The following is a 230,686-nucleotide window of genomic DNA, read 5'->3' on the forward strand; positions in this document are numbered from 1 at the left end:
GAAATGAGCTCTTGAGCGTCGTTGATCAAGTCGCCAGATTCTCTCATGTACACAAATCCTCTGGAAATCAAATCTGGGCCCGCTGAAATCTTGAAGTCGTCCATGTCAATGCTGACAACAACGATGACAAGTCCTTCTTCAGAGAGAATTCTGCGATCACGAAGTACGATATTGCCAATATCACCGATACCGCTTCCGTCAATGTACACTGAACCGGACGGGATTTTTCCTGCAACTGAAGCCTCGTCGCCTTTAAGCGCTAATACTTCACCATTATCCATGATAAAGCAGTTTTCCTCTGGGATGCCACAATCTGTTGCAAGTTTGACATGCATCTTTTGCATTCTGTACTCACCGTGAATCGGCATGAAGAATTTAGGTTTGATTAAACGAAGCATCAGCTTCTGTTCTTCCTGTCCGCCGTGACCGGATGTATGGATATCGTTAAGAGGGCCATGAATAACCTCAGCACCCGCACGATACAGCTGGTTGATTGTTCGACTCACGCTGATTGTGTTGCCTGGGATAGGGGATGAAGAAAATACGACTGTATCCCCAGGATTGATTGAAATTTGGCGGTGTGTGCCGTTTGCAATTCTTGATAACGCCGCCATTGGTTCTCCTTGGCTTCCTGTACATAAAATTGTTACTTTATTAGCAGGCATACGATTGATTTCGTTATGCTCAATAAACGTATTTTTAGGACAGTTAATATAACCGAGTGTCTGTCCAATTTCGATAGCCGATTCCATACTGCGTCCAAATACGGCAACTTTTCTTCCATTTTGTACAGCAGCTTCAATTACCTGCTGCAAGCGGTGAATATTCGACGCAAATGTAGCGAAGATAATTCGGCCGTCCACCTTGCGGAAAATGTCATGAATGCTTTCTCCTACACGGCGCTCAGACATGGTAAACTCCGGATTTTCACTGTTTGTGCTGTCTGAAAGAAGGCACAAAACGCCTTCTTTACCGATTTCGGCCATTTTCGTTAAGTTTGCCGGCTCGCCGACTGGAGTAAAGTCGAATTTAAAATCCCCAGTATGTACGATGTTTCCGGGCGGCGTTTTTACAACAATGCCGTAGGAATCCGGAATACTGTGTGTTGTTCTGAAGAATGACACAGCCGTTTTGCGGAACTTTACAATATCATCCTCGCCGATAATGTTCAGTTTCGTCTGTCTTAATAATCCATGCTCTTCAAGTTTATTCCGAAGTAAGCCGATCGCGAGTTTTCCGCCGTATACAGGAATATTCACTTGTCTGAGCAGGTATGGAATACCGCCGATGTGGTCTTCGTGCCCGTGGGTGATAAAAAGCCCTTTAATTTTATCTTCGTTTTTGACTAAATACGTATAATCAGGGATGACGTAGTCAATTCCGAGCAGTTCGTCCTCGGGAAACTTGATCCCCGCATCAATCAGTACAATTTCATCCTGGAATTGCACCGCGTACGTATTTTTACCGATTTCGCCCAAACCTCCGAGGGCGAAAACAGCAGTCTGATCATTTTTTACAAATTTCATACCGCTCATAACTCCAATACTTTAAAATTTTCGCTCTGTTGTTCATATTCTAAGAATGCACCATCAACAGGTGTAATAAACTCAATATTAAATTTCTTTTCTTTCAGCTTTGTTCTGACGTCACGCTCAGATACGCCTTCAATATAAAGTGAATCTGTCTTTTCCCGAACAGGTACTTCGTCAGCCTTCTCTTGATAAAATACCTTATAAATCATTCCAAATCTCTCCTTAAATGCCGTATGTTAGACTCGCTCATTCTATTATATTCGAAAACGGAATATAAGGAAAGCCTTGAGCAAAATAAGGATCTCTCAAAAAGTGAAAGATCCCTTGTCAGGCAATTGCTTTCTTACGGAGCATTCCGTTCCATTGTCTTCTGAGTTTCTTTCTTAATTTACGCAGCATTAGCCAGTCCCTCCTTTAAATGAAAAATTTGTCCCAGAGTTCTTTTATACAAATAGTATACGGAGATTGAGGAAGACTTTTCGTGGTTATTAATGGAATTTAATATGATTTTTGAACGAAATTGTTTGCTGAATGACAATCTTTTTGTATGATGAGGGTGGGAATTGCAGACCAAGACGATAAAGGGGAAGTTGCGATGGATTCTAAATTAATCTTTTTTGATATTGACGGCACAATATATGATCATGATAAGAATATACCGGAAAGTACGAGAAAAACCGTGGCGGAGCTGCAGCGCCAAGGGCATCATGTGTTTATTGCCAGCGGCCGGTCTCCATTTTTGGTTAAGCCGATTTTGGAGGAGCTGGGCATCCACTCATTTATTTCCTACAATGGACAGTTTGTTGTCTTTGAAAATCAAGTGATTTATAAAAATCCGCTGCCTGAAGATGCAATCAGACGATTATTAAAGCAGGCGGATGAAGGCAAGCATCCTGTTGTGTTTATGGCCGAGGACACGATGAAAGCGACTGTTGCGGATCACCCTCATGTTCTCGAGGGAATCGGCAGCCTTAAAACCGATTACCCAGAGGCCGATGACCTTTTTTATGAAGGAAAAGAAATTTTTCAGCTTCTTTTATTTTGTCAGGATGAAGAAGAAAAAGCTTATGCCGCTTTTCCTGAGTTTGATCTAGTTCGCTGGCATGAGCTATCGACTGATGTTCTGCCGCACGGAGGTTCGAAGGCAGAAGGAATCAAAAAAGTGATTGAGCGTCTTCCGTTTGATATCGGCGATACATATGCTTTCGGCGACGGATTAAATGATCTGCAAATGATTGAATATGTAGGGACAGGCGTAGCTATGGGAAATGCTGTTCCCGAACTGAAAGAAATCGCGGACTTTGTAACAAAGCCGGTGGATGAAGATGGAATTGCATACGCTGTCAAAGAATTGGGCCTTTTAAAATAAAGAAACGGCTGGCATTGTGCCAGCCGTTTTTTCTTTTAGCGCTCAATTGCGATTGCATTTTCAGGTTCTTTGAAAGGATTTTCCTTATCAATATGATCATAGAACATAACGCCGTTCAAATGATCGATCTCATGCTGAAACACAATAGCCGGAAATCCTTTTAAACGAATATCAATATTTTCGCCTTCTAGTGTTGTTCCTTTTACTCTGATGCGAGCATAGCGGGGAACATAACCGGGAATCGCTTCATCTACAGAGAGGCAGCCTTCGCCGCTTGTTAAGTAGCTTTTTTCAACTGAATGGCTCACGATCTTAGGATTAAACAGAGCATAGCTGTATAATTTACCGGAAGCATCTTCCGCATGAACGGCGATCATTCGTTTTTTGATATTAATTTGAGGAGCTGCGAGTCCTACGCCAGGGCGCAGCTTGTATTTTTCGGCTAATTCCGGATTTTGGCTGTTTTTAACAAATTCGATCATGTCGGCCAGCTGCTGTTTTTCTGCATCAGTTGGAGGCAGCTCAACAGGTTCGGCAGTCTCTCTGAGGGCTGGATGGCCGTCACGTACGATGTTTTCCATAGTAATCAAGAAACTTCACTCCTAAAGCTTAATATGTAAATTATATCGGATTTCTTCACAAAGGTGCAACGAAACGAATGACCAGCCGTATATGGCTGGTCAATTTCATGCTGTGTGGTTAGCAACAGCCTCCGCCTAAATAAGCAGCTCCGACAATGATTAACAGAATGAATAAAACAACGATTAGCGCAAAGGTGCGGCCGTAGCCATATCCGTAGCCACCATATCCGTAACCACCATAACTGCAGCAGCCTCCGCCGTAACCATATCCATACATATTACATAACCTCCTCTTTTAATTACGCCAGAGCCTTTATAAGTAGGCATAGCGTCTAATATAACCTATGTAAAAACAAAAAAGTTGTATGGTCATCTGTCCTGATTTTTCACTTTTTTGATTTAATTTCAGTATTGCATTAATACAGCACGACTATTGCCAAATGTCCCCATGGATTCTATAGTAGAAATTGTCAAGATTGGGGGATTTAACGTGAAAGACGCAATAAAACGGCGGCCTGGAATGAAGATCGGAGCTTTTTGTGCCATGGCACTGATATTAACAGGATGCATGGGACAGGACCCGGTTGATTCACTTCATCATTCATTAGAAAAAGCCGCGGAATCGGAAAAGCCGTTTCAAGAAGAACAAAAAACACTCAAAGAATTAGAGGCCAAAGAAAATCAGCTTTACGATAGTGTTATGAAGCTCAATATGGATGATTATAAAAAAATTGTTGCTTTATCTGATAAGGCGCTTGAAAATGTCAGCAAGCGCGAAGAACACCTAAAGCTTGAAAATGACAGCATGAAAAAATCGGAAACGGAATTTGAGGAAGCAAAAACGTCAGCGGAACATATTAAGGAAAAAGACATAAAAGAAAAGGCCGATGCCGCAGCAAACCATATGGAGAAAAGATATACATCATATGGCACTATGTATAAAGAGTATAAAAAAGCACTTGAGCTTAATAAGAAACTGTATATGCAGCTGAAAGACAAAGATTTGACAAGAGATGATCTGGATCAGCAGATCGATAAAGTCAATGCTTCTTATGAAAAGATCCTTAAATATAGCGGAGAATTTAATGAACAAACCGAAAAATATAATAAAGCCCGGGAAGATTTATATGATGCTGCAGGCTATCGTGTGAAAAAGAGCTGACTCGATCAGCTCTTTTTTTGAATGAAATGCGATTCGGATTTCGTTCAAAATTTTTATTTCTATTGTAGTACAGCATAGTAAGGTATACTAGTACAGTTTTGGGTGCGGTTGGCATCTGTTTTTTTGTTGAAAATGTAAAGCGAATACATTTATTGAAAATCAGCGATGAAAACGATTGACGGTTCTTCTTTATTTGGTGTAAACTAATCCATGTTAAGCGGTGTTGTATTAGTTTTTTACAACTTCGAAATAATACAGTTCAAAGCAGAGTGTAACTATCCTACATAAAAGGTTTTGGCAAACTGGGGATCGGCTAAAATATAATACGACTTACTGCTGATACTTTAGGGTACCCTAAGTTTGTATGTATAAAAGGAATGCACGTCTAATGACTGTTTAAAAGAAAGGAAGAGGTGACTTAGTATGGCTGCAAAAACGAAAAAAGCTATCGTTGACAGTAAGAAGCAATTTGATGCCATTAAAAAGCAGTTCGAAACGTTCCAAATTTTAAATGAAAAGGGAGAAGTCGTGAATGAAGCGGCGATGCCTGATTTAACTGATGATCAATTAAAAGAGCTAATGCGCCGCATGGTATTTACGCGTGTGCTTGACCAACGCTCTATCTCATTAAACCGTCAAGGACGTCTCGGATTTTACGCTCCTACTGCGGGTCAAGAAGCTTCTCAGATTGCAACGCATTTCGCGCTTGAAAAAGAAGACTTTGTTCTTCCTGGATACCGTGATGTGCCTCAGTTAATTTGGCACGGCCTTCCATTATATCAAGCGTTTCTTTTCTCTCGCGGACATTTCAGAGGAAACCAAATGCCTGATGATGTGAATGCCCTTTCTCCACAAATCATTATCGGTGCTCAATACATTCAAACTGCCGGTGTTGCGCTAGGTCTTAAAAAACGCGGTAAGAAAGCTGTCGCAATCACTTACACTGGTGACGGCGGAGCTTCTCAAGGGGACTTCTACGAAGGAATTAACTTTGCCGGAGCTTATAAAGCACCTGCAATCTTCGTGGTGCAAAACAACCGTTACGCGATTTCAACTCCTGTTGAAAAACAATCTGCAGCTGAAACAATTGCACAAAAAGCTGTAGCTGCCGGTATTGTCGGCGTACAAGTAGACGGAATGGATCCGCTTGCTGTATACGCAGCAACTGCTGAAGCACGCGAGCGCGCAATCAACGGCGAAGGTCCAACACTAATTGAAACACTTACATTCCGTTATGGCCCGCACACAATGGCTGGTGACGATCCTACTAAATATCGTACAAAAGAAATCGAAAATGAGTGGGAACAAAAAGATCCGCTTGTACGTTTCCGTGCGTTCCTTGAAAACAAAGGCTTATGGTCTGAAGAAGAAGAAGCAAAAGTGATTGAGGATGCGAAAGAAGAAATTAAGCAAGCGATCAAAAAAGCTGATGCTGAACCGAAGCAAAAAGTAACTGATTTAATGAAAATCATGTACGAAAAAATGCCTCACAACCTTGAGGAGCAATTTGAAATTTATACACAGAAGGAGTCGAAGTAAGCCATGGCGCAAATGACAATGATTCAAGCAATCACGGATGCGTTACGCACAGAACTGAAAAATGACGAAAATGTCTTAGTTTTCGGAGAAGACGTTGGTGTAAACGGCGGCGTATTCCGTGCGACAGAAGGATTGCAAAAAGAATTCGGTGAAGACCGTGTGTTTGACACGCCACTTGCTGAATCTGGTATCGGCGGTCTTGCCCTTGGTTTAGGCTTAAACGGCTTCCGTCCGGTAATGGAAATCCAATTCTTCGGATTTGTTTATGAAGTAATGGATTCAGTTTCTGGCCAAATGGCTCGTATGCGCTACCGTTCTGGCGGACGCTGGACTTCACCTGTAACAATTCGTTCTCCATTCGGCGGCGGTGTTCATACTCCTGAACTTCACGCTGACAGCTTGGAAGGTCTTGTTGCACAACAGCCTGGTATCAAAGTTGTGATTCCATCAACTCCTTACGATGCCAAAGGACTTTTAATTTCTTCGATCAGAGACAATGATCCTGTTGTCTTCTTAGAGCATATGAAGCTTTACCGTTCTTTCCGTCAGGAAGTTCCTGAAGAAGAATACACAATTGAGCTTGGAAAAGCTGACGTGAAACGTGAAGGTACTGATCTTTCAATCATTACTTACGGCGCAATGGTTCATGAATCATTAAAAGCTGCTGAGGAGCTTGAAAAAGACGGCATTTCTGCTGAAGTTGTCGACCTTCGTACAGTAAGCCCACTTGATATCGATACAATTATCGCCTCTGTAGAAAAAACAGGACGCGCGATTGTCGTTCAAGAGGCACAAAAACAAGCCGGTATTGCTGCAAACGTAGTAGCAGAAATTAATGACCGTGCGATCCTGAGCTTGGAAGCACCTGTACTTCGCGTTGCAGCGCCAGATACAGTATTTCCTTTCTCTCAAGCGGAGAGCGTATGGCTTCCAAACCATAAAGACGTTCTTGAAACAGCAAGAAAAGTGCTTGAATTTTAATCAAACTGCATAATCGAGAGGGAAGATGAACGTTTTCCCTCTATTATATATCTGTTTTCAATGCTTACGATGTAAACTTTAAAATTGCTTAATCAAACTAGGAGGTCGAGAACTGTGGCATTTGAATTTAAACTTCCAGATATCGGGGAAGGTATCCACGAAGGCGAAATCGTAAAATGGTTTGTCAAGCCTAACGACGAGGTAGACGAAGATGATGTACTGGCTGAAGTCCAAAATGATAAAGCAGTAGTAGAAATTCCTTCACCTGTTAAAGGAAAAGTATTAGAATTAAAAGTTGAAGAGGGAACGGTTGCAACTGTTGGACAAACGATTATTACGTTTGATGCACCTGGTTACGAAGATCTTCAATTTAAAGGCAGCGACGAGTCTGACGATGCGAAAACTGAAGCACAAGTTCAGTCAACTGCAGAAGCTGGACAAGACGTTGCGAAAGAAGAGCAAGCTCAAGAGCCTGCAAAAGCTACTGGCGCAGGACAGCAGGATCAAGCTGAAGTTGACCCGAACAAACGCGTGATCGCTATGCCTTCCGTACGTAAATATGCTCGTGAAAAAGGCGTAGACATCCGTAAGGTTACTGGTTCAGGCAACAACGGACGTGTTGTAAAAGAAGATATCGACAGCTTTGTAAACGGAGGAGCGCAAGAAGCTGCACCGCAAGAAACAGCTGCACCACAAGAAACAGCTGCTAAACCGGCTGCTGCACCAGTTCCAGAGGGCGAATTCCCAGAAACACGCGAAAAAATGAGCGGTATCCGTAAAGCAATTGCAAAAGCGATGGTTAACTCTAAACACACTGCTCCTCATGTAACGTTAATGGACGAAGTGGACGTAACAAACCTTGTTGCACATCGTAAACAGTTCAAACAAGTTGCTGCTGATCAAGGAATCAAGCTGACTTACTTGCCTTACGTTGTAAAAGCTCTTACATCTGCACTGAAAAAATTCCCTGTTTTAAACACGTCAATTGACGATAAAACAGATGAAGTCATCCAAAAACATTACTTCAACATCGGTATCGCTGCTGACACTGAAAAAGGCTTGCTTGTACCGGTTGTGAAAAATGCAGATCGTAAATCTGTCTTTGAAATTTCTGATGAGATCAATGGCCTTGCAACAAAAGCTCGTGAAGGCAAGCTTGCTCCAGCTGAAATGAAAGGCGCATCTTGCACAATTACAAACATCGGTTCTGCCGGCGGACAATGGTTCACTCCGGTTATCAACCATCCAGAAGTTGCGATTCTTGGTATCGGACGCATTGCAGAAAAAGCGATTGTTCGTGATGGCGAAATCGTAGCAGCTCCAGTCTTAGCTCTTTCTCTCAGCTTCGACCACCGTATGATCGACGGAGCAACTGCGCAAAATGCATTAAATCACATCAAGCGTTTACTGAACGATCCACAATTAATTTTAATGGAGGCGTAATGTTATGGTAGTAGGAGATTTCCCTATTGAAACAGATACTCTTGTAATTGGTGCGGGACCTGGCGGCTATGTAGCTGCCATCCGCGCTGCACAGCTTGGACAAAAAGTAACAGTCGTTGAAAAAGCAACTCTTGGAGGCGTTTGTCTGAACGTTGGATGTATCCCTTCAAAAGCGCTGATCAATGCAGGTCACCGTTATGAGAATGCAAAACATTCTGATGACATGGGAATCACTGCTGAGAATGTAACAGTTGATTTCACAAAAGTTCAAGAATGGAAAGCTTCTGTTGTCAACAAGCTTACTGGCGGTGTAGCAGGTCTTCTTAAAGGCAACAAAGTAGATGTTGTAAAAGGTGAAGCTTACTTTGTAGACAGCAATTCAGTTCGTGTTATGGATGAGAACTCTGCTCAAACATACACGTTCAAAAACGCAATCATTGCTACTGGATCTCGTCCTATCGAATTGCCAAACTTCAAATATAGTGACCGTGTCCTGAATTCAACTGGCGCTTTGGCTCTTAAAGAAATTCCTAAAAAGCTCGTTGTTATCGGCGGCGGATACATCGGAACTGAACTTGGAACTGCGTATGCTAACTTCGGTACTGAACTTGTTATTCTTGAAGGCGGAGATGAAATTCTTCCTGGCTTCGAAAAACAAATGAGTTCTCTCGTTACACGCAGACTGAAGAAAAAAGGCAACGTTGAAATCCATACAAACGCGATGGCTAAAGGCGTTGAAGAAAGACCAGACGGCGTAACAGTTACTTTCGAAGTAAAAGGCGAAGAAAAAACGGTTGATGCTGATTACGTATTGATTACAGTAGGACGCCGTCCAAACACTGATGAGCTTGGTCTTGAGCAAGTCGGTATCGAAATGACGGACCGCGGTATTGTGAAAACTGACAAACAGTGCCGCACAAACGTACCTAACATTTATGCAATCGGTGATATCATCGAAGGACCGCCGCTTGCTCATAAAGCATCTTACGAAGGTAAAATCGCTGCAGAAGCTATCGCTGGAGAGCCTGCAGAAATCGATTACCTTGGTATTCCTGCGGTTGTTTTCTCTGAGCCTGAACTTGCATCAGTTGGTTACACTGAAGCACAGGCGAAAGAAGAAGGTCTTGACATTGTTGCTGCTAAATTCCCATTTGCAGCAAACGGCCGCGCGCTTTCTCTTAACGAAACAGACGGCTTCATGAAGCTGATCACTCGTAAAGAGGACGGTCTTGTGATCGGCGCGCAAATCGCCGGAGCAAGTGCTTCTGATATGATTTCTGAATTAAGCTTAGCGATTGAAGGCGGCATGACTGCTGAAGATATCGCGATGACAATTCACGCTCACCCAACATTGGGCGAAATCACAATGGAAGCTGCTGAAGTGGCAATCGGAAGTCCGATTCACATCGTAAAATAATTTTCATATTAAAAACAGCCCTCGCTCAAAGCGGGGCTGTTTTTTTATTTTGACAGCACATGCTGTAATGGTTTAATGATGTCTTCTTTCTTTTTCACACATCCTTCGATTTTCACCACGACATGGCGCTGATCAACAACCATAAGGGTAGGGACAGTTTCAATCTCATCTTCCCAGCCTTCTTTTTTATCATAGACCTTCATTTTATCTATTTGCTCGGGATAATCTTTTTCTAAATCAAGCAGTGCATCGTAATAAGGCGCTTCCTGGTCTATTTGGTTCTCATCAGAAAAAAACAGGATTTGTGTATGATGAATGTTGTCAATCCGGCTTTTTTTCATCGGATTGATGGTGGAAAGCGTACAGCCCGATAAAGCAAATACTATTATCAGCATGGGGAATACCGCGCGATATCGCATCTATCTTCTCCTCTGTATAAACAGTAGTTAACTAGCTTTAGTTTATCACGAGAGGCGGCTTAATCTGCTTCTTGTTACCTAATTGTTATATAATTGAAACCGTTTTTAAAGTGAGATTACATATTATATCAATCGTTTAAAATAGCAACCTGGGGTATATTGAATTTTTTGCTGCATTCTTGGATGAAAGTTCAAGAAAACGTGAAATTACATTATGTGCTGTGGCATATATATCGAGTAAAGCTTCTGTATGAAGAAGATATTGTATGATGGAAAATGGAAAAACAAGGTGAATATGATGAGATGAAATAAAATGTGTTATACAGTTTGTTGTTGACATTTTAAATGTGACATATTAATATAATAACAACAAAAGAAATTAAGCGTTTTCAAATTTCAAAGAAATGGGGAATAAGAGATGGGTACGATTGTTTGCCAAGATTGCAACGAAGCCATTCATTACTTTGAAGATGAGAAAGTGACAACATTATACGGAACATGCTGCGGACAATGTCAATGTCCTGTTGATGAAGAGTAAAAAAAAGCATGCGGCTTAAAGCCGCATGCTTTTTATTTTTTATTGAATTGCTTTTTGTTCTTTGATGACTCGGATCATATGTAAAGTCGAGTCCTCAGGTCCTTGAACAGGGAGGCCTGCGTCAAGGTTTTTAAAAATGTAGCTGATGTTTTCTTCTGTAATAATTTCTCCTGGGATGAAGATTGGAATACCAGGCGGATATACCATGACAAATTCAGCAATAATCCGTCCGGATGCCTCTTTTAATGGGATGACTTCCGTATTTGCATAGAAAGCATCACGCGGAGTCATTGCCAATAAAGGTATTTCTGGAAGCAGAACCTCAGTTTGCTGATGTGTTACATCTTGTTCTGACATTTGCTGTGCGATCTCAGTTAAAGCCTCTACAAGCCGGTCTGCATCATTTTGGCTGTCACCAGGAGTGAAAATACACAAAATATTGTACAGATCAGAAAGCTCAACCTCAATATTAAAGGATTCACGAAGCCATTTTTCCACGTCATGTCCTGTCAGGCCAAGACTTTTCACAGAGATAATCAATTTTGTCGGATCATAGCTGTAAGCTGCTTTCGACCCAAGAATCTCAGAACCGACACAATAAATGCCTTCAATCTGGTTGAGGCGATCTCTCGTCTGATTGGCAAGCTTTAGTGTTTCCTCAGCAAGCTGGTGGCCTTCTGTTGCAAGGCGTTTTCTGGCAACATCCAAAGAAGCAAGAAGCAAGTAAGAAGTTGACGTAGTTGTCAGCATGCTCAGGATGGATTGCACTCTGTCTTTTGATACAAGGCCTTCTCTCATGTTTAAAATCGAACTTTGCGTGAGTGATCCGCCCAGCTTGTGTACACTTGTCGCCGCTATGTCCGCTCCTGCCTGCATGGCCGATAGCGGCAATTCGTCGTGAAAATGAATGTGAACGCCGTGTGCTTCATCCACAAGCACTGGCACATCAAACGAATGAGCGAGTTCTACGATGCTTTTTAAGTCGGCTGCAACACCGAAATATGTCGGGTTGATGACGAGAAGCCCTTTTGCATCCGGATGTTCGGTAAGCGCCCGTTTAGCAGATTCAAGTGTAATGCCGTGGGAGATGCCCAATTCATTGTCAATTTCAGGATGAATAAAAATTGGAACCGCTCCGGAAAATACAATAGCTGTCATAATTGATTTATGAACATTTCTTGGAATAATAATTTTATCGCCAGGTCCGCAAACAGCCATTACCATTGTCATAATGGCGCCGCTTGTTCCTTGAACGGAAAAAAATGTATGATCCGCTCCAAATGCTTCAGCAGCCAGATCTTGTGCTTGTTTAATAATGCCTTTTGGCGCGTGCAGATCATCTAATGGTTCAATATTAATCAAATCTATGCTTAACGCGTTTTCACCGATAAATTGTCTGAATTCTGGGTCCATTCCTGCCCCTTTTTTATGGCCGGGAATGTGGAATTGAACAGGCTGTCTGCTTGCATGCTTTTTCAGTCCTGTGTATAAGGGTGTTTCATGTTGCGACAATTGTTTTCCCACCTTTGTAATCATACCTATGCATAATAGTGTGTATTAAAATCAGTTTCTCAACCGTTTTTTAGACGTAAAACAAATGAATTATATTATGAACTTGAAAGAATGTAAAGAACAATTTATGATCAAATGAAGATGCTTTCTCTTAAGGGAAGTAAATCTACAAGGAGTGAAGAAAATGGAGTATCAATATCCGATGAATGAAGATTGGACAACCGAAGAAGCAGTGGATGTGATTGCATTTTTCCAGCAGGTTGAGCTTGCATATGAAAAAGGGGCGGATCGTGAAGAACTGCTTAAAGCTTACCGCCGTTTCAAGGAAATTGTACCGGGGAAGGCCGAGGAAAAAAAGCTATGCGGCGAGTTTGAGGAACAAAGTACATATTCTCCTTATCGCACGGTCAAACAGGCGAGAGAATCTGATATCGCGAAGATTAAGATGTAAGAAAAAGAGCCGGGGGATATCCCGGCTCTTTTTTATGCTTGTGATACTTTTTGGGTGAGACGGTACAGAAAAGCAAGCTGCTTAAAGGCATCGTCGATACGCTGAAGGAATTCCTGGTTATTCATATTCAGCACTTCTTCTTTTTGGAGCTGGATGCCGCATAACAGCTCAGCTTTCTTTACAGTCTGCAAACGCTCAAACAGTGTCTTCAGCTGTTCCTTGTCCATTTCAGACTGTTTATGTACGCCCGGTTTTGTGTGATCTGCAGACCAAACGAAGCTGTCAGGGATATTTTTCGTAATGGTTTCTTGGTTCATTTCAAGCAATTTGCCGTATTCTTCTTTGATAGGGGATTCATAAATAATCGCAAACCACACAAAGACATGGCTTTCCCATAAACCAATTTGGAAATGCGGCAGTTTTTTATAGCCTCTTTTGCTGTTTGCGAACGCCACCCAGCTGTCAGCAGGGGGATTGACGGATCTTCTTGCATGCTTTGCCACATGCGGAAACATTTCATCTCCGGTTAAAGCTGATAAAGTTGGGGCAAAATGTTCGCCTAGAGCTGTAAGCTTCGGACGGACCGTCTCTTTTAATACTTCCATGCGCGCGTCTAAGCCTTCTATTGTAAATGTGTTAAAGTCCTCTTCAGTGAAACGCATTTGTGTCATGATTTTCCTCCTTCATGCTAAGTATACATATTTTATCACAGTTCATACGAGCTTCAAAAAGATTGAGTGCGTTTGAAGTAAGGGGAAATGTGGTAATAAACGAATAGGTAAACACACAATTTTCAGAATCATGTTGCGTGTAAATAGAACAATCATACGATATAAGAAGTAATCATTGTTGAATGGCAAAATGGGATGCTTTTTTACAAACAAATGATCTCTGGAAGGGGCGAAAGACAATGAGGCAAGTTGTAAAAGAGGGATTTAAGGAAGAGAAAAACAATCGTGTTGCTGTCTGGAGACTAGAGGTTGATTATGAATTGGCAACCCTATATGAAGCAATGCAGAAAGAAAATGAAGAGCAGATTGAACAAAGCAAAAACAAACTTGAGCGACTTAGAAAAGAATGGATTCGTCTTAACGGGTAAAAAAGCGATAGTGAAAACGAACCGCATGAATGGTTCGTTTTTACGTGAGAAGGGATATTTTTCATTTTCCTTGCTTTTTCATTGTCGTTATCAGTATCCTATAAAATAAAAGGTCTACATAGAAGAGAGGTACGAACGAATGACAAATTGGACGGAAATTGATGAGATTGCAAAGAAATGGATAAGAGAAGCAGGCGCGAGAATTAAACAATCCATGCATGAAAGCCTGACAATTGAAACGAAATCAAATCCGAATGATTTAGTCACCAATATTGACAAAGAAACCGAAAAGTTTTTCATTGATCGAATTCAAGAAACATTTCCGGGACATCGGATACTCGGTGAAGAGGGGCAAGGAGACAAAATCCACTCACTTGAGGGAGTCGTATGGATTATTGATCCGATTGATGGGACGATGAATTTTGTGCACCAGCAAAGAAATTTTGCGATTTCCATTGGGATTTTTGAAAACGGTGAAGGGAAAATCGGCTTAATTTATGATGTGGTGCACGATGAGCTGTATCACGCATTTAGCGGCAGAGGGGCTTATATGGATGAAACGAAGCTGGCTCCTTTAAAAGAAACCGTCATTGAAGAAGCGATTCTTGCCATTAATGCAACATGGGTAACGGAAAACAGAAGAATTGATCAAAGTGTGTTAGCGCCACTTGTGAAAAGAGTCAGAGGCACACGCTCATACGGTTCTGCCGCTTTAGAGCTGGCAAATGTCGCGGCAGGAAGAATAGATGCTTACATCACGATGCGCCTTGCGCCATGGGACTACGCAGCCGGCTGTGTGCTGTTAAATGAAGTAGGAGGCATCTATACGACCATTGAAGGAGAGCCGTTTACCTTTTTAGAAAACCACAGTGTGCTAGCCGGAAACCCATCTATACATAAAACGATATTTGAAGAGTATCTTCATGCTGGGAAGTAGGCCATTTGAGCAGGATGATCTCAGCTTGTTAGAAAAGCTCGCGGAGGCTCATCCTGTATGGAAAGAGGAGGAGTTTGGAGATAAAGATGCACAAGACTATATCATCTCCTATTCCATGTACAACGGGGCATGGCTTGTATGGGAAAAAGACGGTCTGCCTGTTGCCGTCAGCTACCATCTCGAGTGGTCTCCTTCAAACGGTAAGCCGTGGCTCGGAACGGTCCTGATTGACCCGGCTGAAGAAAAAAAGGGACATGCGAAGATGATCATTGAACAGATCAGCAAATTGCTTAGAGCCAAACACAAAGCGATGTTTGCGGGAGTTCCCATTGAGCGCAGTGAATGGATACAATTTTTAAGCAAATGCGGCTTTGAACAGCTGAAAACGGAAAAAGATGAGAAAGGCAAATCATTTATGATCTTGGTGAAGCCTTTAGCAGAAGCTGCCGTATGATAACGGCAGCTTATTTGCTGCATGCGGGTTCAATAAAAAGCCTCTCAAACATTGAGAGGCTTCTGATGATTTGAAAATTATTTTTTTACCGCATGAATATAATGAATCGTTTCAAACGCTGACAAATTGTCTTTTCGATTACTAAAGAAAAGGTCATTGATGTCGTCTGGTGATAGATGTTCATAGATCAGTAAACCAGATGACTCTAACAGATGTTCAATCTCTTGATAAGTGAAACATGATTTCATCGGTTCCCCGCTTGCGGCAGCCATCTTCACCATATGTTCAACTCGATTCGACGTCCCTTTTGCTGTAAAAAGTGTTTCGTCCGCATAATCAAAAACAATAGAGCTTCCAGGCGGGACATCAGAAAATAAATTGCTGATCAAACTTGCATTTTCTTCCCGTGTTACATAATAAGACACTCCGAGAAGGCTGAAGAATGTTTTTGTGTTCTTAAATCCTTCATCTAAGAGAGGGTCATACGAAAACGTTTTGGTGAAATCCATAGGAACAAAATGAAGATGACCCGGAATTGTCAAATTTGCATCCTTCAGCTTATTTTTTTTGAATTGCTGTGTAGCCGGATGATCAACCTCGAAAACCTGTAAGCTATTTTCTAATTCTGGATGCCGAAAGCAGAAAGTATCAAGCCCCGCGCCAAGAATGACATACTGTTTTGCTCCCAGGATTAATTCGTTGTGCAAGACTTTTTCACAATAAGAAGCACGTGCTAGGGGCGTGGGAGACAGCTGGATTTGTGCAACCCATTTTAATATTTTTTCAGGATCATTTTGAAGACGTTCGCCGATCTCTTTGTTGAAAAACGATATTCCTTGAATCATATTTTTACTGATGTCGATAAACTCTTTCTCGTTAATGAGATCTTTTGCGATAAAATCATCAAAAATAAGAGGTGTGTCATATCGGCTGTGATATGCACGGGCAAAAGCTGAAATTAGAGACGTTAAGCTGGACTCATTTTTCCTCATGAAATGATCCTCCACAAAAAATAAGATTCCCCTGGCCAGGAGAATCTTATTATACATACAAATATATTAATAGTAAATTTTAGCATAAATAAATTTTTTTGTCAATGTTTTTGCTCTTAACTGGACGCGCGATCCTTCACATAGCCACGTGACCTGTAGCAGAATTCGTCTATCAATTATGTGGACTGAATCATTAGCTTTTATAAAATGCGCACTTGCGGCTGCATCCTTCTTTTTGCAGATCAGAAGCCGTTTCTGTCTCATGGCAGCATCTTTTCGTCGTTTCTGCTGAGAGAGAAATCAAGATATGTAACAAAAAAAGCCTGAGGGATCTCAGGCTTTTTCTAATATTACAATCCAACAGCATTCCAGGCTGCTTCAACTTTAGCGGCATCAGTTGAGCCGTAGAGGTCACGGGCAGACTGAATGAGAGCTGCCTTGGCATCTTTGAACGTGGAAGAAGGCGTGAGGTACGTTGTTAACGCACGGTAATAGATTTGCTGTGATTTAGATACACCAAGTTTTGTGATGGTGTTGTAAGCGGCTTTGTTTGGAATTCCGCTGTTTGTGTGTACACCGCCATAATCGCCTTCATCTGTGTTTGGAAGGTTTCTGTAATTGGCGTAATTGTCAGGCTGGTTGTATTTTGTAGGGTTGGACAGGCTGCGAAGAGCAGGCTGGCTGACCGTAATGTCTTCACCGATGTCCCAGTCTTCTGTATCGTTAAAATACCCGAATACGTCAGAGAAAGACTCGTTTAATGCACCTGGCTGATTTTCATAAATCAAGTTGGCTGTTTCTTGGGTGACGCCATGTGTCATTTCATGCGCTGTCACATCTAATGAGCCGGAAAGCGGAGAGAAGAATGAACCGTCGCCATCACCGTAAATCATCTGGTCTCCTGTCCATGCAGCGTTATTGTATTGAGTGCCATAGTGAACGGAAGAAACGATTTTACTGCCTTTGTTATCATAGCTGTTTCGTTTAAAGTTTGAATAAAAATAATCGTACACTTTACCGAGGTTATAGTGTGCGTCAACGGCTGCCCGCTGTGATGAAGATGTAAATGTTTTCGTTGTGCTTGAGACAAGCGTGCCCGGAAGGCGGCTTTGTCTGTTTTGCAAGTCATATGTGATGATTTGGGTGCCAGTTGGTTTTGAAAGATCTCTTAGAACATATTTTCCGCCTTCATAAGAGATGTTCAATGGAACAGTTGCGCCCTTTAGCGTTGTTCCGCTTCCAGTGGCGGCGGCATGTTCTACTTTATTTTGCTGTTTTAAAATGCTGCCTGTTTCAGCGTCAACTAAGACTTCCCAGTTTGCAGGTTCAGGCTCGACATAGCGAATCGTCACGTCGTAAGCAAGACGATAGCTGCCGTCCTTTGTTTCTATCGCTTTCAATTCGGCTTTATTGCTGTTTTTGGCCGCTCCGTTAGAAACAGCGTCTGGTGATTTGCCGATAGCTTTGAAAGCGAGTGCCAGCGCTTTTTCAGAAGAGACTTTTTGGCTGTTATCTGTTTTTGCAGCAGATTGATTGTGTAATTCACCATTGACCGCATAGACATTATCGGATTTATCGACGTGAACGATCACTTGCGAATCTTTAATTGGCACTCCGTTAACGACAGGCGCATATCGAAAGTGTTTGTATCCAAGGGCATCAGTCGTGCTTTCAACAAGCTTCAGCCTTTTGGAAGGGTCACCTTTAAAAATGTTGCTGTTCTTTTTCAAAAACTGCTTGACAGCCTTGTCATTTGGTGCAGAGAGTTCTGATTGCGCAATCGCGTTTTTGGAGAGGAAATTTGTTTGATTCTCTTTAAGCTGATGACCTTCAGCAGCCTGAACACCAGGAAGGCTGATTGATAAACTCATAAACGAAGCAGCGACAGCAACAGACAATTTTTTACCTAAACCCACAATAAATCCCCCTTTTTGAAAATACTGAAAACTTTATATTGTTATATTAAACTAGCATTCTGGAATACTCAACAAAAACTAACATAACTAGACAAAATTGATAGTATTGTCCTGTGTTTGTTTTTGTTGAATAATATCAAGATGAGTCAAGTGTCATGTGACGGTTCACTCAAGAGTTATGTTTTTTACATATCAAGGGGAAGATGAGATATTTTTGTTTCAACTTGAAACTTTTTGAAAAGTCCGCTGTCTAACCGAATGAGGCCTTAATAAGAAGTAAAGGATTGTTGTTCGTGTTGGAGTTATTCAGTCATTATGTATTGCATTTCGAACGTTATTTTATATTAAGCAGACAAAGCACCCTGCTGATTCAATGGTCAATTGTTGTTCTGGCGGGTTTATATCTTTTGGGGCATCATCCCAAAATAAACCGGCAGCGCACAATGTTCTTGGCGGGTGTTATGTTGCGGATTGTGCTGCTGGCGGGAGTGTCTGTTGAACTTATTCACCAGGTGCAATCAACAAACTTCACTAGCGCTTACTTAAGAGAGGACGGAAAAGAACTGCTGCCGCTGCTGCATTTTTTGTTATACGGATATGTGCTGCTGACGGCTTTTCACTATATGTTGATGCCGCGTGATCATGGCGGAAAGGGTAAGTTTTATACGTTCGACCTTGCCGTTGTCAGTTTGCCAATCGTACAAATGATATTCAGTTTCTTTACGTATTGGAAGGAAAATCCGGATGGAGTCGAGCCAATTGCATTCGTGTTTCTGTTTTTCATTATTACTCTTCCTATTGTGTTGGATGTTGTGTTTTTTAAGCTGTATTGGAGAACAAATAAGATTTTACTCGGCTTATTTTATACGCTGATTATCGGACTGCTTGTCTTGCTGCTTGCGCCATATCCCAATCAAATCTCAAAAGATTATGGTGCAGTAATGCCATATACGATTTATTTGGCAATGGCGGGATTTTTGATGAGCTATCATCTGTTCCAAAAGTCAGGAGAGGTTTATGTGCGTGTGAATAAGTGGCTGACGATGGCTGTCATGGTGTTTTTTGTCCTGCTGTTAAATCCGATATATAACATAGGAACGGCTGCTTTCGCTGTATCAAAACCGATAAATGTCCATGATTCATTCAATTATGTCGGGGAGCACATTTCATCAGAAAAAGCGGAACAGATACTAAAGTCATTTTTTCCTACGGATAAAACACTTTATTTGCACGATACAAACATGGATGTGCATTATTTCTACTCATTTGAAAGCAAGAGTTATAAAGCTGAGGTAGATGAAGTATCGCAGCTGATTCGTAATTATGAATACTTACAAAAAGCGCATGGGAAAAAGCTAACGAATCAGGAGTACAAGCGAAAGTCCATCGCTTTCCTTGAGCGACACGGACGTGTGTTACATAAGGATCATATCGAAACAAAGGTATCAAATGAGGACGGCCAGACAGTCGTACGTATATACCTGAAAAACCAGCTTCATAAAAAAGATCATGCTGATGATGGCGCGGTATTTTATTGGGAAAAGGAAACCTTAATGGGTTTTAGTGAAGATCCATCGATTTACCAGCTTGACTCTCTATTGCATGTTCATATAACAGAACAAGACATTCAAGACAAAGTGGAACAAATGTTTACAGCGCTGAACATATTGAAACAGCCTTATCAGATCACTGATATTGAAAGCGACAGCCTGCTTGGAAGCATGGTGAGAGTTGAAACAAAAGATGGAATTGTATTGGAGTTTGATGGAGAATCCGGTAGTTTACACAGTCTCTCGATTCCAATGAAAAAGGAAATTTCACTGACTAACAGCCGGCTGCAGCGGCAGGTATTAACGGTCTTCGATGCTGATGTATCAGAAATGAAGAAAAAAAGCAGTCAGAGTGACATGGTGATGTATACTGATTCTTCTAAAACATATGAGTTTTTTGAAGATCAAGGTCAGCTAAACGTTTATGTATACAGCGATACACCTGATCAGTCATTCCCCTATACATATCGTAATGGAACATTGGCTTACGAAAAGGTAGCTTCTCTATATCAGGATGTTATTTACAAAAAGCGTATGCGTCCGATTATCGTTCAAAGAGAGGGTGAACGGCATTATGCATGGCTGATCATTATTCAGCCGTTTGGTTCAAATCGCCATGATGCCTATGTAGTGGATGGAGAAACACAAGAGGTGAAAAGTCTTTATGAATCATAAAGAAAAAGAGTCTGTTTTTGTAGACTTATACGACCTGTATAAAGAAGGAGAGCTAGAGGATGAATCAATGGAATGGATGAAACAGCATGAATCCCAATTTCAAAAGAATGCGGAAGACTTAAAGAGTAAAACTTGTTTAAAGAGAAGTCCCGGTGCTGAAGAAGAAAGCCAAATCAGATATATGAAAGTATACCTGTCTTCCATGTATATCTGTTTCATTTTATTGGCCATTTGGATGACGGTGTGGTTTTACTTTTAATGAAGCATAGGGATTCCATTGAGGACTTGTATCGGCAGTATTATCAAGAAATTTTAAATTATTTATTCAGAAGGACTCTTCACCTTGAAACAGCCAAGGACTTAGCGCAAGACACGTTCGTGAAAGCTCTTAACGGTCTGGCCTCGTTTAGGGGGCATTCTTCCATCAGAACATGGCTCTACACCATTGCGCATCATACCTTTATCAATTGGTACCGCAGGGATGTCAAATACCAATTTACTGATATCAGCAAAAATGAAGGGGTAACGCAAACAACTTATGAGCAGCCTGAACAGTATCTGTCACGGACGGTGAAAAGCGAAACACTGCGGCAGGAGCTCCTGAAGTTAAAAGATCAGCATCAATCCGTTTTGATTTTAAGAGAATTCCAATAGCTTTCTTATGAAGAAATCGCTGAGATATTAGGATGGAGTCTTTCTAAGGTGAAAACCACATTGCACCGGGCTAGATTAGAACTTAAGAAAAACATGACGAAAAGTAGAGAGGAGGAGCGGATATGACCTGCTTTCTAGTAAGAGACCTGCTTCCTCTGTATCTTGAAGGTGATTGTAAAAGAGAAACGGAACACGTTATAGAAGAGCATTTAAAAATGTGCAGCAGCTGCAGAGACATGTATGACACGATGGCTGAGCCATTTGAATTGGAAAGCGAACAGGCCGTTGAGGAGGCTTATCTGCCGGAAGAAGAACTGCGTTTTAAACAGAGGTACTATGGATTACTGATCATGAAAGCTGCCTGCTGGTTTGGAGCGGCGGTTGCCATGATGCTGATCATCAAATTGCTGATATAAAAAAAGCGCTTGTCCGATTCCGGCAAGCGCTTTTTCACATTAAGCCTGGGGATGAATCATATCGTAAATAGCGGCAAGCTGTTCTTGTGACATGGCACTGAAGAGTTTTTCATAAACGTCAGCTTGCAGTGGCGTTGCACCTGCTTGTAGCGCTGCGTCTTTATCATAGCTGTACACATCATCTTGTAGCACAATGGCTGCTTGAAGAATGTGAATCTTGAGAGAAACAGCGGAGAAAAATTGTTCAAGTGCAAGTGCTTCTTTTTCTGTGAAGCCAAGTTCAACTGCTTTTTCTGTATCAAATTTGTAATTTCCATCCTCGAGATACACACATTGTGAAACAATGCTGAAAAATTCTGATGTCGATTCCCAGAGTGTAGCAATTACCTGAGCCTCTTCTTTTGTCATTCCTAACTCGACAGCTTTTTCGCTGTCAAAATAATATACACCGTCTTGTTCGTATATACATTGATTTAATATATCAATGAATGTATTGAGATCTTCGTTAGTGCTCGCCTGATGCTGGAGTTGAACAGCAGTGTTATCAACCAGTGTTTTTGCGCTGGCTGCATCAGGACCGAACGTTAATAGAGCAGCTGATGTCATTGCGGCAGTCGTTAACATAGCTTTTTTTACAAATGTTTTCTTCATGTTTCTTCTCTCCCTTTTATGAATTGTGCTACAAATTCCATTATAGGGAGTAGTTTCCGGTGGAGGAATAGGCGCTATGGTATTTTATGTGTATCGTTGCCGAACTACTTTTTGAAGGCTGCACGTGTGATCGTTAGAACGATTGTCTATGTATGAAGGCTGTTTTGCATCTTCCTGACTAAGAAACAGGGGAGATAAGGCTTAAGAAATGAAAAACACCGCTTTCTTTGCGGTGTTTTTTGATTACAATGTCGCCGGCGGGGCAATGCTTTTAATCAAGCAAGCCTTGTTCGCGCATTTTCTTTTTTAATGTAAATCCGCCGCCCATGACAGCGCAAACAAGTACAATGCTGGCGATAATGCCTGCAGGGCTTTTTTCAGCGATAAAGACGCCGATCAGCATAATGCTGAAAACCGCTGCAAATGCAAATAATAGTAAAAGCCAATTCATTTTTTTCATAAATTCCATCCCCTTTTACGTCTTATATTAAGTTTACAGAAAAACGTGACGCTTTTAAAGAGGATGTGTGATATAATATGAAAGTTATCTAATTTTTTTAGGAGATGAAAAAGTGAAACTTCGAAATGATCTTCGCAACATCGCGATTATTGCCCACGTTGACCATGGGAAAACGACTCTAGTCGATCAGCTTTTACATCAGGCTGGTACGTTCCGTGCCAACGAACAGGTTGCTGAACGCGCAATGGACTCTAATGATCTTGAACGCGAACGCGGCATTACAATATTGGCGAAAAATACTGCGATTAACTATAAAGATACACGTATCAATATTTTGGACACCCCTGGACACGCAGACTTTGGGGGAGAAGTAGAACGGATTATGAAAATGGTTGACGGCGTAGTGCTTGTCGTTGACGCATATGAAGGCTGTATGCCTCAAACTCGTTTTGTTCTGAAAAAAGCTCTTGAGCAAAACCTGAACCCTGTTGTTGTTGTAAACAAAATTGACCGTGACTTTGCTCGTCCAGAGGAAGTTATCGATGAAGTTCTGGATCTGTTCATTGAGCTTGATGCTAATGAAGAGCAGCTCGAGTTCCCAGTGGTATATGCTTCCGCGATTAATGGAACAGCGAGTCTTGATCCGAAACAACAGGATGAAAACATGGAAGCTTTATATGAAACCATTATTAAGCATGTTCCGGCACCTGTTGATAATGCAGAGGAGCCGCTTCAATTCCAAGTTGCCCTTCTTGACTACAACGACTATGTAGGCCGTATCGGAATCGGACGCGTATTCCGCGGCACAATGAAAGTCGGACAGCAGGTTTCTCTTATGAAGCTTGACGGGACGGCAAAGTCATTCCGTGTTACAAAGATTTTTGGTTTCCAAGGCTTAAAGCGTGTGGAAATTGAAGAAGCAAAAGCGGGAGACCTCGTTGCGGTTTCCGGGATGGAAGATATCAACGTTGGTGAAACGGTATGTCCTGTAGACCATCAAGATCCGCTTCCGGTGCTTCGCATTGATGAGCCGACACTTCAAATGACATTTGTCGTGAATAACAGTCCGTTTGCAGGCCGTGAAGGCAAATATGTAACGGCCCGCAAAATCGAAGAGCGTCTTCAATCACAGCTTCAGACGGATGTGAGCTTGCGTGTTGAGCCGACAGCTTCTCCTGATGCTTGGGTTGTTTCAGGACGCGGTGAACTGCACTTGTCAATTTTAATTGAAAATATGCGCCGTGAGGGCTATGAGCTTCAAGTGTCAAAACCTGAAGTTATTATCAAAGAAATCGACGGCGTACGCTGTGAGCCTGTTGAACGTGTGCAAATTGATGTTCCTGAAGAGCATACTGGCTCTGTCATGGAATCAATGGGTGCCCGCAAAGGCGAAATGGTTGATATGATCAACAACGGAAACGGCCAAGTCCGTCTCATCTTTACAGTTCCTTCCCGCGGATTGATCGGTTACTCTACAGAATTCCTATCATTAACACGCGGATTCGGTATTTTGAACCATACGTTTGACAGCTACCAGCCGATGCAGGCGGGCCAAGTCGGCGGACGCCGTCAAGGTGTACTTGTGTCAATGGAAAACGGAAAAGCAACATCATACGGTATTCAAGGAATTGAAGACCGCGGTGTCATCTTCGTTGAGCCGGGTACTGAAGTATACGAAGGAATGATCGTTGGAGAGCATAACCGTGACAATGACCTTGTTGTTAACGTCAGCAAAATGAAACAGCAAACAAACGTCCGTTCCGCGACAAAGGATCAGACAACTACAATTAAAAAAGCGCGCATCATGTCTCTTGAGGAGTCTCTAGAGTACTTAAACGAAGATGAATATTGTGAAGTAACACCTGAATCCATCCGTTTAAGAAAGAAGATCCTCAATAAGAACGAACGTGAAAAAGCAGCTAAAAAGAAAAAAACAGCAGGATTGTCTTAATCTCGTGCAGAATTTGAAAAGATAGAACCCGTACGTTTACAGGGGAGGGAATCTTTTTGAATGACGTAAGCGAACGTCTGTCGTTCTTCGCCGCTCTATATCAAGTAGACCGGCAGCCTGCGGCAGGCATGTGGCTGCTGTACGGCACGATTTTTGTGTTGGCCGTTATTGTATTTAAGCTTGGATTTGCTAAACGGCTTCCTGTATTAAAATCTGCAGTGGTGTATGTATTTTTGGCGTTGGGCTGCACTGTTTTGACTTTTTTAGGGGTGTTTTTGCCCGTGGCAGAAGGATTGATCGTCGCTGCGCTGATTTTAATCATTTACAAAATCCGGCTGTATCAGTCGAAAAAAGGACAGTCTGCAAAATCATAAAAGACTCAGCTGAAAGCTGAGTCTTTTTTGTGTTCTGTATGGTTAAGCGGACGCTTTATTTTTTGACTTTTTCTTTTTTCTGCTGTCCCGGGTGAAAAGTAAATTTTCCCGTTTTCAGCCGTTCCTCTGTTTTTTTGGCAATCCGATCGTGGCATTCCTGGCACATATATGTATGGATCGGGCGGTTTCGAAGCCGTTTCGCGATCAGGGTATCATCATCAATTGTTTCAATTTTATCGCAAATAGAACATTTGACCCTCATCATATCACCTCTTTCACTAACATGTATTATAGCACGGATTAGAAGCTGTCCAAAATAAGAAAAAGCTAAAGCGCAAGGCTATAGCTTAGTCATTGTTGTTCTTTTTCATATGATGATCAGATTGATCGTTTTGCTCCTTCTCCATTTCCTGCTGCTGTTTTCTATTTAATTGGTCATTTTGCTGCTTTGTTTGCGGTTCGTCTTCATTGTCAATCACATCGTTAGGCACTTCGGGAAGCACTCGGCCGACAATTGCAGCTAATTCATCCAGTATGCCTGTTACCGGACGGCCCTCGCTGATTTCTCTGCTCATTTCGCGAAGGCGGCTGACCGTATCGGGATCAGCAATGACTACTGCGTTGGCGCCATATCGATCATTCTTTAGCGCCTGAGCTACAGAATATTTAATGGTTTCCACTTTGCTTCTGTCCAAAGTATCATCGACATCAATCCCAACAACAGCATAACCTCCCAGCACAACGGCTGTTGCATCCTTGACGTCGGGGTTTTTTTCAGCAACGCTGACAAGATGTTTGGCAATATCCGTTCTTGTTCCATTGTTTTTTGTTTCTTGAGTTGTGTCCTTTACGTGAATCGGTTTAGTCTCCTGCTGTCTTGTTGATTCTTTTTCAACATTCTGGCCCTGTTTTCCTTGTTGATAGGCACAAGCGGACAGGATAAGTGTCAGCTGTATGATAATGAAAAGAATTCGCACTTGCGGGTTCCCTCCTTAAAATGCTTTCATTAATTTTATTGTTGAATTAACCTTCTATCTTTATGCACAAAAACATATATTTTAGCAGGCATTCACCTTTTTCATCAAAAGAGAAGCAGGAAGAACTTTGACCCTTATATCAGGAGGCTGAGACTTGAGTAAAATTTATGTGTTAGATACGAATGTGTTATTACAGGATCCTAACGCGATATTTTCTTTTGAAGAAAATGAGGTTGTCATCCCTGCTGTCGTTTTAGAAGAGGTTGATTCAAAAAAACGGTATATGGACGAAGTTGGGAGGAATGCAAGGCACGTATCTAAGCTAATCGATGCGCTAAGACAAAAGGGCAGGCTGCATGAGCATGTACCGCTTGACACCGGCGGCACACTGAGAATTGAACTGAATCATCGTTCGTTTCACCAGCTGCAAGAGATCTTTATTGAAAAGACGAACGATAATCGCATATTAGCCGTTGCGAAAAACTTGAGCCTCGAGGAAGAAACCAAGGAAAATGGCAGGCCGGTTATCCTCGTCAGTAAGGATGTACTTGTCAGAGTTAAAGCCGACGCAATCGGACTGCTTGCTGAAGATTTCTTGAATGACCGGGTTGTGGACAATGATGAAATGTACAGCGGCTATAAAGATTTATATATCAGTCAGCAGCTGTTCAGCTCTTTTTACGGAAAAAATCAAATTTCAGTAAACGATGTGAAACAGCATGCGTTTTACCCGAATCAGTTTGCTTTAATGAAGGATGAGCTAGGAGGATCCTCTTCGGCAGTCGGAATTGCAGACAAAACCGGTACGGTATTAAAAAGACTCGTATTTGATGATGAACATATATGGGGAATCAGGCCGAAAAATGTACAGCAGACAATGGCATTAGAGCTTTTGCTGCGGGAAGATATTCCGCTTGTCACCCTGATCGGCAAAGCGGGAACCGGCAAAACGCTCTTAGCTTTGGCGGCAGGGCTATTACAGACAGAAGACTTGGGAATATACAAAAAGCTGGTCGTCGCAAGGCCGATTGTTCCTGTTGGCAAGGACATCGGATATTTGCCAGGCGAAAAAGAGGAAAAGCTAAAGCCTTGGATGCAGCCGATTTTTGACAACTTAGAGTTTCTGTTTAATGCGAAAAAACCAGGGGAGCTTGATGCTATTTTGGCGGGAATTGGCTCAATTCAGGTAGAAGCGCTGACTTATATCAGAGGGAGAAGCATTCCAGATCAATTTATTATCATTGATGAAGCGCAAAATTTGACCAGGCATGAGGTGAAAACTTTGCTGACGAGAGTCGGTGAAGGCAGTAAAATTGTCTTAATGGGTGACCCTGAACAAATTGATCACCCATATTTAGACAGTCTGAATAATGGTTTGGCCTATGTGGTTGAACGGTTTAAAGGACAACCCATCTCAGGCAGCGTGAAGCTGTTAAAAGGTGAGAGATCAGGTCTCGCCCAGCTCGCAGCTGATTTGCTGTAACATTAAATGATTTCGATCTCTTTTACATCGGTAATCGGCTGTTTGTGATGGACCGGGTCTTCAAAGTAAATATGCACGGGGCCGCCTTCTTGAATCGGCTTGCCTGCCTCACTGAAATGGACAATACTGTTCAGAGCGGTTTCCAGAGAAACGGCGGCCTTTCCCGAACTTGTGACAAATACACATTGTGTCGCAGAGCTGTTCGGCTCAGCATTTTTCAGGACAGTCCCAAGTCTCATTGCGAAACTGCCGTTCATCAGTTTTTGCTTCTCATATTGCTTTTCCGTCTTTAATGTAGGCGGCGCGATTCGCCCCTCTCTGATGACGCGTTCCGGATCAAGGTCTGATTCATCCCCGGCTGATTGTAAATATGTGTCTTGACTGTCCCCTTTGCGGTCAAACGAAAATTTGCGATCATCAAAAATCCATACGCTTGGATCAATGGTAATTGGATATGTAACATTGCCTTTTACTTGGATAACGCTCATGATATGACCCCCTTCTCTCAAAATTATAAAAGTTTTCGCATGAATTGTCACTTTGTGTACAAATTATGTGTATTGAAATGCTGAGGGAACGAGGGTGTTTGCATGGTATGCCGGCATAATGATGAGCTTGAAGCCTTAGTGAAAAAGGCGAAAAAAGTAACGGACAAGGGGGAGGTAGCCAGCTATATTCCCGCCTTGGCAAAAGCTGATAAACACGACCTGTCAGTGGCGATTTATTATTCCAATAATGTTTGTCTGTCAGCAGGTGACGTAGAAAAAACATTTACGCTTCAAAGTATATCGAAAGTCCTTTCCCTTGCTTTGGTGTTAATGGAATACGGCAAAGATAAGGTCTTCAGTTATGTTGGACAGGAGCCGACCGGTGATCCGTTTAATTCAATTATCAAGCTCGAAACGGTGAATCCGAGCAAGCCGTTAAACCCTATGATTAATGCCGGGGCATTGGTAGTGACAAGTCTGATAAGAGGAAGAACGGTGAAAGAGAGACTTGATTATTTGCTTTCTTTTATCAGAAGGCTGACAAACAACCAAGAGATTACATACTGCCGGGAAGTGGCTGAATCTGAATACAGCACTTCAATGATTAATCGGGCGATGTGTTATTATATGAAGCAGTACGGCATTTTTGAAGATGATGTAGAAGCAGTAATGGATTTATACACGAAGCAATGCGCGATTGAGATGAACAGCTTGGATTTAGCGAAAATCGGATCTGTATTTGCATTGAACGGCAGACATCCAGAGACTGGGGAGCAAGTCATCTCAAAAGATGTCGCTAGAATTTGCAAAACGTTTATGGTGACGTGCGGAATGTACAATGCAAGCGGGGAATTCGCAATTAAGGTCGGAATTCCTGCGAAAAGCGGCGTATCCGGCGGGATTATGGGCATTTCGCCTTACGATTTCGGGATCGGCATATTCGGCCCCGCATTAGACGAAAAAGGGAACAGCATTGCAGGTGTAAAGCTTTTGGAAATAATGTCTGAGATGTACAGCCTGAGTATTTTTTAATTTATGTCATATGCTTAAATCCTCTTGCATTTTCTGTTGATACCCTTTATGATAAATAGAAGAATTAGGTACTCGCCTGGGGAACGGAGGGATACTTTTGGCTTCAGAGATGATAGTTGACCATCGGCAAAAAGCTTTTGAACTCTTAAAAGTGGACGCTGAGAAGATTTTGAAGCTGATCCGAGTACAAATGGATAACTTAACGATGCCTCAATGTCCTCTATATGAAGAGGTTTTAGATACTCAAATGTTCGGGCTTTCGAGGGAAATCGATTTTGCTGTCCGCCTGGGATTGGTTGATGAAAAAGACGGTAAAGACCTTTTATACACATTGGAACGCGAATTGTCTGCTTTACATGACGCGTTTACAGCTAAATAAATGATAAAACTCAAACTTATTAACAGTTTGGGTTTTTTTATAACCGCTATTTTTCTCTCATCTCATAAAAGACGGTCTTTTTTTACACATTCCTTCCGAATCGTATAGAGATTCTTCGTCTCGTTTGATAAATTGTAGTAAAATAAAAAAGATAAATACATAAAAACCATAGATAATGGAAGTTAGAAGCAGGGAAGAGGATGTTATGTTAAAAAAAATGCTAAAATCTTATGATTACTCACTGATATTCGCAATCGTTTTATTATGCGGATTCGGTTTAGTGATGGTATACAGCTCAAGCATGATTACAGCTGTCTCCCGGTATGGAGTAAGCAGTAATTTTTTCTTCATGCGGCAGCTGTTTGCTTTAATTGCGGGTGGCGCTCTATTTATTCTCATGGCGTTGTTTCCTTACAAGGCACTGGCCCATCAAAAGTTTCAGAAGGGGATACTGCTTGTATCTGTTCTTGCGCTTATCTCACTGTTTGTTTTCGGGCATGTTGCCGGAAACGCGCAGAGCTGGTTTAAAATCGGGGGAATGAGTATTCAGCCTGGGGAGTTTGTGAAACTGGTCGTGATTTTATACCTTGCAGCCGTATATGCAAAAAAACAAAGTTATATCGACCATCTGTTAACGGGAGTAGCCCCTCCGGTAGTCATGACGCTTATAATTTGCGGGTTAATTGCCATGCAGCCAGATTTCGGTACAGCCATGATTATAGGGTTAATTGCGACGTGCATGATCTTGTGCTCCGGATTCAGCGGAAAGACGCTGGTGAGGCTGCTTTTGCTCGGCGGAATTGTTTTCATTTTAGTCAGCCCGATTCTCTATTTAAATCAGGATCAAATTTTAACTAAAGGCCGTTTGGCGCGTTTTGAGAGTCTTGAAGACCCATTTAAGTATGCAAATTCATCAGGTTTGCAAGTGATCAATTCTTATTATGCGATCAGCTCAGGCGGCATTTTCGGCCTGGGGCTCGGTGAAAGTATCCAAAAATACGGATATCTGCCTGAATCACACACTGACTTTATTATGGCTGTCATTGCTGAAGAGCTCGGCATTTTTGGGGTATTGTTTGTGATTTTCTTATTGGGTTTTGTCGTCATAAAAGGTTTTTATATTGCCAGAAAATGTGAGGACCCGTTTGGAAGTCTTCTGGCGATCGGCATTTCAAGCATGATTGCCATCCAGTCGTTTATTAACCTTGGCGGTGTCAGCGGATTAATTCCGATTACAGGGGTTACGCTGCCATTTATCAGTTACGGGGGCTCTTCTTTGGTGCTGCTGCTGGGGAGTATGGGGATATTAGCGAATATCAGCATGTTTGTGAAATATTCAGAGAATAAGAAAAAGAAAGAGCCCTTGGCGCCGAAGGGAATGAAAAAGAAACAGCTCAAAAAAACTGTTTATCTGTAAAAAACAAGTGTGTACAGGGGAAGGATATTCCGCTATGATAGATTATATTCCATTCGGGTAAGGGGGAGAAAAGTTTGTCTCAGCAATCGATACAAAAAGTATTAGTAGCAAACAGGGGAGAAATTGCAATCCGAATATTCCGGGCGTGTACCGAGTTGAATATTCGAACAGTTGCGGTCTATTCAAAAGAAGATTCCGGTTCCTACCATCGGTACAAAGCGGATGAAGCATACTTGGTCGGTGAAGGGAAAAAACCGATTGATGCTTACCTGGATATTGAAGGTATCATTGATATTGCGAAAAGAAACAAAGTCGATGCAATTCATCCGGGATACGGTTTCTTATCTGAAAATATTCATTTTGCGAGACGATGTGAAGAAGAAGGCATCGTATTCATTGGTCCAAAATCCGAGCATCTCGATATGTTTGGTGACAAGGTAAAAGCGCGTGAGCAGGCAGAAAAAGCGGGAATCCCCGTGATTCCGGGAAGCGACGGTCCTGCCGAAACGCTTGAAGCCGTCGAACAATTTGGACAAGCTAACGGTTATCCGATCATCATTAAAGCCTCGCTTGGCGGCGGCGGCCGTGGTATGCGGATTGTCAGATCTGAAAGTGAAGTTAAAGAAGCATATGAGCGTGCTAAATCAGAGGCGAAAGCAGCCTTTGGCAATGATGAAGTTTATGTAGAAAAATTAATTGAGAATCCGAAACATATTGAGGTTCAGGTCATTGGAGACAAGCAGGGAAATGTCGTCCATCTTTTTGAGAGGGATTGCTCCGTTCAAAGACGCCATCAAAAAGTCATTGAAGTGGCGCCGAGTGTCTCGCTGTCACCTGAATTAAGGGACCAAATTTGTGAGGCGGCAGTTGCGCTTGCCAAAAATGTAAACTATATAAATGCGGGGACGGTCGAATTCCTTGTTGCAAACAACGAGTTCTACTTTATTGAAGTAAACCCTCGCGTACAAGTTGAACACACGATAACAGAAATGATTACTGGTGTCGATATTGTTCAAACTCAGATCCTTGTTGCCCAAGGGCACAGCCTTCACAGCAAAAAAGTAAATATTCCTGAGCAAAAGGACATTTTTACAATCGGCTATGCCATTCAGTCACGGGTTACGACTGAGGATCCGCAAAATGATTTCATGCCTGATACAGGAAAAATCATGGCTTACCGCTCAGGCGGCGGTTTTGGTGTCCGTCTTGATACCGGAAACAGCTTCCAGGGCGCCGTGATCACACCTTACTATGATTCACTTCTCGTTAAGCTTTCAACTTGGGCTTTAACGTTTGAACAGGCAGCTGCCAAAATGGTGCGAAACCTTCAGGAGTTTAGAATCAGAGGCATAAAAACGAACATTCCATTCCTTGAGAACGTTGCAAAACATGAGAAGTTCCTGACAGGGCAATATGATACATCTTTCATTGATACAACGCCTGAATTATTTAATTTCCCTAAACAAAAAGACCGCGGAACGAAAATGCTCACTTACATCGGCAATGTGACAGTAAACGGTTTCCCCGGAATCGGGAAAAAAGAAAAACCGGCGTTTGACAAACCGTTAAGCGTAAAAGTAGACGTTGATCAGCAGCCTGCCAGAGGAACAAAGCAAATTCTCGATGAAAAAGGCGCAGAAGGGCTTGCAAATTGGGTTAAGGAGCAGAAATCTGTCCTTTTAACTGATACGACATTCAGGGATGCCCACCAATCGTTATTGGCAACTAGAATCAGATCGCATGATTTGAAAAAAATCGCAAATCCGACGGCTGCGTTATGGCCTGAACTATTCAGTATGGAAATGTGGGGAGGCGCGACCTTCGATGTAGCCTACCGATTCCTGAAAGAAGATCCGTGGAAGCGTTTGGAAGATCTTCGCAAAGAAGTGCCGAATACCTTATTCCAGATGCTGCTACGCTCATCAAATGCGGTCGGCTATACGAATTATCCGGACAATGTGATTAAAGAATTTGTGAAGCAATCAGCTCAATCCGGTATTGATGTGTTTCGTATTTTCGACAGCTTGAACTGGGTAAAAGGGATGACGTTAGCCATTGATGCTGTTAGGGATACCGGCAAAGTGGCAGAAGCTGCGATTTGTTATACGGGAGATATCCTTGACAAGAACCGGACGAAGTACGACCTTGCATATTATACATCGATGGCGAAGGAGCTTGAGGCGGCCGGAGCCCATATTCTCGGGATTAAAGATATGGCAGGGCTGTTAAAACCGCAGGCTGCATATGAGCTCGTTTCTGCGTTGAAAGAAACGATCGACATTCCGGTTCACCTTCATACGCATGATACGAGCGGAAACGGTATTTATATGTATGCGAAAGCTGTTGAAGCCGGCGTTGATATCATAGACGTGGCGGTCAGCTCAATGGCGGGATTAACGTCACAGCCTAGCGCGAGCGGATTTTATCATGCGATGGAAGGCAACGACCGCCGTCCGGAAATGAATGTCCAAGGCGTTGAATTGCTGTCCCAATATTGGGAGTCGGTGCGTAAATATTATAGTGAATTTGAAAGCGGAATGAAGTCTCCGCATACTGAAATTTATGAACACGAAATGCCAGGGGGCCAATACAGCAACCTGCAGCAGCAAGCCAAGGGAGTAGGCCTTGGCGACCGCTGGAACGAAGTCAAGGAAATGTACAGACGCGTGAACGATATGTTCGGTGACATCGTCAAGGTAACGCCTTCCTCAAAAGTAGTCGGAGATATGGCACTCTACATGGTGCAAAACAATCTGACTGAAAAAGACGTTTACGAAAAAGGTGAATCTTTAGATTTCCCTGATTCTGTCGTGGAGCTTTTTAAAGGAAATATCGGCCAGCCTCATGGCGGATTCCCAGAAAAACTGCAAAAGCTGATCTTAAAAGGGCAGGAGCCGATTACAGTCAGACCGGGCGAACTGCTTGAGCCGGTGTCATTTGAAGCGATCAAACAGGAATTTAAAGAGCAGCATAACTTGGAAATTTCAGATCAGGATGCTGTGGCATATGCCCTTTATCCTAAAGTCTTCACTGATTATGTGAAAACGACAGAAAGCTATGGAGACATCTCGGTATTAGATACACCGACATTCTTCTACGGTATGACATTAGGTGAAGAGATAGAAGTTGAAATTGAGCGCGGCAAAACGCTGATCGTTAAGCTGATTTCAATCGGTGAGCCTCAGCCTGATGCCACCCGCGTCGTTTATTTCGAACTCAACGGGCAGCCGCGTGAAGTAGTCATTAAAGATGAAAGCATTAAGTCTTCCGTTCAGGAAAGGCTGAAAGCAGACCGGACAAATCCAAGCCACATCGCAGCTTCCATGCCTGGAACAGTTATTAAGGTATTGGCTGAAGCAGGCACAAAAGTCAATAAAGGTGATCATTTGATGATTAATGAAGCGATGAAAATGGAAACAACGGTTCAGGCGCCTTTCTCAGGAACAATCAAGCAGGTTCATGTGAAAAATGGCGAACCGATCCAAACGGGAGATCTGCTTCTCGAAATTGAAAAAGCATAAAAAAACAAGAGTGTATATCAATGATATACACTCTTGTTTTTTTTATAGAAAATGTGGAGTGAAACAGATGGTTAGAAGAGATATAAGGGGACTTCAGAGATTATACAGTACTGTCACAAGTCCAAAATAAAAAGAGGCTTATATACCACCAATTTTTTAGATGCTTTGTAGTAGTCCATGCATATTTCTATAAGCACTATCTGATTTTCCAATGGCCAAAATGATTAATACTTATGTTCGCGGGCTATAGATGCATATGAAATTTCTATAATCACGATGAGAAAGGAGACAGCCTTAAGTGAGCCGCTCACTGATCATCAAGTTCAGCGAAGGCTGGCCATTGAAACAATAAAGCGCCAAAACAAGACATGAAAAAAGACCAAAGCCGCCTAAGGCTTTGGTCTTGAGTCCTTATGATTGCCTGGATTCGTAACGGAAACGAGCAATCAATAATAAGAAGTAGCATAGAACGCCAAACAGACAGGCAATAAAGAACGAGTGGGCAAGTGCAAAGCCCAGAGCCAGTTCAGAGTATACGATCATAATCCCGGACAGTGCCTGTAATGTAATGAAAATAAGACATGAGATCCATCCCCAAAAGATCTGTTTTTGATCTTTATAGGAGATAATAGCATGAACAGCGGCAACAATAATCCATACAAATAACAGTAAGGCTGCTGCTCTGTGGCCCATTTGCACCCATTCATGGAATTGGGTCGGAAGTCCATTGTTCAGCGGGCTGCACAGCGGCACATCAGGACATGCCAGACTTGATTCAGTGTGTCTTACATATGCGCCTGTATACACAACGATATAGGAATATATTAAAATTCCTATCATGTGAAATTGCATCTTTTTGCCGATTTGAAGCGGCTTAACCAGTGTTCTGACTGATTTATCAGCTTCAAATATGAGCAATGTCAAAATAAGCACTGAAGCAAAAGAAATTAATGAGATGCCGAAGTGAAGCGCCATAATCAGCGCGTTCGAACCGAATACGACAGCCAATGCGCCAAGCAATGCCTGAAGAAATAAAAAGATAATTGACATGATCGCGAGAAACGTTGTTTCACGGAAAATCGGCGTGATTTTTCTCCATGACCAAAACGCAAGGCTTAGCACAAGGACAATAGAGATTCCGCTTGCGAATCGGTGGCTCCATTCAATAATTGAAGCCGGATTCAGTTCAGGGAAAAAACGGCCGTGACACAGCGGCCACTGTCTGCCGCATCCTTGGCCGGAACCTGTTTTTGTAACGAGGGCACCCCCGATTAAAACAATTAGCATGACAAATGTCGTCAGAACACCGAGAGCTTTTAATGCTTTATTCATACAATATTCACCTTCTCAACATACTGCTGCAATTTTATATACGTTCCAAGTGTAAGCGAATATGTGTTTTGTGGCAATTCCCAGAGCCTTTTGTTCACAAAAATATAATAGAATGACGGCTTCTGGAAAATGTACACTTGATTATTCATGCCGGGTCTGATAGAAATAAGGTAAACGTAATGCCGATTTGGAGATTGCCTTCATCTTTGGTAAAATTCATAAAAAGTTCACAAATAAATTCCTGTTTGTCGTTTAATATTTAATAGGATGTTTTTTTACAAGATGTTATCTTGTATGATAGAGTTGCAGGTTATTTTATTCTCCTGCGTTAGGTTTGTAAGGGAGGTTTACGTTATGGCTAACTCCAGAATCTTAAATGATACAGCTATAGACGGACAAATTGAAGAAACAACGGCATGGAAAGATTTTCTGTCCCTTATTAAAATAGGGATCGTCAATTCTAACCTCATCACGACTTTCACTGGAATGTGGCTTGCACTGCATATTTCCGGTTTAAGTTTTTTAGGCAATATAAACACCGTTCTTCTTACGTTAATCGGGTCTTCACTGATTATTGCGGGCTCCTGTGCGATCAATAACTGGTATGACCGGGACATTGACCATCTTATGGAGCGTACGAAAGTAAGACCGACGGTTACGGGTAAAATTCAGCCGAGTCAGGCGTTATGGTCTGGAATTTTGCTGGTTGCTTTAGGATTGATCATGCTGCTGATGACAACTGTCATGGCTGCTGTTATCGGTTTTATCGGAGTCTTTACGTATGTTGTATTGTACACAATGTGGACGAAACGCCGCTATACGATTAACACAGTAGTAGGAAGCGTTTCCGGTGCAGTGCCGCCGCTTATTGGATGGACGGCAGTGGAAGGGAATATCGGTGTCGTAGCATGGGTGTTATTCATGATTTTATTTATTTGGCAGATTCCTCACTTCTTAGCATTGGCTATCAAGAAAACTGAGGATTACAGAGCTGCAAATATTCCGATGCTTCCTGTCGTATATGGTTTTGAAGTGACAAAAAGACAAATTATTGTGTGGGTTGCGTGCCTGATGCCGCTTCCGTTTTTCCTTGGTAGCCTGGGTCTTCCGATTGTCATTCTCGGCTTGCTGTTAAATATCGGCTGGCTGATTCTTGGCTTAATGGGATTCCGCTCCAAGAATATCATGAAGTGGGCAACGCAGATGTTCGTTTACTCGCTTAACTACATGACAATCTATTTCGTTGCCATGGTTGTCTTGACGCTTTTCTAAAAAATAGATATGATGCTTGTTTTATCGCTTCAAAATAAACGATGACAACTAGTAAATGCCGCCTTGACCTCTTGTTTAATCAGGCGGCTTTACTTTTATACATAGATGGCATTTTGAGTAAAAAAACTCATAATTTAAGAGAAGAGGAAATGTAAGTGCTTTATTGGTGATAGGTTGGATGGCGATAGATTTCGATCCGCTTTCCGCCTTTGTATTGACCAGAAAAGGGGTTGGGTGAAATGGTAAAGCATTGGCGTCTTATTTTATTATTAGCCTTAGTGCCGCTTCTATTAAGCGGATGTGGAAAACCTTTTTTATCCACGCTCAAGCCTGCTGGCGAGGTGGCTGATAAACAGTATGACCTGACAGTGCTCAGCACATTGATTATGGTGGTTGTTGTTGCAGTAGTATCTGTTATCTTCTTTTATGTGATTGTGAGATTCAGAAGATCACGGGTCGGTGAGAACACGATACCGAAACAGGTAGAGGGGAATAAATTTTTAGAAATCACATGGACCGTGATCCCGATTTTGCTGCTCATTATTCTTGTGATTCCTGTTGTATTATATACGCTGGAGCTAGCGGACACATCACCAATGGATAAAAAAGGCCGCAAAGCTGAGGATGCTCTTGTAGTCAATGTTAGGGCAAATTTATACTGGTGGGAGTTTGAGTACCCTGATTACGGCATTATCACAAGCCAGGAGCTGATTGTACCGACAGATCAGCGTGTATATTTTAATTTAAAAGCCTCTGATGTAAAACATTCCTTCTGGATTCCTTCAGTTGGAGGAAAACTTGATACGAATACGGATAATGAAAATAAGTTCTTCCTGACATTTGATTCAAAACGAAGCAAAGAGGCAGGAGATATGTTTTTTGGGAAGTGTGCAGAGCTTTGCGGCCCTTCACATGCGCTGATGGATTTTAAGGTGAAGACGATGTCTGCAAAAGAATTTCAGGGCTGGACAAAAGAAATGAAGAACTATAAGTCTACAGCAGAGAGCGATTTGGCTAAGCAGGGTGAAGAACTGTTTAAAGAGAAAAACTGCCTGAGCTGCCATGCGGTAGAGCCGAATGATAAGCGTGCAGAAGCCGCTAGAACGGCACCTAACTTGGCGACCTTCGGTGAAAGGACAAAAGTGGCAGGGGTGAAAGAGGCCAACAAAGAAAATGTGAAGGCTTGGCTGAAGGACCCTGACAGTATAAAGCCGGGGAACAAAATGACAGGCACATATCCAAAGCTCTCAGACAGCGAAACAGATGCGCTTTATGAATACTTAAAAGGCTTAAAAGCGGAAAGCAAGTAGGGAAGAAAGGGAGATATTGGGGGAGGTCACATATGTTGAATGCGCTTACAGAAAAGCGGACGCGCGGATCTATGCTTTGGGATTATTTGACGACGGTGGACCATAAAAAAATCGCGATTCTTTATTTAGTGGCAGGGGGATTCTTCTTTCTTGTCGGGGGAATTGAAGCGATGTTTATCAGAATTCAGCTTGCAAAGCCGGAAAATGCGTTTCTCAGTGCTCAAGCGTACAATGAAGTAATGACTATGCACGGAACGACGATGATCTTTCTGGCTGCGATGCCGCTCTTATTTGCCTTGATGAATGCGGTTGTGCCTTTGCAGATCGGGGCTCGGGACGTTTCGTTTCCATTTTTAAACGCGCTTGGTTTTTGGCTCTTCTTTTTCGGGGGCATTTTCTTAAATCTAAGCTGGTTTTTGGGCGGAGCGCCAGATGCGGGCTGGACATCATATGCCTCACTTTCGCTTCATTCTAAAGGGCACGGCATAGACTTTTTCGTCCTCGGACTCCAAATATCGGGGCTCGGGACGCTGATAGCCGGGATTAACTTTTTGGCCACGATTATCAACATGAGGGCTCCGGGCATGACGTATATGAGGCTGCCTTTGTTTACATGGACGACATTTGTGGCCTCGGCATTGATTTTGTTCGCGTTTCCGCCGCTTACGGTTGGATTGGCTCTCATGATGCTGGATCGGCTGTTCGGAACCAATTTCTTTAATCCGGAGCTTGGCGGAAATACGGTCATTTGGGAACATTTATTTTGGATTTTTGGCCACCCGGAGGTTTATATCCTAATTTTGCCTGCATTCGGTATTTTTTCTGAGGTCATCCCTGTGTTCGCCAGAAAGCGTTTGTTTGGCTATTCTTCAATGGTTTTTGCAATCGTGCTCATCGGCTTTCTGGGCTTTATGGTTTGGGTGCACCACATGTTCACGACTGGTCTCGGCCCAATTGCAAATGCGATTTTTGCGGTTGCAACAATGGCTATCGCGATTCCGACCGGGATTAAGATTTTTAACTGGCTGTTGACGATTTGGGGAGGAAATGTGAAGTATACAACCGCTATGCTGTATGCTGTCTCATTTATTCCATCCTTTGTGCTCGGCGGTGTGACGGGAGTCATGCTGGCAGCTGCTGCGGCTGATTATCAGTTCCATGATACGTATTTTGTGGTTGCGCACTTCCACTACGTCATTATTGGCGGCGTTGTATTCGGCCTTTTAGCCGGTGTTCATTTCTGGTGGCCGAAAATGTTCGGTAAAATTCTGCATGAAACGATGGGGAAAATTTCATTTGTATTGTTTTTTATCGGCTTTCACCTCACGTTTTTCATTCAGCATTTTGTCGGCTTAATGGGGATGCCGCGCCGGGTTTATACGTTTTTGCCAGGACAGGGTCTGGAAACCGGCAACTTGATCAGTACAATCGGGGCGTTTTTTATGGCGGCAGCTGTTATTCTTCTGCTGGTCAATGTCATATGGACATCGGTAAAAGGTGAATATGTAGGTGCTGATCCATGGCATGACGGACGTACGCTGGAATGGACCGTTTCTTCACCGCCGCCGGAGTATAACTTTAAACAGCTTCCTTTTGTCAGAGGACTTGATCCGTTTTGGATTGAGAAGCAGGCAGGGCACAAATCAATGACGCCGGCGGAACCGGTTGATGATATTCATATGCCAAACGGCTCAATCCTGCCGCTCGTCATTTCCTTCGGCCTTTTTGTCGCAGCGTTCGGGCTGCTGTACAGAAGTGATTACGCTTGGGGCCTGCCGGTGATCTTTATCGGGCTCGGCATCACATTTATTACGATGCTGCTTCGGTCAGTAATTGATGATCACGGCTATCATATTCATAAAGAGGAACTGCCGAACGATGATAAAGGGGTGAAGGCATAATGCAAGTTCAAGAAAAATTCACCGCAGAAACCTTTCCAGCTTCTCCTGAAAAAGTAACCCTGGAAGGGAAAAATAAATTTTTAGGCTTTTGGCTTTTTCTTGGCGGAGAGACTGTTCTGTTTGCGTCTCTCTTCGCCACGTTTCTTGCGCTTCGGAATTCAAATGCCGGTGATCCGCCTACGACGGAAATGTTCGATGTGACACTTGTATTCATTGCCACAATGCTTCTATTAACGAGCAGTTTAACGAGTGTGTACGCGATGTACCACATGAAGAACTTTTCCTTCGGCAAGATGCAGCTTTGGCTGGGAATTACGATTTTATTGGGGGCGGGCTTTTTAGGACTGGAAATCTATGAGTTCAAGCATTACACCCATGAATTTGGCTTTACCATCACAAGCTCTGCCCTTGGTTCTGCGTTTTACACGCTTGTCGGTACACACGGCGCCCACGTGGCATTTGGGCTTATGTGGATCAGCACGCTTATGATCCGCAATGCCAAGAGAGGGCTGAATCTGTATACGGCGCCTAAGTTTTACGTTGCCAGCCTTTATTGGCACTTTATTGATGTCGTGTGGGTCTTCATCTTTACCGTTGTATATTTAATGGGGATGGTGGGATAAACATGGTCGATAAAAAAAGCAGAGGGCATATCAATAGCGACCTTGAATTTAAGAAAAAAAAGCATGCCCGAGAGATGAAATATCAAGTCCTGTCTTTTGGTTTAATGATCGGTCTTACGATTGTTGCATTTCTGACTGTGGCCACGGACGGTGTCGGCAGCTGGTTTACGATTCCTTTCATTATTTTGCTAGCTGCAATTCAAGTCATCTTTCAGCTGTATTATTTCATGCATATGAATCAGAAAGGGCATGAGGCGCCGGCACTGTTTTTGTATTCAGGGGTGTTTGTCGCGTTTATCACTGTGCTTGCGTTTGTGACAATTATATGGTGGTAATTTGAACAGCCACCGGAGGTGAAGAAATGAATCAGTTGGAGATATTTGGGTTTCGCGCGATGTGGAGCCCTTATCTTTTTTGTATCCTGTTAGGCATTACGGCGCTTTATCTCTATTTTTACAGGCGAATGTCTTCAAAGCCAAATCGAATAACTGGTAAAGAGATGGTATGCTTTCTGTCGGCGATGCTGTTTTTATATGCAGCCGAGGGAAGCCCGGTTGATCTGCTCGGACATATTATGTTCAGCGCACATATGGTGCAGATGGCCGTCCTGTATTTGGTTGTCCCGCCGCTGTTAATCGCGGGAATTCCTGCATGGCTCTGGGAAAAAATCATTTTCAGGCCTTCAATCAAACCGTTTTTTTCCTTTTTTACGACGCCTTTAATTGCTTTGCTTTTGTTTAACGGCATTTTTTCTTTATATCATGTACCGCTTATATTTGATACTGTCAAAACGGATCCGTTTTACCATACATTAATCACTTGGCTTATCTTTGTGCTTGCGTTCTTCATGTGGTGGCCGCTTGTTCATAAGGTTGAGCGTCTACGGCAGCTCAGCGGCTTGATGAAGCTGGGTTATATTATGGCGGACGGTATGCTGCTCACACCTGCTTGCGCCTTGATCATGTTCAGCGGTGCACCGTTATACGCCACCTATACAGATCCGGCTTTATGGGCTGAGGCAATGAGGCTTTGTGTGCCAGCGGATATGATGGGGCAGGTCCCATTAACAGGGCCAGAGATGTTGAATACACTGCCTTTGTTAGAGGATCAGCAGCTCGGAGCAGTCATGATGAAAATCATTCAGGAAATTGTGTACGGTACTTTTTTGGCCATTATTTTTTTCCAATGGGTGAAGAAAGAAAGGGAAAAGGACGGGCAGGAGGAGCCGCCGTATATTCAGCAGACGATATCATAAAAGGTACAGCGAGATATGCTGTACCTTTTCGTTACATTTGAACTGTTTTTAACATGTTGGCTATGTCCTGAATCAGTGCCTTGCTTTTTGTCACAACCTGTACGGGAAACTCTTCCGTTTCTCCATATTCTACTCCATGAGGGTAGTAATGCTTTCCTAGGAGAGGGGACATTAATTGAATCACGGCGCGCCCGCTTCCGACATCGCCTTCTGCCGCAATACCTTGTATCCGCAGGTAAAACGTACCCTCAATCGTCGAAAACTTCTTGTCATAGGTGACTCTCTCGTAATCCCATTGACCCGCTCTGATAAGACCTTTGCTTTCCATTAAGTCGTCTAGCCAGCTGAGCTCAGCCTTAACCCCTTCAAGTCCGCTTTCAGTAAACTTCAACACTGACCCCTCCTTATAAAAATTACCTTTCCTGACAATCATAGTATGAAAGCGTTAAACTTTCAATGAATCTTCTTCTTTTGAAAGTATGCAAAAATTAAATTTTGACGACAATAGCACTAGACTAAAGGAGGTTAAACGGATGACAAAAATAAAAGATCTGATGACAGCCGACTTGCAATATTGCACGGTATTAGATAATGTATATGAAGCTGCAGTAAAGATGAAGGACGCAAATGTAGGAGCGATTCCGGTAGTTGATGAGGACGGGGAAACATTGGTCGGCATCGTAACCGACCGCGATCTCGTATTAAGAGGAATCGCCATCAAAAAACCGAACTCGCAAAAAATCACTGACGCGATGACTGAAAAACCTGTCAGTGTGGAGGAAGATGCTTCAGTCGATGAGGTTCTTCATTTGATGGCATCGCATCAGCTCAGAAGGATACCAGTTACAAAAAATAAAAAACTGACTGGAATTGTCACGCTTGGTGATCTTTCTTTATCTGAGCAAACGAATGAACGTGCTGGCAGCGCCTTATCGGATATTTCCGAAGGTGATAATAGAGAAGAAGGCTTTTTCCATTAACACATAAATCTTTGACATGTTAAATAGGCTGTATTGTAATGGGATGTAAACAAGAGATTGTGAATCGCCACGGGGGTGATAGATTGAAAAATATATTGAGAGCAATGGTTATCCTTTTGATTATCTGCGGAACTTATGTTCTGTTTATTCAATATGGATCTGTTCCTGAAAAGAAATCAAATGACAGCGAGCCTCAGGTGTCGAATGAGGAAGCGCAAAGCGGCAAACGAATACATATGCCGACTTCAGGGTTATTGTCCTTCATGGGCAAGCCCGCCGATGAAGTAACGAAAAAGCTTGGGGAACCTGAACGTATTGACCCTTCGGCTTATGATTACGATTGGTGGGTATACAATCAAGGTAAGGATCAATATATCCAAATCGGGGTATTAAACAATAAAGTGGTCACATTATTCGCGTCGGGTAATGATATTAACGCCAAGCCTTTCAAAATTGGAGAATCAACTGGCGATGTATTCAAGACCACCCAGGTGGCACCATTTGTGAATGTAGAGTATAAAGGAAATTCCTATCGGTTTGAATTTTCTGAAGAGGATATCAATACAAGACCGACTGTAAAGGTAGGAAAGATGTATGTCCAGCTGTATATGGACAAATTTGAGGGGAAGCTATCCAGCATCAGGGCGTTTGATGCGCAGACCTTTGTAAAACAAAGACCTTATGAGGTAGTGTACCGCGGGGAATTAATTAAACCGAAAGCCGTTTCAGATGAGAAATGGAAAAAGATCCAAACAACGAGCGAAAAGCAAATCCTTGATTTGACGAATGTCATACGCGTTAAACACGGACTTGCGAAGCTTGAGTGGGATCAGCCAACGGCGGAAGTGGCATTTGGACATAGTGAGGATATGAAGGAAAATAATTATTTCTCCCATGTCTCTAAAAAATACGGCTCGCTGAAAGACCGCCTAGAAGAAGGGCATGTTGACTTTCAGCAAGCGGGAGAAAATATCGCATACAATTATGTGGACGGTCCGGCCGCTGTAGAAGGCTGGCTGAATAGCGAAGGCCATCGAAAAGCGCTTCTGAATTCAGATTATACGCATCTTGGTGTCGGAGTAGACCGGAAATATTACACCCAAAATTTTATTAAGCGATGGTAATGAAAGCCGCGGAAGAATGGTTCCCGGCTTTTTCTATTTCCATACAAGCTGGTCTGAATGAATGTGCTGATAGCTTACAGATAAGGCCGTTTCCAATTCCTTCAGTCAGGCTTTTTCACCAGTGTATAGGGATATCGGTAAAAATTCATTTGGGAATGAATATAGGCGAACACAATGCCCGACAAAACGATACATTGTAGTAGGTAACGATTTTCGGAGGGGGTGAGGATTGTGGCGAATCAACATGCCAATCATTCAATCAATGACTTTAAACAATTCGTCAAAAAGCATCCCAAGCTGATAAAAGAAGTGCGCAAAGAACAAAGAAGCTGGCAGGACGTATATGAAAATTGGGTCCTCTTCGGGGAGAGCGACCCGATTTGGGATCCGTATCGGGAACCGGAAGAAGCTTCTGAAGCTGTGCCTGAAACACCGCAAAAAAATGATTTTGTCTCGAAAATGGTGACAGCGGTGAAAAAGATGGATGTCAATCAAATGAACGAACAAATCAATAAAATGAGCCAGTCGATCTCATCGTTGCAAAGCCTTCTTAATACATTTTCCGGAAGCGGACAGAAGCATTCTCAGCCAGGTTCTGGACAGCATCCTTTTTCTTTTCGAAAGGATTAAAAAAGGGGAGCTCATATGCGCAAAGAGGTTCAGGAATATATTTTAGCAAACGAAGAACGGAAACGATTCATCAGAGAACAGCCGATATGGTACCGCAGGCTTTCAAGAAAACCGGATGATCTGTCCTCCTTTCAGCTTGAAATGATGAATTTTTATGAAAAAACCATTCCGCATCGGGTGAATCAGTTTACGAACGGGATTCAAATGGCGCAAATGATGATGCAAATGTTTCAAGCGATGCGGACAAAAGATTAAAAGGCCCTGAAAAAGGGTCTTTTTTCATGCGGTCATAAGGTTTTGTTGGCGGCTGCGGTTAAGCATTTTCCAATTGGCTGGTTTCATGGTAAACTAACAACTGGAGGTGCATGTTATGTATGCGACGATGGAATCCGTGCGGCTTCAAAGTGAAGCTCAGCAGCTTGCCGAGATGATTCTGCAGTCGGAGACGGCTGAGAACTACCGCAATTGTTACAAGCGTCTCCAGGAAGATGAAGAGGCAGGTCGGATTATTCGTTCTTTTATCAAAATAAAAGAGCAGTATGAGGATGTACAGCGTTTTGGCAAATATCATCCTGACTATAGAGAAATATCCCGGAAAATGAGGGAGATCAAACGTGAGCTGGACCTGAACGACAAGGTGGCTGACTTCAAGAGAGCTGAAAATGAGCTCCAGTCCATTCTTGATGAGGTCAGCGTTGAGATTGGGACAGCTGTTTCGGAGCATGTGAAAGTTCCGACTGGGAACCCTTATTTTGACGGTTTGTCTTCATGCGGAGGCGGCTGCGGTTCAGGCGGAAGCTGCGGATGTAAAGTGTCCTGACGAGACTGGCCGTCTCGTCTTTTACATATAAGAGAAAACAGGCAGGTGATTGTATTGGAGAATAGGCGCCAGGGCATGGTTGTGTATCTGCACTCCCTAAAGCAGAGCAAAATGCTGAGGAAGTTCGGGAATGTGCACTATGTATCAAAACGATTAAAGTATGTCGTACTGTACTGTGATATGGACCAAATTGAAAAAACAATGGACAAGATTGCGTCTTACTCATTTGTGAAAAAAGTGGAGCCTTCTTATAAACCGTTTTTAAAATTGGAATTCGAGTCAAAGCTTGATAAGGCAAAAGAATACGATTATAAAATCGGCATATAGCTATAAAAAAATCCCCGCAGGCATCTGCGGGGTCCTTCTATTCCTTAATATGTTAAGGAGAAGGCAAAGGGAGAGGAGAAACCGGAGGAAGAACTTATGGGGAAACGTAAGTCTTCTCCGCGGTTGGCAACAACATCCTCTAGATGCTGTTGCTTATAGTATGGACAAGGATCATGCTGCCTATACACCTGTTTATCAAGATTAGCGTTCATTGTTTGGAAGAATGCTTTATGTTAAGATAGGATTGATTTTTTTCTATGTACATAGCGGCGTCCGGCCGAATAAAGAAACAAAATAGCTTTTAGAAAAAGTGGTGTGGAACATGAGAGTAATTTCTGGATCAAAAAAAGGCCGTTCACTAAAGGCTGTACCCGGAACATCAACAAGACCGACAACCGATAAAGTGAAGGAATCCATTTTCAATATGATCGGCCCTTATTTTGACGGGGGCAGGGGACTTGACTTATTCGCAGGGAGCGGAGGTCTTGGAATCGAAGCGCTTTCACGCGGGTTTGAGCATTGTATATTCGTTGACCGTGATTTTAAAGCGATTCAAACGGTAAAATCTAATTTGAAAACGCTGGAGCTTACAAAACATGCACAGGTATACCGCAATGATGCGGAACGTGCTTTGCACGCTGCTGCTAAAAGAGAAACCGGCTTTCGAGGAATTTTTCTCGATCCGCCGTATAAGGAACAAAAGCTGAAAGCACTTTTAACGTTGATTGACGAATATCAAATGCTGGAAGAAGACGGCTTTATCGTCGCTGAGCATGACAGAGAGGTCGAGCTTCCCGAAACCGTAGGAGATCTTGTGATGACAAGAAAAGAAACCTATGGGTTAACAGGTGTGGCGATTTATAAAAAGAGGGGGTAGTGAGGTGGCGAGTATAGCTGTCTGCCCCGGCAGTTTTGATCCGGTGACCTACGGGCATCTGGACATCATCAAACGCGGGGCGCATATTTTTGAACAAGTGTATGTATGTGTGCTGAATAATTCTTCAAAAAAGCCTTTGTTCAGTGTGGAAGAACGGTGTGAGCTTCTGAGAGAAGTGACAAAAGACATTCCGAACATAACAGTTGAAACATCGCAAGGCCTGTTAATTGATTATGCAAAAAGAAAAAATGCGAAAGCGATTTTAAGAGGCTTGAGAGCTGTATCTGATTTTGAATACGAGATGCAGGGGACATCAGTAAACCGTGTGCTTGATGAATCTATTGAGACATTTTTTATGATGACAAACAATCAATATTCGTTTCTAAGTTCAAGCATCGTAAAAGAAGTGGCAAGATACAACGGCTCGGTATCAGAGTTTGTACCGCCGGAAGTAGAGTTGGCGCTTCAGCAAAAATTCAGACAAGGATGAGGGTTTTGACTCATCCTTTTTTTGTTCCGTTTGTCAGTCTGTAAGAAAAAATGATAATGTACGTAAACAGCGCGCATAGTGTGACAGCAGGTCCGATCTGCACAAGCAGATTCCAGCCGTTTATAAAGGCAGTTGGCATGTCACTGCTGTTAAGAGATTTAAATACATACTGATACGGATCATGCCATGCCGTGTAAAGAGGTTTCCATAAAAGCATGACGAAGACAGCGGCATAAACGCCCTGCAGCAAACGTGCGATAAAGAATGGTTTAAATCTAATGTCGGTTTCCGATAAAATACCTGCCACCTGAGCTTGTACGGAAAAGCCGCTAAACCCGAGAATAAAGCTGACGATAATGGCTTTTTGCAGAAGAGAAACATCTGTCTCGCTGACAAGCTTGCTGCCTAATGTAATTTCAAACATCCCTGATAAAAGCGGAATGTCCAATTGAGTCGGAAGCTGAAACAAAGTCAGTGCTCCTTTTGTGAAAACAGACAAAACATCAGTCAGCTGGACCACTGACAACAGTCGATTGAAGACAGAAAATAAAATAATAAAGCCGCCTACCATAAGAAGCGTTTGAACAGAAGACGTAACGGCGTCGCCTAAAATTTTACCCAAGGGCCGTTTTTCTGCAAGTCTGGCGGTATGAAGAGCGTGTAAAGCATCTTTGACTGAAGGGAAAGGTATCGTTTTCTTTCTTCTGAGTTGCTGCTCTTCCTTGCGGCCATAGGAACGCATTGTTAAACCGACGGCAAGATTCCCCAAATAGTGTGCAGAAGCTAATAAAATGCCTAGTGACGCGTTTTGAAAGAAACCGACGGCAACAGCGCCGAAAATAAAGAGCGGGTTTGAAGAATTGGTAAACGACGCGAGCCGTTCTGCCTCTACTCTTGAAATCTGATTTTCCTGCCGCAGACGGGCAGTGAGTTTTGCTCCCGCTGGGTTTCCTGATGCCATTCCCATAGCAAGAACGAAGCCGCCGACACCCGGCACGCGAAAGATCGGCCGCATAAAAGGCTCAAGCAAAACACCGACAAACCGCACAATGCCAAAGCCGATTAAGAGTTCGGACAGAATAAAAAATGGCAGCAATGACGGAAACACAACCTCCCACCACATAGACAGCCCGGTTTTAGAGGCTTCGAATGAGGCCTGTGGATGTGAGATGACAGTCGCTGTTAAAAAAAGAAAAAACGAGGCAATCAAAAGTGTATTAATCTTCGACAAGTTCATTCTTACCTCCCCGATGCTAAAAATGCCCAATGACATGTATATCATGATAAAATAATGTATGATGTAAAACGGCCAAGCAGTACCTGTCCTCTTGATTCTTTGTACTAATATACGAGCATAGGGGTTCAGTTTAGACCATAGAATTCGGTATACAGGGAATTCAGGCAGGAGGTTAACGCTTTGGCCAAACCTAAAATCGGGTTAGCGTTAGGATCGGGAGGGGCCAGAGGGCTCGCTCATCTCGGTGTGCTTTCCAGTTTACATAAGCACCAAATTGAAGTGGATATGATTGCAGGAAGCAGCATGGGCGCTTTGGTGGGCAGTTTTTATGCCGCCGGACATGACGTGGCAACGATGAAAAAAGTAGCCAAAGCCTTTAAACGAAGGCTTTATGCTGATTATACGGTGCCGAAGCTCGGTTTTTTAAAAGGTGACCGCGTCAGACAGCTTGTGCATGCTTATACATTCGGAAAACCGATTGAAGAGCTCCAAATCCCGCTGGGCATTGTTGCGTGTGATTTACAGACGGGAGAAAAGGTTGTGTTCCGAAAAGGATCAGTGTCAGATGCAGTGAGGGCCAGCATCAGCATCCCGGGTATCTTTATTCCGCAGCGGCTGGACGGACGCCTTCTTGTAGACGGCGCGGTCGTCGATCGAATTCCGGTTTCTGTTGTGAAAGACATGGGAGCTGATATTATCATCGCTTCGGATGTTTCCAGGGTTCGAAAAACTGAAACAGCAGTGCATATTTTTGATGTGATTATGCAAAGTATGGATATACTGCAAAATGAATTAGTGCGGCATCAAACAATTGCCGCAGATATCATGATTCGCCCTTCCCTTGAAACATACAGCTCAAGCTCGTTTGCCAATATTGAAGAAATGATATCGGCAGGCGAAGAGGCGACAAACCGAATGATCAGCAAGATAAGAAAAGAAATAGAGAATTGGGAGGGCTCATAATTTGCTACGTAAAAAACATTTTAGCTGGATGCTCGTCATCCTCATACTGATCGCCGTTTTATCATTTATAAAACTTCCATACTATATTACAAAACCGGGAGAAGCGACAGAGCTTGCTTCATTGATAAAAGTGGAGGGAGGCTACCCGGAAAAAGGAAGCCTGTCCTTAATGACTGTTAAAGTGGGACCGGCTAATCCGTTTACATATGTGTGGGCAAAGATGCACCCTTATTATGAAATTGTTCCTGATGAGAGCATTAAGGAGGAAGGCGAGTCAGATAAGGAGTATATGAAAAGACAGCTCCAAATGATGAAAAGCTCGCAAGAAAATGCGGTTATAGCCGCCTATCAAAAGGCAGGAAAAAAAGTCAGCTATTCCTTTAACGGCATATACGCAAGCTCTGTTGTAGAAAACATGCCGGCAAAAGGGAAAATAGAAGTCGGTGATAAAATCATCAGCGCAGACGGCAAAAACTATCAGTCTGCTGAAAAGCTAATTGATTATATCAGCAGCAAAAAAGCGGGAGATAAAGTCACGTTAAAGATCGAAAGAGAAGAAAAAGAAAAGCGTGTCACCCTTACGTTAAAACAATTTCCTGATGAGCCGGATCGGGCAGGAATCGGAGTTTCGCTTTATACAGACAGAAACGTGAAGGTAGAGCCTGATATTGATTTTGAAATTGAAAATATTGGCGGCCCGTCAGCAGGGTTAATGATGTCCCTTGAAATCTATAATCAGCTGACAAAACCAGACGAAACAAAAGGCTACGATATTGCGGGAACAGGTACCATTGATGTTGATGGGAAAGTAGGCCCGATCGGCGGCATTGATCAAAAAGTCGTCGCCGCAGACAAAGCCGGAAAAGACATTTTCTTCGCGCCAAATCAAAACGGCGCCAGCAATTCCGATTATAAGAACGCAGTAAAAACAGCAAAAGATATTGATTCAAATATGAAGATTGTGCCTGTTGATACCATGCAGGATGCGATTGATTATTTGAATAAGCTGAAAGCGAAAAGCACCTGATTCTCAGGTGCTTTTTCTATACATTTAAAAAGTGTTGTTCATCTTCATCATATCGAATCGGTGCATGTCCGTATTCCTGCAGGTCAAACTCAGTTCTCAGCGGCTCTTCTATTGGCAGGCTGTAAATCCTGCTTGCTTTTACGTCCAGATCGAGAGCTGGATGGGAGAAAGAGGACAGTTTGCTGACAAGCGGAACAGACAGTGCTTTTTTCTTTTCGGATAAATAAGCCTGTCCTTTTTTCGTCATGCCGAGAAGCCTGATATACGGCGCCTTATCGTTGTCAAGCAGCTTTTGCATATCCTGTTTTTTTGTTCTGGTTAAAATGTGTGTATTCATCCGCTGGAGCCTTGTCCACGTATAGCGTTTTGTTTTCAGCAGTTCCATAAATTCCTGATAGGAGCTGGATTTTCTGATCGAACGAAGAATTCTGTGCTCTAAACCTTCCTCCACCTCGTATACTTGCTGTAATTCCTGTGCCGTTACAGTTGAAAGGCTGTATTTTAAGTAAGAAAAGTAGCTCTCAGGTGTATGCCACAATCCGAAAGATTTGCGGTAAGCTGCTAATTCACGTGCAGATGCAGCAGGGAGAAAACGAAGGCAGGCTTCGAGATTCTGGCCAGTCATCGCTCTTCTGATGCTTGTGGCGCTTGCGATGTGGTTTTCGCCTTCAGGGAGATCGGCATCATGATAGTCCGAAGAGATGCGTGCCGTGGTATAAGGTTTCATAGGGTATCCCCCGGTTAGAATCGAAGTCACATACTGGTATCCCAAAATGTTATTTGGTTTTGACAAGTCAAGTGCACTTTCGGTATGCAAAATGGAGCTGAAGGCGCTAGCCGCCGCTGCTGGGTAACTCGTCCCCGTTTTAAGTTCTTCTTTAATTCGGTCATCAAATGTATGTTTATGCTCACCAATAAGCTGTGCTGTTTCTAAAAACGGCTTGATATCCCCATTTTCACTCCCGAAAAACAGCGCCTCACATTCAAGTTCGTTCAGGATGGAAACACTGCCGCGTGCAAAAATGTCTGCTTTTTGCACGGCATAAAGATAAGGCAGCTCAATAACAAGATCAACTCCGCTTTGCAGGGCCATTTTTGTTCGGGCCCATTTTGACACAACAGCCGGTTCCCCACGCTGTAAAAAATGCCCGCTCATGACCGCGACAGCCGTGTCACATCCGGTTTGCCGCTTTGCTGTTTGGGCATGATAAAGGTGACCGTTATGAAAGGGATTATATTCAACCACCAATCCGACAGCTTTCATATTTTTTCCGCCTTTCTTGCTATGTTTAAAAACGTATGGTACATTTGCAAATGAAAACTCTTACGCCTTATTTTTGTTTTAAGTGTATGCATAGCATATTCCGCTGTCAACGATACTTCAATGGCAGCATTATGCTGTAAAGAAAAAATATTGACAAAAACAATCTTAAAAGCTATAATCATGTTTGTTGCTTTCCTGAGGTGATACAAATGAAATGGACGATTTATCAGCTGCATCAAATGCCAAAACAAAGTTTTGAGTTTGATGAAACAGTTGAGTTAAATGAGCTGACAAAGCTGAATTCTGACATTCGCCGCATTTCTCCCGTCCGGGTGAAGGGCAGAGCGGATATCAAATCCAAACAGGTTTCGTTTGATTTTACAATTTCAGGCGAAATGATTTTGCCATGCTCAAGAACACTCGTTGATGTCCCGTATCCATTTGAAATTTCAACAAAAGAACTGTTTATATTTCATCACACGGATGATATAGAAGATGATGACGTTCATATTGTTGAGGACGATACTATCGACTTAACTCCGATCGTGAAAGAAGAAATTCTTTTAGAAATCCCTATGCAAATCTTTTGTGAATCTGAACAAGAAAAAGGAGCTGCTCCTCAAGAAGGAAAGGATTGGCAAGTCATTTCGGAAGAAGACAAGAAGAATCAAGTTGATCCGAGACTTGCAGCCCTTGAAAAGCTCTTAAAACAAGATGATGAATCTTAACTCTTTAAGGAGGTGGGAATAATGGCTGTACCTTTTAGAAGAACTTCTAAAATGAAGAAAAGATTGCGCCGTACACATTTCAAACTTAATGTACCTGGTATGACAGAATGTCCGTCATGCGGAGAGATGAAGTTGTCTCACCGTGTATGCAAAGCATGCGGATCATACAACGGCAAAGACATAAATGTAAAAAGTAACTAATAAGAAAAGCGCGGGGTGAAAGCCCTGCGCTTTTTCTTTTTCTCTTCCTGTCAGCTTGCGGAAAATTTGTGAGTGCAAATAGTCTATCTAATCTATTACCGGCATATGTATGAGATAAATAAGCTGACATGGAGGGAGATTGAATTTGACCATTACAAGACAAGATGCTTGGACTCAGGATGAGGATTTGCTGCTGGCAGAAGTGGTGCTTCGTCATATTCGAGAGGGAGGAACACAGCTTTCAGCCTTTGAGGAGGTTGGAAGGGCGCTGACCAGAACCGCGGCAGCCTGTGGTTTCAGGTGGAACTCGTATGTGAGAAAACAATACCAGTCAGGTATAGAGCTTGCAAAAAAGCAAAGGAAAGAACTGAGAAAGCAAATCGGCGTTCATTCGGTCAATATGCCGAATTCCATGAAGCAGACTGCCTCGGCATCGTCAGAAGGAAAACGAGATTTGTCCATTCAGGATGTCATTCAATTTCTCGAACAATTCAAAGAAGCGCCGTCTGCACAAGAATTTCAGCTTGAAAGGGAAAAATTGAAGGAGCAAATCCAATCGCTGCAAAAAGAGCTTGAGGATTTGCGGAGTGAAAATCAGACATTGCGGAATCAGCTAGAGATGACAGAAGAGGATTACAAGGCACTGATCGATATCATGGATCGGGCCAGAAAAATGGTTGTTTCTAAGGAAGACGGAAGAATGAAAAAAGCGGCTCAAGAAACGTAAAGAAACGCCTGAAATGAACCGGCCCTATAGTAAGAATAGGCCGGTTGTTTTGATTTCTATGCAGACTCTCCTGGTGTCATTTCGTGATCCATATCAGGATGCCAGATGAGCGGGTTTTCCCCTTTGTCCCTCGCCATATCATACTTAACAGTTTTAAAGTTCATTTTGTTCCAAAATTCCGCTGATTTCATTCTCGGATTTGTCCGGATCGGCATTTTGAATGATTTTGCAAATTCAACCAAGGCTCTCCCGTATCCCCTGTTCTGGTAGCCCGGAAGAACCTCAAGCTTCCACAGCTCCAAATAATCCTGGCGGTTGTCAAAATAGGGATTCGATTTGCCGTTAACTTGATACAGACTCATTCGTGCTACAAGTTTATCGCCAAAATAAATCCCGTAAAAAGGCGAGGTGCTGTCATTTTCAATAATATTATCCTGAAGTTCTTCAAGCATTGAAAGCTCCTGAATGCCGTATTCTTTGAATTTCTTGAATTCTTCCAGCGTTTTATAGTTGATAAGCAGACGTTCTACCTTTGTCAAACAAATCTCCCCCTTTGTTGTTTCTACATATATTGTAAACGCTTTATTTAAAAAATCCAAATATTTAAACTTTAATTTTAAGCACATGGAATCTTTGAGAAGTAATTTCTTCTTACTTCTGCTATGATAATACGTAAATGCTAAATTGGGTGTGACATCATGAAAATTGGAATTATCGGCGGAGGCTCCGTCGGTCTTTTATGCGCCTATTATTTGTCACTTTATCACGACGTGACTGTTGTGACGAGGCGGCAAGAACAGGCTGCGGCCATTCAGTCTGAAGGAATCCGGCTTTATAAAGGCGGGGAGGAATTCAGGGCTGATTGCAGTGCGGACACGAGTATCAATTCGGACTTTGACCTGCTTGTCGTGACAGTGAAGCAGCATCAGCTTCAATCTGTTTTTTCGTCGCTTGAACGGATCGGAAAGACGAATATATTATTTTTGCAAAACGGCATGGGGCATATCCACGACCTAAAAGACTGGCACGTTGGCCATTCCATTTATGTTGGAATCGTTGAGCACGGAGCTGTAAGAAAATCGGATACAGCTGTTGATCATACAGGCCTAGGTGCGATAAAATGGAGCGCGTTCGACGATGCTGAACCAGACCGGCTGAACATCTTGTTTCAGCATAACCATTCGGATTTTCCGATTTATTATGAGACGGATTGGTACCGTCTGCTGACGGGCAAGCTGATTGTAAATGCGTGTATTAATCCTTTAACTGCGTTATTGCAGGTAAAAAATGGAGAACTGCTGACAACGCCAGCTTATCTGGCTTTTATGAAGCTGGTATTTCAGGAGGCATGCCGCATTTTAAAACTTGAAAACGAAGAAAAGGCTTGGGAGCGGGTTCAGGCCGTTTGTGGGCAAACGAAAGAGAATCGTTCATCCATGCTGGTTGACGTCATTGGAGGCCGGCAGACGGAAGCTGATGCCATTATCGGATACTTATTGAAGGAAGCAAGTCTTCAAGGTCTTGATGCAGTCCACCTAGAGTTTTTATATGGCAGCATCAAAGCATTGGAGCGAAATACAAACAAAGTCTTTTGAGCTTTTTCGGTAACATGCTATACTCATTTCGGATCACTAACTATTTATTGGAGAAAGGAAGTTCTAGAAGATGCAGCTAACTGAACTTTCCATCAAAAATCAGAATGTGTTTGTACAGCACTATATAGATGGCAAAGAAGAAATGTCTTCTTTTTTTGATTACAGTATTCATCATAAGGACATGTGGCGAGAAAGACTGGAAGACTTATCTTCCCGGTTTTTCGCAAGAGAGGAATTGGCGGCGTACTTAACCTCTTACCATAATAAATTCGGTTCAAGTGCGATGCAGTCTGCTATTGAGAAGCTGAAGGACCCGTCAAGTGCCGCTGTAGTCGGCGGACAGCAGGCAGGACTTTTAACAGGACCGCTTTACACCATACATAAAATCATTTCAATCATTGTTTTAGCAAAGCAACAAGAAAAGGAACTGCAAGTGCCTGTCATACCAATCTTCTGGGTGGCTGGAGAAGACCACGATTTGGATGAGATTAATTTTGTTCACACATCTGAAGAGAATGGGCCTGTGAAAAAAAAGTTGCCTCAGTCTTATTGGAAGAAATCATCAGCAGCGAGTACATCGCTTGATCAGGAAAAGTGTGCCGCGTGGATAGATGATGTTTTTGCCGCTTTTGAAGAAACAGACCATACGAATACACTTCTCGACAATGTGAAACGATGTTTAAGGGAATCTGTTACGTTTACTGACTTCTTTGAACTGCTGATCGCGGATTTGTTCCAAGAAGAGGGCTTAGTTTTATTAAATTCTGGAGATCCGGGGATTAAAAAGCTGGAAACGGCCATGTTCCAAAAGATTCTTCGAGAAAATGATGAACTCTCCCGGGCTGTATCAGATCAGCAGGCCTTCATGCGTCAAGCAGGCTACAAACCGATTATCGAGTCCGGAAAAAAGCAGGCGAATCTGTTTTATGAATACGAAGAAGAGCGTTTTTTAATTGAAAAAGATAACGGCCGATTTGTCATCAAAGAGCTTGATCTAGGATGGACGATAGATGAACTTCATACACATATGGAAGAACATCCAGAGCGTTTCAGCAACAATGTTGTAACGAGACCGTTAATGCAGGAATATCTCATTCCGACTTTAGCATTTATTGCAGGGCCTGGGGAAATCAATTATTGGGGCGAGCTCAAACAGGCTTTTGCGGTGATGGGCTTCAAAATGCCTCCTGTCATGCCAAGGCTGAACATTACGATACTTGAGCGGCATATTGAGAAAAAACTGGTTGAACGGAATATCTCATTACAAGACGCGATTGAGCGCGGAACGGAGAATCAAAGAGAGACATACTTCGAGCGCCAGATTCCGGAAGAGTTTACGGCGGTGATGGATCAGGCGAAAAGCCAAATTGAAGCGATTCACAAAACGGTTCGGCAGGAGGCGTTAAAGGTTGATCAAAGCTTGGAACCTTTACTCCTGAAAAATGCCGCTTTTATTCAGGATCAGCTTCAATTCTTAGAGCGCACGGTGACGAAGCGAATTGAAGAAAAAGAAGGCTACGTCTTGAAGGATTATGAAAGAATTCAAAATAGCATTAAGCCGCTTCTTGCGCCGCAAGAACGGATTTGGAATATCATGTATTATTTGAACAGGTACGGTCCAAAATTCTTCACGACATTCAAGAATCTGCCATTTTCTTTTCAAAATCAACATCAAGTTGTCAAACTTTGAAATAAAGTTTTAAAGAACCCTGAATAGTTCAGGGTTTTTTTTTATGGGTAAACAGTGTAAAATGAAGTTGTGGAGCGAAGTGGTGAATAGTGGTGAGTTAAGGAGAGAAAGTGGGGCAAGAGATCATGTTTATGGGTGAATATCAGCATACCATCGATGCGAAAGGCCGCATGATCGTACCCGCTAAATTCAGAGAAGGCCTAGGTGAGCAATTTGTGCTGACTAGAGGACTTGACCAATGTCTCTTCGGCTACCCTATGCACGAATGGAAACAAATTGAAGAAAAACTAAAAGCTCTTCCTCTCACAAAGAAAGATGCCCGCGCGTTTACCCGTTTCTTCTTTTCAGGGGCGACTGAATGCGAACTGGACAAGCAAGGCAGGGTAAATATCGCATCATCTCTATTGAATTACGCCAAACTGGAAAAAGAATGTGTTGTTATCGGGGTTTCTAATCGAATTGAATTGTGGAGTAAAGTAATTTGGGAACAATACACAGAAGAGCAAGAAGATTCATTTGCTGAAATTGCTGAAAACATGATTGGGTTTGATATATAATGATTCTTCGTGTATAACACTCTAAAAGCAATTTCAATTCATCCTGATAAAAGGTGGGACCAACACAATATGTTTCAACACAAGACAGTACTTCTTCGTGAAACCGTAGACGGACTCAATATTAAGCCGGACGGTACATATGTAGACTGCACACTCGGCGGAGCTGGGCACAGTACATACTTATTGCAGCAGTTATCCGAGAAGGGGCGTTTAATCGCTTTTGACCAAGATGATACGGCATTACAGCATGCTAAAGAAGTGTTGTCCGACTATAAAGGACAGCTCATTCTGATTAAAAGCAATTTCAGGTATTTAAAAGAATGTTTGAATGAACAAGGCATTACAGAAGTAGACGGTATTTTATTTGATTTAGGGGTGTCCTCTCCGCAGCTGGATACACCGGAGCGCGGATTCAGTTACCATCATGACGCACCGTTGGACATGAGGATGGACCAGTCGGCTACGCTTACGGCGAAAGAAGTCGTTAATGAGTGGCGCTATGAGGATCTCGTCCGTATTTTCTTTAAATACGGAGAAGAGAAGTTCAGTAAACAGATCGCCAGAAAAATTGAGGAGGCAAGAATGAAGTCTCCTATTCAAACTACGGGCCAACTGGTCGATCTAATAAAAGACGCGATTCCCGCTCCAGCGAGAAGGAGCGGCGGACATCCCGCTAAACGCGTGTTTCAGGCAATCAGAATTGCCGTAAACGATGAACTTAGGGTGTTTGAAGAAGCTTTGGAGCAGGCAATTGAGGTTCTGAAGCCAGGGGGCAGGGTATCAGTCATTACCTTCCACTCGCTAGAAGACAGAATTTGCAAAACCACTTTTAAAGAAAAGTCGTCGCTTCCGGAACTTCCTCCGGGACTTCCTGTTATACCGGAAGAGTTTGAACCGGAGCTGAAGCTCATCACACGAAAACCGATTACGGCATCTCAAGAAGAGCTTGAAGAGAACAACCGGGCTCGTTCTGCCAAGCTTCGGATTGCTGAAAAAAGAAAATAACGAAACGCGAACGCAAAATTAAAAGGAGGTCATCAGCCTATGAGCAATTTAGCTTACCAACCAGAGAAACAGCAGCGGCATGCGATCAGTCCTGAGAAAAAAGTGATTGTCAAGAAAAGGGCTTCCATTACTCTCGGAGAAAAAGTGCTTCTTGTCCTCTTTGCTGCGGCGGTGCTCAGCGTATCGCTTTTGATCGTATCGAAGGCGTATGCGGCATATCAAACCAATATTGAGGTGCAAAAGCTTGAGGAGCAAATTTCATCCGAAAATAAGCAAATTGGTGACCTCGAAAAAAGCGTTGCTGATTTAAGCAAACCGCAGCGCATTATGGACATTGCGAAAAAGAACGGCTTGAATTTAAAAGATAAAAAAGTGAAAAACATACAGGAATGATTCAAATGCCAAAAAAGAATAAATTTATGAATAGAGGAGCAGCGATTCTAAGTATTTGTTTCGCTCTCTTTTTCTTTGTCATCCTGGGGAGAATGGCATATATTCAAATAACCGGAAAAGCGAACGGCGAAGTGCTTGCGACAAAAGCGACAGAGCAGCATGAAAAGAAACGGACCATCGAAGCGAGCCGCGGCTCGATTTTAGACCGAAAAGGAAAAGTCATTGCAGAGGACACAGCGACGTATAAACTGATTGCGATTCTCGATAAAAAAATGACCACTGATGTCAAGCATCCTCAGCATGTTGTAAACAAAGAAAAAACGGCGGAAGCATTGTCTAAAGTGATAAACTTGGACAAGGCCGACATCCTTGATATCTTAAATAAAGATGCAAAACAAGTCGAGTTTGGCTCAGCTGGCCGGGATATTACGTATTCACAAAAGCAAAAAATCGAAAAAATGAAACTCCCGGGCATTTCATTTTTACGGGATACAAAACGCTACTATCCAAACGGAGTATTTGCATCTAATCTAATCGGCTATGCCGAGGTTGATGAAGAAACAAATGAAATTTCCGGCGCGATGGGGTTAGAAAAAGTGCTGGATAAGTATTTGAAGGAGCGCGACGGATATGTGACATATGAAAGCGACAAATCCGGCTGGGAGCTCCCGAACAGCAAAAATAAAATTACAGCGCCAAAAAATGGTGACAATGTATATTTAACCATTGACCAGAAAATTCAAACCTTTTTAGAAGACAGCATGACAAAAGTAGCGCAAAAGTATAATCCGAAAAAAATCATGGCCGCAGTTGTCGATCCGAAAACGGGCAAAGTCCTTGCTATGGGACAGCGCCCAAGCTTTGATCCGAACAAGCGTGATGTGACAAACTACTATAATGATTTGATTTCATATGCGTATGAACCCGGATCCACGATGAAGATCTTTACACTCGCTGCTGCGATGCAGGAAAACGTGTTTAATGCGAACGAACAATATAAGTCAGGGACATTTGAAGTTGGCGGAGCACCTGTTAGGGACCATAATGGAGGCGTTGGCTGGGGTCCGACAACCTATCATGACGGCGTCCTAAGATCGTCGAATGTCGCTTTTGCGAAACTTGCGAAAGAAAAGCTGGGATATGACCGCCTCAATCAATATTTGCACAAATTCAATTTTTACCAGAAAACAGGTATTGATTTGCCAGGAGAAGTCTCCAGTAAAATCAACTTTAAATATGAATTTGATAAGGCGTCAACTGCATACGGACAAGCGTCTGCGGTCACACCAATTCAGCAGCTTCAGGCCGCGACGGCAATTGCGAATGACGGCAAAATGATGAAACCTTATGTCATTGACCATATCGTTGACCCAGATAAAGATAAAACTATTTATCAAAATAAGCCGGAATCAGCCGGAACCCCAATTTCTGCAAGCACAGCGAAAAAGGTGCGGGATATATTGGGAGAAGTCGTTACATCGAAGATCGGAACAGGGCAAGCTTATAAAATCGAAGGTTTTGATGTTGCCGGGAAAACAGGTACTGCGCAAATAGCCGGTAAAGGCGGATATTTAGACGGCACAGATAACTATATCTTTTCGTTTATGGGTATGGCACCAAAAGATAATCCTGAGCTTTTAATTTATGTTGCTGTACAGCAGCCACAACTAAAAGCAGGACAAAGCAGTTCAGAACCAGTATCTGAAATCTTCAACCCAACAATGAAAAACAGCCTGCACTACCTGAACATTGAACCAACTGAAAAATCTGACTCAGATAAGGAAGAAACAAAAGCGCAGACAATGCCTGATTTAACAGATCAAACGGTAGCTGCTGCTCAAAAGAAAGCAAAAGAGGAGAATCTCACACCAATTGTCATCGGCAGTGATGTCGCTGTAAAAGAACAGTATCCGAAAGCGGATGAGGAAGTTCTCACCAATCAAAAGGTCTTCCTGAAAACGGGCGGCAAAATCAAAATGCCTGATATGACAGGCTGGTCGAGAAGAGAGGTTCTGCAGTACGGCGAGCTCGCGGGAATTCATATTGAAGTAAGCGGACAAGGCTACGCTGTCAGCCAAAGTGTTAAGAAAGACAAAGAAATCAAAGACAAAACCGTAATCAAGGTTAAGTTTAAAAATCCTGATTAAAAAGAAAGCCTGCGTTATGCAGGCTTTCTTTTTTTATGCCTTCAGAGGAGCATCGTTCTACCTGTCCAATTTCAGGCATAAAATGAAACAAGCCTAAATAAGGAGTGAACGGTCTCTTGCGCGTCTCGAATGTAACGGTTAGAAAACGTTTATTATTTGTTTTGCTTTTTGGCGTGTTCGTGTTTCTGATCATTGATACAAGGCTGGGGTATGTTCAGTTTGTGATGGGCGAAAAACTGACTTCGCTGGCGAAAGATTCCTGGAGCCGTAACTTGCCGTTTGAGCCGGAGAGAGGCGAGATACTGGATCGGAATGGTGTGAAGCTCGCAACAAACAAAAGTGCGCCGACCGTATTCGTCGTGCCGCGCCAAATTCAGAATCCGATGAAAACGAGCAAGCAGCTTGCGGCGGTGCTCAATATGTCAGAAGAAAAAGTATATAAACATGTGACAAAAAAAGCGTCAATCGAAAAGATCACTCCTGAAGGGAGAAAAATTTCAAATGAGAAGGCGAAAGAAATCAAAGCGCTTGATTTAAAAGGTGTGTATGTTGCGGAGGACAGTATCCGTCATTACCCGTTCGGCAGCTTTTTATCTCATGTGCTTGGATTTGCAGGAATTGACAACCAAGGACTCCTTGGACTTGAAGCCTATTACGACGATGATTTAAAAGGGGAAAAAGGTTCTGTTAAGTTTTATACAGATGCCAAGGGTAAAAAAATGCCTGATGAAGCGGATGACTATACGCCGCCTAAGGATGGGCTTGATATGAAGCTGACGGTTGATTCAAAGGTTCAGACGATAATGGAAAGAGAGCTTGATAACGCTGAGGCCAAATATCATCCGGACGGCATGATTGCCGTAGCCATGAATCCGAAAAACGGAGAAATTTTGGGGATGTCTAGCAGGCCTGATTTCGACCCTGCTGATTACCAATCTGTTGATCCGTCCGTCTACAATCGAAATCTGCCAGTATGGAGCACGTATGAACCGGGATCTACCTTTAAAATTATTACACTTGCAGCAGCCCTTGAAGAGCAAAAAGTAAATTTGAAACGGGATCAATTTTATGATAAAGGGCATGCGGAAGTTGACGGAGCGAGACTGCGGTGCTGGAAAAGAGGCGGGCACGGGCTGCAGACGTATCTGGAAGTTGTGCAGAACTCCTGCAACCCAGGGTTTGTTGAATTAGGCGAGCGCTTAGGAAAGGAAAAGCTTTTCAAATATATCAAAGACTTTGGTTTTGGACAAAAAACGGGGATTGATCTCCAAGGCGAGGGAACAGGCATCTTATTCCCGCTTGAGAGAGTGGGCCCGGTGGAGCAAGCAACTACGGCTTTCGGACAGGGAGTATCCGTCACGCCGATTCAGCAGGTTGCAGCAGTATCCGCCGCTGTAAACGGAGGAACGCTCTACACACCTTATATTGCAAAGGAATGGATCGATCCTGTTACGAAGAAAACGGTCAAAAAACAATCACCAATCGCAAAGAAACAAGTCATTTCTGAGGAAACATCCAAACAAATCCGCTATGCTCTAGAAAGCGTCGTCGCAGAAGGAACCGGCCGCAATGCATTTGTAGAAGGATATCGTGTCGGAGGAAAAACGGGAACTGCACAAAAGGTTAAAGATGGAAAATACCTTGAAAACAACCATATTGTATCATTTATCGGTTTCGCGCCAGCTGATGATCCGAGTCTAGTCGTCTACGTTGCGGTGGATAACCCGAAAGGCACGATTCAATTTGGGGGAACGGTTGCAGCGCCTATTGTCGGAAATATTATGAGAGACAGTCTGCCGGAACTTGGTGTGAAGCCCCGGAAAAATCAAATCGAGAAAAAATACCAATGGAACGACACAAAAACAATAGAAGTTCCGAATGTTGTAGGGATGTCTGTCTCAGATCTTGAGTCACTATTGGTGAATCTCAATGTGGATGCTTCCGGGAAAGGGAGCAAAATCGTTAAACAATCGCCAGCTGCCGGAACGAAAGTAAAAGAAGGCTCAAAGATACGCGTGTATTTGACTGAAGAAGATGAAAAGGAGGCAGCCGATTGATTCGGGCTGCCTATTCTTTTATTGCAGAAAAAATGCTGATAACTTTCAAGATTAGCTGGATGTATCCTTTTATTTACGCTAAAATATGAACTGTATGCTTAAAATCATTACCACATCATTTGATGTGACTTCAATGATAAAAAGAACGAATTAGAATGTTGAGAGGTTTGATACGATGAAACTTACAAAGCTGCTTACATACTTAACAACCGAACCTTCTGTAAACGACTCACAAGACCCTGAAATAACTTCAATTGAGATGGACTCCAGAGAAGTAAAGAAAGGGAGTCTTTTTGTATGTGTAAAAGGGTATACGGTGGATGGCCACGATTTTGCGCAAAAAGCAGTAGAAAACGGCGCAGCGGCTATTGTGGCAGAAAGAAAGGTCGATGTGGATGTTCCTGTTATTATTGTCCGGCAGTCCCTTCGCGCGCTCAGCGTTTTGTCTGATGCGTTTTACGGACAGCCGACGAAGAAGCTTCAGCTGATTGGGATAACAGGGACAAACGGCAAAACATCAACGACCCACATGGTCGATGAGATTCTGAAAAAAGCGGGAAAACGCACAGGCTTGATCGGTACAATGTACATGAAAATCGGAGACGAAACACTTCCTGTTAAAAACACGACTCCGGAAAGCGTCACGCTGCAGAAAACGTTTAAGAAAATGAATGACAAGCACGTTGACACTGCAATCATGGAGGTTTCTTCCCACGCTTTGTCTTTAGGGCGCGTCCATGGCTGTGATTATGATATTGCCGTGTTTACGAATTTAACACAGGACCATCTGGACTATCATAAAACGATGGATGAGTACCGGCATGCAAAAAGCTTGCTCTTTTCCCAACTTGGCGGGGCTTTCAACCACGAACATCCAAAGCGTGCCGTACTGAATGCTGACGATGAGGCGAGCGCTTATTTTGAAAAGGTAACAGCTGCGCATATCTCTACATACGGAATTAAAAACGATGCTGATGTGATGGCGAAGAACATCAGTATCACTGCACAGGGCACAAGCTTTGATCTCGTGACAAACAAAGGCACGAAGCACATCACGATGTCTCTCGTCGGACAATTTAATGTGTATAACGTGCTGGCCGCTGTTGCAACATGTATTGCAGCAGGCATACCGTTTGAAATCATCACTGAGGCTGTTGAAGAATTGCATGGTGTAAGAGGCCGTTTTGAATTGGTCAATCAGCAGCAGGAGTTTCCTGTCATTGTAGACTACGCGCACACACCGGACAGCCTTGAAAATGTGCTGGAGACATGCAGAGATATGACGGAAGGAAAGCTATTTGTCGTTGTCGGCTGCGGAGGAGACAGAGATAAGACGAAGCGCCCGAAAATGGCTAAAATTGCTGTGGAGCTGGCTGACGAGCCGATTTTCACGTCAGATAACCCGAGAAGCGAAGATCCTCGCGCGATTTTAAGAGATATGGAAGCCGGAGTAGAGAACGCATACTATCACAGTATTGCAAACCGCGAGCAGGCGATCTTTTTCGCAATTGCCAATGCCAAAAAAGGCGACGTTGTCCTCATTGCCGGAAAAGGACATGAAACCTATCAGCAGATCGGAAATGAAACTTTCGATTTTGATGATGCTGAAGTAGCGGCGAGAGCCATTGTTGAACTCAATAAGAATAAGACGAATTCATAGGAAAGAGATGTTACTGAATAATGGAGCTTGAAAAGATTTTTCATATGGAAAAAAATCATGAATATGATAACTACGTATGTCGTTTGAAAGAAACAGGAGGAGAAAAGGACAATGCTTGAGCAAGTCATTCTGTTTACAATTTTAATGGGGTTTTTAATTAGTGTTCTGCTCTCTCCGATTCTTATTCCGTTTTTAAGAAGATTAAAATTCGGCCAGAGTATTAGAGAAGAAGGACCGAAATCACATCAGAAAAAATCAGGGACACCGACAATGGGCGGGGTCATGATCATACTTTCTATCATAGTGACAACAATTGTGATGACACAGAAGTTTTCAGAAATAAGCCCCGAAATGGTGCTGCTTCTGTTTGTTACGCTAGGCTACGGTTTGCTTGGCTTTTTAGATGATTACATCAAGGTTGTCATGAAGCGCAATCTTGGGTTGACATCAAAGCAAAAGCTGATCGGACAAATTATTATTGCAGTTGTATTTTACGCCGTGTATCATTACTACAATTTTGCGACTGATATTCGCATTCCTGGAACTGACTTATCATTTGATCTTGGCTGGGCTTACTTTATCCTTGTGCTCTTTATGCTAGTCGGCGGATCAAACGCAGTTAACCTGACTGACGGCCTTGACGGGTTATTATCCGGTACTGCGGCGATTGCCTTTGGCGCCTTTGCCATTCTGGCATGGAATCAGTCTCAATATGACGTAGCGATTTTCTCAGTTGCCGTTGTCGGTGCAGTTCTGGGCTTCCTTGTATTTAATGCTCATCCGGCCAAAGTTTTTATGGGAGATACGGGATCGCTTGCATTGGGAGGAGCCATCGTTACCATTGCCATTTTAACGAAATTAGAGATCCTGCTGGTTATCATCGGCGGTGTATTCGTTATCGAGACATTATCTGTTATTTTGCAGGTCATCAGCTTTAAAACGACAGGTAAACGAATCTTTAAAATGAGTCCGCTTCATCACCATTATGAGCTTGTCGGCTGGTCTGAATGGAGAGTAGTCGTGACGTTTTGGGCTGCGGGACTTTTGCTTGCCGTTTTAGGAATTTACATCGAGGTGTGGTTATAAGTGGAAAATGATCAATTTTTACAGAAACAGCATTTTTTAATCCTTGGGCTTGCGAAAAGCGGATATGCGGCGGCCTCCATTCTTCATGAAAAAGGCATTTATGTTGCAGTCAATGATCAAAAGCCTTTTGAAGAAAATGAACCGGCACAAAAGCTTTCTGAAAAAGGAATCGAAGTTGTTTGCGGAGAGCATCCAGTTTCTCTGTTCGATCAGCATCAAATCACGATTCTGATCAAAAACCCGGGAATTCCTTATGAAAATATTATGGTTCAGGAAGCGGAGAAAAGAGGCATTCCGGTTTGGACGGAAATTGAGCTCGCTTACTACCTGACCAGCGCCAAGTTTATCGGGATTACCGGATCGAACGGTAAAACGACCACGACAACGCTAATTTACGAAATGCTCAAAGCTGACTCGCAAAAAGCACTGATTGCCGGAAACATCGGCACAGTCGCAAGTGAGGTTGCCTATCATGCTGATGGAGATGAATGGATCGTTACTGAACTGTCTTCGTTTCAGCTGATGGGAACACACGCTTTCAGACCGGAAATCAGCCTGATTTTAAATGTATTTGACGCCCATCTGGATTATCACCATACGCGCGAAAACTATGAAAAAGCGAAACAGAAAGTGTACCTTCATCAGACTGCTTCAGATAAAGCCATTGTCAACCAGGATGATGAAACCGTCGTGCGTCTTGCTGAAGCCGGAAAAGCCGAAATCGTCCCGTTTTCAGTCAGCAAAACGCTTGAACAGGGCGCATATGTAAAAGACAGTATGATTATGTTTAACGGCGAAGCCATTCTTCCTCTGGAAGAGGTTGTGCTGCCCGGTGCCCATAACCTGGAGAACATTTTAGCAGCTATTGCAGTTGTGAAAACGGCAGGAGCATCCAATGAGGCGGTTAAAAAGGTGCTGACAAGCTTTACTGGTGTGAAGCACCGCCTCCAATATGTCACAACTGTGAATGGCCGCAAATTTTATAACGACAGTAAAGCAACAAACATTCTGGCGACAAGCAAGGCGCTTTCAGCTTTTGATAAGCCGGTCATTCTGCTTGCGGGCGGACTGGATCGCGGAAATGGTTTTGATGACTTGAAACCTTATATGAAGCATGTCAAAGCAGTGCTTACATTTGGCCAGACGGCGCCAAAACTCGAGAAACTCGGCAATGAACTGGGAATACAACATGTCAAACGTGTCGATAATGTTGAACAAGCAGTATCTGCGGCGTTTGCGTTCTCAAATGAAGGAGATGTCATCCTGCTGTCACCCGCGTGTGCGAGCTGGGATCAATTCAAAACATTTGAAGAACGCGGTGACATGTTTATAGATGCCGTGCATATGCTTAAGTAAGGGCTTGTCTTGAAGTAAATCGGCAGCCCTAATGACTTTAAGCTTGGGGTGTCGATTGCTTTGACTACTAAAAAAACATCGCCTGATTTGTTATTGGTCATCATTACGTTATTATTATTAACAATCGGATTAATTATGGTGTACAGTGCGAGTGCGGTATGGGCGGATTATAAATTTGACGACTCATTCTTTTTCGCGAAACGGCAGCTTTTGTTTGCGGGAATCGGCGTCATTGCTATGTTTTTTATCATGAATGTTGATTATTGGACTTGGAGGACATGGTCCAAATTGCTGATGGTTATCTGCTTTTTCCTTCTGGTGCTTGTTTTGATACCGGGTGTCGGAATGGTGCGGAACGGTTCAAGAAGCTGGATCGGAGTCGGAGCATTCAGCATACAGCCTTCAGAGTTTATGAAGCTTGCGATGATTGCATTCCTTGCTAAATTTCTCTCTGAAAAACAAAAAAACATCACATCGTTCAGACGGGGGTTCGTCCCTGCACTTGGCATCGTGTTTTCAGCATTTTTGATTATTATGTGCCAGCCTGACCTCGGAACGGGGACAGTTATGGTCGGAACTTGTATTGTCATGATTTTTGTAGCCGGCGCGCGGATCGCCCATTTCGTCTTTCTCGGACTGATCGGCCTCAGCGGATTTGTCGGGCTCGTACTATCGGCTCCATATCGGATAAAGCGGATTACCTCATACTTAAATCCATGGGAAGACCCGCTCGGAAGCGGATTTCAGATCATTCAATCGCTTTATGCAGTGGGGCCCGGCGGGTTGTTCGGAATGGGGCTCGGACAAAGCAGACAGAAGTTCTTTTATCTGCCTGAGCCGCAAACAGACTTTATTTTCGCCATCTTGTCAGAGGAGCTGGGCTTTATCGGGGGAACACTTATTTTGCTCCTCTTCAGCGTCCTGCTGTGGAGAGGAATCAGAATTGCGCTTGGTGCGCCTGATCTGTACGGAAGCTTTGTCGCAGTCGGCATTATTTCAATGATTGCCATTCAAGTCATGATAAATATCGGCGTAGTCACGGGCCTGATTCCTGTAACAGGCATCACGCTCCCGTTTCTGAGCTACGGAGGCTCTTCATTGACTCTAATGCTGATAGCAGTTGGTGTGCTGCTGAATGTAAGCCGCTACTCGAGGTATTAACGAATGTATTTCCAAGCCTCCTGTCTAACATGAAGCTTGGAAACAATTGATGCGATAACCCTGTCCAACAAAACAGGGTTATCGTTATGTTATAGAGAAACTTAGACTGGGGGAAAAAAGAAATGCGAATTGCAATAAGCGGAGGCGGTACAGGGGGACATATTTATCCTGCGCTTGCTTTTATTAAAGAAGTGCAAAGACGTCATCCTAATGTGGAATTTTTATATATCGGAACAGAAAACGGGCTGGAGAAAAAAATTGTTGAGCGGGAGAATATACCGTTTCGTTCAATTGAAATTACAGGATTTAAAAGAAAATTGTCATTTGAAAATGTCAAGACTGTGATGCGTTTTCTAAAGGGCGTCAAAAAGAGTAAATCGTATTTAGCGGAATTTAAGCCCGATGCCGTAATTGGAACGGGCGGTTATGTATGTGGGCCGGTTGTCTATGCCGCTGCGAAAATGGGAATTCCGACTATTGTCCACGAACAAAACAGCCTGCCGGGCATCACGAATAAGTTTCTTTCAAAATATGTTAATAAAGTAGCGATTTGTTTTGAAGAAGCGAAATCACATTTTCCTAGCGAGAAAGTTGTATTTACGGGAAACCCGAGAGCCTCTGAAGTCGTCTCAATAAAGACGGGACGATCATTGGCTGAATTTGGGCTTTCTGAAGACAAAAAAACGGTCTTAATTTTCGGCGGAAGCCGAGGCGCTGCACCGATTAACCGCGCTGTCATTGACATGCAGGATGCGCTGAAAACAAGAGACTATCAAGTGCTGTATATCACCGGTGAAGTTCACTATGAAAAAGTAATGAATGAGCTGAAAAGCAAGGGTGCCGCTGATAATATGGTCACAAAGCCGTTTCTTCATCAAATGCCTGAGTATTTAAAGGCCATTGATGTCATTGTGGCCAGAGCCGGTGCGACAACGATTGCCGAAATTACTGCTCTCGGAATCCCAAGTGTTCTGATCCCAAGTCCATATGTGACAGCGAATCACCAGGAGGTCAATGCGAGATCTCTTGGCCAGCATGATGCGGCGATTGTACTGAAAGAAACAGAGCTCAGCGGGGAGAAGCTGATTGAAGCGCTAGACCGGATTGTACTGAATGAGCAAACGTTAAAGGAAATGAGCGAACGAACAAAGTCACTCGGTGTTCCTGACGCGGCTGCCCGTTTATACAGCGTACTCGAGGAATTAAAAAAATAGTAGAAAAGCAAATGGAATGCGGAGGTTTACGATGGAGAAAGTGATACAGGAATTAAAAGAACGAGAAGTCGGCAAGGTTCTTGCAAATGAACCGCTCGCGAATCATACAACGATGAAAATCGGCGGACCTGCGGATGTATTGGTCATTCCAAGCAGTGTAGATGCTGTTAAAGACATCATGGACGTGATTAAAAAATATGATGTGAAGTGGACAGTCATCGGCCGCGGATCAAATCTTCTTGTTTTAGATGAAGGAATTAGAGGCGTAGTGATCAAGCTGGGGGCGGGTCTTGACCATTTGGAGCTTGAAGGGGAACAAGTAACAGTCGGAGGCGGTTATTCGGTGGTCCGCCTTGCTACATCATTGAGCAAAAAAGGCCTGTCCGGTTTGGAATTTGCTGCCGGCATTCCAGGATCAGTCGGCGGAGCGGTTTATATGAATGCCGGCGCTCACGGTTCTGATATGAGCGAGATCCTCGTCAAAGCGCATATTTTATTTGAAGACGGAACGATTGAGTGGCTGACAAATGAGCAGATGGATTTCAGCTACAGGACATCTGTACTGCAAAAGAAACGCCCGGGCGTTTGCCTTGAAGCTGTTTTGCAGCTTGAGCAGAAGGATAAGGAATCAATCGTTCAGCAAATGCAAAGCAATAAAGACTATAGAAAAAATACACAGCCGTATTCAAGCCCTTGTGCGGGAAGCATATTCAGAAATCCGCTTCCGAATCATGCCGGGAACCTTGTAGAAAAAGCAGGCTTGAAAGGATATCAAATCGGCGGTGCAAAGATATCGGAGATGCACGGAAACTTCATCGTCAATGCGGGAGGAGCATCAGCAAAAGATGTGCTTGATCTCATTGACCATGTGAAAAAGACAATCCGTGAAAAATACGAGATTGATATGCACACAGAGGTTGAAATCATCGGCGGAAATCGCTGATTCAAGTTCTGACTGAAGCTGTTCATATGATATACTGTAAGCAAACGACAAACGGCATCATAGTATGCCGTTTGTTTTGGAATAGACAGACTTTTAACAGCTGTTTCATTTGAATGAGGTGAACAGGCAATGAACCCGGGTCAAGACCGAGAAAAAATCGTTAACATTGAAGAGCGGATCCCTAAAATTAAAGAGCAGAGGAAACAAAAGGCAAACCGCCGTCTCATTTCATTTATTATGCTCTTTTTTATTATGGTGCTGATCATTGTGTACCTGCAAACACCAATCAGTAAAGTATCAACAATCTCTGTTACAGGGAATGAAAATGTATCAAAAAAGGAAATTATCGACCTTTCCGATATTAACAGCGGAGATACTGAGTTTTGGAGTTTGGACAAGCAAAAAACAGAAAAGAAGATTCAGCAAAATAAATTAGTGAAAAAAGCGGAGATCAGCAAATCGCTTCCTAATAAAATCAACATTGCAATCGAAGAATATAAAGCGATTGCTTATTTAGAAAAAGACGATGTGTACTATGAAGTGCTTGAAAACGGCTCAGTTCTGCCAAACGAAGTAACGCCGGATGATGCCGGACCGATTTTAGTGAATTGGACAAACGCGAAGAAGCGGTCTCAAATGGCCAAGCAGCTCGATGCGTTGTCAAATTCGTTAAAACAGTCGATTTCAGAAATTTATTATACGCCTGTAAAAATGGATGAAAACCGTATTAAGTTGTATATGAACGACGGTTATGTTGTCACTGCATCTATTAAAACGTTTGCAGACCGAATGAAGACGTATCCTTCTATCATTTCTCAGCTAAGCAGCAATAAAAAAGGAATCATTCATTTAGAAGTTGCCACCTATTTTGAAGAGTTTGGGAAAAACGATAAAGCTGCTAAAAAGGAAGATGAAAATTGAGGGGCAAATCAGCAGTCCTTCTTTCCTTGATTATGCTTATCGCAGGCTTTTTGATTTCATTTTCTTTTCAAATGACAAAAGAAAACAACAAAAGCGCGGCTGAGACGGAAGAGTGGAAAAAAGAATATGCGCTGAGAGATGAACTTCTGAAACAAGAGAAAGAAAATAAGAAGCTTGAAAAAGAATTATATCAAAAGCAAAACAAAGTCCGCCAGGCGGAAAATAAGCTGAAGAAAGAGAAGTCGGAATACTATAATGTCCTCGAAGATACAGAAAAATACAGGATGTATATTGGGGAAGTCGGTGTGCAGGGAGAAGGCGTTGAGGTGACATTGGAAGATGCGTCATACATACCGGAAGGGGAGAATGTGAATAGTTACATCGTTCACGAAAGCCATATCTTCCAAGTAGTAAACGAACTGTATATCTCAGGAGCGGCAGCTGTCGCCGTTAATGGACAGCGTTTGACGCATGATTCGTATATCAAATGCAATGGTCCTGTGGTAACGGTAGACGGGGTGCAGCATCCCGCTCCGTTTACGGTATCCGCTATTGGAGATCCAGATGTCCTGCTGCCCTCGTTAAATATCGCAGGAGGCCTAATTGATCAGCTGTCAATGGATCATATTTCTGTGTCGGCAGAAAAAGAGAAAAATGTACAAATGAAACCGATTCTGAAAACGAAGGAATGACTGAAAAAGCGGGTGAAATAGATTGAAAATAAAGCGTTCCTTCATAAGCATCAGTGTGCTTATGGTCATCTTCGGCCTGATGATATCTGTTCAGTTTAATTCGTTAAAGCACCCCAAAGTCCGGGATACAAGAGATATGTGGGATATTAGGGAAGAGCTGACATCTGAGCAGAAGAAGCAGGAAAAGCTGCTGTCTGAAATAAACAAATATGACAAACTTCTGAATAGCTATTCGCAAACGAAAGAAATGACAAAAGAAACCGCGCTAAATAATACCTTGCAATCCTTAAAAAAAACAGCCGGCATGACCGATATAACAGGTAGCGGAATTGTCATTACGATTTCCCCGCTTTTTTCTGAAAGCTTAACAGGAGAGCCGGTCGAAAATCCGCCTCCGGATTTGCTGAAAAAGCTGATTAATGAACTCAACTCATACGGTGCAGAGCATATCTCGATTAACGAGCGAAGAGTTGTGAATCATACAGTCATCAGAGATATAAACGGCACTACAAAAATAGACGGATACGCCCTTGACGATTATCCTTTAACAGTAAAAGTGCTTGCCAAAGATCCGGACATGTTACACAGCAGAGTGAAGGGGTCAGGCCTTGAGGATCTTTTTGCATCTGAAAATTTAGCATTAAAAGCCGGTAAATCTGAAAGCAAACTAACATTAAAAGCATATGACAGACCACTGGACGTACAACAGCTGAAACTGCTTAAAGACTGAAAAGGAGGAGAATTGTCATGTGGCTGCCCGTGTTGGGACTGGTGCTCGGAATAGCGATTGGACTAATGACAAACTTAACGATACCGAGTGAATACTCAAACTATTTATCGCTTGCGGTGCTTGCCGCACTTGATACATTAATCGGCGGAATCAGGGCGCATTTACAAGGTACATATGATGAAATGGTATTTGTTTCCGGTTTCTTTTTTAATATTATATTGGCAATAAGTTTAGCTTTTCTGGGAGTCCATCTTGGTGTAGACTTGTATTTAGCAGGTATATTCGCATTTGGAGTCAGATTATTTCAGAATATAGCCGTTATCAGAAGAAATCTACTAACAAAGTGGACTCTTTCTAAAAAAAATAAAAAAAATGTGATATAAAAGAGGATATACATAGGATATAACGAATATTTTCAATAAACATAAAATGTGAAAAACACATAAAAATATTCTGTTGTTATTTTTTGTTACACACTTGTAAAGCCACATTCATTGTATTGTTGTTCCGCAAATAATAGAATAGAAATGATCGAAATGTGAGGAGGTGCCATAGAATGAACAACAATGAACTTTACGTCAGTCTTGACATCGGTACGTCCAATACAAAAGTGATCGTCGGAGAAATGACAGATGATTCCCTTAATATTATCGGTGTGGGAAATGTACCGTCTGAAGGGTTGAAAAAAGGCTCAATCGTTGATATAGATGAGACCGTTCATTCTATAAGAAAAGCGTTTGACCAAGCTGAAAGAATGGTAGGTTTTCCGCTTAGAAAAGCTATTGTCGGCGTTAATGGAAATTATATCAATATTCAAGATACAAACGGTGTTGTAGCAGTTTCCAGTGAAAATAAAGAAATTCAGGTTGAAGACGTACGCCGTGTCATGGAGGCGGCACAGGTTGTTTCAGTACCGCACGAACAGCTGATTGTCGATGTCATTCCTAAACAGTTTATTGTAGATGGAAGAGATGAAATCACCGACCCGAAAAAAATGCTGGGGGTGCGTTTAGAAGTAGAGGGCACCTTGATCACCGGTTCAAAAACAATCTTACATAATTTACTCCGCTGCGTTGAAAGAGCTGGTATTGAAATAACTGATATTTGCCTTCAGCCGCTGGCAGCCGGTTCTGCTGCATTATCAAAGGACGAGAAAAACCTTGGTGTGGCTCTCATTGATATAGGGGGAGGGTCAACAACCATTGCCGTATTCCAGAACGGACATCTCACTTCTACCCGTGTCATTCCTCTCGGAGGCGAAAATATCACCAAAGATATCTCCATCGGATTGAGAACGTCAACAGAAGAAGCAGAACGCGTGAAAAAGCAATTTGGACATGCCTACTATGACGAAGCCTCGGAAGATGAAATTTTTGAGGTAACCGTTATAGGCACCAATCAAAAACAAACATTTACACAGCAAGAAGCAGCGAATATCATTGAAGCGAGAGTAGAGGAAATTCTTGAAATTGTTTCAGAAGAGCTTCGCAGTATGGGAATTACCGATCTGCCGGGAGGTTTCGTGCTGACAGGAGGACAAGCAGCTATGCCGGGTGTCATGTCTTTGGCACAGGATGTGCTGCAAAACAATGTCAGAGTGGCAAGCCCGAATTATATCGGTGTAAGAGATCCTCAATATATGACGGGAGTGGGCCTGATCCAATTCGCCTGCCGGAATGCAAGAATCCAAGGCAGAAAAATAGGCTTTAAGATGCCTGAAGAAGCGATACAGGAAATCGCAGTCTCATCATCTGAGGAACAAGAGCAGCATCATCACCAAAATGAGGTGCAGCAGCGGCCAAAAGGAAAACAAAAAACACAAGCCGAACATAATAAACAGAGCAAAATGAAAAAACTATTAAGCATGTTTTGGGAATAGATAGATAGTCATTCGGCAGATTAGGAGGATTTAGCATGTTGGAGTTCGAAACAAACATAGACGGCTTAGCATCAATTAAAGTAATCGGAGTAGGAGGCGGCGGTAACAACGCCGTTAACCGAATGATTGAAAATGAAGTGCAAGGAGTAGAGTATATCGCGGTAAACACGGACGCTCAAGCTCTTAACCTGTCAAAAGCAGAAGTGAAAATGCAAATCGGCGCAAAGCTGACTAGAGGATTGGGAGCAGGTGCGAATCCGGAAGTCGGGAAAAAAGCCGCTGAAGAAAGCAAAGAGCAGATTGAAGAAGCACTTAAAGGTGCTGACATGGTATTCGTGACAGCTGGTATGGGCGGCGGAACAGGAACAGGTGCCGCACCGGTTATCGCACAAATCGCGAAAGACTTAGGCGCATTAACAGTCGGCGTTGTGACAAGACCGTTTACCTTCGAAGGACGCAAAAGACAGCTTCAGGCTGCAGGCGGAATCTCGGCAATGAAAGAAGCGGTGGATACACTGATCGTGATCCCGAACGACCGTATCCTTGAAATTGTTGATAAAAACACACCGATGCTTGAAGCATTCCGTGAAGCGGATAACGTACTTCGCCAAGGGGTTCAAGGTATTTCTGACTTGATTGCTACACCTGGTCTTATCAACCTTGACTTTGCTGATGTGAAAACAATCATGTCAAACAAAGGATCTGCTTTGATGGGTATCGGTATTGCTACTGGGGAAAATCGCGCGGCAGAGGCAGCAAAAAAAGCAATTTCCAGCCCGCTTCTTGAAGCGGCCATTGATGGTGCGCAAGGCGTCCTCATGAACATCACTGGAGGAACAAACCTCAGCCTATATGAGGTTCAGGAAGCAGCAGACATTGTCGCTTCGGCGTCTGATCAAGACGTAAACATGATTTTCGGTTCTGTTATTAATGAAAATCTAAAAGATGAGATTGTGGTGACAGTGATTGCAACCGGCTTTATCGAACAAGAGAAGGACGTGACGAAGCCTCAGCGTCCAAGCTTAAATCAAAGCATCAAAACACACAATCAAAGTGTTCCGAAGCGTGAGCCAAAACGTGAGGAACCTCAGCAGCAGAACACAGTAAGCCGTCATACTTCACAGCCGGCTGATGATACGCTTGACATCCCGACATTCTTAAGAAACCGTAATAAACGCGGCTAATGTAAAGGACAAAATCGTTTTCGATTTTGTCCTTTTTTGTTTTTCTCTTCACACTTTCCTTCTTATAAAGTCTTTTTCCCTATTGCTTCCTTCGTTTAGTAACAAAACAGATAATTAGACCTATTTATTTTTGTGACATTTTTATCATTTTCATATATATGGAAATTGGATGACATGAAACGACAATATCTGTAATTCAGATTGTCTACAGTTAATATACAGCGATGTTCTGACAAACCATTCATTATTAAAAGGAGGGACGACACTTTTTTTAAAAAGCATGTTGAAAAAGGGGGATGAAAATGAGGAAAAAAACGAAAAACAGACTCATCAGCTCTGTTTTAAGTACAGTTGTCATCAGTTCACTGCTGTTTCCGGGAGCAGCCGGGGCAAGCAGTAAAGTCACCTCACCTTCTGTTAAAAAGGAGCTTCAATCTGCGGAATCCATTCAAAACAAGATTTCGAGTTCATTAAAGAAAAGCTTTAAAAAGAAAGAAAAAACAACTTTTTTGATTAAATTTAAAGATCAGGCTAACACAGATAAAGCGGCAAAAGCGGCTGTTAAAAAAGCGAAATCGAAGAAGCTGTCTGCCGCTAAGACGGAATATCAAAAGCGTTCTGCTGTTGTGTCATCTTTAAAAGTCACAGCCGATGAATCCCAGCAAGATGTCCTAAAATACTTGAACACCCAGAAAGATAAAGGAAATGCAGACCAAATTCATTCTTATTATGTGGTGAACGGGATTGCTGTTCATGCCTCAAAAGAGGTCATGGAAAAAGTGGCGCAGTTTCCCGAAGTGGAAAAGGTGCTTCCTAATGAGAAACGGCAGCTTTTTAAGTCATCCTCCCCATTTAATATGAAAAAAGCACAGAAAGCTATTAAAGCAACTGACGGTGTGGAATGGAATGTAGACCAAATCGATGCCCCAAAAGCTTGGGCACTTGGATATGATGGAACTGGCACGGTTGTTGCGTCCATTGATACCGGTGTGGAATGGAATCATCCGGCATTAAAAGAGAAATATCGCGGATATAATCCGGAAAATCCTAATGAGCCTGAAAATGAAATGAACTGGTATGATGCCGTAGCAGGCGAGGCAAGCCCTTATGATGATTTGGCTCATGGAACCCATGTGACAGGCACGATGGTGGGCTCTGAACCGGATGGGACAAATCAAATCGGTGTAGCGCCTGGCGCAAAATGGATTGCTGTTAAAGCGTTCTCTGAAGATGGCGGCACTGATGCTGACATTTTGGAAGCTGGTGAATGGGTTTTAGCACCAAAGGACGCGGAAGGAAATCCCCACCCGGAAATGGCTCCTGATGTTGTCAATAACTCATGGGGAGGGGGCTCTGGACTTGATGAATGGTACAGAGACATGGTCAATGCCTGGCGTGCGGCCGATATTTTCCCTGAGTTTTCAGCGGGGAATACGGATCTCTTTATTCCCGGCGGGCCTGGTTCTATCGCAAATCCGGCAAACTATCCAGAATCGTTTGCAACTGGAGCGACTGATATCAATAAAAAGCTCGCTGACTTTTCTCTTCAAGGGCCATCTCCATATGATGAAATAAAGCCGGAAATATCTGCACCGGGCGTTAATATTCGTTCATCCGTTCCCGGTCAGACATATGAGGATGGTTGGGACGGCACATCAATGGCAGGGCCGCATGTATCCGCTGTTGCTGCACTGCTGAAACAGGCGAATGCCTCACTTTCTGTTGATGAGATGGAGGATATATTAACCAGCACGGCTGAACCGCTCACGGATTCAACATTTCCTGATTCACCGAATAACGGATATGGCCATGGTCTGGTGAATGCTTTTGATGCTGTATCCGCTGTTACAGATGGATTAGGGAAAGCGGAAGGACAAGTTTCTGTAGAGGGGGATGACCAAGAGCCTCCTGTCTATCAGCATGAGAAAGTAACTGAAGCTTATGAAGGTGGCAGCCTGCCACTGACTTTGACAGCTGAAGACAATGTGAGTGTGACATCTGTAAAGCTGTCCTACAAGCTTGATCAAGGTGAATGGACAGAAATAACGGCTAAACGAATCAGCGGTGATCATCTAAAAGGAACGTATCAGGCAGAGATCCCAGATATAAAAGGAACTAAACTAAGCTATAAGTGGATGATTCACGATTTTGGCGGTCATGTCGTTTCGTCTGACGTATACGATGTAACAGTGAAACCAAGCATCACGGTGGGATATAAACAGGACTTTGAAACTGCACCCGGCGGCTGGGTTGCGAGCGGAACAAATAATAACTGGGAATGGGGAGTTCCGTCAACTGGCCCAAATACAGCAGCATCCGGAGAAAAAGTATATGGAACGAATTTGACAGGAAATTATGCCAACTCAGCAAACATGAACCTTGTTATGCCTCCTATTAAAGCACCTGATTCAGGAAGTCTGTTCCTTCAATTTAAAAGCTGGCACAATTTAGAGGATGATTTTGATTACGGCTACGTTTTTGTTCTTCCGGAAGGTGAAAAGAATTGGGAGCAGGCTGGTGTCTATAACGGAAAGACATCAAGCTGGACGGACGAAGAAATTGATTTATCGGCTTATAAAGGCCAAAACATTCAAGTGATGTTTAACCTTCAATCTGATGAAAGCATTGCAAAAGAGGGCTGGTATATTGATGATGTAGTGCTTTCTGACAAATCAGCCGGAAAAACAGTCAAAAAGAATAAGCTGGGCGTCGAAAAGCCGTCTGGAAAGCAAAAGAAAAAGCCAGTAAATCCGAAAAAGGCTAAGCCATCTGCAAACACAGCGGTAAAACATCAGAACAAGGCTATACAGCCTCAAGTTTTGCCGCTCAGGGCACAAGTCAGTGTAGTGGAAACAGGAAAATCAACATATTCAGATCAATCCACAGGGCAGTACACGCTGAAGCACAAAGCGGGAGACTATACGCTTATGGCAGAAGCATATGGTTATCAGTCGAAAACACAAAAAGTATCTTTAAAGACGGATCAGACGACACAAGCTAATTTTACGTTAGAAGAGATGAAGAAGGGCACATTAAAAGGCACGGTCATCAATAAAACGACAGGAGAGCCGGTAAAAGGCGCTTCCGTTTATGTTGTAGAGGATGCTGCGGTGGAACCGGCTATGACAAACGACAAAGGTGAATATACGCTGGAGGCCTATGAAGGCGCTTATACGATTAAAGTCGCTGCACCGGGTTATTACAGTGATGAATTTTCCGTTGAGTTAAAAGGTGACGTTACAAAAGAAACTGCATTGAAGCCTTTCGTCGGTTATCCCGGTGAAATTGCATATGATGACGGAACAGCGGAGAATGCCAATTCCTATTTTGCTGCCGGGAACGGATGGGCAGTAAAAATGACGCTCGCTGACGGCAAGGACAAAGGCATGCTTACAGGAGGGCTGTTCAGATTCTGGGATACAGAGTTCCCTGATCCCGGCGGCACAGAGTTTAAGGTTGAGGTATACGATGCCACAGGAAAAGACGGAGCACCGGGCAAGAAAATTGCCGGGCCATTTAACGCTGAAGCTCTTCGCAATGGCGAGTGGACTAAGGTAGATCTCAGTTCAAAAGGGATTATGGTCGATAAAGACTTTTATCTCGTATATATCCAGTCGAAACCTGACCCGTATTCACCTGGACTGGCAATGGATGAAACCGGCAAGAATTCCGGCCGCAACTGGCAGTATATAGGTGGACAATGGGAGCCGGGTGACGAAGCAGACGGTAACTATATGATTCGCGCATTAGTTAATTATGAAGCTGCTGTACCTGAGATTACTTCACCGACAGACAAATCATACACAAATAAGGAGAACGTCACTGTAAAAGGAAAAGCTTCTCCTAGTACAACGGTACACATTTATAATGATGAGAAAGAAGCAGGAGAAACAAAAACTGCCGCGGACGGCACGTTCCAGACAGGCATCACACTCAACAAGGGTGATAATGAGCTGACGGCAACTGCATCAACTGACAACGGAACAACAGATGCCTCCAGTCCAATCACGGTCACGCTTGATCAAGAAAAGCCTGAGTTAACGCTGGACACTCCAAAGGATGGCGGGAAAACAAATAAAGAAACGCTGACTGTCAAAGGGGCAGTATCCGATGACAATTTGAAAGACGTCAAGGTGAATGGCAAAAAAGCAACAATAACTGATGGTTCATACTCAGCCCGGATTCTTTTGGAGAATGGAAGCAATGAAATCAAGGTGATTGCTACAGACTTAGCAGGCAACAAAACGACGAAAAAGGCTGTCATTGATGTCAATTTTGACAAGCCTGTCATTTCCGGCTTAATTCCGGGAGAGGATAAAAACTTAAAAGCCGGTGAATCTGTGAAAATCGCTTTCTCAAGCGCTGAGGATTTAGATGCAACGTTTATCATTCGTATGCCGCTGACCAATGCAAGAGCGAGTGTGCAAAATGCCACCGAACTCCCGTTAAGAGAAATCTCTCCGGGGAGATATGAAGGCTATTGGACAGCCACTTCTTCTATTAAAGCAAAAGGAGCAAAAGTAGAAGTGATCGTCCGAGATGATTATGGAAATGAAACAAGAAAAACTGCGAATGGAAAACTTAATATCAACACAGAAAATTAAGTGGGAAAAAGCTGCCGTCATTGGCAGCTTTTTTTATATCCTCTCATTATACTTCCTCGACAAATTAAGCAGATTTCCCTGAAAAATTGTATTTTCCTCTCAACATTAATTGACAGACTTTCCCACAGAGCTTGCTTTATACTTATGAAGCAAGAAGGGGAACAGCGTGAGGCAAGAAAGAAAGGAGTCAGATGTGAAAATCTATTTAGATGTCATTTGGCTGTTAAACTTTTGTTTTGATGCACTTTTGCTTTTGCTCACGGCATTTATTTTAAAACGGCATGTAAAAAAAAGAAGACTGGTAGGCGGAGCGTTCATCGGTTCCAGTATTGTCCTTTTGATGTTTACTCCTTTTTCGCCGATTGTTGAACATCCGGCTGGGAAGCTAGCTTTTTCAGTTGTGATTGTGGTGGTGACATTTGGCTTTAAAAGATTTCGGTTTTTCTTTCAAAATTTGTTTTCCTTTTATTTTGCCACTTTTTTAATGGGGGGAGGAATTATCGGAGCCCATTCTTTGCTGCAGTCAAATTCTATTGTTCAAAACGGTGTTATGATTACCAATCAAACAGGGTTTGGAGACCCGATCAGCTGGTTGTTTATTGTTGGGGGCTTTCCAGTATTATGGTTTTTTTCTAAAAGAAGAATTGAAGATATTGAAACAAAAAACATTCAATATGAGGAACGAGTCAGCGTGCAGGCAGATTTGGGCAGCCAAACACTTCATGTCAGAGGCCTGATTGATTCCGGTAACCAGCTGTACGATCCTCTTACAAAAACACCGGTAATGATCATTTACATTGATAAACTGGAGCCGATTTTCGGAACAGCCGAAACGATGATCATTCGAAACACAGACCCATTGGAAGCCATCGAACAGCTCGATGATTCCTTTCGCTTTTTAGATAAAATGAGGTTGATTCCATACAGGGGAGTTGGTCAGCAAAATCAATTTCTATTATGCGTTAAACCGGATCACGTAACGATTATGACAAAAGAAGAAATGATTTCTGCAGATAAATGTTTAATCGGCATCAGCACAACAAAGCTGTCGGCAGATGGAGAGTTTGACGCGATTATTCATCCGAAAATGCTTTCGGGCAAGGCTGTCAAACACGTTTCATAATGTTCGCAAATGTCCGTTACTTATCATACTCAAACGGCGTGACATTTAGAAGGGAGAGGAAGATGAAAAAACTGAAATTACGGTTGACGCACCTCTGGTATAAGCTGCTGATGAAACTTGGGCTGAAAAGTGATGAAGTCTATTACATAGGCGGGAGTGAAGCCCTGCCGCCTCCATTATCTAAAGATGAGGAGCAGGTTTTGTTAATGAAGCTCCCAAACGGCGATCAGGCGGCGCGAGCCATTCTAATTGAACGCAATTTGCGTCTGGTCGTATATATCGCCCGTAAATTTGAAAATACGGGAATTAATATAGAGGATTTAATCAGCATCGGTACTATCGGTCTAATCAAAGCTGTGAATACATTCAATCCAGAAAAGAAAATCAAGCTTGCTACCTATGCCTCCCGGTGTATAGAAAATGAAATCCTGATGTATTTAAGAAGAAATAACAAAATCCGTTCAGAGGTTTCCTTTGATGAACCGCTTAATATTGATTGGGACGGCAATGAGCTTTTGCTTTCTGATGTGCTCGGCACTGACGATGACATCATCACTAAAGACATAGAAGCTAACGTCGATAAAAAGCTCTTGAAAAAAGCGCTTGAACAGCTTAATGAGAGAGAAAAGCAAATCATGGAGCTGCGGTTTGGGCTTGTCGGTGAAGAAGAAAAAACCCAAAAGGATGTAGCGGATATGATGGGGATTTCTCAGTCTTATATTTCGCGGCTTGAGAAAAGAATTATAAAAAGATTGAGAAAAGAGTTCAACAAAATGGTGTAAAAAATTTTATGGTTAGAACCCCTTGATTTTACAGGGATTTCCTGATTTCGACAGTTTTTCGGTCTGAGTGCAGTGCATATTTTTCCCACCCAAGGAGATACTTAACGTTGTACAGCAGCTCCTGTAGGGAGGGAAAAAAGTGTCGAGAAATAAAGTCGAAATCTGCGGGGTGGATACCTCCAAATTACCAGTACTCAAGAATGAAGAGATGAGAAAGCTGTTTAGGCAGCTGCAGGATGAAGGCGATGATTCAGCAAGAGAAAAGCTTGTAAACGGGAACTTGCGTCTTGTCTTAAGTGTCATTCAACGATTTAATAACAGAGGGGAGTATGTTGATGACTTATTTCAAGTCGGCTGCATCGGACTAATGAAATCCATTGATAATTTTGACCTAAGCCACAATGTTAAGTTTTCAACATACGCTGTACCTATGATTATCGGAGAGATCCGCAGGTATTTACGCGATAATAACCCGATCCGTGTCTCAAGATCACTCCGGGACATCGCTTACAAGGCGCTTCAGGTAAGAGAGCGGTTAATCAGTGAGACAAGCAAGGAGCCGACTGCAGAAGACATCGCAAAAGTTCTTGAAGTACCGCATGAGGAAATTGTATTTGCGCTTGATGCCATCCAGGATCCGGTTTCTCTATTTGAACCGATCTATAACGACGGCGGAGACCCGATCTATGTGATGGACCAAATCAGTGATGAGCGTAACACAGATTCACAATGGATTGAAGAGCTGGCTTTAAAAGAGGGCATGAGAAGGCTGAATGATAGGGAAAAAATGATTTTGAGAAAGCGATTCTTCCAAGGGAAAACCCAAATGGAAGTCGCCGAGGAAATCGGAATTTCTCAAGCGCAGGTGTCCAGACTTGAAAAAGCGGCTATCAAACAAATGAATAAAAATATTCATCAATAATGAAAAGCCTTTAAAACGATGTTGTTTTAAAGGCTTTTCTATTGATTATGGATGGTTTACGTTTTGGAAAAAGTAAGGTATCCTAGTTCGTACAAAGTTTTATGAAAATTAAAACAATTATAAAAGGCAATAAAGAGGAGGACCACGATGATTTTGCAGCTTGACAATGTCTCACTAAAACGGAATGGGAAATGGATACTGAGAGATATTCATTGGAAGGTGGAAGAAAAGGAAAATTGGGTGCTTTACGGCCTAAATGGCGCCGGGAAGACAGCGCTGTTAAATATGCTTTGCTCATATTATTTTCCAACATCAGGCGAGATGCAGGTGCTCGGCCATGAATTTGGCAAAACAGAGCTTGGGGAAAAGCTCAGACGTAAAATTGGCCTCGTCTCAGCAGCTCTTCAGCAAAAATTGTATCCGGCAGATTCAGCCTTTGAAATTGCTTTGAGCGGAGCTTACGCTTCGATTGGGTTATATGAAACGCCAAGTAAGGAAACCAGGGAAAAAGCGATAGGTTTGTTAGAGGACTTGGGAGCAATTGAATATGCCGATCGCCGCTATGAAACCCTTTCTCAAGGGGAAAAACAAAGAGCATTGATTGCTAGAGCACTAATGGCCGATCCGGAGTTGCTGATACTGGATGAACCAGTCACAGGACTGGATTTTATTGCCCGGGAAAAGCTGTTAGATACGATTACATACATTGCAAACAAAGAAAATGCACCATCTATCCTTTATGTGACTCATCATGCTGAAGAAATTTTGCCTGTCTTTGATAAAGCCCTTTTATTAAAACAGGGAGAGGTCTTTGGATCCGGAGAAATAAAGGAAATGCTTACTGATCAAATACTCTCCGCTTTTTTTGATACGCCAATCCATGTATTATGGAATCAGGATCGGCCGTTTTTAACAAGAGCTGAGCCGATAACGAATGCCTGACAAACATATATAGATTCATCCTAGGGGTGCTTTGCGAAGCTGAGAGAGACTTTGTCTCAACCCTTTTGACCTGATCTGGATCATGCCAGCGGAGGGAAGCGGTGAAAAGCGGAGTACATCGGACTCCGTTTGTTTTTATTAAGCCGTTTCATCACATTTGAAACGGCTTTTTTGATTTTAAAGAATAGGAGCGGATTTACATTGGATCAACAAATAGACTCTTTGCTCAAAAAAGTGGAAGAACATAAGGAGGAGCTTATTCAGCTTGCGAAAACGCTGATTTCTTATCAAACACCTGCTCCGCCTGCAAGAAATACAGAGGGCATTCAGTCATGGATTGCGGGATATTTAAATGAATTGGGATTCTCGATCGACAAATGGGATGTGTACCCTGGAGATCCCAATGTTGTAGGGAAGCTAAAAGGAACAGATTCAGCAGATTATTATAGCCTGATTATCAATGGCCATGTAGATGTGGCAGAGGTAAAAGAGGATGAAGAATGGGAGCATGATCCATTTCATCCAATTGAAAAAAACGGTCTCTTAATCGGTCGAGGCGCTTCCGATATGAAGGGCGGAATGGCGTGTGTGTTGTTTGCTGTCAAATTGATTCGTGAAGCAGGCATTGAACTTCCAGGTGATCTGATTCTGCAATCGGTTATTGGGGAGGAAGTTGGAGAAGCCGGCACACTTGAATGCTGCAAGAGGGGCTACCACGCTGATTTTGCAATTGTCGCGGATACGAGCGATATGCATATTCAAGGCCAAGGGGGTGTCATTACAGGCTGGATCGAAATCAAAAGCAGTCAAACATTTCATGATGGAACGAGACGGAATATGATTCACGCAGGCGGAGGAACATTCGGAGCAAGCGCAATTGAAAAAATGGCAAAAATCATTGCGGGGCTCGGTGAACTTGAGCGCCACTGGTCCATTATGAAAAGTTATCCTGGTTTTAAACCCGGCACAAATACGATTAATCCGGCAGTTATAGAAGGCGGCAGACATGCGGCTTTTATAGCGGACGAATGCCGGTTGTGGATCACAGTCCATTTTTATCCGAATGAAACCCATGACCAAGTGGCAGCGGAAATAGAAGATTACGTCAATCGGCTGAGTGACAGTGATATTTGGCTTAGGGAAAACCGCCCTGTATTCAAGTGGGGAGGCTCATCTATGATAGAAGACAGAGGAGAAATTTTTCCGGCATTGGAAGTTGACCCTGGCCACCCAGGCGTCTTAGCGCTAACTGCCTCTCATCAGAAAGTGAAACGGGAGTGTCCAATTATTGACGTTTCTCAATCAGTTACAGATGGCGGATGGCTGTATGATGCCGGTATTCCATGCGTAATATACGGTCCTGGAGATCTGCACAATGCACACTCTGTGAACGAGAAGGTATCGATTGAGCAGCTAGTAGAGTATACAAAAATTATACTCGATTTTATCATCAGCTGGTGCAGCCGGAAAAAAGAACAATGACATGAAAATTTCTTCTTGCTGACAAGGTTCAGCCTGCCCGTTCATATACTTGAACAAAAGGACGGAAAAAGGACGTGATGGAATGATCAGCATTTCAGAATTTCAGGTAAAGGATGTCGTCAATGTCTCAAACGGAAAAAAGCTGGGGAGTATTGGTGATATTGATATCAATGTGACCACTGGTAAAATTCAGGCGATCATACTCGGAGGAAATGGGAAAGTTCTCGGATTTTTTGGAAAAGAAGAGGAATTGGTCATTCCATGGCGAAATATAGTAAAAATCGGGGAAGATGTAATCTTAGTCCGATTAAGTGAACCACATGCATAAACCTGCTTGTCTGCCGAAGATTGGAAAATGCCGGAAGTCTCGATTCTTCCGGCACATTTCATTTAGAAATATGCAAATCGGCGCTCAACGAATGCAGTAAGATGTGGTAAAATAAGTGGGAAATTCCGCTTTAAATGTTTGTCGAAAGGTTGGATCATCATGAATACATATCACCCATTCAGTCTTACCACACCCTCGACACTCATGATACAAGACTGGGCTCAAACGAATCAAAACAACAAAGAGGTCATTGCCGGATTTACGACAAAAAACGGCGGTGTCAGCCAAAAGCCTTTTGAATCGTTAAATACAGGATTGCACGTTCATGACAAAGATGCAGATGTAGTTAAAAATCGTGAATATATTGCCGATATGTTTAATACTGATTTGCAGTCTTGGGTATTCGCTGATCAGACACATGATAATCGCGTTCAGAAAGTGACGCAGAGGGATAGGGGAAAAGGCGCCCGTGAGTATCACACGGCTCTAAAAGCAACGGACGGGCTCTATACAAATGAAAAAAATGTATTTTTAGCATTATGCTTTGCTGATTGTGTGCCTCTTTTCTTTTATGATCCGGTTCAGTCGCTTGTCGGAGTCGCCCATGCCGGGTGGAAAGGCACCGTCAAACAGATTGGCAGAGAAATGGTGAAGCAATGGACTGAGAAGGAAGGTTCAAATCCCTCAGATATTTACGCTGTTATTGGCCCGTCTATCAGCGGTGCATGCTATACGGTAGACGACCGCGTCATGGATGCTGTCCGCGCATTGCCGGTTTCAGCAGACCTTGCCGTTAATCAGACGGCAAAGGCACAATATCAGCTTGATCTGAAAGAGCTGAACCGTCTTATACTGATGGACAGCGGTTTGGCAAGTGAACAAATTTCTGTCAGCGGTTTATGCACGGAAAGCGAGCCGTCTCTTTTCTATTCTCACCGCCGCGATCAGGGGAAAACTGGACGGATGATGTCCTTTATCGGAATGAAGGAGGCATAAAAGATCTTGCGTGTTGTTGATAATTTACGACATATAAACGAACGAATAAACGAAGCATGTAACAGATCGGGCCGCAGCTCCGATGAAGTTACGGTTATTGCAGTCACTAAATATGTATCGCCTGAAAGAGCACAGGAGGCAGTAGATGCTGGCATCACCTGCCTCGGAGAGAATCGGGATGCGGAACTGCTCCGCAAACAGGAATTGATGAAAGGGAATCCGGAATGGCATTTTATCGGCAGTCTGCAATCAAGAAAAGCAAAATCTGTCGTCAATTCGGTTTCCTATATCCATTCCCTAGACCGGCTCTCATTAGCGAAAGAAATTGAAAAACGGGCTGAAGGCACTGTACGATGCTTTGTGCAGGTCAATACCTCTCTTGAGCCTTCTAAACACGGCATGAAAAAAGAAGAAGTCATTCCATTCATACAGGAGCTTTCCGGTTTCGAACATATCCTTGTTGCCGGGCTGATGACAATGGCTCCGCTGACTGATGATCAAGATCAGATCAGAAGCTGTTTCAGGTCGCTGAGAGAACTCCGTGACCAGGTTCAGAAGCTGAACCAGCCGAACGCTCCGTGTACTGAACTGTCGATGGGCATGTCAAATGATTTTGAAATTGCAATTGAAGAAGGAGCTACTTATATTAGAATCGGCTCATCGTTAGTCGGAAATGAAACAGGGGGTGTACAGCAATGAGTATGAAAAATAAACTGAAAAACTTTTTCTCAATGGAAGATGAAGAATACGAATATGAATATATTGAGACAGAGCGGGAATCTCATGAGGAGCATGAGCAAAAAGAAAAGCCGGCTTACAACGGGAATAAACCTGCGGGCAAACAGAATGTAGTGAGCTTGCAAAGTGTTCAGAAATCCTCTAAAGTGGTGTTGAGTGAGCCGCGCGTTTATGCGGAGGCGCAGGAAATAGCCGACCATTTGAAGAACCGGCGGGCAGTTGTCGTCAATCTTCAGCGGATACAGCATGACCAGGCGAAGCGGATTGTTGACTTTTTAAGCGGAACCGTTTATGCCATCGGCGGCGATATTCAAAGAATCGGCTCAGATATTTTCCTCTGCACGCCTGACAACGTAGATGTATCAGGCACAATTTCTGAGCTCATATCTGAAGACGAACATCAGAGGTGGTAAAGCGAGATGATCCTTTATCAAGTTTTTTCGGTTTTAAGCTTATTAATCACAATATACTCATTTGCCCTGATCATATATATTTTTATGTCATGGGTGCCGAGTACGAGGGAAACAGCAGTCGGGCGTTTTTTGGCTTCGATTTGTGAACCATATCTCGAACCATTCAGAAAAATCATTCCTCCGATTGCAATGCTGGATATTTCACCAATCGTAGCAATACTTGTGCTTCGGTTTGCGACAACCGGCTTGTGGGGGCTTTATCGCATGATTGCGTTTTAATGTGACAGTTTGATAGGGGCTTGGCAGCAGCCAAGCCTCTTTACATAGAAGGGAAAGACGATGAGCGATATATATCAGCACTTCAGAAAAGACGAGCGGGCCTTTATTGATCAGGCGCTCGAATGGAAAAGAATTGTCCAGGAGCAGTACCGGATGAAGCTGACCGACTTTTTAGATCCCCGAGAGCAGGTCATCCTCTCTGCTGTTACGGGACAGGCTGACGTCGGGCTTGCTTTTTCCGGCGGCTATGACAGAGCGGAGCGAAAACGGGCGATTCTGTATCCAGAGTACATTACTCCGGAAGAATCGGATTTTGAATTGCAGGCGTTTAACGTCCGTTATGCTGACAAGTTTGTCTCAGTAGATCATCGTTCTCTGCTTGGTGCATTAATGGGCATAGGATTAAAGCGGCAAAAATTCGGTGACATCGTGTTTTCTGAGACAGCAGTGCAATTGATTGTCTCAGCCGATACCGCTGATTTTGTGGCTGCACAGCTGACCCAAGCAGGCAAAGCGGCGGTCAGCCTAGAGAAAATCGACTTGTCAGACCTTAACATTCCAGCAGTTGATGTCGAAATAAGAGATGACACGGTTTCTTCTTTAAGGCTTGACGCCGTCTGCGCCTCTATGAGCAGGCAATCCCGCCAGAAATCACAGACGCTTGTGAAAAACGGCCTTGTGAAAGTGAACTGGAAGGTGGTTGAAGATCCTTCATACATAGTCGCGGAAGGGGACATGCTGTCAATCAGAGGTTTTGGCCGGTGCAGCTTAACAAAAATCGAAGGGAAAACCAAAAAAGACAAATGGAGAGTTACGTTTGAACGACAAAAATAGTCGGTTTTTCAGTTTTTTTCTCCATCTGTGCGAAATTTGTTTTATAATGTGAACTAGATAACCGTACTGAAATGTAAAAATGGAGGTGGCATCATGCCATTAACGCCAAATGATATTCACAACAAGACGTTTACAAAAAGTTTTCGCGGATATGATGAAGATGAAGTAAATGAATTCCTAGCCCAAGTCAGAAAAGATTACGAAATTGTTCTCCGCAAGAAAACTGAGCTTGAAGCGAAAGTCAATGAGCTTGATGAAAGAATCGGACACTTTGCCAATATTGAGGAAACATTGAATAAATCAATTTTAGTTGCTCAAGAAGCGGCTGAAGACGTAAAACGCAATTCTCAAAAAGAAGCAAAGCTGATCGTTCGGGAAGCGGAGAAAAACGCTGATCGCATTATCAACGAATCGTTATCAAAATCAAGAAAAATTGCAATGGAAATTGAAGAGCTGAAAAAACAGTCTAAAGTGTTTAGAACACGTTTCCAAATGCTGATTGAAGCTCAGCTTGATCTTCTGAAAAATGACGATTGGGATCATCTCCTTGAGTATGAAGTCGACGCTGTATTTGAGGAAAAGGAATAAATTCTCTGATTATCTTGACATTTTCTTAGCTTGTCGAATATAATACGTTCATAAATTCAGATGAAAAAACGGTTGAAAGGGACAGTCATGTTTCCTTCAGGCCTTCATAGCGACCCGGAGATGGTGAGAGTCCGGGATGGCCGGAATCATGTAGATCAGCCCTTTAGTTTCCTTGCTGAACTCACAGTAGGTTAGGACGTTCATCACGTTACGATGCTCAAGAGGAAAAAGTGTATGCTTGCTTTTTCTAAAAGGGTGGTACCGCGAGATAAGCTTTCTCGTCCCTTATGGGATGAGAGGGCTTTTTTTATTTTCTGAAAAAATGCAGTGGAGGAATGAAAATGGATTTTAAAGACACGCTCTTAATGCCGAAAACAGATTTCCCGATGCGTGGAAATTTGCCAAACCGGGAGCCTGACATTCAAAAAAAATGGGAGGAAGAGGATATCTACCGTCTTGTTCAGGAACGGACGAAAGACCGCCCGAAATTTGTTTTACATGACGGACCTCCGTATGCAAACGGCGACATCCATATGGGCCATGCACTTAACAAGATTTTGAAAGACTTCATTGTCCGCTATAAATCAATGAGCGGCTACAACGCACCGTATGTGCCGGGCTGGGATACACACGGATTGCCAATTGAAACAGCTCTGACAAAAAACAAAAAGGTCAACCGCAAAGAAATGTCAGTAGCGGAATTCCGCAAACTATGCGAAGAGTACGCTTGGAAGCAAATCGAGGGACAGCGTGAGCAATTCAAACGTCTTGGTGTCCGCGGTGACTGGGAAAACCCATATGTGACATTAAAACCGGAATACGAAGCGCAGCAAATCCGCGTATTTGGTGAAATGGCAAAACGAGGCTACATTTACAAAGGCCTTAAACCGGTTAACTGGTCACCTTCAAGTGAGTCTGCTCTGGCTGAAGCCGAGATCGAATATCAAGACAAACGTTCAGCATCTATTTACGTCGCTTTTGGTGTAAAAGACGGAAAAGGCGTTCTTGAAAACGGCGAGCGCATCATCATTTGGACAACAACGCCTTGGACAATTCCGGCGAACCTTGGAATCTCAGTGCACCCTGATCTTGAGTACAGCGTGATTGCAGTAGGTGAAGACCGCTTTGTCGTAGCAAGTGCCTTAGTCGAAAATGTTGCATCGGCATGCGGATTTGATCAGTATGAAGTGACAAGAACGGTCAAAGGGAAAGACCTTGAGAACATTATCGCTGAACACCCGCTATATGGCAGAGACTCTCTCGTTATGCTTGGTGAACACGTAACAACTGATGCCGGAACAGGCTGTGTTCATACAGCGCCAGGACATGGGGAAGATGACTTTATCATCGGCCAAAAATACGGATTAGATGTGCTTTGCCCGGTTGATGAAAAAGGTGTAATGACAAGCGAAGCTCCTGGGTTTGAAGGCATGTTCTATGATGATGCAAACAAAGCGATCACACAGCAGCTCGATGAAAAAGGCGCACTTGTGAAGCTTGAATTCATTACTCACTCTTATCCGCATGATTGGAGAACAAAAAAACCAACCATTTTCAGAGCGACAGCGCAATGGTTTGCGTCTATTAAAGATTTCAGATCAGACCTGCTGGATGCCATTAAAGAAACCAAATGGGTTCCTGAATGGGGCGAGCAGCGTTTGCACAACATGGTTCGGGACCGCGGAGACTGGTGTATTTCCAGACAGCGTGCGTGGGGTGTGCCGATTCCGGTATTTTACGCTGAAAACGGAGAACCGATTATTACAGATGAAACCATTGAACATGTTTCTGAATTGTTCAGACAGCACGGATCAAACATTTGGTTTGAAAAAGAAGCAAAGGATCTTCTTCCGGAAGGCTTTACGCATCCTGGCAGCCCGAACGGCACATTTACAAAAGAACAGGATATCATGGATGTTTGGTTTGATTCAGGCTCTTCACATCAAGCAGTGCTTGAAGAACGTGATGACCTCGTTCGCCCGGCTGATTTATACCTAGAGGGATCTGACCAATATCGCGGCTGGTTTAACTCTTCTCTTTCTACAGCAGTAGCCGTAACAGGGAAAGCGCCGTATAAAGGTGTGCTCAGCCATGGGTTCGCACTGGATGGAGAAGGACGCAAGATGAGTAAATCAATCGGTAACGTTGTTGTTCCGGCTAAAGTTATGAAACAGCTTGGTGCCGACATCTTAAGATTATGGGTATCTTCAGTGGATTATCAGGCGGACGTTCGCGTGTCTGACGCCATTCTAAAGCAGGTTGCGGAAGTATATCGTAAAATCCGCAACACGTTCCGTTTCCTTCACGGCAACCTTTTCGATTTTGATCCAAAAACAAATGCGGTGGCTGTCGAAGATCTTCGTGAAGTGGATCAGTATATGCTGATTAAGCTGAACAAGCTGATTGATAAAGTGAAAAAAGCGTATGATGAGTACGAATTTGCGGTTGTGTATCACAGCATTCATAATTTCTGCACAATCGAATTGAGCTCATTCTACCTTGATTTTGCAAAAGATATTGTCTACATCGAGCATGCGGATCATCCGGATAGACGCAGCATGCAGACAGTATTCTACGAAACGCTTCTTGCATTAGTGAAGCTTTCAGCGCCTATCCTTCCACATACGGCAGACGAATTGTGGTCTCATTTAACATTTGTTGAAGAGCAGAGCGTTCAGCTGACCGATATGCCGGAAACAATCGCGGTTCCAAACAGTGAAGTGACTGAAGAAAAATTTGACCGCTTTATGGCTCTTCGTGATGACGTGCTAAAAGCGTTAGAAACTGCGCGAAATGAAAAAATTATCGGTAAATCTTTGGAAGCAAACCTGAAATTGTATCCAAACAAAGAAAACAAAGAGCTCTTGGCTTCCATAAAAGAAAACCTTTCTCAGCTGTTTATTGTGTCTGAACTGACAATCAGCGAAGAAAATGATGCGCCGAACGATGCGCAAAGCTTTGCGACGGGTAAAATCGCTGTCGAGAAAGCGGAAGGCGAAATGTGTGAGAGATCACGTGTGATTTCAAAAGATGTAGGTGCAAATCCGAAATATCCTACACTTTCATTACGCAACGCTGAAATCGTTGAAAAATACTATCAAAAATAATGAAAAGGGCCCGGCGTAAAAGCCGGGCTTTTTTTGTGCCAAGAGTGACATCCTTTAGAACGGCAGGAAAAATCTTATGGGCTTTAGATCATCATTCATAGGCAACAATAAAGGTACTACGTTAAGAGCAGGAGTTGTGAAGAATGAATGATCAACTGACCGCAATTTATACGGAACTTCTTCTGATGAAAGAAGAATTACAGTCGAGATTATTTGAGTATTCTTGCTTTCAGGTTTCTACAAGCCCGCAAGCAGCAATCAATCATAAACAAAAAGCAACTCTGATCTATCATATTAAAGAAGAGCTTCAAGACGTTCTCCTTGCATTGTCAAAAATCGAAAACGGCACATTCGGATACTGTGAAGAAACAGGGGCCCCCATTCCTCTTTCAAAGCTGGCGGTGCTGCCGACGGCCCGAACAGCAAACGATTTTCTTTATTCTGTCCAATTTGAGAAAAAAACGCTTCCGATATGGAAATCAACGGATATCGAATATGGTCAGGCACTGTATGAATAACAGTGTCTGGCTGGTTAATATGCCTGATATTTCTTTACTCCAGTGCTTTTTATTGATAAAATGCATAATGGATTAAAGTAACCGTAAACTGGAGGAACGTTTGTGCTGTATTATATGATTGCACTACTTATTATTGCAGCCGATCAATTGACAAAATGGCTAGTTGTTAAGAACATGGAACTTGGCCAAAGCATTCCGATCATTGATCAGGTATTCTATATCACCTCCCATCGCAATACGGGTGCTGCATGGGGGATATTAGCGGGTCAGATGTGGTTTTTCTACCTCATAACAACCGCTGTTATTATTGGTATTGTTTATTACATACAGCGTTATACAAAGGGACAAAGGCTTCTTGGCGTTGCCCTCGGACTTATGCTTGGCGGTGCCATCGGCAACTTTATCGATCGGGCTGTCAGACAGGAAGTTGTGGATTTTATCCATGTTATTATTGTCAATTACAATTACCCGATATTTAACATCGCGGACTCTTCACTATGTGTCGGCGTAATGCTTTTATTTATACAAATGCTGTTGGACAGCGGGAAAAAGAAAAAGGAGCAATAGCATGAATCAAATTGATATAACCGCTTCAGAAGAACAAAAAAGTGAGCGGATTGATAAATTTTTGGCATCGACTGAGAATGATTGGTCAAGAACCCAGGTTCAGCAATGGGTAAAAGACGGACAGGTTGTCGTGAATGGAAGCGCGGTGAAAGCGAATTATAAAATTCAGCCGGGTGATCAGGTGACCGTCACTGTACCCGAACCGGAAGCGCTCGACGTCCTGGCAGAGCCTATGGATCTGGATATTTATTATGAGGACCAGGATGTGCTGGTCGTCAACAAACCTCGCGGAATGGTTGTTCACCCAGCACCCGGGCATCTTACGGGCACACTTGTAAACGGCCTTATGGCTCATTGCACAGACCTTTCCGGAATAAATGGCGTGATGCGTCCGGGTATTGTTCACAGAATCGATAAGGACACGTCCGGTTTATTAATGGTGGCGAAAAATGATATGGCGCACGAGTCACTTGTAAACCAATTGGTCAACAAAACGGTCACGCGGAAATATACGGCAGTTGTCCACGGGCTTATTTCTCACGATGACGGCACAATTGACGCGCCGATCGGACGAGATAAGAAAGACCGTCAAAGTATGACTGTGACACGTGATGGCAAAAGCGCTGTCACTCATTTTCATGTACTAGAGCGTTTTCAGGATTTTACGTTAGTGGAATGCCAGCTTGAAACAGGGAGAACCCATCAAATTCGTGTTCATATGAAATATATCGGATTCCCATTAGCAGGCGATCCGAAATACGGCCCAAGAAAAACAATCGACTTTAATGGCCAAGCGCTTCACGCGGGAGTTTTAGGTTTTGACCATCCACGAACAGGAGAATATGTCGAATTTGAAGCGCCGCTTCCTGAGGATATGGCAGAATTAATCGAAAACCTCAGAAAAAACGGTTGACAGCGTGTTTCTTTTCTGAAATAATAAACGAAGCTGAATAGATTCTTTAAAACAGTCCAGAGAGGCTGAGAAGGATAACGGATAGACGGGATGCGTGTATAGGCGCGCACCTTGTCCTAAAACCCCTCTATGCTCTGGCAGGAGGGGTTTTTTCTTCTATATGAACTGTGAGGTGTCACACATTGAATCAAAAAGCTGTCATTCTCGACGAACAGGCAATCAGACGGGCGCTGACCAGGATTGCTCACGAAATGATCGAACGCAATAAAGGAATGAATAACTGCATTCTTGTCGGCATTAAGACAAGAGGGATTTACCTGGCAAAACGCCTTGCGGAACGCATTGAACAGATTGAGGGAAACCCTGTTACAGTCGGTGAAATTGATATTACTCTTTACAGAGACGATCTTTCTAAAAAAACGAGCAACGATGAACCGCTTGTAAAAGGTGCAGATATTCCGGTAGATATTACAGATCAAAAAGTCATTCTCGTTGATGATGTCCTGTATACCGGAAGAACAGTCAGAGCAGGAATGGATGCGCTTGTTGATGTAGGCAGACCTTCCTCCATTCAGCTTGCAGTGCTTGTGGACAGAGGACACCGGGAGCTGCCGATCCGAGCGGATTATATCGGGAAAAACATCCCGACATCAAAGTCAGAAAAGGTTATGGTTCAGCTTGATGAGGTAGACCAAAACGATCTCGTCGCCATTTATGAAAACGAATAATAGATCACCTTTTTAAGGGCAATCCAGAGAGGTTGCAAAGAGGTGCACAACAAAGGCCCAAAAAGCATTCGGCAGGTCTTTGTATGCCTCTTTGCGTAAAAAAGCAAAGAGGTTTTTTTATACAGTCATTGAGTCATCCTAAAATGAAAGTCAACAATCAGGGGGAAATCATCATGAGTAAGAAAAAAGTAAATTTAGGGGTCAGGGATGTCCCGACACCTTTCTCTTGGGTTTCATTCAGCCTTCAGCATTTGTTTGCCATGTTTGGCTCAACCATTTTGGTTCCGAAGCTCGTCGGAATGAGTCCTGCTGTGGCGTTGGTGACAAGCGGCATCGGAACACTGGCGTACCTTCTTATTACCAAAGGACAAATTCCGGCGTATCTCGGTTCATCCTTCGCCTTTATTTCTCCGATCATTCTGGTAAAAGCGACCGGCGGGCCGGGAGCGGCAATGGTTGGAGCGTTTCTTGCAGGGCTGGTGTACGGGCTGATTGCCTTATTGATTAGGCAGCTTGGAACAGGATGGCTGATGAAGATTCTACCGCCTGTAGTCGTAGGGCCTGTTATTATCGTCATCGGGCTGGGACTGGCAAGCACTGCGGTAAACATGGCGATGTATGCTGATCCAAACGCGAGTGAGTTGGTCTATAGCTTAAAGCACTTTAGTGTCGCAGGAGTTACGCTGGCAATTACGATTATTTGTGCGATTTTCTTACGAGGGTTTCTAAGCCTGATTCCGGTTCTGATTGGAATCATTGGCGGATACCTGTTCGCCCTTACTCAAGGGATTGTCAACTTCCAGCCGGTGCTTGACGCGAAATGGTTTGCAGTGCCTGAATTTATCATTCCGTTCAAAGATTATTCACCGTCAGTTACACTCGGCATCGCAGCCGCAATGGTTCCTGTCGCATTTGTCACAATGTCAGAGCATATCGGCCACCAAATGGTGCTGAGTAAGGTTGTCGGACAAGACTTCATTAAAAAGCCAGGTCTTCATCGCTCTATTATGGGTGACAGTGTGGCGACAATCCTCGCTTCCCTGATCGGCGGTCCGCCGACAACGACTTACGGAGAAAACATTGGCGTGCTGGCCATCACAAGAGTATTCAGCGTCTTTGTCATCGGAGGAGCGGCAGTGATTGCTTGTTGCTTCGGCTTTATCGGCAAAATTTCAGCGCTGATCAGTTCAGTGCCGTCAGCGGTCATGGGAGGCGTCTCCTTCCTGCTGTTCGGAATCATTGCTTCAAGCGGCCTGAGAATGCTGATTGACAACAAAATTGATTATGAAAACAACAGAAACCTCATTATTACATCAGTTATCCTTGTCATCGGTGTAGGAGGAGCTTTTATCCAAGTGTCTCAAGGCGGATTCCAAGTGTCAGGAATGGCGCTTGCCGCAATTGTCGGTGTCATCTTAAACCTGATTCTTCCGCAGGCGAAGGAAGAGCAGACAGACACATCTGAACATCATATCTAAAACCTTTTAATGAAAGTCCAGAGAGGCTTGGAAGGGTTATGAAGAGAAGGAAGCTTCAATGCTGCCCTCTATTTAACCATACCCCGAGTCTATCTTAGACCGGGGTTTTTTCAGCCTTAAGTTGAAAAGAGAGGGGAAAGAACATGAAGCATTTAACGACGATGAGTGAACTCAGCACTGAGGAAATCAAAGATTTGCTTCAAACAGCACAAGACCTTAAAAGCGGAAAAACAGACAATCAGCTTACAGGAAAGTTTGCCGCAAACCTGTTTTTCGAACCGAGCACGAGAACGCGGTTCAGCTTTGAGGTCGCAGAAAAAAAGCTGGGCATGAATGTGCTCAACCTTGATGGAACTAGCACAAGCGTGCAAAAAGGCGAAACCTTATATGACACGATCCGGACGCTCGAATCAATCGGTGTGGACGTCTGCGTCATCAGGCACAGTGAGGATGAGTATTATGAAGAGCTTGTCAGCCAGGTGAACATTCCGATTCTGAATGCGGGAGACGGATGCGGCCAGCATCCGACACAATCACTGCTTGATTTAATGACGATTTATGAAGAGTTCAATACGTTCAAAGGGCTTACCGTCTCCATTCACGGCGACATCAAGCATAGCAGAGTGGCAAGGTCAAATGCGGAAGTGTTGACAAGATTGGGTGCCCGGGTCCTATTTTCCGGCCCTTCGGAATGGCAGGATGAAGAAAATACATTCGGCACGTATGTCTCAATGGATGAAGCAGTTGAGTCTTCCGATGTTGTCATGCTGCTGCGCATTCAAAATGAACGACATCAATCCGCTGTCAGCCAGGAAGGCTATTTAAACAAATACGGCTTGACCGTAGAACGGGCTGAGCGTATGAAGCGGCATGCGATCATCATGCATCCTGCTCCGGTAAACAGAGGAGTGGAGATTGATGACAGCTTAGTAGAAAGCGGAAAATCAAGAATCTTCAAGCAAATGCAAAATGGCGTATTTATCAGAATGGCAGTGATACAGCGTGCCTTACAAACCAATGTGAAAAGAGGAGAAGCAGCGTATGTCATATCTCATTAAAAACGGCTGGATACTAAACGAAAATGGTGAAAAAACAGAAGCGGATATCCGAGTGACTGGAGAAACCATCACCGCAATCGGCAAGCTTGATGCAACGGATAATGAAACGGTAATTGATGCAAAAGGTTTGCTCGTTTCACCTGGGTTTGTTGATCTCCACGTGCATTTCAGAGAGCCGGGCGGAGAGAAAAAAGAAACTATTGAAACCGGGGCCAAAGCGGCGGCACGCGGCGGCTACACTACAGTAGCAGCAATGCCGAATACGCGGCCGGTTCCTGATACAAAGGAGCAAATGGAATGGGTGCAAAACAGAATTAAAGAAACATCATGCGTCAGAGTTCTTCCATATGCATCCATTACGATCAGACAAATCGGCGATGAAATGACAAACTTTGAAGCGTTAAAAGAAGCCGGGGCATTTGCTTTTACAGATGACGGCGTTGGTATACAGACAGCAGGAATGATGTATGAAGCGATGAAACGGGCAGCCGCAATTGACAAAGCGATTGTTGCACATTGCGAGGACAACTCCTTAATTTACGGAGGAAGCGTACATGAGGGGACATTCTCCAAAGCGAACGGGCTCAACGGCATACCTTCTGTGTGTGAATCGGTTCATATTGCCCGCGATGTGCTGCTGGCTGAAGCGGCAAACTGCCATTATCATGTATGCCATATCAGCACAAAAGAATCTGTCAGAGTTGTACGCGATGCGAAAAAAGCGGGAATCAGAGTGACAGCAGAAGTATCGCCGCATCATTTGCTGCTTTGTGATGAGGACATCCCGGGGCTGAACACAAACTATAAAATGAATCCTCCGCTCCGCAGCCCAGAAGACAGAGCTGCTTTAATTGAAGGTCTTTTAGACGGAACAATTGATTTTATCGCAACAGACCATGCACCGCATACGGAAGAAGAGAAGAACACAGAAATGAAGCTGGCGCCATTCGGAATTGTCGGCTTAGAAACAGCATTCCCGCTTCTTTACACACACTTTGTCAAAAATGGCAGCTGGTCACTGAAGCAGCTGATTGACTACATGACAATCAAGCCATGCGAAGCGTTCGGTCTCCCATATGGAACATTACAAACGGGGCAAGCTGCGGACATTACGTTAATCGATTTAGAAAAAGAAGCAGTTATAGACAAAGAGACATTTTTATCAAAAGGAAAAAATACACCATTCAACGGCATCAGTTGCACCGGCTGGCCGGTCGCTACAATTGCGGCAGGGAAGCTTGCTTATGAAGAGGGGAGACTTGTCAAATGAAGAGACGATTAGTACTGGAAAACGGAGCGGTATTCGAGGGAGAAGCCTTCGGAAGCTTAGAACACAACATGGGAGAAGTCGTTTTTAATACTGGGATGACAGGCTATCAGGAAATTTTATCTGATCCTTCTTACTGCGGACAGATCGTAACATTAACATACCCGCTTATCGGAAATTACGGCATTAACCGTGATGATTTTGAATCCATTACTCCTTTTGTGAAAGGGCTGATCATCAAAGAATTATGTGAGCTGCCTTCCAACTGGCGTTCAGCATACACCTTAGACGAGTATTTAAAAATGAAAAACATTCCCGGACTCCAGGGGATTGATACAAGGAAGCTGACAAGAATGATCCGCACGGCAGGCGCGCTAAAAGGAACATTCGCTTCATCTGATGAAGATATCGAAGCAGTGCTGAAAAGACTGAACGAAACGGAATTGCCAAGAAATCAAGTATCCCAAGTATCAGCAAAAACAGCATATCCGAGCCCGGGAAGAGGCAAACGCATCGTCTTGGTTGACTTCGGCATGAAACACGGGATTCTAAGAGAGCTGAACAAACGGAAATGTGACGTCATCGTTGTGCCTTACAACATTACAGCGGAAGAGGTGCTTCAGCTGAAACCGGACGGTATCATGCTTTCTAACGGACCTGGAGACCCGAAGGATGTGCCTGAAGCGATTGAAATGATTAAAGGTGTTCTTGGAAAAGTGCCATTATTCGGAATATGTCTCGGCCACCAATTATTCGCGCTGGCGTGCGGGGCGAATACTGAAAAAATGAAATTCGGCCACAGGGGCTCAAACCACCCGGTAAAAGAGCTGGCTACAGGAAAAGTTGCCTTAACATCTCAAAACCATGGATATACAGTTTCGTCTATCAGTAAAACAGAACTGGAAGTGACGCATATCGCAATTAACGACGATACGATTGAAGGGCTGAAGCATAAAACATTGCCGGCATTTACGGTTCAATATCATCCCGAAGCCTCACCTGGTCCTGAGGATGCCAACCATCTATTTGACAGATTCATCGAAATGATCGAAACAACAGAGAAAGAAGGGGAAGCGGTATGCCAAAACGCGTAGACATTAACAAAATTTTAGTAATCGGATCTGGACCGATCATCATCGGCCAAGCAGCAGAATTTGACTATGCGGGAACACAAGCCTGTCTTGCTTTGAAAGAAGAAGGTTATGAAGTCATCCTTGTCAACTCAAACCCTGCCACGATCATGACAGATACAGAAATGGCTGACCGGGTTTATATCGAACCGCTCACACCTGAATTCCTGACACGAATCATCAGAAAAGAGCGCCCAGATGCCATTCTTCCTACACTCGGAGGCCAAACCGGTTTGAATCTTGCGGTTGAGCTTTCTGAAAGAGGTGTTCTGGCAGAATGCGGCGTCGAAGTGCTTGGCACAAAACTGTCTGCGATTCAGCAAGCTGAAGACCGTGACTTGTTCAGAACATTAATGAATGAACTGAATGAACCGGTGCCTGAAAGTGAGATTATTCACTCCCTCGAAGAAGCAGAAAAATTCGTCAGTCAAATTGGATTCCCTGTCATTGTCCGCCCGGCATATACATTAGGCGGAACAGGCGGAGGCATCTGCTCGAATGAGACAGAGTTAAAAGAAATCGTTGAGAACGGCTTGAAATTAAGCCCGGTACACCAATGTCTTCTTGAAAAAAGCATCGCCGGCTATAAAGAAATCGAGTATGAAGTCATGAGAGACAGCCAGGATCACGCCATTGTCGTTTGTAACATGGAAAACATTGATCCAGTTGGAATCCATACTGGAGACAGTATTGTTGTCGCGCCGAGCCAAACGCTCAGCGATCGCGAGTATCAGCTCTTGCGGAATGTATCGTTAAAACTGATTCGCGCGCTTGGGATCGAAGGCGGATGTAACGTCCAGCTCGCCTTAGATCCAGACAGCTTCCAATATTACATTATTGAAGTAAATCCGCGTGTCAGCCGTTCATCTGCTCTTGCATCAAAAGCAACGGGATACCCGATAGCAAAGCTCGCTGCTAAAATTGCAGTCGGACTTTCATTAGATGAAATGATGAACCCGGTGACAGGAAAAACATATGCAGCATTTGAACCTGCTCTTGACTATGTCGTATCCAAAATTCCGCGCTGGCCGTTTGATAAATTTGAATCAGCAAACAGAAAGCTTGGCACGCAAATGAAAGCGACAGGTGAGGTCATGGCAATCGGCCGCACGCTTGAAGAGTCATTGCTGAAGGCAGTGCGTTCGCTGGAAGCGGATGTGTATCATCTTGAATTGAAGGACGCCGCTGACATTTCAGATGAGCTTCTTGAAAAGCGAATTAAAAAGGCCGGTGATGAACGCTTATTCTACTTAGCTGAAGCGTACAGAAGAGGCTACACGGTAGAAGACCTCCATGAATTTTCCGCTATCGATGTCTTCTTCTTGCATAAGCTGTTCGGAATCGTACAGTTTGAAAAAGAATTGAAGGCCAATGCGGGCAATACGGATGTGCTGAGACGGGCAAAAGAACTCGGCTTCTCTGATCAGTACATTAGCCGCGAGTGGAAAATGAAAGAATCTGAGCTTTACAGCTTGAGAAAACAAGCGGGGATTGCGCCGGTATTCAAAATGGTAGATACATGTGCGGCGGAATTTGAGTCAGAAACGCCATACTTCTATAGCACATATGAAGAAGAAAATGAATCTGTCGTTACAGATAAGAAAAGTGTGATGGTGCTTGGTTCGGGTCCGATTCGAATCGGTCAGGGTGTCGAGTTCGACTATGCGACGGTTCACTCTGTATGGGCAATTAAACAAGCAGGCTATGAAGCCATTATTGTCAACAACAACCCGGAAACCGTTTCAACAGACTTCAGCATCTCAGACAAGCTGTATTTTGAACCGCTTACGATTGAAGATGTTATGCACATCATTGACCTCGAACAGCCAATGGGCGTTGTCGTACAATTTGGCGGACAAACTGCGATTAACCTTGCTGACGAGCTTTCTGCACGCGGAGTGAAAATCCTTGGAACTTCATTAGAAGATTTAGACCGTGCGGAAGACCGGGATAAATTTGAACAAGCGCTTGGAGAACTTGGTGTTCCTCAGCCGCTTGGCAAAACAGCGACATCAGTTGGTCAGGCGGTAAGCATCGCAAGTGATATCGGTTATCCGGTGCTGGTGCGTCCTTCCTATGTACTTGGCGGCCGGGCGATGGAGATTGTGTACCATGAAGAAGAGCTGCTTCATTACATGAAAAATGCAGTCAAAATCAATCCGCAGCACCCTGTATTAATTGATAGATACTTGACTGGAAAAGAAATTGAAGTCGATGCAGTATCCGACGGTGAAACAGTCGTCATTCCGGGAATTATGGAGCACATTGAACGTGCGGGCGTTCACTCCGGAGACTCAATCGCTGTTTATCCGCCTCAGTCTCTCACAGAGGACATTAAGAAAAAAATTGAACAATACACGATCGCATTGGCTAAAGGGCTGAATATTGTCGGTTTGCTCAATATTCAATTCGTCTTGTCGCAAGGTGAGGTGTACGTGCTAGAAGTGAATCCGAGATCAAGCAGAACCGTACCGTTTTTAAGCAAAATTACGGGTATCCCAATGGCGAATCTCGCAACAAAAATCATTCTTGGTCAAAAGCTGGCTGCGTTTGGCTATACAGAGGGCCTTCAGCCTGAACAGCAAGGTGTATTTGTAAAAGCGCCGGTCTTCTCCTTTGCCAAGCTGAGAAGAGTGGACATTACGTTAGGGCCTGAAATGAAATCAACAGGTGAAGTCATGGGGAAAGATTCGACACTTGAAAAGGCGCTCTACAAAGCCTTGATTGCTTCAGGTATTCAAATCCCGAACTACGGTTCCGTGCTTTTAACAGTAGCTGATAAGGACAAAGAAGAAGGGCTTGCCATTGCTAAGCGGTTCCACGCGATCGGCTACAACATTTTAGCGACGGAAGGAACGGCAGGCTACCTGAAAGAAGCTTCCATTCCAGCGAAGGTCGTCGGAAAAATCGGTCAGGATGGCCCGAACTTGCTTGACGTCATCAGAAACGGAGAAGCGCAGTTTGTCATCAATACGCTGACAAAAGGAAAGCAGCCGGCAAGAGACGGTTTTAGAATCAGACGTGAATCAGTAGAAAATGGTGTTGCCTGCCTAACATCTTTAGATACGGCAGAGGCGATATTACGAGTGCTGGAAAGCATGACATTCCGTGCTGATCAAATGCCGGCAGTCAACACAAATCAGGAGGCGGCAGTCACTATATGAAAAAAGCGTATTTGACAGTATGTTCTAACCAGCAAATTGCAGACCGGGTGTATCAAATGGTTCTGAAAGGGGAGCTTGTCCAAGGGTTTACAACCCCGGGACAGTTCCTTCATCTTAAAGTGAGCGAAGCGGTTACGCCTCTTTTGAGAAGGCCGATCAGCATCGCAGATGTCAACTTTGAAAAAAATGAAGTCACCATCATTTATCGGGTAGATGGGGAAGGGACAAGACTCTTGTCACTGAAGCAGCAGGGAGAACTTGTGGATGTCCTCGGGCCTTTGGGAAATGGCTTTCCTGTTAATGAAGTTCAACCCGGAAAGACGGCTTTGCTGGTAGGAGGCGGAGTAGGTGTGCCGCCTCTCCAAGAGCTGTCGAAACGCTTGAATGAAAAAGGGGTTAATGTCATCCACGTTTTAGGATTCCAATCGGCAAAGGATGTTTTTTACGAGGAAGAATACAGGCAGTACGGAGACACGTATGTGGCAACAGCTGACGGAAGCTACGGGGAAACCGGATTTGTCACAGATGTGATTAAACGGAAAAATCTAGAGTTTGATATCCTCCTCAGCTGCGGGCCGACACCGATGCTCAAGGCGTTAAAACAGGAATATGCCCATAAAGAAGTGTATCTGTCCATGGAGGAACGAATGGGCTGCGGAATCGGCGCATGCTTCGCGTGTGTGTGCCATACAAACGAAAGTGAGACATCCTATGTAAAAGTATGTCTCGACGGGCCTGTATTTAAAGCTCAGGAGGTGGCGCTGTAATGCTAGAGGTGAAATTGCCGGGACTTGATTTGAAAAATCCAATCATTCCTGCATCAGGCTGCTTCGGGTTTGGAAAAGAGTTTTCACGTTTTTATGATTTGTCTTGTCTTGGAGCTATCATGATTAAGGCTACGACAAAGGAGCCGCGCTTCGGGAATCCGACGCCGCGGGTAGCTGAGACTGGTGCTGGAATGCTCAATGCGATCGGTCTCCAAAATCCGGGGCTGGATAGCGTGTTGCATAATGAGCTGCCGTGGCTTGAGCAGTTTGATACGCCGATCATTGCCAATGTCGCAGGTTCTCAAGTCGAGGATTATGTTGAAGTCTCAGAGCATATCAGCAAAGCGCCAAATGTTCATGCTCTTGAATTGAATATTTCCTGCCCGAATGTGAAAACAGGCGGAATCGCTTTTGGCACGAATCCTGAAATGGCTGCCGATTTGACAAAAGCGGTGAAAGAGGTTTCGGATGTACCCGTTTATGTGAAGCTTTCCCCGAACGTGGCTAATATCACAGAAATTGCCTTAGCGATCGAGGAAGCGGGAGCGGACGGTCTTACGATGATCAACACACTAATCGGCATGAGACTCGATTTAAAAACCGGCAAACCGATATTAGCGAATAAAACAGGGGGACTTTCGGGTCCTGCTGTGAAGCCGGTTGCCATTCGCATGGTGTATGAAGTCAGCCAGATGGTCAATATCCCGATTATCGGAATGGGAGGCGTGCAAACGGCTGAAGATGCCCTGGAATTTCTTCTCGCGGGAGCAAGCGCAGTCGCTGTCGGAACAGCAAACTTTGTGAATCCTTTTGCATGTCCAGAGATTATTGAACAGCTCCCATCTGTTTTGCGCCAATACGGCTATCAATCAATTGAAGAATGCATCGGAAGGAGCTGGAATCATGAAAAACAACCTGCCCATCATCGCGCTTGATTTTGCATCAGCTGAAGAAACACTCGCGTTCTTAGCTCCTTTTCAGCAAGAACCGTTATTTGTAAAGGTTGGAATGGAGCTTTTTTATCAAGAAGGGCCATCGATCGTGAAACAATTAAAAGAAAGAAACTGCGAGCTGTTTTTAGATCTAAAGCTTCATGACATCCCGACTACTGTAAACAAAGCGATGAAGCGCCTTGCCAGTCTCGGAGTAGACCTCGTCAATGTTCATGCGGCCGGGGGCAAAAAAATGATGCAGGCAGCTCTCGAAGGCTTAGAAGAAGGTACGCCGGCCGGAAAAAAACGTCCGTCACTTATCGCGGTAACCCAGTTGACAAGCACATCTGAACAAATCATGAAAGATGAACTGCTGATCGAAAAATCTCTGATTGATACGGTTGTGCACTACAGCAAACAGGCGGAAGAAAGCGGACTGGATGGAGTGGTCTGCTCTGTTCATGAAGCAAAAGCCATTTACCAAGCGGTGTCGCCTTCATTTCTGACTGTCACTCCGGGGATCAGAATGTCAGAGGACGCTGCGAATGACCAAGTCCGCGTGGCGACACCTGCCATTGCAAGAGAGAAAGGTTCATCTGCGATAGTGGTAGGACGCTCGATTACAAAAGCGGAAGACCCGGTAAAAGCCTATAAGGCTGTCAGACTTGAATGGGAGGGAATCAAATCTTGAAACAAATCATCGCAAAACATCTATTAGACATCCAAGCTGTATTTTTACGCCCGAACGAGCCGTTCACATGGGCAAGCGGCATTTTATCTCCAATCTACTGTGACAACCGCCTTACGCTATCTTTCCCAGAGGTCAGAAATGATGTCGCCTCAGGCATCAGCAAGCTTGTCAAAGAGCATTTTCCCGAAGCTGAAATGATTGCGGGAACAGCAACCGCGGGTATTCCTCATGCTGCTTTAGCGGCTGACCGTTTGAATTTTCCGATGTGTTATGTGAGGAGCAAGCCGAAGGCGCACGGAAAAGGCAATCAGATTGAGGGAGCTGTGCAAGAAGGGCAAAAAACAGTCGTCATTGAAGACTTAATCTCCACAGGAGGCAGCGTGCTTGAAGCTTGTGCAGCTTTACAAGCGGCCGGCTGTGAAGTGCTTGGTGTCGTCTCAATCTTTACGTACGGACTTCCTAAAGCGGAGGAAGCCTTCGCAAAGGCAGAACTGCCATACTACTCATTAACTGATTATGATACGCTCACAGAGGTCGCGCTTGAAAACGGAAATATTCATTCAGATGATCTAAAAAAGCTGCAAACATGGAAACGAAATCCCGAGTCAAAAGATTGGTTTAAAAAATAAAAAATAAATTCAAATGATGTAAAGAGGCTTCAAAGCCTTGCTGTACTTGAAAACAGGCTGTGAGGCCTGTTTTTTTATTAATCCTATAAAAAAAGTCGGGTTGACTTATGTTAGAATTGTGCTAAAATTTACTACAAATCTAAAAACTTATCAAGAGCGGCTGAGGGACTGGACCTATGAAGCCCGGCAACCTGCATAGTTTGTAAGGTGCTACTTCCAGCAAAATGAATTCCATTTTGAAAGATAAGGGCTACATGCTGTTCCTGTCTTTCTTTCCGCCGGATTGAAAGTTTTTTATTTTAAGAGGAAAAAAGGCTGTCTGTGATATCAGCAGCCGCGAATCACATTACAATTGGGAAAAGACAACCGGCAGAAAGCTACTGTTTGTTTGTCTCCGAAAGGAGGAAAGAAGAAATGTTAACGTACGATAATTGGGAAGAACCAACGATTACATTTCCGGAAGACGATCCTTACAAAGGAGCGCTGTCAGTTTTAAAATGGGCATACGGCCATTACGGCAATCAGCTTGTTTATGCCTGCAGTTTCGGAATTGAGGGAATCGTTCTGATTGACTTAATTTATAAAGTGAAAAAAGACGCAGAGATTGTGTTTCTTGATACAGGACTTCATTTTAAAGAAACCTATGAAACAATTGAACGAGTGAAAGAGCGTTATCCGGGTCTTAATATCATCCTGAAAAAACCAGACCTCACCCTTGAGGAACAAGCCGAAGAACATGGTGACAAACTGTGGGAAAGAGAGCCGAATCAGTGCTGCTATCTTAGAAAGGTCGTTCCTTTAAGAGAGGCGCTTTCAGGACATCCAGCCTGGCTTTCCGGCCTGCGTCGTGATCAAGGGCCAAGCCGTGCCAATACGAATTTCTTAAACAAAGATGAAAAATTCAAGTCAGTAAAAGTTTGCCCGCTTATCCATTGGACTTGGAAAGACATTTGGAGATACACATCCCGGAATGAACTGGACTACAATCCGCTTCATGACCAAGGATATCCAAGTATTGGCTGTGCGCCTTGCACTGCTCCCGCTTTTACAGCAGAGGATTTGCGCTCAGGCAGATGGAATGGTATGGCGAAAACAGAATGCGGACTGCATGAATAAGGAGCTGCAAAATGGAATTAGCCGCTATTTTATTTAGCTTGTTTTTCGCGATGAATATTGGTGCAAGCGGCGCTGCAGCTTCGATGGGGGTTGCTTACGGCTCCGGAGCCATCAAAAAGAAAACCTACGCTTTGATCCTATGCGCAGTCGGTGTCTTTGCCGGGGCGGTCATTGGCGGAGGCGAGGTTGTAAAAACAATCAGCTCCGGCATTATTCCTGAGCAGACGATTACACTGACGATTGTTTGCATCATTATTGGAGCTGCTGCCCTGTCGCTCTTTACTGCTAATCTGCTCGGCATTCCTTTGTCGACAAGTGAAGTAACAGTCGGCGCGGTTGTCGGCGTGGGAGTGGCTTATAAAGTATTGTTTGTGAACAATCTTCTGATCATTGTGTCATTTTGGGTTTTTGTCCCGCTGTTCGCTTTCGGCTTCACCTATTTCGTATCTAAGCTGTTTCGTTATTTTAAGATTGAAGTAAAATCTTCTAAAAAGCAAAAAATCCTCGGCGTTGTTTTGTTAGTTGCCGGATTTTTCGAAGCATTCTCTGCCGGCATGAATAACGTGGCGAATGCTGTTGGCCCGTTAGTAGCTGCCGGTGTGCTTGATGTTGGAAAAGGAACCTTGTATGGAGGAGCTTTTGTTGCTCTTGGCGCACTGTTATTAGGCCGGCGTGTGCTAGAAACAAACGGGAAGAAAATTACGAGATTCTCCAAAGGGGAAGGCATTCTCTTATCCGGTACAGGAGCCGGACTGGTGATCATCAGTTCTGTATTTGGGATGCCGGTGCCCTTGGCGCAAGTCACGTCATCGTCTATTATCGGAATAGGCATGGCAAAAAACGGTCCGAACGTGTTCCATAAACAAGTTGTTCAAACGATGCTGAAGGTATGGATCGTATCGCCGTTTTTATCTTTATCGATTTCTTATCTGCTTGTATCCTTGTTTTTAAAAGCAGATTATTATTCGATCTTTATCATGGTAAGTGTGCTTTTAGCGGCGGGGGGTGCCGTCAGCCTGACAAAGGCCATTCGTAAAGAGAGACGCTCAGTCCACGAACAAGGCGGGGGAATCTGATCATTAATCTGAGTAATTTTATAAGTTAACTAGGAGGAGATGGATATTATGAGCTTAGCACCACACGGAGGAACATTAGTAAACAGAGTAGATGAATCATATGATGTGAGCGGCATCCAAAAAGAAATTGAACTTGATTTAATTTCTTTCGCGGATTTGGAATTGATCGGTATCGGTGCATACAGCCCGATTGAAGGTTTCTTTAATGAAAAAGATTACGTATCTGTAGTCGAAAACATGCGTCTTTCTTCCGGCGTTGTCTGGTCTCTTCCGATCACGCTTCCGGTCGATGCGCAAAAAGCAGCGGAACTGTCACTTGGTGAAACGGTAAAGTTAACGTATGAAGGAGAAACATACGGCGTTATCCAAATCGAAGACCTGTACGTGCCTGACAAACAAAAAGAAGCTGTTAATGTGTACAAAACAGATGAACAGGAGCATCCTGGTGTTAAAAAGCTGTTCAGCCGCGGCAATACATATGTCGGCGGACCGATTACGTTGATTAAAAAAGCTTCAAAACAGTTCCCTGAATTTACATTTGAACCGTCAGAAACGAGACGCCAGTTTGCGGAAAAAGGCTGGGAAACCATTGTCGGTTTCCAAACAAGAAACCCTGTTCACAGAGCGCATGAATACATTCAAAAAACGGCTCTTGAAACAGTAGACGGCTTGTTCTTGAATCCGTTAGTAGGTGAAACAAAATCTGATGACATTCCAGCTGATGTACGGATGGAAAGCTACCAAGTGCTTCTTGATCATTATTACCCGAAAGATCGCGTTTTCCTTGGTGTCTTTTTAGCGGCGATGCGTTATGCAGGCCCGAGAGAAGCAATTTTCCACGCGCTTGTCAGAAAGAACTACGGCTGCACACATTTCATCGTCGGCCGTGATCATGCAGGTGTAGGTGACTATTACGGAACATACGAAGCACAGGAGCTGTTTGACACATTTAAACCTGAAGAACTCGGGATTACACCGCTGAAATTCGAGCACAGCTTCTTCTGTAAAAAATGCGGAAATATGGGAACAGCGAAAACTTGCCCTCATGGCAGAGAGCATCACGTCATTTTATCAGGCACTAAGGTAAGAGGTATGCTGAGAGACGGTGTGCTGCCGCCTGCTGAATTCAGTCGAAAAGAAGTCGTAGAAGTGTTAATCAAAGGGATGAAGAAAAAAGAAGAAGTAGGCGTATCTTAAGGAGGAATGGCAGTGACAAATCGCGATATTGTATGGCATGAAGCCTCTATCACAAAAGAAGAGTACCAGCAAAAAAACAAGCATAAAAGCTCCATTCTCTGGCTGACAGGGTTAAGCGGCTCAGGCAAATCAACGATTGCCAACGCCGCTGCGAGAGAATTGTTTGAGCAAGGCTACCAAGTCATTGTGCTGGACGGGGATAATATCCGTCACGGCCTAAATAAGGATCTTGGTTTTTCTGATGAAGACCGAAAAGAAAACATCCGCCGGATCGGAGAGGTGGCGAAGCTTTTTGTTCAGCAGGGAACCATTGTGATTACTGCTTTTATCTCTCCTTTCCGCGAGGATAGACAACAGGTTCGCGAGCTTGTGGAAGCGGGCGAATTTAATGAAGTCTACATTAAATGCGACCTTGATATTTGTGAACAAAGAGATCCGAAAGGGCTTTACAAAAAAGCAAGAAACGGCGAGATTCCGTTCTTTACAGGAATTGATTCTCCTTATGAAGAACCGGAAGCTCCAGAGCTCGTTCTTGATTCAGGACAGCATGACCGTGAAGCGTGTAAAAATCAGCTGATCGAGTTTGTTAAACAAAAATTGAGCTGAATATGATCTGCTGCGTTCTTCTCAGATGCCGGAATGCAAGCGAGAACATCATCACAGCGAATCTTCTGGAAGAACTCGAATAGATCGGGGGAAATACGATGGGGAAAGTATATATTGTAGGAGCGGGTCCCGGTGACCCTGATCTGCTGACAATTAAAGCGCTGAAAGCCATTGAAAAAGCTGATGTCATCTTATATGACAGATTAGTAAATAAAGAGATTTTACAATATGCCAAAGAGCAAGCAGACCTGATCTACTGCGGGAAGCTTCCGGATTTTCATACGATGAAGCAGGAAACCATTAATCGGTTTCTTGTAAAGTATGCGCAAAAAGGGAAAACCGTTGTCAGGCTGAAAGGCGGAGACCCTTTTGTGTTCGGGAGAGGAGGGGAAGAAGCGGAATGCCTCTCTGAAAATGGAATTCCGTTTGAAATCATCCCCGGCATTACGTCTGGAATCGCGGCAGCCGCTTATGCCGGAATTCCTGTTACTCATCGGGAGGCGGGCTCTAATGTCGCTTTTGTAACGGGTCACTATAAAAAAGAAGAAGATTTTGAGGAAAAGTGGAAAGCGCTGGCTACAGGAATTGATACACTTGTCATCTATATGGGTATCAAAAACGTGCAGCAGATTGAGAGAAAACTCCTTGAAAATGGCCGGGACGGTTCTACGCCGGCAGCCTTTATTCATTGGGGAACAACGGACAAGCAAAAATCTGTTTTTTGTACAGTTGACACCCTTTCAGAAACGGTGATAAAAGAAAACATTACAAATCCGAGTTTAATTGTCATTGGAAATGTTGTAAATTATCACTATAAGCTGGAATGGTTTGAATCTGAACTGAAAAAACAAGATTTAAGCGAGGCGTTGTAAAAATGAAACAAGCAATTTTATATGTCGGCCACGGCAGCCGGGTCAAAAAAGCGCAGCAAGAAGCCGCAGCCTTTTTGGAAGGATGTAAGGCCCACATCTCTGTGCCAGTACAAGAAATCAGCTTTTTAGAGCTTCAGGAGCCGACAATTGAGACAGGATTTGAAGCATGTGTGAAGCAAGGCGCCACTCATATCGCAGTGGTGCCTCTGCTTCTTTTAACAGCTGCGCATGCAAAACATGATATTCCGGAAGAAATTGTCCGTGTTGCATCTCGATATCCATCAGTCCGTATTTCATACGGAAAGCCGATCGGGATTGACAAAGAAGTAGTCAAGGCTGTATATCACCGAATGAAAGACATAGGTGTTCCGTATGAAAATGCCAGAGTGGTGCTCATCGGAAGGGGAAGTTCAGATCCAGATGTCAAAAGAGACGTAACCGGAATTGCTAATCTTCTTCAGGAAATGGTTCCAGTGAAGGAAGTCATTCCGTGCTTTTTGACAGCATGCGGCCCGAATTACAAAGAGGTTTTTTCAGAACTTAAAAAAGATGACGGCATAACAACCTTTATCGTTCCATATTTGCTCTTTACGGGTATGCTGATGAATGAAATCGAACGAGAGGTTCAGAAATTAAAAGCTCATAATCCGAACGTCTACCTCTCTTCCTATATCGGTTTTCATCCTCATGTGAAAAACGCATTTTTGAACCGTGTGAGAGAAACTGCGGCAAATTCTGAGGAACAATTTGATTTTGATGGAGGTTCATATGCTTCCGCTGCACATTAGCCTGGAAAAGAAGAAGGTTGTCATTGCGGGGGGCGGCAGCATCGCTCTCAGAAGGCTGAAAACGGTGATTTCTGAGGGAGCTGATATAACGCTCGTCAGTCCAGATGTTGAACCGGAAATCAAGCAAATGGCAGAAGAGCGACGTATCAAATGGGAAAAACGGACAATTGCAAAAGAAGATTATCTCAATGCTTTCTTCATTATTGCTGCGACGGATAATGCGGCAGTGAACAAAGAAATTGCCCAATCCGCTTCGCCTTTTCAGCTTGTCAATTGTGTCAGTGACGCTGAGCTTGGCAATGTATATATGCCGAAAATCGTAAAAAGAGGGCATGTCACTGTGTCTGTTTCTACAAGCGGAGCCAGTCCAAAGCACACGAAAGAGCTTGCTGAAAACGTGGATAAGCTGATTGACGGCGATTTTGTTGCTGAAGTGAACAGGCTTTATCAGATGAGAAGAAAGAAATAAGCCAGAGCATACAAATGCTCTGGCTTTTATTTATGCGGCTCAGCTTTTTTTGAGCTTGATGACAGTATCAGCATCAGGCGTGACAAAGACGGTATGCTGGCTGTCATAGGTGACGAAGCCGGGCTTCGCGCCGTTTGGTTTTTTGACATGCCTGATTTTTGTATAATCTACAGGCACTGAACTTGAATCTTTAGCTTTTGAAAAATAAGCTGCAATTGTCGCGGCTTCCATGATTGTTTGCTCATCCGGTTCGCTGCTTCTGATCACAACGTGGGAGCCGGGAATGTCCTTCGTGTGAAGCCAGATATCGTCTCTAGCCGCCGCTCTGGTCGTTAAATATTCATTTTGACGATTGTTCTTACCCACTAAAATTGTCAGGCCTGAGGTGGATTCATATGTTTCTAACACCGGATTGTGCGGTTTTTGCTTTTTCTGGCCCTTTTGCTGCTTAGGGCGCAAATATTTGCCCTCAACAAGCTCTTCCCTGATTTCACTGATATCCCGGGGAGAAGCGGACGAAAGCTGCTGAATCAGCTGATCAAAATATTCGATCTCTTCCTGTGCCAGCCGGATTTGCTCCTCGACAACTGCGACCGAATTTTTCGCTTTCTGATATTTCGTGAAATAGGCCTGTGCGTTTTCAGAAGGCGTTTTGTTCGGGTTTAAAGGAATCGTGATTGTCGGGCTTTCTTCATCATAATAATTGATGACCTCAGCCTGTTTATCACCTTTTTTCAGCATATATAAATTAGCGGTTAAAAGCTCCCCGTAAAGCTGAAATTCCTTCGCGTTTTCCGAATACTCCAGGGTTTTCTCTAATTTTTTGATTTTGTTGGCATTCTTCTTCCGTTCGTTCACAACAAAACGCTCAAGATCCTGAGCCTGCTGTTTGACTCGGTCTCGTTCAGCTTTTCCGAAATAAAAACGGTCGAGCAGTTCGCTTAATGAATCAAAACGGCGCGCTTCGCCCTTTAGATGAGTCAGCTCCAGTAAATAAAAATATTCCTTTCCGTTTACAGTCGTAATGTTGGGAATGAAACGGTGCTCTTTCACTTCGGCAAACAGTGCCAGCAGCGCTTTTGGCAGTGTGACTTTGTTGGCAAGGCCTGCTCTGTGAACCGCTTCTTTGGCGAAAAGCGGAGACACCCCTGAAAAGTGGTCGACAATTTGTTTATCAAGCCTTCCTTCTTGAAAGCTGAGGTGACGCAAAATATCATCTTCTGACGCCTCAAGAGGCGATATTTTGTCCTGAGCAGGCGGAAGCTTATAATCTTGGCCGGGCAGTACTGTACGGTAGCTGTTCATTGACGGTGATAAATGCTTAAGTCCGTCGATAATCACATTTTCTGCTGCGTCAGTCAAAATGATATTGCTGTGACGGCCCATAATTTCTACATAAAGCTTTCGTACGGTTTCATCGCCAATTTCGTTTCGGCTTTTGATATGAAAAATCATAATGCGGTCTAAGCCCGCTTGTTCAATTTTCTCAATGAATCCGCCTTCGATATGCTTTCTCAGCAACATGCAAAACATTGGCGGTTCGCTTGGATTTTCATAAGCTTGTGCCGTGATATGCACCCGTGAATAGCTCGGATGTGCCGATAATAATAGTTTTTGGTTTTTTCCCTTGGCACGGATGTGGAAAATCACATCGTGCTTATATGGCTGATGGACTTTTGTAATTCGTCCGCCCATTATTTTCTCGTTAAGTTCGTGTGTCATTCCGTATGTAAACATGCCATCAAACGACATATGCAATACACCCTCTCATTCTTCCTGCATTCGATAATTATAGCATGAAATGGGACGAGTCAGAATAAGCATGCTTATAGAGTGATATCTCTATAAGAGAGCAGGGGAGTGGACGAGCGGAATGAAGTTTCATGAAATGGGACAAACAGATTTACTAGAGGCAACCAATACGTCCATGAAACAAGGATTAACAGAAAAAGAGGTAAAAAAACGCCTTGACAAGCATGGACCAAACGAGCTGCAAGAAGGGAAAAAAACTTCAGCGCTTCTCTTGTTTTTCGCGCAGTTCAAAGATTTTATGGTGCTTGTGCTTCTGGCGGCAACGTTAATCTCAGGTTTTCTTGGTGAATATGTAGATGCGGTTGCGATTATTGCGATTGTGTTTGTGAATGGCATACTCGGCTTCTTTCAAGAAAGGCGTGCTGAGCAATCTCTTCAGGCTTTAAAAGAGCTTTCAACACCGCATGTCATGGCACTCAGGGAAGGAAGCTGGACAAAGATTCCTTCTAAGGAACTTGTGCCGGGTGATATTGTGAAATTTACGAGCGGGGACAGAATTGGCGCAGACGTTCGAATTGTTGAAGCGAGAAGCCTTGAAATAGAAGAATCAGCGCTGACCGGGGAATCTATCCCGGTTGTGAAGCATGCTGATAAATTGAAAAAACCGGATGTTTCACTTGGCGATATTACCAATATGGCATTTATGGGAACGATTGTGACCCGCGGCAGCGGTGTGGGGGTTGTCGTCGGGACAGGAATGAATACGGCTATGGGGAAAATTGCCGACATGCTTGAATCAGCAGGGACATTGTCAACCCCGCTGCAAAGAAGACTGGAGCAGCTCGGGAAGATTTTGATTGTTGTTGCATTGCTTCTGACCGTACTTGTCGTTGCTGTCGGTGTTATTCAGGGTCATGATCTGTACAGTATGTTTTTAGCAGGTGTCTCGTTAGCGGTAGCCGCTATTCCGGAGGGGCTGCCGGCGATTGTGACAGTGGCGCTTTCGCTTGGTGTACAGAGGATGATTAAACAAAAATCCATTGTTAGAAAGCTTCCTGCTGTTGAAACGCTTGGGTGTGCGTCTATCATTTGTTCAGATAAAACAGGGACAATGACCCAAAACAAAATGACGGTGACACATGTTTGGTCCGGGGGGAAAACATGGAGAGTGGCAGGGGCCGGCTATGAACCGAAAGGAAGCTTCACACTAAACGAAAAAGAGATCAGTGTCAATGAACATAAGCCGCTTCAGCAGATGCTTCTGTTCGGAGCGCTTTGTAACAACTCCAATATTGAGAAAAGAGACGGCGAATATGTGCTTGACGGAGATCCGACAGAGGGAGCGCTGCTCACCGCGGCAAGAAAAGGCGGTTTTTCAAAGGAGTTTGTTGAATCAAACTACCGGGTGGTCGAAGAATTTCCGTTTGATTCTGCACGGAAAATGATGACTGTCATCGTAGAGGATCAAGACAGAAAGCGCTATATCATTACAAAAGGTGCACCGGATGTACTGATGCAGCGATCTTCCCGTATTTATTATGACGGCTCAGCGGCTCTTTTTTCAAATGAAAGAAAAGCAGAAACAGAGGCGGTATTAAGACATTTGGCATCACAGGCGCTCAGAACGATAGCCGTCGCCTACAGGCCGATAAAAGCAGGCGAAACACCGTCAATGGAGCAGGCGGAAAAAGATCTGACCATGCTTGGCCTTTCAGGTATCATTGATCCCCCGCGGCCGGAAGTCAGACAGGCGATAAAAGAATGCCGTGAAGCAGGAATTAAGACCGTTATGATTACAGGTGATCATGTAGAAACTGCTAAAGCGATAGCGAAAGACTTGCGCCTCCTTCCGAAAAGCGGCAAAATCATGGACGGCAAGATGCTGAATGAACTTTCTCAAGAAGAGCTTTCTCATGTGGTGGAGGATGTATATGTATTTGCCCGCGTTTCCCCTGAACATAAACTAAAAATCGTAAAAGCCTATCAGGAGAACGGGCATATTGTGGCGATGACGGGAGACGGCGTCAATGATGCTCCTGCCATTAAACAAGCTGATATCGGAGTCTCTATGGGCATTACCGGGACAGATGTGGCCAAAGAAGCATCATCTCTTGTTCTCGTAGATGATAATTTTGCGACGATTAAATCAGCGATAAAAGAAGGCAGGAACATCTACGAAAATATCAGGAAGTTTATCAGATACCTGCTGGCGTCTAACGTCGGAGAAATCCTTGTCATGCTGTTTGCGATGCTGCTCGCCCTTCCTTTACCGCTCGTTCCGATTCAGATTTTGTGGGTCAACTTGGTGACGGACGGATTGCCGGCAATGGCGCTCGGCATGGATCAGCCGGAAGGAGACGTCATGAAGCGCAAGCCCCGTCATCCGAAAGAAGGGGTATTTGCCCGCAAGCTAGGATGGAAGGTCGTTTCCAGAGGATTTTTAATCGGAGTTGCCACTATTTTAGCGTTTATCATTGTGTACCACCGCAATCCGGAAAACTTAGCTTATGCCCAGACGATCGCGTTTGCCACATTGGTGCTCGCTCAGCTTATTCACGTGTTTGACTGCCGCAGCGAAACTTCTGTTTTCTCTAGAAATCCGTTTCAAAACCTGTATTTAATCGGCGCGGTATTGTCATCCATTTTGCTGATGCTTGTAGTAATCTACTATCCGCCGCTTCAGCCGATTTTCCATACTGTAGCCATCACGCCGGGGGACTGGATGCTCGTCATCGGTATGTCCGCCATCCCTACTTTTTTGCTGGCGGGGTCACTTTTAACAAGAAAAAAATAAATTCATATGATATAATCTTAGGGGTAATAGCGTGTCTATTGCCCTTTTATTATGAGAACAGGGAAGAATTGGGTGTTTTAAAATGATACGAAGTATGACAGGCTTCGGCAGTGCAAGCAAAACACAAGACGATCTCTCTGTAAGCGTTGAACTTAAATCTGTGAACTACAGATTTAAAGAAGTGAACGCTCGTTTGCCAAGGCCTTTGCTATATTTTGAAGATAAGCTGAAACAGACCATTCTGCAGCATATTCAGCGCGGAAGAATTGAGCTTTTCGTATCCGTTGACAGTGATATGCTTGTTGAGAAAAGGCTTGAAATTGATTGGCCGCTGCTCGATGAGTTTGTCGCAGCCGCGAGAGATATGAAGAAGCGGTATCAATTGTCTGCAGAGCCCGATGTAATGGATTTCTTTAAGCTTGATCATGTCGTCCAGGTTCATGAAGAACAGACGCAAAATGACAAGCTGGAGGCGTTGATCATCGATGCTGCAGAAGAAGCGGTAAAAGGTCTCTGTGAAATGCGTGAAAAAGAGGGGCTGCTCTTAGCGAAAGACTGCCTGATGCATATTGACCAGCTTGAAGAGCTGGTGAGAGAAACTGAATTGCTGGCTGCAGATGTCGTATCTCGTTACCGGGAACGGCTGTACGCCAGAATCAAAGAATGGACTGAAGATGTATTAGACGAGAGCCGGCTTGTAACAGAATGCGCTATTTTTGCAGACCGCTCTGATATCACTGAAGAGATTACAAGGCTGAAGAGCCACTTCGCCCAGTTTCGTGATATATTAGCTAGTGGCGGAGCTGTCGGGCGCAAACTCGACTTTCTTGTTCAGGAGCTCAATCGGGAAGCAAATACGATCGGCTCAAAAGCAAATGATCATCAGATCACAAAGCTTGTCGTTGAAATGAAAAGTTCTATTGAAAAAATAAAAGAACAAGTGCAAAATATAGAATAGTGACTGTGCGTATTGTTTACAGACGGTCTTACTAGGCTAAACTAGAGACGTCTATTTTACAGGGGGAACGTAGAAGATGACGATTAAACTGATTAATATCGGATTTGGCAATATCATCTCCGCCAATCGGATGATTTCGATTGTCAGTCCGGAGTCTGCGCCAATCAAACGGATGATTCAGGATGCAAGAGACCGCGGAATGCTAATTGACGCTACATACGGACGAAGAACCCGTGCAGTTGTCGTCATGGATAGTGATCACATTATCTTATCTGCCGTCCAGCCTGAGACAGTTGCACACAGACTTTCTGTTAAAGAAGAAATTATGGATGAAGGGCAGGGGTAATTGCCGCATGAAAGAAAGAGGGTTATTAATCGTTCTCTCAGGTCCCTCAGGAGTTGGTAAAGGAACGGTTCGACAAGCGATCTTTTCGCAGGAAGACACAAAATTTGAATATTCGATTTCAGTAACCACAAGAAGTCCAAGAGAGGGCGAAGTGAACGGAGTCGATTATTTTTTCAAAACAAGAGACGAATTCGAACAAATGATTGCGGACAACAAGCTGCTTGAATGGGCAGAGTATGTCGGCAATTATTACGGCACGCCAGTCGATTATGTTGAACAGACGCTTCAAGATGGAAAAGACGTCTTTTTAGAAATTGAAGTTCAAGGGGCTCTTCAAGTGAGAAATGCTTTCCCGGAAGGCCTGTTTATTTTCCTTGCGCCTCCAAGCCTTTCTGAACTGAAAAACAGAATCGTGACACGAGGCACAGAAACAGACGCTCTGATTGAAAATCGAATGAAAGCCGCAAAAGCTGAGATCGAAATGATGGATGCTTATGACTATGTCGTTGAAAACGATAATGTCGAAACGGCTTGCGATAAAATCAAAGCAATCGTTCTTGCTGAACATTTGAAGCGTGAACGCGTTGCACCAAGATATAAGAAAATGCTGGAGGTTGAATAATCAATGTTAGATCCGTCAATTGATTCTTTAATGAATAAATTAGATTCAAAATATACGCTGGTGACTGTTTCTGCGAGACGCGCACGTGAAATGCAAATCAAAAAAGACCAAATGATTGAACATACGATTTCACACAAATATGTAGGCAAAGCTTTAGAAGAAATTGATGCAGGCCTGCTTTCGTTTGAAAAGGAAGACCGCGAATAGTAGCACAAGTAGCAACCTATATCATGTAGGTTGTTATTTTTTTCCGTGCGGTTTTGTAAAGTGCAGAGGGGGAGAATTCATTGCTTAACAATCGAAATGTGTTACTTTGCGTGAGCGGAGGCATCGCTGTTTATAAAGCCTGTGCGTTAACGAGCAAGCTGGTTCAGGCAGGAGCAAATGTCAAAGTGATTATGACTGAATCCGCTTGCCGATTCGTTTCACCGCTGACATTTCAGGCATTGAGCCGCCACGAAGTCTATACAGATACATTTAAAGAACAAAATCCAAGCGTTATTTCTCATATTGATGCTGCAGACTGGGCCGACTTGATTATCGTAGCGCCGGCTACTGCAAATGTGATTGGAAAACTGGCAAACGGCATCGCTGATGATATGCTGACGACAACATTGTTGGCAGCAACGGCTCCCGTTTGGATCGCGCCGGCAATGAACGTTCATATGTATGACCACCCGGCAGTCAAACGAAACATTTCTGTTCTTTATCAGGACGGTTATCGTTTTATTGAGCCAAGTGAGGGCTATTTAGCATGCGGTTACGTAGGAAAAGGCAGATTGGAAGAGCCGGAAAACATCGTAAAGCTGGCCGAAAAACATTTTGCTGAAGAAACATCCGCTCCTTTAGAAGGCAAGCATGTGGTCATTACAGCCGGTCCAACGCGGGAAGCGGTTGATCCTGTCCGGTTTTTTACCAATAAATCGACGGGCAAAATGGGCTACGCGCTAGCGGAGGCTGCTGTTCAGCTCGGCGCACGGGTAACCTTAATTTCTGGGCCTGTTTCACTTGATCAGCCTAAAGGCCTTGCTGAGTTTATCCCGGTTCAATCGGCTGCGGATATGCGCGAAGCTGTGCTCTCTGTGTATGACGCAAGCGATATAGTCATTAAAACAGCTGCGGTAGCCGATTTTACGCCGAAAACAGTATTTGACCATAAAATGAAAAAACAAGACGGCGGCATGACCTTAGAACTGAAAAGAACAGTCGATATTTTGAAAGAATTGGGCGAGAAAAAGAAAGAGCAAATCTTGGTCGGATTTGCCGCCGAAACACAAGACATTGAACACTATGCACGTAAAAAGCTCGCCGCTAAAAACCTTGATTTGATTGTGGCAAATGATGTGAAAGCAAATGGGGCCGGTTTTGGTGCTGATACGAATATCGTGACAATCTTTTTCAAAGACGGGCATAAACGCGAACTCCCGATTATGTCTAAGCTCGATGTTTCTTTTGAAATCCTTCAGGAGATCGCAGCCCTCTCAAAACAAGCCGGAGAGCGCTCATGAATTTTGCAGAAGTCATCGTTGATGTCAGCACCAAAAATATAGACAGGCCTTTTGATTATAAAATCCCAGACCATCTGAAGGGCATGATCAAAACGGGGATGCGGGTCATTGTTCCGTTTGGCCCCCGTAAGATTCAAGGGTTTGTGACAGCAGTCAAAGAAGCATCTGACCTATCGGGAAAATCTGTCAAGGAAGTAGAGGATTTATTAGATCTTACACCTGTTCTGACAGAGGAGCTTATGGATCTGTCATCATGGCTGTCAGACAAAACGCTGTCTTTTAAAATAACGGCGCTTCAAGCAATGCTGCCTGCCGCCTTAAAGGCGAAATATGAAAAAGAATTAAAAATTGTACACGGCGCCGATCTTCCGCCGCAAGTGGAACGGCTGTTTTCTGAAACAAAGACGCTGCTGTATTCAGATATACCCGATCATGATACGCTGAAACTGATTCAAAGGCATGTTCAAAAAGGGGTCATTGACGTGACGTATAAAGTCGCGCAAAAAACCAATAAAAAAATGGTCAGGCATATTCAGGCAAATGCGAGTAAAGAAGAGCTTGCTAAGCAGGCTGAGGGATTGTCCCGACAAGCAGCAAAACAGCAGGCGATTCTTCACTTTCTCATCTCTGAGCCGGAAGGTGTGAAAATTCCTGCAGCGGAATTGTGCAAAAGAACGGACACGAGCTCTGCAACCATCAAAACCCTTATCCAAAAAGGGCTTTTGAAGGAAAGCTATGAAGAGGTTTACAGAGATCCCTATCAGGACAAAATGTTCAAAAAAACAGAGCCCCTGCCGCTGACAGACGAACAGAGGGCTGCCTTTGAGCCCATACGCGAGACATTGGACAGCGATGAGCATAAAGTGTTCCTCCTTCACGGCGTGACAGGAAGCGGAAAAACGGAAATTTATCTGCAATCAATTGAAAAAGTACTAGCGAAAGGAAAAGAAGCCATCGTCCTCGTACCGGAAATATCGCTGACGCCGCAAATGGTCAACCGCTTCAAGGGCCGCTTCGGCTCCCAGGTGGCAGTCATGCACAGCGGTTTATCCACAGGAGAAAAATATGACGAGTGGCGTAAAATCCACCGGAAGGAAGTACGGCTTGTCGTCGGTGCCAGATCTGCGATTTTTGCTCCGTTTGAAAATCTCGGAATGATAATCATCGATGAAGAGCACGAGTCTTCCTATAAACAGGAAGAAATGCCGCGCTATCATGCGAAAGAGGTGGCAATCAAGCGGGCTGAGCATCACAGCTGCCCGGTTGTATTAGGGAGTGCTACGCCGACATTAGAGTCATATGCAAGAGCGCAAAAGGGCGTATACGAGCTTCTTTCACTGAAGCACCGTGTTAACCACCGGGTGATGCCTGAGGTTTCGCTTGTCGATATGAGAGAGGAGCTTAGAAACGGCAATCGTTCGATGTTTTCAGTTGAATTGATGGAAAAGCTTGAAGAAACGATTGCCAAGGGTGAGCAGGCGGTGCTGTTTTTAAATAAGAGGGGCTATTCTTCCTTTGTGATGTGCAGGGATTGCGGCTATGTCCCGCAATGCCCGCACTGCGACATTTCCATGACGTATCATCGTTACGGCCAAAGGCTGAAATGCCATTATTGCGGACATGAAGAGCCTGTTCCGCACACTTGTCCTGAATGCGCAAGCGAGCATATCCGCTTTTTTGGAACGGGAACACAGCGAGTGGAGGAAGAGCTTACAAAAGTGCTGCCAAGTGCGAGAGTGATTCGGATGGATGTTGACACGACATCACGGAAAGGCGCCCATGAAAAATTACTGTCAGCTTTCGGAGAAGGAAAAGCGGATATTCTTCTCGGAACGCAAATGATCGCGAAAGGGCTTGATTTTCCGAATGTCACGCTTGTCGGAGTGTTAAGTGCTGATACAACACTTCATATTCCTGATTTCAGATCGGCTGAAAAAACATTTCAGCTGTTAACGCAAGTCAGCGGCCGGGCAGGCAGGCATGAAAAGCCCGGCCATGTCATCATTCAAACGTATACACCGTCTCATTACAGTATCCAGCTGACGAAAACACACGATTATGAAACGTTCTATCAGCATGAAATGGCGCACAGGAGAGAGCAATCCTATCCGCCATACTACTATTTGGCTCTTGTGACTGTTTCTCATGAGGAAGTGGCGAAAGCAGCGGTTACAGCTGAAAAGATCGCTCATTTTTTGAAAGCAAACTGCGGAGCTGACACGAAAATTCTCGGACCAAGCGCGTCGCCGATAGCCAGGATCAAAGATAGATATCGCTATCAATGCGTGATAAAATACAAACAGGAAACCCAGTTATCCGCTTTATTGAAGAAGATACTGGAACATTATAAACGCGAAATTGAACAAAAACATGTAATGATTTCAATTGATATGAATCCTTATATGATGATGTAAGATCTCACGTCTTGGAGGGTAACAAATTGGCAGTAAAAAAGGTCGTCACACATCCTGCGGAGGTTTTGGAAACACCTGCGGAAACCGTGACTGTTTTTGATAAAAAGCTAAAAAAACTGCTTGATGATATGTACGACACCATGCTTGAAATGGATGGTGTCGGACTGGCAGCGCCGCAAATCGGCATTTTAAAAAGAGCAGCAGTTGTAGACATCGGGGATGACAGAGGGAGAATTGATCTCGTTAATCCTGAAATTTTAGAAAAAAGCGGCGAGCAAACCGGAATTGAAGGATGCTTGAGCTTTCCTGGCGTCTATGGTGATGTCACACGTGCCGATTATGTCAAAGTGCGTGCGTTTAACCGTCAGGGAAAACCGTTCATTCTGGAAGCGCGAGGCTTTTTAGCAAGAGCCGTGCAGCATGAAATGGACCACTTAGACGGTGTGCTGTTTACATCTAAAATAAGTAAATACTATACAGAAGATGAACTAGCGGATATGGAAGGATGATTTGATGACGAGAATCGTATTTATGGGAACGCCAGATTTTTCAGTTCCTGTTTTAAGAACCCTGATTGAGGACGGATATGAAGTAGTGGGGGTCGTCACACAGCCGGACCGTCCGAAGGGCAGAAAAAAAGTCATGACACCTCCTCCGGTAAAGGAAGAGGCATTGCGCCACGGCATCCCGGTTCTTCAGCCGGAAAAAGTCAGATTGACAGAAGAAATTGAGAAAGTGCTGGCATTAAAGCCTGACCTGATTGTAACGGCGGCATTCGGACAAATTTTGCCTAAAGAGCTTCTCGACAGTCCAAAATACGGCTGCATTAACGTTCACGCCTCTCTTTTGCCGGAACTGCGCGGCGGGGCACCGATCCATTATTCCATTCTGCAGGGAAAGAAAAAAACCGGGGTTACCATTATGTATATGGTAGAAAAATTGGATGCCGGGGACATGATCTCAAAAGTGGAAGTGGACATTGAAGAAACCGACAATGTCGGAACACTGCACGATAAATTAAGCGTTGCTGGCGCGAAGCTGTTGTCTGAAACGGTTCCAAACGTTATTGCCGGCAGCATTTCACCTGAAAAGCAGGATGAAGAGAAAGCGACGTACGCGCCTAATATCAAAAGAGAGCAAGAGCTGCTCGACTGGTCCAGAACGGGCGAAGAGCTTTACAACCAGATCCGCGGCTTAAATCCATGGCCTGTTGCCTATACGACTCTAAACGGACAAAACTTGAAAGTATGGGCGTCGAAAAAAATACCGGCACCAACAACAGCTGAGCCCGGCACAGTCGTTGCGGTTGAAAAGGAAGGGATTATCGTTGCCACAGGTAACGATACGGCTCTGTTATTAACCGAACTCCAGCCGGCAGGCAAGAAACGAATGAAAGGCGAAGACTTTGTGCGAGGAGCTCATGTTGAAGCCGGTGATGTGTTAGGAGTAAACAATGAAAAAAACTAGTGTTCGTGACATCGCCCTTGAGGCGCTGATCAAATTAGAACAAAACCAGGCATACAGCAACCTGCTGCTGAAATCGGTCATTAAATCAAATGAACTGAGTGATCAGGACAGAGGGCTTTTGACTGAACTTGTCTATGGTACATTACAAAATAAGATCGCGCTTGATTATATGCTTAAACCGTTTATCAATAAGCCTCAAAAGGTAAAGCCGTGGGTGATTCAGCTTCTTCGCCTATCCTTATATCAAATGGAGTATTTAGAGAAGATTCCAGACAGGGCAGCCATCCATGAAGCGGTTGAGATTGCTAAAATCCGCGGACACAAAGGCATTGCTTCTTTTGTCAATGGCGTGCTTCGTTCTATCCAGCGCGAAGGTGTTCCATCCTTTGACGCCATCGAAGATCCTGTACGCAGGCTGGCGACAGAAACAAGCCATCCGGAATGGCTTGTGAAAGAGTGGGCGGATGCGTATGGGTTTGACGCGGCCGAAAAGATTTGCCGTATCCACCTCATTCCGCCGAAGCAGACGCTGCGTGTCAATCAAATGAAAGCAGACAGAGCTGAGCTGCTTGACCAAATGGCTGCTGAGGGAATCGAAGTTGAAAAAGGCGATCTCGCTGAAGATGCTGTGAAGCTCTTAAAGGGATCAATTGCCGGAACTCATTTCTTCCAAAACGGCGAAGTATCCATCCAGGATGAGAGCTCCATGCTCGTCGCCCGCGCCCTTGATCCTAAGCCTGATGAAACAGTGCTTGACGCGTGTGCGGCGCCTGGCGGCAAGTCAGCTCATATCGCAGAATTAATGAAGAACAAGGGGAGCGTTACGTCGCTTGATCTTCACAAACATAAAGTGAAGCTGATCAAAGAAGCGGCAAACCGTCTTGGCCTGACAATCATTCATGCGGAGACAATGGATGCGAGAAAAGCGGGGGAAACGTTTGAAAACGAACAGTTTGACCGGATATTGGTTGATGCTCCGTGCTCAGGTTTCGGTGTTATCAGAAGAAAGCCGGACATGAAATACACGAAAAAGCCTGACGACAGCGCGCGTCTAGCTGAAATCCAGCTGTCGATCCTGAGGGAAATCGCACCATTAGTAAAAAAAGGTGGCACTCTTGTCTACAGTACGTGTACAATGGACCGGACAGAAAATGATGAAGTAATACATGCGTTTATACAAGAACATCCTGATTTTGAACCCGATTTGTCTCTTGAAAAGCGGCTGCCTGAAAAGGTGAGACCCTTTGTTCGGGATGGAAGGCTTCAAATCCTTCCTCATTATTTCGGAACAGATGGTTTCTTTATTTGCAGCATGAGAAAGAAGGGATAAGCAATGGCAGAACTTAATAAAACAAAAGTAAGAAAAGAATTGCGGACAGATCGTCCGTCGATTTATTCTTTTGAATTAGACGAAATTAAACAATGGCTGACAGACAACGGAGAGAAACCGTTCCGTGCGGCTCAGATTTTTGAATGGCTATATGAAAAACGCGTATCTTCTTTTGAAGAAATGACAAACCTCTCAAAGGATCTGCGTGAGAAATTAAACACTCACTTTGTGTTAACAACGCTGAAAACGGCTGTTAAACAAACCTCTCAAGACGGTACGATGAAGTTTTTGTTTGAGCTTCATGACGGTTATACCATCGAAACCGTTTTAATGAGACACGAGTATGGCAATTCTGTATGTGTAACGACACAAGTCGGCTGCCGTATTGGCTGCACATTTTGCGCGTCAACGCTTGGAGGCTTAAAACGAAACCTTGAAGCGGGGGAAATTGTCGCTCAAGTAGTTAAAGTGCAAAAAGCTCTTGATGAAACGGATGAACGCGTCAGCTCTGTCGTGATCATGGGAATCGGCGAACCTTTTGATAACTTTAACGAAATGCTCGCTTTCTTGAAAATCATTAACCATGACAAGGGCCTGAATATCGGTGCTCGCCATATTACGGTCTCTACGAGTGGAATCATCCCGAAAATTTACGAATTTGCTGATCAGCAAATGCAGATTAACTTTGCAATTTCTCTGCACGCGCCGAACACAGAAATCAGAAGCCGTTTGATGCCGATTAACAGAGCATATAAACTGCCTGATCTAATGGAAGCCGTTAAATATTATATTAATAAAACAGGACGCCGCATCAGCTTTGAATACGGGCTGTTCGGAGGCGTAAACGACCAGGTGGAACACGCCGAAGAGCTTGCCGACTTGCTGGAAGGAGTCAAATGCCACGTGAACTTGATTCCGGTAAACTACGTGCCTGAACGGGACTATGTGCGCACACCGCGTGATCAGATTTTTGCTTTTGAAAAAACGCTGAAATCCCGCGGAGTAAATGTCACAATCCGAAGAGAGCAAGGACATGACATTGACGCAGCCTGCGGTCAGCTTCGCGCGAAGGAGCGTCAAGACGAGACGAGGTGATGAGGGTTGTTAACAGCCTTAAAAACAGATACAGGAAAAATCCGCCAGCATAATGAAGATGATGCGGGGATATTCAAGGGGAAAGATGAATTTATATTAGCGGTTGTCGCTGATGGCATGGGCGGCCATCTTGCTGGAGATGTTGCGAGCAAGATGGCTGTGAAAGCCATGGGGGAGAAATGGAATGAAGCAGAGACGATTCCAACTGCGCCCTCGGAATGTGAAAAATGGCTCATTGAACAGATTCTTTCGGTAAACAGCAAAATATACGATCACGCTCAAGCCCACGAAGAATGCCAAGGCATGGGGACGACGATTGTATGTGCGCTTTTTACGGGGAAAACGGTTTCTGTTGCCCATATCGGAGACAGCAGATGCTATTTGCTTCAGGACGGTGATTTCGTTCAAGTGACAGAAGACCATTCGCTTGTAAATGAACTGGTTCGCACTGGAGAGATTTCCAGAGAAGACGCTGAACATCATCCGCGAAAAAATGTGTTGACGAAGGCGCTTGGAACAGACCAGTCAGTCAGTATTGACACCCGTTCCTTTGATATAGAACCCGGAGACAAACTGCTTCTATGTTCTGACGGACTGACGAATAAAGTGGAAGGCACTGAATTAAAAGACATCCTGCAAAGCGATTCAGCTCCTCAGGAAAAAGTAAACCTGCTTGTGGACAAAGCCAATCAGAATGGCGGAGAAGACAACATAACAGCAGTTTTGCTTGAGCTTGCTTTACAAGTTGAAGAGGGTGAAGATCAGTGCTAATCGGCAAGCGGATCAGCGGGCGTTACCAAATTCTCCGCGTTATAGGCGGCGGGGGAATGGCCAACGTCTATTTAGCTGAGGATATCATTCTAGACCGTGAAGTCGCAATTAAAATCCTGCGGTTTGACTATGCAAATGACAATGAATTTATCAGACGTTTCCGCAGAGAAGCCCAATCCGCATCAAGCCTCGATCACCCGAATATTGTCAGCATTTACGATTTGGGCGAGGAAGATGATATTTATTATATTGTCATGGAATACGTTGAAGGCATGACGCTTAAAGAATACATAACAGCAAATGGGCCGCTTCACCCTAAAGAAGCGCTGAACATCATGGAGCAAATAGTCTCAGCCATCGCTCATGCCCATCAAAACCAGATTGTTCACAGAGACATCAAGCCGCATAACATTTTGATTGATCATATGGGAAATATCAAAGTAACGGATTTTGGAATTGCGACGGCACTAAGTTCGACCACAATCACCCATACCAATTCAGTTCTGGGCTCGGTCCATTACTTATCACCTGAACAGGCCCGGGGCGGCTTAGCCACAAAAAAATCGGATATTTATGCGCTTGGAATCGTTCTATTTGAGCTTTTAACCGGCCGTATTCCGTTTGATGGAGAGTCAGCAGTCAGCATCGCCTTGAAGCATCTTCAAGCGGAAACTCCTTCGGCAAAAAGGTGGAATCCATCGGTCCCCCAAAGCGTTGAAAACATCATACTCAAGGCAACTGCCAAAGATCCTTTTCATCGCTACGAAACGGCTGAAGACATGGAAGCAGACATAAAAACAGCTTTTGATGCCGACAGACTCAATGAAAAGAAATTTACGATTCAAGAAGATGAAGAAATGACAAAAGCGATACCTATCATTAAAGATGAAGAACTTGCTAAAGCTGCTGGCGAAAAAGAAGCTGAAGTGACAACCGCACAAGAAAACAAAACAAAGAAAAACGGCAAAAGAAAAAAGTGGCCGTGGGTTTTGCTCACGATATGCCTCGTTTTTATCACAGCTGGAATTCTTGCTGTCACTGTTTTTCCGTCGCTTTTCATGCCTAAGGATGTCAAAATACCTGATGTCTCCGGAATGGAATACGAAAAAGCCGCAGGGCTCTTGGAAAAAGAAGGTTTACAGGTTGATTCCGAGGTGTTGGAAATCTCAGATGAAAAAATTGAAGAGGGCCTGATGGTAAAAACGGATCCTAAAGCGGATACCACAGTCAAAGAAGGCGCCACGGTCACCCTTTATAAGAGCACCGGAAAAGCAAAAACGGAGATCGGTGATGTGACAGGCCAAACGGTCGACCAGGCAAAAAAAGCGTTGAAGGACCAAGGGTTTAAACATGTAACAGTAAATGAAGTGAATGACGAGAAAAATGCGGGCACTGTCATTGACCAAAATCCTTCAGCAGGGACTGAGCTTGTCCCGAGTGAAGATCAAGTCAAACTTACAGTCAGTATCGGACCCGAAGACATTACGCTTAGAGACTTGAAAACCTACAGTAAAGAAGCAGCGTCTGGATATCTGGAAGACAACGGATTGAAGCTTGTAGAAAAAGAAGCATACTCAGATGATGTTCCAGAAGGACAGGTTGTCAAACAAAAACCAGCAGCAGGTACGGCAGTAAAGCCGGGAAACGAAGTTGAAGTGACATTCTCTCTCGGACCAGAGAAAAAACCTGCGAAAACAGTGAAAGAAAAGGTCAAGATCCCCTACGAACCAGAAAATGAAGGGGACGAGCTTCAAGTGCAAATCGCGGTTGACGATGCGGATCACAGCATCTCTGACACTTACGAAGAATTTAAGATAAAAGAGCCGACTGAACGAACGATCGAACTAAAGATTGAACCCGGCCAAAAAGGGTACTATCAAGTAATGGTAAACAATAAAGTTGTCAGCTACAAAACCATTGAGTATCCGAAAGATGAATAACAAGGAGGGAAAATATGCCTGAGGGCAAAATTATTAAGGCGCTAAGCGGCTTTTACTATGTACTGGATGAATCAGAGGATTCAGATAAAGTAATACAATGCAGAGGAAGAGGCATTTTCAGAAAAAACAAAATTACCCCTCTTGTCGGTGATTATGTTGTGTATCAAGCTGAAAATGACAAAGAAGGATATTTAATGGAAATTAAAGAAAGAACCAACGAGCTTATCAGGCCGCCAATTTGCAACGTTGATCAAGCGGTCCTTGTTTTCTCAGCGGTTCAGCCTTCTTTCAGCACGGCATTGCTCGACCGCTTCCTGGTTCTCGTTGAGGCCAATGATATTCAGCCGATTATATGCATTACTAAAATGGATCTGATTGAAGATCAAGATACAGAAGATACGATACAAGCCTATGCAGAAGACTATCGGAATATTGGTTATGACGTATACCTTACCTCCTCTAAGGACCAAGACAGTTTAACGGACATCATCCCGCATTTTCAGGATAAAACAACGGTATTTGCCGGTCAGTCCGGTGTTGGGAAATCCTCGCTTCTCAACGCGATCAGTCCGGAGCTCGGATTGAGAACCAACGAGATTTCCGAGCATTTGGGCCGCGGGAAACACACAACCCGCCACGTGGAGCTGATTCACACGTCCGGAGGTTTGGTTGCAGATACGCCGGGATTCAGCTCGCTTGAATTTACAGACATTGAGGAAGAAGAGCTGGGCTATACCTTCCCTGATATCAGAGAAAAAAGCGCTTCATGCAAATTTAGAGGCTGTTTACATCTGAAAGAGCCGAAATGCGCGGTGAAACAAGCTGTTGAAGACGGGGAATTAAAGCAGTATCGCTATGACCATTATGTTGAATTTATGACGGAGATTAAAGACAGAAAGCCGAGGTATTAGCATAATGATAAAGGTTGCACCATCTATTCTTTCCGCTGATTTTGCCGCTTTAGGCAATGAGATTAAAGATGTAGAAAAAGGCGGAGCCGATTGTATTCATATTGATGTTATGGACGGCCATTTTGTCCCGAATATCACAATCGGTCCGCTGATTGTAGAAGCGGTCCGACCGGTAACGGATCTGCCGCTTGATGTCCATTTAATGATAGAAGAGCCGGATCGTTATATCCCGGCTTTTGCGAAAGCAGGCGCAGATATCCTGTCTGTGCATGCTGAGGCATGTCCGCACCTGCACCGTACCATCCAGCTCATTAAAGAGCAAGGAGTGAAGGCCGGAGTAGTTCTAAACCCGCATACCCCTGTACAAGTCATCGAGCATGTTTTCGACGATCTCGATCTTGTTCTTTTAATGACGGTGAACCCGGGCTTCGGCGGGCAGAAATTTATTCATTCAGTCCTTCCTAAGATAAAAGAGGTTAAGCGAATGGCGGATGAAAAAGGAAAAAAAGATCTGTTAATTGAAGTAGACGGCGGCGTCAACAAAGAAACCGCTCCGCTCGTCATTGAAGCGGGCGCAAATTTACTCGTTGCCGGTTCAGCTGTTTATGGCCAGTCTGACCGCAAAAAAGCAATTTCTGAAATCAGAGGAAGTAAATAAGCAGCTTTAGAAAAGAGCTGGGCATACAATAGCCTAAGCTTTTTTTCCTGTATGCAGAGAAAGGAATCAGAGATGAAAACAATTAATATCGTTGCGGGAGGCCCGAAAAATCTCATTCCCGATCTAACCGGCTATACGGATGAACACACGCTTTGGATCGGTGTTGACAAAGGCACCATCACTCTCTTAGATGCCGGGATCATTCCTGTTGAAGCCTTCGGAGATTTTGACAGCATAACAGAGCAAGAACGCCGGCGAATAGAAAAAGCCGCTCCCGCCCTTCATGTGTATCAAGCAGAAAAAGATCAAACAGATTTAGACCTCGCCCTTGATTGGGCGCTGGAAAAGCAGCCGGATATTATTCAGATTTTCGGCATTACAGGCGGCAGAGCTGATCATTTTTTAGGAAACATTCAGCTACTGTATAGAGGTGTAAAAACGAACATAAAAATTAGGCTGATAGACAAACAAAATCATATTCAAATGTTCCCTCCTGGTGAATATGATATTGAGAAGGATGAAAATAAGCGATATATCTCCTTCATACCGTTTTCCGAAGACATACATGAGCTGACCCTGACCGGTTTTAAATATCCTCTAAATAATTGTCATATTACGCTCGGTTCAACACTATGTATTAGTAACGAACTCATTCATTCACGAGGTACTTTTTCGTTTGCAAAAGGCATATTAATAATGATAAGAAGCACGGATTAAGCATGTGCTTTCATTCAATTGCTGAAAACAATGAACAAGGCGGTTACGGGACGTTATAGGAGGGGACAAAAATGAAATTTTACACCATTAAATTGCCGAAGTTTTTAGGAGGAATTGTCCGGGCGATGCTGGGCTCATTTAGAAAAGATTAATGCCCAGGGGTTCAAAGCCCTCTTTCACCACATAAAAACGCCTGCCACATATCGGGGCAGGCGTTCATTTTGTTATACACGCTCAACTTTACCGGATTTCAAAGCTCGAGCAGATACATATACTTTTTTAGGTTTTCCGTTCACAAGGATACGAACCTTTTGAAGATTCGCGCCCCAAGTGCGCTTAGAAGCGTTCATTGCGTGAGAACGGTTATTCCCAGCTGTTGTTTTTTTACCTGTGATAACGCATTTACGTGCCATTTGTTTCCCTCCTCACTTGCACAAAACATCTACTTTTTAACATTCATATAATCTTAGATGCTTTCGATATGGATACTTTAAATAATTTACCACAGCTAAAAAACGTTTGCAACTATTGTTTCATCATCTTTCAAGAAAATTCACTTGACATCTTGCGGAAACAGCAGCGCTATAGTATATGTAGAGGTACGGCCAGCGATTATTGCCTGGTCTTTTCATAATGGAAACCATATAGTAGAATAGCTGTAACTCTATGCATTCGAAGGAGGAACTAGTGTGTCCATTGAATTAAGAACGAAGTACGGACAGATTGATATATCTAATGAAGTCATCGCGATGGTTGCAGGAGGCGCGGCGGTTGACTGTTACGGCATTGTCGGCATGGCCTCTAAAAACCAGATTAAAGACGGACTGACTGAAATCCTTCGGAAAGAGAATTTCAGCAGGGGTGTCCAAGTTCGCCAAGAAGGAGAACAGATACATATCGACATGTATATCATTGTCAGCTACGGCACGAAAATTTCTGAAGTGGCACATAATGTCCAAACAAAAGTAAAATACACAGTAAATCAAACCATCGGACTGGCAGTGGACTCTGTCAATATTTATGTCCAAGGCGTACGAGTGACGAACCCGTAGTTAGGAGGAGTAGGATTGTCTATCAGAACATTAAACGGCAGAACCTTTGCCGAGATGATTCTTGCGGGAGCGCAGAATCTGTCTCAAAATGCCAGTGCAGTTGATGCACTGAACGTGTTTCCGGTGCCGGACGGTGATACGGGAACAAATATGAACCTGTCGATGACTTCCGGAGCAAGAGAAGTTGAACAAATGGATACGGATGATATCGGGAAGGTGGGCTCCGCGTTATCTAAAGGGCTGCTCATGGGAGCACGCGGAAATTCAGGAGTTATCCTATCCCAATTGTTCCGCGGATTTAGCAAAAACATTGAAACGAAAAAAGAAATTAATGCACTTGAGTTTGCCGCTGCGCTGCAAGCAGGTGTAGACATGGCGTATAAAGCTGTCATGAAACCTGTAGAGGGCACCATTTTAACAGTTGCAAAAGACGCTGCAAAAAAAGCAATGATCTTAGCAGAAAAAGAAACCGATATCACTGCGCTGATGACTGCAGTGACAGAAGAAGCAGAGGCGTCTTTAAACCGCACCCCTGAATTGCTACCTGTCCTAAAGGAAGTAGGAGTTGTCGATAGCGGGGGCAAAGGCCTGCTCTGTGTGTATGAAGGTTTTCTTGCTTCATTAAGAGGTGAAACTGTACCTCAGAAAGCAGTTCTTCCGTCACTTGACGACATGGTCAGCGCAGAGCATCACAAGAGCGCGCAAAGCATGATGAATACCGAAGATATTGAATTTGGATTCTGTACCGAAGTGATGGTTAGGCTTGATCAGACAAAAAGAGAGTTCGACGAAGGCACGTTCAGGCAAGACCTCAGCCAGTTCGGAGATTCTCTGCTTGTGATTGCGGATGAATCGCTGGCGAAGGTTCATATTCATGCTGAAGAGCCGGGAAACGTGTTAAACTACGCCCAGCATTACGGTGAATTGATCAAAATAAAAATAGAAAATATGAGAGAACAGCATACCTCTATCATCAGTCAAGAAAGCAAACCTGCAGACAACGAAACACCGCCGGCAAAACAGCCGTATGGCATTGTGACTGTAGCGATGGGAGAAGGAATTGCAGACCTATTTAAAAGCATTGGCGCTTCTGTTGTGATTGAAGGCGGCCAGACCATGAACCCAAGCACTGAGGATATTGTTGATGCCGTGAAGTCTGTAAATGCAGATACGGTATTTATCCTGCCTAACAACTCCAACATTATCATGGCTGCTAACCAAGCGGCCAGCGTAGTGGATGAACAGGTTTTTGTCATTCCTGCTAAAACGGTTCCGCAAGGGATGTCAGCTCTGCTGGCTTTTAACCCGGATCAAGAAGCTGAAGCGAACGAGGCCAATATGCTAAGCGCCATTCAGCAAGTAAAAAGCGGACAGGTGACGTTCTCAGTCAGAGATACTCATATTGACGGTAAAGACATTAAAAAAGGCGACTTTATGGGCATTCTGAATGGAACGATTATCGGCACTTCTGAAAATCAGCTGTCAGCCGCGAAAATGCTGCTGTCAGAAATGATCGGAGAAGATGATGAAATCGTGACCATTCTATATGGTGAGGATGCGTCTCAGGAAGAAGCTGAGCAGCTTGAAGCGTTTCTCAGTGAAAAGTACGAGGAGATTGAGGTTGAGATCCACAATGGGAAACAGCCTCTGTATTCGTATATAGTTTCTGCAGAATAGAAGGGCAATTTGCCCTTCTATTCTTATGTCTGCTTTTAAGTGCGGCAGCGCTGTAACGCGCCCGCTTGCCATTTTATATCTGATCAATTAGTCTAGAAGCAAAGCGCTAATAAGCTCTGGTTCATAAGGAGGAATAGCATGAAATACAGAAGCGTTTTTGATATTATCGGCCCGGTTATGATCGGTCCGTCCAGCTCTCATACAGCGGGAGCTGCTAGAATCGGGAGAGTGGCCAGAAGTTTATTTGGCAGAGAGCCTGAGCGCATCATTGTATCTTTTTACGGCTCGTTTGCGGAAACGTATAAGGGCCACGGCACAGATGTCGCGATTATCGGCGGATTGCTTGATTTTGATACATTCGATGAACGGATTAAAACCGCTATACAAATTGCAGAAGCTAAAGGAATTGATATAGAGTTTCGGGTAGAAGATGCAGTCCCGGTCCACCCGAACACAGCAAAAATCATCATTTCTGATGAAAAGGGTGAGCTGGAACTGACGGGTATTTCGATTGGCGGAGGAAAGATTGAAATCACAGAATTGAATGGTTTTGAGCTCCGGCTGTCAGGAAATCATCCGGCCATATTAGTTGTTCATAATGACAAATTTGGCACAATTGCCGGTGTTGCCAATGTTCTGGCGAAATTTTCAATCAACGTAGGACATATGGAAGTAGCCCGGAAAGATATCGGACAGCTTGCGCTGATGACAATAGAGGTCGATCAAAATATTGACGACCACATTCTCGACGAGCTGTCGAAACTGCCGAATATTATTCAAGTGACAAAGATTGCTGACTAGCGAAAAGGGTCAGGAGGAGCCAGTTATGTTTCGTAATGTAAAAGAATTAATTGAGATTACTAAAGAAAAACAAATATTGATCTCTGATGTGATGATAGCTCAAGAGATGGAAGTAACAGAAAAAACAAAAGAGGACATTTTTCAGCAGATGGATCATAACCTGTCTGTTATGGAAGCGGCGGTTCAGAAAGGACTCGAGGGAGTTACGAGCCAAACGGGCTTAACAGGCGGAGATGCCGTTAAATTGCAGGCCTATATTCGATCAGGAAAAAGCCTGTCTGGCCCGCTGATTTTAGATGCTGTATCGAAAGCCGTTGCAACAAATGAAGTAAATGCAGCAATGGGAACCATCTGTGCGACACCGACTGCAGGTTCTGCCGGTGTGGTGCCCGGTACGTTATTTGCTGTAAAAGAAAAGCTGAATCCAACAAGAGAACAAATGATCCGCTTTTTGTTTACGGCCGGGGCTTTCGGATTTGTCGTGGCTAATAACGCAAGCATTTCCGGCGCCGCCGGAGGATGTCAGGCAGAGGTTGGATCAGCTTCAGGCATGGCGGCTGCGGCCATTGTTGAAATGGCAGGAGGAACACCCGAACAAAGCGCGGAAGCCATGGCCATTACATTAAAAAATATGCTAGGCCTCGTGTGCGACCCTGTTGCAGGGCTTGTTGAGGTGCCTTGCGTGAAACGGAATGCGATGGGCGCGTCAAATGCGATGATTGCCGCTGATATGGCATTGGCGGGCATTACAAGCCGTATTCCATGTGATGAGGTTATCGATGCCATGTATAAAATAGGCCAAACGATGCCAACTGCACTTAGAGAAACAGGCCAAGGCGGTTTAGCGGCAACACCGACAGGAAGAGAATTAGAGAAAAAAATTTTCGGAGGAGCGCTAGGTTCACGTGAAACAACATCAGCAAACTAGTATAGCTAACATTAAGGGTATTGGGCCGGAAACAGAAAAAACATTACACGAACTCGGTATTTATGACATTTCTGATCTTCTGAATTATTTCCCTTATCGCTATGATGACTACGAGCTGAGGGATTTAGAAGAAGTAAAGCATGATGAAAGAGTCACAGTCGAAGGGAAGGTTCATTCAGAGCCTTCTCTTACCTATTACGGAAAAAAACGAAACAGGCTGACATTCAGGCTTCTGGTCGGCCACTATTTAATTACAGCCGTATGTTTTAACCGGCCTTATTTGAAGAAGAAGCTTTCGCTCGGCTCTGTGGTGACAGTTTCAGGTAAATGGGACAAGCACCGCCAAACCATCTCTGTTCAGGAGTTGAAAAACGGGCCGCATCAAGAAGACAAAAGCATTGAGCCAGTGTATTCTGTGAAAGAAAATGTTACCGTCAAAATGATGAGGCGCTTTATTCAGCAGGCGCTGACCCAATATGCAGACTCACTTCCTGATCCTCTTCCGGAAAAGCTAAGAAAAAGCTATAAACTGCCTGACTATTATCAGGCGTTAAAAGCAATGCACCAGCCTGAAACAAGGGAAGCATTAAAGCTTGCCAGACGGCGGTTTGTTTATGAAGAATTTTTGTTGTTTCAGTTGAAAATGCAGGCGTTCCGAAAGGCGGAAAGAGAGCAGACACAAGGGATACGGCAACGTTTTTCAAACGAAGAACTTATGAGATTTATCAAAAGCCTCCCGTTTCCCCTCACAAACGCCCAGTCACGCGTTCTTCGCGAAATAACAGCAGACATGTCTTCTCCATACAGAATGAATCGTCTACTTCAAGGGGACGTTGGATCAGGAAAAACGGCAGTCGCCGCCATTGCACTGTATGCCGCGATCCTATCCGGATACCAAGGAGCGCTCATGGTGCCGACAGAAATTCTGGCCGAGCAGCATGCTGATTCGCTCGTTTCGCTATTTGAAAAATGGGACGTCAGCGTTGCTCTTTTGACAAGCTCTGTTAAAGGGAAGCGGCGAAAAGAACTGCTTGAGCGTCTTGCGGCGGGTGAGATTGATATTCTTGTAGGAACCCACGCTTTAATCCAAGACGAGGTGGAGTTTAAGGCGCTGAGTCTCGTTATTACTGATGAACAGCACAGATTTGGAGTTGAGCAGCGCAAAAAGCTTCGGAACAAAGGGCAGGATCCCGATGTTCTCTTTATGACAGCCACTCCAATCCCAAGAACGTTAGCGATCACAGTGTTCGGTGAAATGGATGTATCTGTCATCGATGAGATGCCGGCAGGACGAAAGAGAATCGAAACCTATTGGGTAAAACATGACATGCTGGATCGTATATTGGCATTTGTCGAAAAAGAATTAAAGCAAGGCAGGCAGGCTTATATCATCTGTCCGCTGATTGAAGAATCAGACAAGCTTGATGTGCAAAACGCCATTGACGTGTACAATATGCTTTCTGATATTTTTCGGGGAAAATGGAATGTCGGCCTTATGCATGGAAAGCTGCATTCCGATGAAAAAGACCAGGTCATGAGAGAATTCAGCGCAAATCACTGTCAAATTCTCGTATCAACCACTGTTGTGGAGGTTGGCGTGAATGTTCCGAATGCAACGATTATGGTGATTTATGACGCCGACCGTTTCGGGCTATCACAGCTTCACCAGCTGCGCGGCCGTGTTGGACGGGGTGAGCATCAATCTTTCTGTATTCTGATGGCTGATCCAAAATCAGAAACAGGGAAAGAACGGATGAGGATCATGTCGGAGACCAATGACGGTTTCGAGCTGTCTGAAAAGGATCTGGAACTGAGAGGTCCCGGTGATTTCTTCGGAAAAAAACAAAGCGGAATGCCGGAATTTAAAGTGGCGGACATGGTTCATGATTACAGAGCGCTTGAAACGGCAAGGCAGGATGCTGCGAATCTTGTGGCTTCTGACGCGTTCTGGAAGGAGCCGGAATACGCTGTGTTAAGAGATGAATTGCTGAAGAGCGGAGTAATGGACGGGGAAAAATTAAGCTGAGTATCAGAAGTTTTTGGTGTTCAGCCAGAAACAATCGTTGCATTCCAATCTATGAAATTATATACTACTATTAGTACCTAGTCTTAATTGTCCGGATGGTGTTTAGATATGAGAAGAAATAAGAGAGAACGCCAGGAATTACTTCAGCAGACGATTCAAGCAACCCCCTTTATTACAGATGAAGAATTAGCGGGTAAATTCGGGGTGAGCATCCAGACGATACGTTTGGACCGCTTAGAGCTTTCCATACCTGAACTGAGAGAAAGAATTAAGAACGTGGCAGAGAAAACACTTGAGGACGAAGTGAAGTCCCTGTCACTTGATGAAGTTATCGGAGAAATTATTGACCTTGAGCTGGATGATCAGGCGATATCCATTTTAGAAATAAAACAGGAGCACGTGTTCAGCCGGAATCAGATTGCGAGAGGACACCATTTATTTGCACAGGCGAATTCTTTGGCCGTTGCAGTCATTGATGACGAGCTGGCGCTGACTGCAAGTGCAGACATCCGCTTTACAAGACAGGTAAAGCAGGGTGAACGTGTCGTAGCAAAAGCGAAAGTGACGGCTGTCGAAAAAGAAAAAGGAAGAACGGTTGTCGAAGTGAACAGCTACGTTGGCGAAGAAATTGTTTTTTCTGGACGCTTTGACATGTATCGTTCAAAACATTCATAAAGGTGGAGCATGCATGAGAATAGCTGTAGATGCAATGGGAGGAGACCACGCTCCCAAAGCTGTTATTGACGGAGTTATAAAAGGTATAGAGGCATTTGATGATCTCCATATCACACTTGTCGGTGACAAAACAACGATAGAATCACATTTAACAACTACATCAGATCGCATCACGGTGCTGCACGCAGATGAAGTGATTGAGCCTACGGATGAACCGGTCCGTGCCGTGCGAAGAAAAAAGAACTCATCTATGGTTCTTATGGCGCAGGAGGTTGCGGAAAACAGAGCTGACGCCTGCATTTCAGCAGGAAATACAGGTGCATTAATGACAGCCGGTCTCTTTATTGTCGGAAGAATTAAAGGAATTGACCGTCCGGCGCTTGCCCCGACACTTCCGACTGTTTCGGGAGACGGATTTCTTCTCCTTGATGTCGGCGCCAATGTCGATGCCAAACCGGAGCACCTCGTTCAATATGCCATCATGGGTTCTGTTTATTCTCAGCAAGTGCGCGGTGTCACTTCACCGAGAGTCGGACTTTTAAATGTCGGAACAGAAGATAAAAAAGGAAACGAACTGACGAAGCAGACGTTTCAAATTTTAAAAGAAACAGCAAACATCAATTTTATCGGAAACGTGGAAGCGCGAGACCTTTTAGATGATGTGGCGGATGTTGTAGTAACAGACGGCTTTACCGGGAATGTTACACTCAAAACGCTGGAAGGCTCTGCGTTGTCAATTTTTAAAATGATGAGAGACGTAATGACGTCTACTTTGACATCCAAGCTTGCAGCAGCTGTGCTGAAACCAAAATTGAAAGAAATGAAAATGAAAATGGAGTATTCGAATTATGGCGGAGCAAGTCTTTTTGGCTTAAAAGCGCCTGTGATCAAGGCGCACGGCTCTTCAGATTCAAATGCTGTATTCCATGCGATTCGGCAAGCAAGAGAGATGGTCAGCCAAAATGTGGCTGCGCTCATTCAGGAAGAAGTAAAAGAAGAAAAAACAGATGAGTAGTCTGGAGGTTTTTACATCATGAGTAAGATTGCATTTTTATTCCCGGGTCAGGGATCACAATTTATCGGCATGGGAAAAGAGCTTTATGAGCAGGTGCCTGCTGCAAAGCGTCTGTTTGATGAAGCCGATGAAACGTTAGAAACAAAACTCAGCTCGCTTATTTTTGAGGGGGCTGCTGAAGAATTAACACTTACATACAATGCGCAGCCTGCTTTGCTTACGACAAGCATCGCTGTTCTTGAGAAATTTAAAGAATCTGGCATTACACCTGATTTCACAGCAGGACACAGCCTTGGTGAATATTCTGCACTGGTTGCGGCTGGCGCTCTGTCTTTCAAAGATGCTGTTTATACCGTCAGAAAGCGCGGAGAGTTTATGAATGAAGCGGTGCCGGCTGGCGAAGGAGCAATGGCTGCGATTCTCGGCATGGATGCTGAAGCATTAAAGCGAGTAACCGATAAAGTCACAGAGGAAGGCAACCTTGTACAGCTTGCGAATCTCAACTGTCCTGGCCAAATCGTCATTTCCGGAACAGCTAAAGGGGTTGAGCTTGCATCTGAACTGGCAAAAGAGAACGGCGCAAAACGCGCAATTCCGCTTGAAGTAAGCGGTCCGTTCCATTCTGAACTGATGAAACCGGCTGCTGAAAAGCTGAAAGAGGTATTGGACGCCTGTGACATAAAAGACGCTGATGTTCCGGTCATCTCAAATGTTTCTGCTGACGTGATGACTGAAAAAGCAGATGTCAAAGAAAAACTTATTGAGCAGCTTTACTCTCCGGTTCGTTTTGAGGAAAGCATTAACAAGCTGATCGCAGAGGGTGTTACGACTTTTATTGAAATCGGTCCCGGAAAAGTGCTTTCAGGCCTTGTGAAAAAAGTAAATAGACGGTTAAAAACAATTGCTGTATCAGATCCGGAAACGATCGAGCTGGCAATTCAAACGCTTAAGGAGGAGAATGATAATGCTTAATGATAAAACGGCTATTGTCACTGGCGCATCCCGCGGAATCGGCCGCTCAATCGCCCTTGATCTGGCAAAAAGCGGCGCAAATGTTGTCGTGAACTACTCCGGCAATGAAGCGAAAGCAAATGAAGTGGTAGATGAAATTAAATCAATGGGCAGAAAAGCAATTGCTGTCAAAGCGGATGTATCAAATCCCGAAGATGTACAAAACATGATAAAAGAAACATTGTCTGTTTTTTCTACGATTGACATTCTGGTTAATAATGCGGGAATTACAAGAGACAATCTCATCATGAGAATGAAAGAAGACGAATGGGATGACGTCATTAACATTAACCTGAAGGGTGTTTTCAACTGCACAAAAGCTGTTACAAGACAAATGATGAAACAGCGTTCAGGCCGCATTATTAACGTATCGTCTATCGTCGGCGTCAGCGGAAACCCTGGACAAGCCAACTACGTGGCTGCAAAAGCCGGCGTCATCGGTTTAACCAAATCTTCTGCTAAAGAGCTCGCCAGCCGAAATATTACGGTAAACGCAATAGCGCCAGGATTTATCTCAACTGATATGACAGATAAACTTGCAAAAGACGTTCAAGACGAAATGCTGAAACAAATTCCGCTTGCGCGCTTTGGTGAACCTAGCGATGTCAGCAGTGTTGTCACGTTCCTAGCTTCAGAGGGAGCTCGTTATATGACAGGCCAAACGCTTCATATTGACGGCGGAATGGTGATGTAAGTTTTTTCTCGAAAATTTCATCATAGTTTCTCTAGTTTTTTAAAAACGAATCCACTATAATACTTGAGGGGAGGTGAATTGCTATGGCAGACACATTAGAGCGTGTAACGAAAATCATCGTAGATCGCCTTGGCGTTGATGAAGCAGACGTCAAACTTGAAGCTTCTTTCAAGGAAGACTTAGGTGCTGATTCCCTAGATGTAGTTGAGCTTGTTATGGAACTTGAAGACGAGTTTGATATGGAGATTTCTGACGAAGATGCTGAAAAGATTGCAACAGTCGGCGACGCTGTGAACTACATACAAAACCAGCAATAAGCTGATGCTAAAAGTCCCGCCGAAACGCGGGGCTTTAGCCCTTTATTCGTGCAGTTATTACAGCATGCCGCTTTTACGCGCGCTGTATCCGGTTTAGTCAGAGAAGCGCGGTGAACCTGATGTGCCTATGGAGGTTACTATGTCAAAACACTCACATTATAAAGATAAAAAAAAGTTCTATAAAAAAGTAGAACAATTTAAAGAGTTTCAAGAACGGATTTCGGTTCACTTTCAAAATGAAAAGCTTTTGTATCAAGCATTTACACATTCATCTTATGTGAATGAGCATCGGAAAAAGCCGTATGAAGATAATGAAAGGCTTGAATTTTTAGGTGACGCTGTTTTGGAACTGACGATCTCCAGATTCTTATTTGCCAAATACCCGGCTATGAGTGAAGGAGATTTGACGAAATTGAGAGCCGCAATTGTTTGCGAACCGTCTCTCGTTTCATTGGCTCACGAGCTGTCATTCGGCGATCTTGTCCTGTTGGGTAAAGGCGAGGAAATGACAGGCGGAAGAAAGCGTCCTGCTCTATTGGCGGATGTTTTTGAGGCATTTATCGGAGCCTTGTACCTTGACCAAGGATTAGAGCCGGTCGAAAGTTTCTTAAAAGTTTATGTGTTCCCTAAAATTAACGATGGTGCTTTTTCTCATGTGATGGATTTCAAAAGCCAGCTGCAGGAATACGTGCAGCGGGACGGCAAAGGCTCTCTGGAGTATAAAATCTCCAACGAAAAAGGACCTGCGCACAACCGTGAATTTGAAGCCATCGTATCTCTAAAAGGTGAACCACTCGGAGTCGGAAACGGCCGTTCAAAGAAAGAAGCCGAACAGCACGCTGCTCAGGAAGCTTTAGCTAAATTGCAAAAACACCATACGAAACAATAAAATCCCCCTTATGACTCAGGGGGATTTCAGTATGTATGCCGTCTTATTTGACCAATGTTTATGATAGAATTGAAATACTTATTACATAAGGAGGATCGCTATGTTCCTCAAACGTTTAGACGTTATAGGATTTAAATCATTTGCAGAACGGATTTCCGTAGACTTCGTTAAAGGCGTGACAGCAGTTGTCGGGCCGAACGGAAGCGGAAAAAGCAACATCACGGATGCCATTCGCTGGGTTCTCGGCGAACAATCGGCACGCTCTCTTCGCGGCGGAAAAATGGAAGACATCATTTTTGCTGGGAGTGATTCAAGAAAGCGATTAAATCTAGCTGAAGTTACGCTTACTCTTGATAATGATGATCATTTCTTGCCAATTGACTTCCACGAGGTGAGTGTCACAAGACGTGTGTACAGATCAGGTGAGAGTGAGTTTCTGATTAACAATCAGCCATGCCGCTTGAAAGATATTATTGATTTATTTATGGACTCTGGGCTTGGTAAAGAAGCATTTTCTATTATCAGCCAAGGGAAAGTGGAAGAGATCCTGAGCAGCAAAGCGGAGGATCGCCGCAGTATCTTTGAAGAAGCGGCCGGGGTGCTTAAATATAAAACGAGAAAGAAAAAAGCAGAAAATAAACTGTTTGAGACACAGGACAATCTAAATCGGGTAGAAGATATATTACATGAGCTTGAAGGACAGGTTGAACCTCTTAAAATTCAAGCTTCAATAGCGAAAGACTACCTTGAGAAAAAGAAAGAGCTGGAGCATGTTGAAATTGCGCTGACTGCCTATGATATCGAAGAGCTGCATGGTAAATGGTCGACTCTTAAAGAGAAAGTGCAGATGGCAAAAGAAGAAGAGCTTGCTGAATCGTCTGCTATTTCTGCGAAAGAAGCAAAGATTGAGGATACAAGGGACAAAATACAAGCGCTTGATGAGTCAGTAGATGAGCTCCAGCAAGTTTTACTGGTAACTAGTGAAGAGCTGGAAAAGCTTGAAGGCCGTAAAGAAGTCCTGAAAGAACGAAAGAAAAACGCTGTGCAAAACCAAGAACAGCTTGAAGAAGCCATCGTTCAGTTCCAGCAAAAAGAAACGGTTCTGAAAGAAGAGCTTTCGAAGCAGGAAGCTGTCTTCGAAACGCTTCAGGCTGAGGTGAAGCAGTTAAGGGTGCAAGTAAAAGAAAAACAGCAGGCTCTCAGTCTTCACAATGAAAATGTCGAAGAGAAAATCGAGCAGCTGAAAAGTGATTATTTTGAGCTGTTAAACAGCCAGGCGTCGATACGCAACGAACTCCAGCTTCTTGATGACCAGATGTCCCAATCCGCTGTCACATTGCAGAGACTCGCGGACAACAATGAAAAGCACCTGCAGGAACGGCGTGATATTTCTGCGCGTAAAGCCGCATGTGAAACGGAATTTGCCCGAATTGAGCAGGAGATTCACAGTCAAGTCGGTGCATATCGTGATATGCAGACAAAATATGAGCAGAAAAAGCGCCAATACGAAAAAAATGAATCCGCTCTGTATCAGGCATACCAATACGTTCAGCAAGCGAGATCAAAAAAGGACATGCTTGAGACGATGCAGGGAGATTTCTCCGGCTTTTATCAAGGTGTTAAAGAAGTGCTGAAAGCGAAAGAGCGCCTTGGCGGAATTCGCGGAGCGGTTCTTGAGCTGATTTCTACAGAACAGAAGTATGAAACGGCCATTGAAATAGCGCTCGGCGCTTCTGCTCAACACGTCGTGACCGACGATGAACAATCTGCCCGCAAAGCGATTCAATATTTAAAGCAGAATTCCTTCGGCCGGGCGACGTTTCTGCCTCTTTCTGTTATTAGAGACCGCCAGCTTCAAAGCCGTGACGCGGAAACAGCCGCCCGGCATTCATCATTTCTCGGGGTTGCCAGTGAACTTGTCACATTTGATCCTGCGTATCGAAGCGTCATCCAGAATCTTCTTGGAACCGTTCTGATCACAGAGGACTTAAAGGGTGCAAACGAGCTTGCGAAGCTTCTCGGGCACCGGTACCGCATCGTAACCCTTGAGGGAGATGTTGTGAACCCCGGTGGTTCAATGACGGGCGGCGCGGTTAAAAAGAAAAATAACTCCCTCCTCGGAAGAAGCCGGGAGCTAGAAGATGTGACGAAACGGCTCGCTGAAATGGAAGAGAAAACGGCACTGCTTGAACAAGAGGTCAAAACCCTTAAGCACTCCATTCAGGATATGGAGAAAAAACTGGCTGACTTAAGAGAAACCGGGGAAGGCTTAAGGTTAAAGCAGCAGGATGTGAAAGGCCAGCTGTACGAACTTCAAGTTGCCGAGAAAAATATCAATACCCATTTAGAGCTCTATGACCAAGAAAAATCTGCTCTGTCAGAAAGCGATGAAGAGAGAAAAGTGCGCAAACGCAAGCTTGAAGAAGAGCTCTCTGCCGTATCTGAAAAGATGAAACAGCTTGAAGAGGACATAGACAGACTGACAAAACAAAAACAAACGCAATCCTCAACGAAAGAGTCTCTCTCCAACGAGCTGACTGAGCTGAAGATCGCAGCGGCCAAAAAAGAGCAGGCTTGCAAGGGGGAAGAGGACAACCTTGCCAGATTAAAGAAAGAGCTCACTGAAACAGAGCTTGCGTTAAAAGAAGCAAAAGAAGACTTAAGCTTCTTAACGTCAGAGATGTCATCTAGCACCAGCGGCGAAGAAAAGCTGGAAGAAGCAGCAAAACATAAATTGAATGACAAAACGAAAACGATCGAACTGATTGCATTAAGGCGCGATCAGCGCATCAAGCTTCAGCATGGGCTTGAAACGTATGAGCGTGAGCTGAAAGAAATGAAACGCCTGTATAAACAAAAAACAACGCTCTTAAAAGACGAAGAAGTCAAACTCGGACGAATGGAAGTCGAGCTTGATAATTTACTCCAATACTTACGGGAGGAATACAGCTTGTCCTTTGAGGGGGCAAAAGAGAAATATCAGCTTGAAACTGATCCAGAGGAAGCCAGAAAGCGTGTGAAGCTGATTAAACTCGCAATTGAAGAGCTGGGTACCGTGAACCTCGGAAGCATAGATGAGTTTGAGAGGGTCAACGAACGGTACAAGTTTCTGTCGGAACAAAAAGAAGATTTAACAGAAGCGAAAAATACCTTGTTCCAAGTGATTGAAGAAATGGATGAAGAAATGACGAAGCGATTTAACGACACATTCGTCCAAATCCGCTCACACTTTGATCAAGTTTTTCGCTCCTTATTCGGAGGAGGGCGAGCTGAACTGAGGCTCACCGATCCTAACGATCTGCTTCATTCAGGAGTCGAGATTATCGCTCAGCCGCCGGGGAAAAAGCTGCAAAACTTAAACCTCCTGTCAGGCGGAGAGCGTGCGCTTACTGCTATAGCGCTCTTATTCTCAATCCTAAAGGTTCGTCCAGTGCCGTTTTGCGTCCTTGACGAAGTAGAGGCTGCGCTCGACGAAGCGAATGTGTTCCGATTTGCGCAGTATTTAAAAAAATACAGCAGTGATACCCAGTTTATTGTGATTACCCACAGAAAAGGAACGATGGAGGAAGCGGATGTACTTTATGGCGTAACCATGCAGGAATCCGGTGTTTCCAAGGTAATCTCCGTTAAGCTGGAAGAAACAAAAGAATTCGTTCAGTAACGAGGAAAGAGGTTAAAAGATGAGCTTTTTTAAAAAATTAAAAGAGAAAATCACAAAACAGACAGATTCCGTATCTGAAAAGTTTAAGGATGGCCTTGAAAAAACAAGAAACTCCTTTCAAAACAAAGTGAATGATCTTGTATCCCGTTACCGTAAAGTGGATGAGGATTTCTTCGAAGAGCTTGAAGAGGTTCTTATCAGCGCGGATGTCGGTTTTACAACCGTTATGGAATTAATAGATGAACTGAAAAAAGAAGTCAAACGCAGAAATATTCAAGATCCAAAGGAAGTCCAGTCAGTGATTTCTGAGAAACTGGTCGAGATTTATAACAGCGGAGATGAGCAAATTTCAGAACTGAACATCCAGGATGGGCGTTTAAACGTAATCCTTCTGGTAGGTGTAAACGGCGTCGGGAAAACAACAACGATCGGAAAGCTTGCCCATAAAATGAAACAAGAAGGAAAATCTGTCGTACTTGCCGCCGGAGACACTTTCAGAGCGGGAGCCATTGAACAGCTGGAAGTATGGGGAGAGCGTACAGGAGTGCCTGTCATTAAGCAGACGGCAGGAAGCGATCCGGCGGCTGTCATCTACGATGCTGTTCATGCTGCGAAAGCAAGAAATGCCGATGTATTAATTTGTGATACGGCAGGGCGTCTCCAAAACAAAGTAAATCTCATGAAAGAGCTTGAAAAAGTAAAACGTGTTATCGAAAGAGAAGTTCCTGAAGCTCCGCATGAGGTGCTGCTTGCCCTTGATGCCACGACCGGCCAAAATGCAATGGCTCAGGCAAAAGAATTCTCTAAAGCAACAAATGTTACCGGCATTGCTTTAACGAAGCTTGACGGTACGGCAAAAGGCGGTATCGTCCTTGCGATTCGCAACGAGCTTCACATCCCGGTTAAACTAGTCGGTTTAGGAGAAAAAGTTGATGACCTTCAGGAATTTGATCCAGAATCCTATGTGTACGGACTCTTTTCAGATTTAGTGGAAAAAGCCGACGATTAAGAAAAAGGCCCCAACATCTTGGGGCCTTTTTCTTTTTTATCTTCTTACTTGATAGGCGAAATGATAAAGGCTGTTATCAGTGGATACCAGTCTTGACTCACCAGAAAAAACTCTGAATGGGATGATGTCATAGTAATGAACGGAAACAGATGTGTAATACGTATAGTAACCAGCAGCTGGCCCCAAATACATTGGAACCTCAAATGTTCCGTTTGCATCAGTCGTTCCTGAAGCAGTTTGTGTTGTGTTTCCGACCTTCGTGTCCGCTTCAAATCTTACGGGCGCGTTTGGCACTGGCTGTCCGTTTTGGTCGAGTAATTTGCCGCTTACTGTAATATTGTACTTGACTCGCCAATATTGACCTTGTCCGTAATTGATTTTACCGTATACCCCTCCATCTGTGCTGATATTTGTGATTGAGGCCTTATAAGGTGCCTCAGCAGCGTCTGCTTGCTGTGCCGGGAAACCTATTGTAAACAGGGCTGCCAGACATAACATAAACAATAAACCGATTTTTTTCATAAAAATCCTCCTTAAAATAGGGTTCATATACAATATCGGAATAAATTGGATGATATTTAGCGTATTTTGGAAAAGTTAATCGCCGCTTTGACAAGATAAAAACTTGACAGTGTCATTAAAACCGTGTAAACTAAGTTATCGTAAAGGGATTTGACTTAACAAAGGGGAGAGCTCAAATGTCACTCGAAAAGACAACGAGAATGAATTATCTGTTTGATTTTTATCAGTCGTTGTTGACGTCAAAACAGAAGAGCTATATGTCGCTTTATTATTTGGACGATTTCTCCCTAGGCGAAATAGCCGAAGAATATGAGGTTTCAAGACAAGCTGTTTATGATAACATCAAACGAACAGAAGCGATGCTTGAACAATATGAAGAAAAGCTGCTCCTTTTGAAAAAGTTTCAGGAGCGTAAAGAGATGTTTAATAAGCTGAAGGAGCTTGCTTCCGGTTCAAAAGAAGAGGAAGAAATTACAGCTCTGATTGAAGCGCTTGAGAAATTAGATTAGGAGGCGGCAAACTATGGCATTTGAAGGATTAGCCGACCGACTGCAGCAGACGATTTCTAAAATCCGCGGAAAAGGGAAAGTCAGCGAACAAGATGTAAAAGATATGATGCGTGAGGTTCGTCTTGCGCTGCTTGAGGCTGACGTTAACTTTAAAGTAGTCAAAGATTTTGTCAAAAAAGTAAGTGAACGCGCTGTAGGCCAAGACGTCATGAAAAGTCTGACGCCCGGCCAGCAGGTCATTAAAGTTGTTAAAGAGGAACTGACTGAGCTGATGGGCGGCGAAGAGAGCAAAATCGCCGTCGCAAAAAGGCCGCCGACTGTTATTATGATGGTCGGTCTCCAAGGTGCCGGTAAAACGACAACAAGCGGTAAGCTTGCGAATCTGCTGCGCAAAAAGCATAATCGCAAACCGATGCTGGTTGCTGCCGATATTTACCGCCCAGCCGCAATTAAGCAGCTGGAAACACTCGGCAAACAGCTTGATATGCCTGTTTTCTCTCTTGGCGATCAGGTCAGTCCTGTAGAAATAGCTAAACAGGCTATTGAGAAAGCCAAGGAAGAACATTATGACTATGTCATTTTGGATACGGCAGGCCGCTTGCATATCGACCATGAACTGATGGATGAACTGACCAACGTCAAAGAAATCGCGAATCCGGAAGAAATTTTCCTGGTTGTCGATTCAATGACCGGTCAGGACGCTGTGAATGTTGCCAAAAGCTTTAATGAACAGCTCGGTTTAACCGGTGTTGTGTTAACTAAGCTGGATGGAGACACACGCGGCGGGGCTGCGCTTTCTATTCGCGCTGTGACAAACACGCCAATTAAGTTCGCAGGTTTGGGCGAAAAGCTTGATGCGTTAGAGCCGTTCCACCCTGAACGCATGGCATCAAGGATTCTCGGCATGGGCGACGTGCTGACATTGATTGAAAAAGCACAGGCCAGCGTTGATGAAGACAAAGCCAAAGAGCTGGAACAAAAAATGAGAACGATGAGCTTCACATTGGACGATTTTCTGGAGCAGCTCGGGCAAGTCAGAAACATGGGGCCGCTTGATGAGCTTCTGCAAATGATGCCGGGTGCAGGTAAAATGAAAGGCCTGAAAAACATCCAAGTTGATGAAAAACAGCTGAATCATGTGGAAGCAATCATTAAATCAATGACTGTTCTTGAAAAAGAACAGCCGGATATCATCAATGCCAGCCGGCGGAAGCGGATTGCAAAAGGAAGCGGGACATCTGTACAGGAAGTCAACCGTCTGCTTAAGCAGTTTGATGAAATGAAAAAAATGATGAAGCAGATGACAAACATGTCAAAAGGCAAGAAAAAAGGGTTTAAGCTACCTTTTATGTAATCGGTTATACATGATAAAACCGTTGTTAAGAAAAAACACTTTACAAACACTTTTATCATTGTTAATATACTATCTTGTTGAAATATTTTCGGAGGTGCTAGTAAAATGGCAGTAAAAATTCGTTTAAAACGTATGGGAGCAAAAAAATCTCCTTTCTATCGTATTGTTGTAGCAGATTCTCGTTCACCACGTGACGGCCGTTTCATCGAAACAGTCGGAACTTACAACCCGGTTGCAAAACCAGCGGAAGTAAAAATTGACGAAGAGCTTGCTCTTAAATGGCTTCAAACTGGAGCGAAACCATCTGATACAGTTCGCAACTTGTTCTCTAGCCAAGGAATCATGGAAAAATTCCACAACGCTAAACAAGGCAAGTAATGACTGATCAACACTTGGAAGATTTGATTGTCCACATTGTGACGCCGCTTGTTGATCATCCAGATGACATTCGCGTCATAAGAGAAGAATCCGATCAAAAGATTGCGCTGCGCTTATCTGTCCATAAGTCAGATACCGGTAAAGTTATCGGAAAGCAAGGCCGGTCTGCAAAAGCGATTCGAACAGCTGTATTTGCAGCTGGCGCACAGTCTTCTAAGAAAGTTCAATTTGAAATATTTGACTAAAAGGGAGAGGGCCGGCACCTCCCCTTTTTTTACACGCAAAAAAAGGGTAAACTGATAGAAGCTTAGGCAAAATAGAAAAGCCTGGGCGAGTAAAAGTTTTAAAAGCGGGGAGCTTGGTGCGATGCAAATTATTCACCGTGTAGCCGTTATGCAAGTCTTAACCGAGCGCAGTAAAGAAAAGCTTTTAGCTTCTTTTGCCGAAAAGAAACAAATGCTTGAACGAGAATGCAGCCAGCTCTATTTTCAGCTTAGAAAACATGAGAAAGAACAGCAAAACCCTGATATGATTGAACAATTTAAAAAGGCAATAGAAAAGCGAAAAGATGATATAAAAATCATCGATTTTCAAATTGCTCAAGTACATACATTGCCGCTTGGCAGTGAGTTGAAAGAAAAGGAAGTCGATGCGCTGCTGACGATTGAAGCCGGGGATGACTGGCATGAGAAAACAGCAGCGAACACCATCGTCATAAAAGACGGAAAAGTAATTGAAATTCGCCAGAGGTGATCATATGACAAAGCGATGGTTTAATGTAGGCAAAATCGTAAATACCCACGGAATCAAAGGCGAAGTGCGGGTGATTTCAAAAACAGATTTTGCCGAAGAACGATACAAGCCGGGAAACACGCTGTATTTGTTTATGGACGGCCGTAACGAACCAGTGAAGGTAACGGTAAACACATATAGACTGCATAAGCAATTTCATCTGCTGCAGTTTAAAGAAAGACAAAACCTAAATGAAGTAGAAGAGCTGAAAAACGCAATCATTAAAGTTCCTGAAGAAGAATTAGGAGAGCTGAATGAGGGTGAATTTTATTTCCACGAAATTATTGGGTGTGAAGTATTTACTGAAGAAGGCGAACTCATCGGAAAGGTCAAAGAAATTTTGACGCCTGGAGCCAATGACGTTTGGGTCATCGGAAGAAAAGGAAAAAAAGACGCACTCATTCCTTACATTGAATCAGTGGTCAAACATATCGATGTCAGGGAAAAGAAAATTGAGATTGAACTCATGGAAGGGTTAATAGACGAATGAAAATCGACTTTTTGACGCTGTTTCCCGAAATGTTTGAAGGCGTGCTCGGCTCATCGATTCTTCAAAAAGCCCAGGAAAAAGATGCGGTGCAGTTTCAAGTCGTAAATTTCCGGGAGTACTCTGATAACAAGCACAATACTGTTGATGATTATCCTTATGGCGGCGGGGCAGGCATGGTTCTCAAGCCTCAGCCTGTTTTTGACGCGGTCGAGGACCTGACATCAAAGGCAGCCGCTGCTCCGCGTATTATCCTCGTATGCCCGCAAGGTGAGCGTTTTACCCAAAAAAAAGCCGAGCAATTAGCAAAGGAAGAGCATTTGCTGTTCATTTGCGGCCACTATGAAGGCTATGATGAACGCATTCGCGAGCACTTGGTAACGGATGAAATATCAATTGGCGATTTTGTTCTGACGGGCGGTGAGCTCCCTGCAATGATGATCGCAGACAGTGTGGTCAGACTGCTTCCGGGTGTACTGGGTAAAGAGGCTTCCCATATTGAGGATTCCTTCAGCACCGGACTTTTAGAGCACCCGCATTATACAAGACCGGCAGATTACAAAGGTTTAAAAGTGCCTGAAACACTCTTGTCAGGAAACCATGCAAAAATTGAAGAATGGCGGAATAAAGAATCGATCAGAAGGACCTACCTAAGACGTCCGGACCTGTTGAAAGACTACCCGCTTACAGAGCAGCAAAGAAAGTGGATTTCTGAATGGGAAAAAGAATAGATTTTATTGCATAGGCTATGAAATTGTGATAAGATACTACTTGTGGCTTAAGCGGGCTTATCCGCTGCAAGCTTGAAAACGATGTTCCGCTGTGCCGGTTTTTGTGGCCAAGAGCATCTGTTGGAAGGAGTTGAAAACGATGCAAAAACTAATTGAAGATATCACAAAAGAACAGCTTCGTACTGATCTTCCTGCGTTCCGTCCTGGTGACACTTTACGTGTACACGTTAAAGTTGTTGAGGGTAACCGTGAGCGTATCCAGATCTTTGAAGGTGTTGTGATTAAGCGTCGTGGTGGTGGAATCAGCGAAACGTTCACAGTTCGTAAGATTTCTTACGGTGTTGGCGTTGAACGTACTTTCCCAGTACACACACCAAAAATCGCGAAAATCGAAGTTGTACGTTACGGTAAAGTACGCCGTGCTAAACTTTACTACCTGCGTGAACTTCGCGGAAAAGCGGCTCGTATTAAAGAGATCAGACGATAATGATAACGAACGAAAAGAGCTTGTTACCTGTAACAAGCTCTTTTTTTATACAGAATTTGAAAATGCCGGACAGGCATCGTAAAATACATAAAGGACAACAATGAATCATGCATACTGAAGATAAAGGCGGTGTTCGTGTCACATGACAATTCAATGGTTCCCGGGCCATATGGCAAAAGCAAGAAGGGAAGTAACCGAAAAATTAAAATTAATCGATATCGTATATGAATTGGTAGATGCCAGAATTCCAATGTCATCAAGAAACCCAATGATTGAAGATATTCTAAAAAACAAGCCGCGAATTATGCTGTTAAACAAGGCTGACAAAGCAGATGCGGCAGTTACACAGCAGTGGAAAGAGCACTTTGAGAAGCAGGGGATCCGCTCTCTGTCTATTAATTCTGTAAATGGACAAGGGTTAAATCAAATTGTGCCTGCATCAAAAGAGATCCTCCAAGAAAAATTTGACCGGATGCGTGCGAAAGGTGTGAAGCCGAGAGCGATTCGTGCTTTGATTATCGGTATTCCAAACGTCGGAAAATCAACACTCATCAACCGGCTTGCAAAGAAAAACATAGCAAAAACGGGAGACAGACCTGGTATTACGACCTCTCAACAGTGGGTCAAAGTTGGGAAAGAATTAGAGCTATTAGATACACCGGGAATTTTGTGGCCTAAATTTGAGGATGAGCTTGTCGGTTTGAGACTGGCAGTCACCGGGGCTATTAAAGACTCGATTATCAATTTGCAGGACGTGGCCGTGTTTGGTCTTCGTTTTCTCGAAGAACATTACCCAGAACGGCTCAAGGAGCGTTATGGCCTTGAGGAGATCCCAGAGGACATTGCCGAGCTGTTTGATGCAATAGGTGAAAAGCGGGGCTGTCTCATGAGCGGTGGGCTCATTAACTATGATAAGACGACTGAAGTCATCATTCGCGATATTCGCACTGAAAAGTTCGGCAGGCTGTCATTTGAACAGCCGACGATGTAAAGGCGCGCAGAAATGCGGGTCTTTATTTTTTCTTGGCTGAACCGATACATACAGTAAGGGAGAAGAGAAAGTGAATACATTAACCGTAAAGGACATTAAAGACCGTTTGCAGGAAGTGAAGGATGCACGAGACCCATTTATTGCCCAATGCGAAAACGACCCGAGAAAAAGCGTTCAAACGCTTGTAGAGCAATGGCTTAAAAAGCAAGCGAAAGAAAAAGCGCTGAAAGAACAATGGGTGAATATGACTTCCTATGAAAGGCTGGCAAGAAACAAAGGATTTCGCTTGATTGCAGGTGTTGACGAGGTCGGCCGGGGGCCATTGGCAGGACCAGTTGTCGCCAGCGCAGTCATCCTTCCAGAGGAATGTGAAATACTTGGGCTGACAGACTCCAAAAAGCTTTCAGAGAAAAAACGCGAGGAATATTACGAGCTTATTATGAAGGAAGCACTGGCGGTCGGGATAGGAATTGTAGAAGCTACTGTGATTGATGAGATCAATATATATGAAGCTTCAAAAATGGCAATGGTGAAAGCGATACAGGATTTGTCGGCTACACCTGATTATTTGCTTGTTGACGCAATGACACTTCCGCTCGACACGGCTCAGGCGTCAATTATAAAAGGCGATGCCAAAAGCGTGTCTATTGCGGCAGGTGCGTGTATCGCAAAAGTGACGAGGGACCGAATGATGAGCGCTTATGCCGAAACGTATCCCATGTACGGCTTTGAAAAAAATAAAGGCTATGGGACAAAAGAACATTTGGAAGCTCTCGCTGCATACGGCCCAACTGAATTGCACCGCAAAACTTTCGCTCCTGTTCAATCTTTCAGATAAATCACATGGACAAGGAGGCACCTTTTTAAAATGAACATACGAAATGATGTGCAAAAGGCGTTGCAGCACCTTTTCGGGCGTACAGCCGTCCCGCAGGAAACATCAAAAGTAAACGAAGCGCTAAACGGGGAGAAGCGTCTCCTCTTAGGAAAAGTGCTTCGTTTACTAGGAGATCAGCATGCCCTGATCCAAGTCGGCAATCAAACTGTTCAGGGAAAACTTGAAACCCAGCTTCGTCCTCAGGCATACTATTGGTTTTCCTACGAAAAAAAAACGGCAGAGCAAACAGGCCGTCTTCAAGTCGTTCAAAGCTTTGATCAAAATCCTAAAACCATTCAGGATGCAGCTGGCAAGCTTTTAAATGCCATGTCAGTGAAGACGTCAAACGCAGCTCTCATAATGACAGGAGCGATGCTGAAGAGCAAAACACCCGTAACAGAAAATGATATCAAAACAGCTGTCCGCTGGATGGACACGCTGCCTTCGCAAGACACAAAAAAAGCAGTTGAAACGGTTCTCTTCGCTTTAAAGCGTGATCTTCCCATTCACTCCGAGATTTTGAATGGTGTTCACGCTGTGAAATCACCTGTTCCGTTGCATCAGCACGTATCCCAGCTGCTACAGGCAATCGACCAAAACCCTCAGCAGAGCCAAATGATGTCAAAGCTAAAGGAAGCAGTTACGGTGCTTTTAAATAGTGAAATCGATGTCCATGCAGAACGGCTGATTGATAAGCTTATTTCTTTAACCGACAATACGAAAGCACCTTTTCCGGCGAATACAGCTGGAAGCAGGGAGCTTAGCACACCAGCTGGCTCCCCCGGAAAAGCCAGCCTGCCGATTGCAAATCACACAGCAGAACAGGGAAGCATACAAGAAGAGCCTGTTAAAACAGCAGCAGACATTCCAATTAAAGAAGCCCGCCAGCTGCTGGTGAAGCTGACGGAATCTGCTGAAAAAAACAGTCTCCAAATTGTGAAAGAAGCAGCAAATTGGATTAAAGCGGCTGCTTCATCGGGTGATAGTAAGTCACTTGCAGCTTCAGCAGTTTTACAGGCGGCACAAGTCACAGACCAGGAAGCCGAAGTCTTTTTAAAGGCTGTTCAGCAGACAGCACCCCATTTGGCGGATAAGGCAGATGTTCTTTCTTTCTTATCCAAAGTGAAAATGGCAATCGGCGCAAGGGACGAGGTTGCGTTCATTAAAGCGTTTGAACAAGGAAGCGCAGTCACATCTGGCGAAATGCAATCCATCAAGCTGGCTCTTTCTGCCTTAAGAGCATCGCATGAGGTAGCCGAACCAGTCAAACAAGAAGCCGATCAGCTTTTTCATAAATTAAATGGCCAGCTTTTCATGCAGCAGGACCATCCATCATACAGCCAAATTGTAATGTCATTTCCGATGTTTTCGAAGTCAGGGGTTCAGGACATGACTGTTCTGTTTAAAGGAAAGAAAGAAGCGGATGGAAAGCTTGATCCTTCCCATTGCCGCCTTTTGTTTTTGCTGCAGCTTGATACACTAAAAGAAACCGTCGTTGATTGCTTGGTACAGCAAAAAGTCATGACCATTACAATAGAGACTGATTTCGAGCTGCAGGCTGCGATCGATCCGATGGTGCCCGCGCTTAAACAGGGGCTAAAGGAAATGGGGTACAGCCTTTCAGGGGTAAACGCTAAAAAAAGGGTTCACACCGAAGAAAAGGCTTCAATCGATCAATATATAACAAGTATCAGTGATCAGGAAGTGGATGTGAAAATATGAAAGAGCAGACACCGATCAGAAAAGCTGTTGCTCTCCATTATGACGAACAAAAAGACAAGGCGCCGAGAGTGATTGCCACAGGGAAGGGCCATGTAGCTGACAACATTATCAAAGAAGCGAAAAAAGCAGGGGTCCCGATTCAAGAAGATCGGACCCTTGTCGAATTAATGCGCCATTTGACGGTAGATGATCAAATTCCTGAAGCTCTTTATGAAACGGTAGCCGAGATTTTTTCATTCATTTACAAATTGGACGAAAGCGTAAAAAACAAAAAATAGCTAAAATATTCCCCATCCTTCTTTGAAATTTATGTTTTTAATAAAGTAAAAGTTTGAATGTTTAGAAGGATTAAAAGATTTTGCATCGAACTGTAGACAATTCTTCCAGTATTATTATAGAATGAAAGCGCAGTCTATTTTAGTTTTGTTACATAAGTTAGGAGGATGGGAAATGAATATCCATGAGTACCAGGGAAAAGAAGTCCTCAGAAAATATGGGGTATCTGTTCCTGAAGGTAAAGTGGCTTTTACAGCAGAAGAAGCAGTTGAGAGTGCAAAGAGCTTATCCAGCTCGGTTTATGTCGTAAAGGCTCAAATTCATGCTGGCGGTCGAGGCAAAGCTGGTGGGGTAAAAATAGCAAAATCATTAGACGAAGTAAAAGCGTATGCCGAAGAACTATTAGGGAAGACCCTAGTTACACATCAGACGGGTCCGGACGGCCAAGTAATAAAACGCTTACTTATTGAAGAAGGCTGCGATATTAAAAAAGAATATTACATCGGTCTAGTGCTTGACCGCGCCACTTCAAGAATCGTTTTGATGGCTTCTGAAGAAGGCGGAACGGAAATTGAAGAGGTTGCGGAGAAAACACCGGAAAAAATCAAAAAAGCTGTCATTGATCCGGCTGTTGGCCTTCAAGGCTATCAAGCCAGAGAAATTGCATTCGCTATTAATATTCCAAAAGAGCTCGTGGGAAAAGCTGCTAAATTTATGCTTGGACTATATAAAGCGTTTGTTGAGAAAGACTGCTCAATCGCCGAAATCAATCCGCTTGTTGTTACCGGCGACGGAAATGTGATGGCGCTTGATGCAAAATTGAATTTTGACAGCAATGCGTTGTACCGACAAAAGGACATTATGGAATACAGAGATTTGGATGAAGAAGATCCGAAAGAAATTGAAGCGTCCAAATATGATCTAAGCTACATTTCCCTTGATGGAAATATCGGCTGTATGGTGAACGGCGCGGGACTTGCAATGTCCACGATGGATATTATCAAGCATTATGGAGGAGAACCGGCCAACTTCCTTGATGTGGGCGGCGGTGCAACCGCGGAAAAAGTCACGGAAGCATTTAAAATCATTCTTTCTGATCAAAACGTTAAAGGGATTTTTGTCAACATTTTCGGCGGCATTATGAAATGTGATGTCATCGCAGAAGGGGTTGTTGAAGCGACTAGACAAGTTGGTTTGACATTGCCGCTTGTCGTCCGTCTTGAAGGCACAAACGTGGATCTAGGGAAGAAAATCCTTAGTGAATCAGGATTAAACATTACATCTGCGGAATCAATGGCTGACGGCGCGCAGAAAATCGTATCCTTAGTTTAAGAAAGAATGAAAGGCAGGGGACCAAATAATGAGTGTTTTCATTAATAAAGATACAAGAGTTATTGTGCAAGGGATTACAGGTTCTACCGCTTTATTTCATACGAAGCAGATGCTTGAATACGGCACAAATATCGTTGGCGGTGTAACACCTGGAAAAGGCGGAACAGAAGTGGAAGGTGTTCCTGTATTTAATACAGTGGCTGAAGCAGTTCAAACGACCGGCGCTAACGCGTCTGTTATATATGTGCCCGCACCGTTTGCAGCTGATGCGATTATGGAAGCGGTAGATGCGGAGCTTGATCTCGTGATTTGTATCACAGAACATATCCCGGTTTTGGATATGGTGAAGGTCAAACGCTTCATGGAAGGCAAGAAAACGAGACTGATAGGGCCGAACTGTCCTGGTGTCATTACGCCTGAAGAGTGTAAAATCGGCATTATGCCCGGATACATCCATAAAAAGGGTCATGTAGGCGTTGTATCACGTTCAGGAACATTAACATACGAAGCGGTGCACCAGCTCTCAGAAGCGGGTGTAGGGCAATCTACAGCTGTTGGAATCGGCGGCGACCCTGTAAATGGAACAAACTTTATTGACGTTTTAAAAGCGTTTAACGAAGATCCTGACACACACGCAGTCATCATGATTGGCGAAATCGGCGGTACGGCCGAAGAGGAAGCGGCAGAGTGGGTAAAAGCCAACATGACAAAACCGGTAGTCGGTTTTATCGGCGGTAAAACAGCACCTCCTGGGAAGCGCATGGGGCATGCAGGCGCCATTATTTCCGGCGGAAAAGGGACAGCTGATGAAAAAATCAAAACCCTTAATGCATGCGGAATCGAAGTTGCAGAGACACCTTCTGTCATGGGTGAAACCTTAATCAAGGTGCTGAAAGAGAAGAACTTGTTCGAAACTTGTAAAACGCATTAATAAAAAAGGGACAGCCGTCAAGGCTGTTCCTGCTTTTTCTAACAAAAGGAGGTCAATCTATTGGATCAGGCCGCTGCCTGCCTAACGATTTGCAGAATCAATCAATTATTATCCCCATCCCTTCTATTAAAATGGTGGAAAGCCGATCCGTCTATGTCGCTGACATCACCTGTGTTACAAACGGTTACTCGTGATCAAATAAAAGCAGCTGCATTAAAAAACGAAATAGAACAACTTTATCCAAAGCTCCAGCGTGTACTTGCTGCTTATCGTGAGCAAGGCATTAACACCATCCCTATTTCTTCAAAGCAATATCCTTTCTGGCTTAAAAGCATTTATGATCCCCCCGCCGTACTGTTTGCAAAAGGTGATATGACTCTTCTTTCGAAAGGGAGAAAAATTGGAATTGTAGGGACAAGAAATCCAACAGCTTATGGGAAACAAGTTGTCAATCATCTTACAAAAGAGATCTGTCGTAAAGGTTGGGTGATTGTCAGCGGACTGGCGTCTGGGATAGACGGAATGTCCCATGCTGCAAGTATTAAGGCGAAGGGGCGGACAATTGGCGTCATTGCAGGCGGATTTCAGCACATTTATCCCCGAGAAAACCTTCAGTTAGCAGATCACATGGCTAAACACCATATCCTGCTGTCAGAGCACCCACCTGAAACTAAACCCCAAAAATGGCATTTCCCTATGAGAAACCGTATTATCAGCGGACTAAGTGAAGGCGTTATTGTCGTTCAGGGCAAAGAAAAAAGCGGTTCGCTGATTACTGCCTATCAAGCATTGGAACAAGGGAGAGAGGTATTTGCCGTACCCGGTTCATTGTTTGACCCTTACGCCGGAGGTCCTATAAAACTGATCCAGCAGGGGGCTAAAGCCATATGGTCAGCAGAGGATATTTTCGAGGAACTTCCTGAGAGAAACGTTCAATATACGGAACCCTTTTGAATTATCGTTTGACAAACGGTATTGTAATATTTAATAATAGTGAGGATTTAAAGTTGCATATTGTTTTCTATTTAATTAATGACGTTCATGATAAAGAATGAAATGTTGAAAGCCAAATAAAGACAGCTGCAAAAATAAAATTGAAATATCTTGAAAAGAGAGAGAACACCTCTTGAGGGGGATGAAAATGTCTGATTATCTAGTCATCGTGGAATCGCCCGCTAAGGCGAAAACGATTGAACGTTACTTAGGTAAAAAATATAAAGTAAAAGCATCAATGGGACATGTCCGGGATCTTCCAAAAAGTCAAATGGGAGTTGACATAGAACAGAATTTTGAACCGAAATATATTACCATTCGAGGTAAAGGCCCGGTATTAAAAGAGCTGAAAACTGCTGCGAAAAAAGCCAAAAAAGTGTATCTCGCAGCCGACCCCGACAGAGAAGGGGAAGCGATTGCATGGCATTTGGCACACAGTCTTGATTTAGATCTCAACTCAGACTGCCGTGTGGTGTTTAACGAAATTACAAAAGACGCTATTAAGGAATCGTTTAAGCATCCCCGCATGATCAATATGGATTTAGTGGATGCACAGCAAGCGAGACGTATTTTAGACAGGCTTGTCGGATATAAAATCAGTCCGATCTTATGGAAAAAAGTCAAAAAAGGGCTTAGCGCAGGACGCGTGCAATCCGTTGCCCTCCGTTTGATTATTGACCGTGAAAAAGAGATTAACGACTTTAAGCCTGAGGAATATTGGACAATTGACGGTACGTTCTTAAAAGGTCAAGAAACCTTTGAAGCGAGCTTTTTCGGGAAAAACGGCAAAAAACTTCCTTTAAATAGTGAAGCTGATGTAAAAGAGATTCTTTCTCAGCTCAAAGGGAATCAATATACAGTTGAAAAAGTAACCAAAAAGGAACGCAAACGTAATCCCGCTTTGCCTTTTACCACTTCTACCCTGCAGCAGGAAGCGGCTCGCAAGCTCAATTTCAGAGCGAAGAAAACGATGATGATTGCACAGCAATTATATGAAGGAATTGATTTAGGAAGAGAAGGAACGGTTGGTCTGATCACGTATATGAGAACGGATTCAACCCGTATTTCAAATACGGCTGTTGATGAAGCAGCTGCATTTATTGATCAGACTTATGGAAAAGAGTTCCTAGGCGGCAAACGGAAGCCTGCGAAAAAGAATGAAAATGCCCAGGATGCCCACGAAGCAATTCGGCCGACATCAGTTCTTAGAAAACCAAGTGAATTAAAAGCAGTCCTCGGCAGAGACCAAATGAGACTGTATAAATTAATTTGGGAGCGTTTTGTTGCCAGCCAAATGGCACCGGCTGTTCTCGATACAATGAGTGTCGACCTGACAAACAACGGTTTGACATTTCGTGCAAATGGAAGTAAAGTCAAGTTTTCCGGGTTTATGAAGGTGTATGTTGAAGGAAAAGACGATCAAATGGAAGAAAAAGACCGGATGCTGCCTGACTTACAAGAAGGCGACACGGTATTATCAAAAGATATAGAACCTGAGCAGCATTTTACCCAGCCGCCTCCGCGATATACTGAGGCCCGGCTTGTTAAAACCCTTGAAGAACGCGGTATCGGCCGTCCATCCACATATGCTCCGACACTTGATACTATTCAGCGGCGCGGCTACGTGGCATTGGATAATAAACGTTTCGTTCCGACTGAATTAGGTCAGATCGTTCTTGACTTGATCATGGAGTTTTTCCCTGAGATCATTAACGTTGAGTTTACAGCTAAAATGGAGAGAGATCTTGATCATGTTGAAGAAGGAAATACCGAATGGGTCAAGATTATCGATAATTTCTACACCGATTTTGAAAAACGCGTCAAAAAAGCCGAATCGGAAATGAAGGAAGTTGAGATTGAACCAGAGTATGCTGGAGAGGATTGTGAATTGTGCAGTTCTCCAATGGTATATAAAATGGGACGGTACGGTAAATTCTTAGCTTGCTCCAACTTCCCTGACTGCCGGAACACGAAACCGATTGTGAAACAAATTGGTGTGAAGTGCCCGAGCTGCGGAGAAGGAAACATTGTTGAGCGAAAATCGAAAAAGAAACGGGTGTTTTACGGCTGTGACCGTTATCCGGACTGTGAATTCGTATCATGGGACAAACCAATTGAACGAAAATGCCCGAAATGCGGAAAAATGCTCGTCGAGAAAAAACTCAAAAAAGGCATACAAGTCCAATGCGTGGAATGCGATTATAAGGAAGAACCACAGAAGTAGCGGTGAGCAGGGTCTTGCTCACCTTCTTTGTGTGTTAAAAGAAGGCCTTGAATAATAAACTAGGAGATGTGAAAGATGAACCAACGAACAGTGAATGTAATCGGAGCCGGACTTGCAGGAAGTGAAGCAGCATGGCAGCTTGCCAAGCGGGGGATTCAAGTCAAATTGTATGAAATGCGGCCAGTTAAACAAACGCCTGCGCACCATACAGATAAATTTGCAGAGCTTGTCTGCAGCAACTCTCTTCGCTCTAATACGCTTGCTAACGCTGTCGGTGTATTAAAGGAAGAAATGCGTGCACTTGATTCAGCCATTATCGCTGCGGCTGACGAATGTTCGGTGCCTGCCGGGGGCGCTCTTGCAGTAGACCGTCATGAATTTGCCGCAAGTGTGACAAATCGGGTGAAAAATCATCCAAACGTAACAGTTATTAATGAAGAAGTGACTGAAATTCCTGAAGGCCCTACTATCATCGCAACGGGTCCGTTAACATCTGAATCGCTGTCTGCCCAGCTGAAGGAGCTGACTGGAGAGGACTATTTATATTTTTATGACGCAGCGGCGCCGATTGTAGAAAAAGACAGCCTTGATATGGATAAAGTGTATCTGAAATCCCGTTATGATAAAGGTGAAGCAGCATATTTGAACTGCCCGATGACAGAAGAAGAGTTTGACCGTTTTCATGAAGCATTAACATCAGCAGAGACAGTGCCGTTAAAAGAATTTGAAAAAGAGATTTTCTTTGAAGGCTGCATGCCGATTGAAGTCATGGCAAAACGGGGTAAGAAAACAATGCTTTTCGGTCCGATGAAACCGGTTGGTCTAGAGCATCCTGTTACAGGAAAACGCCCTTATGCCGTCGTTCAGCTCAGACAGGATGATGCTGCGGGAACACTTTATAATATTGTAGGATTCCAGACTCATTTAAAATGGGGAGACCAAAAGGAAGTTCTCAAGTTGATTCCAGGACTTGAAAATGTAGAAATCGTCAGATATGGCGTGATGCATAGAAACACATTTATTAACTCTCCAAGCCTGTTAAAGCCGACTTATCAATTTAAAAACCGCAGTGATCTGTTCTTTGCAGGCCAAATGACGGGAGTAGAAGGATATGTGGAATCAGCTGCCTCAGGACTTGTAGCAGGCATTAATGCGGCGAAGCTTGTATTGGGAGAAGAGCTTGTGATCTTCCCTCAGGAAACAGCAATTGGCAGTATGGCACATTATATTACAACAACAAACCAGAAGAACTTCCAGCCGATGAATGCAAACTTTGGGCTTTTGAAAGAATTGCCAGTTAAAATTAAAAATAAAAAAGAACGAAATGAACAATACGCGAACCGTGCGATTGAAACAATTCAAACAATTTCGAAAACAATATAGGTATTGATTGCAACCTGAGCGCGATTTGTGATACCATTTAAAAGCCCTTCCTGGGGAGGTATTAGGCATGGAGAATGTTAAGAATTTCGTAAAGTTATTCGTTGAATATTTACAAATTGAAAAAAATTATTCACAATATACTATTGTGAATTATGTGGATTCAATTGAAGAATTCGAGACTTTCCTGCGCGTTCAAGGTATAAATGGATTTGAAGAAGCTGCATATCAAGATACTAGGATTTTTTTGACAGAAGCCTATGAAAAAGGTTTATCGAGAAGAACAATAAGCAAAAAGATATCTGCATTAAGAAGCTTTTATAAGTTTCTGATGCGGGAAAAGCTTATTGAAGAAAATCCGTTTCAGCTTGTTCATCTGCCAAAACAGGAGAAACGGATACCAAAGTTTCTATATCAAAAAGAGCTTGAGGAGCTGTTTGAAGTTTCAGATATAAGCCAGCCGGCCGGAATGAGGGATCAAGCGCTGTTAGAGCTGCTCTATGCCACCGGAATGAGGGTCAGTGAATGCTGTTCCATAACTATTAACGACGTTGATTTATTTATGGACACTGTGCTTGTTCACGGCAAAGGCAAGAAGCAGCGCTATATCCCCTTTGGGTCTTATGCCCGCGAAGCGTTGAAGGTATACATGAATAGCGGAAGACAGTGCTTGCTGATGAAGGCAAAAGAACCTCATGATCTATTATTCGTAAATCAAAGAGGCGGACCGCTTACAGCCCGTGGCATCAGACATATTTTAAGCGGGCTTGTTCAAAAAGCGTCAAGCACTTTACATATCCATCCGCATATGCTTCGACATACGTTCGCCACGCATCTGTTAAATGAAGGAGCGGATTTGAGAAGCGTTCAAGAACTGCTCGGGCATTCCAATCTGTCTTCTACACAGATATACACGCACGTTTCGAAGGAAATGTTGAGAAACACATATATGTCTCACCATCCAAGAGCATTTAAGAAAAATTAAAGGAGGCCCTTTATGTCATCTTTTCATGCGACCACAATATTTGCCGTACAGCATAAAGGACGAAGCGCTATGTCCGGAGACGGCCAAGTAACATTTGGTCAGGCTGTTGTCATGAAACACACGGCACGGAAAGTGAGAAAACTGTTTAACGGCAAAGTTCTTGCTGGCTTTGCGGGATCTGTTGCAGACGCTTTCACTTTATTCGAAAAGTTTGAAGCTAAGCTTGAAGAATATAACGGCAACTTAAAACGGGCGGCTGTTGAGCTTGCGAAGGAATGGCGCAGTGATAAAGTGCTAAGAAAGCTCGAAGCCATGCTGATTGTTATGAATCAGGATACTTTGCTTCTCGTATCGGGAACAGGCGAGGTGATCGAACCAGATGACGGCATTCTCGCGATTGGATCAGGAGGCAATTACGCTTTGGCAGCGGGAAGAGCTCTGAAAAAGCATGCCGGGGAAAGCATGTCTGCAAGTGAGATTGCCAGAGCCGCGTTAGAAACAGCAGGCGAAATTTGTGTTTACACGAACGATCAAATCATACTGGAAGAGCTTGAATAGAAAGGACTTGAGGCGCATGGAAAAAAAACCGTTAACTCCTAGACAGATTGTAGATCGGTTAGACCAATATATTGTCGGTCAGCAAAATGCGAAAAAAGCTGTCGCCGTGGCATTAAGAAACCGCTATAGAAGAAGTCTTCTGGATGAAAAGCTGAAGGACGAGGTCGTTCCGAAAAACATTTTAATGATGGGTCCTACCGGCGTCGGGAAAACTGAAATTGCCAGACGAATCGCTAAGCTTTCAGGTGCGCCATTTATCAAAATTGAAGCTACTAAATTTACCGAAGTCGGCTATGTAGGCAGAGATGTTGAATCAATGGTCAGAGATCTTGTGGAGACTTCTGTTCGGCTTATCAAAGAAGAGAAAATGAATGAAGTAAAGGAACAGGCAGAAGAAAATGCAAACAAACGCATTGTTCGTCTGTTAGTTCCCGGGAAGAAAAAACAATCTGGCGTTAAAAATCCGTTTGAAATGTTTTTTGGAGGCAGCCAGCCGAATGGTGAAGATGAGGCGGAGAGCCAGGAAGAAGCAAACATCGAAGAAAAAAGAAAACGAATGGCACATCAGCTGGCTTTAGGAGAGCTCGAAGACTACTATGTAACAGTAGAAGTCGAAGAGCAGCAGCCTTCTATGTTTGACATGCTGCAGGGCTCGGGGATGGAGCAGATGGGTATGAACATGCAGGATGCGCTGAGCGGATTAATGCCAAAGAAAAAGAAACGGCGCAAAATGACAGTCAGAGAAGCCAGAAAAGTCCTGACGAATGAAGAAGCAAGCAAACTCATCGATATGGATGAAGTCAGCCAGGAAGCTGTTCAGAGAGCAGAAGAGAGCGGGATTATTTTTATCGATGAGATTGATAAAATCGCAAAGAACGGCGGTGCATCTTCTTCTGCCGATGTTTCAAGAGAAGGCGTTCAGCGGGATATCCTGCCGATTGTTGAGGGCTCAACCGTTGTCACAAAATATGGTTCTGTAAAAACAGACCATGTATTATTTATTGCAGCAGGAGCGTTTCATATGGCCAAACCGTCTGATTTGATTCCTGAGCTGCAGGGGCGTTTCCCGATTCGTGTAGAACTGAACAAACTCACGGTAGACGACTTCGTGAGAATTTTGGTTGAACCGGATAATGCGCTGCTGAAACAATATCAGGCATTATTGCAGACAGAAGGTATATCTCTTGAATTTTCTGACGAAGCTATTCATAAGATTGCTGAAGTTGCTTATCATGTGAACCAGGAAACAGATAATATCGGTGCGAGACGCCTTCATACAATACTTGAACGCCTATTAGAAGATTTGTCGTTTGAAGCTCCAGATGTAACGATGGAGAAAATAACGATTACACCACAGTATGTCGAAGAAAAGCTCGGAACGATAGCCAAAAACAAAGATTTAAGTCAATTTATATTGTGAAAAATTTAATATGAGGAATGTTTAGGAGGATTATTTATCATGGCTTTATTACAAAAAACAAGAATTATTAACTCCATGCTGCAAGCTGCGGCAGGGAAACCGGTAAACTTCAAGGAAATGGCGGAGACGCTGCGGGATGTAATTGATTCCAATATTTTCGTTGTAAGCCGCAGAGGGAAACTCCTTGGGTATTCTATTAACCAGCAAATTGAAAATGATCGTATGAAAAAAATGCTTGAGGATCGTCAATTCCCTGAAGAGTATACGAAAAATCTGTTTAATGTCCCTGAAACATCTTCTAACTTGGATATTAATAGTGAATATACTGCTTTCCCTGTTGAGAACAGAGATCTGTTCCAAGCTGGTTTAACAACAATTGTGCCGATCATCGGAGGCGGGGAAAGATTAGGAACACTTATTCTTTCACGTTTACAAGATCAATTCAATGACGATGACTTAATTCTAGCAGAATACGGCGCAACAGTTGTCGGAATGGAAATCCTAAGAGAAAAAGCAGAAGAAATTGAAGAGGAAGCAAGAAGCAAAGCTGTCGTACAAATGGCTATCAGCTCGCTTTCTTACAGTGAGCTTGAAGCAATTGAGCACATTTTTGAGGAGCTTGACGGAAACGAAGGTCTTCTTGTTGCAAGTAAAATTGCTGACCGTGTCGGCATTACCCGTTCTGTTATTGTGAACGCACTCAGAAAGCTGGAGAGCGCCGGTGTTATCGAGTCTAGATCATTAGGAATGAAAGGTACTTATATCAAGGTGCTAAACAACAAATTCTTAATTGAATTAGAAAATCTAAAATCTCATTAATCACAAAAAGAACCCTTTTTGAGGGTTCTTTTTTTATTTCAAATAAAGGAAATCAATAAGCTTTATTTCCTGGGTTGAAAGTCTTTCTATGTATTAATTTTAATAAATTTTGCATTTTTCTTCAAAAAGTTTCAAAAATGCCGAAAAGAAAGGAGAAAAAACAGAAATTCTGCTATTTTCAGGCTTATATCAAGGCGAGAAATGTAGTTCTAACAATCTAGGACTTTATACCTAGTTGTAAAATAGATAATTGTGAGGACATTTTTTTACACGAACTTCATAGACTTTATGCCTGTTATTTCTTACAATAAGCATATAGTTTTACAATTCTCGACAAGGATATTGAGGGTGAAAAAAACTGAAATGGAGGTAAGTGGATTTGAGCTTATTTTCTGGAACGATACAAAATCTTGAAAATGCCTTGAGTAGAGCGGATATTAAGCAAAAAGTCATAACTAATAATATCGCCAATATAGATACACCGAACTATAAGGCAAAAAAAGTCTCTTTCCAAAATTTATTAGATCAAGAATCCTCGCGTCTTGAAGCGATAAAAACAGACTATCGTCATGTTGATTTTTCTGATACTGATTCGAATTATTCAATTGTTGCGAGCGGAGATACATCGTATCAGCAAAACGGAAACAATGTTGATGTTGACAAAGAGATGACAGAATTGGCGCAAAATCAAATCAACTATCAAGCTTTGGTTGAAAGAATGAACGGTAAATTTAATTCGCTGAAGACCGTATTAACAGGAGGAAAATGATGACAGCTTTTCATAGCTTAAATGTTTCAGCATCGGCTTTAACAGCTCAGCGAGTCAGAATGGACGTTGTATCATCTAACTTAGCAAATATGGATACGACAAGAGCTAAGCAGGTGAATGGAGAGTGGGTGCCTTACAGAAGGAAAATGGTCTCCCTTCAGTCAAAAGGTGAATCGTTCTCTTCCATTCTCAATTCTCAAATGAGCGGAAGCGGTAGTGCTGGAAACGGTGTGAAGGTTTCAAAAATTACGGAGGATGATTCGGATTTTAATCTTGTCTATGATCCGACAGACCCTGATGCAAACGCTGAAGGATATGTACAAAAGCCTAATGTTGATCCATTAAAGGAAATGGTTGATCTTGTCAGCAGCACCAGATCATATGAGGCGAATGTCACGGCGATGAATGCTACAAAGGGAATGCTGATGAAGGCGTTAGAAATCGGAAAGTAGGTGAATGAATGTGATTAATGCAATTTCTCCTTTTCAGGTTCAAAATACTCAAAACACTCAAAATGCAACAAATCAAGTAAACAATAGCCAAAAAACAGATTCTTCAAATCAAACAAGCTTTTCGGAGCTTTTAAAAAACTCTATTAGTTCGTTAAATGAGTCCCAAGTAGCTTCTGACAACATGACTAATGCCTTGGCTGCAGGAAAAGATGTAAATCTTGATGAGGTCATGATCGCTGCTCAAAAAGCTAGCATCTCTCTAACTGCAGCAACAGAGTTCCGCAATAAAGCTGTGGAAGCTTATCAGGAGATTATGAGAATGCAAATGTAGGGGGTCTGACGATTTAGAGAAAGAGTGGAATGACCGGGGGTTAACATGAATCGTACTCTAATGCAAATGAAAAACAAAACGAGTGAGTTTTGGAAAAATAGATCTAAACTACAAAAGATTTTAATGGTTAGTGCTTTAGCGGCAATTATTATTATTGGAATTATTATTAGTGTTTTTGCTTCAAATTCTAAAATGGCGCCGCTGTACAAAGATTTGTCTGCTGAAGAAGCAGGACAAATCAAAAAAGAATTGGATGCAAAAAAAGTTCCAAACGAACTTTCGAATGGCGGTACAGTGATTAGTGTTCCGGAGGATCAGGTTGATTCTTTGAAAGTGCAGATGGCTGCAGAAGGACTTCCTAAAACGGGATCAATTGATTATTCGTTTTTTGGACAGAATGCCGGCTTTGGTTTGACAGACAATGAGTTTGATATGGTGAAAGTGAAAGCTACACAGACAGAACTGTCAAACTTGATCAATGAAATGGACGGTATTAAAAATTCAAAAGTAATGATTAATCTCCCGAAAGACGCTGTGTTTGTCGGTGAGGAGCAATCTGCAGCATCTGCATCAATCGTTCTGCAGATTCAACCGGGTTATACACTTGATCAAAGCCAAATCAACGGATTATATCATCTGGTATCTAAAAGCGTGCCAAACCTAAAAGAAGATAACATCGTCATCATGGACCAAAATTCTACATACTACGACAAATCAGACAGCGATGCAGGGTCCTACGCGGATAGTTATTCTTCTCAGCAAGGAATTAAGTCTCAAGTTGAAAAAGACATTCAAAAACATGTACAGTCACTGCTGGGTACGATGATGGGCCAAGATAAAGTCGTTGTCTCCGTTACAGCAGACATTGATTTCACAAAAGAAAATCGGACAGAAGACATTGTCGAACCTGTGGATAAAGAAAACATGGAAGGTATTGCAGTCAGCGCTGAAAAGGTATCTGAAACATATCAGGGCGACGGTGCAGCCAACGGCGGAACTGCCGGAACCGGCGAGGAAGATGTTACAAATTATAAGGCTGACGGTGAAAATACCGAAAGCGGGAACTACGAAAAAAACAGCAACAAAATCAATTACGAGGTTAACCGAATTCATAAAGAAATCGCTGAAAGTCCTTATAAGGTCAGAGATTTAGGGATTCAAGTAATGGTAGAGCCGCCTGATGCCAAAAACACTGCGTCGCTATCAACTGAAAGACAGGATGATATACAAAAAATCCTTTCAACTGTAGTCAGAACATCTTTGGATAAAGATGAAACGCAAAATCAGAATTTATCTGATGCTGATATCAATAATAAGATTGTTGTTTCCGTTCAGCCATTCGACGGAAAAGTCAATTTGGATACAAATACGGAAGAATCCTCAGGTATCCCGCTGTGGGCATATATTGTAGGCGGTGTTTTAATCGCAGCGATCATTGTTCTGATCATTATGCTTATCAGAAAGAAACGGGCGCAAGAGGATGAATTTGAGGAATATGAGTATGAGGTTCCTCAAGAACCAATCAATTTGCCTGATATCAACGAAGAGGAAAATGAAACAGCGGAATCAGTCAGACGAAAACAGCTTGAAAAGATGGCGAAAGACAAGCCGGAAGATTTTGCAAAACTGCTGAGAAGCTGGCTGGCCGAGGATTAGGAGGAATTAGAAATGGCGAGACGTGATCAAGATAAGCTTACAGGAAAACAAAAAGCAGCCATTCTCATGATTTCCTTGGGGTTAGATGTGTCAGCTTCTGTCTATAAGCACTTAACCGATGAAGAAATTGAAAGGCTTACTCTGGAAATATCAGGTGTTCGAAGCGTCGATCATCAAAAAAAGGATGAAATCATAGAAGAATTTCATAATATAGCCATTGCGCAAGATTATATTTCTCAAGGCGGTTTAAGCTATGCAAGACAAGTTCTGGAAAAGGCGCTTGGAGAGGATAAGGCGGAGAACATTCTAAACAGGCTGACTTCTTCTTTGCAGGTTAAACCATTTGATTTTGCCAGAAAAGCGGAGCCTGAACAAATTTTGAATTTTATCCAGCAAGAGCATCCGCAGACGATGGCGTTAATCTTGTCTTATTTAGATCCAGTGCAGGCTGGGCAAATTTTATCCGAGCTGAATCCTGAAGTACAGGCTGAGGTTGCGAGAAGAATCGCGGTCATGGATAGAACGTCTCCAGAAATAATTAATGAGGTAGAACGGATTCTGGAACAAAAATTATCTTCTGCATTTACTCAGGATTATACACAAACAGGCGGAATTGAAGCTGTTGTGGAAGTGTTAAACGGGGTAGACAGAGGGACAGAGAAGACAATCTTGGATTCATTGGAAATTCAGGATCCCGATCTTGCTGAAGAGATTAAAAAGCGGATGTTTGTCTTCGAAGATATTGTCACACTTGATAACCGTGCCATTCAGAGAGTCATTCGCGATGTTGAGAACGACGATTTGCTCCTTTCATTAAAGGTTGCAAGCGAGGAAGTCAAAGAAATTGTATTCAACAATATGTCACAGCGTATGGTTGAAACCTTCAAAGAAGAAATGGAATTTATGGGCCCTGTACGCTTGAAAGATGTTGAAGAAGCTCAATCGAGAATTGTAAGCATCGTCAGAAAGCTTGAAGAAGCCGGTGAAATTGTGATAGCAAGAGGCGGAGGGGATGATATTATTGTCTAATATCATTAAACAAGAATCATCTATTTCTCCACAAAAGGAAAAAAGAAAACTTTCTATACAAGAGGTGCGTATTGATCATTCTCACCTTTTGCAGGCTGAAGAGAACCCGGAGGCGCTTATGGCCCGAGTGAAAGAGGAAGCTGACCGGATTTCTGAGCAGGCAAACAGTCATATAGAAAATATTCGCCGTCAAATTGAACAGGAGAAAAACAATTGGGCGGCTGAAAAACAGAAGCTTATTGAAGAAGCAAAAGCCGAGGGCTTTGAACAAGGAGTAGCGCTGGGCAAAGCTGAGACAATGAAACAGTATGCCGAACTGATCGGCCAAGCAAACAGTATAACTGAAATGTCCAGAAAAGCTGTTGAGGACAAGCTTGAAGACGCTAATGAAGAAATCGTTGAGCTTGCCGTTGCCCTAGCAAAAAAAGTTTGGCAGCAAAAGTCTGATGATAAAGAGGCTTTCCTCCTGCTTGTACAACAGGTTATAAACGAAGTGAAGGAATATGACGATATATCAATTTATGTTGATCCATATTACTATGAGACAATCTTTCAGCAAAAAGATGAAATCCAGCAGCTTCTTTATAAAGAATGCCGGCTTGGCATATATGCTGATGAAAAAGCTCAAAAAGGAACCTGTTATATTGAAACTCCTTTTGGCAGGGTAGATGCGAGTGTTGACACACAATTGATGCAATTGAAAGATAAACTTCTGACAGCGCTCGAAGCAGGTGCAGCTGAATGAAGACACAGAGTCTGATAGATTGTATAGAAATGACTGACTCGTATAAACGGTACGGAAAAGTCAAGCGGGTAATCGGCCTGATGATTGAATCAAAAGGGCCAGCAAGCTCAATTGGCGACGTGTGCCTGATTTATGCAAAAGGACAATCTGGGAAAGTCATTAAAGCTGAGGTAGTCGGCTTCCAGGAAGAAAATATTTTGCTTATGCCTTATTTAGAGGCTGCGAGCATTGCACCTGGCAGCATTGTAGAAGCTACTGGGGAATCACTTCGGGTTAAAGTTGGAACCGGACTGATCGGACAAGTCATCGATGCTTTTGGAGAACCGCTTGACGGAAAACTTCTGCCGAAAGGGCTTTCGCCTGTATCGACGGAGCAATCACCGCCCAACCCGATGAAACGGCCGCCTATCCGTGAAAAGATGGGTGTTGGAGTCAGATCAATTGACAGCTTGCTGACAGTCGGGAAAGGCCAGCGGATTGGAATTTTTGCAGGAAGCGGTGTCGGAAAAAGCACATTAATGGGGATGATCGCCAAGCAGACAGAGGCTGACTTAAACGTCATTGCACTTGTCGGAGAACGCGGACGAGAGGTTCGGGAGTTTATTGAAAAAGATCTTGGGAAAGAGGGGCTGAAACGATCGATTGTAGTTGTTGCCACCTCAGACCAGCCAGCATTAATGAGATTGAAAGCGGCATATACAGCGACTGCAATTGCCGAGTATTTCCGAGATAAAGGCCAAAATGTCATGTTTATGATGGATTCTGTTACAAGGGTGGCAATGGCGCAGCGAGAGATTGGATTGGCTGCCGGAGAGCCTCCGACAACAAAAGGCTATACACCTTCAGTGTTCGCTATTTTACCTCGTTTACTAGAACGAACAGGTGCAAACGAGCATGGAACCATTACGGCATTTTATACAGTGTTGGTAGACGGGGATGACATGAATGAGCCGATTGCCGATACTGTACGCGGAATTTTAGACGGACATATTGTGTTGGATAGGGCGCTTGCCAATAAAGGTCAGTTTCCAGCAGTTAACGTACTAAAAAGCATCAGCAGGGTGATGTCAAACATATCGACAAGACAGCATCTGGATGCGGCAAATAAATTCCGTGAACTTTTATCGACATATCAAAATTCGGAAGATCTCATTAATATCGGAGCTTACAAAAGAGGATCATCCAGAGAAATTGATGAAGCGATACAGTTTTATCCGCAGCTTATTCAATTTTTAAAGCAGGGAACAGACGAACCGGCTTTATTGGAAGAAAGCATTGCTGTATTAACTAGTTTGACAGGAAATGAGGAATAAACGTGGCTTATCAATTTAGATTCCAAAAGCTACTGGAACTAAAAGAAAATGAAAAAGACCAATCCTTATCCGAGTATCAGCAATCAGTTTCTGAATTTGAAAACGTTGCTGAAAAATTATATGAAAATATGAGCAAAAAAGAATTGCTAGAACAAAATAAGGAAAAGAAATTAAAAAGCGGCATGAGTGTACAAGAAATGAGGCACTACCAACAATTTGTCTCAAATCTTGATAATACGATCTATCACTATCAAAAGCTTGTCATTATGAAAAGAAATCAAATGAATCAAAAACAAGAAATTTTGACAGAGAAAAACATTGAAGTGAAAAAGTTTGAAAAAATGCGTGAAAAACAGTTTAAAATGTTTGCTCTTGAAGATAAAGCTGCAGAAATGAAAGAAATGGACGATATTTCGATTAAGCAGTTTATGATTCAAGGCCATTAGGAGCGAATGTAATGTCCGGCAAAAAGAAAGAATCAGGTAAGTTCCGTTCGGTTTTGCTTATCATTATCCTCCCGCTGATGTTTCTACTAATCGCAGGGGGGATTGTTCTTTGGGCTGCTGGTATCAATGTCTTAAAGCCGATACAGGATGCTGCGGCAAAAACGCCGGTTCTTAAAGAATTGGTCCCTGAAACCGAAAATAAAAAAGACACAGCATCAAATAAGGATAGCAGTAATACGGCAGCTCTGGAAAAGACCATTAAGGATCAAAAAAGTGAAATCGGTATATTGAATAAAGATTTAGAAACAAGTAAATCGGAAATCGATAGGCTCAATCAAAAGATCCGTTCACTTGAAAAGACAGCTGAGGATCAAAAAAAGTCATCAGAAGATCATACTGAAGGATCAGCAGACTCGAAAGCTTCATCTGAAAATGACAAAGTGATCAGTGTGTACAAAAGCATGGACAGCGGAAAGGCTGCTAAAATTATTGCCCAATTAAAGGAGAAAGAAGCACTGAAAATATTGAATGGCCTAAGCAAAAAGCAGCTTGCTGACATATTGGCGAAAATGACTCCTGAGCAAGCAGCAACCTATACAGAAAAAATTGCTGCCAGCCAAGAATAGGGGGAATGAAAGGTGAAGCTGCTTGAATTAGCGGGACCTTTGCTGCAAACCACAACGGGTTCTGCCGCTAAAAACATGAAAAGTAGCCGGGGAGTTTTTCAAAACTGGCTTATTTCTGAGGCAGGATTGAAGGAACTCTCAGAACAAGGAAAGGGAACTCCTAATTCCGAAGATCAGCTTTTAGCAGATGCGCTTAAAAAGATCGGTGAATGGCTAAATGCAAGTCCTGAAGACCAAGACAAACAAAATGCGGATCTTTTGCAAACATTAGGCAAACTGACAGGGAAGCAATTGGATGCGAATGCTCTGCAAATATTGCAAAATCTTTTGCAAGCAGTTGAATCAAAAATGTCAGACGGGACGGATCAATTGCTCACAGAAACGGAGAAAATCTTTTCAGAAGCTAAAACGGCTCGGAATGCCAATGATTCTGTTTCTGACATTAATGGAGCACTGAAGTCGGATACAGAGCAATCAAATCAGGAAAATGAAGTATCCGATGCTGCTAAAGAGCTTATCTATATCCAGATGTTCATTAGCCAGCTCGTAGAAGGGAATAAGCTGACTGATCGCGGGAATGGCAATGAAGCTCATGCCATTTACCAAAATGGAGATCAATTCCTATCTGCATTAGAAAAAAAGGGTGTATCTCAACAACTCATTCAGGATCTTAAACAGCAAATATTCACTAAAGCTGAGTCAAGTTCAAAACTTTTCTCGATGACAGCGTCAGAGCTGAAAAGTTTTCAAAGCTTAATGGATCAAATGTCTATGCTTCCTCAAAAAGGGACCAAAGAATGGAGTTTAGCTGAAAGCCAGCTGAAAGCCTTCTTGTTATCGAAATCATCCGAATCATCACAAGACTTTGGGAAGCGTGTTCTCACACCGCTCTCGCAGAGTTCATCCAGCAAAAATGCATCGGATGTTTCTGGAAATATTCAGCCTGTAGATAGTAAATCAGGAGTCCAAATGCTGTTTTCGGGGTATCGGGGCATAGGAGGAGTTCAAACACTTGATCTGCAGCAGATGTCATCTGATATACCAAATGTCGAAACAAAAACGGTGGCTGATCAAGTGATTAATGCGTGGAAGCAGATGAAATATACGCCTTTCGGCAGATCGACGGGAAGTTTCACTATTCGGCTGAACCCTGAACATTTAGGATTTGTCACAATCAAGCTGACAAATGAAAATGGAATGTTTCAGAGTAAAATCATAGCATCTAGCCAATCAGCAAAAGAATTGCTTGAACAGCATCTTCCACAGCTGAAACAATCATTGCCGAATATGGCCGTCCAAATTGACCGTTTTACTCTTCCGGTCCAAAGCGGGGATCAGCCGATATACGGCCAGCTTGCTGATGAACAGAAACAGCAGCAAGAGGGGCAGAGACAGCAAAGACAGAAAAAGCAATCAAATGATTTTGGCGATCTGCTCGATGAAGTGTCGATGGTTGAAATGGAGGAAGAAGAATGACTTCTATAAGTTCAGAATATAAACTGCCTGAAAAAACGAACACTGTGTCGACGAACAACAGCAGCTTGGGGAAAGACGAGTTTTTAAAAATATTAATGACTCAAGTTCAAAACCAAGATCCGCTTAACCCGATTGACGATAAAGAATTTATCAGCCAGATGGCGACTTTTTCAAGCTTGGAGCAAATGATGAATCTGAATACGACAATGACTCAATTCGTTGAAAACCAAGATCCGTTTACAACGTATGTTGATTGGATGGGAAAAGAAGTATCTTGGACTGATGGTAAAAGTGCAACAGATAAAACAGGCACAGTAAGCTCTGTTAAACATTTTAAAGGAAATTATTATCTTGTTCTTGATGATGGGACCGAGATCAGTCCTGCGAATGTCATGTCTGTGGGACAATCATCTAAATAAAAACATCTGGGGGAATATATTATGTTACGTTCACTTTATTCTGGAATCAGCGGTATGAAAAACTTTCAAACAAAGCTTGACGTAATCGGTAACAACATTGCCAACGTAAATACAGTAGGATTCAAAAAGAGCCGTGTGACCTTTAAAGATATGGTAAGCCAAACGATTGCCGGCGGTTCTGCTGCTGGTGCAACAATCGGCGGAACAAACTCTAAGCAAATCGGTTTAGGTTCATCATCTGGCACAATTGATACAATTCATTCAACAAGCGCGACACAAAGTACAGGAAGAACACTTGATTTAGCAATTGACGGCGACGGTTACTTCCGAATTGATACAGGTGACGGGACAGCTTATACAAGAGCAGGGAACTTCTATTTAGATAATACCGGAACACTAGTTACAGGTGATGGCTACCATGTGTTAAATATGAATGGGGGAACAATTAAAATTCCTACTGATGCTCAAAGCTTTAGCATTGGTTCTGATGGAAAGGTGTCAATTGTTGATGCTGAGGGGAAAACACAAGACGGGGGACAAATCGGGATTGTTACTTTTGCCAACAGTGATGGATTGGATAAAATCGGAAGCAACCTATACCGTGAATCTTTAAACTCTGGAACGGCCAGTGCAGCGAACCAGCCTGGTGACGGCGGAACTGGTGCTCTTAAATCAGGATTTCTCGAAATGTCTAACGTCGATTTAACTGACGAATTTACTGAAATGATCGTAGCCCAGCGCGGATTCCAATCAAACTCAAAAATTATTACAACATCTGATGAAATCCTTCAAGAACTGGTTAACCTTAAACGTTAAGGAGGGAGGGGAGGCGAGTAATCGCTTCTCCGCTGTTTTATGATTAAAGTAACCCGTTTGAACGGGCAGCCCTTTACACTGAATGCGCTATTTATTGAACAGATTGAATGTTTTCCGGATACTACAATTACTCTGTCAAATGGTAAGAAGTTTGTAGTAAAAGAAGATGAAGAAGCTGTTCTGGAAAAGATCGCAGCTTTCTACCGAAAAATACAAATATTTGCAATGGATCAAGGAATAGAGGAACCGGAATGAAGAAAAAGTTAATGATCATATTACTAATTATTCTTATCGTAATTGGTGCTCTCGGGGCGGCGGCTTATTTTGTTTTAGGCGGAAAGTCCGAAAAAAGTGAAGCGAAAAAAAGTATTGATGAAATCGTTGCGTCTTCTGTTGATGTAGAAGAGATCACAACAAATTTAAAGTCTGATAACATTATCCGTCTTGCTATTAAGCTTGAAACTGATTCTGATAAATCAAAAGAAGAACTTGAGAAACGTGATTTCCAAGTGAAAGACGCTGTTATATCACTGCTGGCTGATACGAATGCTGATCAGATTGAGGGAGACAAGGGAAAAGAAACCTTTAAGAAGGAACTAAAAGATAAAATAAATAGCTACCTCCAAGAAGGAAAAGTAGAAAAAGTGTATATTACCTCCTTTAATCTGCAATAAAGCATAATTTGACAGAATACGGAGGTGAGGAAAATGTCAGGAGAAGTTCTCTCCCAAAATGAAATAGATGCACTGCTTTCTGCAATATCAACAGGTGAAATGGACGCTGAAGAGCTGAAAAAAGAAGAAAAAGAGAAGAAAGTCAAGGTTTATGATTTCAAACGTGCGCTGCGGTTTTCTAAGGATCAGATCCGCAGTTTAACGAGAATTCATGACAATTTTGCAAGACTTCTTACCACTCATTTTTCTGCTCAGCTCAGAACCTATATTCACATATCTGTCAGTTCTGTTGACCAGGTCCCGTATGAGGAATTTATCAGATCGATTCCAAACATGACGATTCTGAATCTATTTGATGTCCATCCGATGGAAGGCAGAATTATGATGGAGGTCAACCCCACGATAGCTTATACGATGATGGATCGGGTCATGGGCGGGATTGGAATCAGTCATAACAAGGTTGACAGTTTGACAGAAATTGAAACAAAAATCATTTCTAATTTATTTGAAAATGCACTGGGTAATTATAAAGAAGCTTGGCAGTCAATTGCTGATATTGAACCGGAAATGACTGAGTTTGAAGTGAATCCGCAATTTGTTCAGATGGTATCTCCTAATGAAACAGTCGTGGTGATCTCGCTCAATACTCAAATTGGTGAAATCAGCGGTGTCATTAATCTCTGTATCCCGCATATCGTACTCGAGCCGCTCATACCGAAGCTTTCAGTCCACTATTGGATGCAATCAGACCGAAATGAGCCAAAGCCTGAGGAAACAAAGTCGCTTGAAAAACGTATCATGACAGCACAAATACCTGTCGTGGCCGAGCTCGGCACATCTGAACTGACGATAGAAGAGTTTTTAAGTTTAGAAGTCGGAGACTGCATAACTTTGGACAAATCAGTCACGGATCCTCTTACTGTATTGGTCGGAGATAAGCCGAAATTTTTAGGACAAGCCGGCCGGGTGAATCGAAAACAGGCAGTGCAAATTTTAGATCACGACATAAGAGGTGAACAAGATGGAGAATAATAGATTATCTCAAGATGAGATTGACGCGCTTCTTAACGGTACTGGCAGCACGCTTGATGAGCCAGAGGTTCCGGAAGTAGATGACTTATCGGAAATGGAGCGTGATGCGATCGGTGAAATCGGTAATATTTCATTCGGCAGTTCTGCGACAGCACTGTCAACGCTTTTAAATCAAAAGGTCGATATTACGACTCCAAGCGTAACGGTCATTCCAAGAAGTAAAATCAGCGATGCGTTTCCTGAACCGTATGTAGCGATTGAAGTGAATTATACGGAGGGCTTCAGCGGAAGCAACCTGTTAGTCGTGGAACAAAGTGACGCGGCGATCATTGCTGACTTAATGATCGGGGGAGACGGAAAAGGTGCGGACCCTTCACTGGGTGAAATCCATTTAAGTGCGGTTCAAGAAGCAATGAACCAAATGATGGGATCGGCTGCCACATCAATGTCTACTGTATTCAGTAAAAAAATTGATATTTCACCTCCTCGGGTTGAATTGCTGGATGTTACTGAAGAAAAGGGGACAGACCGTATTCCTGATGATGAAATGCTGGTGAAAGTTTCTTTCAACTTAAAGGTGGGAGAATTAATAGACTCCAGCATTATGCAGCTTTACCCATTGACATTTGCGAAAGATTTAATTTCAAGCCTTATGAACTCAGAAAGTGCAGAGGAAGAAGAAACGGTGCAGCCTGAAGTTACATACGAACAGCCGAAAGAGCCTGTGACGCCAGAGCCGCGTATTGAACCGAAGCAACAGCAGCAGCCGCCAAAAAGGCAGGGAACAGCAAAAAAAGCAGCGCCAGTTCAGGTTTCACCGGTGGAATTTTCCGCGTTTGATCCAAACGAAGCTGTACAAGCCCCTATTCATAATCTGGATATGCTTTTGGATATCCCGCTTTCGATTACTGTTGAGCTTGGCAGAACGAAGAGAAGCGTAAAAGAGATTTTAGAGCTTTCTGCCGGAAGTATTATCGAGCTTGATAAATTAGCCGGTGAGCCTGTAGATATTTTAGTTAATCAGCGTATCGTTGCCAAAGGCGAGGTCGTTGTCATTGAAGAAAACTTCGGAGTGAGAGTCACTGACATTTTAAGCCAGGCAGAGCGCATTAATAATTTAAAATAACGAAACACAAGGAGAGAGATAGATTATGGCACATAGAATTTTAATTGTAGATGACGCAGCATTTATGAGAATGATGATTAAAGATATTTTAGTTAAAAATGGTTTTGAAGTTGTGGCGGAAGCTGAAAATGGAGCACAAGCGGTAGAGAAATATAAAGAGCATTCACCTGACCTTGTTACTATGGATATCACGATGCCAGAAATGGATGGTATTACAGCATTAAAAGAAATTAAACAAATTGATGCGCAGGCAAGAATCATCATGTGTTCTGCTATGGGACAGCAATCAATGGTTATTGATGCCATTCAGGCCGGCGCTAAGGATTTCATTGTGAAACCTTTCCAAGCTGACCGTGTGCTTGAAGCAATCAACAAAACATTAAGTTAAAGGGTGTACGACTGTTGAAAAAGAGTCAATATTTTATCGTTTTTATTTGTTTTTTCGTTTTATTGAGTGTACATCCGATTGCTGCTGCCGCGGCAGACTCTGATAATTCAACTGTAAACGAATGGTTTCAAAAGAAAGATGAAAAAACTGCAGATCAATCAGAGCAAAAGAAAGAAAAAACAACAAAAACTGCTGGTGAGACGGAGGGAGCGGCTGCTCCTTCTGTCTCAGCTTTTGATTTTGTAAAGATGATTTTCGCTTTATTGTTTGTTATCGTGCTGATTTACGGGCTGGTTAAGCTCATGAACAAAAGAAATCGGCTCCTAAAGCCTTTTCAATATGTTGAAAATATTGGCGGCACATCGGTCGGCCAGAACAGATCCATACAATTGATCAAGGTTGGGAAAAGTGTGCTCGTCGTCGGTGTAGGAGAGACGATCCAGCTGCTGAAAGAAATTGAGGATGAAAAAGAGATTGAAGTCATTCTCAGTCAGCATGAAGAGGCAATGTCAAGCAAAATAGAGTGGCAAAAGTTTGTGAAGCCGCTTAAGAGTTCTGAACATCAGCCGCAGCAAAAACTGCCTTCATTTTCAAAAGCATTAAAAGAGCAACTTGAAGAGTTAAAACAAAACCGTTCTGAAGGAAAGAAGAAAGGCCCACGTCATCATGAATGAGTTTATAAATATTTTCAGTTCAAGCGATCCGGAAAACGTAAGTTCAACTGTTAAATTACTATTATTGTTAACTGTATTTTCAGTGGCGCCTGGAATATTGATTCTTATGACTTGTTTTACTCGCATCGTCATTGTTCTGTCATTTGTCAGAACTTCACTTGCGACGCAATCTATGCCCCCAAACCAGGTTCTTATCGGGCTTGCGCTGTTTTTAACATTTTTTATTATGGCTCCTACTTTTTCAGAAATTAATAAAGAAGCGCTGACCCCATTAATGGACAATAAAATCAGCTTGGATGAAGCGTATACGAAAGCTGAGGAACCGATTAAAGAATTTATGAGTAAACACACAAGGCAGAAGGATCTGGCGCTGTTTATGAATTACGCGAAAATGGATAAACCTGAATCATTAAAGGATATTCCGTTAACAACAATGGTTCCGGCTTTTGCCATATCGGAGCTTAAAACAGCATTTCAAATAGGTTTTATGATTTTTATCCCTTTTTTAATTATAGATATGGTAGTGGCGAGCGTCTTGATGTCAATGGGAATGATGATGCTGCCTCCAGTTATGATTTCTCTGCCCTTTAAAATATTACTTTTTGTTTTGGTAGACGGCTGGTATTTAATTGTGAAATCTTTGCTTCAGAGCTTTTAGGGTAGGTGCTAAACGTGAGTTCAGAATTTGTAATTTCTATGGCGGAAAAAGCCGTATACGTAACGCTGATGATCAGCGGGCCATTATTGGCTATTGCTTTACTGGTCGGTTTAATTGTCAGCATATTTCAGGCGACAACTCAAATCCAGGAACAGACTTTGGCGTTTATTCCGAAAATCGTGGCGGTTCTCCTGGCTCTCATTTTTTTTGGTCCGTGGATGCTGTCGACGATTCTTTCATTTACAACAGAGCTGTTTTCTAATTTAAATCGTTTTGCAGGGTAATGTAGAGATGAATTCAATTATTGACTTATTTCCTGCTTTTTTATTGGTTTTTATTAGAATCTCTGCTTTTTTTGTAACGATTCCGCTATTTGGACATCGAAATGTGCCAGCTGTTCATCGCATAGGTTTTGCTTTTTTTCTTGCGGTCATTTGTTTCAGCACCATTGATAAACCGCCCTCTTTGGAGATAGATGAGCACTATATGCTTTTGGCGTTTAAAGAAGCTTTGGTCGGCCTATGTCTGGGTTTAATTGCTTATATGATGATTGCCGCAGTGCAGATTGCCGGCTCGTTTATTGATTTTCAAATGGGATTTTCAATAGCAAACGTTATTGATCCGCAAACCGGTGCACAAAGTCCGTTGATTGGCCAGTTTATCTATACGATGGCACTTTTGTTTATGCTGAGTGTCAATGCCCACCATTTGTTGCTGGATGGTATTTACTACAGCTTTCAGTATATTTCAGTTGATCAGGCATTTCCGAATTTCGGCGATGAAAAGTTTGCCTATTTTATTGCGAAAAGCTTTAATGCAATGTTTATTATCGCTTTTCAAATGTCAGCGCCGGTTGTGGCCAGCTTGTTTCTAGTTGATTTAGCATTAGGCATCGTGGCTCGAACTGTTCCGCAGTTAAATGTATTTGTGGTCGGTCTGCCTTTAAAGATCGCTGTCAGTTTCATCATGCTCATTGTATGTATGTCCGTTATCTTCGTCGTTGTCCGGAATGTTTTCAGTTTAACGATTGAAACGATGCGGAATCTTTTAGCATTGGTCGGTGTTTCTTAATGAAGCTTAGAGTTGACCTGCAGTTTTTTGCGGGAGAGAAGACAGAAAAAGCAACTCCGAAAAAACGGAAGGATACGCGAAAAAAAGGGCAGGTAGCCAAAAGCTCGGATGTCAATACCGCCGTTTCTTTACTGGTAATATTCCTTTCGCTTATTGCAATTGGTCCGTATATGAGAGACAGGCTGCTGTCATTCATAGAAACATTTTATACCGAATCGCTCACAATGAAGCTCTCAGAATCAAATGTGCATACATTGTTTGTCAGCTTATTAAAGGATATGGGCATGATACTCGCACCGATTTTGCTTGTTGCTCTTGTTGCAGGAGTCGTAAGCAACTATATGCAGGTTGGGTTCTTATTTTCTGCTGAAGTGATACAGCCTAAGCTTGAAAAACTGGATCCGATCAAAGGCTTTAAACGAATATACAGTATGAGGGCGATTGTAGAGCTGATTAAATCAATTTTGAAAATCGTAGTCGTCGGTTTTGCGGCTTTTGCTGTGCTTTGGCTGCATTATGGAGAAATTCTCCGGCTTCCTCTCCTGACACCCGAAGAGGCACTTTCTTTCGTTTCAAAACTCACTTTGTGGATGGGACTAAGCGGTGCAGGTGCATTGTTGATACTTGCTGGTCTCGACTATTTATATCAGAGATTTGACTATGAGAAAAATATCAAAATGTCAAAACAAGATATAAAAGACGAGTACAAAAAATCTGAAGGAGACCCGATTATCAAGTCTAAAATTAAACAAAGACAGCGGGAAATGGCGATGAGGCGGATGATGCAGGAAGTTCCAAAAGCAGATGTCATTATCACAAACCCGACTCACTATGCGATTGCTTTGAAATATGATGAAGAAAAAATGGACGCACCTTATATTGTTGCAAAAGGCGTAGACCACCTTGCGTTAAAAATCAGGAAAATTGCTAAAGAGCATGATGTGATGATGGTAGAAAATAGACCGCTTGCCCGTGCGTTATATGATCAGGTGGAAATTGACCAGGCAGTGCCGGAAGAATTTTTTAAAGTTTTAGCAGAAATTCTGGCTTACGTATATAAAACAAAACAAAAAGTATATTGAATTTTTCGATTTAAAAGGAGAGAAAAAACAGCATGTCAACAAGAGATTTATCCGTTTTAATAAGTGTTGTCCTCATTGTGGCGATGCTGGTGATTCCATTTCCTCCATGGCTGTTAAGTATTTTGATCATTATTAATATTTCTCTTGCGTTGATCGTGCTTCTCACCACAATGAATATGCAGGAAGCGCTTCAGTTTTCGATTTTTCCGTCACTGTTGCTGCTTTTGACCCTATTTCGTTTGGGCTTGAACGTCTCAACTACCCGTTCAATTCTTTCACACGGTGAAGGAGGGAAAGTCGTCGAGACTTTCGGAAATTTCGTTGTCGGCGGAAATGTATTAGTTGGACTCGTTGTATTCATCATCCTTATTATTATTCAGTTTATCGTCATTACAAAAGGTGCTGAACGTGTTTCCGAGGTTGCAGCAAGGTTTACGCTGGACGCAATGCCGGGGAAGCAGATGAGTATTGATGCTGATTTAAACGCAGGGATGATTACCGAACAGGAAGCGAAGCATCGCCGCGAAAAAGTGGCAAGAGAAGCAGACTTTTATGGAGCAATGGACGGTGCCAGTAAATTTGTAAAAGGTGACGCCATTGCCGGAATCATCATTGTGATGATCAATATTATTTTCGGAATCGTGATCGGAATGCTTCAGCAGGGCATGTCCATTCAAGAGGCTGCTTCACACTTTACGATGCTGACTGTAGGGGATGGAATTGTTTCGCAAATCCCGGCACTGTTAATTTCTACGGCTACGGGTATTGTGGTCACAAGAGCTGCCTCTGAAGGAAACTTAGGGCATGACATTACAGGCCAGCTGTTTGCGTATCCAAAGCTTTTATACGTCGCAGCAGCTACGATCATGCTTTTAGGTATTTTCACTCCGATCGGCATCCTTCTGACGGGGCCGCTTGCGGGATTGCTTGCTTTTGGCGCATATACACTATCTAAATCAGGTAAGGAAAAAGAAGAAGTGGATGAGATTCTTGAGGAAGAGGCTGAGGTGGACGAGCTTAAAAGCCCTGAAAGTGTTGTTCAGCTTCTGCATATAGATCCGATAGAATTTGAGTTTGGATATGGCCTGATACCGCTTGCTGATGCCAATCAAGGCGGTGATTTATTAGACCGAATTGTTATGATACGCCGTCAGTTGGCTTTGGAACTCGGGCTTGTCATTCCTGTCGTGCGAATCAGAGATAATATAGCGTTGCAGCCTAATGAATACCGATTGAAAATTAAAGGAAACGAAGTAGCAAAAGGCGAGCTGTTGCTTGATCATTATTTAGCGATGTCGCCTACTCCTGAGGACGATCTCATTGAAGGGATTGAAACAGTGGAGCCTTCATTCGGGCTGCCGGCTAAATGGATTAGCGAAGCGGTAAAGGATGAAGCCGATATGCTTGGTTATACAGTAGTTGATCCTGCATCAGTCGTTTCAACGCATATTACGGAGAAAATTAAGCAGCATGCCCACGAATTGATCGGAAGGCAGGAGACAAAACAGCTGATCGATCACTTGAAAGACACGTATCCAGTCCTGGTTGAAGAGGTTACGCCGAATCCATTGTCTGTCGGTGATATTCAGAAAGTGCTTGCTAAGCTTTTAAAAGAAAAAGTTTCAATTCGAAACTTAGTAACGATTTTTGAAACACTTGCTGACTATGGGAAATTAACAACAGATTCTGATCTCTTGACAGAGTATACAAGACAAGCGCTTGCTAAACAAATTACAGCCCAGTTTGCCAAAGAAAATGAAGTGTTGAAGGTTGTTACTTGTTCCGGCCGTGTAGAAAAAGCAATAGCAGACGGTGTGCAGCAGACGGAACACGGGAACTATTTATCACTTGAACCAGATATTTCAGAAAGTATAGTGCGCTCTGTCGCTAAAGAAGCTGAACAGCTCTCATTACGTCAGGAAACCGCGATTCTTCTTTGCTCGCCGCCTGTCAGAATGTATGTGAAGCAGCTTCTGGAACGGTACTTCCCTGATCTTCCGGTACTCTCTTATAACGAACTTGAGGCGAATGTTGAGGTACAAAGCATTGGAGTGGTGGATATTTAATGAAAATAAAAAAATTTACTGCTGCTTCAATGCAAGAAGCGGCACTTCTCATCAGAAAAGAGTTAGGTAATGAAGCGGTCATATTAAATTCAAAAAAAATTAAAAAGCGAAAATGGTTTGGCCTCGTCAACAAGCCTGCTGTTGAAGTAATCGCTGTATTGGATCAGGACTTTCTTGAGAAAAAAACGCCTCAGAAGGCAGCTGAACCGAAACAAACATTAAAAACTCCGGTCAGCAGTCCGAAAATAGAGGAGAGAACATATCCCCCTCAAATTCCGGCGCAACAGGAGCTAGGTGATTTTTCAGCATATCAATCTGTACTTCCTGAGCCGCTGCGAAAAGCAGAAAAGCTTTTGCAAGAAACAGGGATCAAAGAGTCTACGAAAACGAACACTCTGAAAAAATTGCTTCGCTTCTCTGTTGAAGCAGGCGGCTTGACTGAAGAAAATGTTGTCGGCAAACTTCAGGAAATACTATGCGATATGCTGCCCTCAGCAGACAAGTGGCAGGAGCCAATTCATTCAAAATATATCGTTCTCTTTGGTTCAACAGGGGCTGGTAAAACAACTACACTGGCTAAACTCGCAGCCATATCTATGCTTGAAAAACATAAAAAAATCGCTTTTATTACAACAGATACGTATCGTATTGCAGCTGTTGAACAGTTGAAAACATACGCTGAACTGCTGCAGGCTCCTCTGGAAGTTTGCTATACAAAAGAAGAATTTCAGCAGGCGAAGGAGTTATTTTCTGAGTATGATCATGTGTTTGTTGATACAGCCGGAAGAAACTTCAAGGACCCGCAATACATTGATGAACTGAAAGAAACGATTCCTTTTGAGAGCAGCATTCAGTCATTTCTTGTTTTATCCGCGACTGCAAAATATGAAGATATGAAGCATATTGTCAAACGGTTTTCATCCGTCCCTGTCAATCAGTATATTTTTACGAAAATAGATGAAACGACTTCCTTAGGTTCTGTATTTAATATACTGGCAGAATCAAAAATAGGTGTCGGGTTTATGACAAACGGACAGAATGTGCCTGAGGATATACAGACTGTATCTCCACTTGGTTTTGTGAGGATGCTGTGCAGATGAACAGATATGACCAAGCAGCAACTTTACGGGCGAAAATGGAAAAACGTGAGCGCGTTCTGCCAATGGTTTATTCACAAAAAGCGAAGACACTTGCTGTCATCAGCGGCAAGGGCGGTGTCGGAAAATCCAATATTACCTTAAATATGGCACTTGCGCTGCAGGATAAAGGTAAGAAGGTGCTGCTCATCGACCTTGATATCGGGATGGGGAACATTGATATATTAATAGGAAATTCATCGTCTGCCACGATAATTGATGTTTTAACCGATCGTAAGCCTTTGCTCCAGTCATTATCCATTGGCCCAAAGGGTTTGCGGTATATATCAGGGGGAACCGGTCTTGATGTGATGTTTCAGCTCGATCAGAGAAAATGGACGTTTTTTGCCAATGAACTTTCTCATGCATTAAGCCAGTTCGATTATGTGCTGTTTGATATGGGAGCGGGCTTATCAAAAGATCAACTGCCTTTTATTTTATCAGCAGAAGATATTTTGATTATAACAACTCCCGAGCCGACGGCCATTATGGACGCATACAGCGCTGTCAAGCACTTGGTTTTGACAGAAAATAAGCTTTCAATGAAGGTGGCTGTCAATCGGTGCCGTGACCAAAAGGAAGGGCTTGACGCTTTTGCCCGCCTCTCCCGTACAATTCATATGTTTTTGGATGTTCAGGTTCAGTTTGCCGGTTCCGTTTCTGACGATGTGATCGTGAGCAAAGCGGTTGTCGAACAGGTTCCTTTTTTCATAAAAAGCCCTCAGGCAAAAGCCAGCCGGTCAGTCCGTATTTTAGCGGACGCCTTGTTTGGAAGAGAAGAAACGAGACACAAAGAAGACAAACAGACATTTATTGAGAAATTATCTTCTTTTTTAATGAGGAGGGCTTAATTTGATTCGTGTGCTTGTAGTTGATGATTCAGCTTTTATGAGAAAAATGATAAGTGATTTTCTGACCGAGGAAAAGCAGATAGAAGTAATCGGAACTGCGAGAAACGGAGAAGAAGCGCTTAAGAAGATTGAATTATTAAAACCGGATGTTATTACTCTTGATGTTGAAATGCCGGTCATGAATGGGACAGATACGCTCCGCAAAATTATTGAGATTTATAACTTGCCGGTCATTATGGTGTCTAGCCAGACCGAGAAAGGTAAAGAATGCACAATTAATTGTTTGGAGATCGGTGCCTTTGACTTTATCACAAAGCCATCAGGCTCAATATCTCTGGATCTATACAAAATTAAAGAACAATTAGTTGAGCGTGTCGTCGCGGCAGGACTTTCCGGCAAGCGGAAACGTCCTGTTTCCCAGACAGTTCGGCCCGAACCTATTGTGCGTGCTGTCGTTAAGCCTGAATTAAGCAAACCGAAACCTGGCACGGGCAGACAAATTGTGTGTATCGGCACATCAACAGGCGGTCCACGAGCGTTACAAAAGGTGATACCGAAGCTCCCTAAAGATTTGAACGCACCAGTGGTTGTCGTTCAGCACATGCCTGAGGGGTTTACTGCTTCTTTGGCTGATCGGCTGAATCATTTATCTGACATTCAGGTAAAAGAAGCAAAAGATGGTGAAGCAGCTCTTAACGGCTGTGTTTACATAGCACCGGGCGGAAAAAACATATCCGTTATTAAAAACAGCGAAGGACTCCAGGTTGTGCTTGATAACCATGACACACCAAGCCGTCATAAACCATCTGCTGATTATTTATTCCGTTCTGTCGGGAAACTGACAGATTATGAAAAAGTAGCGGTTATCATGACCGGAATGGGCAGTGACGGCACTGCTGGGCTAAAGGACATGCTAACAGCCGGCAATGTGAAAGCCATTGCGGAGTCTGAAGAATCTTGTGTCGTATACGGGATGCCAAAAGCTGCTGTTAAAGCGGGTCTCATTCATGAGATTAAACATGTGGAAGATATCGCAGCATCCATCACAAGCTGTGTGAAAAAAGAGAGGGTGTGATTCAAATGGATATGAATCAGTATTTAGATGTCTTTATTGATGAGAGTAAAGAACATTTACAAACATGTAATGAAAAGCTTCTTCTTTTAGAGAAAGACCCGACTGATCTTCAGCTCGTACATGATATATTCAGGGCTGCCCATACATTAAAAGGAATGAGCGCAACGATGGGCTACACGGATTTAGCACATCTTACCCATCTGCTTGAAAACGTGCTGGATGCAATCCGAAACGGAGACATGGAAGTCACCTCAGACTGGCTGGATATTTTGTTTGAAGCTCTGGATCACCTGGAAGCAATGGTTCAGTCTATTATTGATGGCGGGGATGGTAAAAGAGATATCTCAGAAGTGAGTGCCAAGCTTGATGTGAATGGTGCACACGCTGAATCCGCTGCCTCCGCTGAACCTGCAGAAGCACAGAGTTCAGCATCTGATTGGGAATATGATGAATTTGAACGCACAGTTATACAAGAAGCGGAGGAGCAAGGCTTCAAACGATATGAAATCAAGATTTCTCTGAACGAAAACTGTATGTTAAAAGCAGTTCGTGTCTATATGGTGTTTGAAAAACTAAATGAAGTCGGAGAAGTAGCCAAAACAATTCCAAGTGCTGAAGTGCTTGAAACAGAAGATTTTGGAACTGACTTTCAAGTTTGTTTCTTAACACATCAATCAGCGGAAGACATTGAACAATTAATCAATGGCGTGTCGGAAATTGAGCATGTTGAAGTCATTCAAGGGGCTCCTTTAACATCAGCTGAAAAGCCTGAAGAATCTAAGCAAGAAGATTCACCAGCAGCAGCTGTACCTGCGAAGCAGGAGAAACAAAAACAGCCTGCTAAAAACGATGAACAGGCGAAGCATTCAGCCGGCGGATCTAAAACAATTCGTGTCAACATTGACAGGCTTGATTCTTTAATGAACTTATTTGAAGAGCTTGTCATTGACCGCGGGCGTCTCGAGCAGATTGCGAAAGAGCTTGAGCACAATGAACTGACTGAAACGGTTGAACGAATGACGAGAATTTCCGGAGATTTGCAATCGATTATTCTGAATATGAGAATGGTCCCGGTTGAAACTGTTTTTAACAGATTCCCGAGAATGATTCGCCAGCTTCAGAAAGAGCTGAATAAAAAAATTGAACTCTCGATCATCGGTGCGGAAACTGAACTTGATCGTACAGTAATTGATGAAATCGGAGATCCACTCGTTCACTTGATCAGAAACAGTATTGACCATGGTATCGAGGCGCCGGAAACACGTTTGCAAAAGGGAAAACCGGAATCAGGAAAAGTTGTGCTTAAAGCTTATCACAGCGGCAACCATGTCTTTATCGAAGTAGAGGATGACGGCGCAGGCCTTAATCGCAAAAAAATTCTGGAAAAAGCGCTTGAGCGCGGGGTCATAACGGAAAAAGAAGCTGAAACCTTAGAAGACAACCAAATTTACGAATTGATTTTTGCTCCGGGGTTCTCAACTGCTGACCAAATTTCTGATATTTCCGGCCGCGGTGTAGGACTTGACGTTGTAAAAAACAAACTGGAGTCTCTTGGCGGTTCAGTCAGTGTGAAATCAGCCGAGGGTCAAGGCTCTCTATTCAGCATCCAGCTGCCGCTTACCTTGTCTATTATTTCAGTTCTGCTGATTAAGTTGGAAGAAGAGACATTTGCCATTCCGATTTCTTCAATCATTGAGACAGCAGTTATTGACAGAAAAGACATTTTGCAAACGCATGACCGTGAAGTGATTGACTTTAGAGGGCATATTGTCCCTGTCGTTTATTTAAAAGAAGAGTTTAAAATAGAAGATACAAGAAAAGATGCGGAACAGCTCCATATCATTGTCGTGAAAAAAGGCGACAAACCTACTGCATTTGTGGTGGACTCCTTTATTGGCCAGCAGGAAGTTGTGCTGAAATCACTCGGAGATTATTTAACAAACGTCTTTGCAATTTCCGGAGCTACTATTTTAGGAGACGGAGAAGTAGCGCTCATTATTGATTGTAATGCACTGATTATTTAACCATTCGAGGAGGTGTCTCACATGACTGCAGAAATTAAAACAGGCGAAAAAATGATAGTCTTTATGGTAAATGGCAAAGAATATGCCATTTCCGTCACTCAGGTGAAATCAATTGAAAAATGGCAAAAGCCAACGAGGGTACCTGGCGTCGAACCATATATTTGCGGGGTAATCAATTTACGCGGGGTGGTGACTCCGGTTATTGATTTAAGAAAACGCCTGAATTTGCCAGAGTATGAAATTACCGATGAAACACGAATTATCATTATTGCTTATCGTGATATTGAAGTCGGCTGGATTGTGGATGAAGCGAACGATGTGATTACCGTACACGAAAGTGAAATAGAATCTGCTCCAGAAGGCGTTCAGAAAGATACGGATGTGTCGATCGAACAGATTGTGAAACAAGAGAACAGACTCTTAAATATTATTGATGCGAACGCGGTTTTGGATAAAGAATCATCTCAGTCCGCTGTGCCCGATCAAGCTTAATCTTAAAGGGGTTATGACATGAGTATTTTTAATGGAATCAAAGAAGAGCAGATGGACATTTTGCGGGAAGTCGGCAATATAGGCGCCGGCCACTCCGCCTCTGCAATGGCCCAGCTGTTAAATAGAAAGATAGATATGGAAGTCCCATTTGCAAAGCTGCTGTCTTTTGATGAGCTTGTTGATTTTTTCGGCGGCGCCGATGTCCCGGTTGCCAGCATCTTTTTAAGAATGGAAGGCGATTTAACGGGTTCAATGTTCTTTATAATGCCTTTTTTTCAGGCGGAGCAGTTTATCAGAGAGCTGATTGGAAACCCCGATTTTGACATAGAGGACTTAGGTGAAGACCACATGAGCTCATCCGCTTTGCATGAACTGGGCAATATTTTAGCGGGGTCATATTTAACAGCTTTGGCGGATTTGACGAAACTCCAGCTCTATCCAAGTGTTCCTGAAGTCTCTTTGGACATGTTCGGAGCAGTGATCAGCGAAGGGCTGATGGAGCTCAGTCAGGTTGGAGAACACGCCATTGTTGTCGACACGTCAATTTTTGACCAAAGCCATCAGCAGGAGCTGAAAGCGCATATGTTTATGCTGCCGGACTATGATTCATTTGAAAAGCTCTTTGTCGCCTTAGGTGCATCATTATGAGTACAACTGAGGCTGTTGTTATAAAGGTTGGGATTGCTGACGTGAAGATCGCCCGCTTCCCGGATACCATCCGGACCTCTGGTTTGGGCTCATGTGTGGGGCTGGTGCTTTATGATAAAGAAAAGCAAACGGCGGGTCTTGTTCATGTCATGCTTCCGGATTCGACGTTATCGAAAACTGCCGAGCTCAACCGGGCTAAGTACGCTGACACCGCCGTACAGACCACGATTGATATGCTGATAGAAGCGGGATGCCGGAAATTTGCATTAAAAGCAAAGCTGGCCGGCGGATCAGAGATGTTTAAATTTAAATCGACAAATGATTTGATGAAGATCGGACCGAGAAATGTATTAGCGATAAAAGAACAGCTGTCTTTATTTAATATTCCTATTATTAGTGAAGATACGGGCGGCTCAAGCGGCCGGACGATAGAATTTGAACCGAAGTCCTGCATGCTGCATATTCGAACTGTTAAACAAGGTGAAAAAACGATTTAATTAAGGTATTAGGGGGATAACAATGCAATCCTTGAATTATGAAGATCAGGTGCTTTGGACGCGCTGGAAAGAGTGGAAAGATCCTAAAGCCGGTGACGACTTAATGCGCCGTTACATGCCGCTTGTCACATATCATGTAGGCAGAATTTCTGTCGGGCTGCCGAAATCAGTGCATAAAGACGATCTTATGAGCCTTGGTATGCTTGGTTTATATGATGCCCTTGAAAAATTTGACCCCAGCCGGGACTTAAAATTTGATACCTACGCCTCGTTTAGAATTCGCGGCGCAATCATAGACGGGCTTCGTAAAGAAGATTGGCTGCCCAGAACCTCGCGCGAAAAAACAAAAAAGGTTGAAGCAGCAATTGAAAAGCTTGAACAGCGGTATCTTCGGAATGTATCGCCCGCGGAAATTGCAGAGGAACTCGGAATGACGGTACAGGATGTCGTGTCAACAATGAATGAAGGTTTTTTTGCAAATCTGCTGTCAATTGATGAAAAGCTCCATGATCAAGATGATGGGGAAAACATTCAAGTCATGATCAGAGATGACAAAAATGTTCCGCCTGAAGAAAAGATTATGAAGGATGAACTGATTGCACAGCTTGCGGAAAAAATTCACGAACTCTCTGAAAAAGAACAGCTGGTTGTCAGTTTGTTCTACAAAGAGGAGTTGACACTGACAGAAATCGGACAAGTATTAAATCTTTCTACGTCCCGCATATCTCAGATCCATTCAAAGGCATTATTTAAATTAAAGAATCTGCTGGAAAAAGTGATACAATAATGAATTTCATGGTTAGCGAGTGAAAAACATGTCAACACTATTATGGCTTTTAAGCTTTACGCTCCACGGCGTTCTTCTGTACGCTGTCATTATCCTGTATACGAGGCTCGCTGCAGTGAAAGAAACAGAAAAACAGCAAAAACAGATACTTGAAGAGACGGAAAACACCTTGGCGGCATTTCTGCTTGAATTAAAAGAAGAAAATGAGAAACTGATAGAAAATAAAGCTTCATCTGCAAGTCAATCAGATGAAGAATCCCAAAAGCCAGGCCTTCAGACCTCTGAAACATATCAAGAGCGGGATCCAGTCCAAGAGGCAGAGAATCTTCCTGAACATATTGAAGGTCTGATTACAGAGGTTGACCGTCGGGAAGAGATCGTAAACAGTGAGGTACAATCATTTGAAGACCAGGTCATAGAATTATATGAACAGGGATATTCGGCAAGTCAAATTGCCCAGAAAATGAAGAGCGGAAAGACAGAAATCGAGCTATTTTTAAAATTTCGCTCCAAAGGTGTAAAGGATTCTTGATTGTCGGATAAAGCTGTGTTATATTATGTCTTGGTGTTAAATACACACGCTTAACGATTTATGCAGAGGGTGCTGCAGGCGGCAGTTCTGCACAAAAATGACCTAAGCGGAGGAAAAAAACCATTATATTAGGAGGAAATAACATGTCAGTCATTTCTATGAAGCAATTGCTTGAAGCTGGTGTTCACTTCGGTCACCAAACACGCCGTTGGAACCCAAAAATGAAGCGTTACATTTTCACGGAGCGTAACGGAATCTACATCATTGACCTTCAAAAAACAGTCAAAAAAGTAGAGGAAGCTTACAACTTCACTAAAAATCTTGCTGCTGAAGGCGGAAAAATCCTTTTCGTCGGAACAAAAAAACAAGCTCAAGATTCTGTTAAAGAAGAAGCTCAACGCTCTGGCATGTACTATGTCAACCAACGCTGGTTGGGCGGTACATTAACAAACTTTGAAACAATCCAAAAACGTATTAAACGTCTTAAAGACATTGAAAAAATGCAAGAAAACGGTACGTTTGATGTACTTCCTAAAAAAGAAGTCGTTCAATTGAAAAAAGAATTAGAGCGTCTTGAAAAATTCCTAGGCGGAATTAAAGATATGAAGGATCTTCCTGATGCATTATTCATCATCGATCCTCGCAAAGAGCGCATCGCTGTTGCGGAAGCTCGTAAATTAAACATCCCTATCATCGGTATCGTAGATACTAACTGTGATCCAGATGAAATCGATGTTGTTATCCCAGCGAACGATGACGCTATCCGCGCTGTTAAACTTCTAACTTCTAAAATGGCAGATGCAATCTTAGAAGCGAAGCAAGGCGAAGAAGAAGCGGAAGTTGCTGAAGAAACTGCACCAGAAACAGAAACAACAACTGCGTAACCTATTCAAAAGGTGATAAGAGGGACTGCCTTTTATCACCTTTTTTCAAGAAAAATGTGTAATATACATACTCTTGTTTAAACATATAAGGAGGAATACAAATGGCAATTACTGCACAGCAAGTAAAAGAACTGCGTGAAAAAACTGGCGCGGGCATGATGGATTGTAAAAAAGCGTTAACTGAAACTGACGGAGATATGGACAAAGCAATTGACCTTTTAAGAGAAAAAGGGATTGCAAAAGCAGCGAAAAAAGCTGACCGTATCGCAGCAGAAGGTTCTACTCTTATTAAAACTGACGGCAACAAAGGCGTTATCCTAGAAGTAAACTCTGAAACTGATTTCGTTGCGAAAAACGAAGGTTTTAAAGAGCTTCTTAACACTTTAGCTGACCACCTTCTTGCAAACACGCCAGCTGATGTTGAAGAAGCCATGGGCCAAAAAATGGAAAATGGCTCAACTGTTGAAGAGTACATCACAAGCGCAGTTGCTAAAATCGGTGAGAAAATCACTCTTCGCCGCTTTACAGTTCTTACAAAAGACGACAGCTCTGCATTCGGTGCTTACCTTCACATGGGCGGCCGCATCGGTGTATTAACTGTTCTCAACGGTACAACTGATGAAGAAACTGCGAAAGATATCGCAATGCACGTTGCTGCGGTTAACCCTCGTTACATTTCTCGTGATCAAGTATCTGAAGAAGAAACAAATCATGAGCGTCAAATCTTAACTCAGCAAGCCCTCCAAGAAGGCAAACCTGAAAACATCGTAGCGAAAATGGTTGAAGGCCGTCTGAACAAATTCTTCGAAGAAATTTGTCTATTAGACCAAGCGTTCGTTAAAAACCCAGATGAAAAAGTGAAACAAGTTATTGCAGCGAAAAACGCTACTGTTCAAACTTTTGTCCGCTATGAAGTTGGAGAAGGCATCGAAAAACGTCAAGAAAACTTTGCTGAAGAAGTAATGAACCAAGTGAAAAAATAATGGTGAAAAGATTTCGCGGCTAAGTCGCGTCTTTTCAGGCAGTATAGGGGACACATTTTGTGTTCCCTATTTTTAAAACTATATTTACAAACCTTTTTTTCTCTTGCATAATAGAAAACGGCAATGTTTACACTTGGAGGTTATCATGGAAAAACCAAAATACAAACGTATCGTATTAAAGCTTAGCGGGGAAGCATTGGCAGGAGAACAGGGAAATGGAATTAACCCGACTGTCATTCAATCCATTGCAAAGCAAGTGAAGGAAATCGCTGAGCTTGAAGTCGAAGTGGCTGTTGTAGTAGGCGGCGGCAACTTATGGCGCGGAAAAACAGGAAGTGACCTGGGCATGGACCGCGCGACTGCTGACTATATGGGAATGCTGGCGACAGTAATGAATTCGCTTGCTCTTCAAGACAGCTTGGAAACACTCGGAATCCAGTCCAGAGTGCAAACATCCATTGAAATGAGACAAGTTGCTGAACCGTACATAAGAAGAAAAGCGATACGCCACTTAGAGAAAAAACGTGTCGTTATTTTCGCTGCGGGTACAGGAAACCCATATTTCTCAACTGATACGACAGCTGCACTGCGGGCTGCTGAAATTGAGGCAGACGTTATTTTAATGGCTAAAAATAACGTTGACGGTGTGTATAATGCTGATCCTAGAAAAGATGAATCAGCTGTTAAGTATGAATCACTTTCTTATCTTGACGTTCTTAAAGACGGCCTGGAAGTCATGGATTCAACAGCTTCCTCTTTATGCATGGACAATGACATTCCGCTTATCGTCTTTTCTATTATGGAAGAAGGAAATATCAAACGTGCCGTTATCGGTGAATCAATCGGAACGATCGTGAGGGGGAAATAACGTGTCAAAAGAAGTATTAACTCAAACAAAAGAAAAAATGGAAAAAGCAATTGCTGCTTATCAGCGCGAATTGGCTACTGTACGCGCAGGCCGTGCAAATCCATCATTATTAGATAAAGTAACGGTTGAATATTACGGAGCGCAGACACCTTTAAATCAGTTGTCTTCTATTAACGTGCCTGAAGCTCGTATGCTCGTTATCACACCATACGACAAAACAGCAATTGGCGATATCGAAAAAGCGATTTTAAAAGCTGATTTAGGTCTTACACCAACAAGTGACGGCAATATGATTCGAATTGCAATTCCGGCACTAACAGAAGAGAGACGGAAAGAATTAGTGAAAGTTGTAAAAAAATACGCTGAAGAAGCAAAAGTCGCTGTTCGTAACGTTCGCCGTGATGCTAACGATGATCTCAAAAAACTTGAGAAAAACGGAGACATTACTGAGGATGAACTGCGTGCTTCCACTGAAGACGTTCAAAAACTGACAGATGAATATGTGTCAAAAATTGACAGTGTCACAAAAGACAAAGAAAAAGAAATCATGGAAGTTTAATGAAAAACTATGTACAATAGATAATAGTGAAAAGACCCTCTCATGTTTACAGGGGGTTTTTTTGTTAATACTGTTGATTACATTGATTATCAGCAGGGAATGTAACCTTTTTGGGTGACGGAGGAATCTCATGCTCAACATACTCAAAAATTGGAAGAATCAGCAAACAGCGGCTTCCAACTTAGAACGTTATACAAAAGAAGACATACTTAAGGGAGAAATTCCCGAACACATCGCCATTATCATGGATGGAAATGGCCGTTGGGCTAAAAAACGCTCTCTTCCCAGAATTGCAGGCCACCATGAAGGGATGAAGGTGGTAAAAAGGACCACGAAGCTCGCAAACGAATTAGGTGTCAAAGTACTGACATTGTATGCATTTTCAACAGAAAACTGGAAAAGACCGAAAATGGAAGTCGATTTTTTAATGAAGCTTCCGGAAGAATTTTTGAATACGTATCTTCCAGAGCTTGTTGAGGAAAATGTACAGGTTCGGATCATTGGGGATGAAACGGCTTTGCCGGCGCACACATTACGTGCGATTGAAAAAGCTGTACAGGACACGGCGCAAAACGACGGAATGATCCTTAATTTTGCTCTTAACTATGGAGGCCGTACTGAAATTGTCAGTGCTGCAAAATCACTCGCGGAAAAAGTGAAGGAAGGCTCTTTGAATATTGAAGACATTGATGAATCGCTTTTTTCTACTTATTTGATGACTGAATCTTTGCAGGATCCTGAACTTTTAATTCGAACGAGCGGCGAGATAAGGCTGAGTAATTTTATGCTATGGCAGGTTGCCTACAGTGAATTTGTCTTTACTGACGTCTTGTGGCCTGACTTTAAAGAAGATCACTTCTTGCAGGCGTTAGGAGAGTTTCAGCAGAGAGGCCGGAGGTTTGGCGGAATTTAGAGGATGGTGGACATGAAACAAAGAATTTTGACAGGTGTTCTGGCAGCAATTGTATTTTTATTTTTGGTTATTGTCGGGGAATTGCCGTTCACCATATTAATTTATGCTATGGGCAGTGTGGCGCTTTTTGAACTTTTACGGATGAAAAAGCTGAAGCTGGTTTCACTGCCGGGTTTGATCGGTCTTTTATTGTTGTGGATGTTCTTATTGCCAAGCCAGTATTCGTTTTTTGAAGCGGACGGAATTTCCAAAATGGAAATCGCTTTATTTGCGGTACTGCTATTGCTGACTTACACAGTGTTGGTCAAGAACACCTTTACTTTTGATGAAGTCGGGTTTATTACGCTTGCAGCAATTTACATCGGAATGTGTTTTCATTATTTTATCGAAATCAGAAATCTTGACCAATACGGATTAACATACATTTTTTATGCGTGTGTTGTCATTTGGTCCACGGATTCCGGTGCCTATTTTGTCGGTAAATCGCTTGGGAAGCGGAAACTGTGGCCTGAAATCAGTCCGAATAAAACAGTGGAAGGGTTTGCAGGCGGAATTGTCATCGCACTTGTATTGGCGACGATTTTTCAGCTTGTTGCACAACTTCCGATCCCGTATATCTATCTGCTGTTGATCACGCTGTTTTTGTCTGTTTTCGGACAACTTGGAGATTTAGTGGAATCCGCCTTGAAAAGACATTACGATGTAAAGGATTCTGGGAATATTCTTCCTGGGCATGGCGGTATATTAGACCGTTTTGACAGTTTCTTGTTTGTCATGCCTTTCTTGTACTTTCTGCTTGCCCTTTTTTCATAAAAAAGTCTAATATGAATATGAGACTGATCATGCAGCAATAAGAATAGGAGTAGTGGCAACTTTGAAAAATATTTGTCTTTTAGGAGCAACAGGATCAATCGGCGAACAGACTCTTGATGTACTGCGTGCACATCAAGATCAATTTCAGCTGGTATCTATGTCGTTTGGCAGAAATATTGATAAGGCCGTTCCAATGATTGAGGTCTTTCAGCCGAAGTTTGTCTCTGTCGGTGATCTGGATACATATCATAAATTAAAACAAATGTCTTTTTCTTTTGAATGCCAAATCGGGCTGGGAGAAGAAGGACTGATAGAAGCAGCAGTGATGGAGGAGGTTGACATTGTTGTCAACGCTTTGCTTGGAAGCGTCGGTCTTATCCCGACGTTAAAGGCAATTGAACAGAAAAAAACAATTGCGCTTGCAAATAAGGAAACTCTTGTCACTGCAGGGCATATAGTAAAAGAACATGCTAAGAAATATGATGTTCCGCTGCTGCCTGTTGACAGTGAGCATTCAGCCATTTTTCAAGCTCTTCAAGGCGAACAGGCTAAAAACATTGAACGCCTCATCATTACGGCATCCGGCGGAAGTTTTCGGGACAAGACGCGGGAGGAGCTCGAATCAGTAACGGTTGAAGATGCATTAAAACATCCAAACTGGTCAATGGGTGCAAAAATTACAATTGATTCGGCTACAATGATGAATAAGGGATTAGAGGTAATCGAGGCACACTGGCTTTTCGATATACCTTATGAACAAATTGATGTGGTTTTACATAAGGAGAGCATCATCCATTCAATGGTCGAGTTCCATGATAAAAGTGTGATCGCACAGCTCGGAACTCCGGATATGAGAGTCCCCATTCAATATGCGCTCACTTATCCTGACCGATTGCCATTACCAGATGCGAAAAGGCTTGAATTATGGGAAATCGGCAGCCTTCATTTTGAGAAAGCTGATTTTGACAGGTTCCGATGCTTACAATTTGCTTTTGAATCAGGTAAAATAGGAGGAACAATGCCGACAGTGCTAAATGCGGCAAACGAAGTAGCTGTCGCTGCCTTTTTAGCTGGCAAGATACCGTTTTTGGCTATTGAAGACTGTATCGAAAAGGCACTAACCCGCCATCAATTACTGAAAAAACCGAGCCTGGCGGACATTCAAGAAGTGGACAAAGATACCCGGGGATACGTCAATTCAATACTCACATAAGGTGGTATGTTCGTGAATACAGTTATAGCGTTTATCATTATTTTCGGAACGCTCGTTTTCTTCCATGAACTGGGCCATTTATTGCTAGCCCAAAGAGCGGGAATTCTCTGCCGTGAATTTGCGATCGGCTTCGGTCCAAAGATTTTTTCTTTCAAAAAAAATGAAACAGTTTATACGATCAGGCTGCTTCCGGTCGGCGGATTTGTTCGTATGGCCGGCGAAGATCCGGAAATGATTGAGGTGAAACCCGGATACACGGTCGGGCTTCTGTTTAATAAGGAAGATCAAGTTGAGAAAGTCATCATCAATCAAAAGGAAAAATATCCGGATGCTTTAGTCATTGAAGTGGAAACAGCGGATCTAGAGCATGACATGAAGATCACCGGTTATGAACAGGGGAAAGAGGACGAACTTTCCAGCTTTACTGTCAGCGAAACATCCTTTTTTATTGTAGACGGAGAAGAAGTGCAGATTGCGCCGTATAATCGCCAATTTGGTTCCAAACCTGTGTGGCAGCGGATTAAAGCAATTGCTGCAGGGCCGATTATGAACTTTATTTTAGCTTACGTCATTTTAGTGATGCTTGGGCTGATTCAAGGCGTACCGTCAAATGAACCTATGCTCGGGCAGCTGACAGACAATGGACGGGCAGCTGAAGCAGGGCTAAAAGAAGGGGATTATATCCAAAGCATTAACGGAGAGAAAATGAGGTCTTGGACTGACATTGTCTCCGCTGTAAAAGAAAACCCGGAGAAAGAAATGGACGTTGCAGTAAAAAGAGCTAACAAAACGCTTCATATTTCGGTGACTCCGGAAGCTGTTAAAGATGAGAACAAAAAAACAATCGGCCGCTTTGGTTCTTACGCGCCAACTGAGAAAGGCGTTCTCTCAGCAGTTGCTTACGGCGCGACATCAACAGTTGACATTGGCAATCAAATCTTAGAAACGTTTGGTAATTTAGTAACAGGACAATTTAAAATAAATATGTTGGCGGGACCAGTTGGTATTTATGATATGACAGACCAAGTGGCGAAAACCGGGTTAGTTAATTTGGTTCGTTTCGCTGCGTTTTTAAGCATTAATCTTGGGATTGTCAACCTGCTTCCGATTCCGGCACTTGACGGAGGAAGACTGTTGTTTCTATTTATTGAAGCGATTCGGGGCAAACCGATTAACAGGGAAAAAGAAGCATTTGTTGTGTTTATCGGAGTAGCTTTCTTAATGCTTCTTATGCTGGTTGTCACATGGAACGATATCCAGCGGCTGTTTTTGTAAACGAAAAGTAAATCAATCAGAGGTGCGAAGAAATGAGACAAAGCTTGACGCTTATTCCTACGCTCCGTGAAGTTCCAGCTGATGCCGAAGCAAAAAGTCATCAGCTTCTTCTGAGAGCAGGATTTATCAGACAGAATACGAGCGGGGTATACAGCTATATGCCTCTTGCGTATAAGGTGATTCAAAACATTCAGCAGATTGTTCGAGAAGAAATGGAGAAAATTGATGCCGTAGAAATGCTCATGCCTGCGTTGCAGCAGGCAGAGACATGGCAGGAATCAGGCAGATGGTATACGTATGGTCCCGAACTGATGAGACTAAAAGACCGTCATGGCCGTGAATTTGCTTTAGGGGCAACGCATGAAGAGGTTATCACTTCGCTTGTTCGCGATGAGGTTAAATCTTATAAGCGTCTCCCTCTGACTCTTTATCAAATTCAGTCTAAGTTCAGAGATGAAAAACGTCCTCGCTTCGGTTTGTTAAGAGGCCGCGAATTTATTATGAAGGATGCGTACTCTTTCCATGCATCTGCAGAGAGCCTGGATGAAACGTATCAAAAAATGTACGAGGCCTATTCTAATATTTTTGCCCGCTGCGGCATTAATGTAAGACCTGTTATCGCTGATTCAGGCGCAATGGGAGGAAAGGATACGCACGAATTTATGGCACTTTCTGCGATCGGAGAGGATACGATTGCGTATTCTGATGAATCACAGTACGCGGCTAATATCGAGATGGCTGAAGTTCTTCACCAGGAAGTTCCTTCAGATGAAGAGCCTAAAGCTCTAGAGAAGGTTCATACGCCTAACGTGAAAACAATCGAAGAACTGACTGCGTTCTTACAGGTTTCGGCTGAAGCGTGCATTAAGTCAGTATTGTTTAAAGCTGATGACCGTTTTGTCTTAGTGCTTGTAAGAGGGGATCATGAAGTTAACGATATTAAAGTGAAAAACTTGCTTCATGCAGAAGTTGTAGAGCTTGCTACACATGAAGAGGTCATTCAGCAGCTCGGAACAGAGCCAGGTTTTGTAGGCCCTGTTGGTATTCATCAGGATGTGGAAGTATATGCCGATCAAGCTGTGAAAGCAATGGTTAATGCTGTTGCCGGGGCAAATGAAGGAGATCATCATTATAAAAATGTCAATGTGAATCGTGACGCGCAAATTAAAGAATTTGCTGATCTTCGTTTTATTAAAGAAGGTGATCCTTCACCAGACGGCAAGGGAACGATCCGTTTTGCTGAGGGAATCGAAGTCGGACAAGTCTTTAAGCTCGGAACACGCTATTCAGAAGCGATGAATGCGACATATTTAGATGAAAACGGACGCGCGCAGCCAATGCTGATGGGCTGTTACGGAATCGGTGTGTCAAGAACGCTTTCTGCTATTGCTGAACAGCATCACGACGAAAAAGGATTAATATGGCCAAAAAGCGTTGCCCCGTACGATCTTCATATTCTTGCATTGAACATGAAAAACGATGGGCAAAGAGAGCTTGCTGAAAAGCTGTATGCCGATTTAAAAGCGGAAGGCTATGAAGTGCTCTATGACGACCGTGCTGAGCGTGCCGGTGTAAAATTCGCTGATTCAGATCTAATCGGCCTTCCAATCCGCATCACTGTCGGAAAACGGGCTGACGAAGGAATCGTCGAAGTGAAAATTCGTCAAACTGGTGAGTCAACTGAGATTTCAGTAGACGAATTATCTGCGTTTATCAGCAAGCAGTAATCACCATAACGATTTATCAAAAAACATGTTAAAATAGAAATAATAGAAGGTACCTCATTGCCTGAGGTACCTTCACTTATGATGTTTTTAGGGAGGGATACTGTCTTAATGGAACAGTTATCAGTAAACAGAAGGCAGTTTCAAATTCTTCTGCAGCAGATTAATATGACAGATGATACCTTCATGACATACTTTGAACATGGCGAGATTAAAAAGCTGACAATTCACAAAGCTTCTAAATCTTGGCATTTTCATTTTCAATTTAAATCTTTGCTGCCTTTTCAAATATATGACACATTAACAACGAGGCTGACGCAATCGTTTGCCCACATAGCAAAAGTGACATCTTCAATTGAAGTTCAGGATGCCGAGGTCAGTGAAAGTATCGTTCAAGACTACTGGTCACGCTGCATTGAAGAACTGCAGGGCATTTCGCCGCCGATCATCAGTCTTTTAAACCAGCAAAAACCGAAGCTGAAGGGCAATAAACTGATTGTCAAAACCAAAACGGATACAGAAGCGGCTGCGCTAAAGAACAAATACAGTTCCATGATACAAGCAGGCTACCGTCAATTTGGCTTTCCAGATCTTCAGCTTGATGCTGAAATATTTGTATCCGAGCAGGAAGTTCAAAAGTTTCGGGAGCAAAAGCTTGCAGAAGACCAAGAGCGGGCTATGCAGGCCTTGATTGAAATGGAGAAGAAAGATAAAGAAAGTGATGAAGACCAAGCACCATCTGGTCCTCTTGTTATCGGTTATCAAATTAAAGATAACGAGGAAATTCGGACACTTGACAGCATCATGGACGAAGAACGGAGAATTACGGTCCAAGGTTATGTGTTTGATGTGGAGACGCGCGAGCTGAAGAGCGGGCGCACGCTGTGTATCTTCAAAATTACAGACTATACAAATAGTATTTTGATCAAAATGTTTGCACGTGAAAAAGAAGATGCGGCACTGATGAAGTCTCTGAAAAAAGGAATGTGGGTAAAAGCACGCGGAAGCATTCAAAATGATACATTTGTCAGAGACCTTGTCATGATCGCAAATGACGTAAACGAAATAAAAGCAAAAACCCGTGAAGATTCAGCACCTGAAGGAGAAAAAAGAGTGGAATTGCATCTTCATTCCCCAATGAGCCAAATGGATGCTGTTACGGGTATTGGAAAGCTTGTCGAACAGGCGAAAAAATGGGGGCATGAGGCCATCGCTTTGACTGACCATGCTGTCGTTCAATCCTTCCCTGATGCGTATTCTGCGGCCAAAAAGCATGGAATTAAAATGATTTACGGGATGGAAGCGAATCTCGTGGATGATGGCGTGCCAATTGCTTATAATGCCGCACATCGTCTGCTCGAAGAAGAAACATATGTTGTTTTTGACGTTGAGACGACAGGATTGTCTGCTGTATACGATACCATTATTGAGCTGGCTGCAGTAAAAGTAAAAGGCGGAGAAATTATTGATAAATTTGAGGCGTTTGCGAACCCGCATCGTCCGCTTTCCGCCACAATCATAGAGCTGACAGGGATCACTGATGATATGCTACAAGACGCTCCGGATGTCGTAGATGTAATAAGAGATTTCAGAGAATGGATTGGCGATGATATCCTTGTCGCTCATAATGCAAGCTTTGATATGGGATTCTTAAATGTAGCCTATAAAAAGCTTCTTGAAGTCGATAAAGCTAAAAACCCAGTCATTGACACGCTAGAACTAGGACGTTTTCTCTATCCGGAATTTAAGAACCACCGGCTGAACACACTTTGTAAAAAGTTTGATATCGAACTCACACAGCATCACCGTGCGATCTATGATACTGAGGCAACCGCTTATTTGCTTCTGAAAATGCTGAAAGACGCGGCTGAAAAAGGTATTCAGTACCATGATGAGTTGAATGAAAATATGGGTCAGTCCAATGCTTATCAAAGATCAAGACCGTATCATGCAACATTACTTGCCGTGAACAGCACGGGACTTAAAAATTTATTTAAGCTTGTGTCACTTTCTCATATTCATTATTTTTACAGAGTGCCGCGTATTCCGAGATCTCAGCTTGAGAAATACAGGGAAGGGCTGCTGATCGGTTCTGCCTGTGACAGGGGAGAGGTTTTTGAGGGAATGATGCAAAAATCGCCTGAAGAGGTGGAAGATATCGCGTCATTCTATGATTACCTTGAGGTTCAGCCGCCTGAAGTGTATCGTCACTTGCTGGAGCTTGAACTGGTCCGTGATGAAAAAGCGCTGAAAGAAATTATTGCGAATATCACGAAGCTGGGGGAAAAGCTTAATAAACCGGTTGTTGCTACGGGAAATGTTCATTACTTGAATGATGAGGATAAAATCTACAGAAAGATTTTAATATCCTCACAAGGCGGGGCAAATCCGCTGAATAGGCATGAACTGCCGAAAGTGCATTTCAGAACGACAGACGAAATGCTTGAAGCTTTTTCTTTCTTAGGTGAAAAAAAAGCGAAGGAGATCGTAGTCACCAATACCCAAAAGGTTGCTTCTTTAGTTGATGACATCAAGCCGATTAAAGATGATTTATATACGCCGAAAATCGAAGGCGCTGATGAAGAGATCAGAGAAATGAGCTATCAGCGTGCAAGAAGCATTTACGGGGAAGAGCTGCCTGAAATTGTCGAAGCGCGGATTGAAAAAGAGTTAAAGAGTATTATTGGCCACGGATTTGCTGTTATTTACTTGATCTCTCACAAACTTGTAAAACGTTCACTAGATGACGGGTATCTCGTTGGTTCCCGTGGTTCCGTAGGATCTTCATTAGTTGCGACACTTACTGAGATTACTGAGGTAAACCCGCTGCCGCCGCACTATGTTTGTCCTGAGTGCCAGCATTCTGAGTTCTTTAATGACGGTTCTGTCGGTTCCGGTTTTGACCTGCCTGACAAGACATGCCCTCATTGCGGAACGCCTTTGAAAAAAGACGGCCATGATATTCCATTTGAAACGTTCTTAGGATTTAAAGGGGACAAAGTACCTGATATCGATTTGAACTTCTCAGGGGAATATCAGCCGCAAGCACACAATTACACAAAAGTATTGTTCGGGGAAGACAATGTATATCGTGCGGGAACAATAGGCACGGTGGCAGAAAAAACAGCCTACGGTTATGTAAAAGGCTATGCCGGAGACAACAATCTTCATATGCGCGGTGCCGAAATAGATCGGCTCGTACAGGGATGCACAGGTGTAAAACGTACAACTGGACAACACCCTGGCGGTATTATCGTAGTTCCGGATTATATGGATATTTATGATTTTTCACCGATCCAGTTCCCGGCAGATGCCACAGGTTCAGAGTGGAAAACGACTCATTTTGATTTCCACTCCATCCATGACAACCTGTTAAAACTTGATATTCTCGGACACGATGACCCGACTGTTATTCGGATGCTTCAAGACTTAAGCGGAATAGATCCGAAAACAATTCCGACGGATGATCCTGAAGTGATGAAGATCTTCCAGGGAACCGAATCACTCGGTGTGACTGAAGAACAGATTGGCTGTAAAACGGGCACTCTTGGAATTCCTGAATTCGGAACCCGATTTGTCCGGCAGATGCTTGAAGATACAAAGCCGACCACTTTTTCTGAGCTCGTTCAGATTTCAGGCTTGTCTCACGGAACTGATGTATGGCTTGGCAATGCACAGGAGCTCATCCACAATAATATTTGTGAGCTGAGTGAGGTTATCGGCTGCCGTGATGACATTATGGTTTATTTAATCTATCAAGGCCTTGAACCGTCCCTTGCCTTTAAAATCATGGAATTCGTGCGTAAAGGAAAAGGATTAACGCCTGAATGGGAAGAAGAAATGAAAAATAACAATGTCCCAGACTGGTATATTGATTCTTGTAAAAAGATTAAATACATGTTCCCGAAAGCCCACGCCGCGGCATATGTCTTAATGGCAGTCCGCATTGCTTACTTTAAAGTGCATCATGCTCTTTTGTATTATGCGGCTTATTTTACCGTTCGTGCAGATGACTTTGATATTGATACAATGATCAAGGGCTCTACAGCAATCAGAGCGGTAATGGAGGATATAAACGCTAAAGGACTCGATGCTTCACCGAAGGAAAAGAACCTTCTGACTGTTTTAGAATTAGCGCTTGAGATGTGTGAGAGAGGCTATTCATTCCAAAAAGTCGATTTATATCGCTCCAGCGCTACAGAGTTTATTATTGACGGCAACAGTCTTATTCCGCCGTTTAACTCTATTCCAGGGTTAGGGACGAACGCTGCTTTGAACATTGTAAAAGCTCGCGAAGAAGGCGAATTCCTCTCAAAAGAAGATTTGCAAAAGAGAGGGAAAGTATCAAAAACGATTTTAGAGTACTTAGATCGCCATGGCTGTCTGGAGTCACTGCCTGATCAAAATCAATTGTCACTGTTTTAAAATAAAAAAGACACAGTTTTCTTAATTGTGTCTTTTTCTGTTTTGAAAATAATTAAAATATAAACAATTAAGTCGAATGTTAAAGTATAATATTGACATATAAACAAAATATATGTTACATTTCTATTAAAAGGGAGGTGATTGGTTTGGAAAAGGATATTTTTGATTTAGATTTGAAAATTCAAACGAGCAAATCGAATGTAGAACCTAATAGTATTCGACTTACCTTTGGTTGCAGTGGTGGTGTCGCTTCAAAAGCTCTCTGTTCTCGGGCAATGTGTGATGGTATCGTTATTACTAAAAACTATGGGTATTGTGATGCTTAATATTTTGGGTGAAGATAGTATTATCTTCACCTCTTTGGTAAGTTGTTTAATTAAATTTGTTATAAAGAGAGTGTTGTTTATATGAAATCACTAAAGAAAGATAGTTTAAAGAATATAGAGCAGAAATGGTTCTCTTTAGATAGTTTCTTTATTAGAACTCCTACTTTATCTCTAACCTTTCTTGAAAATTATTTACATAAAATGATAAATGGAAAAGAAAGTTACTCTAACTGGGTGAAAGATTTAATTAATAATCCAATTTTTATGGAAGCTATTTATATTGCCAGTCCTTCATTATATGAGAATTTAAAATATTGGAAAAATATAACGGACAAAAAAAGGAAAGAGCAAATAGCAATATCATTAAATAATTATTTATTGCGGATGACCTCTAGAACAACTCCTTTTGGGCTTTTCTCCAGTGTTACTGTTGGAAGATTCGAGAATGAAACCTCAATTAATATAGATCCTCTTGTACATAATATTAAGAAGTGCAACCCAGATATGAATTGGTTATATAAGTTGATAAAAAAATTAGAAAAAGAAAATTCGATTTTTTTAGAGCTTAATGTAAAATTCAACAACTTAGTTGAGAAAGTAGGGAACCGTTATTTTCTTTCCTATAATTCAAAAATTGATTCTGCACGTCAAAATAACATAACAAATGACATAAGCTCAATCATTGTTAGTCCTCCTATTGAAATTATAGAGAAGTTAACACAAGAACCTCTTAAAATAAAAAATATATTAAGGTATTTAAAAAAAGAGTATTCCTCAGTAACTAGCGAGAAAATATTATCTTTAATACACAATTTAGTAGATCAAGATTACTTAATTACAGACTTAAGACCATCTCTGTTGGAGAAATCGCCGTTTAATTATGTGATCAATAAAATTAAAAGTATTGAAAAACAAGATTTACAATATATCCTTCAGGAGTTATTATCAATACAAGCTAAAATAAATTATTATGAAACCTTGCCAATTGGAGAAGGCTTAAATGAAGTCAACGAGATCGAAAAACTAATGAGCAATCTTGTTGTTAGCGATATTTACTTACAAGTTAATTTGAGTTTAAATAATAAAAGTGAGATTAAATTAAGTAATAATGTAAAAAAAGATTTAATAGAACTGACAGAGTGTTTAGAGTACTTTTCTATAACAAATAATAAACCTCGACATCTAAAAAACTATCTAAATGAATTTATAGATAAGTATGGAGAGCATCGCGAGGTTGAATTATTAGAATTATTAAATAATGATATCGGATTAGGATCTCCAGCAAGTTATAAAAATCCTACGAGTACTAGAGAGTTTATCTATAAGAGTAATCAAAAGTTGGAAAACTATTTGTTAAGAAAGTTACTTAATTCTATAAAAGAAAATGAGCAAGAAATTGAAATTACATTGGAAGAACTAAAACATTTAAATAAAGAAAAAAATATAAGTGGCCAAAATAATTTCGTTAAATCGTTTGAAATATTCGGAAATATTGTAGCTGATAATATTGATTCCTTTAATAAAGGAAAGTATACAATATTCCTTAACTCTGAAAACCCAGTTTCTAACTTTGCAGGAAAAGCCGCGGGTAGATTTACTGATCTTTTAAAAGATAAAACTAATGTAAAACAATTCTATGACCAACAAACAATTTGTGAGCATTATATTAATGCCGAAATGAGTTACACCCCTAATAATGGTAAAATAGCCAATATTATGATGGTAGATAATTTTTCCGACTATGAAATTAACCTTAACAACTTTTGTTCTGAGGAAAATGAAACTATTCCAATTGAGGATATAGTTGTCGGCGTAGAAGAGGATTTATTTTATTTTAAATCCAAAAACTTAAATAAGAGAATTAATATTAGCGTAAATAGTCTAGTTAATATGGATATAACTCCAAATGTATTTAGATTTATACAAGAAGCTTCATTATTTAATGATCAATATCTTACAGGATTTAATTGGGGAAGACTAATAGAAAGTGAATTTTTACCAAGAGTTAAATTCAAAAAAACAATATTATCCCCTGCAATGTGGAATTTTAATTTAAGTGATCATATTACGGAAAAACCTAATTATGATGAATGGTTAAAAATTTTTAAAAGATGGGCAAAAAAATGGAGTATTCCTAAAAGTGTATATTTAGTTGAAGGTGATGAAAAATTATTTTTAAATCTAGACGTTCATCTTCACTTGAAAATACTGTATAAAAAAATCCAAAAAATGAAGATTATTAGATTAATCGAAAGTGAAATTAATTTGTCAAAGTCATGGGCACAAGATAGGAATAAAAATAAATATAACATAGAGTTTATTTTTCCTCTCATACAAAATAAAAATAATAATAGTATAGGCAAAACTAAAAAGAATAAACCCATTATTTATACTAATAGTATTCTTACAAAAAAACAAATAGGCAGTGATTGGTTGTATTTCAAATTGTACTTTAATTCATTTAGAGATGAAGAAATAATTGCTGACCATATTCCGTCTTTTTTAAATCAATTAATTAATAATAATCAATTAATTAATAAATATTTTTATGTGCGTTATTTAGATGATAAACCGCATATAAGATTACGAATACAGGGAGACCCCAACATTCTTTTGTCGACTGTATTAATAAAAATGAAAGACTGGACATCAAATCTAATTGAAGGAGGTTTAATTAATAAAATCGAATTATCTTGCTATGAAAGAGAAATTGAACGATATGGAGGACCTGATTTTATAGATATTTGTGAGACTTTATTTTATTATGATAGCATCTGTGTCTCTGAGCTATTCAATTTTTTATCGTATACTACTAATGAGTTATTTGATAAAGAGACAATTGCAGTTCTTAGTGTCATTTTCTACTTAGAAGAAATAGGTTTTGATTATAATCAACAACTTAATCTTTTTGAAAGAATTTTAGAGAATAATAAATTTCCTAAGGAATTTAGATTAAAGAAAGACTATTTAGTTTTCCTATGTAACTCAAATCTAAATTGGAGTAACCTAAGAAAAAGCGAAGATGGAAATAAATTGATTAGTATTTTCGAAAAAAGAAAAAAAATAATTAATCATGCCAGCGAAGAATTTTCTGTTAAAAGCAATTATTTATATAGTCCTACTAAAGATATTTGGTTGAGTATAATTCATATGCATTTAAATAGATTATTAGGAGTGGATAGGGAAAAAGAGAAAAATATTATGCTGCTTGTAAAATATACACTTAAAAATCTTAAATACCAAAAGGGAATACTATGAGTAAATTTTATAATGTTACTTATAAAGAAGTAATTAGTTCTTTTAATAATTGGCCAAAATTATATAAGATTTTTCTTAAGGTAGATAAAATAAGTTTCTTTCAAATCATTATAATTGCTGTTATAAGTGGATTTATTCCACCTTCTTTATTACTTCTAAATCAATCGCTTTTAAATAATTTACAAAGAGAAACACAAATAAATAAAGTATTACTTATTTTCATATTATTAATAGTGGTTTATTTAGTGCAGGTTATCGTTAATCAATATAAACAATATAAAGAGGAGATCTTTGCAAATAAGTTAGCCTATTTTATTAACTTGGAAATTTTAAAGAAAACTAAGATTTTAGAATTACCTGATTTCGAAAACCCTCATATTTATGATCAGATACAAAGAGTAACTTCAGAATCTAGTTACAGACCATTCCAAATTTTCACTGAGATTCTTAATATATTAACTAATATTATAACTATAATTTCAACTTCAATAATTATAATTATTTGGAAATGGTGGGTTGTAATACTCTTGTTTTTAACGCCAATCATATCTTCAATTTTCTTTGTGAAATTAGGGAAAAAGGAATACGAAATAGAATGGGAAAGAACTCCATTAAGAAGAAAAATATACTATTATATTTTTTTGATGACACGTGATTTTAATATTAAGGAAATAAAGCTTTTTAATTTAAGCGATTTATTAATTAGTAGATACGAAAAAATTAACAAGGTTTTTTTAAAAACAGATAAAGAAATGGCACAAAGAAAAATGAAGGTTTCGACAATTTTTGAAACTGTAAACCAATTAATTGTTGGTGGAATAATGTTATATATCATATTAAAAGTATTCTCCAAAGAAATTATGATTGGAACAATGATGGCCTTAATACAGGGGGTTATATCTTCTCAGACAGCTTTGAAAACGTTAATGCAGGGAGTATTCTCTGTTTATGAAAACAATTTGTATGTAAATGATTTCTTTGAATTTGTGAAAAATAGAAAATTGAATAATGATACTAAATTGGAGGAAAAAATCCAACTTACCGAAATAAATAAAATTACTTTTAATAATGTTTCATTTAAATATCCAAATAAAAATAATTATGCCCTTAAAAAAATTAGTTTTGAATTAAAAAAAGGAGAAACAATTGCAATTGTTGGTGGTAATGGCTCAGGTAAGTCTACCTTAATCAAACTTATATGTCGCTTGTATGATGGTTTTGAAGGAGAAATATTAATTAACTCTATACCTATTGAAAAATACTCAATTGAGAGTATTAGGGCTCAGACAAGCATTATTTTTCAGGATTTTATTAAATATGAATTTTCAATAAGGGAAAATATAGGGTTTGGTAATTATAATGAAATGAAGAATCAAGATTTTTTGGAATATGCAGCTTACATTTCTGGTGCAAATAAGATTATAAATAAGTATCCAGACAGATTTGACAGTCAGTTGGGGAAGATGTTTAATAAAGGACATCAACTTTCCGGTGGAGAGTGGCAAAAAATGGCTATATCGCGTGCGATCTTTAAGAAGGCAAGTTTGTATATGATGGATGAACCAAGCTCTGCCTTAGACATTTACTCTGAACAAGAATTATTTATAAAATATAATGAGTTTTTAAAAAATAAAATTGGATTATTTATTACTCATAGATTTAACACAGTGCAACTGGCATCTCGTATTTTAGTAATGAATAATGGAGAAATAATAGAGTGTGGCACTCATAAAGAATTGTTGCAGAATAAAGGTATGTATTATGATCTGTATAATCAACAAAAAAAAGTATTTTATTCAGGCCTATGATCTGAGTAGAATATTTAAAAGTAATAAGTCGATGGATCTGATAATTGAGACATATTATAGTTATCTAGGAGCTGTATTATCATGCTTAACAATTATATCGATAAAATAATAATTAAGACCAGTAAACAAATTTCTGATTTACAACTAGTCTTAAATTTGCAAAGATTAGATGATATATCAGTTGCAAGTGGAATTTCATCAGTATGTATTTTGTTTGCTGAATTAGATTATACTTTTCCAAATAGAGGTTGGGATAGGATAGGACATGAATATCTAATTCATATAAAAAAAAAATTAGAAGGAATGGAAGATTATTCACCGTCATGTCTAGGAGGCATGGGAGGGATAGGTTTTTGTATATTAGCTTTGTCGAAAAATGGAAATAGATACCGTAATTTTCTAACTGATTTTAATTTATACTACTTCGATATAATTAAAAAACATATTGAAGAATTTAAAGACTTGTCGAGCCTACAAAAAAATGATTTATTCTTGTATGAAACAATTTATGGTTTTGCTGGAATAGGAAGATACTTATTGTTCTTCAGGGATCAGAGAGAGTCAAGAGATTTATTAGAAAAAATATTAGTATTAATTACTCGTATGGCTAATAAAAATGTAAATTCATTAGCAGATGAAAAATATGTATTAGACTGTGGGTTGGCACATGGGGTAAGTGGACCGCTTAGCTTACTTTCTCTTAGTTACATTAATAATATAATTGTTGAGGGCCAATTAGATGCGATAAAGAAAATTTCTAATTTCCTTATAAAAACAAAAACTAAGAGCGCTAATGGTTATTTATTTCCCAACGGTATCATTCTTAATGAAAAAAATAAAGATCAAACAGTTGATATAACTACACGAGACGCATGGTGTTATGGTTCTCCAGGAACATGCAGGGCATTGCTATTAGCAAAGGAAGCAACAGGTGACGCGAAATATAGTAACTGTGCGGTTACAGTATTTAAAGATGTTATAAAAAGGAATTTTGAACAGCAAAAAAACTATTCTCCTACATTTTGTCATGGATTAAGTGGATTATTGACGATTACATTCTTATTTAATGAATCAATCAGGGATCCTAAATTTAAATCTTATCAAATATATTTAGTGAAAAAACTTCTTGGTTATTATAATGATAATAATGTTCTTGGATTTCAAAATATCGAAAGGGATAATTTGAATAAGGAGATTGTTAGTGACGAGTTAGGTATTTTGAATGGAGTAACAGGAGTATTACTGACTTTACTTGCATTTAGAAACCAAATGACGTATACACGTTGGGAATCAATTTTACTGCTTAATTAAAGGTTATTTTTAACGAAAAGATTTTGCAATAAAAATATGGTTATGGTATAGTTTTATTGGAAATGCTAACGATTACCGAGGCAAAGAGTGGGGAAACCCGCTCTTTTGTATTGAACAGGAGAATTTTGTCTCGACATGTTCATCGTTTACTTTTTAGCCCCTGCTCTTTTGAAGCAGGGTTTTTATGCAGAGTGACGAGACGAATATGAGATCGACAGCACAAGGAGGAAGAACATGAGCAAAAAAGTGACTGACACCGTTCAAGAAATGGCTCAGCCAATCGTAGACAGCCTTCAGCTGGAACTCGTTGACATTGAATTTGTCAAAGAGGGCCAAAGCTGGTTCCTTCGCGTGTTTATTGATTCCGATGACGGTGTGGATATTGAGGAATGTGCCAAAGTAAGCGAAGCTTTAAGCGAAAAGCTTGATGAGGCAGACCCAATCAGCCAAAATTACTTTCTTGAAGTCTCATCTCCAGGAGCTGAGCGTCCGCTAAAGAAAAAAGCCGATTTCGAAAAATCACTAGGAAAAAACGTATACATTAAGACGTATGAGCCTATTGACGGCGTAAAAGTGTTTGAAGGTGAACTGGCTGAATTTGATGGACAAACAGTGACAGTTGAGATCACGATCAAAACAAGAAAGAAACGGATCAATATTCCGTATGAAAAGATAGCTAATGCAAGATTAGCTGTTACATTCTAATGAATACAAATGTTTTAAGGGGGGAGACCGTTAAATGAGCAGTGAATTATTAGATGCTCTCACGATTCTTGAAAAAGAAAAAGGCATCAGTAAAGAAATTATCATCGAAGCAATCGAAGCTGCGTTAATTTCTGCTTATAAGCGGAATTTTAATCAAGCGCAAAATGTACGGGTGGATCTAAACCGTGAAACTGGCTCCATCCGTGTATTTGCAAGAAAAGATGTCGTTGACGAAGTATACGACCAGAGATTAGAGATCTCAATTGAAGAGGCACAGGGCATCCATCCGGAATATATGGTCGGCGATGTCGTCGAAATCGAAGTTACACCTAAGGATTTCGGGCGCATAGCTGCTCAAACAGCGAAGCAGGTCGTCACACAGCGTGTGCGCGAAGCTGAGCGCGGCGTGATCTATTCTGAATTTATCGACCGTGAAGAAGACATCATGACAGGGATCGTCCAGCGTCTGGACAATAAATTTATCTACGTGTCTTTAGGCAAAATAGAAGCCTTGCTGCCGGTTAATGAGCAAATGCCGAATGAAAGCTACAAGCCCCATGACCGCATTAAGGTATATATCACAAAAGTAGAAAAAACAACGAAGGGCCCGCAGATTTATGTGTCAAGAACACATCCAGGCCTGTTAAAGCGTTTGTTTGAAATTGAAGTGCCTGAAATTTATGATGGAACTGTCGAGCTAAAATCTGTTGCCAGAGAAGCCGGCGACCGTTCGAAAATTTCTGTTCGCACAGATGATCCTGACGTGGATCCTGTCGGTTCATGCGTAGGGCCTAAAGGCCAGCGTGTGCAAGCAATCGTCAATGAATTAAAAGGTGAAAAAATTGACATTGTCAACTGGTCCAGTGATCCTGTAGAATTTGTCGCGAATGCGCTCAGCCCTTCCAAAGTGCTTGATGTCATCGTTAATGAAGAAGAAAAAGCGACAACTGTTATTGTTCCTGATTACCAGCTGTCTCTGGCAATTGGCAAAAGAGGACAAAACGCACGCTTAGCTGCTAAACTGACAGGCTGGAAGATTGATATTAAGAGCGAAACGGACGCAAGAGAACTTGGAATCTATCCGAGAGAACTTGAAGAAGATGATGAGCCGCTCTTTACGGAGCCTGAAACTGCTGAATCGGATGAATAAGAGGTGACTTTAGGTGAATAAACACAAAAAGATCCCATTACGCAAATGTGTAGTGACTGGTGAAATGAAGCCTAAAAAGGAACTGATCCGAGTTGTACGGTCAAAAGAAGGCGAAATCTCAGTAGACCCGACCGGAAAAAAGAATGGGCGGGGTGCTTATTTAACGCTGGATAAAGAGTGCATCTTAGCAGCAAAAAAGAAAAACACTTTGCAAAATCAATTTCAATCACAAATCGATGACCAGATTTTCGATGAATTGCTGGAACTGGCGGAAAAGGTGAAAAAATAAAATGTCTGGAATGGAATGGTTTCCCTTGCTGGGTCTGGCCAATCGAGCTCGTAAGGTCGTGTCAGGCGAAGACTTGGTAATAAAAGAAATCAGGAATGCGCGTGCAAAGCTTGTCCTGCTTACAGAGGATGCATCATCTAACACAGCAAAAAAAGTAACTGACAAGTGCAATTATTATAAAGTCCCTTATAAAAAAGTCGAGAGTCGCGCGGTTCTTGGACGCTCTATCGGTAAAGAAGCCCGTGTCGTTGTCGCCGTCACTGACCAAGGTTTTGCGAATAAGCTGATCAGCTTGCTCGATTAATATTTTTGGGGGTGAACGAATGGCTAAAATGAGAGTATACGAATATGCAAAAGCGTTAAATGTTTCAAGTAAGGAAATTTTGACCGCACTGAAGAACATGGATTTAGAAGTGAATAATCACATGGCCATGCTTGAAGAAAAGGCCATTAAAAAGCTAGATGCCAAATATAAAAAAGGCGGCGCAGCTGCTAAATCTCAAAAGCCAGCAGAAACGAACAAAAACAAACAGCCACAAGGGGTTAATCAGCAATCAGCTGGAAATCAACCAAATAAAATTCGAGACGGAAAGAAGAATGACGTGCAGAATAATCAATTTAACAAAAACAAGAAGAATAACAACAACAAAAAAAATAAACGCAACAACAACAATAATAAAAACCAACATCAGCAAAAGCCTGTAAAGCCGAAAAAAGAGCTTCCTGAGAAAATTACATTCTCTGGCACTTTAACAGTTGGCGCACTTGCTGAAGAGCTTGGCAAAGAGCCTTCAGAAATCATTAAAAAGCTGATGCTTCTTGGCGTAATGGCAACTATTAACCAAGAGCTTGATAAAGACACAATCGAACTCATTGCATCAGAATATGGTGTTGAAACAGAAGAGGTCATTGTGCTTGAAGAAACAGAGCTGGAAAAATACGAAGAGCCTGATAATGAAGAGGATCTTGAAATTCGTCCTCCTGTCGTGACAATCATGGGCCACGTTGACCATGGGAAAACAACGCTTCTTGACAGCATCCGTAAAACAAAGGTTGTTGAAGGAGAAGCAGGCGGAATCACTCAGCATATCGGCGCTTATCAAATTGAAGAGAACGGCAAGAAAATCACGTTTTTGGATACACCGGGCCACGCCGCATTTACAACAATGCGTGCACGCGGTGCAGAAGTAACTGATATTACGATTCTTGTCGTAGCTGCCGATGACGGTGTCATGCCGCAAACAGTTGAAGCGATTAACCATGCAAAAGCAGCAGAGGTTCCAATCATCGTTGCTGTGAATAAAATAGATAAAGAATCCGCAAACCCTGACCGTGTGATGCAAGAACTGACGGAATACGGACTTGTCCCTGAAGCTTGGGGCGGAGAAACCATTTTTGTGCCGCTTTCCGCTTTAACTGGAAAAGGCATTGATGAGCTCGTTGAAATGATTTTGCTTGTCAGTGAGGTAGAGGAACTGAAAGCGAATCCGAACCGTCAGGCAAAAGGAACGGTTATTGAAGCTGAACTCGATAAAGGCAGAGGGTCAGTCGCGACATTGCTCGTACAGACTGGAACACTGCATGTCGGTGATCCGATCGTAGTCGGCAATACATTTGGCCGTGTCCGTGCAATGGTTAACGACATTGGCCGCCGTGTGAAAACTGCCGGCCCGTCAACTCCGGTTGAAATTACCGGTTTGAATGATGTCCCTCAAGCGGGAGACCAATTCCTTGTCTTTAAGGATGAAAAAACAGCTCGTTCTGTCGGTGAAGCCCGTGCTTCGAAACAGCTTGAAGAGCAGCGCAGCGATAAAGCGAAGCTCAGTCTTGATGATTTATTCGAGCAAATTAAGCAAGGTGATGTAAAAGACATCAACCTCATCGTAAAAGCTGACGTTCAAGGATCTGCTGAAGCTTTAACGGCTGCACTTCAAAAAATTGAAGTAGAAGGCGTTAAAGTGAAAATCATCCATACAGGCGTTGGTGCGATTACTGAATCAGACATTATCTTGGCATCTGCTTCCAATGCAATTGTTATCGGGTTTAATGTGAGACCGGACGGAAATGCTAAGAGTACGGCTGAAGCTGAAAATGTAGATATTCGACTTCACCGTATCATTTACAAAGTAATCGACGAGATCGAAGCTGCCATGAAAGGTATGCTTGATCCTGAATATGAAGAAAAAGTAATTGGTCAAGTAGAAGTACGCCAAACATTCAAAGTATCTAAAATCGGTACAATTGCCGGCGGATATGTTACTGAAGGAACCATTACGCGCGACAGCGGCCTCCGTTTAATTCGTGACGGCGTCGTCATCTTTGAAGGCGAAGTAGATGTTCTGAAACGCTTTAAAGACGATGTGAAAGAAGTTTCACAAGGCTATGAATGTGGTATTACAATTAAGAAATACAATGACATTCGTGAAGGTGACATCCTTGAAGCGTTTGTCATGCAAGAAATTGAAAGAACGTGATCGGATTTGCGGAGTGTGAATGCATCATTTATGATGCAGGATCGCTAAAAGAAAAGCGTGCCGTTCTGAAGCGGGTTTTAACCAGGGTTCAAAACAAGTTCAATGTTTCGATTTCGGAGATTGGCTATCAGGACACCTGGCAAAGAACCAGCTTCGGAATCGCCGCTGTTTCTTCCTCTCGCGTTCAAACAGAAAAAGAACTGCAACGCGTCCTAGCGTTTATCGATTCTTTTCCTGAAATTGAACGGACGATCACTAGGACAGAGTGGTTTTAACTTAGAGGTGATTGAATTGAGTATGAGAGCAAACCGTGTCGGCGAGCAAATGAAAAAAGAACTCGGTGATATTATCAGCCGCAAGCTGAAAGACCCGAGAATTGGTTTTCTGACAGTAACGGATGTACGTGTATCAGGTGATTTGCAAATTGCAAAGGTGTATATCTCGGTTCTCGGTGACGAGAAAAAACGGGAAGAAGCGCTGAAAGGGCTGGCAAAAGCGAAAGGATTTATCCGATCCGAAATCGGCAGCCGCATCAGACTTCGAAAAACGCCTGAAATTGAATTTGAGTTCGATGAATCAATCGATTACGGGAATCGGATCGAAACACTGATTCACGAATTACATTCAGAGAAACCATCTGAATAAAAAATGAGAGGATAGGCGTATATCGTCTGTCCTCTTTCTTCGTTTAAAAGAAAAAAGCTCAAAAGAAGGAGTGAAAGGCAAATGGTTAACGGAGTTCTCCTTTTACATAAACCTGTTGGCATGACATCGCACGACTGTGTCATGAAGATCCGAAAGCTGTTAAAAACAAAAAAAGTAGGACATACAGGAACGCTCGATCCGGAAGTGTCAGGCGTGCTTCCGATTTGTGTAGGAAGAGCGACAAAAATAGTCGAATACTTAACTGAAAAATCTAAAACGTATGATGCAGAAATAACGCTTGGCTTTTCAACCACTACAGAGGATCAAACCGGAGAAACGGTGGAAGCAAAGCCTGTCAATCACGACATTGATAAAGCGGATGTAGAAAAGGTTTTAAACAGTTTAAAGGGAAAACAAGAACAAATTCCGCCCATGTATTCCGCTGTAAAAGTAAACGGCAAAAAATTATACGAATACGCAAGAGCAGGGATTGAAGTAGAACGTCCGAAACGTATGATAACCATTGAAGACATTGCCCTGACGACAGAGATTAAACATCATGGAGAAACCGCAAGCTTCCGGTTTACAGTGACTTGCTCCAAAGGGACCTATGTAAGGACGCTGGCGGTCATGATCGGAGAAAAGCTCGGATATCCGGCTCATATGTCTCATTTAATCCGTACGGCATCCGGAGATTTTTCTCTCGACGAATGCTTTACTTTTGATGAGCTCGAAGCACAGGCCCAATCCGGAACCGTGGAAGAGCATACAGTTCCTATTGAACGTGCGCTCAATCATTTGCCGAAATGGATCATAAGTGATACATTAGCTAAGAAAGTAGAAAATGGGGCTTTGCTTGAGACGCCCGAGCAGTTTTCTGAAATGACAAGTGAAGACCGTATCGCTGTCTTTACTGAATCCGGAACCTGTTTGGCGATCTATTTCCCTCATCCTGCAAAAAAAGGGCTGTTAAAGCCGGCAAAAGTATTGATGCAAAAAAGCGAACAATAGAAAAAAGGTGACCGTTCTGTGAAGACGATACATATTACACATCCTCATCATTTAATAAAAGAGGAGCAGGCAAAATCAGTGATGGCGTTAGGATATTTTGACGGCGTTCATCTCGGGCATCAAAAGGTAATCGGCACAGCGAAGCAAATAGCCGAAGAAAAAGGTCTGACATTGGCTGTGATGACCTTTCATCCCCATCCTTCTCACGTGTTGGGCAGAGATAAGGAACCTAAGGATCTGATTACGCCTCTTGAAGACAAAATAAATCAAATTGAACAATTAGGTACAGAAGTTCTGTATGTCGTTAAATTTAATGAAGTGTTTGCTTCTCTTTCTCCTAAGCAGTTTATAGACCAGTATATTATCGGCCTTAATGTACAGCACGCAGTGGCAGGCTTTGACTTTACGTACGGCAAATACGGCAAGGGAACAATGGAGACCATGCCGGATGATTTAGACGGAAAAGCTGGGTGCACAATGGTAGAAAAATTGACGGAGCAGGATAAAAAAATCAGTTCTTCGTATATCCGTACCGCGCTTCAAAACGGAGATGTTGAATTGGCGAATGTCTTGCTTGGACAGCCATATTTTATTAAAGGAATTGTCATTCATGGTGATAAAAGAGGGCGGACCATCGGTTTTCCGACAGCGAATGTCGGTTTAAATAACAGCTATATCGTTCCGCCCACAGGTGTATATGCCGTAAAAGCGGAAGTGAACGGCGAAGTTTACAATGGCGTTTGCAATATTGGCTATAAGCCGACGTTTTATGAAAAGCGCCCTGAGCAGCCTTCCATCGAGGTCAATCTGTTTGATTTCGATCAGGAGGTATATGGAGCCGCTATAAAAATCGAATGGTACAAACGGATTCGGAGCGAGCGGAAATTCAATGGCATCAAAGAATTAACAGAGCAAATTGAGAAAGATAAGCAGGAAGCCATCCGTTATTTCAGCAATTTGCGGAAATAACTTGCAACGCACGCAAATTTTATTCTAAAATATTTGCATATAGGCACGATTTTTAGTATGATAGTTTTCGTAGTCTTAAAACCATTGCTTGGCAATCCGAAGTCACCGACGGTTGCTAGGTAACTGGGGCTAAATATGATTTGGAGGTGAAACAGGATGGCAATTACTCAAGAGCGTAAAAACCAACTCATCAATGAGTTCAAAACACACGAATCTGATACTGGATCTCCAGAAGTTCAGATCGCTATCCTAACTGACTCAATTAACAACTTGAACGAGCATTTACGTACTCACAAGAAAGACCACCACTCACGTCGCGGTCTTCTTAAAATGGTAGGTAAGCGTCGTAATCTTCTTACGTATCTGCGTAATAAAGACGTAACTCGTTACCGTGAGTTAATTAACAAACTAGGCTTACGTCGATAATCGTAAAAAGCGGGAGGATTCCCGCTTTTTTATCGTATTAAAGCGAAATTTCTTATAACAAATCATTGAAATCCTTTTACATACTACTTTGACATTGATATGTTCAATTCATTTCGTTCATAATAGGAGTAATTGATTATTTCACACAACGAAGAGAGGAGTTCGTAATTGTATGGGACAAGAAAAACATGTCTTTACCATAGATTGGGCCGGAAGAACGCTTACTGTTGAAACCGGCCAGCTTGCCAAACAGGCAAATGGTGCTGTGATGATCCGCTACGGTGATACAGCAGTACTTAGTACAGCAACCGCTTCAAAAGAACCTAAACCGCTTGATTTCTTCCCTCTTACTGTAAACTATGAAGAAAGATTATATGCGGTAGGGAAAATTCCGGGCGGATTTATTAAAAGAGAAGGACGTCCAAGTGAAAAAGCGGTTCTTGCCAGCCGTTTAATTGACCGTCCGATCCGTCCTTTGTTTGCCGATGGATTCCGTAATGAAGTTCAAGTCATCAGCATTGTCATGAGTGTTGACCAAAACTGCTCTTCAGAAATGGCTGCCATGTTCGGTTCATCTCTTGCACTTTCTGTATCGGATATTCCGTTTGAAGGACCGATTGCAGGGGTTACTGTCGGACGCATTGATGATCAATTTATCATTAACCCGACAGTCGATCAGCTTGAAAAAAGCGATATCAATCTTGTCGTTGCCGGCACGAAAGATGCGATTAACATGGTAGAAGCGGGAGCGGACGAAGTTCCTGAGGAAATCATGCTTGAGGCCATTATGTTCGGCCATGAAGAGATTAAACGCCTGATTGCATTCCAAGAAGAAATTGTTGCAGCAGTCGGCAAAGAGAAATCTGAAATTAAGCTCTTTGAAATTGATGAAGAGCTTAATGAAAAAGTAAAAGCTTTGGCAGAAGAGGATCTGCTGAAAGCCATCCAAGTTCATGAAAAGCATGCCCGTGAAGATGCCATTAACGAAGTGAAGAACGCAGTTGTGGCAAAATTCGAGGATGAAGAACATGATGAAGACACAATCAAGCAAGTGAAGCAGATTTTATCCAAGCTGGTGAAAAATGAAGTTCGCCGCCTGATTACTGAAGAGAAAGTAAGACCGGATGGCCGCGGTGTCGATCAAATCCGCCCGCTATCTTCAGAGGTTGGCCTCTTGCCAAGAACGCACGGTTCAGGTCTATTTACAAGGGGACAAACTCAGGCCCTCAGCGTATGTACGCTAGGTGCTCTGGGAGATGTGCAAATCCTTGACGGCTTAGGTGTCGAAGAGTCGAAACGGTTTATGCATCATTACAACTTCCCGCAATTCAGCGTTGGGGAAACAGGACCGATGCGCGGACCGGGACGTCGTGAAATCGGACACGGAGCACTGGGTGAGCGTGCGCTTGAGCCAGTTATTCCGTCTGAAAAAGACTTCCCTTATACTGTCCGTCTTGTTTCAGAAGTGCTTGAATCAAACGGTTCTACATCTCAAGCAAGCATTTGCGCAAGCACACTTGCAATGATGGATGCTGGTGTACCGATTAAAGCGCCAGTTGCTGGTATTGCGATGGGTCTTGTCAAATCAGGCGAACATTACACTGTCTTGACTGACATCCAAGGCATGGAAGATGCGCTCGGAGATATGGACTTTAAAGTAGCGGGAACTGAAAAAGGCGTAACGGCCCTGCAAATGGACATTAAAATTGAAGGCCTTTCCAGAGAGATTCTTGAAGAAGCGCTTCAGCAGGCGAAAAAGGGCAGAATGGAAATCCTCAACAGCATGCTTGCAACATTAAGCGAATCAAGAAAAGAGCTTTCTCGATATGCGCCTAAGATCTTAACAATGACCATTAATCCTGATAAAATCCGCGATGTCATCGGACCAAGCGGAAAACAAATCAATAAGATCATCGAAGAAACCGGTGTTAAAATTGATATTGAGCAGGACGGCACAATCTTTATTTCCTCTACAGATGAAAGCGGCAACCAAAAAGCGAAAAAAATCATCGAAGACCTTGTTAGAGAGGTTGAAGTCGGCCAACTTTACCTAGGTAAAGTGAAACGGATTGAAAAATTCGGGGCTTTCGTTGAAATTTTCAGCGGAAAAGACGGTTTGGTGCACATTTCAGAGCTTGCGCTTGAACGAGTAGGGAAAGTTGAAGATGTTGTAAAAATCGGAGACGAGATTCTTGTCAAAGTCACTGAAATTGATAAACAAGGACGAGTGAATTTATCCCGCAAAGCGGTGCTCCGTGAAGAGAAAGAAAAAGAAGAACAACAATCTTAAATGAAAACATAAAAGGAGCCTGGGAGACCCGGCTTCTTTATTTTGAAGCTTTTCAAAAGCAGGCGGGTTCTACCTTGTCCTTCTCCTTCATAATGTGAGGTGAGGGGGGACAGAACATGTACAAAAAATTTGTACCGTTTGCCGTTTTTTTATTTCTTTTTTTTGTCTCATTTGAGATGATGGAAAATCCGCATGCACTTGATTATATAGGGGCAATGAAAAAAGATACGGTGACTGTCACGGCGTCAAAAGACCCGTTATATGAAGAATTGCTTCAAAAAGCGCCGGAGTACGAAGTTAAGCCCCAGAATGCAAGAATTGATAAAGTGTGGAAAAGCATTCCAGGCTACAATGGATTAAAGGTCAATATTGAACAATCATATAAAAAAATGAAAAAGCATGGTGAGTTTCGGGAAAAAGATTTGGTGTACAGTCAAGTAAAACCAAGTGTTCATCTTGAGTCACTTCAGCCTGAGCCTATTTATAAAGGAAATCCTGACAAACCGATGGTGGCTTTTTTAATCAATGTGGCATGGGGAAATGAGTATTTGGAAAAAATGCTCCCTATTCTGCAAAAGCACCAGGTTAAAGCTACGTTCTTTTTAGAAGGCAATTGGGTGAGAAACAATGAAAAGCTCGCTAAGAAGATTGCAAAAGACGGACATGAAATCGGAAATCATTCATACAATCATCCGGATATGAGCAAACTGACTACAGGAAGAATTTCCGAGCAGCTCGACAAGACTAATGAACAAATAGAACAAACGATCGGCGTTAAGCCAAAGTGGTTCGCTCCGCCAAGCGGAAGTTTCAGAAAAGCGGTTATCGACATTGCAGCAGAGAAACAGATGGGAACAGTCATGTGGACAGTTGATACAATCGATTGGCAAAAGCCGGCTCCGTCTGTACTTCAGACGAGAGTGTTAAGCAAGATACATAATGGTGCCATGATTTTAATGCATCCGACTGACCCTACGGCGGAAAGTCTTGAAGCGCTGATTACAAAGATAAAAGACAAAGGATATGCGCTTGGAACAGTCACTGAACTAATGGATGAAACAAGACTATTGAAGTAACAGATGAAGGCAGCTTGTCTTTGAATAGGAGGAACAAATTTGATTAAACGATATACGTGTCAAAATGGTGTAAGAATTGTGCTGGAAAATAATCCGACAGTCCGTTCTGTTGCGATCGGCGTATGGATCGGCACAGGGTCGAGACATGAAACGCCGGAGATAAACGGAATTTCTCACTTTTTAGAGCACATGTTCTTTAAAGGGACGAGCACAAAATCTGCACGCGAGATAGCAGAATCTTTTGATCGTATTGGCGGCCAGGTCAATGCGTTTACTTCAAAGGAATATACCTGCTACTATGCAAAGGTGCTTGACGAGCATGCGAATTACGCGCTGGACGTATTAGCAGATATGTTCTTTCATTCAACGTTTGATGAAAACGAGCTGAAAAAAGAGAAAAATGTAGTATATGAAGAAATTAAAATGTATGAAGATGCGCCGGACGACATTGTACATGATTTATTGAGCAAAGCCACTTACGGCAATCATTCTTTAGGCTACCCAATTCTAGGCACGGAAGAAACGCTTGCTTCCTTTAACGGTGACTCTCTCAGACAATACATGCATGATTATTATACGCCGGACCGAGTGGTGATTTCGGTAGCGGGCAATATATCTGACAGTTTTATCAAAGATGTAGAAAAATGGTTCGGGTCATACGAGGCGAAAGGCAAAGCGACAGGCCTTGAGAAGCCTGAGTTCTACACGGAAAAACTGACGAGAAAAAAAGAAACAGAGCAGGCTCATTTGTGCCTTGGATTTAAAGGCTTAGAGGTTGGCCATGAACGTATTTATGATTTAATCGTCCTCAACAATGTGCTCGGAGGCAGCATGAGCAGCCGGCTGTTCCAAGATGTGCGTGAAGATAAAGGACTTGCTTATTCTGTTTACAGCTATCACAGCTCATATGAGGACAGCGGAATGCTCACTATTTACGGCGGAACGGGTGCAAATCAGCTTCAGCAGCTGTCGGAAACAATTCAAGAAACCCTTGCCACATTAAAACGTGACGGCATTACCTCGAAAGAACTGGAAAACAGCAAAGAGCAAATGAAGGGAAGCTTAATGCTGAGCTTAGAAAGCACAAACAGCAAAATGAGCCGAAACGGAAAAAATGAACTGCTGCTCGGCAAACATAAAACATTAGATGAAATCATCAATGAATTAAACGCCGTGAACTTAGAGCGTGTTAACGGCCTTGCCAGACAATTGTTTACCGAAGACTATGCATTAGCACTTATCAGCCCTTCCGGCAATATGCCGTCTTAAAAAGGAAAGCCTGCTCCATAATGGAGCAGGCATTTTTTAATCCCTTTCATCATACATAGTACAAGGGGGTGACAGACATGCGGCTCAGTGAATTATCAGGAAAGGAAATTGTAGACATCAAAAGAGCTGAACGGCTCGGAGTGCTCGGCCAGACCGATTTGGAAATCAATGAACAGGATGGACAGATTACAGCACTCCTCATTCCCACAGTTAAGTGGTTTGGTTTGAGAAAGCAAGGTCATGACATTCGTGTCCCATGGCACCATATTCAAAAGATCGGTTCAGATATGATTATATTAGATGTACCTGAGGAAATGCCTCCTCGACAAGAGTAAATAGCCCAATTGACTGTGAAGCGGGCTCTAAAGAAAACATCTGAAACATCGGCTGCCGGAGCCGATGTTTTTTTATATGGAAAAAGCGCATCTTTTATATTCACCAGTATTTTCTTTTGATCATAAGATGAAGGGGAGCTTAACAACTAGAGATCCAGTATATACAAAGAAGGTGAACGTTTAGAATGTTAACCGGATTGAAAATTGCAGTTATCGGCGGTGACGCAAGACAGCTCGAAATTATAAGAAAGCTCACTGAACAGCAGGCTGACATCTATCTTGTCGGTTTTGACCAATTGGATCACGGTTTTACCGGGGCAGTAAAATGCAATATTGATGAAATTCCTTTTCAGCAAATAGACAGCATCATTCTTCCAGTATCCGCGACAACAGGAGAAGGTGTCGTATCGACTGTATTTTCTAATGAAGAAGTTGTGTTAAAACAGGACCATCTCGACAGAACGCCTGCACATTGTGTCATTTTCTCAGGAATTTCTAACGCCTATTTAGAAAACATTGCAGCTCAGGCAAAAAGAAAACTTGTTAAACTGTTTGAGCGGGATGACATTGCGATATACAACTCTATTCCGACAGTAGAAGGAACGATCATGCTGGCTATTCAGCACACGGATTATACGATACACGGATCACAGGTGGCCGTTCTCGGTCTGGGGCGCACCGGGATGACGATTGCCCGTACATTTGCCGCGCTCGGGGCGAATGTAAAAGTGGGGGCAAGAAGTTCAGCGCATCTGGCACGTATCACTGAAATGGGGCTCGTTCCTTTTCATACCGATGAGCTGAAAGAGCATGTAAAAGATATAGATATTTGCATTAATACCATACCGAGTATGATTTTAAATCAAACGGTACTTTCTAGCATGACACCAAAAACCTTAATATTGGATCTGGCCTCACGTCCCGGGGGAACGGATTTTAAATATGCCGAGAAACAAGGGATTAAAGCACTTCTTGCTCCCGGGCTTCCAGGGATTGTCGCTCCTAAAACAGCTGGGCAAATCCTTGCAAACGTCTTGAGCAAGCTTTTGGATGAAATACAAGCTGAGGAGGGGAAATAAGGATGTCGTCATTAAAAGGAAAAAGAATCGGGTTTGGGCTGACCGGGTCGCATTGCACATATGAAGCGGTTTTCCCGCAAATTGAGGCGTTGGTCAATGAAGGAGCTGAAGTCCGTCCGGTTGTCACATTTAATGTAAAATCCACAAATACCCGATTTGGAGAGGGCGCAGAATGGGTTAAAAAAATTGAAGACCTGACTGGATATGAGGCCATTGATTCGATTGTAAAGGCAGAACCTCTTGGACCGAAGCTGCCCCTTGACTGCATGGTCATTGCGCCTTTAACAGGCAATTCAATGAGCAAGCTGGCAAATGCCATGACGGACAGCCCGGTGCTGATGGCGGCAAAAGCGACAATCCGAAACAATCGGCCTGTCGTTCTGGGTATCTCGACAAATGATGCTCTTGGTTTAAACGGAACAAATTTAATGAGGCTCATGTCAACAAAAAATATCTTTTTTATTCCATTCGGGCAAGACGATCCCTTTAAAAAACCGAATTCAATGGTAGCCAAAATGGATCTGCTACCGCAAACGATTGAAAAGGCACTCATGCACCAGCAGCTTCAGCCGATTCTAGTTGAGAATTATCAGGGAAATGACTAAATTTACAGAAAATCTTTCCCAAACTAAAAAATTCGGTCATCACCCGCATATTCTATGGTAAAATAAAACGTAAAATCATAGTCAAATCAATTCAATGAAGCTGATTGGCGGAAGGAGTTTTACAGATGGGAAGAGGTTTACACGTAGCTGTTGTCGGAGCGACAGGGGCTGTGGGACAACAAATGCTTAAAACACTTGAAGACAGAAACTTTGAAATGGACACACTTACATTGCTATCTTCAAAACGCTCTGCGGGGACAAAAGTCACGTTTAAAGGCCAAGAGCTGACTGTTCAGGAAGCTTCTCCTGAGAGCTTTGAAGGGGTAAATATTGCTTTGTTCAGCGCCGGCGGAAGCGTATCACAAGCATTGGCACCAGAAGCTGTAAAACGCGGCGCTATTGTTATAGATAATACGAGCGCGTTCCGCATGGATGAAAATACACCGCTTGTTGTGCCAGAAGTGAATGAGGCAGATTTGCATGAACACAACGGCATTATTGCCAATCCAAACTGCTCTACAATCCAAATGGTTGCGGCACTTGAACCGATCCGCAAAGCATATGGCTTAAACAAGGTCATCGTATCAACTTACCAGGCAGTATCAGGAGCGGGTAATGAAGCTGTAAAAGAGCTTTACAGCCAAACACAGGCGATTTTAAATAAAGAAGAAATAGAGCCTGAGATCATGCCTGTAAAAGGTGACAAAAAACACTATCAAATCGCCTTCAACGCGATTCCGCAAATCGATAAATTCCAAGATAACGGCTATACGTTTGAGGAAATGAAAATGATAAATGAAACGAAAAAAATCATGCACATGCCTGACCTTCAAGTTGCGGCTACATGTGTGAGACTGCCAATCCAAACTGGGCACTCAGAGTCCGTCTACATTGAGGTAGACCGTGATGACGCTACAGTTGAAGATATTAAAAATCTATTGAAAGAAGCTCCGGGCGTGACACTTCAGGATGATCCAAGCCAGCAGCTTTATCCGATGCCTGCTGATGCTGTCGGCAAAAACGATGTGTTTGTGGGCCGCATCCGCAAAGACTTGGACAGAGCAAACGGTTTTCATTTATGGGTTGTTTCTGATAACCTATTAAAAGGCGCGGCATGGAACTCTGTTCAAATTGCAGAAAGCCTGAAAAAACTAAACCTCGTATAAAAGAGAGAATTTTCTAAAGACGAATAGAAGAGAGTAAGGCGCTATCAGCCTGCTCTCTTCTGTTACGTCCGAATAATTTGGAGTGAAAACAGTGAAGATAATTGTTCAAAAGTTCGGCGGAACATCAGTAAAAGATGATAAAGGCCGCAAACTGGCTTTAGGGCATATTAAAGAAGCAATCAGTGAAGGATATAAGGTTGTCGTTGTCGTTTCAGCGATGGGCCGAAAAGGAGACCCGTATGCAACAGATTCTTTGCTCGGGCTGCTTTACGGCGATCAATCAGCGATTTCTCCTAGGGAACAGGATT

At 42.8% G+C, this 230,686-nt stretch carries 231 protein-coding genes, 1 pseudogene, 2 riboswitches and 1 other annotated feature (2 of these 235 cut by a window edge); of the genes and pseudogenes, 209 read left to right on the forward strand and 23 right to left on the reverse strand.

The features are described from left to right. Positions 1-1,526, reverse strand: the 5' portion of a protein-coding gene (gene rnjA / locus QF06_RS06285; protein ID WP_003245660.1) for a ribonuclease J1. Its footprint begins 142 nt before the window's first position; 1,526 of the gene's 1,668 nt are visible here — the first part of the coding sequence; it begins with the start codon at positions 1,524-1,526; the stop codon falls past the left edge of the window. Positions 1,527-1,531: 5 nt separating this feature from the next. After that, complete coding sequence (gene rnpZA / locus QF06_RS06290) at positions 1,532-1,741, reverse strand: RNA polymerase subunit omega 1 (RefSeq protein WP_003222303.1); 210 nt, start codon at positions 1,739-1,741, stop codon at positions 1,532-1,534. A 386-nt stretch (positions 1,742-2,127) separates the two neighbouring features. On the opposite strand from rnpZA, the gene QF06_RS06295 reads away from it, so the two are divergent. Next, complete coding sequence (locus tag QF06_RS06295; RefSeq protein WP_021479366.1) at positions 2,128-2,901, forward strand: Cof-type HAD-IIB family hydrolase; 774 nt, start codon at positions 2,128-2,130, stop codon at positions 2,899-2,901. 35 nt (positions 2,902-2,936) lie between these two features. Here QF06_RS06295 and def (QF06_RS06300) read toward each other — a convergent pair whose 3' ends face one another. Both def (QF06_RS06300) and QF06_RS21050 read right to left on the reverse strand, forming a co-directional pair. Further along, on the reverse strand, positions 2,937-3,491 hold the full coding sequence (gene def / locus QF06_RS06300) for a peptide deformylase (protein ID WP_003245474.1): 555 nt from the start codon (positions 3,489-3,491) through the stop codon (positions 2,937-2,939). 109 nt (positions 3,492-3,600) lie between these two features. Beyond that, complete coding sequence (locus tag QF06_RS21050; protein ID WP_014476697.1) at positions 3,601-3,759, reverse strand: YjcZ family sporulation protein; 159 nt, start codon at positions 3,757-3,759, stop codon at positions 3,601-3,603. 213 nt (positions 3,760-3,972) lie between these two features. Between QF06_RS21050 and QF06_RS06310 the strand changes: the two genes are divergently transcribed. The 5 genes from QF06_RS06310 to lpdA all read left to right on the forward strand — a co-directional run bounded on the left by QF06_RS06310 (position 3,973) and on the right by lpdA (position 10,024). Beyond that, positions 3,973-4,644 (forward strand): YkyA family protein, encoded by a 672-nt coding sequence (locus tag QF06_RS06310; protein ID WP_021479365.1) that lies wholly within the window; start codon positions 3,973-3,975, stop codon positions 4,642-4,644. A 423-nt stretch (positions 4,645-5,067) separates the two neighbouring features. Next, complete coding sequence (gene pdhA / locus QF06_RS06315; RefSeq protein WP_003222294.1) at positions 5,068-6,183, forward strand: pyruvate dehydrogenase (acetyl-transferring) E1 component subunit alpha; 1,116 nt, start codon at positions 5,068-5,070, stop codon at positions 6,181-6,183. 3 nt (positions 6,184-6,186) lie between these two features. Continuing rightward, positions 6,187-7,164: a pyruvate dehydrogenase complex E1 component subunit beta gene (gene pdhB / locus QF06_RS06320; protein ID WP_041850867.1), complete on the forward strand. Its 978-nt coding sequence runs from the start codon at positions 6,187-6,189 to the stop codon at positions 7,162-7,164. Positions 7,165-7,278: 114 nt separating this feature from the next. Then, complete coding sequence (gene pdhC / locus QF06_RS06325) at positions 7,279-8,607, forward strand: pyruvate dehydrogenase complex dihydrolipoyllysine-residue acetyltransferase (protein WP_041850866.1); 1,329 nt, start codon at positions 7,279-7,281, stop codon at positions 8,605-8,607. Positions 8,608-8,611: 4 nt separating this feature from the next. Then, a complete protein-coding gene (gene lpdA / locus QF06_RS06330) occupies positions 8,612-10,024 on the forward strand; it encodes a dihydrolipoyl dehydrogenase (protein WP_038829610.1) in 1,413 nt (470 codons plus the stop codon). 44 nt (positions 10,025-10,068) lie between these two features. Here the strand turns inward: lpdA and slp are convergent, their stop codons facing one another. Next, positions 10,069-10,443 (reverse strand): peptidoglycan-associated lipoprotein Slp, encoded by a 375-nt coding sequence (gene slp, locus QF06_RS06335; RefSeq protein WP_003245672.1) that lies wholly within the window; start codon positions 10,441-10,443, stop codon positions 10,069-10,071. Positions 10,444-10,861: 418 nt separating this feature from the next. On the opposite strand from slp, the gene QF06_RS21055 reads away from it, so the two are divergent. Further along, on the forward strand, positions 10,862-10,981 hold the full coding sequence (locus QF06_RS21055; protein WP_003232305.1) for a GapA-binding peptide SR1P: 120 nt from the start codon (positions 10,862-10,864) through the stop codon (positions 10,979-10,981). A gap of 39 nt (positions 10,982-11,020) precedes the next feature. Here QF06_RS21055 and speA read toward each other — a convergent pair whose 3' ends face one another. Then, positions 11,021-12,493 (reverse strand): arginine decarboxylase, encoded by a 1,473-nt coding sequence (speA, locus tag QF06_RS06340; RefSeq protein ID WP_014479695.1) that lies wholly within the window; start codon positions 12,491-12,493, stop codon positions 11,021-11,023. 184 nt (positions 12,494-12,677) lie between these two features. Between speA and QF06_RS06345 the strand changes: the two genes are divergently transcribed. Next, positions 12,678-12,944 (forward strand): UPF0223 family protein, encoded by a 267-nt coding sequence (locus tag QF06_RS06345; RefSeq protein ID WP_014479696.1) that lies wholly within the window; start codon positions 12,678-12,680, stop codon positions 12,942-12,944. Positions 12,945-12,976: 32 nt separating this feature from the next. Here QF06_RS06345 and QF06_RS06350 read toward each other — a convergent pair whose 3' ends face one another. Further along, positions 12,977-13,615 (reverse strand): YktB family protein, encoded by a 639-nt coding sequence (locus QF06_RS06350; RefSeq protein WP_014479697.1) that lies wholly within the window; start codon positions 13,613-13,615, stop codon positions 12,977-12,979. 239 nt (positions 13,616-13,854) lie between these two features. Here QF06_RS06350 and QF06_RS06355 point away from each other — a divergent pair, with 239 nt between their 5' ends. The 3 genes from QF06_RS06355 (at position 13,855) to QF06_RS06365 (ending at position 15,434) form a co-directional block, all read left to right on the forward strand. After that, positions 13,855-14,043 carry a hypothetical protein gene (locus QF06_RS06355; protein ID WP_009967148.1) on the forward strand — a complete coding sequence of 63 codons (189 nt, stop codon included), beginning with the start codon at positions 13,855-13,857 and terminating at the stop codon, positions 14,041-14,043. Positions 14,044-14,182: 139 nt separating this feature from the next. After that, positions 14,183-14,980, forward strand: coding sequence for an inositol-1-monophosphatase (gene suhB / locus QF06_RS06360; RefSeq protein ID WP_032725627.1), 798 nt, complete (start codon positions 14,183-14,185; stop codon positions 14,978-14,980). 25 nt (positions 14,981-15,005) lie between these two features. Further along, positions 15,006-15,434: a GNAT family N-acetyltransferase gene (locus QF06_RS06365; RefSeq protein ID WP_080332607.1), complete on the forward strand. Its 429-nt coding sequence runs from the start codon at positions 15,006-15,008 to the stop codon at positions 15,432-15,434. Between the two features lie 77 nt (positions 15,435-15,511). Here the strand turns inward: QF06_RS06365 and QF06_RS06370 are convergent, their stop codons facing one another. Both QF06_RS06370 and nprE read right to left on the reverse strand, forming a co-directional pair. Beyond that, positions 15,512-16,426: a class I SAM-dependent methyltransferase gene (locus tag QF06_RS06370; RefSeq protein ID WP_038427640.1), complete on the reverse strand. Its 915-nt coding sequence runs from the start codon at positions 16,424-16,426 to the stop codon at positions 15,512-15,514. Positions 16,427-16,776: 350 nt separating this feature from the next. Continuing rightward, on the reverse strand, positions 16,777-18,342 hold the full coding sequence (gene nprE, locus QF06_RS06375) for a neutral metalloprotease NprE (protein ID WP_003245026.1): 1,566 nt from the start codon (positions 18,340-18,342) through the stop codon (positions 16,777-16,779). Positions 18,343-18,626: 284 nt separating this feature from the next. On the opposite strand from nprE, the gene QF06_RS06380 reads away from it, so the two are divergent. The 4 genes and pseudogenes from QF06_RS06380 to sigQ all read left to right on the forward strand — a co-directional run bounded on the left by QF06_RS06380 (position 18,627) and on the right by sigQ (position 21,637). Then, positions 18,627-20,567, forward strand: a complete 1,941-nt coding sequence (locus tag QF06_RS06380) for a hypothetical protein (protein WP_076457755.1) — start codon at positions 18,627-18,629, stop codon at positions 20,565-20,567. After that, positions 20,557-20,826, forward strand: a complete 270-nt coding sequence (locus QF06_RS06385) for a hypothetical protein (protein ID WP_024572390.1) — start codon at positions 20,557-20,559, stop codon at positions 20,824-20,826. Before QF06_RS06380 ends, QF06_RS06385 begins: the two co-directional genes overlap by 11 nt. Beyond that, positions 20,826-21,347 (forward strand): annotated as a pseudogene (ylaC, locus tag QF06_RS06390) (RNA polymerase sigma factor YlaC). The gene QF06_RS06385 and the pseudogene ylaC overlap by 1 nt, the downstream one beginning before the upstream one ends. Further along, positions 21,344-21,637: an anti-YlaC sigma factor ylaD gene (gene sigQ, locus QF06_RS06395; RefSeq protein ID WP_003232283.1), complete on the forward strand. Its 294-nt coding sequence runs from the start codon at positions 21,344-21,346 to the stop codon at positions 21,635-21,637. The pseudogene ylaC and the gene sigQ overlap by 4 nt, the downstream one beginning before the upstream one ends. 39 nt (positions 21,638-21,676) lie before the next feature. Here sigQ and QF06_RS06400 read toward each other — a convergent pair whose 3' ends face one another. Both QF06_RS06400 and QF06_RS06405 read right to left on the reverse strand, forming a co-directional pair. Continuing rightward, a complete protein-coding gene (locus QF06_RS06400; RefSeq protein WP_021479358.1) occupies positions 21,677-22,288 on the reverse strand; it encodes a hypothetical protein in 612 nt (203 codons plus the stop codon). A 271-nt stretch (positions 22,289-22,559) separates the two neighbouring features. Further along, complete coding sequence (locus tag QF06_RS06405; protein WP_003245500.1) at positions 22,560-22,748, reverse strand: YlaF family protein; 189 nt, start codon at positions 22,746-22,748, stop codon at positions 22,560-22,562. 112 nt (positions 22,749-22,860) lie between these two features. On the opposite strand from QF06_RS06405, the gene typA reads away from it, so the two are divergent. Both typA and QF06_RS06415 read left to right on the forward strand, forming a co-directional pair. Then, positions 22,861-24,699 carry a translational GTPase TypA gene (typA, locus tag QF06_RS06410; RefSeq protein WP_003232278.1) on the forward strand — a complete coding sequence of 613 codons (1,839 nt, stop codon included), beginning with the start codon at positions 22,861-22,863 and terminating at the stop codon, positions 24,697-24,699. Between the two features lie 56 nt (positions 24,700-24,755). Continuing rightward, a complete protein-coding gene (locus QF06_RS06415) occupies positions 24,756-25,073 on the forward strand; it encodes a YlaH-like family protein (protein WP_003221327.1) in 318 nt (105 codons plus the stop codon). A gap of 55 nt (positions 25,074-25,128) precedes the next feature. On the opposite strand, the gene QF06_RS06420 is transcribed toward QF06_RS06415, so the two are convergent. Both QF06_RS06420 and QF06_RS06425 read right to left on the reverse strand, forming a co-directional pair. Beyond that, positions 25,129-25,338, reverse strand: coding sequence for a YlaI family protein (locus tag QF06_RS06420; protein WP_003232271.1), 210 nt, complete (start codon positions 25,336-25,338; stop codon positions 25,129-25,131). A gap of 82 nt (positions 25,339-25,420) precedes the next feature. Next, positions 25,421-26,050 (reverse strand): YhcN/YlaJ family sporulation lipoprotein, encoded by a 630-nt coding sequence (locus QF06_RS06425; protein WP_038827801.1) that lies wholly within the window; start codon positions 26,048-26,050, stop codon positions 25,421-25,423. Positions 26,051-26,204: 154 nt separating this feature from the next. Between QF06_RS06425 and QF06_RS06430 the strand changes: the two genes are divergently transcribed. Continuing rightward, on the forward strand, positions 26,205-27,533 hold the full coding sequence (locus tag QF06_RS06430; RefSeq protein ID WP_003245272.1) for a PhoH family protein: 1,329 nt from the start codon (positions 26,205-26,207) through the stop codon (positions 27,531-27,533). 2 nt (positions 27,534-27,535) lie between these two features. Here the strand turns inward: QF06_RS06430 and QF06_RS06435 are convergent, their stop codons facing one another. Beyond that, positions 27,536-28,021 (reverse strand): hypothetical protein, encoded by a 486-nt coding sequence (locus QF06_RS06435; RefSeq protein ID WP_003245279.1) that lies wholly within the window; start codon positions 28,019-28,021, stop codon positions 27,536-27,538. A gap of 102 nt (positions 28,022-28,123) precedes the next feature. Between QF06_RS06435 and glsA the strand changes: the two genes are divergently transcribed. From glsA to pyc, 4 genes are all read left to right on the forward strand, one after another. Further along, a complete protein-coding gene (glsA, locus tag QF06_RS06440; RefSeq protein ID WP_041850863.1) occupies positions 28,124-29,053 on the forward strand; it encodes a glutaminase A in 930 nt (309 codons plus the stop codon). Between the two features lie 97 nt (positions 29,054-29,150). Next, entirely contained in the window at positions 29,151-29,432 is a 282-nt protein-coding gene (locus QF06_RS06445) for an Fpa/YlaN family protein (RefSeq protein ID WP_003245286.1), read from the forward strand. A 205-nt stretch (positions 29,433-29,637) separates the two neighbouring features. Further along, a complete protein-coding gene (gene ftsW / locus QF06_RS06450) occupies positions 29,638-30,849 on the forward strand; it encodes a cell division protein FtsW (RefSeq protein ID WP_021479353.1) in 1,212 nt (403 codons plus the stop codon). Between the two features lie 74 nt (positions 30,850-30,923). After that, positions 30,924-34,370, forward strand: coding sequence for a pyruvate carboxylase (pyc, locus tag QF06_RS06455; protein ID WP_019712514.1), 3,447 nt, complete (start codon positions 30,924-30,926; stop codon positions 34,368-34,370). A gap of 411 nt (positions 34,371-34,781) precedes the next feature. On the opposite strand, the gene ctaA is transcribed toward pyc, so the two are convergent. Then, entirely contained in the window at positions 34,782-35,702 is a 921-nt protein-coding gene (gene ctaA, locus QF06_RS06460; RefSeq protein WP_021479351.1) for a heme A synthase CtaA, read from the reverse strand. A gap of 354 nt (positions 35,703-36,056) precedes the next feature. Here ctaA and cyoE point away from each other — a divergent pair, with 354 nt between their 5' ends. From cyoE to ctaG, 6 genes are all read left to right on the forward strand, one after another. Continuing rightward, positions 36,057-36,974, forward strand: a complete 918-nt coding sequence (gene cyoE, locus QF06_RS06465) for a heme o synthase (RefSeq protein ID WP_003232250.1) — start codon at positions 36,057-36,059, stop codon at positions 36,972-36,974. 239 nt (positions 36,975-37,213) lie between these two features. Next, positions 37,214-38,284, forward strand: a complete 1,071-nt coding sequence (coxB, locus tag QF06_RS06470) for a cytochrome c oxidase subunit II (RefSeq protein ID WP_014663859.1) — start codon at positions 37,214-37,216, stop codon at positions 38,282-38,284. A 32-nt stretch (positions 38,285-38,316) separates the two neighbouring features. Further along, positions 38,317-40,185 (forward strand): cytochrome c oxidase subunit I, encoded by a 1,869-nt coding sequence (gene ctaD / locus QF06_RS06475; protein WP_032725638.1) that lies wholly within the window; start codon positions 38,317-38,319, stop codon positions 40,183-40,185. Then, positions 40,185-40,808 carry a cytochrome c oxidase subunit III gene (gene ctaE / locus QF06_RS06480; protein WP_003232244.1) on the forward strand — a complete coding sequence of 208 codons (624 nt, stop codon included), beginning with the start codon at positions 40,185-40,187 and terminating at the stop codon, positions 40,806-40,808. The genes ctaD and ctaE overlap by 1 nt, the downstream gene beginning before the upstream one ends. Positions 40,809-40,810: 2 nt before the next feature. Next, positions 40,811-41,143, forward strand: coding sequence for a cytochrome c oxidase subunit IVB (gene ctaF / locus QF06_RS06485; RefSeq protein WP_003232242.1), 333 nt, complete (start codon positions 40,811-40,813; stop codon positions 41,141-41,143). Between the two features lie 26 nt (positions 41,144-41,169). Further along, a complete protein-coding gene (gene ctaG / locus QF06_RS06490) occupies positions 41,170-42,063 on the forward strand; it encodes a cytochrome c oxidase assembly factor CtaG (RefSeq protein ID WP_015715837.1) in 894 nt (297 codons plus the stop codon). A gap of 31 nt (positions 42,064-42,094) precedes the next feature. Here ctaG and QF06_RS06495 read toward each other — a convergent pair whose 3' ends face one another. Then, positions 42,095-42,457, reverse strand: coding sequence for a YugN family protein (locus QF06_RS06495; protein ID WP_003232238.1), 363 nt, complete (start codon positions 42,455-42,457; stop codon positions 42,095-42,097). Between the two features lie 139 nt (positions 42,458-42,596). Here QF06_RS06495 and QF06_RS06500 point away from each other — a divergent pair, with 139 nt between their 5' ends. The 8 genes from QF06_RS06500 (at position 42,597) to coaD (ending at position 47,311) form a co-directional block, all read left to right on the forward strand. Continuing rightward, positions 42,597-43,043: a CBS domain-containing protein gene (locus tag QF06_RS06500; RefSeq protein WP_003221362.1), complete on the forward strand. Its 447-nt coding sequence runs from the start codon at positions 42,597-42,599 to the stop codon at positions 43,041-43,043. 83 nt (positions 43,044-43,126) lie between these two features. After that, positions 43,127-44,167, forward strand: coding sequence for a CAP domain-containing protein (locus QF06_RS06505; protein WP_041850862.1), 1,041 nt, complete (start codon positions 43,127-43,129; stop codon positions 44,165-44,167). A 231-nt stretch (positions 44,168-44,398) separates the two neighbouring features. Continuing rightward, on the forward strand, positions 44,399-44,797 hold the full coding sequence (locus QF06_RS06510; protein ID WP_003232233.1) for a YlbD family protein: 399 nt from the start codon (positions 44,399-44,401) through the stop codon (positions 44,795-44,797). 15 nt (positions 44,798-44,812) lie between these two features. Continuing rightward, complete coding sequence (locus QF06_RS06515) at positions 44,813-45,052, forward strand: YlbE-like family protein (RefSeq protein WP_003232231.1); 240 nt, start codon at positions 44,813-44,815, stop codon at positions 45,050-45,052. A 115-nt stretch (positions 45,053-45,167) separates the two neighbouring features. Then, positions 45,168-45,617, forward strand: a complete 450-nt coding sequence (ricF, locus tag QF06_RS06520) for a regulatory iron-sulfur-containing complex subunit RicF (protein ID WP_003221370.1) — start codon at positions 45,168-45,170, stop codon at positions 45,615-45,617. 54 nt (positions 45,618-45,671) lie between these two features. After that, positions 45,672-45,944 (forward strand): YlbG family protein, encoded by a 273-nt coding sequence (locus QF06_RS06525; protein WP_009967171.1) that lies wholly within the window; start codon positions 45,672-45,674, stop codon positions 45,942-45,944. Positions 45,945-46,266: 322 nt separating this feature from the next. Continuing rightward, on the forward strand, positions 46,267-46,821 hold the full coding sequence (gene rsmD, locus QF06_RS06530) for a 16S rRNA (guanine(966)-N(2))-methyltransferase RsmD (RefSeq protein ID WP_015483196.1): 555 nt from the start codon (positions 46,267-46,269) through the stop codon (positions 46,819-46,821). A gap of 4 nt (positions 46,822-46,825) precedes the next feature. Next, a complete protein-coding gene (coaD, locus tag QF06_RS06535) occupies positions 46,826-47,311 on the forward strand; it encodes a pantetheine-phosphate adenylyltransferase (protein WP_003245283.1) in 486 nt (161 codons plus the stop codon). Positions 47,312-47,321: 10 nt separating this feature from the next. On the opposite strand, the gene spoVV is transcribed toward coaD, so the two are convergent. Continuing rightward, positions 47,322-48,548 (reverse strand): dipicolinic acid transporter SpoVV, encoded by a 1,227-nt coding sequence (gene spoVV, locus QF06_RS06540; RefSeq protein ID WP_014479716.1) that lies wholly within the window; start codon positions 48,546-48,548, stop codon positions 47,322-47,324. A gap of 180 nt (positions 48,549-48,728) precedes the next feature. Between spoVV and QF06_RS06545 the strand changes: the two genes are divergently transcribed. Then, positions 48,729-49,511 carry a patatin family protein gene (locus tag QF06_RS06545; RefSeq protein WP_021479345.1) on the forward strand — a complete coding sequence of 261 codons (783 nt, stop codon included), beginning with the start codon at positions 48,729-48,731 and terminating at the stop codon, positions 49,509-49,511. A gap of 1 nt (position 49,512) precedes the next feature. Next, positions 49,513-50,538 carry a protease DdcP gene (ddcP, locus tag QF06_RS06550; RefSeq protein ID WP_003245451.1) on the forward strand — a complete coding sequence of 342 codons (1,026 nt, stop codon included), beginning with the start codon at positions 49,513-49,515 and terminating at the stop codon, positions 50,536-50,538. Between the two features lie 16 nt (positions 50,539-50,554). Here the strand turns inward: ddcP and QF06_RS06555 are convergent, their stop codons facing one another. Continuing rightward, a complete protein-coding gene (locus tag QF06_RS06555; protein ID WP_041850860.1) occupies positions 50,555-51,802 on the reverse strand; it encodes a nucleotidyltransferase in 1,248 nt (415 codons plus the stop codon). Beyond that, a complete protein-coding gene (locus QF06_RS06560; RefSeq protein ID WP_003232215.1) occupies positions 51,799-51,984 on the reverse strand; it encodes a hypothetical protein in 186 nt (61 codons plus the stop codon). Before QF06_RS06560 ends, QF06_RS06555 begins: the two co-directional genes overlap by 4 nt. 27 nt (positions 51,985-52,011) lie before the next feature. Between QF06_RS06560 and QF06_RS06565 the strand changes: the two genes are divergently transcribed. From QF06_RS06565 to gerR, 3 genes are all read left to right on the forward strand, one after another. After that, positions 52,012-52,530: a YceD family protein gene (locus QF06_RS06565; protein WP_014479718.1), complete on the forward strand. Its 519-nt coding sequence runs from the start codon at positions 52,012-52,014 to the stop codon at positions 52,528-52,530. Between the two features lie 21 nt (positions 52,531-52,551). Further along, on the forward strand, positions 52,552-52,731 hold the full coding sequence (gene rpmF / locus QF06_RS21060; RefSeq protein WP_003154457.1) for a 50S ribosomal protein L32: 180 nt from the start codon (positions 52,552-52,554) through the stop codon (positions 52,729-52,731). Between the two features lie 145 nt (positions 52,732-52,876). Then, complete coding sequence (gerR, locus tag QF06_RS06570; protein ID WP_015383592.1) at positions 52,877-53,458, forward strand: sporulation-specific transcriptional regulator GerR; 582 nt, start codon at positions 52,877-52,879, stop codon at positions 53,456-53,458. A 56-nt stretch (positions 53,459-53,514) separates the two neighbouring features. On the opposite strand, the gene QF06_RS06575 is transcribed toward gerR, so the two are convergent. After that, positions 53,515-53,997 (reverse strand): N-acetyltransferase, encoded by a 483-nt coding sequence (locus QF06_RS06575; RefSeq protein WP_014476736.1) that lies wholly within the window; start codon positions 53,995-53,997, stop codon positions 53,515-53,517. Positions 53,998-54,156: 159 nt separating this feature from the next. Here QF06_RS06575 and QF06_RS06580 point away from each other — a divergent pair, with 159 nt between their 5' ends. The 53 genes from QF06_RS06580 to sirC all read left to right on the forward strand — a co-directional run bounded on the left by QF06_RS06580 (position 54,157) and on the right by sirC (position 112,832). Beyond that, positions 54,157-55,053: a 2-dehydropantoate 2-reductase gene (locus tag QF06_RS06580; protein ID WP_003232206.1), complete on the forward strand. Its 897-nt coding sequence runs from the start codon at positions 54,157-54,159 to the stop codon at positions 55,051-55,053. Positions 55,054-55,123: 70 nt separating this feature from the next. Next, the gene (gene bshC, locus QF06_RS06585) at positions 55,124-56,743 is read left to right on the forward strand and encodes a bacillithiol biosynthesis cysteine-adding enzyme BshC (RefSeq protein WP_041850859.1); all 1,620 of its coding nucleotides are present in this window, start codon (positions 55,124-55,126) and stop codon (positions 56,741-56,743) included. Positions 56,744-56,868: 125 nt separating this feature from the next. Further along, entirely contained in the window at positions 56,869-57,300 is a 432-nt protein-coding gene (gene mraZ, locus QF06_RS06590) for a division/cell wall cluster transcriptional repressor MraZ (RefSeq protein ID WP_003221402.1), read from the forward strand. 69 nt (positions 57,301-57,369) lie between these two features. After that, positions 57,370-58,305, forward strand: coding sequence for a 16S rRNA (cytosine(1402)-N(4))-methyltransferase RsmH (gene rsmH / locus QF06_RS06595; RefSeq protein WP_015715844.1), 936 nt, complete (start codon positions 57,370-57,372; stop codon positions 58,303-58,305). A gap of 39 nt (positions 58,306-58,344) precedes the next feature. After that, complete coding sequence (gene ftsL, locus QF06_RS06600; protein ID WP_003232200.1) at positions 58,345-58,698, forward strand: cell division protein FtsL; 354 nt, start codon at positions 58,345-58,347, stop codon at positions 58,696-58,698. Between the two features lie 5 nt (positions 58,699-58,703). Continuing rightward, on the forward strand, positions 58,704-60,845 hold the full coding sequence (pbpB, locus tag QF06_RS06605; protein ID WP_043940110.1) for a penicillin-binding protein 2B: 2,142 nt from the start codon (positions 58,704-58,706) through the stop codon (positions 60,843-60,845). 116 nt (positions 60,846-60,961) lie between these two features. Beyond that, positions 60,962-62,902, forward strand: a complete 1,941-nt coding sequence (locus QF06_RS06610; protein WP_043940111.1) for a stage V sporulation protein D — start codon at positions 60,962-60,964, stop codon at positions 62,900-62,902. A gap of 175 nt (positions 62,903-63,077) precedes the next feature. Continuing rightward, positions 63,078-64,562 carry a UDP-N-acetylmuramoyl-L-alanyl-D-glutamate--2,6-diaminopimelate ligase gene (locus tag QF06_RS06615; RefSeq protein ID WP_041850857.1) on the forward strand — a complete coding sequence of 495 codons (1,485 nt, stop codon included), beginning with the start codon at positions 63,078-63,080 and terminating at the stop codon, positions 64,560-64,562. Between the two features lie 111 nt (positions 64,563-64,673). Continuing rightward, positions 64,674-65,648, forward strand: coding sequence for a phospho-N-acetylmuramoyl-pentapeptide-transferase (mraY, locus tag QF06_RS06620; protein WP_003232192.1), 975 nt, complete (start codon positions 64,674-64,676; stop codon positions 65,646-65,648). Continuing rightward, positions 65,649-67,004 (forward strand): UDP-N-acetylmuramoyl-L-alanine--D-glutamate ligase, encoded by a 1,356-nt coding sequence (gene murD / locus QF06_RS06625; protein ID WP_043940112.1) that lies wholly within the window; start codon positions 65,649-65,651, stop codon positions 67,002-67,004. Between the two features lie 60 nt (positions 67,005-67,064). After that, positions 67,065-68,165, forward strand: coding sequence for a stage V sporulation protein E (gene spoVE / locus QF06_RS06630; RefSeq protein ID WP_043940113.1), 1,101 nt, complete (start codon positions 67,065-67,067; stop codon positions 68,163-68,165). Positions 68,166-68,287: 122 nt separating this feature from the next. Then, positions 68,288-69,379, forward strand: coding sequence for an undecaprenyldiphospho-muramoylpentapeptide beta-N-acetylglucosaminyltransferase (gene murG / locus QF06_RS06635; protein WP_029317768.1), 1,092 nt, complete (start codon positions 68,288-68,290; stop codon positions 69,377-69,379). A 31-nt stretch (positions 69,380-69,410) separates the two neighbouring features. Then, entirely contained in the window at positions 69,411-70,322 is a 912-nt protein-coding gene (gene murB, locus QF06_RS06640) for a UDP-N-acetylmuramate dehydrogenase (RefSeq protein WP_003232182.1), read from the forward strand. Positions 70,323-70,451: 129 nt separating this feature from the next. After that, complete coding sequence (gene divIB, locus QF06_RS06645) at positions 70,452-71,243, forward strand: cell division protein DivIB (RefSeq protein WP_003232178.1); 792 nt, start codon at positions 70,452-70,454, stop codon at positions 71,241-71,243. Continuing rightward, entirely contained in the window at positions 71,240-71,935 is a 696-nt protein-coding gene (locus QF06_RS06650) for a DUF881 domain-containing protein (RefSeq protein ID WP_015483203.1), read from the forward strand. Before divIB ends, QF06_RS06650 begins: the two co-directional genes overlap by 4 nt. A 22-nt stretch (positions 71,936-71,957) precedes the next feature. Beyond that, a complete protein-coding gene (locus QF06_RS06655) occupies positions 71,958-72,665 on the forward strand; it encodes a DUF881 domain-containing protein (protein ID WP_015252136.1) in 708 nt (235 codons plus the stop codon). 17 nt (positions 72,666-72,682) lie between these two features. Further along, the gene (locus QF06_RS06660) at positions 72,683-73,048 is read left to right on the forward strand and encodes a small basic family protein (RefSeq protein ID WP_003238683.1); all 366 of its coding nucleotides are present in this window, start codon (positions 72,683-72,685) and stop codon (positions 73,046-73,048) included. Between the two features lie 173 nt (positions 73,049-73,221). After that, entirely contained in the window at positions 73,222-74,544 is a 1,323-nt protein-coding gene (ftsA, locus tag QF06_RS06665) for a cell division protein FtsA (protein ID WP_003232169.1), read from the forward strand. A gap of 35 nt (positions 74,545-74,579) precedes the next feature. After that, positions 74,580-75,728, forward strand: coding sequence for a cell division protein FtsZ (ftsZ, locus tag QF06_RS06670; RefSeq protein WP_003232167.1), 1,149 nt, complete (start codon positions 74,580-74,582; stop codon positions 75,726-75,728). 302 nt (positions 75,729-76,030) lie between these two features. Then, positions 76,031-80,332 carry a bacillopeptidase F gene (locus tag QF06_RS06675; RefSeq protein WP_041850855.1) on the forward strand — a complete coding sequence of 1,434 codons (4,302 nt, stop codon included), beginning with the start codon at positions 76,031-76,033 and terminating at the stop codon, positions 80,330-80,332. A 193-nt stretch (positions 80,333-80,525) separates the two neighbouring features. Beyond that, positions 80,526-81,455 (forward strand): sigma-E processing peptidase SpoIIGA, encoded by a 930-nt coding sequence (spoIIGA, locus tag QF06_RS06680; RefSeq protein ID WP_038828183.1) that lies wholly within the window; start codon positions 80,526-80,528, stop codon positions 81,453-81,455. A gap of 62 nt (positions 81,456-81,517) precedes the next feature. Next, positions 81,518-82,237 (forward strand): RNA polymerase sporulation sigma factor SigE, encoded by a 720-nt coding sequence (sigE, locus tag QF06_RS06685; protein ID WP_003221446.1) that lies wholly within the window; start codon positions 81,518-81,520, stop codon positions 82,235-82,237. 139 nt (positions 82,238-82,376) lie between these two features. Continuing rightward, positions 82,377-83,159, forward strand: a complete 783-nt coding sequence (gene sigG, locus QF06_RS06690; RefSeq protein ID WP_009967190.1) for an RNA polymerase sporulation sigma factor SigG — start codon at positions 82,377-82,379, stop codon at positions 83,157-83,159. A gap of 147 nt (positions 83,160-83,306) precedes the next feature. Continuing rightward, positions 83,307-84,101 carry an ABC transporter ATP-binding protein gene (locus tag QF06_RS06695; protein ID WP_029317772.1) on the forward strand — a complete coding sequence of 265 codons (795 nt, stop codon included), beginning with the start codon at positions 83,307-83,309 and terminating at the stop codon, positions 84,099-84,101. 12 nt (positions 84,102-84,113) lie between these two features. After that, positions 84,114-84,215, forward strand: a riboswitch (TPP riboswitch). A gap of 87 nt (positions 84,216-84,302) precedes the next feature. Continuing rightward, positions 84,303-85,583 (forward strand): N-formyl-4-amino-5-aminomethyl-2-methylpyrimidine deformylase, encoded by a 1,281-nt coding sequence (gene ylmB / locus QF06_RS06700; protein ID WP_041851058.1) that lies wholly within the window; start codon positions 84,303-84,305, stop codon positions 85,581-85,583. A gap of 82 nt (positions 85,584-85,665) precedes the next feature. After that, positions 85,666-85,911 (forward strand): YlmC/YmxH family sporulation protein, encoded by a 246-nt coding sequence (locus QF06_RS06705; RefSeq protein ID WP_003232153.1) that lies wholly within the window; start codon positions 85,666-85,668, stop codon positions 85,909-85,911. Positions 85,912-86,070: 159 nt separating this feature from the next. Beyond that, entirely contained in the window at positions 86,071-86,907 is an 837-nt protein-coding gene (gene pgeF / locus QF06_RS06710; RefSeq protein WP_041850854.1) for a peptidoglycan editing factor PgeF, read from the forward strand. A gap of 6 nt (positions 86,908-86,913) precedes the next feature. Beyond that, on the forward strand, positions 86,914-87,606 hold the full coding sequence (locus tag QF06_RS06715) for a YggS family pyridoxal phosphate-dependent enzyme (RefSeq protein ID WP_003245324.1): 693 nt from the start codon (positions 86,914-86,916) through the stop codon (positions 87,604-87,606). Continuing rightward, a complete protein-coding gene (gene sepF / locus QF06_RS06720; protein WP_003244791.1) occupies positions 87,603-88,058 on the forward strand; it encodes a cell division protein SepF in 456 nt (151 codons plus the stop codon). Before QF06_RS06715 ends, sepF begins: the two co-directional genes overlap by 4 nt. A 6-nt stretch (positions 88,059-88,064) precedes the next feature. Then, the gene (locus tag QF06_RS06725; protein ID WP_003221463.1) at positions 88,065-88,337 is read left to right on the forward strand and encodes a YggT family protein; all 273 of its coding nucleotides are present in this window, start codon (positions 88,065-88,067) and stop codon (positions 88,335-88,337) included. 60 nt (positions 88,338-88,397) lie between these two features. Then, positions 88,398-89,171, forward strand: a complete 774-nt coding sequence (locus tag QF06_RS06730; RefSeq protein WP_015383612.1) for a YlmH family RNA-binding protein — start codon at positions 88,398-88,400, stop codon at positions 89,169-89,171. Between the two features lie 93 nt (positions 89,172-89,264). Continuing rightward, on the forward strand, positions 89,265-89,759 hold the full coding sequence (gene divIVA / locus QF06_RS06735) for a septum site-determining protein DivIVA (RefSeq protein WP_003221468.1): 495 nt from the start codon (positions 89,265-89,267) through the stop codon (positions 89,757-89,759). A 62-nt stretch (positions 89,760-89,821) separates the two neighbouring features. After that, positions 89,822-90,048, forward strand: a binding site (T-box leader). A gap of 52 nt (positions 90,049-90,100) precedes the next feature. Then, positions 90,101-92,866: an isoleucine--tRNA ligase gene (ileS, locus tag QF06_RS06740; protein ID WP_041850853.1), complete on the forward strand. Its 2,766-nt coding sequence runs from the start codon at positions 90,101-90,103 to the stop codon at positions 92,864-92,866. A gap of 143 nt (positions 92,867-93,009) precedes the next feature. Next, a complete protein-coding gene (gene ylyA / locus QF06_RS06745; protein WP_014476755.1) occupies positions 93,010-93,384 on the forward strand; it encodes a sporulation-related RNA polymerase-binding protein YlyA in 375 nt (124 codons plus the stop codon). A 102-nt stretch (positions 93,385-93,486) separates the two neighbouring features. Then, the gene (gene lspA, locus QF06_RS06750; protein WP_003245047.1) at positions 93,487-93,951 is read left to right on the forward strand and encodes a signal peptidase II; all 465 of its coding nucleotides are present in this window, start codon (positions 93,487-93,489) and stop codon (positions 93,949-93,951) included. Position 93,952: 1 nt separating this feature from the next. Beyond that, positions 93,953-94,864 (forward strand): RluA family pseudouridine synthase, encoded by a 912-nt coding sequence (locus QF06_RS06755; RefSeq protein ID WP_015383615.1) that lies wholly within the window; start codon positions 93,953-93,955, stop codon positions 94,862-94,864. Positions 94,865-95,046: 182 nt separating this feature from the next. Beyond that, positions 95,047-95,592, forward strand: coding sequence for a bifunctional pyrimidine operon transcriptional regulator/uracil phosphoribosyltransferase (gene pyrR / locus QF06_RS06760; RefSeq protein ID WP_003232127.1), 546 nt, complete (start codon positions 95,047-95,049; stop codon positions 95,590-95,592). A gap of 173 nt (positions 95,593-95,765) precedes the next feature. Next, on the forward strand, positions 95,766-97,070 hold the full coding sequence (gene pyrP / locus QF06_RS06765) for a uracil permease PyrP (RefSeq protein WP_024572187.1): 1,305 nt from the start codon (positions 95,766-95,768) through the stop codon (positions 97,068-97,070). 143 nt (positions 97,071-97,213) lie between these two features. Then, a complete protein-coding gene (locus QF06_RS06770) occupies positions 97,214-98,128 on the forward strand; it encodes an aspartate carbamoyltransferase catalytic subunit (RefSeq protein WP_041850852.1) in 915 nt (304 codons plus the stop codon). Beyond that, positions 98,112-99,398, forward strand: coding sequence for a dihydroorotase (locus QF06_RS06775; RefSeq protein ID WP_041850851.1), 1,287 nt, complete (start codon positions 98,112-98,114; stop codon positions 99,396-99,398). The genes QF06_RS06770 and QF06_RS06775 overlap by 17 nt, the downstream gene beginning before the upstream one ends. Beyond that, positions 99,395-100,489, forward strand: coding sequence for a carbamoyl phosphate synthase small subunit (locus QF06_RS06780; protein WP_003232115.1), 1,095 nt, complete (start codon positions 99,395-99,397; stop codon positions 100,487-100,489). The genes QF06_RS06775 and QF06_RS06780 overlap by 4 nt, the downstream gene beginning before the upstream one ends. Next, positions 100,474-103,689: a carbamoyl-phosphate synthase (glutamine-hydrolyzing) large subunit gene (carB, locus tag QF06_RS06785; RefSeq protein WP_041850850.1), complete on the forward strand. Its 3,216-nt coding sequence runs from the start codon at positions 100,474-100,476 to the stop codon at positions 103,687-103,689. The genes QF06_RS06780 and carB overlap by 16 nt, the downstream gene beginning before the upstream one ends. Next, positions 103,686-104,456 (forward strand): dihydroorotate oxidase B electron transfer subunit, encoded by a 771-nt coding sequence (pyrK, locus tag QF06_RS06790; RefSeq protein ID WP_041850849.1) that lies wholly within the window; start codon positions 103,686-103,688, stop codon positions 104,454-104,456. The genes carB and pyrK overlap by 4 nt, the downstream gene beginning before the upstream one ends. Beyond that, positions 104,456-105,391 (forward strand): dihydroorotate dehydrogenase, encoded by a 936-nt coding sequence (locus QF06_RS06795; RefSeq protein ID WP_041850848.1) that lies wholly within the window; start codon positions 104,456-104,458, stop codon positions 105,389-105,391. Before pyrK ends, QF06_RS06795 begins: the two co-directional genes overlap by 1 nt. Beyond that, complete coding sequence (pyrF, locus tag QF06_RS06800; protein WP_003232107.1) at positions 105,360-106,079, forward strand: orotidine-5'-phosphate decarboxylase; 720 nt, start codon at positions 105,360-105,362, stop codon at positions 106,077-106,079. Before QF06_RS06795 ends, pyrF begins: the two co-directional genes overlap by 32 nt. Continuing rightward, positions 106,076-106,708, forward strand: coding sequence for an orotate phosphoribosyltransferase (gene pyrE, locus QF06_RS06805; RefSeq protein ID WP_038828200.1), 633 nt, complete (start codon positions 106,076-106,078; stop codon positions 106,706-106,708). The genes pyrF and pyrE overlap by 4 nt, the downstream gene beginning before the upstream one ends. A 144-nt stretch (positions 106,709-106,852) precedes the next feature. After that, positions 106,853-106,958, forward strand: a riboswitch (SAM riboswitch). Positions 106,959-107,122: 164 nt separating this feature from the next. After that, positions 107,123-107,824: a phosphoadenylyl-sulfate reductase gene (locus tag QF06_RS06810; RefSeq protein WP_003221498.1), complete on the forward strand. Its 702-nt coding sequence runs from the start codon at positions 107,123-107,125 to the stop codon at positions 107,822-107,824. An 11-nt stretch (positions 107,825-107,835) separates the two neighbouring features. After that, a complete protein-coding gene (cysP, locus tag QF06_RS06815) occupies positions 107,836-108,900 on the forward strand; it encodes a sulfate permease (RefSeq protein ID WP_014479750.1) in 1,065 nt (354 codons plus the stop codon). Positions 108,901-108,948: 48 nt separating this feature from the next. Continuing rightward, positions 108,949-110,097, forward strand: coding sequence for a sulfate adenylyltransferase (gene sat / locus QF06_RS06820; RefSeq protein WP_003245745.1), 1,149 nt, complete (start codon positions 108,949-108,951; stop codon positions 110,095-110,097). A 12-nt stretch (positions 110,098-110,109) separates the two neighbouring features. Further along, a complete protein-coding gene (gene cysC / locus QF06_RS06825; RefSeq protein ID WP_015252120.1) occupies positions 110,110-110,703 on the forward strand; it encodes an adenylyl-sulfate kinase in 594 nt (197 codons plus the stop codon). A 98-nt stretch (positions 110,704-110,801) separates the two neighbouring features. Continuing rightward, a complete protein-coding gene (cobA, locus tag QF06_RS06830; protein WP_015715864.1) occupies positions 110,802-111,575 on the forward strand; it encodes a uroporphyrinogen-III C-methyltransferase in 774 nt (257 codons plus the stop codon). 2 nt (positions 111,576-111,577) lie between these two features. Further along, complete coding sequence (gene sirB / locus QF06_RS06835; protein ID WP_041850847.1) at positions 111,578-112,363, forward strand: sirohydrochlorin chelatase; 786 nt, start codon at positions 111,578-111,580, stop codon at positions 112,361-112,363. Further along, on the forward strand, positions 112,344-112,832 hold the full coding sequence (sirC, locus tag QF06_RS06840; RefSeq protein ID WP_041850846.1) for a precorrin-2 dehydrogenase: 489 nt from the start codon (positions 112,344-112,346) through the stop codon (positions 112,830-112,832). Before sirB ends, sirC begins: the two co-directional genes overlap by 20 nt. A gap of 39 nt (positions 112,833-112,871) precedes the next feature. On the opposite strand, the gene rqcH is transcribed toward sirC, so the two are convergent. After that, positions 112,872-114,584 (reverse strand): tRNA modification protein RqcH, encoded by a 1,713-nt coding sequence (gene rqcH, locus QF06_RS06845; RefSeq protein ID WP_021479315.1) that lies wholly within the window; start codon positions 114,582-114,584, stop codon positions 112,872-112,874. Positions 114,585-114,705: 121 nt separating this feature from the next. On the opposite strand from rqcH, the gene QF06_RS06850 reads away from it, so the two are divergent. From QF06_RS06850 to spoVM, 17 genes are all read left to right on the forward strand, one after another. After that, a complete protein-coding gene (locus tag QF06_RS06850) occupies positions 114,706-117,378 on the forward strand; it encodes a calcium-translocating P-type ATPase, SERCA-type (protein ID WP_015252116.1) in 2,673 nt (890 codons plus the stop codon). A gap of 82 nt (positions 117,379-117,460) precedes the next feature. Beyond that, positions 117,461-118,336 (forward strand): YicC/YloC family endoribonuclease, encoded by an 876-nt coding sequence (locus tag QF06_RS06855; RefSeq protein WP_009967215.1) that lies wholly within the window; start codon positions 117,461-117,463, stop codon positions 118,334-118,336. 76 nt (positions 118,337-118,412) lie between these two features. Then, complete coding sequence (remA, locus tag QF06_RS06860; protein ID WP_003154355.1) at positions 118,413-118,682, forward strand: extracellular matrix/biofilm regulator RemA; 270 nt, start codon at positions 118,413-118,415, stop codon at positions 118,680-118,682. 7 nt (positions 118,683-118,689) lie between these two features. Next, positions 118,690-119,304 (forward strand): guanylate kinase, encoded by a 615-nt coding sequence (gene gmk, locus QF06_RS06865; protein WP_003232083.1) that lies wholly within the window; start codon positions 118,690-118,692, stop codon positions 119,302-119,304. A 3-nt stretch (positions 119,305-119,307) separates the two neighbouring features. After that, on the forward strand, positions 119,308-119,511 hold the full coding sequence (rpoZ, locus tag QF06_RS06870; protein WP_003221520.1) for a DNA-directed RNA polymerase subunit omega: 204 nt from the start codon (positions 119,308-119,310) through the stop codon (positions 119,509-119,511). A gap of 80 nt (positions 119,512-119,591) precedes the next feature. After that, entirely contained in the window at positions 119,592-120,812 is a 1,221-nt protein-coding gene (gene coaBC / locus QF06_RS06875) for a bifunctional phosphopantothenoylcysteine decarboxylase/phosphopantothenate--cysteine ligase CoaBC (RefSeq protein WP_041850845.1), read from the forward strand. After that, the gene (gene priA, locus QF06_RS06880; RefSeq protein WP_041850844.1) at positions 120,809-123,226 is read left to right on the forward strand and encodes a primosomal protein N'; all 2,418 of its coding nucleotides are present in this window, start codon (positions 120,809-120,811) and stop codon (positions 123,224-123,226) included. Before coaBC ends, priA begins: the two co-directional genes overlap by 4 nt. A 26-nt stretch (positions 123,227-123,252) precedes the next feature. After that, positions 123,253-123,735, forward strand: coding sequence for a peptide deformylase (gene def, locus QF06_RS06885; RefSeq protein WP_015383630.1), 483 nt, complete (start codon positions 123,253-123,255; stop codon positions 123,733-123,735). Between the two features lie 4 nt (positions 123,736-123,739). Next, the gene (gene fmt / locus QF06_RS06890) at positions 123,740-124,693 is read left to right on the forward strand and encodes a methionyl-tRNA formyltransferase (RefSeq protein WP_021479312.1); all 954 of its coding nucleotides are present in this window, start codon (positions 123,740-123,742) and stop codon (positions 124,691-124,693) included. Further along, positions 124,680-126,023 carry a 16S rRNA (cytosine(967)-C(5))-methyltransferase RsmB gene (gene rsmB, locus QF06_RS06895; protein ID WP_021479311.1) on the forward strand — a complete coding sequence of 448 codons (1,344 nt, stop codon included), beginning with the start codon at positions 124,680-124,682 and terminating at the stop codon, positions 126,021-126,023. The genes fmt and rsmB overlap by 14 nt, the downstream gene beginning before the upstream one ends. Positions 126,024-126,026: 3 nt before the next feature. Continuing rightward, complete coding sequence (gene rlmN / locus QF06_RS06900) at positions 126,027-127,118, forward strand: dual-specificity RNA methyltransferase RlmN (protein WP_021479310.1); 1,092 nt, start codon at positions 126,027-126,029, stop codon at positions 127,116-127,118. A gap of 6 nt (positions 127,119-127,124) precedes the next feature. Then, on the forward strand, positions 127,125-127,889 hold the full coding sequence (prpC, locus tag QF06_RS06905; RefSeq protein WP_041850843.1) for a protein-serine/threonine phosphatase PrpC: 765 nt from the start codon (positions 127,125-127,127) through the stop codon (positions 127,887-127,889). Next, positions 127,883-129,829: a serine/threonine protein kinase PrkC gene (gene prkC, locus QF06_RS06910; RefSeq protein WP_041850842.1), complete on the forward strand. Its 1,947-nt coding sequence runs from the start codon at positions 127,883-127,885 to the stop codon at positions 129,827-129,829. Before prpC ends, prkC begins: the two co-directional genes overlap by 7 nt. 14 nt (positions 129,830-129,843) lie before the next feature. Next, complete coding sequence (gene rsgA / locus QF06_RS06915; RefSeq protein ID WP_038828213.1) at positions 129,844-130,740, forward strand: ribosome small subunit-dependent GTPase A; 897 nt, start codon at positions 129,844-129,846, stop codon at positions 130,738-130,740. Positions 130,741-130,744: 4 nt separating this feature from the next. Continuing rightward, positions 130,745-131,398, forward strand: a complete 654-nt coding sequence (gene rpe / locus QF06_RS06920) for a ribulose-phosphate 3-epimerase (protein WP_003232058.1) — start codon at positions 130,745-130,747, stop codon at positions 131,396-131,398. 72 nt (positions 131,399-131,470) lie between these two features. Further along, positions 131,471-132,115 carry a thiamine diphosphokinase gene (locus tag QF06_RS06925; protein WP_041850841.1) on the forward strand — a complete coding sequence of 215 codons (645 nt, stop codon included), beginning with the start codon at positions 131,471-131,473 and terminating at the stop codon, positions 132,113-132,115. Positions 132,116-132,186: 71 nt separating this feature from the next. After that, positions 132,187-132,267 (forward strand): stage V sporulation protein SpoVM, encoded by an 81-nt coding sequence (gene spoVM, locus QF06_RS06930; protein ID WP_003221545.1) that lies wholly within the window; start codon positions 132,187-132,189, stop codon positions 132,265-132,267. A 72-nt stretch (positions 132,268-132,339) separates the two neighbouring features. On the opposite strand, the gene rpmB is transcribed toward spoVM, so the two are convergent. Next, positions 132,340-132,528, reverse strand: a complete 189-nt coding sequence (rpmB, locus tag QF06_RS06935; protein ID WP_003221548.1) for a 50S ribosomal protein L28 — start codon at positions 132,526-132,528, stop codon at positions 132,340-132,342. A gap of 276 nt (positions 132,529-132,804) precedes the next feature. On the opposite strand from rpmB, the gene QF06_RS06940 reads away from it, so the two are divergent. From QF06_RS06940 to ftsY, 13 genes are all read left to right on the forward strand, one after another. Continuing rightward, complete coding sequence (locus tag QF06_RS06940; RefSeq protein ID WP_003232054.1) at positions 132,805-133,167, forward strand: Asp23/Gls24 family envelope stress response protein; 363 nt, start codon at positions 132,805-132,807, stop codon at positions 133,165-133,167. A 15-nt stretch (positions 133,168-133,182) separates the two neighbouring features. Next, complete coding sequence (locus tag QF06_RS06945; protein WP_041850840.1) at positions 133,183-134,844, forward strand: DAK2 domain-containing protein; 1,662 nt, start codon at positions 133,183-133,185, stop codon at positions 134,842-134,844. A gap of 138 nt (positions 134,845-134,982) precedes the next feature. Then, complete coding sequence (sdaAB, locus tag QF06_RS06950; RefSeq protein ID WP_041850839.1) at positions 134,983-135,645, forward strand: L-serine ammonia-lyase, iron-sulfur-dependent subunit beta; 663 nt, start codon at positions 134,983-134,985, stop codon at positions 135,643-135,645. A 25-nt stretch (positions 135,646-135,670) separates the two neighbouring features. Then, complete coding sequence (sdaAA, locus tag QF06_RS06955) at positions 135,671-136,573, forward strand: L-serine ammonia-lyase, iron-sulfur-dependent, subunit alpha (RefSeq protein WP_003232049.1); 903 nt, start codon at positions 135,671-135,673, stop codon at positions 136,571-136,573. Beyond that, entirely contained in the window at positions 136,551-138,599 is a 2,049-nt protein-coding gene (gene recG / locus QF06_RS06960) for an ATP-dependent DNA helicase RecG (RefSeq protein WP_029317792.1), read from the forward strand. The genes sdaAA and recG overlap by 23 nt, the downstream gene beginning before the upstream one ends. 108 nt (positions 138,600-138,707) lie before the next feature. Next, the gene (gene fapR / locus QF06_RS06965; protein ID WP_003232044.1) at positions 138,708-139,274 is read left to right on the forward strand and encodes a transcription factor FapR; all 567 of its coding nucleotides are present in this window, start codon (positions 138,708-138,710) and stop codon (positions 139,272-139,274) included. 13 nt (positions 139,275-139,287) lie between these two features. Further along, positions 139,288-140,289, forward strand: a complete 1,002-nt coding sequence (gene plsX / locus QF06_RS06970) for a phosphate acyltransferase PlsX (protein WP_003232041.1) — start codon at positions 139,288-139,290, stop codon at positions 140,287-140,289. Between the two features lie 18 nt (positions 140,290-140,307). Beyond that, the gene (fabD, locus tag QF06_RS06975; RefSeq protein WP_041850838.1) at positions 140,308-141,261 is read left to right on the forward strand and encodes an ACP S-malonyltransferase; all 954 of its coding nucleotides are present in this window, start codon (positions 140,308-140,310) and stop codon (positions 141,259-141,261) included. Next, a complete protein-coding gene (gene fabG, locus QF06_RS06980; RefSeq protein ID WP_003232035.1) occupies positions 141,254-141,994 on the forward strand; it encodes a 3-oxoacyl-[acyl-carrier-protein] reductase in 741 nt (246 codons plus the stop codon). The genes fabD and fabG overlap by 8 nt, the downstream gene beginning before the upstream one ends. 83 nt (positions 141,995-142,077) lie before the next feature. Further along, positions 142,078-142,311, forward strand: coding sequence for an acyl carrier protein (gene acpP / locus QF06_RS06985; RefSeq protein ID WP_003154310.1), 234 nt, complete (start codon positions 142,078-142,080; stop codon positions 142,309-142,311). A 139-nt stretch (positions 142,312-142,450) separates the two neighbouring features. Continuing rightward, positions 142,451-143,200 (forward strand): ribonuclease III, encoded by a 750-nt coding sequence (rncS, locus tag QF06_RS06990; protein ID WP_003232030.1) that lies wholly within the window; start codon positions 142,451-142,453, stop codon positions 143,198-143,200. 100 nt (positions 143,201-143,300) lie between these two features. Continuing rightward, positions 143,301-146,861 carry a chromosome segregation protein SMC gene (gene smc / locus QF06_RS06995; protein WP_041850837.1) on the forward strand — a complete coding sequence of 1,187 codons (3,561 nt, stop codon included), beginning with the start codon at positions 143,301-143,303 and terminating at the stop codon, positions 146,859-146,861. A gap of 19 nt (positions 146,862-146,880) precedes the next feature. Further along, the gene (gene ftsY, locus QF06_RS07000) at positions 146,881-147,870 is read left to right on the forward strand and encodes a signal recognition particle-docking protein FtsY (RefSeq protein WP_003232026.1); all 990 of its coding nucleotides are present in this window, start codon (positions 146,881-146,883) and stop codon (positions 147,868-147,870) included. Between the two features lie 36 nt (positions 147,871-147,906). Here ftsY and QF06_RS07005 read toward each other — a convergent pair whose 3' ends face one another. Further along, on the reverse strand, positions 147,907-148,392 hold the full coding sequence (locus QF06_RS07005; RefSeq protein ID WP_003245834.1) for an Ig-like domain-containing protein: 486 nt from the start codon (positions 148,390-148,392) through the stop codon (positions 147,907-147,909). A 176-nt stretch (positions 148,393-148,568) separates the two neighbouring features. Between QF06_RS07005 and QF06_RS07010 the strand changes: the two genes are divergently transcribed. From QF06_RS07010 to dapG, 85 genes are all read left to right on the forward strand, one after another. Beyond that, entirely contained in the window at positions 148,569-148,901 is a 333-nt protein-coding gene (locus QF06_RS07010) for a putative DNA-binding protein (RefSeq protein WP_003238590.1), read from the forward strand. Positions 148,902-148,914: 13 nt separating this feature from the next. Further along, positions 148,915-150,255, forward strand: a complete 1,341-nt coding sequence (ffh, locus tag QF06_RS07015; protein ID WP_014113771.1) for a signal recognition particle protein — start codon at positions 148,915-148,917, stop codon at positions 150,253-150,255. Between the two features lie 105 nt (positions 150,256-150,360). Beyond that, the gene (gene rpsP / locus QF06_RS07020; RefSeq protein ID WP_003220815.1) at positions 150,361-150,633 is read left to right on the forward strand and encodes a 30S ribosomal protein S16; all 273 of its coding nucleotides are present in this window, start codon (positions 150,361-150,363) and stop codon (positions 150,631-150,633) included. After that, entirely contained in the window at positions 150,633-150,878 is a 246-nt protein-coding gene (locus tag QF06_RS07025) for a KH domain-containing protein (RefSeq protein WP_041850835.1), read from the forward strand. The genes rpsP and QF06_RS07025 overlap by 1 nt, the downstream gene beginning before the upstream one ends. A gap of 121 nt (positions 150,879-150,999) precedes the next feature. Continuing rightward, complete coding sequence (locus QF06_RS07030; RefSeq protein ID WP_014476793.1) at positions 151,000-151,386, forward strand: YlqD family protein; 387 nt, start codon at positions 151,000-151,002, stop codon at positions 151,384-151,386. A gap of 4 nt (positions 151,387-151,390) precedes the next feature. Further along, positions 151,391-151,915 (forward strand): ribosome maturation factor RimM, encoded by a 525-nt coding sequence (gene rimM, locus QF06_RS07035; protein WP_041850834.1) that lies wholly within the window; start codon positions 151,391-151,393, stop codon positions 151,913-151,915. Next, on the forward strand, positions 151,912-152,643 hold the full coding sequence (gene trmD / locus QF06_RS07040) for a tRNA (guanosine(37)-N1)-methyltransferase TrmD (protein ID WP_003232011.1): 732 nt from the start codon (positions 151,912-151,914) through the stop codon (positions 152,641-152,643). The genes rimM and trmD overlap by 4 nt, the downstream gene beginning before the upstream one ends. 139 nt (positions 152,644-152,782) lie before the next feature. Next, entirely contained in the window at positions 152,783-153,130 is a 348-nt protein-coding gene (gene rplS, locus QF06_RS07045) for a 50S ribosomal protein L19 (RefSeq protein WP_003220825.1), read from the forward strand. Positions 153,131-153,272: 142 nt separating this feature from the next. After that, complete coding sequence (gene ylqF / locus QF06_RS07050) at positions 153,273-154,121, forward strand: ribosome biogenesis GTPase YlqF (protein ID WP_021479300.1); 849 nt, start codon at positions 153,273-153,275, stop codon at positions 154,119-154,121. 70 nt (positions 154,122-154,191) lie between these two features. Continuing rightward, positions 154,192-154,959 carry a ribonuclease HII gene (rnhB, locus tag QF06_RS07055; RefSeq protein ID WP_021479299.1) on the forward strand — a complete coding sequence of 256 codons (768 nt, stop codon included), beginning with the start codon at positions 154,192-154,194 and terminating at the stop codon, positions 154,957-154,959. Positions 154,960-154,989: 30 nt separating this feature from the next. Then, positions 154,990-156,720 (forward strand): hypothetical protein, encoded by a 1,731-nt coding sequence (locus QF06_RS07060; protein ID WP_021479298.1) that lies wholly within the window; start codon positions 154,990-154,992, stop codon positions 156,718-156,720. Beyond that, complete coding sequence (locus QF06_RS07065) at positions 156,717-156,998, forward strand: FlhB-like flagellar biosynthesis protein (protein WP_003232001.1); 282 nt, start codon at positions 156,717-156,719, stop codon at positions 156,996-156,998. The genes QF06_RS07060 and QF06_RS07065 overlap by 4 nt, the downstream gene beginning before the upstream one ends. Positions 156,999-157,170: 172 nt before the next feature. Further along, complete coding sequence (sucC, locus tag QF06_RS07070) at positions 157,171-158,328, forward strand: ADP-forming succinate--CoA ligase subunit beta (protein ID WP_003244732.1); 1,158 nt, start codon at positions 157,171-157,173, stop codon at positions 158,326-158,328. A 28-nt stretch (positions 158,329-158,356) separates the two neighbouring features. Beyond that, a complete protein-coding gene (sucD, locus tag QF06_RS07075) occupies positions 158,357-159,259 on the forward strand; it encodes a succinate--CoA ligase subunit alpha (protein WP_024572248.1) in 903 nt (300 codons plus the stop codon). Positions 159,260-159,319: 60 nt separating this feature from the next. Next, positions 159,320-160,213: a DNA-processing protein DprA gene (gene dprA, locus QF06_RS07080; protein WP_015715882.1), complete on the forward strand. Its 894-nt coding sequence runs from the start codon at positions 159,320-159,322 to the stop codon at positions 160,211-160,213. 187 nt (positions 160,214-160,400) lie between these two features. Further along, a complete protein-coding gene (gene topA / locus QF06_RS07085) occupies positions 160,401-162,476 on the forward strand; it encodes a type I DNA topoisomerase (protein WP_003245599.1) in 2,076 nt (691 codons plus the stop codon). Between the two features lie 75 nt (positions 162,477-162,551). After that, positions 162,552-163,859, forward strand: a complete 1,308-nt coding sequence (gene trmFO / locus QF06_RS07090; RefSeq protein ID WP_015715883.1) for an FADH(2)-oxidizing methylenetetrahydrofolate--tRNA-(uracil(54)-C(5))-methyltransferase TrmFO — start codon at positions 162,552-162,554, stop codon at positions 163,857-163,859. Between the two features lie 67 nt (positions 163,860-163,926). Then, the gene (gene xerC / locus QF06_RS07095; protein ID WP_003231988.1) at positions 163,927-164,841 is read left to right on the forward strand and encodes a tyrosine recombinase XerC; all 915 of its coding nucleotides are present in this window, start codon (positions 163,927-163,929) and stop codon (positions 164,839-164,841) included. A gap of 12 nt (positions 164,842-164,853) precedes the next feature. Beyond that, complete coding sequence (gene clpQ / locus QF06_RS07100; RefSeq protein WP_003238555.1) at positions 164,854-165,399, forward strand: ATP-dependent protease subunit ClpQ; 546 nt, start codon at positions 164,854-164,856, stop codon at positions 165,397-165,399. A 16-nt stretch (positions 165,400-165,415) separates the two neighbouring features. Then, on the forward strand, positions 165,416-166,819 hold the full coding sequence (gene hslU, locus QF06_RS07105) for an ATP-dependent protease ATPase subunit HslU (RefSeq protein ID WP_041850833.1): 1,404 nt from the start codon (positions 165,416-165,418) through the stop codon (positions 166,817-166,819). A gap of 39 nt (positions 166,820-166,858) precedes the next feature. Continuing rightward, on the forward strand, positions 166,859-167,638 hold the full coding sequence (gene codY, locus QF06_RS07110; protein ID WP_003220850.1) for a GTP-sensing pleiotropic transcriptional regulator CodY: 780 nt from the start codon (positions 166,859-166,861) through the stop codon (positions 167,636-167,638). Between the two features lie 379 nt (positions 167,639-168,017). Beyond that, positions 168,018-168,407 (forward strand): flagellar basal body rod protein FlgB, encoded by a 390-nt coding sequence (gene flgB / locus QF06_RS07115; RefSeq protein ID WP_003245656.1) that lies wholly within the window; start codon positions 168,018-168,020, stop codon positions 168,405-168,407. After that, positions 168,407-168,859: a flagellar basal body rod protein FlgC gene (gene flgC / locus QF06_RS07120; protein ID WP_021479294.1), complete on the forward strand. Its 453-nt coding sequence runs from the start codon at positions 168,407-168,409 to the stop codon at positions 168,857-168,859. The genes flgB and flgC overlap by 1 nt, the downstream gene beginning before the upstream one ends. A 10-nt stretch (positions 168,860-168,869) precedes the next feature. After that, the gene (fliE, locus tag QF06_RS07125; protein ID WP_003238544.1) at positions 168,870-169,190 is read left to right on the forward strand and encodes a flagellar hook-basal body complex protein FliE; all 321 of its coding nucleotides are present in this window, start codon (positions 168,870-168,872) and stop codon (positions 169,188-169,190) included. Between the two features lie 45 nt (positions 169,191-169,235). Then, positions 169,236-170,846, forward strand: a complete 1,611-nt coding sequence (gene fliF / locus QF06_RS07130) for a flagellar basal-body MS-ring/collar protein FliF (protein WP_043940114.1) — start codon at positions 169,236-169,238, stop codon at positions 170,844-170,846. A 12-nt stretch (positions 170,847-170,858) separates the two neighbouring features. Next, on the forward strand, positions 170,859-171,875 hold the full coding sequence (gene fliG / locus QF06_RS07135) for a flagellar motor switch protein FliG (RefSeq protein WP_003231981.1): 1,017 nt from the start codon (positions 170,859-170,861) through the stop codon (positions 171,873-171,875). Next, positions 171,868-172,620 carry a flagellar assembly protein FliH gene (gene fliH, locus QF06_RS07140; RefSeq protein ID WP_032725764.1) on the forward strand — a complete coding sequence of 251 codons (753 nt, stop codon included), beginning with the start codon at positions 171,868-171,870 and terminating at the stop codon, positions 172,618-172,620. The genes fliG and fliH overlap by 8 nt, the downstream gene beginning before the upstream one ends. Next, positions 172,617-173,933, forward strand: coding sequence for a flagellar protein export ATPase FliI (gene fliI, locus QF06_RS07145; protein WP_032725698.1), 1,317 nt, complete (start codon positions 172,617-172,619; stop codon positions 173,931-173,933). The genes fliH and fliI overlap by 4 nt, the downstream gene beginning before the upstream one ends. A 2-nt stretch (positions 173,934-173,935) precedes the next feature. After that, positions 173,936-174,379 (forward strand): flagellar export protein FliJ, encoded by a 444-nt coding sequence (fliJ, locus tag QF06_RS07150; RefSeq protein WP_003231977.1) that lies wholly within the window; start codon positions 173,936-173,938, stop codon positions 174,377-174,379. An 11-nt stretch (positions 174,380-174,390) separates the two neighbouring features. After that, positions 174,391-175,005 carry a MotE family protein gene (locus QF06_RS07155; protein WP_032725699.1) on the forward strand — a complete coding sequence of 205 codons (615 nt, stop codon included), beginning with the start codon at positions 174,391-174,393 and terminating at the stop codon, positions 175,003-175,005. A 12-nt stretch (positions 175,006-175,017) separates the two neighbouring features. Then, positions 175,018-176,481, forward strand: a complete 1,464-nt coding sequence (locus tag QF06_RS07160; protein WP_041850832.1) for a flagellar hook-length control protein FliK — start codon at positions 175,018-175,020, stop codon at positions 176,479-176,481. Further along, positions 176,478-176,900, forward strand: a complete 423-nt coding sequence (flgD, locus tag QF06_RS07165; RefSeq protein ID WP_003231970.1) for a flagellar hook assembly protein FlgD — start codon at positions 176,478-176,480, stop codon at positions 176,898-176,900. The genes QF06_RS07160 and flgD overlap by 4 nt, the downstream gene beginning before the upstream one ends. A gap of 21 nt (positions 176,901-176,921) precedes the next feature. Further along, the gene (gene flgG / locus QF06_RS07170) at positions 176,922-177,716 is read left to right on the forward strand and encodes a flagellar basal body rod protein FlgG (RefSeq protein WP_003231968.1); all 795 of its coding nucleotides are present in this window, start codon (positions 176,922-176,924) and stop codon (positions 177,714-177,716) included. Between the two features lie 39 nt (positions 177,717-177,755). Beyond that, on the forward strand, positions 177,756-177,971 hold the full coding sequence (swrD, locus tag QF06_RS07175) for a swarming motility protein SwrD (protein WP_003231966.1): 216 nt from the start codon (positions 177,756-177,758) through the stop codon (positions 177,969-177,971). Next, positions 177,968-178,390, forward strand: a complete 423-nt coding sequence (gene fliL, locus QF06_RS07180; RefSeq protein WP_003231964.1) for a flagellar basal body-associated protein FliL — start codon at positions 177,968-177,970, stop codon at positions 178,388-178,390. Before swrD ends, fliL begins: the two co-directional genes overlap by 4 nt. Positions 178,391-178,423: 33 nt before the next feature. Then, positions 178,424-179,422 carry a flagellar motor switch protein FliM gene (fliM, locus tag QF06_RS07185; protein ID WP_003220879.1) on the forward strand — a complete coding sequence of 333 codons (999 nt, stop codon included), beginning with the start codon at positions 178,424-178,426 and terminating at the stop codon, positions 179,420-179,422. Then, positions 179,412-180,548, forward strand: a complete 1,137-nt coding sequence (fliY, locus tag QF06_RS07190) for a flagellar motor switch phosphatase FliY (RefSeq protein ID WP_014479788.1) — start codon at positions 179,412-179,414, stop codon at positions 180,546-180,548. The genes fliM and fliY overlap by 11 nt, the downstream gene beginning before the upstream one ends. A 25-nt stretch (positions 180,549-180,573) precedes the next feature. After that, positions 180,574-180,936: a chemotaxis protein CheY gene (gene cheY, locus QF06_RS07195; RefSeq protein WP_014476812.1), complete on the forward strand. Its 363-nt coding sequence runs from the start codon at positions 180,574-180,576 to the stop codon at positions 180,934-180,936. A gap of 14 nt (positions 180,937-180,950) precedes the next feature. Continuing rightward, positions 180,951-181,610 (forward strand): flagella biosynthesis regulatory protein FliZ, encoded by a 660-nt coding sequence (gene fliZ, locus QF06_RS07200; RefSeq protein ID WP_041850831.1) that lies wholly within the window; start codon positions 180,951-180,953, stop codon positions 181,608-181,610. Then, the gene (gene fliP, locus QF06_RS07205; RefSeq protein WP_003245692.1) at positions 181,603-182,268 is read left to right on the forward strand and encodes a flagellar type III secretion system pore protein FliP; all 666 of its coding nucleotides are present in this window, start codon (positions 181,603-181,605) and stop codon (positions 182,266-182,268) included. Before fliZ ends, fliP begins: the two co-directional genes overlap by 8 nt. Before the next feature lie 14 nt (positions 182,269-182,282). Continuing rightward, a complete protein-coding gene (gene fliQ, locus QF06_RS07210; RefSeq protein WP_003220888.1) occupies positions 182,283-182,552 on the forward strand; it encodes a flagellar biosynthesis protein FliQ in 270 nt (89 codons plus the stop codon). Positions 182,553-182,559: 7 nt separating this feature from the next. Next, positions 182,560-183,339: a flagellar biosynthetic protein FliR gene (gene fliR / locus QF06_RS07215; RefSeq protein WP_003245510.1), complete on the forward strand. Its 780-nt coding sequence runs from the start codon at positions 182,560-182,562 to the stop codon at positions 183,337-183,339. Then, positions 183,339-184,421: a flagellar biosynthesis protein FlhB gene (flhB, locus tag QF06_RS07220; RefSeq protein WP_003231949.1), complete on the forward strand. Its 1,083-nt coding sequence runs from the start codon at positions 183,339-183,341 to the stop codon at positions 184,419-184,421. Before fliR ends, flhB begins: the two co-directional genes overlap by 1 nt. Positions 184,422-184,453: 32 nt before the next feature. Beyond that, positions 184,454-186,487 carry a flagellar biosynthesis protein FlhA gene (gene flhA, locus QF06_RS07225; RefSeq protein ID WP_043940115.1) on the forward strand — a complete coding sequence of 678 codons (2,034 nt, stop codon included), beginning with the start codon at positions 184,454-184,456 and terminating at the stop codon, positions 186,485-186,487. Further along, positions 186,487-187,587, forward strand: coding sequence for a flagellar biosynthesis GTPase FlhF (gene flhF / locus QF06_RS07230; RefSeq protein WP_003231945.1), 1,101 nt, complete (start codon positions 186,487-186,489; stop codon positions 187,585-187,587). Before flhA ends, flhF begins: the two co-directional genes overlap by 1 nt. After that, on the forward strand, positions 187,578-188,474 hold the full coding sequence (gene flhG / locus QF06_RS07235) for a flagellum location/number ATPase FlhG (protein WP_072174242.1): 897 nt from the start codon (positions 187,578-187,580) through the stop codon (positions 188,472-188,474). The genes flhF and flhG overlap by 10 nt, the downstream gene beginning before the upstream one ends. A 1-nt stretch (position 188,475) precedes the next feature. Continuing rightward, positions 188,476-189,549 carry a protein-glutamate O-methylesterase CheB gene (gene cheB, locus QF06_RS07240; protein ID WP_003245823.1) on the forward strand — a complete coding sequence of 358 codons (1,074 nt, stop codon included), beginning with the start codon at positions 188,476-188,478 and terminating at the stop codon, positions 189,547-189,549. A 5-nt stretch (positions 189,550-189,554) separates the two neighbouring features. Further along, on the forward strand, positions 189,555-191,573 hold the full coding sequence (cheA, locus tag QF06_RS07245) for a chemotaxis protein CheA (RefSeq protein ID WP_014476817.1): 2,019 nt from the start codon (positions 189,555-189,557) through the stop codon (positions 191,571-191,573). 21 nt (positions 191,574-191,594) lie between these two features. Beyond that, the gene (gene cheW, locus QF06_RS07250; RefSeq protein WP_003231938.1) at positions 191,595-192,065 is read left to right on the forward strand and encodes a chemotaxis protein CheW; all 471 of its coding nucleotides are present in this window, start codon (positions 191,595-191,597) and stop codon (positions 192,063-192,065) included. Positions 192,066-192,083: 18 nt separating this feature from the next. Then, positions 192,084-192,713 (forward strand): CheY-P phosphatase CheC, encoded by a 630-nt coding sequence (gene cheC / locus QF06_RS07255; protein WP_003231935.1) that lies wholly within the window; start codon positions 192,084-192,086, stop codon positions 192,711-192,713. Beyond that, a complete protein-coding gene (gene cheD / locus QF06_RS07260; RefSeq protein WP_003244852.1) occupies positions 192,710-193,210 on the forward strand; it encodes a chemoreceptor glutamine deamidase CheD in 501 nt (166 codons plus the stop codon). Before cheC ends, cheD begins: the two co-directional genes overlap by 4 nt. Before the next feature lie 22 nt (positions 193,211-193,232). Beyond that, positions 193,233-193,997 carry an RNA polymerase sigma-28 factor SigD gene (gene sigD, locus QF06_RS07265; RefSeq protein ID WP_003220911.1) on the forward strand — a complete coding sequence of 255 codons (765 nt, stop codon included), beginning with the start codon at positions 193,233-193,235 and terminating at the stop codon, positions 193,995-193,997. A 28-nt stretch (positions 193,998-194,025) separates the two neighbouring features. After that, complete coding sequence (gene swrB, locus QF06_RS07270; protein WP_038828246.1) at positions 194,026-194,529, forward strand: swarming motility protein SwrB; 504 nt, start codon at positions 194,026-194,028, stop codon at positions 194,527-194,529. A 143-nt stretch (positions 194,530-194,672) separates the two neighbouring features. Next, a complete protein-coding gene (gene rpsB, locus QF06_RS07275; protein ID WP_003220918.1) occupies positions 194,673-195,413 on the forward strand; it encodes a 30S ribosomal protein S2 in 741 nt (246 codons plus the stop codon). A 101-nt stretch (positions 195,414-195,514) separates the two neighbouring features. Next, a complete protein-coding gene (tsf, locus tag QF06_RS07280) occupies positions 195,515-196,396 on the forward strand; it encodes a translation elongation factor Ts (protein ID WP_003231929.1) in 882 nt (293 codons plus the stop codon). Between the two features lie 145 nt (positions 196,397-196,541). Continuing rightward, positions 196,542-197,264, forward strand: coding sequence for a UMP kinase (pyrH, locus tag QF06_RS07285; protein WP_003220923.1), 723 nt, complete (start codon positions 196,542-196,544; stop codon positions 197,262-197,264). Between the two features lies 1 nt (position 197,265). After that, on the forward strand, positions 197,266-197,823 hold the full coding sequence (gene frr / locus QF06_RS07290) for a ribosome recycling factor (protein WP_003231927.1): 558 nt from the start codon (positions 197,266-197,268) through the stop codon (positions 197,821-197,823). A gap of 130 nt (positions 197,824-197,953) precedes the next feature. Then, positions 197,954-198,736, forward strand: coding sequence for an undecaprenyl pyrophosphate synthase (locus QF06_RS07295; RefSeq protein WP_003231925.1), 783 nt, complete (start codon positions 197,954-197,956; stop codon positions 198,734-198,736). A gap of 3 nt (positions 198,737-198,739) precedes the next feature. After that, complete coding sequence (cdsA, locus tag QF06_RS07300; protein WP_072174243.1) at positions 198,740-199,549, forward strand: phosphatidate cytidylyltransferase; 810 nt, start codon at positions 198,740-198,742, stop codon at positions 199,547-199,549. A 61-nt stretch (positions 199,550-199,610) separates the two neighbouring features. Beyond that, the gene (gene dxr, locus QF06_RS07305) at positions 199,611-200,762 is read left to right on the forward strand and encodes a 1-deoxy-D-xylulose-5-phosphate reductoisomerase (protein ID WP_003245155.1); all 1,152 of its coding nucleotides are present in this window, start codon (positions 199,611-199,613) and stop codon (positions 200,760-200,762) included. A 6-nt stretch (positions 200,763-200,768) separates the two neighbouring features. Further along, entirely contained in the window at positions 200,769-202,037 is a 1,269-nt protein-coding gene (rseP, locus tag QF06_RS07310; RefSeq protein WP_072174245.1) for an RIP metalloprotease RseP, read from the forward strand. A gap of 32 nt (positions 202,038-202,069) precedes the next feature. Beyond that, positions 202,070-203,764, forward strand: a complete 1,695-nt coding sequence (gene proS / locus QF06_RS07315; RefSeq protein WP_003231918.1) for a proline--tRNA ligase — start codon at positions 202,070-202,072, stop codon at positions 203,762-203,764. A gap of 108 nt (positions 203,765-203,872) precedes the next feature. Then, positions 203,873-208,186, forward strand: coding sequence for a PolC-type DNA polymerase III (locus QF06_RS07320; RefSeq protein WP_015715890.1), 4,314 nt, complete (start codon positions 203,873-203,875; stop codon positions 208,184-208,186). Positions 208,187-208,332: 146 nt separating this feature from the next. Next, positions 208,333-208,512: a hypothetical protein gene (locus QF06_RS07325; protein ID WP_041850827.1), complete on the forward strand. Its 180-nt coding sequence runs from the start codon at positions 208,333-208,335 to the stop codon at positions 208,510-208,512. Between the two features lie 81 nt (positions 208,513-208,593). Then, a complete protein-coding gene (locus QF06_RS07330) occupies positions 208,594-211,770 on the forward strand; it encodes a lantibiotic dehydratase (RefSeq protein WP_041850826.1) in 3,177 nt (1,058 codons plus the stop codon). After that, positions 211,767-213,578, forward strand: coding sequence for an ABC transporter ATP-binding protein (locus QF06_RS07335; RefSeq protein WP_041850825.1), 1,812 nt, complete (start codon positions 211,767-211,769; stop codon positions 213,576-213,578). Before QF06_RS07330 ends, QF06_RS07335 begins: the two co-directional genes overlap by 4 nt. A gap of 81 nt (positions 213,579-213,659) precedes the next feature. Beyond that, complete coding sequence (locus QF06_RS07340) at positions 213,660-214,889, forward strand: lanthionine synthetase C family protein (RefSeq protein ID WP_041850824.1); 1,230 nt, start codon at positions 213,660-213,662, stop codon at positions 214,887-214,889. 234 nt (positions 214,890-215,123) lie between these two features. Beyond that, positions 215,124-215,594 carry a ribosome maturation factor RimP gene (rimP, locus tag QF06_RS07345; protein ID WP_003231915.1) on the forward strand — a complete coding sequence of 157 codons (471 nt, stop codon included), beginning with the start codon at positions 215,124-215,126 and terminating at the stop codon, positions 215,592-215,594. Between the two features lie 34 nt (positions 215,595-215,628). Next, complete coding sequence (nusA, locus tag QF06_RS07350) at positions 215,629-216,744, forward strand: transcription termination factor NusA (protein WP_003231912.1); 1,116 nt, start codon at positions 215,629-215,631, stop codon at positions 216,742-216,744. A gap of 13 nt (positions 216,745-216,757) precedes the next feature. Beyond that, positions 216,758-217,033 (forward strand): glucose-induced regulator RulR, encoded by a 276-nt coding sequence (rulR, locus tag QF06_RS07355; protein ID WP_009967250.1) that lies wholly within the window; start codon positions 216,758-216,760, stop codon positions 217,031-217,033. A 1-nt stretch (position 217,034) separates the two neighbouring features. Beyond that, positions 217,035-217,337, forward strand: coding sequence for a YlxQ family RNA-binding protein (locus QF06_RS07360; protein ID WP_003220946.1), 303 nt, complete (start codon positions 217,035-217,037; stop codon positions 217,335-217,337). Positions 217,338-217,356: 19 nt separating this feature from the next. Beyond that, entirely contained in the window at positions 217,357-219,507 is a 2,151-nt protein-coding gene (infB, locus tag QF06_RS07365; protein WP_014479801.1) for a translation initiation factor IF-2, read from the forward strand. Beyond that, positions 219,504-219,782: a DUF503 domain-containing protein gene (locus tag QF06_RS07370; RefSeq protein WP_003231905.1), complete on the forward strand. Its 279-nt coding sequence runs from the start codon at positions 219,504-219,506 to the stop codon at positions 219,780-219,782. The genes infB and QF06_RS07370 overlap by 4 nt, the downstream gene beginning before the upstream one ends. Before the next feature lie 16 nt (positions 219,783-219,798). Then, entirely contained in the window at positions 219,799-220,152 is a 354-nt protein-coding gene (rbfA, locus tag QF06_RS07375) for a 30S ribosome-binding factor RbfA (protein ID WP_009967251.1), read from the forward strand. An 81-nt stretch (positions 220,153-220,233) separates the two neighbouring features. Further along, positions 220,234-221,163 (forward strand): tRNA pseudouridine(55) synthase TruB, encoded by a 930-nt coding sequence (truB, locus tag QF06_RS07380; RefSeq protein WP_015715891.1) that lies wholly within the window; start codon positions 220,234-220,236, stop codon positions 221,161-221,163. Positions 221,164-221,181: 18 nt separating this feature from the next. Continuing rightward, positions 221,182-222,132 carry a bifunctional riboflavin kinase/FAD synthetase gene (ribF, locus tag QF06_RS07385; RefSeq protein WP_014476827.1) on the forward strand — a complete coding sequence of 317 codons (951 nt, stop codon included), beginning with the start codon at positions 221,182-221,184 and terminating at the stop codon, positions 222,130-222,132. A gap of 156 nt (positions 222,133-222,288) precedes the next feature. Continuing rightward, on the forward strand, positions 222,289-222,558 hold the full coding sequence (gene rpsO / locus QF06_RS07390; protein ID WP_003220957.1) for a 30S ribosomal protein S15: 270 nt from the start codon (positions 222,289-222,291) through the stop codon (positions 222,556-222,558). 172 nt (positions 222,559-222,730) lie between these two features. After that, positions 222,731-224,848 (forward strand): polyribonucleotide nucleotidyltransferase, encoded by a 2,118-nt coding sequence (pnp, locus tag QF06_RS07395; RefSeq protein ID WP_003231897.1) that lies wholly within the window; start codon positions 222,731-222,733, stop codon positions 224,846-224,848. 116 nt (positions 224,849-224,964) lie between these two features. After that, positions 224,965-225,924 (forward strand): polysaccharide deacetylase family protein, encoded by a 960-nt coding sequence (locus QF06_RS07400; RefSeq protein WP_015715892.1) that lies wholly within the window; start codon positions 224,965-224,967, stop codon positions 225,922-225,924. Positions 225,925-225,963: 39 nt separating this feature from the next. Further along, a complete protein-coding gene (locus tag QF06_RS07405; RefSeq protein WP_021479282.1) occupies positions 225,964-227,193 on the forward strand; it encodes a M16 family metallopeptidase in 1,230 nt (409 codons plus the stop codon). 77 nt (positions 227,194-227,270) lie between these two features. Beyond that, positions 227,271-227,528 carry a YlmC/YmxH family sporulation protein gene (locus QF06_RS07410; protein WP_003231890.1) on the forward strand — a complete coding sequence of 86 codons (258 nt, stop codon included), beginning with the start codon at positions 227,271-227,273 and terminating at the stop codon, positions 227,526-227,528. A 185-nt stretch (positions 227,529-227,713) separates the two neighbouring features. Beyond that, the gene (dpaA, locus tag QF06_RS07415) at positions 227,714-228,607 is read left to right on the forward strand and encodes a dipicolinic acid synthetase subunit A (protein WP_021479280.1); all 894 of its coding nucleotides are present in this window, start codon (positions 227,714-227,716) and stop codon (positions 228,605-228,607) included. Positions 228,608-228,609: 2 nt separating this feature from the next. Further along, a complete protein-coding gene (gene dpaB / locus QF06_RS07420) occupies positions 228,610-229,212 on the forward strand; it encodes a dipicolinate synthase subunit B (RefSeq protein WP_003231884.1) in 603 nt (200 codons plus the stop codon). A gap of 125 nt (positions 229,213-229,337) precedes the next feature. After that, positions 229,338-230,378 carry an aspartate-semialdehyde dehydrogenase gene (gene asd / locus QF06_RS07425; RefSeq protein ID WP_014479807.1) on the forward strand — a complete coding sequence of 347 codons (1,041 nt, stop codon included), beginning with the start codon at positions 229,338-229,340 and terminating at the stop codon, positions 230,376-230,378. A gap of 91 nt (positions 230,379-230,469) precedes the next feature. Continuing rightward, positions 230,470-230,686: the start of an aspartate kinase gene (gene dapG / locus QF06_RS07430; RefSeq protein ID WP_015483233.1), read on the forward strand. Its footprint extends 998 nt past the window's final position; only the first 217 of its 1,215 coding nucleotides appear in the window; it begins with the start codon at positions 230,470-230,472; its stop codon lies beyond the right edge, outside the window.

Source organism: Bacillus sp. YP1 (genome assembly GCF_000877815.1).
GTDB classification, from domain to species: Bacteria; Bacillota; Bacilli; order Bacillales; family Bacillaceae; genus Bacillus; species Bacillus subtilis.

Coding starts and splice junctions, on each gene's coding strand:
- rnpZA (WP_003222303.1), bottom strand. CDS start 1,741: ATGATTTATAAGGTATTTTATCAAGAGAAGGCTGACGAAGTACCTGTT.
- QF06_RS06295 (WP_021479366.1), top strand. CDS start 2,128: ATGGATTCTAAATTAATCTTTTTTGATATTGACGGCACAATATATGAT.
- QF06_RS21050 (WP_014476697.1), bottom strand. CDS start 3,759: ATGTATGGATATGGTTACGGCGGAGGCTGCTGCAGTTATGGTGGTTAC.
- pdhA (WP_003222294.1), top strand. CDS start 5,068: ATGGCTGCAAAAACGAAAAAAGCTATCGTTGACAGTAAGAAGCAATTT.
- pdhB (WP_041850867.1), top strand. CDS start 6,187: ATGGCGCAAATGACAATGATTCAAGCAATCACGGATGCGTTACGCACA.
- lpdA (WP_038829610.1), top strand. CDS start 8,612: ATGGTAGTAGGAGATTTCCCTATTGAAACAGATACTCTTGTAATTGGT.
- slp (WP_003245672.1), bottom strand. CDS start 10,443: ATGCGATATCGCGCGGTATTCCCCATGCTGATAATAGTATTTGCTTTA.
- QF06_RS21055 (WP_003232305.1), top strand. CDS start 10,862: ATGGGTACGATTGTTTGCCAAGATTGCAACGAAGCCATTCATTACTTT.
- QF06_RS06345 (WP_014479696.1), top strand. CDS start 12,678: ATGGAGTATCAATATCCGATGAATGAAGATTGGACAACCGAAGAAGCA.
- QF06_RS06350 (WP_014479697.1), bottom strand. CDS start 13,615: ATGACACAAATGCGTTTCACTGAAGAGGACTTTAACACATTTACAATA.
- QF06_RS06355 (WP_009967148.1), top strand. CDS start 13,855: ATGAGGCAAGTTGTAAAAGAGGGATTTAAGGAAGAGAAAAACAATCGT.
- suhB (WP_032725627.1), top strand. CDS start 14,183: ATGACAAATTGGACGGAAATTGATGAGATTGCAAAGAAATGGATAAGA.
- QF06_RS06370 (WP_038427640.1), bottom strand. CDS start 16,426: ATGAGGAAAAATGAGTCCAGCTTAACGTCTCTAATTTCAGCTTTTGCC.
- QF06_RS06385 (WP_024572390.1), top strand. CDS start 20,557: ATGAATCATAAAGAAAAAGAGTCTGTTTTTGTAGACTTATACGACCTG.
- sigQ (WP_003232283.1), top strand. CDS start 21,344: ATGACCTGCTTTCTAGTAAGAGACCTGCTTCCTCTGTATCTTGAAGGT.
- QF06_RS06400 (WP_021479358.1), bottom strand. CDS start 22,288: ATGAAGAAAACATTTGTAAAAAAAGCTATGTTAACGACTGCCGCAATG.
- QF06_RS06405 (WP_003245500.1), bottom strand. CDS start 22,748: ATGAAAAAAATGAATTGGCTTTTACTATTATTTGCATTTGCAGCGGTT.
- QF06_RS06420 (WP_003232271.1), bottom strand. CDS start 25,338: ATGATGAGGGTCAAATGTTCTATTTGCGATAAAATTGAAACAATTGAT.
- QF06_RS06435 (WP_003245279.1), bottom strand. CDS start 28,021: ATGAGCGTTATCCAAGTAAAAGGCAATGTTACATATCCAATTACCATT.
- glsA (WP_041850863.1), top strand. CDS start 28,124: ATGGTATGCCGGCATAATGATGAGCTTGAAGCCTTAGTGAAAAAGGCG.
- ftsW (WP_021479353.1), top strand. CDS start 29,638: ATGTTAAAAAAAATGCTAAAATCTTATGATTACTCACTGATATTCGCA.
- ctaA (WP_021479351.1), bottom strand. CDS start 35,702: ATGAATAAAGCATTAAAAGCTCTCGGTGTTCTGACGACATTTGTCATG.
- cyoE (WP_003232250.1), top strand. CDS start 36,057: ATGGCTAACTCCAGAATCTTAAATGATACAGCTATAGACGGACAAATT.
- coxB (WP_014663859.1), top strand. CDS start 37,214: ATGGTAAAGCATTGGCGTCTTATTTTATTATTAGCCTTAGTGCCGCTT.
- ctaD (WP_032725638.1), top strand. CDS start 38,317: ATGTTGAATGCGCTTACAGAAAAGCGGACGCGCGGATCTATGCTTTGG.
- ctaE (WP_003232244.1), top strand. CDS start 40,185: ATGCAAGTTCAAGAAAAATTCACCGCAGAAACCTTTCCAGCTTCTCCT.
- ctaF (WP_003232242.1), top strand. CDS start 40,811: ATGGTCGATAAAAAAAGCAGAGGGCATATCAATAGCGACCTTGAATTT.
- ctaG (WP_015715837.1), top strand. CDS start 41,170: ATGAATCAGTTGGAGATATTTGGGTTTCGCGCGATGTGGAGCCCTTAT.
- QF06_RS06500 (WP_003221362.1), top strand. CDS start 42,597: ATGACAAAAATAAAAGATCTGATGACAGCCGACTTGCAATATTGCACG.
- QF06_RS06515 (WP_003232231.1), top strand. CDS start 44,813: ATGCGCAAAGAGGTTCAGGAATATATTTTAGCAAACGAAGAACGGAAA.
- ricF (WP_003221370.1), top strand. CDS start 45,168: ATGTATGCGACGATGGAATCCGTGCGGCTTCAAAGTGAAGCTCAGCAG.
- rsmD (WP_015483196.1), top strand. CDS start 46,267: ATGAGAGTAATTTCTGGATCAAAAAAAGGCCGTTCACTAAAGGCTGTA.
- spoVV (WP_014479716.1), bottom strand. CDS start 48,548: ATGAACTTGTCGAAGATTAATACACTTTTGATTGCCTCGTTTTTTCTT.
- QF06_RS06555 (WP_041850860.1), bottom strand. CDS start 51,802: ATGAAAGCTGTCGGATTGGTGGTTGAATATAATCCCTTTCATAACGGT.
- QF06_RS06560 (WP_003232215.1), bottom strand. CDS start 51,984: ATGATTATAGCTTTTAAGATTGTTTTTGTCAATATTTTTTCTTTACAG.
- QF06_RS06565 (WP_014479718.1), top strand. CDS start 52,012: ATGAAATGGACGATTTATCAGCTGCATCAAATGCCAAAACAAAGTTTT.
- rpmF (WP_003154457.1), top strand. CDS start 52,552: ATGGCTGTACCTTTTAGAAGAACTTCTAAAATGAAGAAAAGATTGCGC.
- QF06_RS06580 (WP_003232206.1), top strand. CDS start 54,157: ATGAAAATTGGAATTATCGGCGGAGGCTCCGTCGGTCTTTTATGCGCC.
- bshC (WP_041850859.1), top strand. CDS start 55,124: ATGCAGCTAACTGAACTTTCCATCAAAAATCAGAATGTGTTTGTACAG.
- mraZ (WP_003221402.1), top strand. CDS start 56,869: ATGTTTATGGGTGAATATCAGCATACCATCGATGCGAAAGGCCGCATG.
- rsmH (WP_015715844.1), top strand. CDS start 57,370: ATGTTTCAACACAAGACAGTACTTCTTCGTGAAACCGTAGACGGACTC.
- ftsL (WP_003232200.1), top strand. CDS start 58,345: ATGAGCAATTTAGCTTACCAACCAGAGAAACAGCAGCGGCATGCGATC.
- pbpB (WP_043940110.1), top strand. CDS start 58,704: ATGCCAAAAAAGAATAAATTTATGAATAGAGGAGCAGCGATTCTAAGT.
- QF06_RS06615 (WP_041850857.1), top strand. CDS start 63,078: ATGAAACTTACAAAGCTGCTTACATACTTAACAACCGAACCTTCTGTA.
- mraY (WP_003232192.1), top strand. CDS start 64,674: ATGCTTGAGCAAGTCATTCTGTTTACAATTTTAATGGGGTTTTTAATT.
- murG (WP_029317768.1), top strand. CDS start 68,288: ATGCGAATTGCAATAAGCGGAGGCGGTACAGGGGGACATATTTATCCT.
- murB (WP_003232182.1), top strand. CDS start 69,411: ATGGAGAAAGTGATACAGGAATTAAAAGAACGAGAAGTCGGCAAGGTT.
- divIB (WP_003232178.1), top strand. CDS start 70,452: ATGAACCCGGGTCAAGACCGAGAAAAAATCGTTAACATTGAAGAGCGG.
- QF06_RS06660 (WP_003238683.1), top strand. CDS start 72,683: ATGTGGCTGCCCGTGTTGGGACTGGTGCTCGGAATAGCGATTGGACTA.
- ftsA (WP_003232169.1), top strand. CDS start 73,222: ATGAACAACAATGAACTTTACGTCAGTCTTGACATCGGTACGTCCAAT.
- ftsZ (WP_003232167.1), top strand. CDS start 74,580: ATGTTGGAGTTCGAAACAAACATAGACGGCTTAGCATCAATTAAAGTA.
- QF06_RS06675 (WP_041850855.1), top strand. CDS start 76,031: ATGAGGAAAAAAACGAAAAACAGACTCATCAGCTCTGTTTTAAGTACA.
- sigE (WP_003221446.1), top strand. CDS start 81,518: ATGAAAAAACTGAAATTACGGTTGACGCACCTCTGGTATAAGCTGCTG.
- QF06_RS06695 (WP_029317772.1), top strand. CDS start 83,307: ATGATTTTGCAGCTTGACAATGTCTCACTAAAACGGAATGGGAAATGG.
- QF06_RS06705 (WP_003232153.1), top strand. CDS start 85,666: ATGATCAGCATTTCAGAATTTCAGGTAAAGGATGTCGTCAATGTCTCA.
- pgeF (WP_041850854.1), top strand. CDS start 86,071: ATGAATACATATCACCCATTCAGTCTTACCACACCCTCGACACTCATG.
- sepF (WP_003244791.1), top strand. CDS start 87,603: ATGAGTATGAAAAATAAACTGAAAAACTTTTTCTCAATGGAAGATGAA.
- QF06_RS06725 (WP_003221463.1), top strand. CDS start 88,065: ATGATCCTTTATCAAGTTTTTTCGGTTTTAAGCTTATTAATCACAATA.
- QF06_RS06730 (WP_015383612.1), top strand. CDS start 88,398: ATGAGCGATATATATCAGCACTTCAGAAAAGACGAGCGGGCCTTTATT.
- divIVA (WP_003221468.1), top strand. CDS start 89,265: ATGCCATTAACGCCAAATGATATTCACAACAAGACGTTTACAAAAAGT.
- ileS (WP_041850853.1), top strand. CDS start 90,101: ATGGATTTTAAAGACACGCTCTTAATGCCGAAAACAGATTTCCCGATG.
- ylyA (WP_014476755.1), top strand. CDS start 93,010: ATGAATGATCAACTGACCGCAATTTATACGGAACTTCTTCTGATGAAA.
- QF06_RS06755 (WP_015383615.1), top strand. CDS start 93,953: ATGAATCAAATTGATATAACCGCTTCAGAAGAACAAAAAAGTGAGCGG.
- pyrP (WP_024572187.1), top strand. CDS start 95,766: ATGAGTAAGAAAAAAGTAAATTTAGGGGTCAGGGATGTCCCGACACCT.
- QF06_RS06770 (WP_041850852.1), top strand. CDS start 97,214: ATGAAGCATTTAACGACGATGAGTGAACTCAGCACTGAGGAAATCAAA.
- QF06_RS06775 (WP_041850851.1), top strand. CDS start 98,112: ATGTCATATCTCATTAAAAACGGCTGGATACTAAACGAAAATGGTGAA.
- QF06_RS06780 (WP_003232115.1), top strand. CDS start 99,395: ATGAAGAGACGATTAGTACTGGAAAACGGAGCGGTATTCGAGGGAGAA.
- carB (WP_041850850.1), top strand. CDS start 100,474: ATGCCAAAACGCGTAGACATTAACAAAATTTTAGTAATCGGATCTGGA.
- pyrK (WP_041850849.1), top strand. CDS start 103,686: ATGAAAAAAGCGTATTTGACAGTATGTTCTAACCAGCAAATTGCAGAC.
- QF06_RS06795 (WP_041850848.1), top strand. CDS start 104,456: ATGCTAGAGGTGAAATTGCCGGGACTTGATTTGAAAAATCCAATCATT.
- pyrF (WP_003232107.1), top strand. CDS start 105,360: ATGAAAAACAACCTGCCCATCATCGCGCTTGATTTTGCATCAGCTGAA.
- QF06_RS06810 (WP_003221498.1), top strand. CDS start 107,123: ATGTTAACGTACGATAATTGGGAAGAACCAACGATTACATTTCCGGAA.
- cysP (WP_014479750.1), top strand. CDS start 107,836: ATGGAATTAGCCGCTATTTTATTTAGCTTGTTTTTCGCGATGAATATT.
- sat (WP_003245745.1), top strand. CDS start 108,949: ATGAGCTTAGCACCACACGGAGGAACATTAGTAAACAGAGTAGATGAA.
- cobA (WP_015715864.1), top strand. CDS start 110,802: ATGGGGAAAGTATATATTGTAGGAGCGGGTCCCGGTGACCCTGATCTG.
- sirB (WP_041850847.1), top strand. CDS start 111,578: ATGAAACAAGCAATTTTATATGTCGGCCACGGCAGCCGGGTCAAAAAA.
- sirC (WP_041850846.1), top strand. CDS start 112,344: ATGCTTCCGCTGCACATTAGCCTGGAAAAGAAGAAGGTTGTCATTGCG.
- rqcH (WP_021479315.1), bottom strand. CDS start 114,584: ATGTCGTTTGATGGCATGTTTACATACGGAATGACACACGAACTTAAC.
- QF06_RS06850 (WP_015252116.1), top strand. CDS start 114,706: ATGAAGTTTCATGAAATGGGACAAACAGATTTACTAGAGGCAACCAAT.
- QF06_RS06855 (WP_009967215.1), top strand. CDS start 117,461: ATGATACGAAGTATGACAGGCTTCGGCAGTGCAAGCAAAACACAAGAC.
- remA (WP_003154355.1), top strand. CDS start 118,413: ATGACGATTAAACTGATTAATATCGGATTTGGCAATATCATCTCCGCC.
- gmk (WP_003232083.1), top strand. CDS start 118,690: ATGAAAGAAAGAGGGTTATTAATCGTTCTCTCAGGTCCCTCAGGAGTT.
- rpoZ (WP_003221520.1), top strand. CDS start 119,308: ATGTTAGATCCGTCAATTGATTCTTTAATGAATAAATTAGATTCAAAA.
- priA (WP_041850844.1), top strand. CDS start 120,809: ATGAATTTTGCAGAAGTCATCGTTGATGTCAGCACCAAAAATATAGAC.
- fmt (WP_021479312.1), top strand. CDS start 123,740: ATGACGAGAATCGTATTTATGGGAACGCCAGATTTTTCAGTTCCTGTT.
- rsmB (WP_021479311.1), top strand. CDS start 124,680: ATGAAAAAAACTAGTGTTCGTGACATCGCCCTTGAGGCGCTGATCAAA.
- rlmN (WP_021479310.1), top strand. CDS start 126,027: ATGGCAGAACTTAATAAAACAAAAGTAAGAAAAGAATTGCGGACAGAT.
- rsgA (WP_038828213.1), top strand. CDS start 129,844: ATGCCTGAGGGCAAAATTATTAAGGCGCTAAGCGGCTTTTACTATGTA.
- rpe (WP_003232058.1), top strand. CDS start 130,745: ATGATAAAGGTTGCACCATCTATTCTTTCCGCTGATTTTGCCGCTTTA.
- QF06_RS06925 (WP_041850841.1), top strand. CDS start 131,471: ATGAAAACAATTAATATCGTTGCGGGAGGCCCGAAAAATCTCATTCCC.
- spoVM (WP_003221545.1), top strand. CDS start 132,187: ATGAAATTTTACACCATTAAATTGCCGAAGTTTTTAGGAGGAATTGTC.
- rpmB (WP_003221548.1), bottom strand. CDS start 132,528: ATGGCACGTAAATGCGTTATCACAGGTAAAAAAACAACAGCTGGGAAT.
- sdaAB (WP_041850839.1), top strand. CDS start 134,983: ATGAAATACAGAAGCGTTTTTGATATTATCGGCCCGGTTATGATCGGT.
- sdaAA (WP_003232049.1), top strand. CDS start 135,671: ATGTTTCGTAATGTAAAAGAATTAATTGAGATTACTAAAGAAAAACAA.
- fapR (WP_003232044.1), top strand. CDS start 138,708: ATGAGAAGAAATAAGAGAGAACGCCAGGAATTACTTCAGCAGACGATT.
- plsX (WP_003232041.1), top strand. CDS start 139,288: ATGAGAATAGCTGTAGATGCAATGGGAGGAGACCACGCTCCCAAAGCT.
- fabD (WP_041850838.1), top strand. CDS start 140,308: ATGAGTAAGATTGCATTTTTATTCCCGGGTCAGGGATCACAATTTATC.
- fabG (WP_003232035.1), top strand. CDS start 141,254: ATGCTTAATGATAAAACGGCTATTGTCACTGGCGCATCCCGCGGAATC.
- acpP (WP_003154310.1), top strand. CDS start 142,078: ATGGCAGACACATTAGAGCGTGTAACGAAAATCATCGTAGATCGCCTT.
- rncS (WP_003232030.1), top strand. CDS start 142,451: ATGTCAAAACACTCACATTATAAAGATAAAAAAAAGTTCTATAAAAAA.
- smc (WP_041850837.1), top strand. CDS start 143,301: ATGTTCCTCAAACGTTTAGACGTTATAGGATTTAAATCATTTGCAGAA.
- ftsY (WP_003232026.1), top strand. CDS start 146,881: ATGAGCTTTTTTAAAAAATTAAAAGAGAAAATCACAAAACAGACAGAT.
- QF06_RS07005 (WP_003245834.1), bottom strand. CDS start 148,392: ATGAAAAAAATCGGTTTATTGTTTATGTTATGTCTGGCAGCCCTGTTT.
- QF06_RS07010 (WP_003238590.1), top strand. CDS start 148,569: ATGTCACTCGAAAAGACAACGAGAATGAATTATCTGTTTGATTTTTAT.
- ffh (WP_014113771.1), top strand. CDS start 148,915: ATGGCATTTGAAGGATTAGCCGACCGACTGCAGCAGACGATTTCTAAA.
- rpsP (WP_003220815.1), top strand. CDS start 150,361: ATGGCAGTAAAAATTCGTTTAAAACGTATGGGAGCAAAAAAATCTCCT.
- QF06_RS07025 (WP_041850835.1), top strand. CDS start 150,633: ATGACTGATCAACACTTGGAAGATTTGATTGTCCACATTGTGACGCCG.
- QF06_RS07030 (WP_014476793.1), top strand. CDS start 151,000: ATGCAAATTATTCACCGTGTAGCCGTTATGCAAGTCTTAACCGAGCGC.
- rimM (WP_041850834.1), top strand. CDS start 151,391: ATGACAAAGCGATGGTTTAATGTAGGCAAAATCGTAAATACCCACGGA.
- trmD (WP_003232011.1), top strand. CDS start 151,912: ATGAAAATCGACTTTTTGACGCTGTTTCCCGAAATGTTTGAAGGCGTG.
- rplS (WP_003220825.1), top strand. CDS start 152,783: ATGCAAAAACTAATTGAAGATATCACAAAAGAACAGCTTCGTACTGAT.
- ylqF (WP_021479300.1), top strand. CDS start 153,273: ATGACAATTCAATGGTTCCCGGGCCATATGGCAAAAGCAAGAAGGGAA.
- QF06_RS07060 (WP_021479298.1), top strand. CDS start 154,990: ATGAACATACGAAATGATGTGCAAAAGGCGTTGCAGCACCTTTTCGGG.
- QF06_RS07065 (WP_003232001.1), top strand. CDS start 156,717: ATGAAAGAGCAGACACCGATCAGAAAAGCTGTTGCTCTCCATTATGAC.
- sucC (WP_003244732.1), top strand. CDS start 157,171: ATGAATATCCATGAGTACCAGGGAAAAGAAGTCCTCAGAAAATATGGG.
- sucD (WP_024572248.1), top strand. CDS start 158,357: ATGAGTGTTTTCATTAATAAAGATACAAGAGTTATTGTGCAAGGGATT.
- topA (WP_003245599.1), top strand. CDS start 160,401: ATGTCTGATTATCTAGTCATCGTGGAATCGCCCGCTAAGGCGAAAACG.
- trmFO (WP_015715883.1), top strand. CDS start 162,552: ATGAACCAACGAACAGTGAATGTAATCGGAGCCGGACTTGCAGGAAGT.
- xerC (WP_003231988.1), top strand. CDS start 163,927: ATGGAGAATGTTAAGAATTTCGTAAAGTTATTCGTTGAATATTTACAA.
- clpQ (WP_003238555.1), top strand. CDS start 164,854: ATGTCATCTTTTCATGCGACCACAATATTTGCCGTACAGCATAAAGGA.
- hslU (WP_041850833.1), top strand. CDS start 165,416: ATGGAAAAAAAACCGTTAACTCCTAGACAGATTGTAGATCGGTTAGAC.
- codY (WP_003220850.1), top strand. CDS start 166,859: ATGGCTTTATTACAAAAAACAAGAATTATTAACTCCATGCTGCAAGCT.
- flgC (WP_021479294.1), top strand. CDS start 168,407: ATGACAGCTTTTCATAGCTTAAATGTTTCAGCATCGGCTTTAACAGCT.
- fliF (WP_043940114.1), top strand. CDS start 169,236: ATGAATCGTACTCTAATGCAAATGAAAAACAAAACGAGTGAGTTTTGG.
- fliG (WP_003231981.1), top strand. CDS start 170,859: ATGGCGAGACGTGATCAAGATAAGCTTACAGGAAAACAAAAAGCAGCC.
- fliI (WP_032725698.1), top strand. CDS start 172,617: ATGAAGACACAGAGTCTGATAGATTGTATAGAAATGACTGACTCGTAT.
- QF06_RS07155 (WP_032725699.1), top strand. CDS start 174,391: ATGTCCGGCAAAAAGAAAGAATCAGGTAAGTTCCGTTCGGTTTTGCTT.
- flgD (WP_003231970.1), top strand. CDS start 176,478: ATGACTTCTATAAGTTCAGAATATAAACTGCCTGAAAAAACGAACACT.
- flgG (WP_003231968.1), top strand. CDS start 176,922: ATGTTACGTTCACTTTATTCTGGAATCAGCGGTATGAAAAACTTTCAA.
- swrD (WP_003231966.1), top strand. CDS start 177,756: ATGATTAAAGTAACCCGTTTGAACGGGCAGCCCTTTACACTGAATGCG.
- fliL (WP_003231964.1), top strand. CDS start 177,968: ATGAAGAAAAAGTTAATGATCATATTACTAATTATTCTTATCGTAATT.
- fliM (WP_003220879.1), top strand. CDS start 178,424: ATGTCAGGAGAAGTTCTCTCCCAAAATGAAATAGATGCACTGCTTTCT.
- fliY (WP_014479788.1), top strand. CDS start 179,412: ATGGAGAATAATAGATTATCTCAAGATGAGATTGACGCGCTTCTTAAC.
- cheY (WP_014476812.1), top strand. CDS start 180,574: ATGGCACATAGAATTTTAATTGTAGATGACGCAGCATTTATGAGAATG.
- fliP (WP_003245692.1), top strand. CDS start 181,603: ATGAATGAGTTTATAAATATTTTCAGTTCAAGCGATCCGGAAAACGTA.
- fliR (WP_003245510.1), top strand. CDS start 182,560: ATGAATTCAATTATTGACTTATTTCCTGCTTTTTTATTGGTTTTTATT.
- flhB (WP_003231949.1), top strand. CDS start 183,339: ATGAAGCTTAGAGTTGACCTGCAGTTTTTTGCGGGAGAGAAGACAGAA.
- flhA (WP_043940115.1), top strand. CDS start 184,454: ATGTCAACAAGAGATTTATCCGTTTTAATAAGTGTTGTCCTCATTGTG.
- flhF (WP_003231945.1), top strand. CDS start 186,487: ATGAAAATAAAAAAATTTACTGCTGCTTCAATGCAAGAAGCGGCACTT.
- cheA (WP_014476817.1), top strand. CDS start 189,555: ATGGATATGAATCAGTATTTAGATGTCTTTATTGATGAGAGTAAAGAA.
- cheW (WP_003231938.1), top strand. CDS start 191,595: ATGACTGCAGAAATTAAAACAGGCGAAAAAATGATAGTCTTTATGGTA.
- cheC (WP_003231935.1), top strand. CDS start 192,084: ATGAGTATTTTTAATGGAATCAAAGAAGAGCAGATGGACATTTTGCGG.
- cheD (WP_003244852.1), top strand. CDS start 192,710: ATGAGTACAACTGAGGCTGTTGTTATAAAGGTTGGGATTGCTGACGTG.
- sigD (WP_003220911.1), top strand. CDS start 193,233: ATGCAATCCTTGAATTATGAAGATCAGGTGCTTTGGACGCGCTGGAAA.
- swrB (WP_038828246.1), top strand. CDS start 194,026: ATGTCAACACTATTATGGCTTTTAAGCTTTACGCTCCACGGCGTTCTT.
- rpsB (WP_003220918.1), top strand. CDS start 194,673: ATGTCAGTCATTTCTATGAAGCAATTGCTTGAAGCTGGTGTTCACTTC.
- tsf (WP_003231929.1), top strand. CDS start 195,515: ATGGCAATTACTGCACAGCAAGTAAAAGAACTGCGTGAAAAAACTGGC.
- pyrH (WP_003220923.1), top strand. CDS start 196,542: ATGGAAAAACCAAAATACAAACGTATCGTATTAAAGCTTAGCGGGGAA.
- QF06_RS07295 (WP_003231925.1), top strand. CDS start 197,954: ATGCTCAACATACTCAAAAATTGGAAGAATCAGCAAACAGCGGCTTCC.
- cdsA (WP_072174243.1), top strand. CDS start 198,740: ATGGTGGACATGAAACAAAGAATTTTGACAGGTGTTCTGGCAGCAATT.
- rseP (WP_072174245.1), top strand. CDS start 200,769: ATGTTCGTGAATACAGTTATAGCGTTTATCATTATTTTCGGAACGCTC.
- proS (WP_003231918.1), top strand. CDS start 202,070: ATGAGACAAAGCTTGACGCTTATTCCTACGCTCCGTGAAGTTCCAGCT.
- QF06_RS07320 (WP_015715890.1), top strand. CDS start 203,873: ATGGAACAGTTATCAGTAAACAGAAGGCAGTTTCAAATTCTTCTGCAG.
- QF06_RS07330 (WP_041850826.1), top strand. CDS start 208,594: ATGAAATCACTAAAGAAAGATAGTTTAAAGAATATAGAGCAGAAATGG.
- QF06_RS07335 (WP_041850825.1), top strand. CDS start 211,767: ATGAGTAAATTTTATAATGTTACTTATAAAGAAGTAATTAGTTCTTTT.
- QF06_RS07340 (WP_041850824.1), top strand. CDS start 213,660: ATGCTTAACAATTATATCGATAAAATAATAATTAAGACCAGTAAACAA.
- rimP (WP_003231915.1), top strand. CDS start 215,124: ATGAGCAAAAAAGTGACTGACACCGTTCAAGAAATGGCTCAGCCAATC.
- nusA (WP_003231912.1), top strand. CDS start 215,629: ATGAGCAGTGAATTATTAGATGCTCTCACGATTCTTGAAAAAGAAAAA.
- QF06_RS07360 (WP_003220946.1), top strand. CDS start 217,035: ATGTCTGGAATGGAATGGTTTCCCTTGCTGGGTCTGGCCAATCGAGCT.
- infB (WP_014479801.1), top strand. CDS start 217,357: ATGGCTAAAATGAGAGTATACGAATATGCAAAAGCGTTAAATGTTTCA.
- truB (WP_015715891.1), top strand. CDS start 220,234: ATGGTTAACGGAGTTCTCCTTTTACATAAACCTGTTGGCATGACATCG.
- rpsO (WP_003220957.1), top strand. CDS start 222,289: ATGGCAATTACTCAAGAGCGTAAAAACCAACTCATCAATGAGTTCAAA.
- pnp (WP_003231897.1), top strand. CDS start 222,731: ATGGGACAAGAAAAACATGTCTTTACCATAGATTGGGCCGGAAGAACG.
- QF06_RS07400 (WP_015715892.1), top strand. CDS start 224,965: ATGTACAAAAAATTTGTACCGTTTGCCGTTTTTTTATTTCTTTTTTTT.
- QF06_RS07410 (WP_003231890.1), top strand. CDS start 227,271: ATGCGGCTCAGTGAATTATCAGGAAAGGAAATTGTAGACATCAAAAGA.
- dpaA (WP_021479280.1), top strand. CDS start 227,714: ATGTTAACCGGATTGAAAATTGCAGTTATCGGCGGTGACGCAAGACAG.
- dpaB (WP_003231884.1), top strand. CDS start 228,610: ATGTCGTCATTAAAAGGAAAAAGAATCGGGTTTGGGCTGACCGGGTCG.
- asd (WP_014479807.1), top strand. CDS start 229,338: ATGGGAAGAGGTTTACACGTAGCTGTTGTCGGAGCGACAGGGGCTGTG.